Below are 230,686 nucleotides of genomic sequence, written 5' to 3'. Positions count from 1 at the left end.
GATGCGTTGGCCCAAACGTTACGGTATTCCATCAACGGCAAGGATATCGTAGCTGCCCGCGAGGAGCTCAAGCATATTGAACGATATATAGGTCTGCAAAAAGCAAGATTCGGGGCGAGACTGCGGGTCGAAGTGGTATGGGAGGAAATGCTGATGGAGCTGCCGATTCCAAGGTTATCTGTGCAGACGTTGGTGGAAAACGCTATCAAGCATGCGTTGGAAAAAGTATCAAGCGATATTCTGATCGTCATTTCAGCCGATTCGAGTTCTACAGATGCAAATGCCACAATTGCAGTCAGGGACAACGGGCCTGGATTTTCAGAGGACAAGCTGAGACTGGTGCTGGATTCATTCCATGAAAAATGGGAAGAACGGGAGAGTGAGCATATTGGTTTGAAAAATCTGAACACACGGTTGAAGCTTTTGTATGGAGATCAGGCAGGATTATTCATCCTTACGGATGAAACGGGAACGGAAATGAGAATGCAAATTCCCCGGGGAGGAAGTAGTCATGTATAACGTATTGATTATTGACGATGAAGAGCCGTTGCGCGAAGCCATTCGTATTATCGGGGACTGGGACCGTCTGGGGATCGAACATATTTATGAAGCGACGAATGGAAGATTGGGACTGGAGCTGCTGGGTCAGCACCCTATAGATGTGGTGATGGTCGATATGAAAATGCCTGAGCTGAACGGTATCGAATTTCTCCGTGCCATCGAGAAGGCATATCCCCATCTGTTGACGATTGTCATTAGCGGCTACAACGACTTTGAATTTACACGGCAGGCGATTCAATCCCGGGTGGTGGATTATCTGCTCAAGCCTATCAATCGTCAGGATCTGAACCAGGCACTGCGCAAAGCAGTGGACATTCTGGAAAGCCGAGAGCAAAGCAAAAACAAGTCCATTAGCCAGAACATTACGCTGAATATGTCACTGCCGAAGCTGAAAGAGAAGCTGTATTTGTCCATTTTGGACGGTAGCTTTAAAAAGCAGGCCAATACGGCGTTGCTCCCATTAATCGGAGCGGATCAGCCGGGGAATCGCTTTGGGGTGATCGTGCTGCGGCTGCTCAACAGGGATGTGATCCGCAGGACACGTTTTCATGGCGATGTCGATCTGATGGATTTTGCTGTAACGAATGTATTAGCGCAGACATCAGATGAACGGTTGAGTTGTTTTAGCTTCCCCCATCCGCGACGGGAGCGCGAGGTCATTTCGATCTGTACCCTGGCCCCAGGACATGAAGAACATATGTCCCTCCTACTGGCACAAGTGGCACAGAAGGCGGTTGTGAACCTGCATGGGCTGTTCAGTATGGTAGTAGCGGCCGGAGTGGGCAAGCTCTGTACAGACGTAGTGGAGCTGGCTTCTGCCTATAGGGATGCCAAAACGCTCATTCACAGCACGGATGTATTGAAGCTGGAAGGGGAATCTATTCTCCATACGGTGCCCCGGCAAATGGCTGCGTCAGAGGAAATGTCATGGACGGAGCAACTGTTGTCGATCCAAAAGGATGCTCAGACAGGTCAGGCAAACCGGGCAAAGGTACTGCTGGGTGATCTGCTGAAACAATTGGCAACAGGTCCTGTTTTCCGTTTACAAGATGCTGATCGATTGATGCGGGAGTTCCATTTTCTACTGAAAGAGGCAGCGATTGAGTTGGGTGCGTCTACATCAGCGTTGAATCAAGATGGAGCTTTGGAAGAACCGGAGCACATGGGGGAAAGCGATTTGTCTGCTGATTTTACGAGCTTTGTTCACTACGGTCAGAGATTGAATCGGATGCTGGAGCTTTACATTGCTGGGGTCCAACATGCTCAAGCGGGGAACCAGCCCTTTGACATAACAGACATCAAAAGGCACATCGACCGTTATTATTTTGAGGATATTAAAATTTCGTTCTTTGCTGAAACCTATTTTTTGAGTCGGGAATACTTGATGAAGCTGTTTAAGCAGCAGTTTGGTTACGGTATTCACGAATATGTACAGAAGGTTAGGATGGACAAGGCGAAGGAGCTGCTGGGCGATTCCAGCCTGAAAATACAGGAAATTTCGGATATGCTCGGCTACAAGGATAAAAATTATTTCAGTAAGGCTTTTCGTAATTATTATCAGGTGTCACCGTCTGAGTATCGTGTGAGCTTGCAATAAACCACTTTTTTACCCTTAATGCTTCACTAATCTGCCTTTTTAAATTGGAGTATATTTTTTAGAATGATCGCATGGACGTTGATCACAAACAAATGGGGGAGTATCCATGTTAAAGAAGATGATGGCGTTATCCGGCAGTTTGCTTTTGACGGTCGGTTTGTTGAGCGGATGTGGAAGCAGCGGCGGCACGGATGCGTCGAAAGAAAGTGCTGGCGGCAAAAAAGATTTGAAAACGGTTACAATAAATATGTTCACAGCCTCACCGGAGTATACCGATGCCTTTAACGCGTATATCGAGGAGTATAAGAAGGTCAAACCTAACGTGAAGATCAATTTGGAGATCATGCAGGCAGACTACAACACGATTCTGAAGTCGAAAATAGCTTCAGGTAGTACACCGGATGTATTCCAAACGACGGCAGGAGGCGACATCGACACGTATGCGGATTATAGCGCCGATCTGACCAATGAGCCGCTAGCAGCAGCCATGACGGATGCTGTTCGAGCGAATATGAGTTCCAGTGACGGCAAAGTGCTCGGACTCCCGGTGAAGGGGAACCTGTTTTCGTTGATTTACAACAAAGATTTGCTTACCAAAGCTGGGATAACCTCCCCGCCAAAGACGATTGCAGAAATGCAGGACGCGGTCACCAAGCTGGAGGCGAAGGGCATTACTCCATTTGCCAACGCATATAAAGAGTGGTGGGTATGGAAGCACATCTTCATGCACTATGTAGATGCTGCTGCACAGGATGCAGGCGTGGAGTCGAAGCAGCTCGTTAGTGATTTTATCGCAGGTAAAGCAAAAATCAAGGACTACCCAGTGCTGTACAACAACTTCTTTAGCTTCATTGATTTGACGGTGAAACATGGCACAGATAAGCCGCTGGAACGGGACAGCAATGCGGGAGTAAGTGATTTTGCATCTGGAAAAGCTGCATTTATGACGGGTAAAGGTGCGTGGGATGAGGAAGCGATCAAGAAAATTAACCCTGATCTCAAGATTGGCATCATGGGATATCCGGTGAGTGACAAAGCGGATCAATCGGTCATCATTACCGGTGCAGATCAGGCGCTGCGTATCAATAAGGATTCCGAAGTATCGAAGGAAACAATTGAATTCTTCAACTGGCTGTACACTTCGGAATACGGTAAGAACTGGTTCTCCCAGGTAGCGAAGGTGATTCCTCCAATTAAGGATGCACCGCTTCCTGATCTGGAAATGCCTAAGGAAATGGAAAGCATTTTGAAAACGTCGAAGTCCGGTGATCTGTCTGTTAACTACTCCTTGGATACATTCCATCAAAAATTTGGCGAGCTGATGCAGGCTTATATCAGTGGTAACATGAACAAGGATCAGGCGGTTGCAGAGATTGAGAAGGCATGGGTGCAATTAGGTTCAGCACAATAAAACTGGTTTCGCAGAGGCGTCCGTAAGGGCGTCTTTTTGTGTTAGAGTTAGGAGGTCGAGAGAGTGTGAACAAAAAAATATTTAATAATATTTAAATATTTACTTGCAAAAAGTTATTAGGTTGTGGATAATAGATTGTGTGCAATACATCTACAACCTTACGATATACATAATGACTGCACGGTGCAAATACGAGGGAGGCCCCGGTTGGGGAATCTCTTTATTTCGTTTGGACTGTGCCGATTGTGCTTATAATAGACCGTGTAATTTGGAACGCATTTTTAGTTATGTGGTAGAGATGAAAAAGGAGATGAGCGTTTTGAAGACTTCGTTGTTTACACCGTATACAATCAAAAATTTGGAGTTAAAGAATCGTGTGGTCATGGCACCGATGTGCCAATACTCGGTCACAGCCAAGGATGGGATTCCGAATGATTGGCATCATGTTCACTACCTAAGCCGAGCAATTGGAGGCACGGGGCTGATTATTATAGAAATGACGGACGTGGAACCGGATGGACGAATTACCGATTATGATCTGGGCCTTTGGTCAGATGAACATATTCCGGCTTATAAGAAGCTGGTTGACGGTATTCATGCGCACGGGTCCAAGGTAGGCATTCAGATTGCTCACGCGGGCCGTAAAGCTGAGGATGCAGCAGAGCCGGTCGCTCCCTCGGCCATCGCATACCCGGATGCGAGTTATAAGCAGCCGCGCGCACTGACCACAGAGGAAGTCCGTGGCATGGTACAAAAATTCGCAGACGCCGCCCGGCGTGCGGTTCAAGCGGGCGTGGATACGATTGAGCTTCACGGTGCACATGGTTACTTGATTCACCAATTCCATTCGCCGGTTACAAACAAGCGTGATGACGTGTATGGTCAGGAGCTATCCCTTTTCGGCGTTGAAGTCATTCAGGCTGTGCGCAAGGAAATGCCTGCGGGTATGCCGTTAATCTTCCGCATCAGCGCGGTGGAATATGTAGATGGTGGATACGATGTGGATCATGCTATTGAGCTGAGCCGAGCATATCAGGCTGCAGGCGTAGACGTGATCCATGTCAGCTCGGGCGGAGAAGGACCGGCAGGCGCCAGAAAGCCAGGCAACTATCCGGGCTATCAAGTGCCGTTTGCTCGCCAAATCCGCGAGGCGCTGAACATCCCAGTCATCGCCGTTGGCGCACTGGATGAACCGGCCTTGGCGCAGTCTGTTATCGGCAATGAGGATGCCGATCTGGTCGCTGTGGGACGCGGATTGCTGCGTGATCCATATTGGGCTACTCATGCAGCGGTGGCACTGCGCGGCGAGAAGCCTTCCATACCTGAACAATATCAACGTGGCTACTGAGGCCTAAGTAATCCCACGTTGTTTATATATAAACAAGGCACCTGCAACGAAGTGTACGCTTCGTCAGGTGCCTGTTTTGTTTTTATCGGGATAATGATTGGCAAATGAATAAATGTGATGGTTTTTACATTTTGTGGATTATTCAATCTGTATAATAATTATATTTGGTGTGTATAGGAGGATGAAAGAAATGCAGTATGTTATTGAAACGAAGGGCCTCCGCAAACAGTTCGGGATGTCGGTAGCTGTAGACGATATTTCCTTACACGTGGAGCGTGGCAGTATCTACGGTTTCCTCGGTGAGAATGGGGCTGGCAAAACAACGACCATCCGCATGCTGATGAGGCTGATTGAGCCTACAAGTGGGGAGGTTTTTTTATTTGGCGAGCGGTTGGAGACGAATTATCCATCTATCTTTTCCAAAATTGGAACGATTATTGAAACACCAGGTTTATACGAAAACCTGAGTGCGCGTGATAATCTGAGAATATGCTGTAAGTACATGGGAATGAAGGATGATGGAAGAATAGAACGTACCTTAACCACGGTAGGCTTAGAGCATACCGGTAAAAAGAAGTTCAAAGATTTTTCCCTAGGGATGAAGCAAAGATTGGGGATTGCGAGGGCGCTTGTTCATGACCCTGAGTTGCTCATATTGGATGAGCCAACAAACGGACTGGACCCATCTGGAATTAAGGAAATTCGTCAGCTATTGAAGCGGTTGTGCGAGGAAGACGGGAAAACAATTCTTATTTCCAGCCACATCTTGAGCGAAATTCAGCAGTTAGCTACACACATCGGGATTATACATAATGGAAAACTGTTAGCGGAAGATCGTTTGAGCCGGTTAGAGGAAGGCTTTGAGCAATATACAGATGTAAAGGTAGACGATGCAGAAGCAGTGCAAGCATTTCTGCAAGAGCACATGAAGCAGCTTCAATCTAATGTGATATCCCCACAACAACTAAGAATTCATAGTCCGATTGAAAATACATCTGCGTTAAATAAACAGTTAATAGATCATCAGTTTTCAGTTTATGAGATACACACCACAAAGCAGACGCTAGAGGAGTACTTTTTGACTCTTATTTCAGGAGAGGGTGGGCGACGTGATTAGAGCAGAGCTCATTAAGCTTAAAGGCTCTAAAGCCTTCTTGTTGAGTTTTATAATATTGCTGGCTGTTGTGTTGCTGGAATTCGTAACAAGCGCCGTTTTTTACCGATATTCAATTGATAAACGGGGTTGGACCTACTATTTTGAAGGCATAGTTCTTTTCGTTAATGTTGCAGCCGGATTTGTCAGTTATTACATTTTAACGGGTCATATTTTTGCGAGAGAGTACCAGGAAAACACGCACCTCTTTATGTTTACTACGCCTGTCACCAAGGCAAAATTTTATTTTAGTAAATTGATCATTATTTATGGATTTATTATTGTGTCGCTATTTATCGTTCTGTTTCTGTCTGCAGTATTAGGCATGCTTATTACAAATCGACCTTTAACGATGGCTATCTGGGTATACCAAATTCAAGTGTTTGCCAAAATGTGTGTGATGCATGCGATGTTAATCCCAATTGCCTCTTTTTTTGCTATACGCTGGAAGAGCATTATGGTGGTTGTACTCGTAGTTTGTACTGTTATATTTTTAAATTTTATGTATAAAAGTGAATGGTATCCGTGGATTGTACCCTATCTTTTGTCGCCCAATGAAGGAAGTGCGATTATATTCGTCAATATTCTCATAGCGTGGTTGAGTTTATCAGTAACTTTTCTTCTTGGATTGTTTTTATCCCTATGGGCATATCAAAGAAGGGGCTAGATGGAGAGAGCTTTTCAAAGGAGGTTTGTTATGTTTGCCCTGTTTAAAGCAGAGTGCTTGAAGCTGAAAAGAACTAAGATTCTTTTGTTGAGTGTAATGATTTTAGTATTAACCATTGTGGTGGAATTTTATAGTTACACGGGTAGTCCCAAGTATTCGATAGATCGTGATGGTTGGAATGACTATTTTATGAGTATTGTTACTCTTATTAATTTCCTAACTGGGTATATGAGCTATTATATTTTGACTTGCTATATCTATGCGAGAGAATATCAAGAGAGGACCCATATGGCCCTGTTTACAAGCCCGGTTCGCCGGAGTCGTCTTTACTTCAGCAAGCTGCTTGTTATTTATATGTACATCGCTGTTAGCCTTTTGTTGGCATTTGCGCTATCTGCGCTATTGGGTATGTTAATTACGGACAGACCGCTAACCTTTGAAATCGTTATATATCAGCTTGGAATCTTCACTAAAATGATTATTATGCACGCTATGCTCATCCCGATCATCACGTTCTTCGCCATTCGCTGGAGAAAATTTGTGCCCGCCATTATGGGGATGTGTACCGTTATGTGTTTAAATTTTGTTTTGGTTAATACACCTGGAAATACCTTTTATCCATGGACCGTGCCGTTATTGTTTTCTCCACACGGCACACTGGGCAGAACATTTACGAATGTTCCTGGAGGAATCATCAGTATTTGCTTCATTTTTGTGCTGGGGCTTTTATTGGCGTTAAGAAGCTATACCCATATAGAGACACAGTAGAATGTGTAAGCAGCAAAGGACGATGAGTGTCCATATAAGATTGGCTGGATGAATCTGTAAAATGTTGTCGCTTAAGGACGGATTTACGTGCTATAATTCCAGTAACAACAGAATGGCTTAGGTGGGCGGTCGGCTAATCTCCCGGAAGGGAGGTGATGCCTGTGGAGGTTAAGGATGCTCTGACATTAATGATGATGTTCGGCACGCTATTAATAGCGTTGATCGGACTAATCGTTACGATTGTTATTGCGTTGAACCAAAACAAAAAGAAATAGACCGCCCTGCTCAAGGGGAAAACGGTCTATTTCTGTAGATCGCCTTTGAACAGCCGACCGCTCTTCAAAGCGGCTGTTGCCAAGAGTAGGGATGTTACCAGCATCCTTGCTCTTTTTTTAGTATATCCTTCTATAACTCATTTTAGCACATCTGAATAACCAATGTAACCGAATGGGACCGTTACTTGGTGAAAATTTTAACTTCCTTTGGAGCAAGAGTCACGGTAACCGAACCGTTGTTAATCTGAACGGAATCGTTGCCTAATTGGTTGGTCAGGCGAGTTCCGTTGGACAGATTATCGAAGTTGCCAATCGTGCGGGTTTGACTATTCCAGGAGTTGTTGATAAATACAATGGCCTCGTCGCCATTTTTAGAGCGCTGAAAACTGTAAAAGGAGTCGTCCACCCATTTTTCCTTTTGGCTGCCGTTTTGCAGAGCAGGGTGGTTGTTGCGCACATTGTTCAGCTTAGCGATGTACTGATACAGGTCATGGTTGGAGTTGAAAGCCATATTCTCCCGATTGCCGGGATCATCTCCGCCATTAAAGCCTTGCTCAGTACCTTGGTAGATGATTGGAATTCCGCGTGATGTCAGAGTAAAGCCCAAAGCAGTTTTGAGCTGTGGCCATTTGTCATAGTTAGCACCCGGCTTGCCGGAGGCGTCATTCAGGAAACGTTTTACATCATGATTGTCAATAAATACACCGTTGGTCTGGGCATCGCGATAGTAACGATCATCGGAGTAGCGTTCCTTGATTTTTCTCATGGATTGATCGTGTCCGAACACATCCTTGATTGTATAATACATCGGAAAATCCAATGCGGCATCGAGATATCGGGTGTAATCCCCCACATAAGCAGGGTCGCCATGGAAAATTTCACCCATGGTGAAGGTATTGGCGGCTTGGTCAAAATCCTTTAGAAAACCCTTCGGTACATGCTTGGCAGTATCCAACCGCAGTCCGTCGATGCCTGTCTCATTCAGCAGCCATTTGACCCAGTTTTTAAGCTCATTTGCAGTAGCGGGGTTTTCATGATTTAGGTCATCCAGTCCAGCCACATCACCGTTTTCAATTTTCCATTGGTTGTTAGAGTTGTAGTCCCCCTCTGTAATTTCACCATTATGATGATACCAATCTGTTTTATCAAAAGGGGCCTTGGCGATGCCGTTCCCCGGTTGGAAATCACCTGTGTGATTCACGACGACGTCCAGCATCACAGCGATATTTTTGTCATGTGCCTTACCAACCAGCTCTTTGAACTTGTCCATTGTACCGAGATGCCCGTCTACCGCATAAAAATCATACGTATGATAGCCGTGGTAAGCGTATTCACTCTTTTGCATCGTTACCGGGGTAATCCAGATCGCGGTAAACCCCATATTTTTAATGTAGTCGAGTTTGTTAATAATACCTTGAAAATCGCCACCATGCCACTTGCGTTGATCGCTGTTGTTGGAATTGAAGCCACCGTAGTTATCGTTGGACGGATCTCCGTTGCTGAAACGGTCTGTCATGATAAAATAAATACTTTGTTTGCTCCAGTCTGTGCCAAGGGGAGTGGGCTTGGAGAGGGTACCCGGATCTATAGGAGTGAAGGCGCCTAAAGGCGCCTCCGTTTGAGCAGTTACTTCAACTCCGTTAGAGTTGGGTGCATAGGTAGAAGTACTTACGTTTAAGGATACACCCGAAAGTTTTTCTGTTGGGATAGCTCCTGCCACTTCGTTGAGGTCGGTTGCGTAGGTAGAAGCCCCTACGCTGAGGACGCCCCCCGAAGGTGCCCCCGTTCGGATAGATCCTGCAGCCCCGTTCAAGCCGGGTGTGTAGGTAGAAGTTCCAGTGCTGAAAAGGTAGTTCTTCGAGTTATTGCTGTCCCAACTGTTATTGCCGTCATTAAAAGCAGCTTCCAATTGGGAGGCAGAACCGATATCGACGGTAATTTTGGCATAGCCGCTAATCTCGGCATCCTGCATTTTCACACCGGGTACGGCAGTCCAGTTTCCGTTAGCTGGGCGGTAGTGAATATAAGGCGAGTTAAAGCCTTTTTTGTAGTATACCGTTACCTTGTTAGTTGTACCGCCGCCATCCCCGGGAATCGTACCCGCTGGAGCGCCAGATGTGATCGTTCCCGCATTGCCGCTGTTACCAGGCGTGTACGTAGAAGTGCCCGTGCTGAAGGAGTAGTTTTTGGTGTTGTTGCTGTCCCAGTTGTTATTGCCGTCATTAAAAGCGGCTTCCAATTGGGAGGCAGAACCGATATCGACGGTAATTTTAGCATAGCCGCTAATTTCGGCATCCTGCATTTTCACACCTGGCGCTGCAGTCCAGCTTCCGCCAGCCGGACGGTAGTGAATGTAAGGTGAGTTAAAGCCTTTTTTGTAGTATATCGTTACTTTATTGCCTGTACCGCCATTATTGTCAGGCTTGGCTTTGCTGATGATATATTGTTTGAATCCACTCAACTCACCGGTTGGTGAGCCATCATTGTTGACGAGATTGTTGATGCGCAATAACGTAAACCCGTGATAACCGAACTTCGTGATTTTCTCCTCGATTTTTTGGAAGCCGCTGCCGCCTGTCGGGAGTGCATTTTCACCATTCAGGCGAACACCCTTGGCATTCGCGATGGAGGAGACGGTATCAACCAGGGTGGACGGCAAGGAATAATTCGGTGCTGTGCCACTGTCACTCATCTCCAGGCAAGTAAATGTCAAGTCTAGATCGGCATCCTTGAATTTCTGAATGAGACGGTTGTAATCATAATATCCACCTGCTTGTTCTGTGCTGTGCGGCATAGCAGGATTGTTCATTTGCCAGTGCAGACCGGAAACTTTGGCCCCGATCCGGACACCAAACACAGAATCGAAGTTTTTGTGGGCCGCTGCTCCGATGACGCCCAGATGCTTCTCAAGTACACTTTGGTACCACGACAGAAAATCCTTTCCATATGTGGAATTATATCCGCCGTTCGTGTAAAATCCGTCCCCATCGGTCGGTGGATTGATTTGGCTAAGACTGCTCAGCTTGGTGCCCCAAGCAGCATTAATCTTGTCCAATGATCCGTACTTGTCATTCATAGCTGTGCGGAATGCATTTTTGGCTGTTTCAGTATAAGCTTGGAACTTGCCTCGTCCCGGGTAGCTCCACCCTGCTGCTGGATAGTAGGACGGATAGCGCAATTCCCCAGAAGGACCGCCGCTCAAATAAATTTTGGGAATGATACTTTTATATCCGGCAAAGTTTTCAGCGAATGAGGCATACAGCTCGTCATATTGTTTACCGGTTCCGCTCCACAATGGGGAGAGGGCTTCACTATTGGCATAGCCGCTTTCGTCCTTGAATTGCATTTCATCTGCACTGCCCTTGCTCGGCAGCCAGCTTGGCAGTGGGATGTTACAGTCATCTCCCACATTTCCTCCACACTTATGCGTAGAGATAATAGGAACCCACTTCAGTCCCGCTTCTTTCACGGCATTTGCATAGGTCTTGTAGTAGCTCCAATCGAACTGGTTATCTCCTGCGCTCTCCACATAGCCCCACCAGACGTCGGTAGTGATGGCATACACGCCATTGTTTTTCAACGTTTGTAGCTGCTTTTTAAAGGCACCCCAGTCATTGATTTTCGCCAGCGGTCCCATGACGGAAGCTTGAAAATCATCTGCAACCGCTGCGCTCGCCGTATTAGAGGGTGAGCCAATGAAGGCAGTCAGAGACAGCACAAGGCTTAGTAGAAGCATACACCCTTTTTTCCATAGACTTCGATACAAGGTCAAACCGATCATCCTCCCCAAAGCATAGTCTAATTCGACAACATTTTGTAAACGTCTACAAAAATAGTATAAAGCAAGCGGTTGCATAAAAAGAAGAATTTATTGCGCACTCAAGGTGGACAAATATGACATTTTACGTAAGCAACCGTGTGCCTAAAAGTCTACAGGCAAAAAAATAAGGCATAGGTCTGAGGAGACGCATGCCCTTTAGTGATGTGCGGATAGCCAAGCCAGTATAGGAGAAAATGAACCTAAGCGTATAAAAGTCTTGTTCCAGTCTGTATGGAAAGTATTGCCGAGACAGCCTGCTTAATAAATAGAGCGATCCTTCTGGTCGGCAATGCCGCTTTTACGGTAGAAATACGTATTGATCCGATCCCGCCATTCTTTGGCATGCTCTGCCTGATGCTCCAGCCGCTCCAGCACCTGTTCATACATGGTATCATTCAGTTGCTCATACAAACTGATCTAGATGTCTTTGAGACGAGTGAAGTTTCCACGTTTTACACAAACCTATCCGAAGGAGTGTGTTCACTAACGAGTAATATATATTATGTGAAATTGAATATAATTGACAGACATTTCTCTCAGAAATAGCTTACTTGGAAGGTGTCTGCATGATTTTCCATTAGGATGCTGATATCACATAAGTGAATTTTTTTTTGAATCAAATTCATTTTTAGAGTTTCTTAACAGGCTAATCTTTTTAATCGTAGTATTAAGCTGATTCATTGAGTTGTCTAACTTATCTAATTTTTCTCCTAGAGTCTTCAAAATGTACCAAAGAAGAATAAAACATAGCGAAACGGGAAATCCAACATTTGTAATTAATGAAATCATTGCCTCTACACTCATAGATATCTTCCCTTCAGAAGAGATTTTGAAATTATAGAAGCGTCTCCCTAAGCTTGTTTGGATTGAATCCGCAGATAACTGTTTCTTTGCCAGATCTCTTTATGATTGTGTAGGGTACGCCTTTAATTTCGCGAAGTAACTTGAGATCATTTATATTGGTAATATCAATGTCAGTGAAATTGATCTTGTTGTCCCCCATCCACTCCTTAATTTTTTGGCAAAATTTACAATTTGACTTTGTGTAGATAAGTACCTCATTTAACATTACCTTTCTCTCCCATCGAATTAAATTAGCAAGGGGGTACCCGGATTTGAACCGGGGATGAAGGTTTTGCAGACCTTTGCCTTAGCCTCTTGGCTATACCCCCAAACTTAATTGGTGTTTGAGAAGTAAAGTGATAGTAGTTTTAAAAAGTACAACCCAAAAATAGTTTCTATTTTTTAGGTTGTTCTATCAGTCCGCTGCCCCACTTTATTAAACATAAAATATTTTGGAGGCGATCCTGTTGGAAGAATTGCACGCTTGGAGATCAAGACATCATAATTTTAAAATTGAACTATTAAAGCTAAGTAAAAAAATAGAGGAAACTGAAAATCCTAGTGATATTTTGTTTTACCAGGAGATATGTGAGAAATATGCTTATCATCTTAAAAAAATTGAATCCGCGTGCTACGATAAAGTAGGTGTCACAATTTGTGGTTGTAACTTTAATCCTGAACATTGTACGGATTAGTGCTCCTTTCCTTTGATAAACCGTGAATTACAATTATATGAGTTGAACTCTTAAAATTTAGATTAAACGGATGGGGCATAATAGTGTTATGGAAGCGAGACGGCTGCTTTTAAAAATATTACCACCGAGCCTCCTGCCCTAATTATAGGGTTTAATTAAGCGGTATTAGGAAGGAGGAAAAGGGGCATGATCTAACTGAGTAGTAGTACTTGTAAGTTCAACTTAAATCATATAGCGAAAAGCCGCTTCCTCTTAGGAAGCGGCTTTTTTCATTTCTCAAAGAGCTAACGCTCATAAACATTTTATTCAAAACCTGAACCAAATGTTTTGTTTTTTAGTTAAGTGATAAATATTCAAAGCTTTTAAATTTCTATTTTTCTGTGTTCTTATCATGAATTTTTATATATACCCATTCAATCCTAAATTGCGATATTACCAGTTATGTAGAGAAAACTAAACTTTTTACGTCGTTTTATTAATTGGGGGTGTGCGAAAAAGGTTTTTTTCAGAACCATTTCCAGTCTGTCTTCTTCACCATAACATTAATTTCGAAAATCAGTCGTTGGTGTTTTGTAACGATTTTTTTGTTTTATTAAGGCGTATTTTCAACTCAAGTCAATCAAGTCATGTTTAGAGGCATGGTCGATCCTCAAAATCGGTTGTTTCGGTCTGAGATACACTGCCCACTCTATACTGGCTCATGCTGATAAATATAAACAATCATCGTAACAATAGGCATCACAACAAAGTATACGAAAAAATTCTCCTACTTTCCATTGAGCTTCCCCATAGTGAAATAGTTTATACAGAGCCGTAATACTCCGGTAATCACTTCGCGATGTAAATGTTTTGTTTTCGTAGCAATAACTCTTTAATTCAGGCAAGATTATTTTTTAGTGATTAGTTATAAGAGGTTTTAAATAAGAAAATCCAATATTATACAATGTCCAAGTTAATTAATATAGCACGATTAGAATTCAAATTCTCACAAATAATCTCGATACTAAAGCCTTTCACAAGGTTTTTTAACAATTTTTTTAAAAAAATATCTTTTTAGACATTTATGGTTGTGGTTTCGCCAAGTTGTATCACTTTGATTAAACATACTGTTTATTTAGGAGGGAAATTATGAACTCTTACATACTAAATTTTACTGAAATTGTTAGCATTCTTTCAAGAAAAAAAAATTATAAATGAGTTTTTGAATGACCCAGAGCACTATGCTTTATTCAAAGAAAGTATTATGTTTCCATCTGATGCTAATAATAAGGAACTAGATGAAAAATTCAAACAATTCTTTTTAGAACTTCGTTTTACAACCTATATATCATCTTTGATACATTATGCTTCGATAGATTTTGACAAGAAGCAAAGAAGAATCCGAAAAAGAAACGTGTTAATACCGGAAGAGGATTCACACAATCTTTTTAAGGATGTATGTACACAATATGAATTCTTGAAGGATAAGCGAACAGTTAAAATAGAAGACGTGGTAACGAGTTCAAAGCTACATAAAGCGATAAGTTTATTAACGGAAAAAGAAAAGAGTATTTTGAGTGCTTCATATGTCATGAATTGTTCGGATACTGAAATTGCTAAAAATAATAACGTATCACAGCAGGCCGTTTCAAAAACAAGAACTAGGGCATTAAAAAAACTTAGAGATTTTTTGGCGTAAAGTGGATTAATTATAGTACTGGATTATATAAAAGAACAGTACAGTCCAATCTGTTATGATCAATGGCATCAATCCTCAATACTCTCGGGAAAATAGAGCAAGTAATTCGTTATGTGAAGGGGAGAGAAGCAGTGAACTCTTTTATGAATCTAATTAAGAAAGCACAACAAAGAGACGCACGAGCAATAGCAACTATTATTGAAAAATTCAATCCCAAAATTCAAAAATCTCTTACACAGACAAAACCTCAAGATCGTAATGACTTAAGACAAGAAGTAAGCTTAAAATTAATTGAGGCAATCTATAGATATGACTTGAAATCAGTGCCTGGTTTTTGGGAATTTGTAAATAAAAAAAATGAAGAGACAGATAATTAAGTCTGGTGCTGTAAGCCGGGAATGTCTTGAGTGGGATATCAAAACATATTGCAATTTAAGCGACCAGTCGCCTGGAATCTATCGGCGACTGGTTATTTGGTTTTGTTTGAATGCGAATTAAGTTAGTAAATAGTGCGATGTATATATCAAATCTTTCGTATTATGGCTTAGGATTAATTGACCAAGAGAGTATTAATATCACGAAAGAGAAGAGGAGTACAAAAATATTCAGTCCAATCCCCCACCATGCATACATTTTAGATCGCCTTGTAAATAGTGCTACCATTCCCAAAAAAATTCCTAGTACTGGTATGCTATATAGTGCTTGAGGAAGAAAAAAAGAAGAGAGAAATAAATAGTTAATATTCAATTCAACTAATGAAAAAATACCGCACAAGAAAGATATCATTCCTATTATGGGGTGTAAAAGGGTTCTCTTTTTATTTTTTAAGAATGCCAATTCCATAACTCTACCTCCTCAACTTTTATTGTGCGCACCATTTTATTACTTTTAAGTTTTTTTAGTTCTTCAGATGGCCCAGTAACGACGACTCCATAGGTGAGGATTCCATTTTTCTTTATATAATCCAAACGTTTAGAGAAAGATGTATTCTGGTAGTATGGAAAAGTAGATATTAGCTTTTGTCGCTGAGCCAACTGTTCAACAATTTTAAGAAATATAGGTTCAATTCCTTGTTTAGCAACCTCAGCCTCGAAAAACGGAGAAAATAAATTGGCATCAGAATGCGTAGGGTACCCCAAAGGAATTATTTGTTCACTATTTTGTGAGTTCTCCACTCCTGAGTTTACTGCAAGCCACAGAGTATCAATACTTTTGGGGAGCTTATGTTCCACTTCTTGGGGAGAATACAAATCATCGAAAGAAATGTACAATTCGGCGACAGACCCAGAAGGCAAACCGTTTAAAACCTCCCACTCCTTATTTTTATCAAGATTCAGGTTGTTACTTGGGAAAATGAAATGATTCTTATTTGACTCAGATACAGGTATACTTGTGTTAGATTGCCGTTCCACGGCAGAAAATTGTTTCATTGTGTAATGCACTTTGATTGCCTCAGAATTAAGACTTTGCTTCCCAACACGTTTTAAAGTGTTAAAATTCGCGTCCATAGAAAAAAAACCGATTCTAGCATCAAACCCTTCTTCTAACATTGTATTAGGTTCAGTTACGTAGATTAAATTCCTAGTGGTGTCTAACAAGTCGTTAGCTCGGTTCTCTGTTCCGTAATATAAATAGGAACAAAGTGTTAGAACAGGTACAATTAAAAGTAAAATGGTTAGAACAATGAGGATTGTACTTATCTTTGCTTGGTATTTTGCTAATTTAATAATTCCTTTTGAAGCTTTTTCTTCAAAGTGTAAAGTGGTCCCGAAATCTAAATTAGCTTTTTTAAACAACTCATTGTATTCATTATTAGTCGCCTCTTGATCTTCTTTAGATGTTAAATTACTATTATTACTTTTTTTATCGAGAAATTGTTCGTTATCGTTATCCTTCTTCATGTAGTATGCCCCTCTTTTCAAGAATCGTTTTTAACTTTTTCCTCCCACGATAAATATGACTTTTTAAAGTGTTAAGATTTAACCCCAGCACTTCAGCTGCTTCGTGCATTTTGAATTGATGTAAATCACATAAAAGGATGGCTTGGGATTCTTTTTCGGGTAGAGTATGAATTGATTGTATTAACTGGCTTAATTGATCACGCTCTATGAACTGATTTTCCGGAGTATTGTTATCCAGTAATTCTAGTCCCTTAATTTCTTCAATAAGTGCATTTTTTTTGTTTTTTCGTCGTGTGAAATCAATAAATGCATGGTATCCAACTTTAAACAACCAAGCCTTAATATTTTCAATTTCATTATCCTCAAGATGTAAAAAGGCTTTAAAGAAAGTTTCTTGGACTAGTTCCTCTGCAACGAAATGATTACAGGAGAGGGAAAGCAGGTATCTATACAAGTCGTTAAAGTAGCTGGAGTAAAGAGTTTCTAGGTTCATTCTTTCCTCCTTTCACTACAACCACGAATGAAGACAGGAAAAAGTTGCAATAAATAATAATTTACTGATGAATTTTAAATTTATTTACATGCCGATTATTGTGGCGGTCCCAAAGAAGTAAATATTCAGCTTATGGTCTGATCATGTGAAATATAGTTACCAAAATACATTCGTGCAGATGAATCTCAATTTATTAACTCCTTCATCATAGCACAACCGAAATAGCTCAATTTGAATTCCTTAAACGGTAAGAGTGAAGAAAGATAACAATGATTAAATGACGGATTGTAGAGCCAGTGCAACAGCTCCTCTGTAAATCGTTCGTGAGTGATTTTCCAGTCCAGACATTTTCGGGGAGGTGGTTGATGAGGAAGAACATGCTCCAGCACTTTTATCGCGGTTTACAGACGCATCTTCAGTTTGATGAAGGTAGCTAAACAGTTTTTGCTTTCCCCACGACTGGGTTTACCGAATCCAGTTCCAGAACGAAAGGCTCCCAAGAGGATACTTCTTTGACGCGCTCTTGAATTGACTTCCTACCGCAAACTTCCCACGTTTCTCTGCCGGTGGTTTCCGTTTAGACACGGGGAATGGAGAACACAATCAAACTTAGTTGAGGTGTGTCCAATGAGTAAAAAAATTAGTTTTTAAGTCCTCCGACTGATAATTGTTCAAGGTAAAGAAAAACGGATTGTTCAAGTAGCGAGAGAACAGGGAGTCTCGCGACAAGCTGTAAGGAAATCTTTTTAAAAAATTGCAAAGATCAGCTGAGGCTCAAAATAAATAGTAAGGAAAGGTACCTGCTCTTATTCTGCTTAAGGCTACATGTTCCTAATCAGTACAAACATATTTATCATAAGGCGTCTTAATATTATCGTTTTCAAATAGTAGAGGTCTATAGAACAGTTTCTTGTTCTGCTTCTTCTGAAAAAGAAATTACCCTTTCTATATGGAAATATCCCCTTCAAGTTTACTCTTTCCTCATGTGACATAAGGTTTTTTTGAGTGTCTACTTGAAAGGGATAGTACTATATTAAGAAGTGGAGATATTTATACATTTTAAGTATTATCTATTAGCATCCTTCGAAATAAATGATAATGGCATTAGCTATAATATAATATTGAGTTCTATATCTGCGAGCGCAGTTCTCGAGAATCCCATCGCACTCGCAGTTACCTTCGCCGAAATTTGCCCAGCAACGATCGTGTGCTACGCAACATTCATCTAATTCGTTAATGGGGGCGCCCCCACCTCTAGCCATATTGTATCCACAGTTTTTACCACAATGCTGATAACCACCAGGAGCACAAAACTCCGTAGGATCCCAAGCAGTAGTAATTTTATTGTTAGTTTCTCCGGGGGTGTATGTCTCGTCATGAAAAGGTGGAGTTTCCACCTCTACGTCTAGATCAACTCCATCATAAGGTGAATTAGTGACGTGAGTTCTTCCTTTTTTCACATCTAATTGTTTCAATTCGTTCCCCTCTAAAATATCTACACCAAGGGAGTAAGTAACTTCTGTACTGTCAATTTCATTATAACCAAAGGCATGAAATACAAGTTTCTTATCTTCACTAATGAAATAAATCATTTTTCCTACATTTAATTTTTTGTTTGTTGTATATAAGTCACTCACAAAAGTAGCTTTGATTTTTAGGTTTTCAAGAGAAAATTTCGAATACTCTGTATCAATTAATTTTGAAATTTTCTTATAATCAGGGCTATTTGTAAGCTCAGTTAAAAAATCGGTTGTTTCGATTATTGTCATAGGTCGACCATTAATTATATTCATCATAACTATATACACTCCTCTAAAATTGAAATATAAAGGCGGATAACGCACAAATCTTATCAAAAGCTAATCATTAAGGTGAACAGCCACATGAATAAAAGACCGGATTGTTCTTAAATACACCGCGATATGTTGCTGGGCAGTCAGGTCCGAAGCCACAGCATTTAGGCAGTTGGTAACAGCCAATTTCCGCTTGAATCTGCACTTGCTCTTGCTGGGAAGCATTTGCCTGAGTAGTTTTCTTCTCATTCATAATTTAATTTCTCCTTTCGATTTAATTTGTTACAACTATAAAAGTGAGTTATGTACTAGATATAACAACCCAATATTTATAAGTTTATCGTTTTCCTCCCCCTTTTATTAAAGCTGCATACATGAAATGCCCATATTGATGTTAGACTAAAAAGTGGACACCGAGAGACGAGAAGCGAGAATAAAACCAAATTCATTCGAGGTGCCAAAAGAGCAGTGAGCGAAAGAAGCGAAGAAGTCAGGTCGAGCAGAAAATTAGGCAGCTGTTCCTTCAATCCAGGATCGTGAAGAATACCAAGCGACAACGAATTCCAAATATCAGATGCCCGTCCATGAAAAACACCCGAACCAGCAGTTTTCTGCTCAAACGCCAAGGGAAGTATGGATGAAGGATGGTTTTACCTGCCCAGCGTCATGGATCCTGTATACCCGACAGGTTGTGGGCTTCCAAATGGGATCTTGGATGACAAAGGAACCGGTCCTTTCAGCATTGGAGCGTGCTTACCAGGCTCACCGTCCTGCCAGTGAAGTTCTGCACCATTCGGATCGGACAGTCAGTATGCGGCTCAGGAACACCAGAAAAAGCTTGTGGAATACGGCATGAAAGGCAGCATGAGCCGAAAAAGGAATTGTTATGACAATGTCTGCGTTGAATCGTTTCACAGCATTTTGAAAGAGGAACTCGTGTATTTGGAGCATTTCAAAACTAGAGAGGAATATATAAGTTTTACTTGGAGTTCTACTGCTTGAGGGAGGGAGTTCCTAATAAGTAATGACGCTTTTTCTTGGAAGCCACTAGTGTTCTAACGTCTTACGTCCGAAGTGTTTAACTTGAACTTAAAACATGCCTAGAGACTTTCTAAAATCGTGCAATTATAGACATAGGGTGGTTGTGAGAAAAATACTTTCATAAGACCATTCTACAGAAGTTTTGCGGTGAGAGAGCAACTCATGAACTGATTCTCTTGTATGATTGTAATTATAGTTATATTTCACATTAATCAGGTCATGAGTCGTTTTTTCTTAGTAGGCGATAAGTTTTTAATTATAGATCAACTTATCCAAAGCTCTTTAACAAATTCAGCATTCCGTTTCCTTCTATAGCTGGATTTCCAAAGAGCAGCGAACTGCTTTTAACTAATTGAGCATAAATTTCTGGTTCAGTAAGATCCCTTTTGAATAGGATTCTGCCTTCTTCGATGATCAATGCTAATGCACCAGCAACGAAGGGGACTGCCATAGATGTACCACTAAAAGAAGCATATTTATTATTAAGGAATGTGGAATATATGTCTTCACCCGGAGCGACAATGTCAAGTTGTTCGTTTTTGTTGGAAAATTTTGAAATTAATTTTGTTGCTCCGATAGACCCAACTTCTATGACTTCATTGTAAGCACCGGGATATCTATATTCCCGATCACTCTCCCCATTCCCATCATTTCCGGAAGCAGCGACTATAGACAAACCGTGTCCCACTGCATAGCGAATAGCGTCATGCAGAAGAGGATTGTCTTTTTTGGTACCCAAAGACATTGTCATAATGTTAACTCTTTCTCCGTTGGGCCCTCTCCATAATATTGCGTAGTAGATAGCCTCAATTAAATTATTAATATCTCCATCTCCGTCATTGGTTAACGTTTTTAAAATGAGAATGCTGGCTTGAGGGGCAACTCCAATGTTAACTTTTTTATTGTTAGCTGCAATAATTCCTGCAACATGAGTCCCATGTCCATTGCCATCCTGATAGTTATGCGGATCATTGTCATAGTTTGAAGTGAAATTTCTCCCACCAATGATGTTGTTTTGTAGATCTTCGTGCTTCATATCTATTCCGGTATCCAACACAGCAATGACAACATTAGATCCAAAAATATTCCGCTTCCAAAACTGTTCAGCATGAATTATTTCTAAACCCTTGTTTTCTTTGTTTGTAGCAGTTTTAATATTATAGTTTGGTAATCCTATCGATTGTATTTTCACTCTATCTCACATCCATTCTCTTTTGTTAATTAAGAAAGTGTCAGTGATATTAAAAAATACAACTAAAGTTTTAAAATTAAAAGTCGGTCATTCAAGGAACGTGTAACAGAAGCTCTGACATTGAGGCATGCATTACATTCACCCCCAGAACACATGTGCTCATTGATAAAACTCAAAGTCAAATAGTCGATGTCCCGTAAGGGTAACTGCTATGATAATGCTCAATGGATACAAAAAAGATGACTCCTGATGAAAGCCATCTTTTTGAAATCTGAAGAGTCTTGGTAAAAAACCAGTCGCCCATATATGAGATTCAGTTCAGGTAAAACACGGCCTATTTCCAACAGCTAATCACTTTTTATCTGATACTTCTAAATCGGATGCTGCCAAGGAGTGGGGATGTTATCAGTATCTTTAAGTTATCATTGTTCTATAAAATTTTAATTTCCATGGAAGCCGAGACAGCCTGCTTAATAAATAGGGCGATCCTTCTGGTCGGCAATACCGCTTTTACGGTAGAAATACGTATTGATCCGATCCCGCCATTCTTTGGCATGCTCTGCCTGATGCTCCAGCCGCTCCAGCACCTGTTCATACATGGTATCATTCAGTTGCCCTCGTAGACTAACCCATGTGTCTCGAAGATGGGCCGCACGTTCTGCACCTTCAAAATGGGTATCATAAATGTGCTGTATGATAGTTTGGCCGGAATGGAGCAAGTGTGTATAAGGAACATGGTGAAAGAATAAGAGCAGCTCATCCGGACAGGTGTCCGTAGATTCATAGATATCGGCATGGGGAGCAAAATATTGTCCTGCATAGCCGGTCCCGGTTGTGGTCGTGCGATCTACTCCAATCCCTCGGCAATCAGCAAAATGGTAGGTTCCCCACTTGGAATATTCGTACCCGTCTACATCCGGCCCATAGTGGTGATCGGGACTGACCATCCAGCCGACCCCCAGAGGGGCGGTGTAGGATTCGTAGATATTCCATGAATTGAGCAGCATCTGCTTAATAGTAGAAATTAAATCTGGGTCGCCTTCGCTATTCCCTTGTCTGCCAAACGTCAGCCGAACCCACTCATCAGCGATTTCTTCCGCAGACAGCTCCGGGTCCCATGCCAGTCGACCATAGCCATAAAGATTGGACTGGGCGAGCAAATGTCCGGTCCAATTGGTGTCTGCACCAATATTGGATACAGCGGCTATTCCATAGTTGGTAGGTTTGGGAGAATGCAGGGCGCCACTCACAATACGCTTGATGGTGGAGCCTTTTCCTTGGGCGTAGGTATCAAAATCCAATACTTCCTTCCATTGCGGAACAAGGTAACATAGATGCTTCTGTTGGCCGGTGTACTCTTGCGCAATCTGAAATTCCAGTAGCACCTGAGTGGCTTCCAGCCCACCGAACAGGGGGGAGACAGGCTCCCGCACCTGAAAATCCATGGGACCATTTTTGATCTGTAAAATGACATTCTCCCGAAACAGCCCATCCAGTGGTTTAAAATGGTCAAAGGCTGCGCGGGCCCGATCCGTCTTGCGATCGCGCCAGTCCTGCTTGCAATTGTAGACAAAGCAGCGCCAAATCACACGTCCGCCATAGGGCTGCAACGCATCTGCCAGCATATTGGCTCCATCGGCGTGATGGCGCCCGTAGCTGAACGGTCCGGGCCGATTTTCGGAATCGGCTTTGACCACAAAACCACCCAGATCAGGAACGGCGGCGTAAACTTCCTGGGCTTTGGTCTGCCACCATTCAGCTACAGCTGGTTCCAAGGGATCGGCTGTAGTTAACCCGCCGAGCTGAATAGGACTGGCATAGTTAATGCTCAAGTAGATCTGTATGCCATAGGCGCGGAATACCGCAGCTACTTTGGCCACATCCGGTAGGAATTTATCTGTAATCAGCTCGGTTTCTACCTGATGGACATTCACATTGTTAATGGATAGCGCTTGAATGCCTACAGAAGCGAGTAGACGGGCATAGTCTCGCAGGCGCTCCATATTTGCAGTAAAGGCATTATTGTCGTAGAAAATGGACCCACCCGCATACCCGCGTTCAATACTACCATCCATGTTATCCCAGTGGTTGATCATACGGATGGGATTAGCTGGATTAGACAATAGGTCTAGAAGGGGAGCGTGCAATGATTCCTCGGCGGCGGGTTTCAGTTTGCCGTCTAATCCTCCTTGAAGGTAGCGCAGCAGATGAAAGACTCCATACAATACGCCTTTGGAGGTCTGCCCCGCGACTATAACGTACGGTCCTTTGAACTCATCGTTACTGTGCAAAGCTGAATATGCCGGATCTGGCATCTCTAGCCCGCGAATTCGGTAGCCTTCCGCGCCCACTTCTGCCTGTTCCGTCGCACTGAATCGTTCTGCGACCAAAGGATGCGTTGGGAACGTACCCAGCGCAATGAATGGCGCATTTACAGGAACGGTGCTGATTTTCGGCTGCTGTCCAAACATGGAGGTCAATCCGTGCTGAAGCTCACTCGCAGCCGATTGAAGCACTTCATCTGTCTCATGGACCACGATGACCCTGCACCAAGCGGGCAGCTTTTGTACCTTACTATTGCGGCTGTAATGCAGCCAAGCCGCATAGCCGCTTTCTTTTGGCATATCCATAAGCTTGCTCATATTGGAGCCTCCTTTTGGGCAGGTGAAGATGATCCTCAGACATGCTGTTTCTGATCCTGACTCATATGCTCTGGGAGAGTCAGACGGTTGCCGTTGCCTTCATACAGCCACAAAATAGCGGTAACTCCGCGCGGATAATATTTACTGCCATGGGCAATGCCCGAGAGTATCTGATCGCTCCAGCACCAATAGGATTCTTCAGGGTGAAGGAGCCATGAGACGTGGGCAGCGTCTGCGGCCTGCCCAGCTTCTTCCCAAGGCAGTTCCAGCAGCTCGCGGGCAATAAACTGTGACAGATAGATTTTGCTCAGCCAGGAGTTGTTACTGGTCGAGGACAGCTTCCAGCCTCCGTCTTCAAACAGACAAACTCCCGGTACCAGCACAGTTTCCAAATGACGCCGCAGTGCTTGGATATATCCACCGAACCGTCCATCAGACTTAAGCGCAGCCTCACATCCTGTAAAGTAAGGAAAGATCAGCCCCTCAATGGCAGGAATAATCTGCGAGTCATTACCTTCCTGAATAACTGCTGGAATATAGCCCTTGTCTGTCATATGTGCTGTGATCGCTGCTGCGCATTTGTCTGCCTGTAAGCCAGCCTCCTGTGAAAGGGAGTTAAGCCCTTTTGAGGCAAATATCTTTTCCAGAGCAACATATACCGCCCAGCATTTGCTGCCCAGATAGATGTTGTTGCGGGACTGACCCAGAGATACGTCCAGACTGTCGTAGGTCGTAATTTCCGCGCCTCCCCGGGTTCTAGAGCTGTCCAAGCCCATCAAGCCGTTTCGTTGTGCCGGGTCGGGGTGATCCCGTCGTAGCATGCTTTCGAAGCAGTCACACAAAACAGGTAGCATACGTGTCGTAAATGACTGATCCTGTGTCTGCTCGATATATACCGTGACGCAGCAAAGCCAGTTCACCAGTTCCTCGTGGCTCATGTAAGAGAAGCAGTCGTCAATCCCTGCCAGCTCATAACAGGAGTATCCCTGCCGGGAGAACACGTTGGCTACGCCCATATCATGGGTAAACGTGATACCACCGGGATAGGTCTGTTCCTCTCCCGGAAAGCGTACCTCATCCCGATAGCTGTACCTTTGGACAAACCACTCCAGCTCGTTGCGTACCGTCCATGGATTCAAAATCAATTCATAATAAAGCTGATCCGCCGTCAGATCGAGGGTATTCATCATCCGATACTCGCCTTCGTTCACAATCCAGATCGGTTCTCCGTCCGCTTGGTGACTCAGCAGTTGAGTACTGCCGTAGTAGCTGTGGATCGCCTGAGCGAGCATAAATTTCTGGTCCGGGCTCAGGTCTGCCGACTCCATCCAGCGATTAGCCTGAACACAGGCTGCAGTTAGGTCTGTAAAATGCTTCAACGCATAGTTTCCCACGTCCTCAATATCCTTGAACAGCTGGGTATAGTAATACGACGCTTCGATGCCTGTTGTCACAATGCCGCCGCGATAGAAGCATATGGCGAAGGCATATGTGCGCTTCTCACCTGCGGGAACGTCCATCAGGAGCGCACCCGTCGTGCCCAGGCCAAAGGATAAATTCTCGGCCATGGTCTCCCCAAGCAGCTTCTCCATTGCAAATCCGCTGGCAGGTACTGCTTCGCTGCTGTTGGTCACAATGGCTGTACTGCGCCCTTGGCCGATGCCTGTGAGTCTTTCCTCCAATGGGGTAGAATCCGTAGTGTCCCTGCGCGGATCTTCTCCTATAATGCGTATGCCGCTATACGGATCACTGCCCTGATAGCCGAAAAAAGCTCTTCGCGCTGCAGTCCCCTGCGTGTTATCGACGGTTAGCTCGGCGAATACCGCCGGAACCAACGCTGCTCGCAGTTCATCCATACCTGCAATTCCCGGCTCGGGTACCGGGCGAACAGGAGAGTACAGCCGGAACGTCAAATCGCCGGCCTGCCATGTATCCGTTCCTACTTTTAGCTCACGGGTAATGTCGGAATCAGCAAAGGCCATAAGCTGCGGTTCCGTTCGTTTACCCTTTTTCTCCACGTCGTAGCGGGCACTTTCATCCTGTGTGGATGCAAAGAAGGGAAGCGCCTCGTATGATTCGCCATCTCTGGATTGCAGCCCGATATATACATTTTCGTCGGCAGGCTTGCCCAGCTCCAAACCAAGTCCGCCGCGATTACCCTTAAACCCAAGTGTAAAGCTGGAAAAAGAACCGATAGGTGCATGCTGTGTGTTATAAAATATATTTTTCGACATATAATGAAACCCCTTTCATGATAAAGTTCAACTTTGATTAACTTCACTTAGAGCCTAGCATGTCATGTGGTGGGGAACCATTGTCAAATCGCTCAACTATTTATCCAAATCGCGCTGAAAGCGATATACTGGGGTATATCCATGTAAGTAAGCCAGGAGGGAAAACATGTCGTCACCACGTTTACCGAAGCGTCCCCATCATCCGGACCTTACAGCTGCCGGAGAGGAATTCTTTTTTCCCGATGTGCGGACCACAGTCAATCTGTTTGCCATTCATACACGAAGTGTGGGAAGAGAGTGGAGCTATCCGCCACACGAGCATCCTCAATATGAAATTAACATCGTGCTTGCGGGAGAACAGATCACGGTTGTGGATGGTCGCAGCTATACCCAGCGACAGGGTGATCTGGTGCTGCTGCGTCCGGGGATTGTTCACTCCAGTCATAGTAACGGAGAGGGATTTACGTATTTTTGTATGCATTTCGACATTGATGATAAGCTGTTTCTCTCGCTGCTGAGTCGTCTGGAGCAGGTGCTGTTTCCAGCTGAAGGCACAGTGGCAGGGCAGATGGGACCAGCGCTGGGCAAGTTGCTCGATCTTTCAACGCCGGAAGACATAGGAATTGGTAGTGATTCGGTGGCAAAGCGAATGCGGATTCAATCTGCTGTGTTTGAACTGTTCGCAACGTTGTGGGAGGCTGTATCCAGCGAAGCCGCTCATCTGCCGGGGCGTGGATATGTGCAGGCAGAGCTTGCCCATCAGATTGCCAGTCGTCTTCAGGGCAGAGTGAATCAGCCCTATGGGCAGGCTGGCTCGGTGGAAAAACAGGATGGGATCGAGGGGATTTCATCCGAGCTAGGTATTAGCGTATCCCATTGTAATCGTGTATTCCGTAGTGTTTTCGGCGTTTCTCCCCGTGTATATCTATCCGGGCTTGTGCTGCATGAGGCCAAGTTGCTGTTGGCTGATCCGCAATGGTCGGTGCAACAAATTGCCGATATGCTCGGCTATGGGGATATTGCGCATTTTAGCAGACAGTTCAAGCGCTGGTCGGGCCAATCGCCGACATCCTATCGCAAAAGCTCGGTGCAGGAAAGCCCATCTGAATAAAAATAAGTATTCCTTTAAAATAGTTATGATATGATCCCCATAGAGTAGCTGAGAATAATACGAATTTACATAATCAACATGCTTAATAATCAAATAGAGGAAGAGGTTCAGGCGTTTTTTGAAAAAGTCGGAGCATTCGACCATCTGTTTACCACCGGGGTGGGTATAATGAGGGAATCGCACATGCTGTGTTGTATCTGATGACGAACAAGTTTACCACCGGAAGCGTGCTGTTCCCAGATGGCGGTTATACGTTGATTCAATTCGCAACGAAGTGCAGATTTCATTCTGATCCAATCCGAAAGGCAGGAATAAATCATTAAACAAAAACCGGTTCAACCCCATACAAAGTGGTTGACCGGTTTTTTTTATGATAACAGGCTTGGCCCTCTTGCAACTTTTTAGTTTTGCACATCTAACCTTTTATATTTTCGAAAAATACGTGGATAAATTACTCTAGTCCCGATACATACCATCGCCAGCATGGCGAACAGCAAACCGCTCCACAGCGTCCCCTGGATGCCCGCTCTGGCAATAAACCATCCCCCTGCCAGCGAGCCCAGTGAAACCCCCAGGTTAATAAACGAGATGTAAAGACTGTTGGCAAACGCGGGAGCTTCTTTGGCCTCATCAATCACCCAAATCTGGGCGACAATCAGTCCGCTGGTATGAACGGCCCCCCACACAATAATGATGAAGAGCGTAGGAATAAATGAAGAACTGATCCCGTACAGCAGCAAATAGGTGCCCCCCAAGACTACTGGATGAAAAAGAGCGGTGCGAACCTTATGCAAGCCCATGAGCTTGCCAGCCAATAGATTGCCGAGCATTCCGCCGATGCCGAAAATAATAAGCAGAAAACTGATAACATTGCTGCTCATCCCTGTGTTTTGCCCCAAATATTCGGCAGAATAGCTATACACCGAGAACATGGCTGCAAATATAAAAGTAGCTGCCCCGATATTGAGCCACAGCGGTATTTTACGCAAAATGCCAAGCTGCTTCCGGTAGGAGAACATTTCGGCTTGTGGTGTATCCGGCAGCATGAATAAAATACCAATCCCTGCAATCCCATTCGCTACCGCAGTAAACCAGAAGGAGGCCTCGTATGAAATTTGATTGGCGATATAGGCCGTAATTGGAATACCGAGTACCATTCCCATGCTCGTGCCGAGAAAGGCCTTGGCGGAAGCTTGCGTTGCCTTTTCCGGGGGATACAACGCAGTAGCAGCGACAAAGGCAAGCGAGAAATACACCGGGTGAAACAGAGCCGGAATGATACGTAAAATCACTAGTATATAAAAGTTGGATGTATAGGCTGACAGCAAGCTTGTTATGGCAAAAACAAACAACGACATTGTCATGATTCGCTTGCGGTTAAACCTGGACATCAATAGCACCATGAAGGGACCGAACAGCGCGATGACCAATGCAAATGAACTGACAAGAAACCCGGCCTGAGCTGCCGTAATATGAAAACGTTCAATGATGACCGGCAAAATGCCAACCACACCGAACTCAATCGTGTATACACCAAATAGGCCAAGTGCGATGAAAAGCAGAGGCTTACTATATTTCATTAGTTTCATTCCCTCTCCATGTCCTCCTACTTTACGTCCTTGATTTTGCATGCTAATATTTCATTAAATCATAAAATAATAAGTCAATACTCGAAATAACACACAATAATAATTGTATTTTTGCAATATTGCCTTGAACTTAAGGAGATGGATTTGATGGACCAAGTGGATCATAAAATTTTGTTGTGTCTACAAAACCAGGCGCGTATCTCCATGACCGAGCTGGGTAAGGAGGTTGGACTTTCCCAGCCTGCCGTAACGGAAAGAGTACGGCGCATGGAGGATAAAGGTATTATCACCGGATATCGTGCCACAGTTTCACATGAGAAAGTTGGAAAACCGATCATGGCTCACGTGCTCGTGCACACGAATCAATGCAATTCATTTGTTGAGTTTTGCCAATCTGCACCTGAAGTCATTGAGTGCCATAGAATCAGCGGCGAGCAAAATTACTTACTGAAAGTCATGGTTGAGTCTATGCTCAAGCTGGAGCAGTTCGGGGATGAGTGTGGAAAGCATGGGCACTCTACCACGTTAATTGTCCTGTCCTCGCCTGTAGACCATAAACATGTAACCCCTACTTTATTAGACCCTATTTGAGCTACCGTAAATGGCTTGGCAAAGCTCGGTTGTAAACGGACCTGACATCCCTTCAAATGCTGTATTGGTAAAGGCGACCACACTGAGTCTTAGTGCGGGATCAACGAACCACGAATGACCATAAGCTCCTCCGAGACGCCACGTTCCGGGTGATTCTGCTGTTCCGCTTTCATCGGGATCTTGGAGTACGGTGAATCCTAATCCAAAACCCCGCCCCGGCCAGCCTGCCAAGGGAAGGCTCCCGGTCTGGATGGTGCCCATTTCGCGGACCCATTCCTCTGAAAGTAACGGATTGCCGCCGTTTCGCAGTGTTTCCAGCAGTCGCATGAAATCTTTTGCGCTGCCAATCATACCCGAGCCACCAGAGTGGAAAGCCGTGGGATCAAAGGCTCGTGCAGGCTGAAAACGAAGTCCTGCGGTGCCTTCAAAAACCTGCGCAACCTCAAGCTCACGCATTCGCCGGGGTTCTGATATATCGTTGACATAAGGAGCCGCAAGCCGTCCGGCATCCGCGACCGCGAAACTGGTGTCGTGCATACCGAGAGGTTCGGTAACGAGCTTTTTAACAGCTGCATCAAGGGTTATGCCACATACACGGCTAATGATAGCGCCGAGCACATCAGTAGCAATCGAATATCCCCATGCTTTACCCGGTGTATATAACAGAGGCACAGAAGCCAAACGTTGCAAGTTCTCCTCCAGTGTAAGATTTGAAAAATCCATGCCATCTGATACGCCTGCACGATGATAGGGACCCCCGCCTTCTTCCTCTAAAAAGCCATAGGTCAACCCGGCAGTATGTGTCAGCAATTGGCGTACTGTAATGGAGGGCTGCTCACGACTGATTAATCGGGGGCGAAAATCGGGCAACCAGCGTTCAATAGATTCATCGAGCTTAATCAATCCTTGGGCTGCCAAAACCAAAGCCGCAGTAGATACAATCGGTTTGGATACAGAAGAAAGCCGAAATAAAGCATCCTCATGCATAGGACGTTGTTCTTCTCGATCAGCCAGCCCCGCCGCTCGGACATACACGGGTGAACCATCCATATATATCATGACGACTGTGCCGATCAGACGCTTTTCGGCAAGGGTTTGATCTATAACTGCATTTACACGTCCGTCCAGACCAGCTTGTATCGCAAAAACTCTATTATCCAAACTCATAAATATCTCATCCTCTCTATGATCCAGCGGTTACCGCTTGATAGAACTTAGTTTACAGGATGGGAAGAAGACATTACATAAGGTAACAAAGGTGTTCAGTGAGTATTTACGTTAAAATAAAATTATATTAAAGGCATGACCTTGGATTTAAATGAATGGGACTTTACAAGAAGTTATGCCGCGTTTTATAGCATCTTTTTAAGTTGAGATATGTTGAAAATAGGCGGTAAAATTTACAACAAAGAGGGTTTTGTTTATTGAGGATTGTATCGCGTAATAAGTTGGCTTGCTTGGTTGTCTTAGGAGGGGGTTTGACCGTAATTGTTACGGGTTTTGGAGGGGATAAGGAGCCTTATAAACTTCCCGATAAGCCCAAAGAGACTGCTGTCTCGACATTTTCAGAATATATGAACGCTTCTATGAGTCGCGATTACAATAAGATGCTTTCACTGTCTGATGATTATCGCTTTGAAACAGAACGGTCGAGTTTGAGCCTGACAAAGTAGACGACAATTTAGAAGATAACTTCAAGTGATTTTAGTTTTTCAATTTTCTAATCAAACGATCCAAAACGTATCCAATAAGATACCAGAAAACTAGTGTAGTGAAGTAAACAATGGCTATGGGGATGTCTGCTTCTCGCACAAATCGAAATGATTCATACATCCAAACCAACGGGCTAACGATAGCCAATAGCATATTATAGTCGTCGTTCCCCATAATATTTACAGTAATAACTAGACACGAGATTAGGACTAGCCAAAAACGAAAAGATTTCATTGCCTATACCTCCAAACCAATATTGTATCAATTTATTACCACGTACCAGCTTAGATTCTGGTCTTTATTAATGTAAGAGGAAAAGAACGCATGCAAAGTCAATTCGATCATTTTTGTTCATCAGGGATATCAAAAAAGAAATTTGTTGGATCAACTGGTTTTTGCCCTGGGTTTATCTCTTTCCCAGTATTGTCAATGAGATTGTAACTGATTTCTCCAACAGCGGCCATGAAATTAAAATGGGTTATTCGCCCTTGAATTGTAGGTTTCTGGCCGTCTTGTTCCACTAATTTATAAGGCAAAAAGGATAGACCACTGCTCTCCCTTTTGGTTGAGTCAAAACGTGCTGTCCATATTAATACACTACAATCGTTGCTGATTTTATAGTATGAAATAACATCCATCTCCTGAATAAAAAACGAATTTGATTTGCCTTCAGGAAAATAATAGTCTGTGTTCAGATTTTCATACCCTTTGGGTGTATATTCTTTTAAATTGCTAACTTTGGGAAGTTTGATTGCTGCTCCTCTGGATACATTAAGCTTATCCGAAGTATATTTGTTTTTTATTTCATTGTTTGCTTTCGCTACATAGGCCGTCTGTGATTTTGGATTCCAGGAGACATACGCATTGGATGAATCAGCAATGAATCGGAGAGGGACCATAATCCGTCCGTTTTTCAATGTAGTGACAACAGGCAAGGTTATACTTTTTGAACCAAGCGTTGCACTTTTCTGCCCAACTTTTAATAGTGTTTTTTCACCGTTACGATCTATTGTGACTGTCTTGGTGCTATTATTCCATGTGATGGATACACCAGGTAAACTTTGAACAGCGTTTAATGGGACCATGGTAATCCCATGAGATTGGTAAGTTTCATCAGAGGATACAATTGAATTATTAACGATAATATGTGTCGAAGAAGCTTGTGCTGCTCCCGCACCTAAAGTAAGACCTAAAATAGATATGCAGGCTATTTTTGAGACAGATCTCATATTCTATACCTCCACAATTGTATTTGTTGTTATAGACGAATAAAAAAGCTGAAAGCAGCTTTTATTCCAAATTTATTTAATAAAATGTATTAAAAAGAACGATATTTAAATCACTGATAGTTACTTGCAAAATAAAAATGCTGATCAAGAATAAACCGACAACTGTATGATTCAGTGAATCGGTTTATTCTGTATTTACATCGGATTGTGTCCACAATGTCAATTCGATGTGTATTGCACCTCAAAACGGAACCCGTCAGTAATAAACTGTTATTATTTTTCAACAGACTTTAGCAAGACGATGAACAGCATCCTGATCGTAGCGGCTTCTTCGGATTCTTTTTCTCTACACTTTTTTCACTGGACGTAGCACTGCGTAGCCATATCCTTCCGGGAAATGCCGCTGATAATCTTGCTTCGTTTCCTCATCCCATTCATACCCCAGGCTGCTAGGGTCAAAGTCCCAAGCCTTCTCCTCCACCATTCTCATAACGTCTCCATTATTTTTTAAATAATTGAAGGGTGGGTGGAAAAACACCAGGTAATCTGATTCGGGGATGTCCCGGCACTTCATTCCTGCGGGAATCTCTCCGGCGTAGTCAGCGGCAACCGGTATTCCATAGAGATATCCCTTCTGACCATCCTGATAGAACCAGCCCGCAGTTTGGCCCAATTGTTCGGGAAGCTTGAGATGAGACATGCTTTCCAATGTTCCGCAAATTTCATCACAATTGTGACCGTTTCTCCAGAAATCACCGTAGTTTCGAGAAGAAGTATCCCAGATTCCAATAAATTTGTGTGCTGGTATATGCTCGATTTTGACTTCAGCTTCTTGCAAATGATCCTTAACCATCTTATCCCGCTCCTTCAAATGGTAATGATAAGGAGAGAACACCTCAACGCGAATGGCTAACGGAATAGGTCGGGGCTCCTTCTGGTATACAGCCGGAGTTACCTCGAATGCTTTTACAAATGCCCGTGTAAAAGCCTCCTGTGAAGAAAACCCATACTTTATTGCAACATCGAGGATGCGGACATTGCCATCTCGGAGTTCTAGCGCGGCACGGCTAATCCGGCGCATCCACACATAATCCCTTAACGTTATTCCTGTAAGGGAATGAAACTGTTTTGTACAGTAGTAAGGGGAGTAGCCTAACTGATTGGACATTCTCAACAACGAAGGTGCTGAAGTAAGATTATTATCAATCCAATCGATCATAAGCTGAACCATTTCGTTCCATTCATACACGAGCGTTCCCTCCTTTCGACTCCATCTTAACAGCCGGAATGCAGGAATATTTGACTTGAGTTGCATGTGTTTTTTTCTCTTGTTCTGCTTTACTCCTCTACATAGCGGATATATGGGTGTTGAAAGTACCTTTGATCAGACACGAAATAATATTGTTTGCCTATAACCAGAGGAGGGATCGCGGACTTTGAGGAAATATATAATTCTTTATATCCACCTCCGTTAAAAGTATCTCTCTGTATGACCAAGTAATCATCTGTAGTTTTAACTAGCTTAGCGATTTCTGTCGAGTGATGACCTGAATAATAATAAATCCAGCTGAAAATTAGTGAAAAAAATATAATTTTTAAAATAGTTGCAGCCGTTTTATTTTTTGTAATCAACATTCGCACCAACCTCCCATAATCCATTCTTTCAGTTGTAATAAAATATGTATGATTGGTTATTTAACCTGTTTATGTATATTGTATGGTGTATGATCCGATGTTGAAAGTAACTTTTACACAAAAAGCCTATCTGCCGTTCTTCCGGCAGATAGGCTTTTATAACATAAACGTCAACTTACTTTGTGTTTATACGCAGTCTGTGCCTCTTCATAGGAATGCACCGACGGCATAGCTTTATTGTCAATTATTTTTACGTTGGCGTGCGCGAGCCTCGCCGCCTTTGCGGCCTGCTTCTTCCCTGCTCATTTTCCCGTCGCTATCACTTTGGTCTGAATTGCCACGGGCTTCGCCGCCCTTGCGTCCGATTTCCTGATAGAATTCCTTGTCATGGTTTTTGGAAGTGGCTTCGCCGCCTTTTTCACCAATTTCCTGGTAGAAGTCCTTGCCATGATTTTTGGAAGTGGCCTCGCCACCTTTTTCGCCAATCTCTTGGTAAAATTCTTTGTCGTGATTTTTAGCAGTAGCTTCTCCACCTAGACGTCCTGCTTCTTCGCGACTCATTTTGCCATTTTGGTTGTTGTTAGCCATGTTCAATCACTCCTCATCGAATTTTAGTAAAGCGGGTACGTGTATCTATTAACCTTTGTGTCAGGAATTAAACATGTCCCTTTTATTTTGCCAAATAGCAGATAACTGGGGATATTCACCTGATTAGCGTTCCCATGCTTCGGTGTGCAGTTGTTGCTGGCGGTTAAATAATGCCGGATAAATGAACAGGCTGAGCAGCACGCTGGTCAAAATAGCAGAGGTCATGGTGGTAAATACGATGAGCAATTGCAAACGCACAGCGGCAATCGGATTGGCACCTGCGATGATTTGTCCGGTCATCATGCCGGGAAGCTGGACAAGCCCCAGCGTTTTCTGCCCCTCAATGGTTGGGATCATACTGGAACGTATGCAATCCTTGAGTATAGGGAAGATGGCTTGTCTAGGCGTGCCGCCTAGTGCCAGAATGAGCATGATTTCAGGCTTGCGCAGCAGGACTTCCGACTTGAGCCGGGATACCAGCAGACTGGACAAAATCATGGAGCTGCCAATGATCATACCGCTAATCGGAATCATATATCGGGCTGTCGCCGGAATAATATGCAGGCCAATGAGGAATGTCTGTGTAACGATTTCCACACACAGCAAAGTCAGGAATGACTTCCACATGAGACCGGGGATAAATCGTCCTTTGCGCGCAACATTTTGTGAGGCTACGGTAATCATGAGCAGAATGAATAATACGATAAATCCGTAGCTTTGCATCCCAAAAATCAAATGCAATACATATCCAATCGCCAGCAGTTGAACGGACGCTCTGATCGTGGCGATGATCATGTCTCGGTCCAGACCGAGTTTGAAGGATTTGGACATGACAATGGCGATAAATACAAAACCGAGAGAGAGAATCAAGGCAACAATCGTCATACCCATTCTCCTGCTACAAACTTGCGGGTCTCACTATGCTGTGGAGCATTAAAAAACGTTTCCGTATCCGCTTGTTCTATCAGTCTTCCGTCGATCATCAGCCATGTTTCGTGGCCTATCCGGCGGGCTTGTTCCATATGATGCGTAATCCAGATCATCGTTGTTCCCTCTTCTTTGTTCATTTGTAGCAGCAGTTCCTCAACCTCTTTGACCGAGGCAGGGTCCAGTGCAGAAGTAATCTCATCCAGCAGTAAAATATCCGGGCGGTTCGCAAGCGTCCGCGCCAAGGCCAAGCGTTGTCTTTGTCCGCCAGACAGTTCCTGCGCCTTCTGTTCCAACAGGTCGCGGGTGAGCCCTACGCGTTCCAACAGGCTGGCAGGATCATCCAGAACTGTACCGTGCAGCCGTTCTACGGTTTGGAGATTGTACAGGACAGTTCCCTGAAGCATGGGGGCATCCTGAAAAACCAATGCGACTTTCCGTCTCAGTTCAGGGATCTCCCACTCCGATATAGGTTTGCCGAGGACACGGATTTCCCCTTCATCCGGTGTCATTAGGAGGTTACACAGTGAAAGCAACGTGCTTTTACCAGACCCCGATGGACCGACCAACGTGGTGATTTTGCCGGGGGAAACTTTTGCGGTAATCCCGTTCAGAACCGCACGTTGTTGTCCAGACCCGGTGAAATATTTGATGATGTGGTTAAATTCAATAGCTGGAAGTGGTTTGGGTTCCATAGATATAGCTAGCTCCTTTGTAGGGGATCGAGAAAGGTATCAGATCCGTTCTATGATCTTATTTTTTATTATATCAGTAATGACTGCTATGCTCTTCTGTAAAGATTCGATGCAGGTTGGCTGCGGTAAACGGCATTTTCTTTGTATAAACTAACAGGATTAGTTAAAATAGAATCTGGATCGATTCTGTATATGTATAAGGAACCGAATTACATAGAAATTCGATGAAAGGAGGCTGGATGATGTCGCCTAGAAACGGAGTAAAGCTGCAAGATATTCTGCGGGCTGCCGAGGACATTGCCAATGAACAAGGGATGGGGGATGTCACGCTCACCACGCTGGCGCAAAAGTTGCACATTCGCCCTCCGTCCTTGTATAACCACGTGGACGGATTGAACGGACTGCGCCAAGTACTGGCATTGCACAGTCTCGAACAGTTGGAGGAAGCTTTGATGAGCGCAGCAGTTGGTAGAGCGGGCGCAGATGCGCTAACCGCTATGGGGAAGGCGTATATGCGGTATGCTCGCAAGCGACCCGGTTTGTATGAAGCGATGCAGTATGCAACTGATCGAAATGATACCGAAATGAGGCAGGCTGCGGATCGCGTGGCCGAGCTGGTCATTACCGTCCTGTCCAGTGGTTATGGCTTTAAGGAAGAAGATTGCATTCATGCAGCGAGGGGATTCCGTAGCCTGCTTCATGGATTTGCCTCGCTTGAACAAAAGGGCGGGTTTGGTTTGCCTGTGGAGGTGGATCGGAGCATAGAGGTGATGATGGCTACCTTTTTGGCAGGTCTACGTGTGCAGCAAGAACGAGATGGTGAGCTGACCAAAGAAGTCTGATTTCAACCTGATGCAGCTAACATGATTGCGTCGCAGACCCGAAGGGTAAAATACATCTGTATAATGTAGATGAGAGACTCTGAATACAGGGGGGATATGAGTGAACGTACTGGTGATTGGCGCAAATGGAAAAGTAGGCAGACATCTTGTTCGTCTACTGGGGCAAAATAAATCGCATCGTGTAAAGGCGTTGATCCGCCATTCGGATCAGGCTGAAGCGCTTGAACGTTTGGGAGCAGAAACGGTGGTAGCTGACCTCGAAGGGACGGTTGGTGAAATTGCCGAAGCTATAAAAGGTAGCGATGCTATCGTATTCACGGCAGGCTCCGGTGGAAAAACAGGAGCGGATAAAACGCTGCTCATCGACCTGGATGGAGCAGTCAAGGCGATGGAAGCCGCCGAACAAGCAGGTATCCAACGCTTCGTTATGGTCAGCGCCCTACATGCGGAGAAACGGGAGCAGTGGCCCGAATCCATTAAACCATATTATGTGGCGAAGCATTACGCTGACCGCCTGTTAGAAGCGAGCAACCTGGACTACACGATTCTTCGTCCGGGTGGCCTGACGGATGATGTGGGCACCGGCAAAGTTGCTACCGGTGAGGATTTCACCAGCCACACCATTTCCCGTGAAGATGTGGCGGCAGTGGTCATAGCAGTGCTGGAGGAACAGCAGACGTATCATCGTTCAATTAATCTGGTGTCTGGCAGTACGCCTATTGCTGAGGCAATCCGGCTGTAATTACGGATGAAGTTGTTGGATCCATTTCTTTTGGGAATGTTTCTTCAAAGCTGTCTTTTTTCTCGTATAAGTTGTACCAAGTTTCTGCAATGATATCTGGATCTCCTGACATCTCGATATCACCATTCCCAAGACTGGGCAAAGGGAGCGTGCAGGAAGATTCGTATCTAAGACTAATTTTTGCTTTGAGAGGCATCCACGGAGGCAGAGTTCCGGGGATGCTTTTTTGCTGTTTTTCTCAGTGTGATCGTCCCCGTAGTAGTCCCAAGCTCCAACTCCGGCTGAATAGCAGCAAAAACAGTTGCTTAAAACTAATTATATTAATTATAATACTAATATAATTAGTTTGTGATGAAGACAAGGAGATGAGCTGAAATGCGTATTGTTCAGGTACAGCATCTGTATCAATTGACGTTTATGCCCCGGCTGTTCCCGGTGAACTGTTATTTGGTGGAGGAGAAAGAGGGGCTCACCTTAGTAGATGCCGGATTGCCATACAGTACCCGTGGTATAGAGCAGGCTGCGGCGCGGATCGGGCAGCCGATTATTCGAATTGTACTTACCCATGCCCATGGGGATCATGTGGGTGCGTTGGATAAGCTGAAGGCAAGGTATCCTGACGCGCAAGTATTCATTTCAAGGCGGGACGCACCGCTGCTACAGGGCGATGTATCGTTGGAGGCAGGGGAACCGGATACTCTAATTCGGGGCGATGTACCGAAGCATATCCTTACCCAGCCTGACGTTTTACTGGAGGATGGGGATCATGTAGGTTCGCTGTTGGCGATCAGCGCACCAGGACATACGCTGGGTTCGATGGCATTTTTGGATACTCGTACCCGAGCGTTAATTGCAGGCGACGCCATTCAGACCCGAGGAGGTATAGCGGTATCGGGAAGGCTTAAACCGCTGTTTCCTTTTCCGGCACTGGCTACCTGGAACAAGGAAATTTCGCTGAAAAGCGCCAAAAAGCTGGCGAGTTTCGATCCATCTTTATTAGCTGTCGGTCACGGCAACATGCTGAAGCATCCACAATCTCAGCTGGAAAGGGCGATTATGGAGATGGAACGACAATCTTCAGTGTGATGATTCCGTATTCAGCCAACATTCAGCCAGAACTCACAAAGTCCTAAGCTAAGGCAGATACAATATGGGAAAATAGAAACAGAGAGAGGTGCATCGGATTTGAACGTTTGGAAAGCGAACGGTCTGAAATATATACTTCTATTTAGTCTCATATTGTGTGCTGTCGCTAGTGTCGTTTCGTTATGGGGTTATTCAGGTAGCTCCGCGTCCCAGTCTGCGGCCGTTAGGCAGGGCCCATCCGGCGGGTTCGGGGGAGGAGGCGGACCTGGCGGAGGTATGAGGGAGCCGGATTCAGCGAACAGATCTGACAGCAAGAACCAGGGAACGACAGGCCAAGCTACCGACTCCGACTCATCCACTGAGGGGACATCGACATCGGGTGACCAAGGTACAACGGCTGGAACGGATACGTCTGCATCGAACAGCAGTGGTGCCGCCAGAGACGGACAGCACAGAGGCCTCGGAGGCATGTCTGGTAACGGATCTGGAACGGGCATGGGCGGTCCTGGCGGTGGTATGGGCGGTGGAAGAAGTGGGAGTTCCTCATCTGCTTATGCGACTCCGCTGGCGATTTTCGCCGCTTTGTTCTTCGGTGCGTTCGTGTTTATCGCGTACCGGTTTCGGGCTCGTGTATGGAAGCTCGGGGAACGTAATCGAGGACTGATGCTGTGGACTGTGCTGGGTGTGGGTTTCTTTTTAAGAATGGCGATCGCCCCATGGATCTCGGGTCACATGGATTTAATGCTATTCCAGAACTGGGCTACGACAGCAGCGGATAGCTTATCGGGCTTTTACACGAACGGATCAAGTGATTATCCTCCGTTCTATATTTATATTTTATATGTGATCGGTCAAATCAGCTCTACGGATGCTTTCAGTCCCTATATGTCCGTACTGCTGCGGCTTCCCAATATATTAGCCGATATTGTGACAGCGTACATGCTGTATCGGTTGGCAAGCAAACGGGTCGGCTTTGGAATAAGCCTGGGATTAGCTATATTTTACGTGTTTAACCCAGCTGTATTTATCAATTCGACCTTCTGGGGGCAGGTAGATTCTTTCTTTACTATGCTGATTGTGGGCATGATTGTGCTGCTTGTGGAAAACCGGGTCGGCTGGTCAGCCGTATTGTTTACGTTAGCCGTATTGATGAAGCCGCAGGGAATTATTTATGGGCCTGTTCTATTCTTTGAGCTGCTGAGACAACGTAAAATACAGCCTTGGCTGTTGTCCATGGGCGGTGCTGTTGTGACGACCATTCTGGTCATATTGCCATTCTCGTGGGGGCAAGAGCCGTTATGGCTGCTTGACCTATACAAGGGAACGGTCGGCGAGTATCCGTATGCTTCGGTGAACGCGTATAATTTCTTTGCACTGATTGGTGGCAATTATACGCAGGACACTACAACGTTGTTCCTGTTCAGTTACCATACGTGGGGTATGATCTGCATTGTGTTGGTGACTCTATTTACGTGGTGGATGTATATCCGCAGTCGCAAACCACAATTTGCAGCGGCAGCTGCATTGGTACTCATTGCAGGTGTATTTACCTTCGCTTCCAGCATGCATGAACGGTACTTGTTCCCTGCGGCGGCGTTAGCTGTACTGGCGTATCTGTATTTGCGAGACCGCAGATTTTTATGGCTTGCAGGTGGATTCAGTCTTACGATTTTCCTGAATACCTTTGATATCTTCTATAGCTCCAATTCTCGGGATCAATACGGTATTATTTTGTGTGTGACATCATTGTTGAATGTGTTGTTGTTTGGGTATTTGGTCAAAGTAGTGTGGGATTGCTCCAAATCGACCACGATTGAGACTGCTCCTTCCACAGACAGAGTTTCGCCAGAAGTTCCCTCAGCGCGGCCTGCATGGGGAGCGTCTTCCCAAGGCGTGAACACGACAATTGATCGTTAGTGGAGTATAAAATACGGTAAAAAACCGCCTTTTAACGAAATGGAAGTGGTTGATAGATCAACTGCAATCCATAAGTTAAAGAAGCGGTTTTTTTGTTGTCCTCATGTTAGAGTAACATTGTATCTATGTGTCTCAATCCATATATTCGTTCAGTTTTTGTACATCGCAGATGGTAATCTCTCGTGTACCCTTGCTATGAATAATCCCCAGCTGTTCAAATTTTCCAAATTTACGGCTGATGGTTTCGCGGGTGACACCCACATAATTAGCCATTTCTTCGCGTGAAAGGGGGAGATTTATTTTAATATTGGAGCCATCCGGCTTGCCGTATTTATGTCCAAGCTCAAGAATCATATAGGCGATACGGATTTCCGGGTCTTTGGTAGCTAGGCTTTGAGCCAGATTCTCGGTATGTGCCAAGCGTTTAGTAATGGTTTTGAGCAGCTTCAAAGAGATATCGGGATTGTTGCGGATCAACTGCTCCATATCATCCTTGGTGAGCATACAAATATCAGTATCTTTTAAGGCATACGCACTAAAGTTACTCAGCTCATCGCTGTTAAATATGTTCAACTCGCCAAAAAAATCGCCAGTTGTTAGAATGTGCAGGATTTGCTCCTTACCCTGAGGCGTCATCTTCAGCAGCTTGACATGCCCGCTTTTAATAATGTACAGCGTATCGGATGCTTGTTCCTCGATAATTAGGGCCTCACCCTTCTGATATTTTCGGTGTCGGATCATGGAGCTGACCTTACACAAATCTTCGCAGGACAAAGAGGAAAAGATAGGTACTTTGCGGGCACAGGGCTCCTTTTCGCACTGGCAGGGGCAGGACATCTCATTCACATTCATTCACTCCATTCATAAACCGGAAACTACAGGTTATAGCGCATGGTTGTTATTCTGTATCATCTATTGGAGAAAAATGGCTTTGATCCTCACCGCAGACCGGACAAACCCAGTCCTCTGGGAGATCCTCAAACGCTGTACCTGGCATTACGTCTTCATCGGGGTCGCCGATTGCAGGATCATAAATATATCCACAGGGTTGACATACATATTTTTTCATCTTTAGTTCTCCTTGTCATTCAAAATTTTTGTAAGCTCTGGTGCGTCCGGTTTGAGTCCCTGCATGATAGCTGTTTTGTAGGGTAGTGAAGCAAGAGCATCCCCAAAGCCAATCACGCCGCAGATAGAGCCGTCTTGTATGAACATACGTGTATAAGAAGCTTGATTTTTAGTAATCAGGCTGGTGTCGCAGACTTGTTCATCTACTAGACCGATGGAAAAGAGAGGGGATTCGTAGCAGTTCGACAGGGTTACAGGGAGGGGACGCTGATAGCTGACGGATGCGCCAGCCATATTGGCGCCTGCTATTTTTCCCTGCTCCATTGCGCTTTCCCACAACCCATCTACTCTACCCTGAAATTCGGCTGCATCACCTGCTGCATAGATATTGGCGGAGCTGGTCTCCATCTGCGCATTCACCAGAATGCCTTGTCCAATATCAAGGCCGATTTGGCGAGCAAGCTCCGTATTAGGTACAATTCCGATAGAGTACACGACATGCTCGCAGGGGATAACAGAGCCGTCCTGTAGTTCCACACCTTCTACGTGATCTGTGCCTTTAATACGCTTTACGCCTTGCCCAAGGTGTACCTGAGTACCCCGTTCGGTTATTCGATCGGTCAAAATAGCGGAGGCCTTTTCATCTAGCTGGCGGGGCATAAGCCGATGCGAAGCTTCCAGTATGGTTACAGAATATCCTGCTTGCTGGAAGGACCAGGCGGTTTCCACGCCTTGAATACCGCCTCCGATGATGCATATCCGGTCTCCCTGTCGCAATTCCGCTTTAAGGCTATCTGCATCTTGTCGAAAACGGATATTGTGAACGTTCCTTAGAGAAGCCCCCTCTAGCACAAGCTTACGGTTGTGAGCTCCTGTACACAGCAGCAGCTTGTCATAAGCAACGGTTTGTCCATTTATGGTTTGGATAGTACGATCCTCAGGATGTATCTCGGTTACCTTGATGCCGGAATATACATGAATTCGTTGATTGGCAAACCATTTTTCCTTTTTGATCAGGATTTTGTCACTGTGCAAATCAGTGAACAGTCCCTTGGAAAGTTTGACTCTGTTGTACGGAAAGGATGCTTCCTCTCCGTAAATAGAAATTTCAGCCAGCTCATCATGATCTCTAATCGCTTTTGCTGCGTTGACGGCGGCGACACTGCCTCCGATAATAACGTAATGTTGGTTACCCATTCAGTATCTCTCCTATTCGCTATATGCTACTGTGTTTTAAATAACACTAAGCAGTAGATCTGAGACAAATTCAGCGGCATTTTTAATTTTTTTCACTTTTTCAACATCTGTAGGAGAGAAACGAATACGTACCGGGAATTCCACATGGGTCATACCTGTTGATTTGATTACATCTGAAGTGCTTTGGACCTTCATATTGGTACCGTTCAAGTAATCTTGTACGACTTCAATGGCTTCCCCGCTCCAGCCGTAGGAACCAAAAGCAGCAGCCAGCTTACCTTCCAGATTCATCTTTTGCATTTGTTGCAATAGGTCTTCCAATTTGCCCGTCATATCAGCATATTTGGTAGAGCTACCGACGAAAACAGCATCCGCTGAGGCAATACTATTCAATATTTCCGTTTCATCGGCTTTATCCACGTCCCATAGCTCCACCTTGATTTGGTTCTCTAAAAAGCAGTCTTTCAGAATGTTTGCCATTTTTTTAGTATTATTTTTTAGGGTGGCATAGACAATCGCTACTTTTTTATCCTCCTTGGTTTCTGTACTCATAGAGGCGTACAAATCGATAAACTTGGCAATATCATGCCGGATTGCGAAGCCGTGGGAAGGTGCAATCATCTCAATATCCAGATCGGCAACAGCTTCGATTAATGTGCGCACATATCTGCGATGTGGATGAATAATAGCCTGATAGTATCCGACAAAGTCCTCGGTGATATCAAAACCAGCCTCATCGGCAAATAGATGCTCTACAGCCACGTGTGTACTGAAAATATCGCAAGGGAACAAGATTTTATCTTCTATACAGTACGTAATCATGGTTTCTTCCGTATGCAGGTAAGGTGTTTCTTTGAACAGCAGCGTTTTGCCTCCAATGTCCAGTTGATCCCCATCCTTGATGACGAGGAAGTTGCGATGCTGAAGCTTGTACATTTGTTGAATTTCCGGAACGGCAATCTCCGTGCAGACGATCGTAGCGTTCGTTGCCTTGGAGGCAAGTGCCGCCAATCCGCCCGAGTGATCTGGTTCCGTGTGATTGACGATAATATATTGAATATCCAATGGATCGATTAATTCGGCTACAGCCTCTGCAAATTCTCTACCGAACGCCATATCTACGGTATCTACAATGGTTGGTTTTCCGGTTTTCAATAGATATGCATTATAGGTTGTGCCCTTAGATAGTAGAAGACGATGAAAGGGAACCTCACGATTATCAATTTTTCCTACCCAATAAATATCCTTTGCCAGTTGGAATCCTGGTTTCATAGGAACAACCTCCTGCTTGTTTTTGTTTGTCTAACACAATTCGATTCTAGTTGGATGTGTCGATGAAAAAGATGATTGAAATCAAATTTTTAAATATTTCAAAAGTATTTTTGACTTTAGGATTTTGCAAAATCCTCCTTAAATTTAGTTTTGTGATTGCAATCACAAGGCGAGCGAAATAATCCAATACAATAAAGGTATAAATCCATCTTAAGCAATTTAATTCCAAACAGGAGCGTGAACCAATATGAAAAAATCAAACCTCATTCAATTTCAGGAATATAAGGAAGCAGCCTTTACAAAACGAATTGTGCATAAGGAAGCCGACAATGTAATTTTTATTCTCAACTTTACTCCTAATGCCGAGCTGCCAACACATAATCACCCGGGAGCGAATGTATATTTGCTTGTTCTTGAAGGCAGCGGTACTGTAACTGTGAACGGCGAAGCAACGGAAGTTGTCCAAGGGGATATCATTCATGTTACAGGCGATGAACACTTTTCCTATCGTGGCGGTTCAGAGACGAATTCCAGTCTGCATGTAGTGTTGACCCAAACTCCAAGTGAAAGCTATGCACAAAACATATAAAAGAGAACATAGCAGCAAGATGCTCATATAAAAAAAAGAAAATGGTTATTTTTTTTACACTCGTATTGATAATGAATATCATTATCAAATTTTGAGAAGAGGTGTTAATGGCCAATGCAGACAGTAGATTACAATCAGGTGCCAGGGCACTGGGTATTAGCAAGTCTCGGTAAGCGCGTGCTTAGGCCCGGAGGGTTAAAAACGACACGTTGGATGATAGAGGGACTTGACGTAACCGGGCAGGATGAGGTCATTGAGTTTGCCCCCGGATTGGGTATAACTGCCCAAATCACACTACAGCTTAATCCCCGCCGTTATATTGCGATTGAACAGAATGAGAAGGCGGCCTCTATCGTAAAAACGTTTGCAAGCGGAGCAAACCGGGAAGTCATTATTGCCGATGCTGAACAAGTTCCGTTGCCGGATGCCTCTGCGACGGTGGTATATGGGGAAGCCATGCTGACGATGCACACAAGGGCCAAGAAAGCGCAGATTATTTCGGAAGCCAGGCGGCTTTTGAAAGTAGGCGGGAAGTTTGCTATCCATGAGATGTGCCTTGCTCCTAGCCATATTGAGCCTGCGCTCAGAAAGCAAATTTACAAGGACTTGGCTGTAGCCATGCGAGTTAACGCGACACCGTTGACGGTGTCAGAGTGGGAACAGTTGCTGAAAGAGGAAGGCTTTAAGGTCGTTAAAATCTATACGGTTCCCATGCACTTATTGCATCTGCCACGTATCATTCAGGACGAGGGCTGGTTGAGACTTGGAAAAATCACCTTTAACCTTATGCGTAACCATGCTGCCCGGACAAGGGTTATGGGTATGCGCAAGCAGTTTGTAAAGTACGCCGACCATCTGCAAGCGGTCAGTATCATCGCTGAGCGATAGCCTGAATTCACGAATAAGAGAATAATAAAGCTTTTTACGCAATAGCAAAAAAAGGAGACGACCCCCCATTCAGGGATTCGTCTCCTTTTTGTATATTTGCTGCTTGGCTTGGCTGCTGGTGTGCGCATGCTTTGCACCCCTCTATTTGTCATATCATAGGTGTGGTGAAAATTTCCAATCCCTGATGTTTTTACATTATCATAGTGACTAAGATCGTTGGAATAGTTAACTAAAATAATAAAATAGGCGTACATCAAAAGGAGGAAGCGTGTTATGAAGCTGCATCGAGCCATTGTGGTAGATGATGAAACCTTTACTCGTAAAGGGCTGCTTCAACTCATGGATTGGCAAGCCTGTGGTTTTGAAATCGTAGGAGAAGCTGATAACGGTGAGGATGCGCTGGAGCTAATCAGCCGTATTCACCCGGACCTGGTCATTACCGATATTCGTATGCCTGTGCTCGACGGATTAGAGCTGATTCGATCTGTGCTCGAACAGAGTACAGAACATCCCGCGTTTATTATCTTAAGCGGCTATAGTGATTTCGCTTATGCGCAGCAGGCAATCCGCTATGGGGTTCATGATTTTATGCTTAAGCCGATTGATGAGGGTGACTTTTCGGCTACATTGCGCAAGCTGAGTGAGAGACTGCATCGTGAACAACAGAATGCGCAACGATATCAGAATCACCATGCAGGTGGGTTGTTAGAGACTGTGATGATGAACCCAGTGGATGATGTAGTGGTGACACAGTGGGAGCAGCAACTACGGCTTGAGGAGGCCACTTCTATGTACTATGTACTCGTCGAGCTGAATGACCAACATCCCTGGCGCTCTGGTGACAATAATATTATGCTATCGCTTTTCCAATTCAGGGAGCTTATAGAGCAAGCACTTCATCGTTTAATGGATGGCAAGTACCCTCTCTATGTCCATGAGCATCGCAACCGGATTGGTCTTATCGTACCGGACTTCTTTTTGAACTATTTTCAAGGCAAGGTCGAAGTCTTTATGAAAGCGCTACAACAGGAGATAGAGGGGATGAAGTCACTAAAAGACCAGCTGGGAAGTCGGGTTTTCATTTATGCAGGAAAGCCTGTGAATCGGTTGCAGGATATCCAGCAGTCCTATGCCTGTGCGAAGGAGGCAGTGCTCCATAAATACATTTATGACCATAGCGGTATTGTTGTATATCTACAGGAGGGAATGCCACCACTCCACTATAAGACCATACATCAGGACGTACTGGATCGCATGACGGAACAAGTCGAGGAACTGCGGTTGGAGGAGCTGCGTGTGGCCGTGGATAATTTATTTAGCAGCTTTCGGGAGGAGTGTTATGCACCTGAGGCTGTGAAAATGAGTTTGCATCAATGCGTACTTAGTATCGTTCGGGTCATTCAAAACATGCAGGGAGATGAGCGCTCACTTCGGTCACTAGAACCGATGATGAACTGGCAGGACATGAACCTGTCCCTGGGTGAACTACAGCGATTGTTTACAGCTTTTGCAGAGGAAAGTGGAAGGTATATTGGGGTTCTGCGCAAGGATTGTCAGCAGGGAGGCATCCAGCACATCCGTGCTTACATTGAGCAGCATGCCGCCGAGAATATAAGCCTGAAAAGTATTGCGGCTCGCTTTTACATGAACCCGGTGTACCTCGGTCAATTGTTCAGAAAAACGTATGGTGTGTACTTTAACGAATTCTTGCTGAAATTGCGCGTTCAGGAGGCAAAACGTTTGTTGCGGCAGACGGATCTGCGGATTTATGAAATTGCGGAGCGCGTGGGCTTTGGCAGTTCAGACTATTTTGTTACCCAGTTTGAAAAGACGGCGCACGCCACGCCTAGTGAATACCGCAACAGCCTGAGTATTGGCGACGAGCCAGAGAGGGCCGGCGAATGAAGATGCTGAGGACGACTCTTGATCATGTGCGATTGCGGGATAAAATGCTGCTGCTTTATTTTCTGTGTGTTTTCGCGCCTGTAGTGTTGACCAATCTGGTTTTTTACCATGTTACCTCACAAAATGTGAAAGAACAGCGTATTCAGGATATTTCGCGTGCACTGGAACAGATTAAAATTGAATTTTACCGTGAATTTGAAGATGCGATGGAAATCTCGTCTATCTTTTATACCGATCATCAGCTCAATGAGGTGTTGGAACAAACATATCCCCACCCTGCTGATTATATTGCTGCCTATGACTCTTATTTACGTCGTATCTTGAACAATAATTACAGTCCTGTATACCATTCCGTAGGTGGAATTACGATCTACACCGATAATTCAACGCTGCTGGATTCCGGGGGAGTCAGTTTTATAGATGAGAGGGTCAGAAGCTTGCCCTGGTATACCAAAATCCCGCCTGGACGCCAGTCCAAGCCTATATTTGTACGTACCGATGACAGTACAGGCGAACAGCTGCACCCTTTCAGCCTGATTCGGCGGATGAACTACTTTTATTCCCAAAATGGTCGTGAAAAAATACTGAAAATAGAACTGCGAATGTCGTCCATTCGTGAGATTTTCAACAACCTGAATTTGCAGGGAAGTCTCTTTCTGCTGAACGAACGAGGGGAAATCGAATATACAACGGATCCCAAAGTTGCTATAAACCACAAAAGTGTGGCCTATAGCACCCTCAAGCTGCCCGAGGACACGATGGAGTTCAAGACGAATTATGTGCTTACGAGCAATCTGAACGGCTGGAGCATTGTGGCAGCGGTATCCAGAGATGAAATGCTGTATGAAATGCAGGAATCCCGCAACTTTGTGCTCTTGTTAACCTGTGTAAATATGCTGTTACCTACATTAATTATTATCTGGATTACACGTTCGCTGAACGTGAGGATTCATCGTATTTTAAAGCACATGAAAAAGGTGAAAAACCAGCATTTTGAGCTGATTCCCGGTACAGAGTCGCGAGATGAAATCGGGCAATTAACAGGTGAGTTTAACCGGATGACGCTGAAAATAAAGCGACTGATTAACGATGTGTATATGGCTGATATTCAACGAAAAAATCTGGGAATTCAGCGCAGACATGCCCAGTTGAATGCACTTCACAGCCAGATTAACCCCCATTTCCTGTTCAATGCGCTGGAGACGATTCGCATGAGGAGCTTGATGAAGCATGAGGATGAGACAGCGCACATTATTCATAACATGGCACGGATATTCCGCAATTCGCTGGTGTGGAACAAGGACCGGGTTACTTTGCGGGAGGAGCTGGAGCTGATCCGTTGTTTTCTGGAAATCCAGCAATATCGCTTTGGTGAGCGAATACAGTACGAAGTGCAGGCGCGCTCTGAAGACTTGGACAATCTGCTTCCCAAAATGGTCGCGCTGACACTGGTTGAAAATGCAAGTATCCACGGCATTGAGCCGCTAAAGCATGGGGGACGCATTGAGATTCATTTTGAGCATGAGGAAGGACAACTGATTCTAACGGTTCGAGATGATGGGGTGGGCATGTCTGAGGAACAGGTACAACGTTTATATGGTTACATGCAAAGGCAGGAAGAAATGGGTGAGCGTATAGGTCTGCAAAATGTCATCTATCGTCTTAAACTTTACTACGGGAGCCGCTTTGAGCTTGCCATACGCAGTGCCCCCGGCGTGGGTACGGAGATACGAATTAGGATTCCTGCGGATCGGGAGTGAGGTGGAGAGCGGTACCTATTTTGCTTTGAAGGACCTTTACCTATAGTTTCCTAAGTAACACCTTTAGATTGGCAGGTGAACGAAATGGACGGCATTTTATAAAATGAAAGTGCTTACAATTTAGGGTGTGCGGGATTCCCAGTGCTTGCGGTACGTCCGCACGATATTCACACACAATCGACAAAAGAGGGCGAAAGGGGAAGGTCTGGCATGACAAGCAAAAGGTTCGGAATCATCGGTCTGGTAATGGTTATGATGGCATCTATGATCACTGCTTGCTCAGGGAGCTCGGGCAAGGAGCCAGCGTCAGGAGATAGCAAGGAGAAAGTCACATTCACGTATTTTAATGCCACTGCGGGCAGGGACATTAATACCAATGAAACGCGGATCGGCAAGATCCTGGAGGATCAGACGGGGGTAAACTGGAAGCTGGAGCATTTGGTGGGTGATTCCAATACGAAGATCGGTACATTTATTGCCAGTAACGATTTCCCGGATGTGATAGTACCGGATGGCACGATCGATAAGCTGCTGGATGCCGGGGCTTTTATTCCCCTGAATGATTTGATCGACAAATACGGACCGAATATTAAGCGTGTATATGGACCGTACTACAACTTGATGAAGGCGGAGGATGGGAACATTTATTTTCTTCCGCTCAGTGCGGTGGTAGGCGATTATTTACCTGCGCCTAACTTGGAGCAAGGAGCCTTTTGGGTGCAACGCAGGGTATTAAAAGAAGCGGGATTTCCAAAAATCAAAACACTTGACGAGTATTTAGCCCTGATTCGTAACTATGCGAAAAAACATGCAGATGAGGGCTTGACTGGGTACCTGGCGTTAACCACGCAGGATAGGTTTTATGCTCTTACGAACGCGCCGATGCATCTGGCAGGCTATCCGAATGATGGCGGCACGATTATTGATATGAAGACACACCGGGCCACGGATTATGGAGATATGGAAATCACAAAGCGGTATCTGAAAGAGCTAAATCAGCTCAATGTAGAGGGCCTATTTGATAAATCGTCCTTTGTGGACAATTACGATCAATATTTGGCGAAGCTGACTTCGGGTAAGGTGCTGGGCTTTTTTGACTACCGCTGGCAGGCGGGGCAGGCCCTGAATAATCTGCAAGAGGCTGCCAAGCAATCGGGCAATGATGATATGGAGTATATAGGGCTGCCTATTGTATACGACCAGAATATAAAGGATCAGTACATTGATCCGTCGTCATTCGTTAATAACCGAGGCATAGGAATTACGGTCAGTGCCAAGGACCCGGTACGTATCATCAAATTTTTTGACAACTTGCTGACGGACGAAAACCAGATATTATCCAACTGGGGAATCAAGGGGGAAACCTATGATGTAGATAAAAAAGGACGCTTTTACCGGACTGAGGAGCAAATTAAGCAGACTGGTCAGGACGCGTTCCGCGAATCATTCGGGTTCAAATATTTTGAATATAGTTGGCCGCGATACGGTAGCGGTTCTACCCTGCCTGACGGTAACTCGGTTGGCCCCGGACGGCAGCCTGAGGTTGCGCGTATGTCCTACACCGAGGGAGATAAAAAGCTACTAAAAGTCTATGGTGTAGAGTCCTTCTCGCAAATGTTTTCCGCACCTGACGAGCGCCCATGGTATCCGGCCTGGAGTATTCCGATTGCTCAAGGCTCAACTGCGCAGCTCTTCCAGCAAAAGAAGGGGGACCTACAGCGCAAATATTTCCCGCGTTTGGTGCTGTCTGCACCGGAACAGTTTGATGCGATTTGGAATGAATACACTACTGAATTCAACAAGCTGGATGTAAAGGCGTATGAGGAGTTGATCACGAAGGAGGTTGCCAAAAAAATCGAAAATCCCGGTAAAAAATAAAGGAGGAAGCAGCTATGGGCCACTCGTCACCACCACCTGTCACGATCTCCCCGGATCATTTTCCGCCCTCGCGGCGAACCGGCTTTAGGGGATTTATGCACAAGCTGAATCAGCAACGGGCACTAGTATGGATGTCCGTCCCTTTTTTAATCTGGCTGTTCATCTTCAAGTATTTGCCCATCTGGGGCTGGACGATTGCCTTTCAGGATTTTAAGCCTGCCCGCAAATTGCTCGATCAGCAATGGGTTGGATTAAAGCATTTCCATTTTCTGTTTCAGGATGAACACTTTCTGCGGGTCATGCGCAATACGCTGGCGATGAGCTTTATTAATTTGGTGTTGGGCTTTGTCACCGCTATAACACTAGCAATTTTGCTGAATGAGCTTCGTCAGCTCGTATTTAAGCGGGTGGTACAGACGATCAGCTATCTACCGCATTTTATTTCGTGGGTGGTCGCGGCCAGCATCATTAGTACGGCGCTATCTGCGGATGGCGGCATCATCAATGAGGTGCTGATGTGGCTGGGATTGATTAAGGAGCCTATTCTGTGGCTGGGCGAAGGAAGCTATTTCTGGGGCATTCTCGGTGCATCGGAGGTATGGAAAAATGTCGGCTGGAATACCATCATTTATTTGGCCGCGATGACGATGATTGATCCCTCGCAGTATGAAGCGGCTGAGATGGATGGAGCAGGGCGTTTTCAGCGGATTTGGCATGTGACATTACCCGGATTGAAGCCTGTATTTATCATCCTGCTCATTATGAACATCGGCAATCTGCTGGAATCCGGCTTTGAGCCGCAATACTTACTGGGCAACGGTATGAACGTGGATTACTCGGAGAATCTGGATATTTTTGTGCTGAAATATGGTATCCAGATGGGTAATTTCTCGCTTTCCATTGCTGCCGGGATGTTCAAAACGGTGGTCAGCTTCATCTTACTGTTTAGCGCCAATCATATTGCGAAGCGGTTAGGGGAGGAGAGATTGTTCTAAAAAAAGAGTGAGTTTCTGGGGAGGGCTCGTTGTCGCTTCGCGTGCGGATTGTTCTTCCGATCGCTGTTATCCCCGTATTTTCTTATTGGAATAAAGATCATAGGTTAAAATCCGGGGATAAAGGCGAACGCTCCGCTTCTTCAGAACAATTCCGCCCGCTCCGCTGCTACCCGCCGTAAAGTCACTTTTTTGAGAACTGAGGGTAGTGGCAAGGGGGGAGCTTAGGGAAGGCGCGTGACTCGCGCTTCCATGGGTAAATGCGCCATGATGGTTGGCTCAGCTTCGCTTTCGCTTGTTTTTAGGACTGCTAGTGGTGGTGATAACAGAAGGTGCGAGCTCATCCATACTACGGGTGCAGGTCAGTGGATTTTTAACAGGCCGCTTCGCTGACCTCATTAACTGCTTGAAAAATAACTTTTCTAATAACAACTGACATTAACAAAATAATTGACACAAACTACAACTCATATCACAGCACCAACAACGGCTCCAATATCAATGATCCTACCCATCGTATGGATTACATGCCTGGGTGCTTAAGCTATTTTTTAGAAAGGAGCGGAAGTCATGGGTAAAGGAAAGGCCGTACACGGGCGATTTCGGGCCCCCTCGGATCGGATTTTTGATGCGTGCAATATTCTGTTTATGCTCTGCCTGATGGTGTTCACGCTGTATCCGTTCTTGAATACGCTGGCGGTTTCGTTGAATGAAGCGAATGATTCGATACGGGGCGGGATTTATTTGTGGCCACGTGAATTCACGTGGAGTAATTATGAATTTGTGTTCAAGGAAGCGACGATTTTTCATGCTACGCTGATTTCTGTATTACGTACGGTTGCGGGCACGGTGACTTCGGTGTTTTGCTGCGCGATGGTGGCGTACACGATCAGCCGGCCGGAATATGTGCTGCGTAAATTTGTTTCGATTGCTTTTATTTTAACGATGTATTTTAGCGGTGGACTGATTCCGAACTTTCTCCTGATTCGTGAGCTTGGGATGCTGGGGACTTTCTGGGTGTATGTTGTGCCGGGATTGATTGGGGTGTTTAATGTGATTGTTATTCGCTCCTTTATTGAGGGATTGCCGGAAGGGATTTTGGAGTCGGCGCGTATTGACGGGGCTGGGGAGTTTTCCACTTTTATGCGCATCGTTTTACCGCTGTGTGTTCCCGTGCTAGCGACGGTGTCGCTGTTTACAGCAGTCGCGCAATGGAATTCCTGGTTCGATGTGTTTTTGTACAATTCGTCATATGAACAATGGAGCACTCTTCAATATGAGTTGATGAAAATACTGCAAAATTCCAACACGTCTGTTAACACTCAGGACTATGCGAGCCAATTCGCTGGTTCGGAAAATCTAGCGAAGTCGGTCACGCCTACCTCAATTCGGGCCACGATGACGATTGTCGCTTCAGTGCCTATTATTTTAGTTTATCCCTTTTTGCAAAAATACTTTGTGAAGGGTATGACCTTGGGCGGTGTCAAAGGATAGTAAATGAAAACCAATGGTGCCAAATACCAATTCCAAAAAATCGGAGTACGGGAGGGATCGCTTTGCGGTCATGTTGGGTTAAGCCTTTTTGTCTGGTACTGGCTGGAGCGCTGTTGTTATCGCCTGTCGGTTGGTGGGGGGCGTCTGTACTAAAGGCAGCTCCGTCTATAGAACATTCCCCGCCCGTTTCGGATACGGTGCTGTCAGCGGGTAATATCCATAAGACCATTGGAACGTATGGATTTGAGCAAGGAAACAGCGACGGCTGGAAACCCCGGGGAACTTATACCCAAATTGCATCCGTCACGGAAGCAGCATATGGCGGCACGCACAGTCTGAAGGCAACCGCCCGCACAGCGGCTTGGAACGGGGCGGAGCTGGATGTGAAGTCGCTATTGCAGCCGGATGTAGAGTATGAAATTAGTGGCTATGTGAAGCTAGATGGTCATTCTGCGGTTCCGAGCATGGTTAAACTTACAGTGGAGCAGCAGCCGACAGACGGGACTACGACATGGAAGACGGTAGCGCAGACGGAGACGGCGGATACATCGTGGATTAAACTTCAGGGGAAATATACTTTTACCGGGGGGATGGATGCATTGAAGCTGTATGTGGAAAGCTCGAATCCCGCGCAGGCCTACTATGTGGATGAGGTAGAAATAACACAGGTATCGAAGACGCCAACGGAGCCGGCCCATGGTATCGTATCCGGGTTTGAAGAGGGTACGGCTCAAGGATGGGTGTCCCGTATGGGAGCCGAGACCGTGCAGGTTTCGGATGCCGATGCACGAAGCGGCTCATACAGTCTGCTGACAACAGGCAGACAAAAGACATATGCCGGACCGAAGCTGGATGTGACTGCTACGATGCAAAAGGGCAGCCGATATACGGTCAGTGCCTGGGTGAAGCTGGCGCCGGGTGAGCAGCCTGCCAAGGTGAGGCTCAGCGTGCAGCGTGATCACCAAGGGAATAGTTCGTATGAAACTGTTGTAGGCGACACGGCTACTACGACAGGGGGATGGATGCATTTATCTGGTACGTATACGCTCGCGCATGATGCAGACACTGTTTCTATGTATTTGGAAACGGCAGAAGGAACGTCTTCCTTTTATATGGATGATTTCGAACTGTCACTTGTACCACCACTGGCTATTGAAAAGGACATTCCTTCTTTGCATGGATTATATGGGGGACAGTTCAGCATCGGCACGGCGATTGAAGCTTTTCAGACCGAAGGGGCTTACGGAGAGTTGGTACAGAAGCATTTTAACAGCGTCGTTGCAGGGAATGCGATGAAGCCAATCTCCTTACAACCGTCCGAGGGACAGTTCCATTGGGAGGAAGCAGACCAAATTGTGCAGTTTGCTAGACAGCACGGACTAGAGATTCGCTTCCATACCTTGGTGTGGCATAACCAAACTGGGGATTGGATGTTCAAGGATAAGAATGGACAGCCGATGACACCGACTGCTGAAAATAAAAAGCTTTTGCTGGATCGGCTGGAGACGCATATTCGCGCTGTTGCAGCGCGGTATAAAAATGTCATCACCGATTGGGATGTGGTGAATGAGGTCATTGATCCTGATCAGCCGGATGGCATGCGCCGCAGCAAGTGGTATCAGATTACCGGTACGGATTATATTGAAAAAGCATTCCGTGTCACGAGGGAAGCGGCGGGCCCGAACGCACGACTATTCATTAACGATTACAACACGCATGAGCCGAAGAAACGGGATTTTCTGTACAATTTGGTACGTGATCTGCTCGCTAAAGGTGTACCGATTGACGGGGTAGGCCACCAATCGCATATCCGCCTAGAGTTTCCCGCTATTAGCGAGATTGAGCAGTCCATCGAAAAGTTTGCTTCGCTTGGTCTGGATAATCAGATTACCGAGCTGGATATGGGTCTTTATTCCAATGACACAGATCGCTATGAAACGATTCCAGAATCTATGCTGATCCGGCAGGCTCACCGCTATCGGGCGCTGTTCGATATGTTTTCAAGGCAGCAGGATCATATCAGCAATGTGACGATTTGGGGGACGGATGATGGAAATACGTGGCTCAGCACGTTTCCAATAGCCCGGCTGGATAAGCCGCTATTATTCGACGAACAGTTAAAGGCCAAATATGCCTATTGGGCACTTGCTGATTCGTCCAAAGTCCCGCCGTTGCCAGCAGGGAATAACGAATAAATGGTTTGAATACATGCCGGCCTTTGTTATCTCACCTGAACGCAATGGCGGTTTTACGGAAGTATGGATTGGCATGTATGCTGTATCGAACGTCCGCTTATACAAGCATAAAAGCAGGCTGTCCTTTACATTTCACATGTGAAGGACAGCCTGCTTTGTTATCGTAAAGGAATCGCGGTTTATTCCAAGTTAGCGTGTTGGCCAAACATAGATTCGGAGGTCAGCTTGCGCAGCTCCATCGTTCTGAGTACCAGTGCATCACCGTACAACAGCAGGGTTTGCTCAAACAATGAGCCCATAGGCTGAATCGTCTGGTAATCCTTGTTGGAAGGATCCTTGGGTGCACCGGGCAGCTTGACGATGATATTGGCCAGTTTGCCGATGGTAGACTCGGGGGACGTGGTTAGAAGCGCCAGAGAGGCCCCGAGTTTCTTTGCTTTTTCTGCCATGGAGATCAGGCTTTTGGTTTCGCCAGAGCCTGAACCAATAATGAGCAGGTCGCCCTCGCCCAAGCCGGGAGTTACGGTTTCACCCACCACGTAAGCTTGAATTTCCATGTGCATCAGTCGCATCGCCAGCGAGCGAATCATGAACCCTGAGCGGCCCGCACCTGCCACGAATACCTTATTCGCAGCGTTGATGGAGTGGATCAGCTGTTCCGATTCCGCATTGCTGATCAACTGTGGAACCCATTGTAGCTCGTTGAGTACCTCAGATAAATATTGAGAGGTTTCCATTGGGGTTAACCTTGTTTGATGAGCTGTTGCATTTGGGAAGCTACAGCCTTTTTGTCGTCCTCGCCAGTGATACCACCGCCGACGATAACCAGATCCGGTTGAGCCTTCACGACTTCAGCCAATGTGCTCAGCTTAATACCGCCAGCCACGGCAGTTTTGGAGTTTTTCACGACTTGTTTGACGGTTTGCAGTGCTTCGAACGGGCTTTGTCCTTCAGCTTGTAGATCGTAGCCTGTATGCACACAGATGTAGTCAACGCCCAGAGCGTCAATTTCTTTCGCGCGTTGCTCCAGGTTTTTAACACCGATCATATCCACCAGGATTTTTTTGCCGCCTTGTTTTTTCGCTTCTTCTACTGCACCTTTGATTGTTGCATCTTCAGCTACAGCCAAAATCGTAACGATATCTGCACCAGCCTCGGAAGCTTTTAGCACTTCATAGCCCCCTGCATCCATAACCTTCAGGTCAGCCAGCACTTTCAGATTCGGGAATGCTTCTTTCATTGCTTTTACTGCATGAAGTCCTTCATTGATGACAATCGGCGTACCGATTTCTACGATGTCAATATACGACTCTACTTCTTTTACCAATGCAATCCCTTGCGGGATATCTACTAAGTCTAAAGCCAATTGAAGTTCCATGTTATTAACTTCACTCCTTAAGTGAATTTGTATTTTGATGAACAGGTACATGCTCTGTTGAGTATTACTCTATACTTTAATTTCATGCACAGGTTTGATTGTAAGGCCCAGCTATCCGGTTGAAAAGTACGCACTAATTCGTAACGTAGTTACCCCCACGATACTATAGCATCATAAAAACCATCCATGAGAGAGCCTATACTTTGTCTTTTTTAGTATTATTTCTATAAGGAGAGTCAACTATTCGTAACCGAGGATTTTGCAAAAATCCCATAAGCGACTTCCAATGAACAAGATATAGATCGAAATGGTTTGGTTCGTCTATATCTTGCACTTCGAAGCGACTGGAATCGAATTTTGCAAAATCCATAACCGTACACAGCAATGTAAGGTTGCAAAAAAAGAAGATAGCGATGATTGAATTGACTTCAAGTTAGGTTTTGACTATATTTGCAATATACGGTATGCAAAAATGGAGGCTAGCAGCATAACTGCCCTGAAAAATAGCCATTGGGCTAGGGGTAACCGCAATTTTCAGGCTAGGGAGGCGGGGTCTAATGGAAGAGGTCTTGAACCAAAGGGAAGCCATTTATTTGTTGTCGGACAGTCACGAACTCGATAAAGCTTGTGAGTTGTTTAGACTCAGCTACACACATAATGATTGGGATGAAGCGAACAAAGTAGCAGACTTTCTGCATACGTTGGCTGAAAACCTGTATCACACCCAACTGAGAAATGCTGCAGACGGCAAGTATGAGACATTGGACACCAAACACCCGCTAGTGTTTTATTATGCTTACAGTTATCTGGCGAAGTCTATTTACTATCAGAATATGGGCAAGTATGAGGAAGCTAGAAACTATATTATGAAGTATAGCGAAATGGGCTGGTTTATGGGGCTGGATCAGAGCGGTCACGAAGAAGTAGAGAGATTCCGTTTCCTCGCCAAGGCCAATTTATTTACGATTGAGTTACTTTCGGGGAGAAGGGAACTTTTGCCTGAGTACGTTCAATTTCTTCATGACAATGAAGAGGAGTTACTTCCAGGATTGGTTGGTATTGCGGAAGCGGCTAACTTGAATAATTGGAATATAGACGACCTGCTGAACGATTTTGCTGATGATATTAAAATATTTGAAGGTTATGAAGATAGAGCAAACCGCGTATATTATCTAAAACTGGTCAACCAATTGGCCATTTACCATTTCAAGAAGAAGCAGTACTCCGTTGCCTTAAATTATGTTCTTGATTCTCTGCAATTCTCTGCCAATGTAGAAGTGGATGCCAATTTCAGGACATTGGTTGCTCTGTTTGAGACTTATCGAGATTGGGCAACACCATCACAGCAAGAGCAATACCAAACCATTTTATTAAGGGGGCTTCATGCTGAAAAAGGCATTAATCTCGGTAACTATGGCCTTGGCGTCTCTTAGTATTGCTCTTCCGGTGGGAAATATTTGGGAAGGGTTAGACCCTGTGATTCCTTCAAATCATGGTGTTTTTTCTTTTTCTTATCCTGCTTGAGTTTCAGATTTAGATCCTTAAGCCCGATAGGCCTTTTGTACATAAAGGGAGCACACTTTTACGCATTTTGCGATCCGTGTGCTCCCTTTTTTATGCCAAAATTTATTTTACGACATACGAAGTCAGGCTATTGGCCAGATGTTGCATCGTTTCACTCGCCTTTTGCATACGGTCCATCACTTCAGTGAAAGAGCCTACCAGAGTCGCCTGCTCTTGAGAAGAAGAAACAATTTGCTCAATTTCCTGCTCCATTTGATGAATGGAGTTCTGTACATCCTTAAGGGCCCCTTCAATATCGACCGTCGCCTTTTTGGATTCTACGGATAGCTTGCGCACCTCTTGAGCGACGACACCAAAGCCTGCTCCTGCTTCTCCGACACGCGCGGCCTCAATCGCTGCATTCAATCCAAGCAGGTTGGTTTGATCGGAAATTTCCTTGATGAACACAGCTACCTGATTGATTTTACCCGAGTTTTGCACAGCGATTTGGGTGTTTTTCAAAATTTGTTCACTGGTTGCCTGAAGTTCCTCGGAATGAGCTGCTACATGCTGTACCATATCAATGAGCTGCTCGGTGATGGAGCGGTTCTCGGATACGAATTGATCCAGTTGATTTTTGTTAGTCAAATTATAAGAGGCCGCAAATGCTGCAATGACTTCACCTTTCTCGTCCAATACAGGAATACTGATCATATCCAGAGGAAAACCTAGAATTTCAGCAGGAATGTGGGTCAGGCTGGTCTCACGTCCATTTTTAAGCATGGCAAAATTCTTATAGTCCTCGAGTAGCTCCGAGCCTGTTTCAAAGCCGAGGTCCATACCCTCCGATTGGGTATACATAAGGACATGAGTTCGGTCGAAGAGAGCAAGGGTCACTTTCTCACGCATGATCTGTTGTATGTAGGGAATGGCTGCAATTAATGCATCTATTGTATTCAAATAGATAACCTACCTTTCTTTACTAGGTATATTTTTTATAGTCTCGTATATAGTTGTCGGTCTAAAGATGGATAAAAGTTATAAAGATATTGAATCTTTAAGGAAGTGAAAGCATCAGAAAAAAAGGCATACCATTTCCATTACGAAACGATATGCCTTCTATTTAATCTGAACGTGTCAGTGCTGCGTATAGGTAGTTCACTTGCCGCGTTGCTCGAACAGTTGTGCGATTTCCACAATAACCTTGGTAGCGAGCACCATGTTGTCCACCGACACATATTCAAACTTACCGTGGTAGTTCTCCCCACCTGTAAAAATATTCGGTGTAGGCAGTCCCATGTAGGATAGCTGTGAACCGTCTGTACCGCCACGGATCGGCTTGATAATGGGTTCGATATTCAGCTTTGTCATTGCTTCATAAGCGACATCGACGATATGCTTGACTGGCTCTATTTTCTCTTTCATGTTGTAATATTGATCTCTCAGCTCCAGCGCAATACGGTTTTCTCCATATGCGGCCTGCAGCTCTTTGACTACATTTGTTAAATAAGCTTTCCGGTTTTCAAAGCTCTCGCGGTCAAAATCACGGATAATATAGTACAGTTTAGCTTGTTCTGCGGTGCCTGTAGAATCCAAGAGATGATAGAAGCCATCATATCCGTCTGTATATTCCGGGGCTTCGTTTGCAGGTAACCGACTGTGCAGCTCCATAGCGATTTTGGCAGCGTGAATCATTTTGTTTTTAGCCGTACCAGGATGCACATTCACACCGTGAATGGTAATATGGGCGGCTGCGGCGTTAAAGCTCTCATACTCCAGTTCTCCGAGCGGTCCGCCGTCTACCGTATAGGCATATTCAGCGCCAAAAGCGGCTACATCAAAGCGTTCCGGTCCTCTCCCAATCTCTTCGTCCGGTGTAAAAGCAACGCGAATTTTGCCATGTTGAATTTCTGGATGGTCAATCAGGTAGTGGATAGCTGTCATGATTTCTGCGATCCCGGCTTTGTTGTCTGCACCGAGCAGGGTGGTACCATCTGTTGTGATCAGGGTGTGGCCTTTATATTGAGTCAGTTCGGGAAACTCACGTGGAGAAAGAACCACACCAAGCGAAGCATTCAGCGTGATATCGCCCCCATCATAGTTTTCCGTCAATTGCGGCTTTACCCCTGCACCAGTCAGTTCGGTAGCCGTATCGAGGTGAGCGAGAAAACCGATGACGGGAACCACTTTATCCGTATTGGAAGGAAGGGTTGCCATCACATAACCATGATCATCAATGGTTACGTCTGTCATACCAATGGCTTTCAATTCGTCCACCAAAAGGTTGCCCAATGTAAGCTGTCCAGGTGTAGTGGGGCAAGTGTGGCTGCTTTCATCAGATTGGGTATCTACCTGAACATATGTAGTCAGGCGGTCAATCAGTTCCTGTTTCATGTGGATATCCTCCTTGGTGTCATTTCTATTATGGTAGGTATTTTATCATGATTAGGCTTATAATATGAAAAAAATGGTTGAACCTTTTGGGGATAATAGTAAAATAAAAGTAAAAATAGAGTAAAATCTTAAAGGAGTCTGCAATGCCTACGTTAAAAGATATCGCCCAGGAGGCAGAGGTTTCGATATCCACGGTCTCCCGAGTGCTAAATTATGATGAGACACTGTCTGTATCAGAGGAAACGCGGCGCAAAATTTTTGAGGTTGCCGAGCGTATGAAATATACGACTGTTAAACGTAAAAATGGCGGTATTGGTCGTCAGCCCCGCAAGAAGGCGGAGGGACCCATCCGGTTGGGTATGGTGCACTGGTTTAGCGTGTACGAGGAACTGGAAGACCCTTATTATCTGTCTATCCGGTTTGGCGTGGAAAAAGAGTGCCGCCAAAGCGGGGCACAGCTGGAGCGTATTTTCAGAAGAGAGGACCTGACTGCGCTGAAGGCGTCATCCGAAGGGCTGCATGGGCTGATCGTGCTGGGGCATTTTAGCAGCGAAGAGGTAGAACGTATGCTGGAACTGCCCATTCCTTGCGTTTTTCTGGATCATTCGGTAGAGCGCACAGGGGCAGACTATGTGGTCATTGACCTTGCTCGCGCTACAGCTGATGCACTGGATTATTTGATGGGCGCAGGCCATCGTCACATCGGATATGTTGGTATGGGCAAGGATGAGCAGTCCCATGATTCCGAACGAGTCGAGCTAGATGCCCGCTATGAGACATTTTTGCGGTATCAGGAACAGCACAGGCTGTGCACGTCGGATGATATTCATGTGTGCGGCGGAACGGCGGCAGACGGCTTCCGTGCGATGGAAGCGGCTATTTTGGCAGGACCAGAAAACCTGCCTACAGCTTTCTTTGTTGCGAGCGATTCGGTGGCTATTGGGGTGTTAAAGGCACTGGAGCGGCATCACCTTGCGGTGCCGGAACGGATCTCCATTGTTGGCTTCAATGATATTCCGACAGCGGAATATTTGACCCCATCTCTGTCAACGGTCAAAACGCATACCGAACTGATGGGAGAAACGGGTGTTCAGTTCTTGCTGCATACGGTACGCAACGGTCCCAACGAGGTAGGGCGCAAGGTCATCATTCCGACCGAGCTAATGATTCGCAACAGCAGTGCGCCGCTACATACCGATGCCCCATAAAATCAACGTTATGGATTTGGACAGCCCTGCCTTCCGGGGCTGTTTTTTTGATTGTAAAAAGATACAAAAATGGATTGACAATTGTCTTGTAAATGCTTACATTTAACATATATTTATTTTACCAAATTTTACTCGTTATTTTTACTCAAATATTTTACTATGGTATAAGAGTGAAAAATAAAAGGTTGAGGTGACTGCCCATGCGTACCATTTTGCCGTTGAATGACCAATGGTTTTACCTTCCTGAATATGTCGAGAGCGAAGTAAGCGCAGGCATTGATGCGAGTCGGTATGAGCCAGTTCAGCTGCCGCACACGAATGTAGAGCTGCCGTACAATTATTTTGACGACAAGGCATTTCAGTTTATTTCTACGTATAAAAGAGAGCTGGACATTCCGGCAGATGCCAAAGGTAAGCGAGTGTATGTTGATTTTGAAGGAGTCATGACCTATGCCCAGGTATATCTAAACGGGGTAAAAGCGGGGGAGCATAAAGGTGGATATACACCGTTTAGTGTTGAATTGACCGAACTTGCCGAGTATGGCGGCTCCAATGTGCTCACGGTCATTGTCGATTCCACGGAACGGGACGACATCCCTCCCTTTGGGGCAGTCATCGACTATCTGACCTACGGCGGTATTTACCGCGAAGTGCAGCTGCGAATAGTGAAGCCTGTACACCTCGGAACGGTATTCGTTCAGACACCGGAGCCGCTTGCGGCAAATAAGGCGGTGCGCGTCGTCGTGGAGCTGGAGGGCATCGGTGATCAGCAGGACGACTTGACAGTCGCACTGCAATTGCTGGACGGAGCGAGCGTGAAGGCGGAGACCGAGCTGACAGCGGTGACGACGGCGGAAGTAACGCTAGAGCTGAAAGAGCTGGGCGGCCTGCAGCTGTGGGATATAGATAGTCCCAAGCTATATGAAGCGAAGCTGACGCTGCTACGAGGCGGAGAAGAGTTGGATCAGGTGACCGTGCGCTTTGGCTTCCGCGAGGCCGAATTTCAGCCGGACGGTTTTTACTTGAACGGGCGGAAGATCAAGCTGCTCGGCCTGAACCGTCACCAATCCTATCCGTACGTTGGCTATGCTATGCCCAAAAGAGCGCAGCGTCGTGATGCAGATGTGCTCAAGGAGGAGCTGGGGCTGAATATGGTACGGACATCCCACTACCCTCAGTCCCGTCATTTTCTAGACCGCTGTGATGAGATCGGATTGCTCGTTTTCGAAGAGATTCCGGGTTGGCAGCATATTGGCGGTGAAGCGTGGAAGGACCAGGCGGTGAGGGACGTAGAGGACATGATTATCCGTGATCGTAATCATCCCTCCATCGTCATCTGGGGCGTACGAATTAATGAGTCGCAGGATGACCATGATCTGTACACGCGTACCAATGAGCTGGCACGAAAGCTAGATCCGACCCGTGCTACGGGTGGTGTGCGTTATATTGTAGGCAGTGAGCTGCTGGAAGACGTATATACGATAAATGATTTTGTTCATGATGGTGGGCACAAAAAATATTTGGCGAAGGAAATCCGCAATTTTGATACGTATGACGATACAGAAGGCGTAGATGGCGAAACGACAGGCTTGCGCCAGCCGTCTTTCGTTACAAAGCTGGATCATCCGGTCCCTTATCTGGTAACGGAATATAACGGGCATATGTACCCGACCAAGCGTTTTGACCAGGAGGAACGGGTAATGGAGCATGCACTGCGCCATACGCGGGTCCAAAATGCTTCCTATGCCGATGAGGGCATTGCCGGAGCGATTGGCTGGTGTGCTTTTGACTATAACACGCATGCTGATTTTGGTTCCGGTGATAAAATCTGCTACCACGGTGTCATGGATATGTTCCGCCTGCCTAAATTTGCAGCGAGCGTGTACCGGAGCCAGAAGAACGTCGAACAGGAAGTCGTTATGGAGCCGGTCACTTACTGGTCGCGTGGCGAGCGGAATATCGGAGGCATCGTGCCGCTGGTCGTGTTCACCAATTGCGATGAGGTGGAGTTCATCTACGGTCATGAGCGCAAAGGTGTTTATCGTCCGAACCGAGAGAAGTACCCAGCGCTTCCTCACCCCCCTGTCGTGATCGACGAGTTGACAGGCCACTGGGGCATGAAGTGGGAAGACGCTGTATTCATTGGGTACATAAATGGGCAAGAAGTAATACGTAGATACTATTCACGTAATCCGGTGCCGACAGAGCTGCGCGTAGCTGCAGATGATACAGTGCTGGAAGCCGGCGATTGGGATGTCACTCGAGTGGTAGTCGATGCTCTGGACGAATACGGCAATGTATTGCCGTTCTATGCAGATCCCGTTTCGGTGGAGGTCGAGGGAGTGGGTGAATTGATCGGTCCTTCGAGCTTATCTCTGATTGGAGGACGTATTGCATTCTGGATTCGGTCGAAGGGGGAGGCTGGACAAATTCGTGTGAAGGTTTCTGCGCCTTCCCGTTTCGGTCCGCAGGAATTGAGCATTCACGTGCAATAATGAAGCAAAGGCAACATACAATCCTACTAGCCACTTTTTATAACGTTTGAGCCTTCCATTATTTAAAAAAGGAGTTGTCCGCAGATTCTGTAAAGGATCTGAGAGGGCAACTCTTTTTTACATATATAGGGTACGTTAATCTATGAGTCTTTTAAATTGTGTCTTATTACTGAGTCACTTAACGTTACGTTCATAGATTGGAAGCATAGAATACACTATCAAAAGCAAGGGAGGTGAAAACTATGGCGATTCTTTTACCTTCGCAATTCTACAATCTTGCTGCTGGTGTGGGTAAGTCCTTTTTTGAAAACCTGAGAGGCGGTAATAATGCTACAATTACCGTGAATAATACGGGTGCCAATCCGGTTGATCTTGTGGTTACCCGTGTCAATGCTCCTGTGATCACTTATGTTATCCCGGCGGGCAACAGTCTAACGTTAGAAGTTGCTTTGCTGCTGGTAGCTGCTCTTCAGGCGACTCCAGTTGGAGCAGTAACAGGTACAATCCAAATTGCTACATCTGATTTCTAACTTGTAACGACCTGACTCTCTAACTCTAGCTTTGCCGAAAGGCAAGGTTAGAGCTTTTTTTGTTTGAAATTTTCTGAAACTTTTTTCATATTGTGCCGATATATACATATAGCATAGCAAACAACAACATCGAAAAGGAGTACCCTGTATGAGCTTTAGCAATCCGGTTTTACGTGATGACATCTTTTTGCGCGAAGATGAAAGAGAAGCTAGTGAACAACGCATGACCATTGGAGGAACGGTGAACAAAACGTTGCTTCTGCTGGTTCTGCTCATCGTCTCTGGCAGTATTACCTGGTACATGACCTATGAAGGAACTGTAGAGGTGCTATCTTTGCTGACGGCAGGATTTATTGGTATGGCAGGCGTAGCACTTGCGATATCCTTTTTCCCCAAGACGGCTCCGTTACTCTCTCCTGTATATGCGATTCTGAGTGGTTTTGCTTTGGGTGGCGTTTCAGCCTTTATGGAGTATGAGTACCCGGGAATTGTGGCTAATGCCATTTTGCTGACCGTGGGTATTTTGTTCTTGATGCTCTTTATGTATACACAGCGAATCATCAAGGTGACACGCGGCTTTATCTCATTCGTGGTCCTGTGTACGATGGCGATTTTTCTGGTGACACTGGTTGATTTTATTTTGAATTTTTTCGGTATGAATGTTCCGTATATCCATGAAACAGGTTGGCTGGGCATCGGCATCAGTTTATTTATCGTGATCATTGCGGCTTTAAATCTGCTGGTTGATTTTAATTTTATTGAAGAGCAAGCAGATCAAGGCGCACCCAAATACATGGAGTGGTATGGTGCTTTTGCATTGCTGGTGACTCTAGTATGGCTGTATGTACGGATTTTGGACCTGTTGGCCAAGTTCAGTAAGAGGGACTAAGTGCAGGGTGAGAAGAAAGGGATGGCTGAATGCCGTCCTTTTTTGTATTTTAAATAGACGGTTTAAAAATTGCATTTTACGTTAAATACATAGAAGTTGGGTAAAACATTAAGACAGACAGGAGAGGAGTGAGTACATGTATCAAGTAGTGCTGGTTAGGCATGGAGAAAGCGTGTATAACCGACAAAACCTGTTTACGGGCTGGACGGACGTGGACCTGACTGAACAAGGGACTCATGAGGCCATTGAGGCGGGACGTATTCTCAAGGAGGCTGGTTATACGTTTGATTTGGCATTTGCCTCTGTGCTAAAACGATCTATCCGCACGTTGTATCACATCTTGGATGAACTGGATCATCTGTGGATACCTGTGCAGAAGTCATGGAAGCTGAATGAACGCCATTACGGTGCTCTTCAGGGGCTTAGCAAGCTGGATTCTGCCGTTGAATACGGCGAGGAGCAGGTTCATATCTGGCGGCGTAGCCTGACAGTGCGGCCCCCCATGCTGGATGAGAAAGACGAGCGGAGTCCGCATCGGGAAGAGCGTTATCGCAATATTAATCCAGAAGAGCTGCCGCTTGGGGAAAGTCTGGAGGACACAGTGCATCGGGTCGGCGAGTTTTGGAAGCAGCGGATTGTACCTTTGATTCTCAAAAAGGATCGAGTTATCATTTCTGCACATGGTAACACTTTGCGGGCTTTAATCAAGTATATGGAGAATCTGGACGAAACCGCATTGCTGGATTTGAATATTCCGACAGGTATTCCGCTGGTGTATGAGCTGGATGAGCATATAGATCCCATCCGGCGCTTTTATCTCGGTGATCCGAGTCATGTAGAGGCTAAGAAGCAGGCTGTGGCCAACCAAAGCAAGGTAACGGAGTGAGTTTTCATACACAAAGAGGACAGGGCGCTTCCTCGCATCCTGTCCTCTTTGTGTTGGGTATAGATTAAGCGTTTGCTTCTTCTTCTGATTCCTGGCTGTCTTCCTCTGCGGGAAGTGCCCACACCGACACACTGCCGGCACGAACGGGAAATATGCCGTAGCCATCCTGCCCGATCTTTACGATATGATCGTGATGCCCGGTCAAATCTATCCATTCTTCCCCTGCACGTTGTTTACCTACGAACATGCGCTTTTCCCCGTCATTTGCGTTGGTGATCACCACAGCACATCCGGAGCCTTCCAGCTCAGGCACGCCTTGACGAACCCATCCAATCGTATGGGGATCATCGAAATAATCTTTTTGCTCACCATAAGCTTTATGGTACCGGGCATATAGTAGCGGGTCTAGCTCAGCTTGCTTGCCTTTCACGGGCGTTTGCCCCTGAATACCGTAGTAATCGCCGTAGAACACGCAGGGATAACCGTCCTTGCGCAGCAAGATAAGTGCATAGGCGCTGGGCTTAAACCAGTCCTCCACCCAGGATTCGAGCGCTTCGTGCGGCTGGGAATCATGATTATCGACAAAAGTAACCGAGTTCAGGGGATGGGTATGAACCAGCGTATCCTCGAAAATGGTGCTTAGATCGAAATCCTTGCCACCCAAGGAAGCGCTATGTAGTTTGTAGTGGAGGGATACGTCAAACAGGTCGATTTTATAATCAATGGTATCCAGGAACTTTTGACATGATTCCAGATCCGGTTTCCAAAACTCGCCTACCATATAAAAATCCTGCCCGCGTTTTTTAATCATTTCTGTAGCAAACTCTCGTACAAATTCATGATTAATATGCTTGATTGCATCCAGACGGAATCCGTTGCATTGCAGAGTGTCCACCAGCCATTTGCCCCAGCGGATCATCTCTTTGCGCACATCCTGATGATTATAGTCAATATTGGCGAACATTAAATAATCATAATTGCCGAATTCATCATCTACATTTTCGCTCCAGCTTTTATTTTTACCTAAAATACGATAGATTCCTGTCCGGTCCTGGCTCGCATCGTAATCGGTTCCGTTAAAATGTTCAAAGTTCCATTGAAATGTGGAATACTTCCCTTGTCGGCCGGGGAATGTAAATTTAGTCCAGCCTTCGATATCAAAGGGCTCGGAAATGACCTCATTGCGGTTATCCGGGTTAACCTCGACGACCTTGAATACTTCGGTTTCATCCGCGCCAGCTTTATGGTTCATGACCAGATCGACATAGACGGCCACACCGTGACGAACGCAGGCAGCAACAGCTTCCAGCAGGTCTTCCCTGGTTCCGTATTTGGTGCGTACCGCGCCTTTTTGGTCAAATTCGCCCAGATCGTAAAGGTCATAGACGCCGTATCCCGTATCCTCGGGCGACTGGCCTTTGGTGACAGGTGGAATCCATATCGCGTCAATTCCTTTGGCCTTCAGTTCCGGTGCCAGGCGGGCAAGCTTCTTCCAGTGAGAACCGTCAGCTTCGACATTCCACTCGAAAAATTGCATCATCGTATGGTTCCTTTTCATGTGCGTCCCTCCTTTATATATAACAAGTTACCCACCAAGTGAGGGGGGCTAAACGTCAGACGGTCAATATGATGCTGAATGAAGAACAAGGATCGCTGTATAACGTATGCTAAATCATTAAAATTTGTTATACCTGAGTGTTCATAATGGCTCAATAGCTAGAAAAGGGAACGTGAAAACGGTAAAATGAATCTAACTTAACAATAGTTCGGGTTTTGGGCAAACCGTGGAGCGCAGGCAATAGAAGAAAGGAGGGGTGGACGTGACAGAACCGCAGCAGAATAAGGATGAAACGAGCAAACCGGTGATAAAAAAATGTACGTACTGTCAGAAGATGAAGCCTCTAACGGACTTTCAGCGCAGAACGGGTCGCCGGGCGGGTCCTTATTCCCGGCGTGGTCCTTGCCGTTCCTGCCGGGGGTTGGCCCCGCAAGAACGTGCGGCTACGTCCGCTCCTTCCGGCGAGGAAGCGAACCTCTCGGCTGCTCCCGTGACGCAACATAGCCTTGAAGCAAATACGGCTGTGCACAGCCTGGAGGCGTCACTACCTATGGAGGCACAGCGCCCCCGCAGGAAGCCGGTCACGGATAAAGCACGCGAGCGCCATCGGCAACGGGTTCGGCATCTGCTTAGCAGGCTGAAGCCTGCGGATACTCGGGCGTTGCGGCTCAATCGTAATGGCATGATTCGGCTAAGAGGTAAAACCGATCAGGGGAGACGCTGGCATCAAGAGATTGAGCTTGATCTGGCCATGACCCTGGTCAGAGAGCGTATGGCGGTGATTGTTAATCCTTACACCGTGCGTAGACTGTATAGCAACAAGGAGTTTCGCCAATATGTGCTTAAGCGTGACCGCTATACTTGTTTCTTTTGCGGAGGCTACGGTGACACGATTGATCATTTACTGCCTCGGGCAAAAGGGGGTCATACGACGCCCGTCAATTGTGTATGTGCTTGCAATGAATGCAATCAAGTTAAGGCTGCCCGCGATGTAGAGGAGTTCATTGAGTCTGGTGTGCCACAGCCGTCTTCTGATGATTTCAAAGCACCTGATATTCCTGATGCTTCTGAAGACACCCTACGTAGGTAGGGCGATTCTGCCAATGCAGCTTGTCCGCCCGCCCCACTAGTGGTGATGATCGGGCATCCGTATGAATATATTTTGAGTTATTTTCATATTATCGAACTGAAACGTACGCTCTCTATTACCCTCCTCTAGCCTAAAACGACCCTTTTTCAAGGGAAACTTGGACAAAAATCGAGCTTATTCTAATTTTTATCTAAAATAACAATAAAAAATTTGCAGAAATTTGTGCAAATTTAAAATTTCTTCGACGATTGTGTTGTGAAAGGTGTAATATAGAGGTATAGGGTTCCGTTTCGGCCTGTTGTAGTCACGAAGGAACGCTTCGTGGGATATTCCGCAGCAGTAACAACAGAATAACGTCTGAGCAATATACAATTGGCATCTGCGATAAATCAGTCTTGCCCTTTAGGGTATAGGCCGGTTTAAGCTGTGCTTCTTGCATGTTTAAGGGCGTGAATTCAATGAACGTTTTATTGCTAGAGTTTATGGATACAGGTTACGAGAGAGGATGGACTTCTATTTTCACAGTAAAGGAGGACGTTCACGCATGTCTGAAAACCAACAAGAGGTGGCAGTAACACAAGAAGCTACCAAAGAGTCTCGGGATGTACTGGACCAATTGATGAAACCGGAGGTTCAGCAATCGCTGACCGTACTGGTAGAGAATCTGCCAAAGTTGACTGAGATGGTTACTTTGATGACCGACGCTTATGATGTAGCTCGCAGTCTGGCAACTGACCCTGTCTTTATCGGAGATATGAAAAACTCCATGGGAGAGTTTGTGAAGCCTGTAACAGAATCGGCTAAAGGATTGGCTTCTGCTGCGATTGAAGCAAATGACCGCGTACAAACTACGGACGGCAGTGTAGGTCTGTTCGGCCTGCTCAAAATGCTTAAAGATCCGAATGTACAAAAAACGCTGCGTTTCAGCCAGGCTTTCCTGGATATTCTGAATGAGCGCCAACGCGAAAGCAAATAATTACCTGATCGAGAACGGAGGATGGACATGTCGAAGCAAATTTTGATCTTGGGCGGCGGATACGGCGGATTGCTGGCCGCTCTTACAGCACGCCAGCATATGGACGCTAGTCAAGCAACCATTACAGTGGTTAACCGCTTTGCATCACACCAAATTATTACGGAACTGCACCGTTTAGCGGCAGGTACAATTGCCGAAAAAGCTGTGGCGCTTCCTTTGGAAAAACTGCTGCGTAACAAAGATATTATCCTAAAAGTGGATACGGTTTCGGAAATCAAACCGGACGATAAAAAAGTAACCCTGGCAAGTGGTGCTACATTGAGCTATGACGCTCTCGTTATTTCCCTCGGCAGTGAAACGGCTTACTTCGGTATTCCAGGACTGCAAGAGCATAGCTTCACGCTGAAATCCGTGGCAGAAGCCAATCGCATTCGCGCACATGTGGAAGCTCGTCTGGATGCTTACAAGCAATCCGGTAACCAAGCAGATGCTACAATCGTTATCGGTGGTGGCGGTCTGACAGGCGTTGAGCTGGTGGGCGAATATGCTGACAAATTGCCTGCAATTTGTCGCGAAAAAGGTATTAACTACGAAGATATCAACTTGTATTGCGTAGAAGCTGGACCATCTATTTTGGCAGGCTTCCCTCAACCACTGGTTGATCGTGCAGTAACAAGCCTTGAAAAACGTGGCGTTCAAATCGTAGCGGGTGTTCCGATTACAGAAATGAAAGCTGACGAAGTTCTCCTGAAAGACGGACGTTCGATCAAAACGAACACACTGATCTGGACAGGCGGCGTACAAGGTAATGCACTGGTTGGCGCATCTGGTATCGAAGTAAACCGTGGTCGCGCAACTGTGAATAGTGCACTGCAATCGACTTCTCACGAAGACATCTTCCTCGCTGGCGACAGCGCAGTGGTGTTCCCGGCTGAAGGCGAGCGTCCATACCCTCCAACGGCACAGTTGGCTTGGCAAATGGGCGAATTAGTTGGTTACAACATCTTCGCTTATTTCAACGGGGCGAAAATGGAAAGCTTTACACCAGTATTCTCCGGTACACTGGGCAGCTTGGGTAGAACAGACGCGATCGGTACTGTAGGCGCGAATGGCACCCAACTGAAAGGCGCTGTAGCCACCTTGATGAAGGAAGGCAGTAACATCCGTTACTTGTCCCATATCAAAGGACTTTTTGCATTGGCCTATTAATATTTCTTACTTTTATATGCTTTATCCAAAGAGAGTGCAATTCTGTGCTCTCTTTTTGTTTTGCAGTTTAACCCATTATAAACCAGTATATGTAAAATGTCATGTGTATTTTTGGATATATGTTGAAAATTATGGTTGATCTGATATTTCTGTGGCAGTACACTAGTAACGAACAATACGAGGAGGGCATTATGAAAATCAGGTTATTAATCAGCCTTATGATTGTATTAAGTTTTGGTGCTACAAACATGAATTTGGTATCTGCTCAAGCTCAAGGACAAACGCCCATACACCTGAAGGTCAATGATCATTACGTTTTATACACCTACCCTGCATCACCTTTTGTGGATAAGAAGGGGAGACTGCTTATACCGCTCCAAGCGGCTGAGGATATACTGGGCGGCAAAGTAAGTTATAATGCAGCGAACAAGACGGCTGCTGTTGATCTGTTGGGGCGTAATGTAACGGCTACGATCGGATCACCCGAAATATCGGTTAACGGCGAACCTATGACAATGGATACAGTCCCCATCATGAAAAGCAACGCGATGTTTTTGCCGGTATCCATTTTGTTGAAGGATACAGATGCGAAGATGGAGTGGGACCCTAAGCGTGAATTATTGTCACTAAAGCACGATAGCTTTACGGAGAGTCCCGTTCTTATGAGGTTTAAGGGACAAGACTTGGCCCAAGTCATTGATGCGAATGCGTTTGACCTTACTTCCTTTGATTGGGATCGAAAAAAAGGCGTATTGGATATTTATGCTACGTACGAGAGCAGCTTATCACCCGACTTCAAGCAAATCGACTTTAATCCCATGATTGTGTACAGCAAAGGGGGCCATAGCGTATATCCTTATTCTAAACCCAGTATGTTTTACAAAGTCCAAATAACCAGTCCTGGTCATTTGGTTTATACAATAAATATAGGCGCGAACAATGCGGATAAAGATTATATAAAATATATTACTTCCGTAGGCAGGTTGATTCAATAATTGCTCAGACTACCGAAGGTTGCAGTTATGAAAAAAGAAGACAGGGGGAAATAGCCTTCCTGTCTTCTTAAGCTGTCGATTTTATTTAAGAAGACACCGCGTTAATGTTGTATAATATAGGTAACTTCGTGTAGAACGGACGGTATTGGTATGCTCGATCTAATCGAGACAAACAACAATCCTTTGAATTGTTTTCTCTGGGAGAACTGGTACTGCAAGATTATTTGCTTCGCAAAGTGGATACATATATAGACTTCTCCTTTATTCATGAGAAGGTAAGCTCGCTATATTTTGCGGACAACAGGCGTCCTGCCATTGATCCTACCATGTTGTTTAAAATGGTCTTTCTCGGTTAATGTAAAGAAAAAGAAACCCATGTCTCAAAAAGGCAGGGTTTCACAACAATTTGAGAGCGCATAAGCGCTCTCTTTTTGCTATTTAATTGAATCTTCTATACACCATTATATGTAAAAACGGACGCCCTTTATTTAGGTATCAATTGTAAATTATGGTTGAAAATATACATTTGTGGAGGTATGCTAGTTTTGAAAAATAACTAGGAGGTTTGTGTATGTTTAGGAAAAAAAAGTTTTTAGGCATGGGGTTAGCAACCATTCTCATGTGCTCCTCACTTTCGGGAAGTCTTGCCTATGCGGAATCGAAATCTAGTACGTACGATGCTTCATTTTTTGAAAATCTCAAACAGCGGGCCATAGTCCATGAGCTTCAAGAACACAAGATCGCCGTTAACCCGAAAGCATCTATTGCTGAACTGCTGAATACAGCGGATAGTACATCACTAAAGAGTAAGAATAATAGTGATCTACAACATAATCTGGAGAAGCTTAACAAGTCGGAATACATATATCTTACACTCGATGGAGAAGTATACAGCTCAGAAAAGGGTTATGTAGGCATGGCGGATAAAGTTGAATCAAAAGAGGATAGTGTAACGGATGCTACTTATATGAAAACAAACTCTTTGAGTGAACCAAGCAACAATCATGATGTTTCCATATCAAGTAAAAATAATCCCACTCCATCGCAAGTGAGTGGAGGGACAACGGGAACTTTCTCAAGGGTTCAATTGGATTATGATGGTTTTGATGGGGTTAATGCAAATGTGATTACGCCAAGGGCTAAGTACCTAGGAGCAAACGAACAGCCATGGATGTATTACGGTTTTGATGCAAAGAATGGACGGGGAATTGAGGGGGGATTTTCCTATCAAACAGGCAGAGAAGTATGGCAGGGGTATATTAGGAACACTAATGGTTTCAAATACTCTTTAGAGACGTGGAAAAATCACGATATAAATGATTCAGTTAAATTTTATATTGATAATAGTACCTATGACGCTTATCTGTTAGCAAAATACAGAGACATCGTCGTTATGCAAACCTCTTTTGACTCTTCAGACCTATCATCCATGTCTGTTAAGAGAGTGACGGCAATAGCGAAAAAAAACTTTGATGGCAGCAATATCTATGGAAGTTCTATCAATGGAGAGTTTTCAGATTTGGTAGTCTCAAAATTTAATTCAGATTATTATTATCCATGGGATGACTATCGGGATTACTCTTATTGGGATGGAAGTCAGTGGTTCGGTACGATTGATTGGCCCGCCGATTATATTACTCATTATGGTCCAAGTGTGTGGATCAACAACCGATAAGAACAATTAGTTAAACAATGGCTCAAGCTAAAATATACTGAATAGCATCTGTCATTTCCTTTGTTGTTGGGTGAAGACTTACAACAATGTGGTTTGGCAGATGTTTTTCCATGTTAAGCATACTCAACTGGACTCCTCTACCATAATTTTTACTTTTAGCCTAAATAATAATAAGGAGGGCATTATGAAAATCAAGTTATTAATCTGCCTTATGATTGTACTAAGTTTTGCTACTACAAACTCGAATTTAGCATCGGCTCAAGACTGTACTCCCATACACCTGAAGGTTAATGATCATTACGTTTTATATACCTACCCTGCATCACCTTTTGTGGATAAGAAGGGGAGACTGCTTATACCGCTCCAAGCGGCTGAGGATATACTGGGCGGCAAAGTAAATTATAATGCAGCGAATAAAACCGCTTCGGTTGATCTGCTGGGCCGTAATGTAACGGCAACGATCGGATCATCCGAAATATCGGTTAACGGCGAACCCATGAAAATGGATACAGTCCCTATCATGCTAAGTAATGCGATGTTTTTACCGGTATCCATTTTGTTGAAAGATACAGATGCGAAGATGGAGTGGGATCCCCAACGTGGCTTATTGAAACTAAGACATGATAGCTTTACGGAAAGTCCAGTTCTTATGAGGTTTAAGGGACAAGACTTGGCCCAAGTCATTGATGCAAATACATTTGATCTTATTTCCTTTGACTGGGATAAAAAGAAGGATGTATTGAATATTCATGCTACTTATAAGAGCGACTTATCGCCCGCCTTCAAGCAAATTGACTTTAATCCTATGATTGTGTATAGCAAAGGGAGCTATAGTGTCAATCCTTATTCTAGACCCAGTATGTTTTACAAAGTGAAAATCACCACTCCTGGTAATTTGGTGTATACAAGAAATATAGATACGACCAATGCGGATAAAGATTATGTAAAATATATTACTTCCGTAGGAAGGTTGATTAACTGATTGTTCGGATTTCCAAAAATTGCAGTTATGAAAAAGAAGACAGGGAATTTTCCTTGTCTTCTTTTCTGTCAAGAAAGTCTATTTTTAGACTCCCTCTTATTTCTAGTATTTATTCAACTTAGTAGTTGAATGTCGCTAGTGTGCTATTGTTTTCGTTCGAATGAACAACACCTTTTACACGTGATACATTTTTATTTCTAATGTCTGAAATAATATCTTCTTGGATTCTATTCTTTTGGTAGTAAGTTAGACTATTCCAATCATCCGTTTTAACATAAGCATCCACAGTAACCTCACTGGAGTCGCCCTTTACGCTAAAGTCTATAGAAACATTATTGTATTTGCGGTCAAAGTCGTTGAGTAATACTCTTTTGAGTTCACTTAGATCAATTTTAGAGGATAGTTTTTCCAGATCCACATTTCCTTTGCTATCGGATTCAAAGGTTGCAAGTTTGTTTCCATTATTGGAGTTTTTGACGATTCCTTCAATATCAGCATCTTTAAAGGATTTCAAAATATCATTCGAAATATCTTCAAGATAAGACTCTTGTCTACTGCTTGAAATATCGTTCCATCTACTTTCTGTCAACTCAATAGTCACAGTAATATCGTTTTTATCACCTTTCAAGGTAATATCTGCATTGGCATTATTTTTATCGCGATAGTCTCTATTCAACTGGCGTTCAAGATCCTTCAAGGAGCTAGAGCTGTTTTTGCTCGCTTCATCTTTCAGCGTTTGATTGTCTTTTTGTAATTGAGCAATGGTAGCGTCCTTCGTCGTGTTTGCTGCTTTCGCTGTGTTGAGCTCTTGAGTCAGCGTCGTAATCTGGTTGTTCAACGCCGTAACTGTAGACTGATCAATCGGAACACCATTGTCAGCAATGACTACGCGTTTGTTTGTGCCATCCCATGTTACTTTTTTATCCAAAGCGGTACCTGCCAACTTCAGCGGGATATATGTCACGCCATCCAGCAGAAATGGTTCTGTTTTAGCATCCGAGGCAACCTCAGTTCCGTTATAGATAATTTTGATATTGTTATATACTGCTTGGATCGGCTTAGTCACTTGTGCGGCATATGTGGATTGGCTGAAAAGAGCCCCGGATATGGCCAAGGCGGATACGGCAGTGATGATGACAGGTTTTTTGATAGATTTCAGTGATTTCATTCGTTGGTCTACCCCTTTATTTAAGAATTATAGCCTGGTTCATAGACTAGAGTAACATTAATGCCTACAAAATCCAACAGCTTGGAGAGTCATTATGGGTTGTGCTTATATTGGTTAGACGCAACAGCAACCATAAAAGTTGCCCTGTTTGCGCAAAAGTTTTTCCAAAAGTATCCGAACAACACAAAACAAGCCCGCTGCACAAGACAGCGAGACTTGTTGGTAAAACAGTGCGCCGAAGTTATCCATTCAGGATTATTTGCCGTCCTTCAGTTTGCCTGCTGTTTCCTGAAGATGGCCTTTGGCCTTATCCAGTTTACCTTCGGCTTGAAGGGATTTATTATCGGTAGCGTTGCCGATTTGGTCCTTGATTTCACCTTTGGCTTTGTTCACATTACCTTTGATTTTATCGCTAATTCCGTTATCCTTCATGTTGAAGCCCTCCTTATGTGATCGAACTTTCATTCAGCATGCTGTAGTTAGTCATTACCCGAGCAAGGGTAATACGAAACCAGAGGCTGTATATCACAGACGGGGGTATAATGTTGGATACGGGTTAAATCAGAACGTGAAGTGGGGAGTGAACGCATGCTCAAAATTTTATTATTTATTCTCGTTATTCAAATTATTTACGTATCGGCGTATACACTGCGCATGATTCTGACGCTGAAAGGACAGAAGTACATTGCTGCGCTCATTAGCACCGTAGAAGTTACGGTCTATGTATTGGGCTTGAATGTTGTGCTTAAGTATCTGGATCAAGTGGCAAGTCTTGCGGTATACGCCATTGGCTATGCATTGGGTATTCTGATTGGAGCATGGATTGAGGAAAAAATAGCGCTTGGTTATGTCACTGTTAAGGTGATCAGCAATGAGATTAATGGAGGAATTGCCAATGCGCTGCGGGACAAAGGATACGGCGTTACAGCCTGGCTGGGTAGTGGGCGTGATGGAGAGCGCCTGGTGATGGAAATTTTGGCTAAACGGAAAAACCAGAATAGGCTGTATCAGTCCATTCTGGAGCTGGACCCTAAGGCTTTTGTCATTACGGTGGAGCCGAAGCAATTTCATGGCGGCTTCTGGACCAAGGCTATCCGTAAATAAACATTTTGGTAAATTGCGCATATTTTTTGGAGCTTGGAGCATATTAATACCCGCACAGGTGAATTTTTCAAAAATCCTGGCACAGGTGGGGATTAACAGTAAGCCGACAGGGGATATGACCCTATAAAAACCGAGGGGGGATATAGATGTACAGACGCCAAGCCCCGGAAATCATTCCAGAGGAAAATACGGCTATTTGGTCGTGTACAAATGAGGGTTGCAACGGCTGGATGCGAACGGATTTCACCTTTTTGAACGAGCCAGCTTGTCCATTTTGCCAAGCCTCGATGGGGCAGGAAATGCGGATGTTGCCGATTCTCAATCGGGCGGGCAATTCCTTTGTCGCCCAGCGCTCCTAATCCAGGATTCTGCAAGATCCACAATGGAAAGTGAGTACGATGATCACACTGCAATACTTATGAACGTCAAAAGCCGCTCCAGCGACATGCTGAGCGGCTTTTGGTTGTGGAATATTTGATGATCATGGCCTCTCGATGGGCTGCACGGAGTCACGATATACAATATGACCCTGCACCAGGACTCGACCAAAGCGACTGCCGGGATGGCTTATTTTTTTCATCATCGAATCAATTGCGGTACGTGCCATCTGCTCGATGTCTACTCCGACTGTGGTCAGTTGTGGAACAATAAGAGTGGCGTATACATCGTTGTCAAAGCCGACCACAGAGCAGTCTTCAGGTACGCGGTATCCCAGAGCAATGAGCTTGTGTACCAGATTGTGAGCGACCTGATCGCAGTTACATACGAAGGCAGTCGGTAGCGGCTGAGGCAGCTCCATTTCAACATAAGAGCCTTCGTCGTCCCGGTCACTGAGCACCCACTCGTTACGGAGAGGCAACCTGTGCTCCAGCAAGGATTTATAGTAGCCGAGGAAACGATCCTGAATACTACTGGTGGAATAGAGGTTGCCCACATATGCAATATCCCGGTGTCCCTGGGCGATCAAATAGTTGGTCAGCTCGTAGGCCCCGTAAAAATTATCCGTCACCACGGAGTCGATATCGGCATGCTCATCATAAAAATCGAGAAACATTTTGGGTAGTTCCATGGTTTGTACAAGCTCAATATATGGCTTGCTCACTTGGCCCAGGAGAATGAAGCCGTCCACCTTACGGTCGTAATAGATACGTGGCAGATTAAGCTGTTCTTCGTCTTCGCGATGGAGGATGTGAAGGATGCCGTAGTAGCCGTATGGCTCCAGTGCCCGTGAAATTTGCTGGTAGATGTGCAGATAAAACGATTGGCCAGGGCCGGTAAAACGTTCGGGAATGACAACACCAATGTTATAGGTGAGGCCCTCCTTCATGGACTTGGCAACGGTATTGAAACGATAACCCATTTCGCCCGCGAGCGTCTTAATACGCTCTTTTAGCTCCTCGCTAACCCCATCCTTGTCATTGAGCGCCTTCGACACGGTCACGCTGCTTACTCCCAGCTTATCTGCAATATCCCGCATCGTTACGTTGCTCTTCATTCCTGTTCCGCCTTCCAATTTTAAAAAGATAAGCATCTTGCCTAAATCCAAAGAATGGATGCAAAATGCTGGGGGAATATATTAGTAGCATAGCTGCCTGTAAAGATACAAAGACTGGCAGCGTAGCTGCCCATAGAACAACAATTAGCCTGCGGGTAACAGTTGTTCTATGGATAGTATACATGGTTCCGCAAGCAGGATAAAGCCTGCGGCTTATGTCTGCTGAGAAGGACGGGAGTGCGCTTTCAATAGCGCTTCATTGTGATGAATCAGATCACGGCGAACAGCGGCGCTGCTGAGAGAGCGCAGCGGGTCGGATGGTGTATTGAAGGTGTAGTCCTCCAGTCGAGCGATGGTGGTTGTCGCTACGTGGATACGGGTGTCACTGGAAGCGTAGTAGATAAAGACTTCATCTTGCTCGTTAACAACAGCCCCGTTGCAAAAAATAACATTCGAAACGTCGCCCACGCGTTCCTCATCATAAGGAGCTAGAAAGTGCCCGCCGGGCTTAGCAATGACGCGCGTAGGGTCTTCCAGACTGGTGGCAAAGGTATACAGCACATACCGCAGCCCGGCGGCCGTATTGCGTACCCCGTGAGCGATATGAATCCAGCCGAGCTTCGTCTTAATCGGGGCGGGACCCTGCCCGTTCTTGGCTTCGTACACCGTATGATAGCAGCGCTCATCAATGACGGTTTCGTGTTCAATCACGGGCTGTGTAATATCTTTGCACAGGCCGAAGGCAATGCCACCGCCCGAGCCGGTGGAAATAAACCCGTCCTGAGGACGAGTATAGAAGGCGTATTGACCGTCCACAAATTCAGGGTGCAGAACAACGTTGCGCTGCTGTGGGGACTGGGTAGTAATGTTGGGAAGCCGGGTCCATGTACGAAGATCACGAGTACGGACCAGTCCGGCCTGAGCGACAGCACTGGAGGTATCGTGAGGTGGCGCGTCAGGATCCTTTTTTTCAGAGCAATAAATACCGTAAATCCAGCCGTCCTCATGCTTCACCAGCCGCATATCGTACATATTTGTTTCTTCTGGGTCGATATCCTCCCATACTAGGGGGGCGTCAATGAATCGAAATTGATCAATGCCGTTATCGCTTTCTGCCAAAGCGAAAAATGATTTTCGATCCAGTCCTTCGGTACGCGAAACAAGAATGTATTTTCCTTCATGATAGATCGCCCCTGGATTCAATGCCGCATTTACACCCAGCCGCTCCATGAAAAAGGGATTAGTTTGCGCATCCAGATCGAACCGCCAGTGAATTGGAACATGATGGCGTGTGAGCACTGGATAGAGGTAGCGCTCGTAGATACCATTGTAAAAGGTAGTTTTAACCTCATTAGGGCGTGTAATCAGTTCCTCTTGCTGCAATAGCAGCTCATCGTATTTGCTATGAATCATTGATTTTCCATCCTTTCTAGCATTTCTATGCAAAATCGGCTGTTGTGATAAGGGCACTTCCAGGGTCCAGCAATCTCTCTCGCATCAGGCTTACCATCCGCTTGAACTGACCAGAACCATTCGCCTCCGGGCCGCGGATCTATGATATATTGCCGGGTATAGGCCCACAGATTACGCACAATTTGCAAAAATCGTTCGTCTTTTGTACGTTGAAACGCATTGTAAAAACCAACCATCCCCTCGGCCTGTACCCACCAAATACGTGAGGTGTCTACCCGCTCTCCTTCCCGCTCGTTGATGAGCGATCCGTCTGGCTGAACAGCGCGCTCTGCTACCGCATTGGCAATATCCATCACCATATCCACGTATTCTGACGGGTAATAACCCAGCACATTCATAGCGTCCTCAATCAACCAGCTGGCTTCGATGTCGTGACCATATGAGGTCAGGTCAAGCAGAGAGCGCCATTCACGATCGAAGAATACCCCCAATCGTCGGGCAGAAGCATCGTAAACACGACGATATAAAATATCCAGTACGTTCGTCAGTGCATCTCGAACCTCTTCATTTGGCCAGACGCGCAGCAATTGGGTATACGCTTCCAAAACATGAATATGCGTATTCATGGTGATATGCGCGGTAACTCCATTTTCGCTGAGCAGCTCATTAGGCTGCGTGTTCCACAAGCGGTCATATTGTTCGCCGTATGCCTGCCGGGCGGGATCATATCCTTTTTGCTCCAGCAGGTGGAACAGCTCCATAGCTAGTGGCAATGCATTCGGGTCGTCTGTGGCACGTGCATACTCTGCTAGCGCATAGATCGCGAATGCCTGCGCGTATACATGCTTGCACGTGTCCACGGGTTGCCCGGTGTAGTCCACCATCCAATACATTCCTCCATGTAATGGATCAAGCAGGTGATCTCGCAGGAATGTGAATGCATCTTGTGCGGCTTCTGCATAGGTATCTTCCCCTGTTACACGAGCAGCCGCCGAGAAGGACCAGAGTAGCCGTGCAGTGGCAATCCCGCCTTTGTCGGCTTGGTTATGAGTGTGCAGATCCACATCCACCTCGCCGTAAAACCCACCGTGTGTCTCATCCTTCAGTCCAAGCCAGAATGGGAGTATGTGTTCCTTCCATTCCTGTCTAATTTCGTCCAGTAGTGTTGCCAAGAGACAAAGCCTCCTTCGGAAAAAATATTAGGTTATCGTTAACTTTACAGAATTATCATATCTAGCTGTTTATAAACTGTCAACCATGCTAAATTGGCGTTTTTTCATAAGATGCGACCCATTCCATTTCTCAAAAAAAGAATATTGCAATTGACATAGTAAGCGCTAACATAATAAAATGATTTTGTTACTTTAACGATAACCTTATTAAAAACAACAGGAGGAGTCGTCTCATGAAGTTGTCCAAGGTTTTGATGTCATTACTATCTGTGGTCTTGTTAGCGGGGCTGTTTACTGGCTGTACCTCAAAGAAGGATGAGCCAGCTGCCAGCTCTGATCCAAAGGCCGTGGAAGGTGAAATTACGGTTATCACACAGCGGACAGATATTGTGGATACGGTATTTCAGGACTACGCCAAGGAATTTAACAAGCTTTATCCGAACGTGAAGGTCAATTTCCAGGCATTGGCCGATTATGATGGTCAAATTAAAATTCGGATGGGGACCAGGGATTACGGGGATGTTTTGCTGATCCCTGGCAGTATTCCAGTTGAAGAGCTGCCCAATTTTTTCGAACCACTGGGTACTTATGAGGAGATGAAAAACAAGTATACCGGCATTGAAGAACGTACGGTGGATCATAACAGCTACGGTATTCCGATTGCGATGGTTTACTCTGGTGTGATTTATAACAAAAAGGTGTTCAAGGACGCAGGAATCACGCAGCTTCCCAAAACACCGGACCAATTCCTGACAGCGTTACAGCAGATTAAGGACAAAACCAAGGCAGTGCCGCTGTTTACGAACTATGCCTCTGGTTGGGCACTGACCCAGTGGGAGTCTAGTCTGGCAACATTGGCGGGTACAAAGGAATACGTGAATGTCACACAACCGAATACAGATGACAATTTCACAAAGGGCCAGCCTCACTATGAACTGTATAAGGTCCTATACGATGCAGCTAAAAAAGGCCTGATTGAAAAAGATCCAACGACTACGGATTGGGAGACCTCCAAGGCAGATCTTGCTCAAGGCAAAATCGGTACGATGGTGCTTGGCTCTTGGGCAATTGACCAGATCAAAAGCACAGCTCCTAACAAGGATGATATCGGTTTTATGCCATTCCCGACGAATGCCTCCAAGGTACTTGTACCGCTAGCTGGTGATTTTAACCTCGGTATTAACGTAAACAGTGAAAATAAACCAGCGGCCCGTGCCTGGGTGGACTGGTTTACCGAAAAGTCCAACTATGCTGTAGAGCAGGCAGGCAGTATTAGTCCGCTGAAGGGTGCTCCAATGCCTAGCATTTTGAAGCAATACGAAGATCAGGGGGTCGTTTTTGAAACACTTACTCCATCTCCAAAAGGACAGGAAGGAATTGTTGATAAAATCGACAAAATGGGCGAAATTGGTTTGTGGCAGCCTGATTTCAAGAAACGCATTATTGAGGCAGCGGTGGGTAACCGCCCGGAATCGTATGACGCCATTATGAAAGATCTGAACGATGCATGGGTGAAGGCGCGTGCTGAAGTGGCTGCTAAGGAAGCAAAATAGCCATCTGAACTGACGAAAAGAAAGGATCGACGTAGCAGTCGATGGACGGATAGCCAGGAGGTGCAGCATGTTAAAATTTTCGAATCTCAGCTACTCCAAACAAAGATTGGCGATTATTGTTGCCTTTTCATTTATTCCGCTAGCGCTGCTGATCACTTTTGCGTACTTGCCAGTGATCAATATGTTTAAGTACAGCTTTTCGGACTGGAACGGCTATAGTAAGCGTCTGGAATATGTGGGTTTTGAAAACTATATCAAAATCTTTACCGATCCCGAGTATTTCTCGGTGTTTAAGGTCAGTCTGTATTACTTTGTAGCCACGTTTGTACAGATGGGTCTGGCCCTTTATTTTGCAAGCATTCTCAGCTTTCAGACCTGGTTTAAAAATTTCTTTAAAGGCGTTTTGTTTTTTCCTTCCCTGATGAACGGGGTGGCCATTGGTTTTATTTTTCTATTCTTTTTTAAGCCAGATGGCACGCTCGATACACTGCTTCAGGCAGTGGGGCTGGGTTCGTATGTCAAGCTGTGGCTGGGCAACCCGGAGATTATCAATATTTCGCTGGCGGGCACGTCGATCTGGAGATACATGGGCTTTAACTTTATTGTGTTTCTAGGTGCGATTTCTTCCATATCCAGTGATCTGTATGAAGCAGCCGATATCGATGGGGCCAACCGCTGGCATCAGTTCCGCTCAATTATTTTGCCGAGCATCAAGCGGATTTTGCAGTTGAACCTCATCTTGGCCATTAGCGGTGCGGTCAGTGCATTCGATATTCCGTATATTATGACCGGTGGCTCCAATGGTAGCGAAACATTCGTCATTCAGACGCTTGATGTGGCATTCAAATACAGCAAGGTCGGTTTGGCCTCGGCGATGGCGGTTGTTCTGCTGCTGATCGTAATCGCTGTTACGCTGCTTCAACGGTTGCTAATTCGGGGAGAGGAGGACTAATCATGTATAAGCTGAAAAGAATACTGGCTAGCAGCATCAAGTATGCGGCGCTACTACTAGGTGCGTTCATTGCACTGCTGCCGATTGTCGTAATTTTGTTTGCATCTTTGAAGACGAAGACTGAATATGCGGCAACCAGTCCTCTGACTCCCCCCGTGAACTGGCTGAATTGGGCTAACTATACCAAAGCCTTTATTAACGGAAATATGCTGACCGGATTTGTGAACACAGCTTTTATCCTGTTGATTTCGATCATCGGAGCCACGTTGACGGGTTCCATGATCGCGTACATTTTGAACCGCTTTAAATTTAAGGGCAAAAGTCTTATGCTGGGTGCGTTCCTGCTCGCAACCCTCATTCCGGGGGTAACGACACAGGTATCGACATTTCAAATTATCAACAAGTTGGAGCTGTTTAACACGCCTTGGGCGGCGATCTTGCTGTATTTGGGAACGGATATTATTGCGGTGTATATTTTTCTGCAATTTCTGGATTCCATTGCGGTGGCGCTGGATGAATCGGCCATGCTGGATGGGGCCTCCTATCTGACGATCTATTGGCGCATTATCTTGCCCCTGCTGAAGCCTGCCATTGTGACGGTGATCATTATCAAGGGCGTTAATATTTACAACGACTTTTACACCCCGTTCCTGTATATGCCCAAAACAAGCCTTCAGGTCATATCGACGGCGCTGTTCAAGTTTAAAGGACCCTATGGATCACAATGGGAAGTCATTAGCGCGGGCATTATCATTGCCATTATTCCGACGCTGATTGCGTTTTTATCCTTACAAAAATATATCTATAACGGATTCGCTCAGGGTTCGGTGAAATAGAATAACGTCGAAATAAAAAAAGATGAGATCAAGTATCTCGGTGAGAGGAGAATATACGTATGAATAAATTGAATGTGGATTTGGGAGTAAATAGCGTGCGAATTTTGGGAGACAGTCTGCCGAAAATGCCGTGGCAGGATAAGCCAGAGGGCGGTGAGGCTCCGGTATGGAGACATACTGAGAATCCGGTCATTGGGCGGAATCCGGTGCCGGGCATTGCCCGTATTTTCAACAGTGCAGTAGCTCCGTATGAAGGCCGGTTTGTAGGGGTATTCCGGGCTGAAACAATTAACGGACGTCCGCATTTGCATCTAGGCTGGAGTGACGACGGGTTGGCTTGGGACATTGAGACAGAACGTTTGCATTTGGTTGATGAGGAAGGGAACGATTACCAACCTAACTATGCCTACGATCCGCGTCTGATCCGCGTGGAGGATACGTATTATATCATCTGGTGTACAGATTTTTACGGTGCAGCGTTGGGGATCGCCCAAACAAAGGATTTTAAAAGTTTTGTACGATTGGAAAATCCGTTCTTGCCGTTTAATCGCAACGGAGTGCTGTTACCTCGCAAGCTAAACGGAAACTTTATGTTGTTATCCCGTCCGAGCGACAGCGGTCATACGCCATTTGGCGACATTTTTCTGAGTGAAAGTCCTGACTTGGTCTATTGGGGCAAGCACCGCCATGTCATGAGTAAAGGCGGACAGGGCTGGTGGCAATCGGTAAAAATTGGCGGCGGACCGGCACCGATTGAGACGACTGAGGGCTGGCTGATGTTCTATCACGGGGTGACAGGCACGTGCAATGGGCTGGTATACAGCATGGGGGTAGCTGTTCTTGATCTGGATGATCCATCTAAGGTTAAATATCGTTCTTCCAACTTCGTGCTGACCCCGGAGGAATGGTACGAGGAGCGGGGCTTTGTGCCGAATGTGGTGTTCCCGTGTGCTACGCTGCATGATGCGGACACCGGGCGGATTGCGATTTATTATGGAGCTGCTGACACGTATGTAGGTATCGCATATACGACAGTGTCCGACATTATGAAGTATGTCATCGCAACGGATGAAGTGGTCGCAGACGACCGTGAGTCGGGCCGGATGTAGCATGTAGGAGGGAACGTGAATGCCGGAGGATATGTCTTTACAGCAATTGCAGTCGTACATGGGGAGCAGCCCAAAGCCTCCTGATTTTGACGCATACTGGGAACGGGCATTACAGGAGTTGGAGCAGCAACCGCTTGATTATACACTGGAGCCTGCTGATTTTGTCTCTCCGCTGGTGGAGTGTTACCATCTATATTTTACCGGAGTGGGCGGAGCAAAGGTTCATGGGAAGCTGGCTCGTCCCAAGCACCTTACGGAACAAGGTCCAGCTTTGGCCATGTTTCATGGATATTCCTGCGACAGTGGTGATTGGTTCGACAAGGTAAGCTACGCGGCACACGGATTTACCGTGCTGGCTATGGATTGCCGGGGGCAAGGAGGGCTGTCCGAGGACAATTTGCAGGTTCAAGGAACGACGGTGCGCGGCCATATCATCCGAGGGATTGACGACCCGGACCCGGATCGGTTGTATTACCGCAATGTATTTTTGGATACCGTGCAGACGGTGCGCATTCTGATGTCTATGGAGCAGGTCGACCCTGAACGGATCGGCGCATTTGGCTGCTCTCAGGGAGGGGCCTTAACGGTTGCCTGCGCTGCATTGGAGCCACGTGTCCGTATGGCAGTTCCGGTATATCCGTTCCTGTCGGACTATAAAAGAGCTTGGGCGCTGGATGCCACTACATCTGCATATGAAGAACTGGTTTATTATTTTCGTTGGTTTGATCCGAACCATTTGCGCGAGGAGGAACTATTTCACCGACTAGGCTACATCGATATTCAACATTTGGCAGACCTTATTCGTGGTCGTGTGTTGTTTGTGACAGGGCTGTCGGACATTATCTGTCCACCCTCCACGCAGTTTGCGGCGTACAATAAAATCGTATCAGACAAGGAAATACTCCTGTATCACGAATATGGTCATGAATACTTACCTTATCTGTCGGATCGTGCCATGAGTGAATTTTTGCGGCTGTAGGGGGTTGAACTTAGCCACAGGCTCCTTTATAGTAATAGCTATAACCTTCGTGAATGCGTAATAAATGAATGCCCCATTTGTATAACCTCAATAATATGGTTTGAGGGTCTCTACCAGGAACCGATAAATCCTGATTACAAAAAGTGTACGTCTTGTACATTTCTTGTGGTCAGGATTTTTTTGCGTCATACGAGGGAATTTACATGACAGCAAAGGAGCTAATGTAATGAACTTCAAAGTAGTTATTTTAACAATTGCGACCTTTACGGTGGGGTTGGTGGAGCTGATTATCGGTGGCGTGCTACCCCAAATTGCACAGGATTTGAATGTCTCCGTAAGCACGGCAGGACAGCTTATCATGATCTATGCGCTCGTGTATGCTATTGCTGGGCCCACTTTGTTAGCGTTGACCGCCAAAATTGAGCGAAAACGACTGTACCTGTGGTCGATGTTTATCTTTATTCTGGGAAGTCTGCTGGCCTTCTGGAGTCCGAATTATGCTGTCTTATTTGTATCCCGTATCGTTACCGCTGCAAGCGGGTCGCTGATCGTGACATTGTCATTGACCATTGCAGTCAAAGTGGTGTCCAAGGCTTATCAGGCCCGTGTCCTCGGTGTCATCTCCATGGGGGTTAGCTCCTCCATCGTTCTAGGTATTCCAGCCGGGGTGCTGATTGGAAATGCGTTTGGCTGGCGGGTGCTTTTCCTGATCATTGCCTTGTTGACGGTCATTGCTATGATCGTTATCAACTTGTTTATGGAGCGGATTCCGACAGAACATGTTGTGCCTATGCGTGATCAATTGAAATCCTTGAAAAATGTTAAAGTGATCAGTGCTCATCTGGTGACCACACTGACACTGGCGGGCCATTACACGTTATATGCGTATTTCACTCCGTTTTTAGAAAATATGATGGGTTTAAATGCTTCGTGGGTTAGTGTGGCCTATTTTGTCTTTGGGCTGGCGGCAGTGAGCGGTGGTTTTATTGGCGGTTCTTTGGCAGATCGGTTCGGCACAGCGAAAAGTATTCTAGTCGTCGTAGGCGTGTTTATCGCCGTGATGTTCCTGCTGCCACTCTCAATCCACTCGGTTTATGTATTTGCGCCACTATTGATCATCTGGGGCATACTGAGTTGGGCCTTGTCGCCCCCGATGCAAAGCTATCTTATTGAAAATGCGCCCGAATCGGGTAGTATTCAGCAAAGCTTTAATTTCTCCGCACTCCAGGTCGGGATCGCTCTGGGTTCTGCCTTGGGAGGCGTAGTAATTGAGAATAGTGAATCTGTTGCCACAAACGCTTGGGTGGGTGGGGCATTTGTGATTGTTGCTTTTGTCTGCGGCGTATTTTCGATTACCAGAGTCGGGACATCGCAGGCTGTCAGAGGGCACCACTCTGTTTCATAGTTCGCTGAACCATCGCCCTCTTTTATAATACGAGCAAACATGATATACTACACACAATTATGAAGAAGGAGGTGAGGTAGGTGAATCACGAGATGCTGAACAACCGTATTAGCCAGCTGCCGATTGCTATGGCTGGCATTGTTCATGCTTTTCCATACAACGGGAGAAGTCTGTCCAATTTTAATCATATGGTTGTAAACATCGCGAGAAGACGCCTACCTTAACTCGAACGGATTGCTGTATCTTCCGAAGAGTCGCGGGGTTGCTCCTGCGGCTCTTTTTGTGTTACCCGGGTAAGGGTCTTCCTAAATAAAGGAGAGCCTGAACATGTATATAGTTAACGGTCAACAATTGAAAAAATACCACGCTGCCAATCTGATTTTGGATGGTGCATCGTTTGAAATCCATATGGGAGAAAAGGTGGGACTCATCGGCCGCAACGGAAGCGGTAAAACCACCCTATTACGCCTGATCGCACGTTTGTCCCGCCCGGATGAAGGGCAGCTCGTCATCGCCAAGGATGCGAAAATCGGCTATTTACCGCAAATTCCGGCGGAGTTTGAGAGCTTCACCGTGTACGAAACGCTGGCTTACGCCTATCGTGAGCTGAAGGATTGCCGCAATCAGATGAGCACACTGGAACGGGAAATGTCAGATCCGATTGTGGTAGCGGATACGGGTCTTCTGGAGAAGCTGCTGCAATCGTATGCTTCCCTACAGGAACGGTTTGAGCGCAACGGCGGCTATGAAATGGATGCAAATATTGATCAGGTAGCGGATGGTCTGCGTATTCCCAAAGGAATGTATACGCGCAGCTTCGGCTCGCTGTCTGGTGGAGAGAAAACAAAAATAGCGCTGGCATCACAGCTCATCGGACGACCGGATTTGCTGCTGCTGGATGAGCCGACCAACCATCTGGATTTGAAAGGGCTGGAATGGCTGGAGCAATTTTTGCAGGGCTACACAGGCGCGTGTGTGGTTGTATCTCATGATCGTTATTTTCTGGATCGGGTTGCCGTTAAAATGATTGAGCTTGAGGATGGCGAGGCGTTTACGTATTATACGAACTACAGCGGCTACGTTAAGGAAAAGGAAGAACGATTGCTACTGCAATTTGAAGATTATAAGGAACAGCAAAAGCGAATCAAAAAGATGAAAGAGGCCATTCGGCGTTTTGAAGAGTGGGGTCGCAACGGTGATAACGAAAAGTTTTTCAAAAAAGCAGCATCCATTCGTAAAGCACTGGAGCGTATGGAGCTGGTGAAGCGGCCTGTACTGGACCCGCAGGGGGCAGAATTTCACTTAAAACTGGAGGATCGTTCCGGTCGCCGAGTGCTACAGTTTGAAGATATTGTTAAAGCTTATGGAGAGCGTCAGATATTAAGCGGGGCAACGGGCAGCCTGGAATTCGGTGAAAAGGTAGCCTTGTTGGGCGATAACGGCGCAGGTAAAACGACGCTGCTCAAGCTGTTGCTTGGTCAGGAAAGCGTAGATGCAGGCACGGTCCAGTGGGGCACGCGCGTAGAGTACGGATATTTGGCGCAGCAAGAGAGAGAACGGAATAGCCGGGCGACTGTGCTTGCTTACTTCAAGGAAGAAGCAGGGGTGGAAGAAGGCGAGGCACGCGGATTGCTAGCGAAGTATTTATTTTACGGTGCCGATGTGTTTAAACCCGTGAGCATGCTGTCCGGTGGCGAATGGTCCCGCTTGCGGCTGGCGTTGCTGGTCATGAAAAAGCCAAATTTGTTGGTGCTGGATGAGCCGACGAACCACCTGGACATTGACTCACGCGAGGCGCTGGAAGAAGCGCTGGACACCTACACGGGAACGGTGCTGGCGATTTCGCATGACCGCTACTTTGTGAACAAGCTGGCAGGGCGCGTGTGGGAGCTGGAGGCTGGAAAGCTGACCTTTTATCTAGGTAGCTTTGATGAGTACCGAGCGAAGAAGCGTGAGCTGGAGAACGCTCGTTTACAGAGCGACGGGGATACCGGGACACGCCCGACATCTGCAAGCAGAGCCGCATCGGGTGGCAGCTCAGGCTCGGGCACAGCTGCACATTCTAGCGCAGCGAGCAATGGCGCGGGGACGGCTGCGCGGGCAGGAGCGACCAGCGGAGCCGATGCGAGCTGTGCTCGCTCCGGGTCGGCAGGTCGCTTGGGGGCACCCGGAGCGAAGGCCGCGAAGCCAACCCGCTCGCCCGCTGTGTCCAGCGAGCGCTTGGAGCGAGCGATTGCCGCCAAAGAAGCAGAATTGGCGGCGACAGATGCCGAGCTGGAGCTGCTCGGCACAAGCAGCGACACGATGCACATGGCGGAGCTGTGGGACGCGCGTGAGAGACTGCAAGCTGAGCTGGACACGTTGCTCGGCGAGTGGGTTGAACTGGAGTAGGTGACAGACCGGTTGCTGGAATGGCAACGGTATATTTACTATAGAGGGTAGTCCTGAGGTAGAACGTTTACTGAAGGGCTACCTTTTTTTACAGTGTAAAGAAAGACAAAGATATCCTTAAAAAATTAATGACCATTAATTAAGATAAATGGTATTGATGTATTATTGTTATTATATTTTACATATAAAGAGAGTTGTTTGCATTTCGCAACATGTGATACTTTTTAAATGAATAAATAATATGAGTCATTGTTAAAAGAAGTTTATGTTATCCATCATGATCTTACATATCAAATGCACGCGTTGGGACTATGTTGTGATTTGTTATGGATGGAGGGAATCGTATGTCGGACTTCTTACTGGAGGTCAGTCAGGTAACGAAAAAAATGGGGAAAAGGCATTTGTTAGACCGTGTTTCCTTTAAGCTTCAGAAAGGGAAGATATATGGATTCATCGGACCTAATGGAGCTGGCAAAACCACAATGATGCGAATCATGACCGGATTAATGCAGCCAACCAGCGGCTCTGTAAAGATAGCTTCATATGATGTACAGACGGATCGGAAAAAGGCGTTGTCCAAGGTGGGGGCTATTATTGAATCTCCAGTCTTTTTTGATTATATGACAGGCAGACAGGTTTTGCGCAATTTGTCGCGGTTACACTCTGAGATTGCGCCCTCAGATCGGGAGATACATATTGAAGAGTTGCTTACAAAGGTGAGGCTGGAAACACGGGGAGATGACAAGGTGAAAACCTACTCGCTGGGAATGAAGCAAAGGCTAGGTATTGCGCAGTCCATGCTGGGTGCTCCAGAGCTTTTGTTGCTGGATGAACCGTCCAATGGACTTGATCCTATGGGAATGCGGGAGCTGAGAGATATTGTGCTTCAACTACGTGATTCAGCGAATTATGCCTTTTTTATCTCCAGTCATCTGTTGGATGAACTGCAACAGATGTGTGACGAGCTCATTGTTATCAAAGAGGGCAGGCTAGTTTGGCAGGGGCCTGCTGATCAACTCGTGGAGGACGGTCAACGGCTAGAGGATGCTTTTATGGGATTGATGGGACTATGAAATCATTAATATACAGTGAGTTCGAGCGATTATGGAGACGAAAGTGGTTCTGGCTCATGGCGTTATGTACGCCGATCCTAGCCTGTTCAACAGGAGTATATTTCTTGCGCACGAGGAAGGTTCCTGTAGAGGTATTATCTTTAAACTTTGTCGTTACTGGTCTGCGTGAGAATTTGTTTTTAGTATGCAACATAGCTGTAGCTGCTTTAGCTGCTGCTGTATACACAGAGGAATTTCGAAGCGGGCAACTGCGTTTGTTATTTGTGCGCCGATTTACCCGCGGGCAGATTTTCTGGAGTAAGTTACTGGTTTTGAATGCGTCTATCTTGTTTCTTCTCATTGCATTTGCAGTATCCTCGCAGGTGATCGTCGAAGTATGGACTCTGTCATATGATATAAGTGATGCGGGGCTGTCTGGATATCAAGGACTGCAGATGCTTGAATACTATGGTTGGGCACTTGCCTCATTATTAGCAATAAGCTCCTTCTATTGTTTTATCGCGATGTACAGCAAAAGTGTAACGTATGCCATCGGTGTTTGTATGGTATACAATCTGGGCTCTCTGTTGTTTGATTCATTGTATTTAAAACTGGCCTCTTTTGTTTCTCATATCCCATACCTGCACAATGTGATCGCATTTATGATTGTTCCGTATATGCAGCATACAGGATTAGATAGGTCCTTAATGGGGAATTTGTCTGTGAATGGGGCGATTATTACCGTTGTTAGTCTATATCTTATCTTGTTTACTTGGGGCGCATACCGCCGTTTTGTGACCGATGATTATCTGTATTAGGGGGATTTCCTCATGCTAGCAATCTGGCAAAGTGAAATGGAACGGATTTGGAATCGCAAATCCACTCTTTTATTATATATAGCCTATATATTCCTCGTGGTTGCAATTATATGGAGCCATAAAGTAACGGGTACGAAGGTCTTACGTTTTGGTGAAGGAACTGTGGTCGTAAATAATCTGAACCTGCCGTGGCTGATGATGAGTGAGGTTGCTTTATTTCTAATTACAGCAATCCTGCCCATTCTGTACGTGGATCAGTTAAGCGGCGATCTCTATTCTGGAGCGTATAGGCTATATATGCTACGACCGTATCGACGTTTTCAGTTTTGGCTTGCCAAGTTGCTCGCACTATCGGCCTCAACGGTCATTTTTATGGGGACAAGTTTGCTTATAGGTGTATTCGCTGGATGGCTGTTTTTCCCGCACAGCTCTACTTTTTTTAAATATGGTTCATCTATTGCCTCTTCCCCCTCAGACGCCGTACTCTACATACTTTCGTTTTATTTGGTATTAATGCTGGTTTGCTTGGTAAAGCTCATGTTGAGTAGCGCTGTATGTTTATTTATGTCACGGCCGCTATTTGCTTATATAGTGATTCTTATCCTATCCGTATTTCTCTTCGACTTGTTTAGGCCACTCATTATGTTAATGGACCCATTTCAGCAAATAATGCTTGCTTTAAGAGTAGAGGGTTCCTTTAATTTTTGGATGTGTGCAGGAGGGTTGATTCTGATAAGTATCATGATTAGTTTTACACGATGGCAAAAAAAGATTATTTAGAAATAAGACTATGTAACCTGAACATCATAAAAGTAAAAGAAAGATCCAATCGACCGCTTGAGGTCAATTGGATCTTTTTTTAATATTCAGTCCCCCAGAGCCGATTTTATTATTGTAATGCTTGAAATCCGTTGTATCGTTTCTTTTCCATAAGGGACGGGTATTAATTGTTTAGTCCTGCATAGATTGACATAGGGGAAAAGGAGGTATGAGCATGTGGAGTTGGGCCAAAAAGCTGTCTACACTGGCGGCGATCCTTTTGTTGGCTGTTTTTGTGAGCGCATGCAACAAGGGCGATGATTCAGGTAAGGTGAAAATTGAATTCTTTCAAAACAAGCCGGAGGCCAAGGGTTCATTCGATAAGCTAATCTCTCAATTCAATCAGGAACATCCCGGTATTGAAGTGACACAGGTCAATCCGCCAGAGGCAGAGACCGTGTTATTGACACGGGTTGTCAAAAACGATGTACCTGACATTGTGGGGCTTGGGGCCACCGATACCTACTCCATTTTGGCACAAAGCGGTATTTTTACGGATCTGGCGAATACAGAATTGCCACGTACGATTGATCCGTTCTACCTCAAGATGCTTAAGGATGTGACCGGGGTCGATCCCGTGTATGGAATTCCTTATGCTGCGAATGCGAATGGTGTGATGTATAACAAAACGCTTTTTAAAGAAATGGGATTACAGGTGCCCAAAACATGGGATGAGCTGATTGCAACAGCGCAAAAGATCAAGGCTGCTGGCAAAATTCCTTTCTATTTTACATATAAAGATGATTGGCAAACGAACCTCCCCTTTAATGCGTTGGGTCCGAATCTGGTGGGCATTGATTTTTTCCTGCAACGGCGTGAGAATCAGGTCACCTTTCAGGACAAGTACCGCGAGATTGCGGAAAAGCAGCTGGAGCTACTGAAATACGGACATAGTGATAATTTTGGCAAAAACTATGCCGACGGCAATCGTGCCTTCGCTAACGGGCAGGGATTGATGTACATTCAGGGCTCGTGGGCCATTTCTGAAATTCGCAAAGCCAACCCGAAAGTGGAGCTTGGTTTTTTCCCATTACCGACAGGGAATGACGCAAAGGCGGTCAAGCTGGTGTCTGGTATAGATACGCTATTAGCCGTATCGGAGAGCACTCCGCATAAAAAGGAGGCCGAGGAGTTCATTGCCTTTTTGTTGAAGCCAGAGAATAGCAAGCAATACATTACAGAGCAAACGCTGTTTTCGGCGGTGAAGGGAGTCACGCAGGATGATCCAAGTGTGGCGGAGCTATTGCCGTATTTTAAATCAGGCCGTGTCATTGATTTTGCCGATCATTATATTCCCAAAGCGGTCCAATTGAATTCTATTGTGCAGGCTTTCCTGCAAAACGGAGACATCGATGCCTATCTAGCCAAGCTCGACCGGGAGTGGAATAAGGTAGCTAACCGCCGATAAGAGAGGAGGAGGAGACATGAATAAGCGACTAACGACTTTTTACTGGATGACGGTGCCGGCGGTGCTTTTGTTTTTTGTATTTTTGACCTTGCCTGCCTTGCAGGGATTTTATTATTCACTCACGAACTGGAACGGCTTTGGTCATCAGTATCACTTTGTCGGGTTTAAGAACTATATTAATTTGTTTCAGGACGACAATGTGGGGAACGCTTACTGGTTTACTTTCAAGTTTGCGATTGTGGTTACCATTGCCACTAATATCCTTAGTTTGCTGATTGCGATGGGGCTAAACGCTAAAATACGGTTTCGTAACTTTTTCCGGGGGATTTATTTTCTGCCTAATATTTTGAGCGTGCTGATCGTGGGTTACATATTCAATTACTTATTCTCAAACGTGTTTACGATTTGGGGGCAAAATTTAGGTATTACCTCATTGTCGACGAACATTTTGGGCAGCGAACAACTGGCTTGGGTGGGGGTTGTCGTCGTAGCTGTATGGCAGGGGATTGCCTTTAATACGATTCTCTATCTGGCTGGGCTGCAAACCATTCCGACAAGTCTGTATGAGGCGTCCAATTTGGACGGTGCGGGTAAATGGCGCGAATTCTGGAGCATTACCTTTCCATTAATTGCCCCGTTTTTTACGATCAATATGGTATTGGCGATGAAAAATTCCTTGATGGTGTTCGATCAGATCGTGGCTTTGACGAATGGCGGGCCGGGACGGGCCACTCAGTCGATATCCCACCTGATATACACCGGGGGCTTCAGAGGCGGAGAATTTGCTTATCAGTCGGCTAACTCTGTTATTTACTTTATTGTGATCGCGATCATTTCCATCTTACAGCTGCGATTCCTCCAGAGAAGGGAGATGGATAACTGATGAAAACAAGCAGACGTACGAACTGGCCTGTACTGCTTCTGGTAGCATTGGGGACAATATTTATTCTGTTTCCTCTCTATATGACGGTGACGATAGCCCTTAAAAATCCCGAGCAGATGGCACATTCTGCCTTTGCCTTTCCGACCGAACTGCATTGGGAAAATTTTAGTCGTGCAGTGGAAATGACCCATTTCTTCAGCGCTTTTCAGAACAGTGTGATGGTCACGACATCGACGGTCATACTCACTTTGCTAACCAATTCGATGGTCGCTTATGCGATTGCCCGTAATATGCAGCGACGCTTTTTTAAGGGATTATATTTTTATTTTGTGAGCGCCATGTTTATACCGTTCCCCATCATCATGTTGCCGATTGTAAAACTGGCCTCGGGCCTTCATATGACTAATCTGTTGGGTCTCATTATGCTGCATACGGTGTATGGTTTGGCGTTTAATGTCTTCGTGTATGTCGGTTATATTCGCTCCATTCCGGTAGCGTTGGAAGAGGCAGCCACGGTAGATGGTGCGACGACATGGGGCACTTTTTGGCGCATTATATTCCCGCTGATGGCGCCGATTAGTGCTACGGTGGGGATTCTCACTTGTCTGTCCACCTATAACGACTTCCTGCTGCCGCTCATTATTATCAGCGATGCGGAGCAATATACACTGCCGCTCGTACAGTATGTGTTCCAAGGACAGTTCAACACAGACTTCAATCTGGCTTTTGCCTCGTACCTGATGGCTTTGCTGCCGATGATTATCGTCTATCTGATTGCACAAAAATGGATTATCAATGGCGTTACGCAAGGTTCTGTGAAGTAGGGCAGGAGCCAATCGTTTTAGGCAGACCGTGCCTTACCAGGAAAATAAAAAGGGGCTCCCTATACCACGGTTCACACAGGTATAGAGGACCCTCTTTTTATAGCATTACTATTTAGATGCTTCGCTGTTGCTTGTCAGAGGCTGCAAGGATACGGTTGTCTCTGCTTCCGGGTCGTCCGTTGTATAGTAGAACATATAGATAGAAGCTTCCTTCCCTTTGAAGTTCTTGTAGACATCCACTGCCTTGTTATTGCCGTCTCCGGCAAAATTGGCTGTGATCGGCTTGCCAATGATCCGTTCTTTACCCAGGCTAATATGCGTCTGGTTAATCCCTCCAAAGTGAGCGTCCTCGCTTTCGGTTTCTACGAATAAGTCTGATTCCTGTTTGTAGTAAGTCCACTTCACAGGATAGCCACCTATTTGCGTCGTTAGTGTCTGCTTCTGGTCAGATATATCAGTTAAAAGCTGTGGTGTTTTGTCATCCGAATGGATCGTGACTTTATATTTGCCTGTAAAAGTAATAGGAGTGTCCTTGGTAATCACAAGATGGGACGGTCGTTCAAAACGGATCGTATTCAGATCGTGCTCCTGATCAGGTGAAGACCAACGGTTACCCTCTAACGTTGTGCCGTTCACAGAAAGAAAGTACTTTTGATAAGGTAACATGGCGAATTTCTCCTTGCTTCTGATCGTGACACGGATTTGTGTAGGTGTGACAATCATTTGTTCTAGCAAAACATTCCGATTGTCTTTTTCCAATGGGGTATTCAGCACGCTTTTAATCGTCCCGCTTTCCATCTTCTTCTTGCTTAGCTGCAGGTCGAATTTTATGGGTTCATGTATACTTTTCTCAGTTTGCGCATATTGCAGTTTGAAAGCAGTCTGTCCTTCCGGTATATCTGCTTTAGAAAAATACTGCTGGGCTGTATACTCCCCGTTATCTCCGGGTTTGCCAAAAGTCCCCCCAGGCTGCGACATCACGGGCTCACCGCCTTGGTAAGCAACGATTTGTGGATTGTCCCATTTCTTGGGTATGGAGGAATCGAAGGTGATTGCCGAGGACAGCATCAGCTTATCCTTCCCTTGTTGAAATACCTGTACCTTCATATCTTGTAAGCCGTTACGATCCAGCTTGAATGTCTGCATCTGAGGCGATGTGACATCGAGCGGCAATTCCAGTTCCTGAACGCTGGTGAGCTCTATATGATCTACGGTCAGCCGCATGTTCTCTGTTTCTTGCTGCGGTGTCCAGTCACTTTCAAAGTATCCGTTGTACCGTTGATTTTTCGGGTCCCATTGCTGAAAGTTATATTCCCCTGCACTGCTTTCCCCCGCAGCACCTTTTAGCGATACACCTTTGACATTCCAAAACTCGTTCTCTGCCCGTTTTCCGACCTCCAAGCTGTACAGAATCACGGTCCGGTTCTCATCGACAATAGCGGTATGCAGCGTCAGCTTCACTCCGTCTCTGGTTACGGATTGCTCCAAGGGCTGTCCAAGGTCTTGATTTAGTGCCGTCTGAATGCCGCTTCTTCCGTGCAGCAGATTGCCCCAATTATAATGGATGGCGGCATAGACGGGAACGGCAACGAGAAGCGCACTCAGAGAGGCAGCGACAGCTATTTTGCGCCAATTTCTGTGTCGGTGCGGGGTAAATGAATCGGAAGCATCAGTCAGAACGGGGGTGGTCTGTCCTGCTTGTTCCATCCGAGTCCACATCTCATCGAAGTCAGGATAGGCCATTTCCGAATCATTATTTAACTTGCGCTTCAATGCCTTTTCCACGTTGTTCATAGTTCTCTCCTTCCATCTCGGGAATTTCTACACCTGCATCCCGCAGTATTTGCTCCAATAACTTTAGTCCTTTGTGAGTCCTCGATTTGACGGTTCCCAGCGGAATTTCCAGCAGTTTTGATATTTCTGCCAGTGTGAAATCATGCATATAGCGGAGGGTCAGCACAGCGCGGATTTTGGCTGGAAGGCGATTCATATAAACGATCCATTCTTCTGTCGATTCGCGTTCTTCCACCAGCTTGTCTACAGGCTTACCTTCCGCCCCGCTAAATAAATAGGGATTAGCCGATACTTTCAAATGCAGGCTTTTCCGGCGTTTAAGGTAATTCAGACAATGATTGACCGTAATTTTCATAATCCAGGCTTTTAGTTGTTCGATCTGTTCACGATTGCTGCGAAACAGGGTGATAAACACTTCCTGCGTTAAATCCTCTGCATCCGATGCGTTATGTACCATGTAGTAGCAGGTTCGGTATACATCTCGTTGATACAAATCAAACAACTCTCGATTACTCTCCAATGATGTGCTCTCCTTTCTTGTGCAGTTTATCTATATAACAACTGAGGCCCTCATAAGGTTCATTTGGTTGCGAAAAGTAAACCGTCTGATTCGATATATTTTGTTTTTCTTCAAATGTATCACACGAAAAAAGAAGCCTGTAAATCTCAAAAGTTCAGATTTACAAGCTTCTTATGTTTTGCAAAGCTAGACCCTACGGAATGAATATTTCCTCACGCAAAACCAGGTTAACAGATAGATTGCCGATATCTTTCTGCTTAGTCAGCCAGTCGTACAAGCGTTCTTCCTTGCGAGCGGGCTGCAAGGATGTCTTCGAGCGCGCTGGGCAGGTCGGCCAATCCGACTTCGCGCTCAACGAGCTGCTCTAGCTGTTCCGGCTTCCATTCGCTGCCAAGTCGCTTCCAGATCGCTACACGGGTGTCGTATGGGCAGAAGACAGAGTCTATGCCCAGCAGACTTACGCCGCGCAAAATAAACGGCAGCACCGTCGTAGGCAGCTTGGTTCCTGCCGTCAGGCCGCTCACGGCAACGGAGCCGTTGTAGGCGATCTGGCTGAGCAGCGAAGCGAGCGGCTTTCCGCCTACAGGATCAACAGCCGCTTGCCAAAGCTGCTTGCTCAGCGGGCGGATGCTCTCCGCGCCGTCGTAGACCTCCTCGCGAGAAATAACCTCGGCTGCTCCGAGCGCCTTGAGGTAATCATGCGCATCGGCCTTGCCACTGCTGGCTACGACATGATAGCCTCTCTTGTTCAGCAAGGCAATAGCTGCCCCGCCTACGCCGCCCGTCGCTCCGGTGACAAGTACCTTCCCCTGCTCCGGAGTAACGCCGTTTTGCTCCAGCCGATATAACGACAGGGCCGCGGTGAATCCGGCTGTCCCGAAAATCATCGCCTCTCTCGGCGTGAGTCCGTCTGGAAGTGGAACCACCCAGTCCGCAGGCACGCGTGCATATTGGCTGAATCCTCCGAATTGAGACACACCCAGCCCGTATCCGGTAACGAGCACCGCTTGTCCTTCGCTAAAGCGGCTATCCTCCGAAGAGACGACGGTTCCTGAGCAATCTATGCCTGGTACGAACGGATAGGATTTGACGATATTGCCATCCTTGCGGGCAGCAAGCCCATCTTTATAGTTGATGCTGGAATAAGCGACACGAATCAATACTTCTCCAGCAGGTAAACTGCTAGCTTCCAGAGAACGCACCTCTGCTTGAACTTCACCGTCCTGCGTCTGATCAACGACAAGGGCTTGAAATGATTGAGTCATCTGTAAAAGCCTCCTTTATTACCTTTTAACCCTATGAATGTCCTATATATTCCCTCTTTAATTCGTGAATTATGCTTAGGAAGCGTACAACAATTTTCACAACCTGTCAGCGGCAATGCTCACAGGCTCGTATTCTATTATACTCTTTAGCTCATAATTGCGTCGATAAGCCCAGATTTGCCGGTATATTCTTGTAATATCCTGTTTCAATAAAGTTCGATAATCAATTATAAAGAGGGTGATAAATGAATTCTTACGCATTTTGCAAATCATTTTACGTAAACGGGATGTATTTTCAGAATGACTATGCTAACATACCTTTTGATCGTTAAATAAATCTATGAAGAAAGGTGAATGAATGACAACCAGAGCACTAAAAAATGGTTCGGTATTGTCCGAAGCCAAGGAACTGAATTTGTTCCGTTTGACATGGCCTATTTTCCTTGAATTATTCCTGTTTATGTTAATGGGAAGCGTCGATACATTCATGCTCAGCTCTGTATCTGATAATGCAGTGTCGGGTGTGGGCGCGTCCAATCAAATTATTTCAATCGCTATCCTTGTACTGGAGGTTATCGGCAACGGCGCTGCTATCGTCGTAGCTCAATATATCGGTTCTAAGAAACTAGTCGAAGCGGCCCAGGTTACAGGTACGGCCATTACGTTGAATTTGATGGTAGGTCTTTTGCTAAGCGTAATTTTTCTTGTGTTTGGTACGCATATGTTGCAATGGTTGAATGTCCAGGGGGACATTCTTACGTATGCGGAATCCTATATGAGCATCGTCGGGGGGGCTATTTTCCTTCAGGCATTGATTAACGCGCTGGCGGCGACCATTCGTACGCACGGTTTTACCAAAGAAACGATGTATGTATCGGTTTTTATGAACGTGATCCACGTGGTCGGCAACTATGTTTTGATTTTGGGGCATTGGGGAATGCCAGCACTCGGTGTAGAAGGTGCTGCTATTTCTACAGTAGGTAGCCGCTTTATTTGTCTCTTGATCTTCTTCTGGCTGATGTACCGGGTCACTGAGGTTCGTGTCGAGTGGAAATATTACGTTCACTTGTCCAAAAAGTTTATCTCTAAAATATTGCGTATTGGTGTACCATCCGCGCTGGAGTCTATCATGTATCAGTCGTGTCAGCTCATATTCACACTGTATGTGACCTATCTGGGCGCAGAAGCGATGGCGACACGTCAATATGCCAATAATATTTCGAGCTATATTTATTTGTTCAGTATGGCCGTTGGTATGGGAACGGCTATCGTAGTGGGAAGGCTCGTGGGAGCCAGAGAGAAGGATACGGCTTATAAACGTGTATTGAACAGTGTGAAATGGGCGCTACTCGTGACTGTGATTATTGATGCGGTGGTTATCTTTTTCCGTGTACCTTTGCTCGGTTTATTTACAGAGAACCCTGAAATTATCCGCTTAGGAGCGCAAGTCATTTTACTTAGCATTCTGCTAGAAACTGGCCGGACGACGAATATCGTCATTATTAACTCGTTGCGTGCTGCTGGAGATGCCAAGTTCCCGGTTTTTATGGGACTAATCTCTATGGTCTGCATGAGCTTGCCGCTGGGTTATCTGCTGGTGTTCAAGCTGGATATGGGGCTCGCCGGTGTGTGGCTGGCGATTGCTGCTGATGAATGGACTCGTGCTGTCATCATGTATGCCCGCTGGAAAAGCCGGTTATGGGAAAAGCATGCGCTGATCGAGCACGATACACCAGATCAGTCTGCAACGCCTGTTCCAGCACACTGATCCGAGTAGTATTTAGGGCCAACTGGAACCTAGCTTTTCGATAGAGTTGTATACGTGGAGGCAGTTCAAGAGAACATCTTGAACTGCCTCTTTTGCTGCCGGGAGAACCATCCTTTTATACAGTGGCACGATAGGCAATTTTGAAGTTCAACTTATATCATAATGGCTTTCATAAATAGAAGTCTGGTAAATTTACTAAAAAAAAGATATACTTTTGTTGCACTAACGCAGTACATGAAAGACAAGGAGTGTACCGATGAAGAAGCCGACGATTGAAGATGTTGCCCAGAAGGCAGGAGTGTCTAAAAGCACTGTCTCGCAATTTCTGAACAAACGATATAAATATATGAGCGACCAGACAAGGGACCGGATTGCCGAGGTTATTCAAGAGCTGAATTATCAGCCTAACGGGCTGGCCCGCAGCTTGAAGCAGAACCGGACGTTTATGGTGGGAGTCATTGTAGCCAACATTGATTATACGCTGTCGATCCAGTCTATCCGTGCGATTGAGGAGGAATTGCAGCTTTTTGGCATTCAGGTGATCATTTGCAACGCCGATGAAAACCCCGACAAGGAAGGCCAGTATATTGAGATGCTCAAGGCCCGTCAAGTGGACGGCTTAATCATCTTCCCGACAGGAAAGCATGCAGACATTTACAACCAGCTCATTCGTGAAAAGTATCCATTGGTGTTTTTGGACCGCTTGGTGGACGGTGTCAATACACGTAGCCTGCTGCTGGATAACGAAATGGCGATTAAGCTGGCGATTCAGGAACTTGTGGCTCACAAGCATGAGCGAATTGCGCTGATTACCTTGCCCCTTGGCTTGAATCGGATTACTCCACGAGTGGAGCGGCTCAGCGGATACAAGAAGGCGTTGGAAGAGCATGGTATGCCATTTCGAGAAGAATATATGCACAGCGTGCCGAGAGAAGAAATCCAGCAGACGCTGAAGGAGCTTTTCCAACTGCCTGAGCCGCCGACTGCGCTGTTGGCCGGGAATGATATCGTGTTGGCTGAGGTGTTGAAGTATGTGAATGCCCGCCGTATACGCATTCCGGCAGAGCTGTCCATTATCGGAATTGACGATGCGGAGTTTGCCCATATTTACAATCCGCCGATTACGACCATTACGCAACCGATTGCGGATATGGGGAAGCAGGCGGCAAAAACGCTGCTGTCCAGTATTGAGGAAGGCGGCGAATCGGTTCCGATTATTTACCGATTTGTGCCGGATATCAATCGGGGAGAATCCGTCAAAACGCTGTAGACGAGCATCATGTCTTATATTATAAAATAGCCCGTATTCCTTTGTACGACCTGAGTATGCGTATGCTGCTCAGGTCACACAAATGCGAATACGGGCTATTGGAAGTTAAGCCGACTTTGGATGCGGCCTTTGTTGAGCTTGCGCTCATAGCAGTGAAGGTTACGCGGGGGATGATCCCGGACTAATTTGTGCTGGCGCTGAGCAAAAAAGATTCCAGTTCGGCTCGCGTCGGATAGCCATCCATGTCTCCGGCTGACATGACAGCCAGCGCACCAAGTGCATTACCGCGTTTGACTGCCTCTGCCAGGGGCAAGCCTTCCAGTAGCGCGCTGATAACACCTGCGGCAAATCCGTCACCCGCACCGACGGTATCCACGACATGATCTACGCGGAAGCGTTTGACATATCCCTCAGCATCTGCAGATTTGTAATATGCGCCTTCGGTTCCCAGCTTGATGATGACCAGTGAGGTACCACGGTCAAGGTAGAACGAAGCAATATCCTCGGGCGAAGTATAGCCCGTCAATATTTTACCTTCATGAATCCCCGGTAGAAGCCAGTCGCATCCCTCAGATGCTTCGTTAATCGCCTCCACCATCGTTTGTGTGTCAGGCCATAATTTGGGTCTTAGGTTAGGGTCGAAGGATACAGTTTTGCCTGCCTTCTTCATGAATTGCCGCGCATGTCGTGCGAATTCGCGGCATTCAGCGGAGAGGGCAACGGAAATACCTGTAAAATGCAGATGGCGAGCCCCGGCAAAGTAAGCTTCGTTAAAATCAGCGATGCTCAGTGTGGAAGCGGCGGAATGCTTGCGGAAGTATTCCACCTCGGGGTCCCCACTTATAACTTTGGATTTAATCAGCATCCCGGTAGAGTGGTCTTTGGTAAACATGACATTCTGGGTGTCGATTCCTTCCTGACGTAGCGCATCGGCAATGAACTTGCCGAACGTATCCTCGCCGAGTTTGGTTACGAGTCCGGCACGTAGCCCCAAACGCGACAAACCTGCCGAAACATTCGTCTCTGCCCCGGCCAACGCTTTGGTGAATGAACGCACCTCATCCAGAGAGCCTGCTTCATTGGCGTAAAACATGGCCATCGGTTCTCCGAAGGTAACAGCATCCAATGTTGCGGTCATTTGAATTCCTCCTTGTGTTTAGTAAACTTAATCTGTAAGCGCATGCACCAACTGAATAAATTGAAATTATCACATAAATCGGTTTTTCACAATGATGAAGTTGATATATTTGCTAAAAACTTTTTGGGTAATATAGATAAAAAAATGTGGTTTTGTTTATCAAAAGGTAAAAAACGTGTGAAACTTCGTGTGTATTAAGGGTTTTTCTAGGAAAATCGAAGTTTTAGGTTGACACTCCCTTAGATAATTATTACAATTCTAGCTAAGAAGTAGAGTTAGAAACCGCTTTTACAACAATTCCGTTGATAAAAAAGTTTATCTAAACAGGAGGAATGTTTTTATGGAAATGCGTTATTCAACTCATCCCGAACATGCCAAACATTTTACGACTGAAGAGTTGCGTCAGCACTATCTAATCCAGGAACTGTTTGTACCTGAGGAGGTAAAGCTGGTCTATACGCATGAAGATCGTGTCATTATCGGGGGCATTTATCCCGTGAATAAATCTGTTGCACTGGAAGGTAACGATCAAATCAAAGCGGAAACTTTCCTGGAGCGCCGCGAACTGGGCATTTTTAATGTTGGGGGTAGCGGTACGGTCAAGGTGGACGGTGAAACTTACGAGCTGGCCACAAAAGACTGTCTCTACGTAGGTAAAGGTGGCAAGGAGTTGATCTTTGAAAGCGATTCCAGTGAAAAGCCTGCGAAATTTTATATTGTTTCAGCTTTGGCTCATACCACGTATCCGACGACGAAGCAGTCTTTTGCCGATGTACCTTCTGAAAGTCTGGGTTCGCAGGAATCAGCCAACAACCGTACGTTGCGTCGCTTTATCCATGATGAAGGCATTCAAAGTTGCCAATTGGTTATGGGGATGACGACGTTGGAAAACGGCAGTGTATGGAACTCTATGCCAACACATGTTCATGACCGTCGTATGGAAGTATATTTCTACTTTGAACTGGATGAGAACGCAAGAATGTTCCACCTGATGGGTGAACCGAACGAAACGCGCCATCTGGTAATGAAAAATGATGAAGCCGTTATTTCTCCACCTTGGTCTATCCACTGTGGTGCGGCTACGGGCAGCTATACCTTCATTTGGGGCATGGCCGGTGAAAATAAAACATACAAAGACATGGATCAGGTTGCCATGAGCGAGTTGCGTTAATCCGATTAGTGTATTGGAGCGTAAACCTGCAAGCGGCTGAGGTACATGGTCATCCCATTCGTGGAAAGGATCAGGAACATGACGAAAAAGAAAGTTTTGGAACATATCACTTCGGTAGGTGTCGTCGCAGTCATTCGGGGAAACACAGCGGAGGAAGCGTATCTCATGTCTAAAGCCTGCATTGAAGGCGGCTTGGATAATATTGAGCTTACATTTACGACGCCGGATGCGGATCAGGTCATTCGAAGATTGAAAGACGAATTTAAGGATCGGGCAGTGATTGGTGCAGGAACGGTACTGGAGTCACTGACGGCGAGAATTGCTATTCTGGCCGGAGCAGAGTTTGTCGTGAGTCCTTCTTTTGAAGAAGAAACAGCGAAGCTATGCAATTTGTACGCGATTCCTTATATGCCTGGCTGTATGACGCTGAATGAGATCAAGGAAGCCATGAAATTGGGCAGCGATGTCGTGAAGTTGTTCCCGGGAAGTGCGATGGGAGCGGACTTTGTTAAGGCCGTTAGAGGTCCGATGCCTCATGTACAGATTATGCCAACGGGTGGCGTTGATCTGGACAATATGGAAACCTGGTTGCGTAACGGATGTGTAGCCGTGGGAATTGGGGGTAATTTGACGGCTCCAGCCAAAGAGGGTCGCTACGACTTGATCACAGAAAATGCAGCACGTTATGTAGCTAAATATAAAGAAGTACGCGCAGCGCTGTAGGCTTCAGGAAATATAGGTTTTTATACTAATTTGTGATGGAGGCGTAGGCATGGGTCTGGACCATTTTTCATTAGATTTTTTCAGTCTAAAAGGTAAAACGGCGATTGTAACAGGAGGCAACACTGGTTTGGGTCAAGGGTATTCCGTAGCTTTGGCCAAAGCGGGTGCAGACCTGTTCATTGTAGCTAACAATGATGAATATGAAGAAACAAGACGTTTGCTGGAGCCAACGGGTGTGAAGGTTGCCTTTTATCAGGCTGATCTGACAGAGAAAGAATCCATTAAAAAAATTGTAGAAGAATGCGTCAATGAATTCGGTAAAATTGATATCCTTGTAAACAATGCAGGTACGATTCGTCGCGCCCCTCTGCTGGAGTATAAAGATGAGGATTGGGACGCTGTCATGGAGATTAACCTGAATGCCGTATATCATCTGAGCCAGGAAGTGGCAAAGGTGATGGTAGAGCAAAAAAGCGGGAAGATTATCAATGTCGCTTCTATGCTTGCTTTTCAGGGTGGCAAATTTGTTCCGCCGTATACAGCGAGTAAGCATGCGGTAGCTGGTTTGACCAAGGCATTTGCGAACGAGCTGGCAGTTCATAACGTTCAGATTAATGCGATTGCGCCGGGTTATATTGCTACGGCAAATACAGCTCCAATCCGTGCGGATGAAAATCGCAATCAAGAAATCCTGTCGCGTATTCCTGCGGGTCGTTGGGGCGATCCGTCTGATTTGATGGGAGTTGTGGTTTTCCTCGCCAGTCAGGGTTCCGACTATATGAACGGTCATATCTTGGCGGTGGACGGCGGCTGGCTGGTACGTTAAGCAGCGCTGGTCGCATCGAAGTTTATGAACTGGAAGCTGCCTCAAAAGGAAACTATCCTTTCAGGCAGCTTTTATTTTTTCAATGAAGCTATATGCTGAACTTGAAGACTTGGGGCGCTGTGTCGATCCGTCCTATGCATATGGCACGAATGCCTTTATAATTTAATGAGATAAAAATTGCTAGGCTCCAGCCGTACACTTGGTTGGAGCCTTTGAGCATAACACAGATAGATTGGAGAATGGAGAGATGAGTTCACAGCAACACCAACGAGCTTTGGTATACAAATCTTTGTGGCATGCCGGTCCTTGGGTGCTTGCCGTAGGGATCATTCTGGTAGGTGCCAATCTGCGCGCCTCGATTACCTCGGTAGGACCTCTTATCGGTTTGATTAAGGATTCTTTGTATATTTCAAATACACTGAGTGGCCTATTAACGACATTGCCGCTGCTGGCTTTTGCCCTGTTGTCGCCTTTTGTAGCCAAACTGTCGCGCCGCTTCGGATCGCCTCTTATTATTTTTGCAGCCTTGCTGCTGTTGACCGCAGGTATTGTAGTGCGCTCAACGTTAGGGGTTACTGCATTATTTGTCGGGACCGCCATGCTGGGACTGGCTATTGCCGTCTGTAATGTGTTGCTGCCCAGTCTGATCAAAGAGGAGTTTCCTCGCAACAGCGGACTGATGACCGGTGTATATTCAGTATCTATGAACGTGGTCGCTGCAACAGCATCCGGGCTGAGTATACCGCTGGCTCTGAACGGAGGTATGGGATGGCGAGGTGCTTTGGGAATATGGGGGATTGTAGGTGTCGTAGGGATTTTACTCTGGGTGCCACAACTCCTTAAGGCAGGAAAAACGGCTAATAAAGCGGCGGTGTCTGCCCGAACCGTGAATGTATATACATCGTCTTTGGCCTGGAAGGTGACGCTGTTTATGGGGCTGCAATCTGCCTTGTTCTATGTTCCTGCCGCCTGGTTTCCTGAAATGATGAGCGGACAGGGAATGGATTCAGAAACTGCGGGCTGGATGCTGTCTGTGATGCAGTTTGCGCAAATGCCATTTACTTTTATTGTGCCTATTTGGGCGGCGCGAGTGAAGGATCAGCGGGTATTGGTTCTGATTATGGCTGCGCTGTATTTTATCGGTCTGGGTGGATTTCTGCTTGGGGCTACACAGTGGAGCGTGATTTGGGTCATATGTATCGGTATAGCGGGTGGTTTTGCCTTCCCGTTAGTGATGATGTTCTTCAATTTGCGGACGCGGACACCGCAGCAGGCAGCAGAGTTGTCGGGTATGGCGCAATCCTTTGGGTATTTGCTGGCAGCGACCGGGCCGACACTGTTCGGTTATTTGCATGATGCGACACAAGGCTGGACCATTCCGCTGCTGCTGCTCTTGTGCCTGAGTGTTCTGCTTATGTTTATAGGGCTGGGTGCAGCCAAGAAACGATATGTCGGAGGCGAGGTGGATGATCAGGCTACAATTTAATGCAGATGGCTACAGTGTCGTTTGTAATGCAGATCGTGTTATGTTGTTGGCTAAAGAATTTGCGCTGTTGCGCTTTCTGTACGATAACCGGAACCAGGTGTTCACCCGTGAACAACTGCTGGATCGGGTGTGGCAGCTGGAGTATCCGGTGGAGCGTACGGTAGATGATCATATCTACAGATTGCGCAAAAAACTTAAGTCATGGGATGGTCTCCGTATTCATACGGTCAGAGGGTATGGCTACAGCTTGACCTTGACTGACGTGCAGCCACAGAATCATCCGTCCTTGCACGATCAGGAGGTGCAAGACGCCGTACATGGACTATTCCGCAAATACCAGCTGTTGGGGCAGGGAAATTCCATCGTAGCGCTGGCTGCCCAGCAGGAGCAGATGGGTTTTGAATTGTCTGTCTTTTATCAAATGTATACCCGTTTTGTACAGGCGGATGTGCCTTGGTTCTTGGAACGGGAGGACTTTGCTCCCGCAGATCGATTGTATTGGATGCTACTGCTATATATGTGCACAGCAGGGGTGACGGATGAGGGGCTTGTCCTATGTGAGCGTGCGCTTTCCAGTGGAGTGCTATCTGAAGCGCAGGAGCGGGAATTGCGTATTCTCAACATTCTGGAGGCTTATGTAGAGAACGGACAACCTGAACACGCCCAGGAAGGTCTGCCACTGACCATGATGGTCATGGAACGGGATAATCTCGATAATTTTGTGATGCCTGTTGCGCTGATGGAGATGTATATGCATCTGGTTGCCAATCATATGGAAAAGGCTGCCGAACTGTCTGATCGTCTGGAATGCATGCTGTCGGAGGCCCCGTTTTTGCGCGAGCTGGGCCGTTATCGCATGATGCGCGGGCTTATGCTGTTGCGTACTGGAGATGTGGATAACGCCGAGCGGCTCATGGATGAGGGATTGGATACCCTTGATATGGCTAAACAGGAATTACTAAAAATCAAAGCGGTATGTCAAATTCGCTCGTTCCTGAAGCTTTGCGGTTCCTATCCAGCGCTGGAAGAGAAGTATGCCGCTCAATATGATCAGCTTGACCGGGACAACAGTTTAACACTGCATCGTTCGGCGCTAAGGCGCTGGCTGGAGCAGACAATCTCAATGGCCTGATTTTTTAGCTGTCTGACTTTCCTCTGATATAGACCCGCTAGAATGTTCTTATTGCTAAAAAAAGCTGAAAATGAGAGCAGGGTGAGTAGATAATGAAGGAAAAGAAAGAACTGCAATCCGCGCCTAGCATTTGGCGCAATGGCCGTTTTCGGCGGATGTTTGCGGCACACACGGCTGCTTCCTTTGGCGATTGGTTTGATGCTATCGCCATTCAGGTGCTTGTTGCCTACCGCTGGGAAGCTGACCCTATGCTGATTGCGCTGATTCCGGTAGTGATGGCGCTACCGGGTCTGCTGCTCGGTTCTATCGCGGGCACGTTAGCTGACCGGGTACACAAGGCCCGGCTGATGATCGTCTGCGATGCAGCTATTGCCTTATTGACGCTGGCCATTCTCGCCGTCCCAGGTCCGGTGTGGCTGCTGCCTTTGCTCGGTCTACGCGCGGCGGCTGGCGTATTTCAAATGCCTTCACAGCAAGGCTTGACCCGCACGGTAGTCGCCAGCGACGACCTGTTTCGGGCGACCTCGCTGAATGGGTTGGTCAATCAGGCCTCCAAAGTGGCAGGGCCGCTACTGGGCGCTATGACCTTGACTGTGTTGTCTCCCCAGGCATGCATTATTCTCAATGCATTGCTGCGCCTCTGTTCCGGCCTGCTGCTGTGGCCGCTTCGCGGAATCGGTCCGGCGCTGGTCAGCCCAGACCAACAAGCTGTTGCAGCCGAGCAGCATGGAAAGTCTGCTACGCATACAGCGCCTGAGGCTGATGAAGTCCAAATGCGGGAGGAGCATGTCCGCGCATCTCGCTTTTTCAACCAATGGCGTGAGGGCTGGGCGTTCTTATGGCGCAGTCGAATGCTTTTGCATACGCTCATATTCGGACTTTTCGGCTTAATCGCCATTCTCATGATCGACTACCAGTTCCCTACGCTGCTGCGAGTGCTCGCTCCGGGTAATGAGTCACTGCTTGGCTGGCTGGTTTCAGCCATTGGTGCTGGCGCCGTCGGCTGCATGCTTGTGCTTAATCGCTTGAATCGCATAAGTGCAGGCTGGGGGCTTGGTGGTGGGTATGTACTGGTTGGCGGAGCTATTGCTGCTTTAGGCTGGGCGCAACCCGGAACAGGATGGCCCGTACTGCTTATGATCGGGGCTGTGCTGGGCGTGGGCAACGGCCTGTACATTATCACCCAGAACTATATATTACAAGCCAAAACCCCTGCTGATATGGTAGGACGCGTCTTCGGTATCCAAAGTACCGTGATTGGAGCAATCATGGTCGTTTCGCCGCTTGCCGGGGGAGTATTGATCCGAATAGCAGGGGCGGGAACGGCTTTTGTCTGGATCGGAATGACTGTTGGAATTCTGGGTTTGGCAGGACTACTGCTTCAATCCGTAATTTGGCGCGAGTCCCTCGCTGATTCTAGCCTGACTACGGAGCAAAATGCAGACCTTGCGTAGTCAAACTTGCGCAATAATTTACTTCGATTTTCGTCATTTATATTTTTAGCATGGGAGAGATCATGATGACTCAACAAACTTCAGCCTCAGAGCCTGTGGCACGGTTACTTGAAGGATCTCGGGTGTACTTGCGTCCCGTTAACGTGGAGGACACCGAGCTATACTATAATACATTGTTCCATCAGGATGTGCGGAGGCTGACAGGCACACAACGCAGCTTTACCAAGGATCAAATTGCCCGTTATATTGAAGCTAAAGGACAGGATTCCTCAAGCCTGCTGCTCTTGATTGCGCTTCGCGAAGATGATCGTGTCATCGGAGATATAGCTCTGCAGGATATGGACAGCCTGAATCGCAGTGCCAACATCCGTATTGCGATCAATGAGCAGGGAAATCAGGGGAAGGGCTACGGCACCGGAGCGCTTGTGCTCATGCTGGGTTACGGATTCGGTATCTGTAACCTGCATCGGATTGAGCTGAATGTATTTGATTTTAATGAACGTGCCATTCGTTGCTATGAAAAAGTAGGCTTTCAGCGCGAAGGTGTACAACGGGATGCTTTATTCTACAATTATGAATACCATGATTCGATTCTGATGAGTATGCTGGACCACGAATACCGCGACCGCTACGTGAAAAAAGTAGAAAATTGATTCAGCACGTTTACACGGGTTAACAGAAGAGATATAATTAAAAGATAAAGTTGCTTGTTTGCGCCAGTATGACCGACAACATCAAATGAAGATATGAATTACCGGAGGAGCCTGTCACCAAGGCTCCTTTATGTCTTTTTAGGGGAACCTGTGCTGTATTTCGGGTTCCCCTTTTTATTTGCGAGCTGTCCGTTAAGGTCAGACACATATTTTGCACGTTTGTTTTACATTTTATGATTAGGATTTGCAAAATTCGATTCCAGTCGCTCCGATCTATATCTTGTTCATTGGAAGTCGCTTATGGGATTTTTGCAAATAAGTTCAAGGATTAAACAAAAGGAGGTTATCAGCCTATGCAATTTATATTGTATCTTCTGCTGATTCTGTTGTTCACAAAAGTCGCGGGTCATGTGTCTGTCAGGCTCGGTCAACCAGCAGTGCTAGGAAAGCTGATCGCAGGAATTGTGCTGGGCCCAGCGGTATTAGGATGGGTTGAGAATGATTCGCTGATTCATGATATGTCTGAAATCGGCGTGCTGTTGCTGATGTTCATTGCTGGACTGGAGACGGATCTGGATCAACTTCGACGTAATTGGAAGCCTGCGGTAGCTGTGGCGGTTGGAGGTATTATTTTACCGCTAATTTGTGGTTTTGGTGTAGGGGAAGCCTTTGGATTCTCGGTGCATGAAGGCTGGTTTCTAGGGATCATTCTGAGTGCTACCTCGGTAAGTATTACCGTACAGGTGCTCAAGGATATGAACAAGCTGAATACCCGAGAGGGCTCGACCATTTTGGGTGCGGCGGTGCTGGACGATGTGCTTGTTGTGGTACTGCTAGCGGTAGTAATGAGTATATTCGGTATGGGTGGAGAGACTTCGCTGGGACTTCTTGTTGGCAAAAAGCTAGTTTTCTTCGTCGTAGCTATTCTGGGGGGCTGGTTCGTTGTTCCGTGGATTATGAAAATACTCGCTCCACTCAAGGTGACTGAAGCAGTCATCACGACTGCGTTGATTATTTGCTTTGGGTTTGCGTATTTTGCAGATATGTTGGGGATGGCGGGCATTATCGGGGCTTTTGCTGCCGGGATTGCCATTGCACAAACAAGCTTTAAGCACGTCGTAGAAGAAAAGGTGGAACCCATCGCTTATTCCATCTTTGTTCCTGTTTTTTTTGTCAGCATTGGATTAAATGTTTCCTTTGAGGGAGTAGGGCAGCAGCTCGGATTTGTTGTTGTTTTGACACTGATTGCGCTGGTGACGAAGTTAGTGGGAGGAGGCCTCGGCGCGCGGCTGACGGGCTTCAATAACCGTTCTTCTCTTGCGATTGGCTCCGGTATGATATCACGTGGCGAGGTCGCACTTATTATTGCAGCTACCGGTCTACAGTCGGGTCTGTTGGCACAGCAATATTTTACATCCGTGATCATTGCCGTCATTTTGACAACGTTGGCTGCACCTCCAATTCTCAAGCTGTGTTTTAGCGATAAGAGGGAGACTTCCGCTCACGATACAGAAAAGAAGGCCAGCATTGATAAGTTGTAATGAGAGTATCAACAGGTCATAACAAAAAGACCCTTCGGGTTCAGTTTCTCATAGTGTGCATGGAAAGTCCGATTTTAGAGTAGAGCGGACTTTCCATGCAGCATGAGAACATGGTCGAAGGGTCTTTTTTATGCTAAATGTGCTGCAAGAATAGAGAAATTAGGACTCGGACACCACTGTGAAGCGTTGGTTCAGATGTTGTGGTTTTTCGATTTCGTCCACTACGGCAACTGCATAATCTTCGTAACTGACATAGCTTGCACCTTTGGAATTAACCAACAGTGTGTCTTTTCCTACTTGGTAAGAGCCTGTACGTTTACCCAGTGCAAATTCCGCAGAAGGGCTAATAAAGGTCCAGTTCAGGTCGCTGGTACCACGCAAAATTTCCAGGTTTTTTCCTTGGTTGTTGGCTGTTGGATATACGAAATCAGGGAAGCCAGGAGCGTCTTTTACCAAAAGTGTTTGGGATTCATCAGTGAACAAGCTGCCTGCACCACCTACGACAATCAGGCGAGTACCGGATACATTACGCAGGGCTTCGATCAGTACGTTACCTGCATCGACATGCAGATGCTCTTGTCCGAGTGGAGCGGCAAATGCATTAACAACTACGTCAAAACCTTTCAGATCATCTGTTTTCAGATCAAAAACGTCTTTTTGTACCACAGTAGCACGACTTTCTGTTACTTTGGACGAGTCACGGACGATGGCGGTTACTTCATGCCCTCTGTCTAATGCTTCTTTTACGATATTATTTCCTGCTTTACCGGTTGCACCAATAACTGCAATTTTCATAATAGATAGCCTCCTATAAATATGATGTGGATGATTCATTCGTTTGATCGTAAGTGTACTCAGTGCATTTACGAACTTTAATATGTAACTATTATAGTTACAATATAAAATAAAAGTCAAGCTCTTCTGTTGGGCAAACTAAAGTCCTCCGATTGGAAAGAGAGGAACTCGTTTAAATATATAAGGTAAAACTGAATGAGCAAACTTAAGCCAAAATGGATATATGTAGACCACAGAAAAGAAAGGAAGAGTGAATCGATATGAGTAAAAAAGTACAGCTTGAACCCGCAGCACAGAAATTTGCAGACGATAATGCCAAGCCTCCGTTTCTATATGATTTGGGTCCTGAAAAAGGACGTGAAACGGTCAATGAGGTTCAATCCGGCCCAGCAGACAAACCTGCCGCAGATGTAGAAGATCTAACTATTCCAGGCGGGCCTGGCGGTGAGGTGAAGGTCAGAATTGTTCGCCCACAACAGGTGACAAGCGATCTCCCGGTCATTGTATATATTCACGGAGCAGGCTGGGTATTCGGTAATGCTCATACGCATGATCGCCTGATTCGTGAATTGGCAGTCGGCTCACAGGCAGCAGTTGTATTTCCAGAATACAGCTTGTCCCCTGAAGCTAAATATCCGACGGCGATTGAGGAAATTTACGCGGTCGTTCAATGGGTGGCACAGCACGGACGCGAGCATGGGCTGAAGCCCGATACGCTGACGGTAGCCGGAGACAGTGTGGGCGGTAATATGACGGCGGCCGTAACGCTGCTGGCCAAAGAACGTAGCGGCCCTACCATTCGCCAGCAGTTGCTGTTCTATCCAGTGACGGATGCTTCCTTTGACACAGAATCATATCATGAGTTCGCCACAGGATATTTCCTGAGCCGCGAAGGAATGCAATGGTTTTGGGATCAATATACGACGGATCCCAACGAACGAGCGCAGATCACGGCGTCCCCATTACGTGCCACCACAGAACAGCTCGAAGGGCTACCACGTGCGCTGGTCATTACAGGTGAGGCCGATGTGCTGCGCGATGAAGGCGAGGCCTATGCGGACAAGCTACGTGAAGCGGGGGTGGATGTGACCGCTGCACGCTTTCAGGGCATCATCCACGACTTTGTGATGCTGAACCCATTGTCTGAAACCGCGGCCAAGCGCGGTGCGATCATGCTCGCTACCTCATGGCTGCGCCAAGGGTTTGAGGGCTAGTACACTATAGAGCATTTTAAGGGTGTCGTCGTGTGATTTGATCCAGTTCTTTGAATGATTAGGCTGTCTTCTTCCTGCTGACATCTATTGCAGGGAAGGCAGCCTTTATACATATCTGCAATGAAACCGCTTCACGTTCGTCGAACAGAGTGATAATATAAAATTTGAACGAGTTTGACCGACATTCAGCCTAAGGGGGATATCCATGCCATTTCAGGGACAACGCATTTTACCTGCAGCTAAGCATATGAAGCAGCTGGAGGGTATTTTGGACAGTTCTTATGAGTATGCGGTTTTTCTGGATACGCATGTAGCGCAGCTGCGTAGCCTGTACCAGATGGCTAGAAGTCGCAGCAAGCAAATGCTCCTGCATGCCGATCTGGTGCAAGGCTTGAAGAATGACGAGTATGCGGCTGAATATTTGTGTCAGGAAATTAAGCCATTTGGGATTATTTCGACCCGGTCCGGGGTGATCGCAACTGCTAAAAAGAAAGGAATTCTTGCTGTACAGCGGGTGTTCCTGCTCGATACGATTGCACTGGAAAAAAGCTACGCGCTGGTAGAAAAAACGCGTCCGGATTATATTGAGGTGCTGCCCGGTGTTGTTCCACCGATGATTAAGGAGGTCAGCGAACGCACTGGCATTCCTATTTTGGCAGGCGGACTTATTCGCACCCCTGAGGATGTGGAAGCAGCGTTGGCCGCGGGAGCTACAGCAGTTACGACCTCCAATAAACAGCTGTTCGAACACTATAAGCAATAGCTTTTATTTGTATCAAGTGGGTAACCATACATAATAAGCAAGGAGGCTGGGAAACGATGGAGCAATACATTCTTGCCTTAGATCAGGGCACAACCAGTTCGCGGGCCATCTTGTTTGATCGGCAGGGAACAGTGGTATACAAGGCACAACGGGAGTTCCCACAGTATTTTCCCCAGCCCGGGTGGGTAGAGCAAAACGCCAATGAAATATGGAGCTCTATTTTGGCCGTCATCGCCTCCTGCTTGTCAGAATCAGGTGTGAAAGCCAGCCAAATTGCCGGGATTGGTATTACGAATCAACGGGAAACCGTAGTAGTGTGGGATAAACATACGGGTCTGCCTGTATATCATGCACTGGTATGGCAGTCACGGCAAACAGCCGGGATCTGCGAGGAATTGAAAAGCCGTGGATTTGATCATATTTTTCATAGCAAAACGGGACTACTCATTGATCCCTACTTTTCTGGCACCAAGGTCAAATGGATACTCGACAACGTCGAAGGGGCACGAGCTCAAGCGGAGCGTGGGGATTTGCTGTTTGGTACGATTGATACCTGGCTAATCTGGAGATTGTCTGGTGGTAAAGCACATGTAACAGACTACTCCAATGCGGCCCGCACACTCATGTACAACATTTATGAGCTAAAATGGGATGAGGAGCTGCTGGATATTCTCGGCGTTCCTGCGTCTATGCTACCAGAGGTGAAATCATCTTCTGAGATATATGCGCATACGGTGGATTATCACTTTTTCGGACAGGAAATCCCTATTGCCGGAGCGGCAGGCGATCAACAAGCAGCTCTGTTCGGTCAGGGATGCTTCGACAAAGGTATGATTAAAAATACATACGGTACGGGATGCTTTATGCTGATGAATACCGGAGATGAACCCTGTGACTCGGGACATGGACTGATTACGACCATTGCATGGGGGCTGAATGGTCAGGTGAAGTATGCGCTGGAGGGCAGCATTTTTGTAGCCGGATCTGCTATTCAGTGGCTGCGTGATGGGTTGCGTATGTTCCGCGAAGCCAAAGATAGTGAAGCGTATGCGGCGCGTGTGACCTCCACAGAAGGGGTATATTTTGTCCCGGCCTTTGTGGGTCTGGGCAGCCCGTATTGGGATAGTGACGTGCGCGGTGCGACATTTGGTTTGACGCGGGGAACGACCAAGGAGCACTTTATACGAGCGGTACTGGAATCGCTGGCCTACCAGACTAAAGATGTCCTAACTGCCATGGCGAGCGATTCGGGTGTACCTGTGCGTTCATTGCGTGTAGATGGAGGTGCAGTGATGAACGAGTTCCTGATGCAGTTCCAGAGCGATATTCTCGATCTGCCAGTAGAACGACCTGCTGTGAACGAGACAACTGCACTCGGTGCGGCGTATTTAGCAGGACTGGCAGTTGGGTTCTGGAGCAGTTTGGATGAGGTCCGGGGGTATGCGCAAAGTGATCATACCTTTACTCCGTCCATGAGTGAAGACGTGCGGGCTGATCTTTATGGTGGCTGGAAAAAGGCAGTTCATGCCGCAATGGCGTTCAAGTAGCAGGCAGATTTCCCTTTTCATAGCGTATCGTGTGTGCTACGATATAGATAAGTTAATACTCGTCAGGAGACTTGGAGAGACCATGAACCGCTCGGCATCCGCCGCAGCGATGTTCGTGGTCTTTTTTTGTACCTTATGATGAGTCGGTTGGCAGATTGCATCGTGAATATATACAAAGCTGGAGGGATACATGATGGGAGAACAGGGATTTGCTGCGCAGGAGAGAACTGCTGTCTTGGAACGTATGGGACATGAGCATTTTGATATATTAATCATTGGCGGCGGCATTACAGGGGCGGGTATTGCGCTGGATGCGGCGGATCGTGGTTTGAAGACAGCATTGGTGGAGATGCAGGATTTTGCAGCAGGTACGTCCAGCCGCTCGACCAAGCTAGTGCATGGGGGTCTTCGTTATTTGAGGCAGTTGGAAGTTAAGATGGTAGCTGAGGTGGGGAAGGAGCGGGCAATTGTATTCGAAAATGGTCCACATGTGACCATACCGGAGCGTATGTTGCTTCCTTTTCACAAGGGCGGCACGTTTAACGCATTTACCACCTCTGTCGGGCTGCTGGTATATGATTTCCTTGCTGGTGTTAAGCGTAGTGAGCGCCGTCGTATGCTGGACATCCAGGCTACACTAGAGCGCGAGCCTTTGCTGAAGCGTGATGGACTGAAGGGAAGCGGCAGCTATGTGGAGTATCGTACAGATGACGCTCGCCTGACGATTGAGGTCATGAAGGAAGCTGTTACACGAGGGGCGCTGGCGGTGAACTATGCCAAGGCTGACAAGCTGCTGTATGACAAAGGACGAATAAGCGGTGCAAGCGTAACGGACCGGGTAACGGGAAAACCATACGAAATTCGAGCTTCGCTGGTTATTAATGCAGCTGGACCATGGGTAGACACGCTGCGGGAAATGGATCGCTCCAAGGAGGGTAAGGTGCTACGCCTGACGAAAGGTATTCACCTAGTGTTCGATGCTGAGCGCTTTCCGCTCAAACAGGCAGTGTACTTCGATACACCGGATGGACGCATGGTATTTGCCATCCCGCGTGATGGAAAAACTTATGCAGGTACGACTGACACGGTGTATGAGGGGGATACGGCGCATCCCCGGATGACCGTCGAAGATCGGGCGTATGTGCTTCAAGCGATCAACGGAATGTTCCCGGATGTGAAGCTGACTGTTACGGATGTAGAATCCAGTTGGGCAGGGGTACGGCCGCTCATTTATGAAGACGATAAAAGCCCTTCAGAAATTTCACGTAAGGACGAAATTTGGGAATCCCGTTCAGGTCTGATCACGATTGCAGGCGGCAAGCTGACGGGCTACCGGAAAATGTCCGAACTCGTCGTGGATCGTGCGGTACGGGAGCTGGGGCGCTTGCATGGGCAGAGCTTCCGGGCATGCCGCACCAGACACATCCCGATTTCGGGTGGCAGCGTAGGCGGCTCGGCGGGCTGGGACGCGTACGTAGGTAAGCAAACCGCAGCAGGTGTTGCACTCGGCCTGTCGCCTGAAACGGCTAGAGCATGGGCAATCCGCTATGGCTCCAACACAGAGCGGCTGTTTGCGATAGCGGCACGCAGCATGAAGGAGACTACCGAGAAGGAAGCGGCACTGCCTGTGGAAGTGCGTGTCCCGCTCCTGTATGCGATGGAACAGGAAATGACGGTGACACCGTCTGATTTTTTCATACGGCGAACGGGAGCACTTTTCTTCCAGATTGACGAGGTGAAGCGCTGGAAACAGCCCGCCATCGCATGGATGTCCGAACATGCAGGCTGGAGCGCCGCGCAAGAACGACAATATACGGCTGAGCTGGATGCTTACCTGTATGAAGCTGTAACGCCTTTAGAGGTAGAGGTGAAACAAGGTGACGTTAAAGCCATCTAATAGGAACGAGGATGCGTATCCTTTACCGCTCCGCTTCTCTACCATCGTTTCGTTCTCACCGCTGCTTTATGCGGAAAAGGGGCCTACAAAACAAAAGCAGCGATTCTCTATTTTTAAGAGAATCGCTGCTTTTGTTGTATGCAGATTGTTTACAGCATCAAGTGGAACAGGAACGGGGCGGCTGCCAAGGTAAAGAGAGCGGCGAGCACCATCGAGATGCTGGATATCGTCCCCGTCAGCAAACTGAACTCGAATGCTTTGGAAGTGCCCGTACCATGAGCACCGGTACCGAGCAGTACCCCACGGGAGACTTCATTTTCGATACGGAACAGTTTTACAATCACTGGACCGATAATAAGACCGCTCAATCCGGTCAGAATAACGAATACAGCTGTGACCGTCGGATTGCCGCCAATCGTTTGCGATACATTCATCGCAATGGGTGTCGTAATGGAGCGAGGAATCAGGCTGCTCAGCAGGGAAGAATTCAGGTGCATCCACTTGGCAAGCGCCATGGAGGACAACACGGCTACAACAGATCCAGACAGCACGCTAAGCACGATTTGGGTAGCGTGTTTTTTTAACACTGGGAAATATCGGTACAAAGGGACAGCAAATGCAATCGTAGCTGGCTGTAGCAGCATGGACAGCAAGTGGGCGCCCGAATTATAAGAACGGTAATTCACACCCGTCAGCGTCAAAATCAAAATGATAACAACAGGTGTAATGAGCAATGGAGACAAATACACCTTGGGCAGTGTGCGGTACATGCGTTTGGCCATCCAGTAAATAGCGAGTGTCAATACAATACATAGAAGACCGATCATGATGATTTATGCTCCTTTCGTTTACCAAGCAGACTGGCGACCATACCTGTGCAGGCCATCACCAGAAAGGTGCCGAGCAACACGACCAGCATAATGCTCATACCATCGTGTTCCAGCATCGGCCAATAATTCATGACGCCGACAGCGGAGGGAATAAAGAATAATAGCAGCTCGGCCAGCAACCAGTTTGCGCCAACTTCAATCCAGCTTAGCCGGACCAAGCCGGTTTGCAGCAGAATAAAAAGGATTAGCATACCAATGATACTACCGGGTATAGGCAGGTGGAGCCAGGAGACTACCGCGTTCAGGATGAGCGAAAAGGCCATCAGGACGGCGATCTGGAGGACACCGCGTATGAAGCTTTTCATATATAATGACTCCTATCTTTGTGATCGGTTATTTTCAAACTGTAATGAAATTTTACATCACAAGCTTTCATGAGTAAAATGCATATAAAGAATATAATCTATTCCGTTTATCTATGGGAGAAGGTGTAGCTTTGGATATCCGACATTTACAATATTTTTTGGAAGTCGCGCGGTTGCGTAGCTTTACAAAGGCAGCCCAGAGCATGTTTATTACCCAGCCGACGATCAGTAAGACGATTAAAAGTCTAGAAGATGAACTGGGGGTCGCTTTGTTCGACCGAATTGGCAAAAGAATCGAATTGACGGACGCGGGAAAGGTCATTGAGCTTCAGGCACAAGCAATTGTAAAGTCCTTTCAGAGCCTGTCCTCGGAGCTGAGTGATTTGATGAACCTGAAAAAGGGACATATCCGTATTGGCCTGCCCCCTATGGTCGGATCGAGCTTTTTTCCGCGTGTCATTGGAGAATTCCATAAGGCATATCCTGATGTGACCATTCAATTATTTGAGGACGGGGCGAAGAAAGTGGAACGGGACGTAGAAGCCGGGGCATTGGATATCGGGGTGATCGTGCTGCCCGCAGTTGGAGATATGTTTGAGACATTTCTGTTTGTGGAGGAAAAGCTGAATTTGCTCGTTCATCCTACGCATGCATTGGCAGAGTGCAAGGAGGTACCGTTATCTGCGTTGGCGGAGGAGGCATTTGTACTGTTTCGTGAGGATTTTACGCTGCATGACCGTATCATTGCGGAATGTGTTCGTGCCGGCTTTCAGCCGCGTGTAGTGTACGAAAGCTCACAATGGGATCTGATTAGCGAAATGGTTGCTGCAAACCTGGGAGTAGCTCTGTTGCCGGAGGCCATTTGCCGAGATCTGGATTCTGAGCGCTTGCGTGTTCTTCCATTGGTAGACCCCGTCATTCCTTGGCATTTGGGGATGATTTGGCGGAACGATCGCTACCTGTCCTTTGCCGCCAGAGAATGGATATCGTTCACACAGCAATTGTTGCGGACGGAATAGGGCGGGAAGTAGTCAGTCCGCGAGAAGGTGAGTACGATGCAGAATAAAAAAGCTGCCCTGAGGGGCAGCGATGTAGCTTGCTTCTATGAGTGTGTTTGGTTTATTGCACGCTTGGTGTGAAGGTACTTGTCCATAATACGGTCAAGTCTGGAGGATTTGTCCAATACACGTTCATCTTTTAATCCGTGTAAGTCAGCCATGCGATTCAGTTCACGGCGTTCTTTTTCCATGAGTTTTTCCAATTGTTCGAGGTTCACAAAGCCCACCCCCCATGTCGATTGTAAGGCATGTCTCCACTAGCGGCAGAAGTTTTTTTGATAACGATGTTATTTCCATTTTACCACTTTTTATTAACAATAATCCAGCTTTCCTGACATTTAGCGACTAATATCTATGGTTTTGCCAGTTCTACCCGATTGCGTCCTGATCGTTTAGCTTCATACAATGCCTCGTCTGCTTTTTCCAATAAACGCCTCGATGCAATAACAGGAGAGCTGCCTGCCCCGATGGATACGGTTAAGGAGAGTATGGTTCCGTCATTCAAGAGAAAACATTCATTTTCCACAGCTTTCCGAATCTTCTCGGCAAAGTTTGCCGCCTTTTCAGTATCACAGTCTCCGAGTAGAATTGCGAATTCCTCTCCGCCCTTACGGGAGGGATATGCTCTTGTTGTAGATTCCCGATTTAACAAAATTCCCAGTTGGCTTAAGACTGCGTCTCCGTTCAAATGGCCGTACGTATCATTAATTTTTTTAAAGTGGTCAATATCTAGCATCACAAGTCCAAAGGGTTTTTTTGTAGTTTTGGAAGCATGAAGTACCTCTTCGAACAGCGCATCAAAAGCACGCGGACTGTATAGCCCGGTTAAATGATCGCGGTTCGCAGCCTCTTCCAGCAGGTGAATAGCCCGTTCTGTTTTTTTGATATGGGACATCATAAAATAAGTGAACAAGCCGCCAAGAATCTTCACGGTTGTGATCATTATTATAGATTCTAAGTTGGGTGGATCATCCACAAAAAAAGCAGATAACAGCGACACAACAACAGCCCCAAGCACGGCTGACATCCATTTGCCGAGGGCTAGCTTTTTTTCTCGAATAAAGATAAGTGAAAGGACTAGTGTCATGAAGCAATTAACCGTAACAGTCAGAGTAATATCCGTCCATCCCCCTGTGATGTAAATACGATACAGGATGACGATCAGGGTGGTCAGCAGACCGGATACCGATCCTCCTATATAAACAGATATGATAATCGCCAATTGGCGGAGATCAACCACAAAGTGCCCACGGATCCATAAACCGGTCATCATTAACAGAATGCTAAACACGCCCAGCATTAAACCGTTTAATATCTGATGAATGAGTGCATGATTTGTCAGGTAACGTTCATATTTCCGGGAAAATAAATTTCCGAAGAATAAGAAGCTCGTTAATAACGCAAAATTGTTAATTAATTCTTTTAACATATCCCTATCCTTTATGCTGTAATGAGAGTTGTAGTATCGTGGGGAATAAAGCAAAAGGCCTCGTTTCTATATTTCGGTAAAAAGTAGGCATGAGTGAATACCAATCGACCATTAAACGATTCTTCTGTCCCTTACGTTTCGTTTATCTACGTGGTACAGTGAAAGGACTATGACCGGAACGGGTGATCGTATGAAGGAACCAATTCACATATCGGTGCGTCCACTTGTGGAATATGTGCATCGGAGCGGCAGCATTCATAGCGGCTTTCGATCGAATAGCAGTATGCTCGAAGGAACTCGCGTGCATCAGGATATCCAGAAAGGTTACAAGGAGCATGACCGCAAAGAGGTACATTTACGTACAGAAATTCAGTATAAGGACGAATTGTTTATCATTGAAGGCCGCTGTGACGGACTGATTGAGCTGGATGGCGTATGGACGGTCGATGAAATTAAATCGATCTCTTTGCCTCTCGAAGATATTCAGGGTGACGGTCAACCCGTACACTGGGCGCAAGCATTTCTGTATGCCTATATGATTGCTCGTGAGGAACAACATCATTCCATGCAGGTCCAGCTTACTTATGTGCAGGCACACAGTGAAGACATTCGCCGATTTAGGCGCGAGCTATCCTTTACTGAGCTGGAAGCTTTCGCGCAGGAGATGATTGCTGGTTATGCACCGTATGCATTCCTGCTGAGAGCACATGCGGAAAAGCGGGATGCCAGCATTGCTATGTTGGACTTTCCCTTTGACACGTATCGTTCGGGTCAGCGAACGCTCGCGGGTTCGGTGTACAAGACGATTGCCGAAGGGGTTAACCTGTTTGCCAAAGCGCCTACGGGTATCGGTAAAACGGTATCCACTTTGTTTCCTGCGATCAAGGCGATCGGTGAGGGGCAGGTTAGGCGAGTATATTATGTAACGGCTCGTACCACCACTCGGGCAGCAGCTGAAGAAGCTTATGCCAGAATGCAGACCCAAGGGCTGCACATGCATGTGGTGACTTTGACTGCGAAGGATAAAATTTGCTTTAAGGATGAAAATGATTGTGACGCTGGATCATGCAGCATGTGCGAGGGCTACTACGACCGGATCAACGGTGCGGTATCCGATATTTTGGCGAATGAGACGTTAATGACCCGGGCGGTGATTGAGCGTTATGCGCGCAAGCATAAGGTTTGTCCCTTTGAATTTTCGCTGGATGTGGCGTATGCCTCGGATGGTATAATCAGTGATTATAATTATGTTTTCGATCCACGGATTTCTCTGAAAAGATTGCTGGAGGAGCACAAGCGAAAAGGTGTCGTACTGGTGGATGAGGCGCATAATCTGGTAGAACGCGGCCGGGACATGTTTTCGGCGGAAATTTTGAAATCTTCTTTTTTGGAACTGAAACGAGAATTTAAGCTGCTAAGCTCGGAGATTGCTGCGGCTGCGAGTGCAGTGAACGCACATATGATTACGCTGCGCAAGCAATATGCAGACACAGGAAAAGCAGTGGAGACAGTAGCGCCGCAAGAGGTGCTGGAGCTGCTGGTGCCTTTTGTGGAAGCTGCTGAACGTGAACTGGTAACGGGGAGTAGTACAAGTCGCGCAAGTAGTGAAAGTACGGCCTACGCATTGCTTCTGGATACGTATTTTACTGCTCAGAATATGCTGCGGATTGCTGCTTTATATGATGAACGGTACGTTACTTATGTGGAAGCAGGGCGCAGTGAAGTGAGGGTCAAGCTGTTCTGCCTCGATCCTTCTCACTTGCTGGGACAAGCTATTAAGGGCTACCGCTCAGCCATTTATTTTTCCGCGACGTTGACACCGCTTGCTTATTATCGGGACATGCTCGGAGCAAACGAGGAAGATTATACGTTACAGGTTCCTTCCCCTTTCCATCAGGAGCAATGGGATGTACGTCTGCTGCCGCTCTCCATCCGTTATCGGGATCGCGAGCGTTCCAAAGGGGCGATTGCGGATATGCTGGCTGCATTGGTTGTGGAACGGAAAGGAAATATGCTTGTGTTTTTCCCGTCCTATCCATACCTGCGTGAGGTATATGAGGAGTTCATGCTTCGGGACGTGTCCGCAAATACGTTGGTACAAAGTCCGGGGATGACCGAACCAGAGCGGGATCGATTCCTAGAGGCCTTCCAGCCTGGGCAAGAGCACACCTTGCTTGGCTTTGCCGTATTGGGTGGTGTGTTTGCTGAAGGTGTTGATTTACCCGGGGATCGCTTAAATGGGGTAGTCGTCGTCGGCGTTGGCTTGCCGCAAATTGGAGCAGAGCGAGATGTGCTGCGGGATTACTTTTCGGAACAGGGACGGAATGGTTTCAACTATGCGTATGTATATCCAGGGATGAACAAGGTTCTTCAGGCAGGTGGCAGGCTTATCCGCACAGAGCACGACGAAGGGTTGTTGGTCCTGGTAGATGATCGTTTTGCCAAGGAACCGTATGCTTCTTTGCTGCCAGATGAATGGAAAAGCTACCGTCTGACGGAACAAGCGGGATTAAGGAAGGAATGGATAGACTATGAACTTTAATTTTCATAATGACTCCATACGCGGGGTGCTGCGTAGCTTTGGACATGAGGATGCCGAAGTAGATAATATAGAGACTTTTGTGACATTTGCGCGCTTGGCTAACGGTATTTTCAGAGAAATGGATACAGATTTGACCAAGTTGGGGGCTTCTCAGGGTCGGATTATCGTGCTTAGCCTGTTGCATTGCCACTCGCCGCATCGCATGACACCATCGGAGTTAGCGGAAAAAGCGGATGTCACGCGTGGGACCATGACGGGACTGATCGACGGATTAGAGCGAGATGGCATGATTGAACGTGTGGCTCATGAGAGTGACGGACGGATGGTGACTGTCGGATTAAAAGAGGCAGGACGAGAGCTATTAAGTAAGATAGTGCCTTATTATACGAAGTTGATCCGGTCGTGTATGTCTGAGTTTACGCCGCAGGATCATCAGATGATGAAGGGTTTGCTGGGGAAAATGAAAGGCGGTTTTGAGCGGTCCTTGCCGAAATGCTGAATTCCTGATATAGGGAATAAGGAATAGGAGAGAGAACATGTTCTTTTATACAGATGAGGTCTATGAAGACCGTGATTTTGGATCAATGGATGCCAGAGAAGGTGAGTGGAAAAATTGTGAGTTTACCCGATGTCGCTTTCGGGGTGTGGAGATGAATGAGTCCCTCGTGGAAGGCTGTACTTTTGTGGACTGTGATTTTACCGGAGCCATTCTGAATGCATCTCACTACAAGGAGTCGGCTTTTACCAATTGTTTGTTCACCAGCGCCAATCTGTTCGTAGTCCGGTTTGATAACTGCAAGCTGGTAGGTTCAGATTTTGCGGGGGCCAATATGGATGGTATTACAATTACGGGCGGAGATTGGTCTTATACGAATTTGCGTCATGCAGATTTAAGAAAACAAGATTTGCGAAAAATACGATTCAAGGAAGCCGACTTATCCGAATGCAATTTGGAAAAAGCAGATTTACGAGAGGCGGATCTTAGCCGGGTAAGACTGCACAAAGCCCATCTTCAAGGAACAGACCTGCGCGGTGCGAAGATGGATGGTGTGAATTTTAAAGATCTGGACATCACCGGAGCCAAGTTGGATATCGAGCAGGCAGTAGCGGTGGCCCGCTCCTATGGAGCCAAGGTAGAAGGCTAAAAAGCACGGGATACCGAAGCTGGTTTTGATCTGGAGTACCCCGTGCGGATGAAATGGATGGCTGACTCGAATGTGAAGGACTTAATCTTTAGGGGGTGCCGGCAGTAGTGGAATCGCTGCTTCCGGGTCCCGGTTTGGCAAATGATCAATTCCCACAGGCTCTAGAGGCTGCTGTGGAACCGTCCAGTTGCGCGCGATATCTGCGGCAGTTCGCTGTTCCAGCAAGCGTTTGGCTACTTCATAACATTGATCGACATGCCGATTGCCAATGGTTCGCATAGCAGTAAAGCCAATTGCCGCGGCTAGCCCTTGCCCCAGAAAGGGGACAAACTTGCTAACCTGCTTGGTAGCGATCCGAATGCCCATTTTTTGCAAAATCTGCACGATAACTTCACGGGTGATGAGTCGCCCGATCAGCTTGCTGCCAATTGAGGTGATAAAACCATACACCATGGATTTGGTTTCTGCGTCCAGACCTTCCAGCTGCTTCTCAGATAATCCGAATTTTCCATTAATGGCTGGAAGTAGCTGCATCAAAATGCCAACATCAGCAAGAACGTCAGCCCCTGGAACTGGAACTAATACCGCTCCACCCGAAGCCGCAGCCCTTTTTGTCACCATGGACTTACACTCTCTACGGATCTGCTCCAACTCTTCTATTGTTCGGGCTGTCATATGCATCTCTCCTTCATACGCTTCCGATTAGGACCCATGATTCTACCCTGTTATTACACACATTTCTACCTTTCTTAAGCATGGCGCAAGCAAAAAATCCCTGATGCACGTACTATCGCACATTTACTCCTGTGAAGCGATCAGGCATAATGAAGGGTGGTTGCCGATAAGAACAAGCCTGTTTACGGGGATAAAGGAAGGAAGAGACAGATGAGTCAGACAAACGTTTATTTTAATCATGATGGTGGAGTGGATGATCTAGTATCCCTTTTTATGCTGCTTCAGATGGAGCAGGTTCATTTGACCGGAGTATCGGTGATTCCAGCAGATGGTTACCTGGAGCCTGCGACAGATGCCAGCCGTAAAATTATTGATCGTTTTGGACAAAATAAAGGGCCTGTGGAAGTCGCAAAGTCTAATTCACGCGGTAAAAATCCGTTTCCTGCCGCTTGGCGTTTACATTCCTTCTATGTGGATGCATTACCCGTACTGAATGAATCGGGGCGTATGGAAGCACCGCTTTCATCCCTGCCAGCTCATCAGCATCTGATCGAAAAGGTACGCGGAGCTGAAGGTAAGACGCTGTTGCTATTCACTGGACCGCTAACCGATCTGGCGCGAGCGCTGGATGAAGCACCGGATATTGAAGCAAAGATTGAAAAGCTGGTATGGATGGGCGGCACCTTTGAAAAAGGGAATGTGGAAGAGCCGGAGCATGACGGCACAGCAGAGTGGAATGTATTCTGGGACCCAGAAGCGGCATATCGGGTGTGGCAAAGCGGCATCACGATTGATCTGGTAGCGCTGGAAAGCACAAGCAAAGTACCATTAACTCCAGCAGTACGCAATCGTTGGGCTGCCGAGCGCCGATATGAGGGCGTGGATTTCCTAGGCAACTGCTACGCGGGATGTCCGCCGCTCGTCTATAGCGAAACGAACTCAACCTACTACTTGTGGGATGTACTGACCACTGCATCCGTAGGACGCCCGGACATTGTCAAGAAAAAGACGGTGCATTGCAGCGTGATCGCAGAAGGGCCAAGTCAGGGCAGAACGGTGGAACAGGCGGATGGACGTCCTGTGAATCTGGTGTATGATACAGACCCGGAAGCCTTCTTTACGTATATGGCGGATTTGGCCAAGCTGGCTGCTCCCAAACGTTACTAAGTCTGGCAATGTACAGACGTGCGGCATAGGGCGATAATACTGCCTAGTGAGACGTACCCATAACATAAAGCCCGTGAACGTTATGCGTCACGGGCTTCTATTACATGATATACCATATCATCACTAGCTAATTTCAGTTTTAGGCTGACTCCTGGTATGTTTTCAGGGTGAATTGGAGCGTTATCTCCGTCCCGCTACCAGGTTCACTCCTCCCTGTCATCTTACCCTTCATTCGTTTTAATAGATGTTTGGTAATCTGCCAACCCAAGCCTGGATTACCATATGAGGGGGAGTACCCACGGTCATGTTCAAGCCACAATTTCAATTTATTCGGAGATATACCGATTCCAGTATCCTTCACCTTTAATTCCAGTTCAACCTCAGGTGCATCGGTCACAGATCGGGTGTTTGCAGATAAAGTGACGGTTCCTGTGTTTGTAAACTTCACTGCATTATCTACCAAATTAATCAACATACGGCGAATTTTAGCCTCATCCCCGATAAAAATAGGCGAGCTGGTGAGATTCCAGTCAAGCTTCAACTCTAGATTCCGCTGTGCGGCTACCTCTGTATACAGACTCAATACATTTTCCATCATCGTTCTCAGATCAAACGGATCTTCAATATCATCGATCTGCCTGGACTCTATATTGCTGTAATCCAAAATATTACTCAACAACGTCATAAGCGAGCGACTGCTCGACTCCATGATGCTCATATATTGCTGTTGTTCCTCTGTTAACTCTGTCGTCAGCATGAGGTCGGTGGCTCCCCATATTTCGGTTAGCGAAAACCGAATTTTATTACTCAGGGAAGAGATCAAATCCAGCTTGCTCAGAGCAGAGATCTCAGCATCTATCTTTTCTTTCTCCAGTTCCACCACATAACCCAGAAATACAGCCATAGCCTGTAGGGCCTTCAGTTCGGATTCTGTCAAATGTACAGATGGTGCGTCCAAGATACAAATGGTTCCGTAAGCCTGACCATTTTTCATGCGAATAGGGATTCCTGTAAATGAGTGGTTTCCGATAGTTTTAGTCACATCTAAGTCGCATGTGTGCGGGTGAATAGTCGTTTCTGAAATCGTGAGGTGATCCGCAGGATGATCCAACACCAGACTGCAATAGCTAAGCTCAAAAGGGAGCACATCCCCTTTCTTAACGAGTATCTCTTCCCGGTTAAATGAATCAACGATTACATTCGTAATCCCATCATTAGCGGTAATAAAAATGGTGTTTACATGTAAAATATCACTCAACACATCAATGACGTGCGCGGTAGCCTCTTGAATACTATTATAAAAACCTGTAGGTGAAGTAGTCATGTATCTCCAATCCTGATGCAAAGTGGTGGTTATCCAAAAACTTTAGCAGTTTGTGTATCCCATTCTCGATCCTCTGAATGTGCTTTTGGAGCGTATTGTTAATTATACATGATTATTTCATTATAAACCGATCTTTCTACTTCCATTTACCTATTCGCTTGCGCAAACCTTCATTTTTTAGGTCTAATGCTAGCCTTTCTGGGAAGGTTTTTGTTTGTATTATTACACATTCACGAAAATATATGATTATTTTCATTCTATTTTCATAAATTCATATGTAATCTCATGATATGAAAATTGTGTAATAAAATAGGAGGATAGAACCAGTAATATCATGTAAATATTCTATATAATAGGTTCAGAGGTGGAATTATGAATAGACAAGAAGCCCTAGAACACTTCCTTAAGACCTATGCAGAAGATGTATTGAACCAGAAATTACATCAGGCAGCGTCTTTGTATGAACAAAGAAAAGATGAGCTCATCTCTTCTTTTATTCAATCCTTTCAATCGATCTGCCTGCAAGCCCATTCTTCAGAAGTGGCCAAGACAAGGATCGGATACATTACTTATTCTATGAGGCGCACGTATCTGGTGGATCGCAACTATAACTATGTCGTCGAAGCCTATGATAAAAATTGGTTCTTTGATCCTCAACCTTGTTATGGAATCTATGATGCAGGCTGGGCATTCAGCTTTTTAGCAGAATTGGAGGATGAATTGAATCAGCTTCGAAAACCTTATATGAACAAGATTTTTCAGCCTGATGTGGAGCGATTTGTACTCCAGGCTGCAGGGGAATTTCATCAATATATTCTGAAATTAGCGAAAGATGCTATTCAGCAGGTTGTACATTTACCTGAATTCAAGGCCTTGAAATGTGAGGACGATTTGGAAGTAAGAATAGGGGAGTATAAAGGAATCAGTGAGGTGGTGTATTCAAGAGCTTATGGAGTACTACATGATTCAACAGGATAATCGTATTACGGAGTATATGTATCCAGTAGGGACGAATCGCCGGCAGTTATTGGAATGGGCAGAAAGCTCATCATGTGCCGATGAAGAATCTATTTTACAATTTTATGTATCAGGTGATGCGGACTATATTGATTTTATAGAGCATCCGTTACCCATCGTTTCGGAACAACTAAAGGAAATCTTTGATATATATCAAGCCGGATTAAGCTGGAAGTTAGTTGTTTTTGCCGATATGCAGCGAATGCAGCAAACAAGGTATTGGCTGGCAAATCCGCCTAGCCTGATGTGTTTATCACCACGCAGTGAATATCATAGGGACGGTACACTGAAGAAAATCATTTTAGATGAATATGCAGTCGAGAATCATAAAATATTCAGGGTTCAGGGTGCCAATCATCATATCATTGTAGACCTCGATGTGGCTGAATGTATTTTGAAGTTCAATCTGGCAGGCTTGAAATTACAAAAGGTCGATACAGAGGGGCCATCTATACAAAGGAGAGTCTAAGAATGAGTGAGAGCTATGTAGTGGATGGGGCACAGATACATTGCAGCTATGGAAGTCATACAGGAAGATTTAGTGTTTCAGCTAACAGGGGAATTAGTATTGGTGACAAACTACAAGGGAATATTCAGGATTTTCACCCGCAGACGCATATCCCTTCTTTCGGAATGTGTCGTAGTATGCATAATCCTGCAGTCTCTTCTGCTAACAAAGGGAATTCCGGGAAAATCATTCCGCAGTCCTGCAAACCGAGCGTTTCTATGCCTTGGTTGAATGGAAAAAAGGATGTATACGTAGATCAATCTCCGGCTCTGATGAGCTGCTCCACGAACTTATGCATGTGGTGTGGAAAAATCTCGTTCACCACAGACGGGCAGGAATAGTTAACAGATTGTAGGATTTGCATCACATGAAAAGCAACCGGGGGGAGTAAGATGGGACTGGCAGGAACTGTGCTGACTTATGGAAATATTAAAGTAAATGCACCGTATGAGATTATCAGGCTGCTTGATTTTGAATTGACACAGAAGATAAATGAGCACGGCAAGGTGTACATTACTGCTCTCATACCGGATGAGGACCATGCGAAGTATGACGGTTTAGCACATGATGAGGATGTGCTAGAGGTATATGAGATGGATGAAGACCGAGGGACAGTTAGCATCTTTAAAGGAATCGTCACCAATATTAGAATTGCATTCAAAAATGGCGTATATCACATGTACATCGAGGCTGCCTCTTTTACATATCTGATGGATCAACAAAGGAAAAACCGTTCGTTTCAAAACGGCAAATTGACATATTATCAACTATTCCGCGAACTCATAGATGCCTATCCACATGGGGATTTTATTGACCTGACGGACAGCAATCAAAAGTTAGATGGCTTTACTATTCAGTATGGGGAGAGTGACTGGGAGTTTCTGAAAAGAATGGCTTCTCATCTACAAACTGGACTGATTGCCGAGATTACGTCCGTGTTCCCGAGACTATGGTTAGGTGCCTCAAAAGAACAGGTGAAAGGTGAACTGCGCAGCATTAACTTTTCCCTCCAAAAAACAAAGTCAGGCCCCCGGTATACATATGCTGAAGTGGAGGATACGAAGCGTTTTGAACTTGGAGATGTCGTCGTGTTTCGACGAAAGCATTGGGTTATTGATCAAATTCATGCAGAGATGAAGCAAGGTATTATGACATATGACTATGTTCTCGTTCCTGAAGAGGGTATTCCGAGGGAGGTCATACATAATCAGTTTATTAAAGGTACCTCTATTGAAGGGAAAGTTATTGATTTAAATAGTGAAAACGAATCCGTTAAACTTCATCTGTCCGTGGATTCCATGCAGTCCAAAGTTGAAGGGTGCTGGTTTTCTTACCCCACTATGTATACCGGAGATGGGATCGGTTGGCATTGCATGCCTGAGCTGGGGGATCATGTCCATTTGTATTTTCCATCTAACAAAGAAAAGGAGGCTCGTGTAGTTCAATCCCTGCGTAAGAGAGACTACAAAGGAGATGAAATCAGTCAACCGTCAAGAAAGCTATTTCATACCAAAACACAAAAAGTGGCGAGATTCGATGATAAGGAATTAGCCCTCTCCACCCAGAAAGACAAGATACTGGTACGCTTAAACCCTGCATCTGGTATTCATGTGTACAGCCATCACGATCTCACCTTTCACGCCGATACAGACCTAGTGCTGCATGGCAAAAAGGTACAGATGACCGCTACTCGCGAAATATCTCTGACGTGCAAAACTAGCTATATCCGAACCGATGGAGCACTTCATATCAAGGCTAGTAAGTTCATGAAAAATCAGGTACCTGATGCCGAACTGAAAGCTTATAAATCCCTGATTCAAGAATTGAAGGGAAAAGGGTATCCGCAATGGGTGCAGAATTTGCTGCTTCAATTTAAAACGGACTACTACAAAGCCGTGGCAGCCGGGGACAAAAAGGGGGCCAAGGAAGCAGCGGCCAAGGCCAAGCAATTGCGTCAGCAGGTGGCAGAAATAGATCGTATGCCTGCCTGGGCCAGAGCGCAAATGCATGAATACACGTCCCAGTGGTGGGAAGCGCATGGAGCCAACGACAAAGCCAAGCAAAAGCAGATACATCTTCTCGCGAACCAACTGCGTGACAACGTGCTAATCAACGAGCTGATTCGTGGTCATTCAGCCAAATCCTATCTGGATGCGAATCGGCTGGAGGAGCTGTCCGGACAATACGCAGATGCGGCCCATAAGCTGACCATCGCCGATCAAAGGGCTATTGCTAAGGAAGCGGCTGCCCTGCGTAGTAAGTATGGCGTGAACAGCCTGCTTGCCAGAGATAATTTGAACAAGCTTGCCAAGAAGTATCCAGACAGCTTCTCGTACAAGCTACCAACTACAGGCGATTGGGATAAGGAGCTCAACGCCGCTTTGCATGATTTTGCGAAAAAATACGGCCTGGAAAATAAGGGATATGGTCGTGATGTGCTCGCAGTGTACCTGCATCAAGTAGCCAATGGCATTCTTCCATGGCCTAAGGTTAATAAGGCTGCAACGCCAACAGTTCCAGCAACGACAACAACGAAAACGGAACCGGGCAAGAAGCCGCCGACTACTCCTGAAAAGCCAGCGAAGGAGGAACCGAAGCCTACACCATCCAACAGTTCTGCTGATGAGAAAAGGAAAGCAATTGTAGAATTCGCTAAGAAGTTTTTAGGCAAGATTCCTTACTGTATGGATACTAAAATTACAACGATGAAGCTGGACCCCAACAATCCACCTATTTATATGGACTGTTCTGATTTTAGTTCCTCGGTGTACTTTACCATATTAAATGTGCGTATAGGCGGTACTACAAGCGATCAAATCCATCGGGGAACAGAGGTTGACTACAAAGCTTTACGATCCAGTGGGGATTATAAAAATTTGAAGTTAGGTGATTTAATCTTATTTGATTGGGGGAGTGGGGGGAAAACCAAATTCAAAGTAGATCATGTAGGAATATATGTGGGAGATGGAAAGTTCATTCACGAGCATGGTAATGCACAAACTCTTGCTGAAATGAAAAAGGACCTCAAGCCATCTCATAATGTAACAATAGATAAATTAAACACAAATTGGGGAAAAGGTTATGGTCTTATATATTCAAACGTTATCGCAATTAGACGTATTATACAAGATGATGGCTCAATAATTAACAAATAAGAAAATAAGAAAATAAGTAGTAGCTTAAAACATCATAATAATATTTGATTCCAAGGTATTCTCAGGAGAAAATAGTGCTGCCCCGTTTAGCTAGGTAGGCTTTATTGAGAACGGAATAGGGAGTGGTAAGAAAGTGAATTTTATAAAAATCATATTGATTGTTACTTTTGTAGCCATTATATCGGCATGTAGTGGGTTTAAAGGAGAGGAAGCTTTCTCGTCTCCTCACCCCCAAGAAATATCATCACACAGGGTCACACAAGATAATAGAAATGTTACTGAAAAAGAAGCACGGTGGCTTTTAAATGGAGAAGAAGACCCATATCCGACTCAATTTTTGACCAATTTAGATGATCCTACAGGGAAGACCTATATACGAATCGATGACTTGGTAGATGCGATGCAAACTAAAGAAGAGCGAATAAAATATCGCGGCTCCCAAGTAACTGTCAGTAGAGTATCAAATGATGGAAGTCGAATGGCGATCGTAAGGACAATCTCTGATGTGGAAGAAGGGGGCGAAAAACACATTCTTGAGGTATATGATCTGAACTCAGGAAAAAAAGAGTCCGAGTTTGAACTGCCTTCAACGTCTTACCCTGTAGTCTCTCCTGATTTAAGTAAATATCTTTATGAGTTGAATGGGCAAGTGTATTTATATGATGCAGTAAAGAGGAAAACGACAAAAATAGACATTGGGAAACGTAAAATAGATTTAGGTATCATTAGTTCAGGATTATTTTCTCCAGATGGCACTAGATTCTGTTTTGAGGAAAATGACCAACCAGGCATCATTATGCTGAATCTGTCCGGTATTAGTGGAGTAAAACGTTTACTTACAGGGTCTATGGTTTCGCTTTTGCAATGGGATCAAGAAGATAAATTAATTTATACAATTTCTGAAGAGGACGACAATTACACAAAAGATGTCTATTCATTTGATATAGAGAGCGGAGAAAAAAGGTGGATAACTAAAAGTACGGCACCATTTATACTATCCCCTGATCAAAAATTGGCGCTGTCCGCAGAATACGAAGCATCAAAAATGTATCTGGTTCATCTGAGCGATGGAAGAAAGGAGGATATATCCTCTTTTACTAAAAACCAAGGAATACGCACGGCTCCAATACAGTGGATCGAAGCAAAAACCAATTATATGAAGTATAGCAACAAGGTTAAAGTGAAAAGAATTACTGCCTCTTCTACGCTACCTGATCAGGGTATTCGTTCTTTTAATGTGGACAATTTAACGGATGGAAATTATTCAACCTCTTGGTGTGAAGGAACCAAGGGGGGCGGAGTAGGGGAAACGGTAACTATAGATTTGGGTTCAACTCAAGAGATGAGAGGTATAGATATAACCGATAACTTCATGTGGGTTAATAATAAGTATTTAGACGTAAGTAAAATCAAAAAAATGAAACTTGATTTCTCGAATGGGCAATCTGAAGTGTTTGAGGGCAGTGGGGCACGTTTCAAATTTGATGAACCTATACGGACTTCTTTCGTTAAGATTACCATCCTGGAAGTGAAAAAAGGCGCGGACTTCCCAAATACATGTATAGGTGAGCTGAAGTTATTGTGATGAACAGTAGAAAACGGAAAAAAACTGCAGTATGGATAAGTAAAATTACGTTATTGGTCATGATCTTTTCCATGCTATGCGGGTGTATACAATCGAATGAGGGGCAAAAAGTAGGACAGGAGCGGAATGAAACTTATGCTTCTGTCTCTCAGTCCAAGAAACCTCCTCCAACAAAAAGGGCTGTAAATTGGTTGCTCTTTGAAGCGGAAAATGAAAACATGCCTGTGGACTATCTCGTTGATATGGATGATCCTACAGGCAATACGTTTATTGATACAACTGATATTATTGATCGGTTGTACGCAAGTGAGAAAGAGGATTTCCCTAGAAGTGAGCTGGAAATAATGCGATTTTCTAGTGACGGCAAGACTATAGCACTGAGCAGATATACACATATGATAGATTACAGTGCCATTTTTATTTATGACTTATCCACATTTAAAAAGTTGTATGAATTTAATATACCTGATAGGGAATACGTCGTAATATCACCGGATTTAAGTAAATGTGTGTACACCAATAATGGAGATTTTTTTCAATACAATATTCAGGGACGAGTCACTCAAAAACTATCTATTTCCAACTATACTGGTTCGGAAGAATCTATTGGATATAGTGTGTTTTCTCCTAATAGTTCAAAATTATGTATTGAAGATAATGGTACTCTATATATTTTTGATCTGATGGCGAATAAAGAGGTTCAACGAATCACAGTGACCAAGGCAATGCAGGTTTATCAGTGGCTTTATAATAATAAGATAGTTTACCGTTCCTATGATGACGAAAAGTGGTACATGTTGAATTTAGATGACGGAAAGAAGAGGATGTTGGCAGAATTCTCTGAGAACCCTGTTTTAACTTTAGATAACCACAGGGTTGCTTATGTGAATTCGAAGGGTGAAATGCAACAACGAAACATCCAAACAGGTTTGCCTATAAAATACTCCAATCTATTTCACAGGATAGGCTATAACGTGTCCCCTACACAATGGATACAAACAACAACGGATTTAATGAAATATCGAAAAAGTATCCCGGCACGGAAAATCATTGCCTCTTCTACACTTCCAGACCAAGCAGGAAATTCCTATGCTGCCCAAAACATCATGGACGGAGATGCGAGTACAGCCTGGTGTGAAGGAGTTAAAGGAGACGGGATCGGGGAGTGGATCAAAATTGATTTCGGCTCTATGCAAGAACTGAAGGGGTTTGAACTTTTTAATGGTTTAGCCAAGTCATCCAAAGCCTTCCAAGCAAATAATAGAGTTAAACGAATGAAACTGGAGTTTTCAAACGGGCAGACCAGGGTGATAGATAATGATTTTATAAGAAACGAATTTCTTGATAACCCCATTCATACCTCTTTCGTGAAAATAACGATTGAGGCCGTAGAGCGAGGAACTAAATATCACGATACCTGTATGTCGGAGATACGATTCTTCTAGCATTTCTAACAAAGGAGAAGACATATGAAATGGAAAGAGCCAACGTTTGGTGCAACCCCTATGTTGAGAGCTTTAACAACTGCTAATGCACACAGGAAAGCACAGGCATTTGATCTTGCAGCAGAACAGAAAAAACAAAAACTAAGCTACCCAGACTGGGCCCAGACCTGGATGCGTAAATACAAAGAAGATTGGTATATTGCTCAAGTCAATGGTGACGAGGTAGGTATGCGTAAAGCGCAAAAACTGGCAGAAGGACTTCGAAGCAAATTACGCGAAATGGCCACATTCCCCAAGTGGGCTCAAGAGCAAATGCAAAAAGAAACCGTTCGTTGGATGACTGCGGAGGCAAGTGGAGATATCAGGGAAAAGCTGGCTGCCGAGAAGGCGGGACGAGCTATACGCGAGAAGCTAGGTCTGATTGATATGAGTACTAAAGCACCACCAGAAGTACCCGTTACCACCGAATCGAAAGATGAACCTACAAAAACGAACGTAAAGACTCCGGCTGGAAAATGGATACCTGCTGAATTCCAGTATAACGGTAGTTCTGAAGCTGAAAAAACATTCAAAAGACGCTCATTAAATTTCACCAAAATGAAATGGAATCAGGAAAAGTTGCATGGTTTATGGGAAGCTACAAAGAAGATACAAGAAACATATGATATTCAGATTGATCCCCGTTTTTTGTTAGCAATTATTGTTCAAGAAGGAACTGGAAGTTTTAACACTAGTAGTACAAATAGGGCGGCTGATGGTGAGCATGGTGCTGAAACTAATTATGCCAAAGATTTGATGAAAGCCAATAGCCTGATATTCGGGAAAATATTAGGATATATATATTATGGTCAGGAATTTAGGCAAGCAGTAGTAAAAAACAATAAATTGAGTGGTATTACAGGCAAAGGAGATGTTTTCCAATACTGTAATTGGTTCACGCCGATTCTTAGAATGAAATCTAAGCGAGTTGAATGTGGCATATACGCTAGCGATAACCGTTGGGGTGAGAGTGTGCGGAAAATATACAATACCTTTAGTGGGAATGAAGCTTCTAACTATGAACAATATTTGTTGAGTCTTGATAAAAGTGTAACTCAGAAAATTGCTGCATCCGAAGGTATTAAGCTTCCTAATTTTAAATTTAAACCTACCCAAAATGGTAACGATAGCAGAAAAAATGATACGAATGAGTGGAGTATCGTCGGTGAAAGATAAATCACAATTCGAAATGAGGAAAAGAAGTGTACAAACCAAGTTACGGTTATTGCATTATAATGCTTATAATGATTTTTGGAGTAACTGCGTGCGGTTCTACAAGTATCAATAATTATAAAAGTGAGAAAACAGTTAGCGTCAAAGACGAGAGCACATGGAACTATCGAAGTGAAAAAGTCGAAAAAGCCCAGAATATTGCTTCTGCCGATCCGGAGTCCCTTCAGGACGACGACTTTGAGGTCTCATATCGATCACATAAGATTGATAAGAATACGGATATTAAAGAACTTATCCATAAGTGGGGTTACAGTGAAGGATTTGAAGCTAACAATAGAGGATATAATAGTGGGAATGGAACATATAGAAGATGGAGTCTGTCCTATCCTAACTATGAGGAGCCAGAAATAAGATTTGTAGTTTTATCTAAGATTGAACTTGAAGGGGAGGAACTGGTGGATGGTGAAAGCTATTTAGTAGCCGTGAGTTTGGAGAATCCCAAGTTTAATACAAAAAGAGGCTTGAAGATCGGTGATACCCTTGGCAAAGTACTACAGCTCTATGGCAAACCGAGTATTGTAACAAATGGGAGTCTGCTTTATTCCAAGAATGGCTTACATTTGAGGATTCAGTGGGATACTGAAACGGAAAAAGTAAATAATATCTTCATAGAATATAATATGGAGAAATCCATAGAACAGCAACGTAGTGCTGATTATGTAGAAGAGGATGCTCAGCCCGACCCTGATCTAGAACCATATACTATTCAAAGGGAACAATCATTTACCACCACTCTTAATGGATGGGGAGAAGTAAAGTTTATATCCACTTTAAAAGATGAGGATACGAATGATCTGATTCAAGCAAAGTTTTTTTTGGAAGTTAACAGTGACAAAAATGTGGAAAACAAGATCCTGTACGAATTCCCCGAATTTTATGGTAACAAAGGTAGAATGATCGACAGGATCAAAGCAGTAAGTTTTAAGGACTTGAATCAGGATGGACGTACAGATATTGTTATTATTGCTGATTATATCACCGGAGTTAATGCACACGGAATAGAGACTCTACCTGTCGCGGGAATTTACTTTCAGAAAAAGGACAAAACGTACACTACCCTGCCTGAGTTGGATAAGAGTATCAATCAAACTGGACATAACCGAACACTTCAAAATGTCATTCAATACGTAAGCAAACAACGTATAAACGTTCAATGAACAATGTGAAAAGGGAGTTTTTTGAAATCAACTTTATAAAACAAAATAAAATACTATTTTTAATATTGTTATTTAGTCTGCTATTGAATGGATGTTCTGAACAACCTACGAATGAGAAGCAGCAAGCAGTTGAACCCATCAAACCTAGCACTCAAATGATAGAGAAAAAAGCTGTGACTGAACCAGAGTCTGCTGCTCAAAAACGAGATCGGAATAGCAATATTGTGAATCCGATTAATAAACGAAATGAAAATTACGCCATAGATTCTAACACATTAGATCAGTTTATAAAGAAAATCCAGCCCCCAAATGAGCAGCTTCAGAAGATATTAAAAGAAGATTTAGACCATGATGGAAAGCCGGAATATGTACTTGCTTTTGGATTAGAAAAAGAGGAGATTTACAACATATTTGTAGTCCGGGAGGATGATGGTTATCACATCATTGAAAAACTAGAGGACCCGGTTATAGTTGTGCATCTAAATACAGATGTGAAAATCATGAAGCTGGATCAAACAGACCAAAAATTTATCGTTGTATACTCTATAGGCGACGGAGGGGCTTATTCAGAGGGATTCTCCATATACACCTTGAAAAATAATCATATCAAGAGTATAAATTCTGATTTTCCTAATGCTACTGGACAAGGAATTCGAACGTTAAAAGATACCGACCATGATGGTGTATTTGAAAGTGTCGATTATTACGAGTTTAGTGACACTCAGGAGCATACCATCGTGGTCTATCAAAAATATGATGGAACAGGACCTGGAAAAAAGGAGGTTTTGTATAAAAATAAAAGTACACAGTTTGTATATCCAAGCGATCCTAAGGCTGTGATATTGAACTACTTGGAAGTTGATTATCTTATGAAGTGGTTTGATTTACCTTTTCCTGAAATGGACCAGCTCACCGATCCGGCAGCAAGGCAAACGTATGATTTTGAGGATGCCATCGATTTATCCGGTTTAGCATATTTATCTTACCCGGTGTTAGAACTGAGTATTAATGAGGTTAGTAGCGATGATAACCGAAAAATATTTTTGGTAAAAGATGATTCATTAGAAGAAAGAGCGAAAAAGGAAATTACGTTTACGTTAGAAAAACAGTCAGATAAATGGAAGATTATGGGTATAGAGATGAACGATAAATCGTAGAAAGCGTGATATCCAGCATGAATTACTTGAAGTACGGGCGAGCTTCTTGCGTCCTATTACTACTCATTTCCTGTGTAGCGCTGAATGGATGCATGAAGGAACAAAATTCTCCTGCAACTAAAACAAATCATGCACTTTCTCTCCAAAATGAAGATAAAACGATTTCCTATTCGAAAAAGCTGGACACGTTAGTGAAAAAACTTCATATAGTCAACGATGAAAATAAGGATTCTGATACCAGACAAAACAAGCTTGAGGAGTTCACACAGGAACTTAATTCGTTGTTAAATGAGCCTGGAAGTGTAGAGATGAAGGATGAAGAATTAGTAGAAAAGTTCGATAATAATCTCACTATCTTAACAAAATCGTTTCCGTTAAAAAGCGGGCAGCTCAACGTTAGGGTTATGAATTATAGAGCACCTAAAACGGTGACAGGTACGATCGGAGATAAATACACATTTATTCAGTGGTGGAGTACGAAGCAACTTGTACATGCTCAGATGATTGAGGATGGCGGGCCAGAATTGACTACAGACTTCGTGGTTCGGGATTCAGACAAGGGAATACAGCTGTTGTTAGGGGGATATGTTTCAATATATCATCCAGATCCCGTATTTGTTGCGTTGTGGGAATTCTCCGGGGAAAAATGGACACAGAAAGAAATAGTAACAGATAAGATAAAGCTTCCGGATGCGTGGGAATTGAACGAGGATACAGATGAGTTTATTTTAGAGAATCGACAACATGATAGCATGAGTATCGGAGTTTTAGACCACGGCGATGGTTTCTTAATAGACAGTGATGATTCTGAACAAAACCTTATTATTGAGTTCTCCAAAAGTGGAGAAGTCCGTATTGATTCCGAATATAGCACCGCCTTGAACGCTTATAGTGAACGGCAAAGCTATGAACTCATTCAAGAGGAATATTCAAAAAATGGGATCGTGATTAAATACCCTCAAATTACAAAACTCAAGAATATTGCAAAGCAGAAATCTTTAAACCAAATTCTTAAGGCTGATGCTTTAGAAGGATTACAAAAATATGCAGATTCCAATGCCGGAGTCCATGTCGAAATTGATTATGAGATCAAACGACAAAGTGAACGATTCTTGAGTGTACAATATACGGGTATTCATTATATGAAGGACGCAGCCTATCCTACTCATATGTTTTATACCACGAACCTGGATATGAAGCAGGTTTCAAGAATAAGATTGAGAGATCTGATAAAAGTCGAGAAACCTTTTATTGAGCTTATAAAAAGCGGAAAGATTACAGCTGTTCAGCCGGAGCAACAAGGGTTAATTGGTGATTTCACAAAAGATGATTTGATTCAATTGTTAGCAAATGCGGATGTAACCAAAGGTTCGCTTGCGGAAGTAGAAATGGAATCGTTTAGTTATTTCACAAATGATTCATTGGGGATGAGTGTGCCTATGGCACATGTGGTAGGGGATCATGCGGAGTATGAAATTCGTTTGACACAAATTCCAGAGAATATCAGGCAGAATGAGGAACTATGGAGTGAGCTAAGTTCTGTTGAGGATCAGTCTATTTCCACAGTTGGCGGTGAAAAGTTGAATACCGACCAATATGAAATTGAAGAGTCGCAGTCTTTTCAAACTACTTTCGAAGGCTTTGGGAAAGTGCGGTTTGTATCCACATATGGGTATTCGGAAGGTTTTCGTAAATTCTTTTTCTTCCTATTGGATGGCCAAGGACATATGCTGTATCCATTCCCCGATTTCTACGGGAACCGTGAGTGGGTTGCACGTTACGGAGGAGTAGAAGCAGTGGCCTTCAAGGATGTGAATAAGGATGGATTGAAGGATGTTATCATTATTGCCAAAGTTGACAACGGGATTCATGGACCTGGTAGAGTTGACCAGTTCCCTATAGCGGACATTTATTTTCAGAAAAAAAATAAAACCTTTACCACTCTCTCTGCATTAGATGAGGCTCTTAACGATCAGGGACATAATCAAACCATTAAAGATGTCATTCAATACGTAAGCAAACAACGGATAAACGTAAACTAACCGACAAAAGGGAGCGGTAACATGGGATATCCAATCATCAAGTATAATGGAACGGTTTTATCTCTTAAAAATCCAAAAGTTAAAGTTGTACAGAAAATGAATGAGCATGTGAAGGTCGTTTTGACAGGTGTATTAACGGATGCTCAAATGGAAGAATATACAGATCATATGGAAGCAGGGGCGAAGTTAGTTGTTTCTTATATGAATGACGATCATAAACAGAGTGTGCTATTTCGAGGGCTAGTCACGCAGTTCAGAATCAAGATGGTATCCAATGTAGCTCATTTGGTTGTCGAAGCTCTATCTTATACATGCCAGATGGATGAAATACCTCATAGACAATCTTTTCAAAATGTAAAGATGAAGCTGCAAGCATTGCTTGAACACGTGCTCAAATCCTATCCCAAAGCCAATTGTACGAGCCGGTTGAAGGATCAACTTTTACAGGAATTTACGATGCAATTCGACGAAACAGACTGGTCGTTTCTGAAACGTATAGCGTCTCGGCTCGGTTGGGGACTGATACCTGATCCGATTGGTGAAAAACCTCAGTTTTATTTTGGATTGCCGGATGGCGTCAATCAGCCTGAGCTCAGGCAGTATAACTACTCCATGACGAGAAAAACCAAACCAGGAGCCAGCAAGGATGACAACCTTCTATATTATAAAGTACAAACGACAGGGGCTAGAGATGTCCTGCTGCAAATTGGGGCGGAGGTTAAATTTAAAGGGAAAGCTTTATACGTCCTGCAGTCTGTTGCGTTTATACGACATAGTGCTTTGTGGCATGAATATGTGCTGACTACAGCGGATGGAATGAAACAGGATTTGATTGTAAATGAGGACATTCGGGGCATGTCATTGAAATCCAAGGTCATTGGAATCGAGCAGGATCATGTGAAGGTTTTCTTTTATGAAATGGATAAGGTCAAGCCTAACGTCAAGGAAACCTTCGCTTTTCCAACGGCTACATTTTATACATCGGAAGGGAATACGGGATGGTACTGCATGCCGGAGCTGTTTGATTTTGTAGATATCTACTTTCCGACCTCTAAAGAAAAAGACGCTATTGTGACCCACTCGATCCGAAAGAGATCCAAAGGCGGTGACTTTATTAAGGACCCATCGACGAAAATCTTTATGACCAAGTACCGCAAAGCCATTATATTTGAGAAAAATGAAATTTTAATCACGGGGAACGACGATGAAGTGGTGATTCGACTGCTGGATGACCATGGCATCGAATTGCGGAGTAAAAAGGACATCCGTGTTAAGGCTGATGGAAATTTGGTATTCAATGCGGGGAACACAATTCAGGTCACCGCGAAGGATGCTATCGGTTTAAAATGTAAAACGAGTCTGGTAGAAATGGATGGTAACATTAAAATGACTGGAGAAAAGATAAAGACGCAGTAAATAAAACTACCAAGAGAAGGGGAAAGCATGGCTAAAGTAACTACAGGAGCAATTGTCAATGAGAAAGCGCCGACCCAGGAAGATATGGTCCAAGAATGGAAACGTAAAATAAGCAAAGGCGAATATCCTTTTATTCATGTAACTCAGCATAGTACCAAAGGTGAAGAGCGCTAAATATGACTAACGACGACTGGAAGAGGCCCCTAAGGGGCCTTTTCTGCAATCATGGTTCAATATTCTAATTCTTTTTAGGATTCCTACTATCGATGAACCAAGCAGGTCCTAATACATCTAGGACTTCTTTTTTTTCAAAATCGTAAGCAATGGATATCGAGTGACCTTCATGTCCTTTTATATAGCCGATTAGATAAATCGTGTTATTAACATAGCTACCTATATAGTCATAACTCTTAAATATGAAATCTGCCCTATAGTATTCCTTAATGTACTCTTTTCCAATAGGTATGCCTGTCCGAACGATTTCTCCTTTTTGGCATTCGATGCGTACTGCATGTAAAAGAAAACTCCTACCAGAATGACAAGTGATATAAAGACAAAAAGCCATAGTTGTTTCTTTTTCAAGTTGAAGTATTCTCCTTAAAATTGAGCTAAATATGCTATAAGCTTTCTTAGGAATAAGGTGCATTCTTATCTATAACCTTACTATTAATAAACCAATCCGGTCCCGTAACATTGACGATTTCTTTTGAGTCCAAGTCATAGGATATCCTAATTAAGTCTGTATCGTTTCCTTTTATATAGCCGTAAAGATGTACTCTTGCAAAGACACTGTTTTCTTCAATATTGTAATTTTTTAATACGAAATCCGTATTATAGTGAGTTTTAATATATTTGATACTGACAGTAGTAGCAGACTCCACTACCTCTTCCTCTTGAGCGGTAGAAAAACCACAACCGCCCAGAATGGTTAATATTATGATGAGAACTGTGCAACATTTAAGGATTGTGTTCATTTACGCAACATTCCCCTAACATGCTATTTATAATTTAATGTGAACTACAACCAGAATGCAGTGAACAATGACGTGGTTCTTATTTTTGTTGCAAATATCTCTCAGTAACAGGAAGTATTTTAATGATATTACTTCTTCATATTTAGGAAAAAGTCATCTGTTAGAGGGCATTTGAATACAGACTTGATTTTAGAATGGCGGAACAATCTTATTAGGATTCCTACTGTCGATGAACCAATCCGGTCCAGTTACGTAGAGTACTTTTTTTTTCTTATAGTCGTAATTTAGTGAGATTATCTGACCTTCATGTCCTTTTATATAGCCACGAAGATAAACGGTAGAGTTAACATAGCCGCCAATAAAGTCGTAATTTTTGTATATAAACTCGGCATTATAATGTTTTCTAATGTATTCTTTTCCAATAGGTATGCCAGATTGGACGTACTCTTCTTTTTGTACATCCTCCGTATATTGCATGTAACAAAAGATTCCAACGAGGATTGAAACTACTATAAAGATGCTTCCCCAATCCTTTTTCTTCTTCAAGTTGAATTCTTCTCCTTAGTATCTCCTGACTATAAACTCATAACATTACTGCTTTTTATAATAATAGTAGGATAGCTCATTTATTTAATAAAAGGATTAGCTCGGTACAACGTTTAAAAATTGTGTTCATATACGCAAATCTCTTCTAACATACAGTTACAAAGTCCTAATCGTTATTAGGTATGAACTGCGACCCAAAATGCAGTAACCAACGACTTTATACTTATTTTTACTTTCAACTATACCGCAAGTAAACAGGAAGTATTATAATGATTTCACTTCCTTAGATTGGAAAAATATATTCTTGAACTGGAATGAATCATATGTTTTTTTTTTTTTTTTGCATACAAATCTTGATATTTAAAATGGTGGAACATTCTTTTTAGGGTATCGACTGTCAATGAACCAATCCGGTCCGGTTACACTAAGCACTTCTTTTTTTTCAAAATCGTAAGCGATAGATATCGATTGATCTTCATGTCCTTTTATATAGCCGATTAGATGAACCGTATTATTAACATAGCTACCTACATAGTCATAACTCTTAAATATGAAATCAGCCCTATAGTATTTTTTGATGTACTCTTTTCCAATAGGTATACCTGTTCTAACGGCTTCTTCTTTTTTTATATTTGATGCGTAGTGCATGTAATAGAGAGCTCCTATTAGGATGAAGAATAAGATGAGAGCAGTAACCCAAATTTTTTTTCTTTTCAATTTTTAGATGCTCCTTTTTTGAAAGTATCAACTTTTTCTAACTTTATAATATATTAGGTGATTAGACAAGGTGGGGTAATAATTGCAGTATATTAGTGAAAAAACATACTGGAAGATAGCAGATGAGGCTTACCTATTGGATATTGATCCAAAGACTTATAAAAATGAAGATATTCCTGGTTGGAGGGTTGTTGATTTAGACGAAAAACTATTACATGACACGAACGGTTCTGGATTTGATGCGACCGTTTTTCACAATGAGAATAGCAATCAGGTGATCATAGGGTATAGGGGTACAGAACCAGGAGGAAGACCACTATGGAGTAGAGCGATGGACATAGGAACAGACATCAACGACGTCGTGGGTGGACGAGCAAAAAATTTAAATCAAGTTCACGATTATTATGTAAATAATCAAGAAGAGATAAAAAATTCCCCCCCACAGGTACAAAGTTCATTTCATCAGTATGAGGCCCAGTATCAGGATAATCAATTTACAAAAGCTCAAACACTGTACGATGAAGTGAAGAAGAAGTACCCCGCTGCCGAAATATCTACGACAGGTCATTCTTTAGGCGGTGCAGAAGCAGAATATGTTGCAGTGAAGAATGGTTTATCATCTGTGAGTTTTGCTGCTCCGAGCATTGTACATTTATTGCCTGAAGATCTTCAAGAGAGGGTAAAAGCAGGAGAATTCAAGAAGACTAATGTGGCTTTTGCCCATCCCGGAGATAGCGTTGGTGGGGGAGCCACTAAGGCTAACCAACATGTGGGGGAAACGTATCATATTGGGAGTGATTATAAGACTGCCAATGTAGCCAAGTTTACTATTCCTGTTTCAATTCCCTTGGAAAGAAAAACCGAATTGGAAAGACTTTTTCTTGGCCCCAAGTGGACTCCTATTGTTTATGTTCCGATTACATTGCCTATGATACAGCAAGATGCATTCACCAAATTCTATAATTCTGTATTAGGTGGAGAGAACACTCATAGCATGGGAAATTTTACGTTTGATGAAAATGGCAATATCAGCAATCCACTGTACACCATGGACGGACAACTGGTAGAAGGTAATCCGCGGGTGCAGGCGTACGAGCAAATGCTGGCCGCGCAGGCAGAGCTCAAGCAAGTCATGGGCGATCTGGTTGAACGTTACGGTGCACAAATGGGTGCTTTCGGGCAGTTTGCTGCTACTGCACTGGGTGTGAATTTGATGGGAGCAGGACAACAAGATGGTCGCACTAATGGTGGGGCATATTTTGTGGGCAACAAAAATGGAGGCACAATTCAATTAACACCTGAGGAGCTAAAGCATGCTGCTAATCAGATGCGTTCTAGCTTGCATGGATTTTCCAGTGATACCCGTGCGTCCATTCAGTTATTTCAGGCTCATATTGGGACAAGTGAAAGTCAGTCTTTGACCCCGCTTGCGCATAGTGCTACGGCGACACTGGATCGGATTAATCGCTGGTATCAGGAATCGATTACAGAGATAGCAGAATATATAGATCGTAAGGGCCAGGAATTTACGATGGTGGATCAATAAGAAAGAGCAGCTGGAAGAACACAACGGGAGGCGAAAGAGATGAGCAGAATATCTTTGAGCCTGGGGGATCTGCGTAAGGCTGTTCAGCAATGCGAGCAGCTAAAGCAAAGACTTCAGCATCAGGAGCAGCAGATGAAAAATATATATGGTAGGCTGCATGAATGGCGGGGAGAATCAGCTGCTGAATTAACACGTAAAATGGAGGTGTTTCTCCAAGGAACCACGGTACGAATACAAGAATTGGACGAGCATAAAGAGCAGTTGAAACGTTATATTCGGAAAATGGAAGAAGCTGATCGGCGTGAGGAGAGACGCAAGCGGGCTGCACAATGGTGATACAGACGGACTGCAATAGTTAGGAGAACATCATGAAAGATCAAAATGCATTTGTCATTTTACTTATATTGAATATCGTTTATGGCTTAACGTTATTTGCCTATCCGGCCATGCTGATGGTGGTCGCATTTTCTTTCGATGCACCAACAGCTGGAGATTATCTCAGCAATTATATTTTTGCCTATGTCATAATGAGCTACCCGATAGGAATATTCATATCTTGGATCTGTTGGTACTTTTATCATCGTTATGCTTTTAAGAAGGCATATATTATTGCTAACTTTATGCTGCTGTGGCCGGCTACTCTTGTAGTGTCCTCGTGGATTCAATCGGCTTTTTCTTGAAGGGGTTCCCATCTGGCCAGTCAGCTACATAACAAAAAAACCGTACAATCGCTAGGGGACTCCCGCGGGGTACGGTTAAATGCATTTAAGTAAAAACTACATATATAGTAGAAGGAAAAAAATTTCCTCTGGAATGACGACGATAAAACCCTTGGCCAGAGATTTACCGGAGTCTACTTTAAAATTACCCTGTGGGCGAATATAGCAGCGTTCGGAAGCTTGGGGATGAGTTAAAAAAGGTGTAAAAATGTTGAAAAGCTACAAAGTTCGACATATTGTTCGCTTTTTCGCATCATATGTGATTGGATTAGGGATTTTTGTTTGCTATTTATCGTATATTTATGTATAATCTATCGTGTTGAAAGATTGATTGTACGTAATATGCTGATGAGGGTGGGTTCATGACGCTGCTCGACAGTAACGAAAGCAAGAAGCGGATGTGCCAGATTTACAATGAAGTTTCAAAGGAACTGTTCGGCTTCGGGACCACGCTGCTGCGGGCCACCGTTGAGAACAACATTGTTACCTTTGTGGCGAAGCACCGGCGTTCTCCACGCTCGGCGGCATTGGAAGTGGAAGCCCCCGGCTTGAAGCTGGAAGTGGATTTCCGAATGTCCATGCTGTACAAGAAGAGACTTCGCGAGAAGCTGATTGAGGATATGGAGCTCGATATAGATGCTTTACTGCGTGATTATGATTCAGCAACGCAGTGGGCTATTACGAACATCATTCTGAAGGAGTCCTAATAAAATTGGATATTCGGCTTTTCGCTTCGGATCTATCTGAGGGGAGAACCTGTTATAACGCGCAGCGGGATCAACTTATTCTTTGTTTACGAAGAAAAGTATTCTTGTTTTACAAGAGTACTTTTCTTTTTTGTGTCATAAGGTGTGCATAATAAAAAATAGGGGGAGTTTCATATGAAGAAATGGTTTAAAGGGTTTATGGCTGTGACCTTGGCATCCGTGATACTGGCAGGTTGCGGCAGTAATGCTACTGGCGGTCAGACAGATGGAAAAGATGGTTCAGCTGATGGGAAAAAGAAACTAGTTATTTCCACATGGGGCTTTTCCGAGGACTTTTTTAACAAAGAAGTGTACGAGCCTTTTGAAAAAGAACATAACGTTGACATCGTGGTCGAAATTGGAAATAATGCGGAACGGTTGAACAAAATCAGTCAAGGCAGCACAGATGTCGATCTGATTTATCTGTCTGATTATTATGCTCAACAAGGAATCCAACAGGGATTGTTTGAGAAGCTGGATCGCAGCAAGGTGCCGAACCTGAACCAAATTTATGATATTGCCAAAGCACCGCTGGGTGAGGAGTATGGTCCTGCTTATACGGTCGGGCGTCTCGGTATTGCCTATAATCCGGAGCTGGTGAAAAAGAATGTGACCTCTTGGGCTGACCTGTGGGGAACTGAGTTCAAAGGAAACGTGACTTTGCCGAATATTACGGCGACTGCCGGACCGATGATGGTAGATGCAGCCTCCAAGGTAGCGGGTAGTAAGGAGTTTAATGAAGACCAAGCCTTCGGAAAACTGAAAGAGCTGAGTCCGAATATCGTTAAGTTTTATAGCAAAACATCTGAGTTTGTGAACATGTTTAGTCAGCAGGAAATTGCCGGCGGTCCGATCATGGAAATGTACTTCAAAGATTTGCAGGCGGCTGTGCCAGGAGCGAAATTTGTAGCTCCTAGTGAAGGTGCTTACGCAGTAATGAACACGATTAATGTAGTGAAAGGCTCCGACCAGAAGGAGCTGGCTGAGGAATTTATCAACTGGCAGCTGAGCAAGGAAGTTCAAGAAAAATCCGCCAAGGCAAAGGTTGATTCCCCGGTGAATACGCAGGTGGTACTGTCCGGTGCGGATACAGAGGGAATTACGTACGGTACAGAGGTAGTGAACAAGCTGACCAAGCTGGATATGAAGTTCGTTAACGATCATATCAAGGCATGGACAGATCGCTGGAACCGGGAAGTTGCACAATAATGAAAAAGGTTATATTAGATGTAGATACGGGCATTGATGATGCGTTGGGTATTTTACTAGCAGCCAAAAGTGGTCAGCTGGATATCCAAGCGATTACTACGGTATGCGGTAATGTTTCACTTAAACAAGCAACATTGAACACATGCAAAATCCTCGACCTTTTAGATAGACCGGATATTCCGGTTTATCGGGGGGCGGAGGCTCCCTTAATACGTAAAGGCCTGCACGAGCATCGTGTCCATGGAGAAGACGGTATTGGAGGCGCACTGAGTGGAGTAGTCCCAGCCATGTCAGCGTCCGAAGGTTTTGCACCGGATATCATTATTGATACCGTGATGGCTCACCCGGGGGAAGTGACGCTCATTTGCACCGGGCCACTCACTAATCTGGCATTGGCGCTGCTGAAGTGTCCCGAACTGACGGATCACGTCGATGAAGTCATTTTTATGGGCGGTGTTATTCACGGGTGCGGCAATATTACACCTGTAGCGGAGTACAACATGTATGCTGACCCTGAAGCCGCACGAATCGTATTTCATGCAGGATTTGGTCGGTTGATACAGGTGGGACTGGATGTAACACGGAAGGCTCTGCTGACTGCGGATCATATTGCTCGTCTGACCCGCCCAGCAATTCGTAATTATGTAGCTGAAAGCACGGCCGTTTATACCAAGCGTTATGAAGAACGCAACGGGGTAAAAGCCTGTGCGCTTCATGACCCGCTTGCCGTGGGTGTCGCATTGAATTCGAGGTTAGTCGATACCTCGCTGTTGTATGTCGACGTAGAAACCTCCAGTCGCATATGTGACGGACAAACAGTGGGCGATGTACAGAACCGCCTCAATCATAGCCACAATATGAATGTATGCGAACAGGTGGACAGCGAAGCTTTTCTGGAGCTGTTTATCCAGGTGCTAAACAAGGAATAACATTTTGATAACCGCAAGGAGCTACCCATGAAGAAAACATACTTGTATTGGCTGCTGCTGCCAGGTCTGCTCTTTCTGGCGGTGTTCATGGTCATTCCGATTGTGTTGACGATCGGTTCGACCTTCGTACAGAACAGCTCATTCACCCTAGAAGGCTATCTCCATTTCTTCAAGGACCCTTATTTTCTGAAAATATTGCTGACTACGCTGGAAGTCAGTGTCGTAACGACACTCGTGTGCGTATTACTCGGCTTCCCGACGGCTTATTATATTTCGCAAAAGGCCCCGCGTCGTAAAGGGATTTTGTTAGCGCTGGCTATTTTCCCCTTGTTGACGAGTCCGGTGGTGCGGTCATTCAGCTGGATGGTCATTCTGGGTCGCAAGGGACTGTTAAATAACGTGCTCATCGGTTTAGGACTTGTAGATGAGCCGCTGAATATTTTGTATACTCCGGCAGCGATGATTATTGGTCTGGTTCATTTGTTTTTACCGCTGATGATTATTTCACTGATTGGTGTACTCGAAAATATCGACGGTGATCTTGTTCATGCTGCTCAGAGCCTCGGGGCCTCCAGATTCAGCGCATTTCGTAAAATCGTATTTCCGCTGTCTGTGCCGGGCCTGATCATTGGAAGCATTCTCGTTTTCGTGGGCAGCCTGACTGCATATACGACACCAGCACTACTTGGAGGAAAACAGCGGGTTATCGCTACATTTTTGTATCAGAACGCGATGACGCTAAACGACTGGTTTTTAGCTTCTGTTATTGCAACAATTATGATTGTTATTACATTTATCGTGGTCGGTCTCTTAAATAAGGCGGCCCATAAACTCAATCCGAAGGGGTAGGTGGATATGCGGGAGAAACATTACGGACTAGGCTTCTTTAGCCTGCTGGTCTTCATCTTTCTGCTCGGTCCGCTGTTGATCATATCGGTCACTTCTTTCGAGCCGGGCACGGTATTAAAATTCCCTCCGCAGGGCTTTTCCCTGCGCTGGTATGAAAATATTTTTGAAGTGGATTTGTTTATGTCCACGTTCAAAACGTCCATTGTGGTCTCTCTGCTAGGCAACATTTTGGCACTACTGATCGGTATGCCTGCAGCCTATGCGCTTAGTCGTTTTTCGTTTCGCGGGAAGGATGCGCTGAATGCTTTGTTCCTCTCCCCTTTGCTCATACCGGGTATTGTGCTTGGTTTTACGCTGCTGCGTTATTTGATCATTGTGTACCATTTACCAGTATATGCTGGACTATTGATCGGACATACGGTGATTATGTTGCCGTTCATTATTAGAGTCATTGCATCCAGTTTGTCTAACTTTGATTTTGCGATTGAGGAAGCAGCGCTTAGTTTGGGGGCTGGACGGCTGGAAACCTTTTTCAAGGTGGTTCTGCCCAACATCCGCTCAGGCATTATTGCGGCTATCCTGATTGCCTTTCTGGAATCATTCAACAATGTCGACATTTCCGTCTTCATGACAGGACCGGGCTTCAGCACCCTGCCCATTCAAATGCTGACTTACGTCGAAAATTATTTTGACCCGACGATAGCGGCGATTTCGGTTATGCTGATGATTTTGACCGGTATCCTGATGTTCTTGATTGAACGACTGATGGGATTGTCTTACTTCACTAAAAGGTAATGGAGGCTTCAACCTTATGGCACTGCTTACTCTGGATCGCGTATCGGTCGCTTATGACAACCAACTGATCTTGCAGGATTTCGATTTGCAGCTCGAACGGGGGCAATTGCTCTCGTTGCTCGGACCGAGTGGTTGTGGCAAAACGACCACACTTCGTCTCATTGCAGGATTTCTCGAAGCTAAACAAGGAACATTTTTATTTGGCGATAAGGATTATACTCGGGTTCCGGTGAATAAACGGAACTTCGGCTTTGTATTTCAAAGTTATGCACTCTTCCCACATTTGTCTGTTTTTGATAATGTTGCCTTTGGTTTGCGGTTACGCAAAGTAAAGGAAGATGATGTGAAGCGCCGCGTTATGACGATGCTGGATACGGTTAGCCTGAGGGGATTTGAAAAACGTTTCCCTGGTGAATTGTCAGGCGGACAGCGTCAACGTGTTGCGATTGCGCGAGCGCTTGTGATTGAACCCGATCTGCTGTTGTTTGATGAACCTCTGAGTAACTTGGATGCTAACCTGCGTGTAAATATGCGTGTGGAAATCCGCCGTATTCAACAGGAACTGGGCATCACTACTGTATACGTATCGCATGATCAGGAGGAATGTTTTTCGATTTCTGACCAGGTTGCGATTATGAATAAGGGGAACATCGAACAATTAGATGCTCCATCGACCATTTTTAAATATCCGACGACCGAATTTGTTGCCCGTTTTATTGGGTTTAATAATTTTCTAAGCTTTGATGAGCGTACTGAAGAAGGAGATCGTATTCGACTGAATACAGGCGATCTTTCGTTCGGCGTAGCGCGTAATCAGGGTACGGCCCAGCCGGGTGCTCGTCAGGGCGCTATTCGCCCGGATGATTTGGTCATTCGAACAGAAGGCAACGAGACAGGAGAAAATGAGCTTCCCGGTATTATTAAGGTAAGTACTTACCTGGGGCGTAGCTATCAGTATGTGGTAGAAACGGCGAAAGGCAACTTTACGGCTAATCAGGAAATGGATACGCCTTACCTGAGTGGTCAGCGGGTTACCCTGCATTTTCCGGCAGATAAAATGGTGCTGGTCCAATAATCAGCGGGTTCGATGAAGGAGATACATCATGCGTGCAGACAAAATGATTTTACAAGTTAAGGTGTATAACAGTTACTACAAGACGTTCGAAGAAGGCAATGTAGCTATACTTGATGGCAAGTTTATGTATATCGGTCAGCGTGGTCTGGAGTCTTTCGAGGCTGCTGAAATTGTCGAAGGGCACGGGAAATATATGATTCCCGGCCTAATCGACATCCATTTGCATATCGAAAGCACAATGGTGACACCGGCAACCTTTTCCTATGGGCTGATTCGCAATGGGGTAACGACGATTGTACCTGAACCGCACGAAATGGCGAATGTCTTCGGATTGGAAGGCATTCAGGAAATGATGGAAGCCAGCAAGGATTGCGTGGCTGATATGTTCTACGGCATCCCAAGCTCTGTCCCGGCAACGCCGCTCGAAACCTCAGGAGGCGAGATCGGTATTCCCGAAATTGATGCGCTGCTGCAAACCGGTGAAATGATCTGCCTGGGTGAAATTATGAACTATGTGGATGTCATTCGTGATCCGGAGAGCAAGACGAATCGCATCTTACGCCATGTTCGTGAGCACTACCCGGAGCTGATCATTGAAGGTCATACGCCACAGTTGCTTGATCTGGACCTGCATCAGTTGATCTATGCGGGGATAGGCTCAGACCATACTCATCAAAGTATTGAAGGTATGAAGGCGCGGATGGCTGCAGGGATGTTTATTGAAATCCAGGAAAAATCCATGACCCCTGAAGTGATGGACTATCTTATTCAGGAAGATGTGGCACAGCATTTTTGCTTTGTAACGGATGATGTGATGCCAGACTCTTTCGTAGAGCGAGGGCATCTGAACCATATTGTAAGTAAAGCAATCGGAATGGGCATGAAGCCTGAGGATGCCATTTATGCAGCTACGTTTACTCCTGCTGCACGGATGCGTATGCATGACCGCGGAACCATTGCACCGGGAAAAATAGCTGACTTTGTACTGCTGTCGGATCTTGGTCAATTTGATGTGGAGCAAGTCTATAAGGACGGACTCAAGGTATTCGATAAGTTCGAGGAATACCATCAAGCACCAATAAAATCCCGCTTTCCCGCCCACTTTTATCAAAGTGTGAAGCTCAATCCGCTCACGGAGCAGGATTTTACTGTAAAGTTGGATGTAGCTGATGGCACACATCAATGCCGTGTCATGATGGTCAAAGATGGCTCTACTTTTACAAGTGAACGGATTGCACCTGCACAAGTAGAGCAGGGGGAACTGGTATGGGAACATGGTGAACATGGACTGATTGCTACGTTTGAGAGGTATGGAAAGAATGGCAACCGTGCTTACGGTTTGATCGGGGGAGATACGATTAAACGTGGGGCAGTGGCAACCACCTATTCGCACGATAACCATAACTTGCTGGTCGTAGGGCATAACAAGCAAGATATGATACTGGCCGCGAATACGGTTCTTGCCAGCCAAGGTGGTTTTTGCGTAGTTGAAAATGGCAAGGTGCTGTCCCATTTGCCTTTAACCGTAGGCGGGATCTTAACAGAAGGACCGCTGGAAATGGTTGCGGCGCATGTGAAGGAGCTGCGTTCAGCCTTGCTGTCGCTGGGCTACCGCCATTACAATCCAATCATGTCGCTGAGCACGCATTCTTTGCCGGTCAGCCCGGCCTTGAAAATTACCGATCACGGCCTGATTGATGTAAATGCTGGCAAGGTTGTACCTTTAATCGTGGAAACTTCAGAGATGCAAGAATAATAAAAGAGCCGACCCTCTTATGGGCCGGCTCTTTTTTGATGCTTTAGCAGACAAAGTTAACATCTTCTATCCTCCTATTGATGTAACCTATGTATAAAAGATAAACAAGTCTTGATTCTGGGTACCCGATTGCATGTAGAGTTTGCTTTACAATTAGTTCATGTAATCTTCATGATTAAAATCGAATAAGGACTTGAAAAACATCATCACAGTGTTATAATTAAAACAGGATTTAGATTAAGTCTAAATTAATCGATTAAGATTTATTAGATTGACGCATGGAATTTTGAAGAAAATCAGACACTACTGCTAACGAGCATCCAAGCTTTACACCAACTATATTTGAACGAGAGGGGATTTTAAACATGAGTACATTAAATCATACGAACGCACCTACACAAGAGGCTATTCAAGAATTGCACAAGGCATTGAATCGTCAGGTAGCTACCTGGTCTGTATTGTACACGAAACTGCATTATTTCCACTGGTATGTGAAAGGACCTAAATTCTTCACATTGCATGCTAAATTTGAAGAACTTTACAATGAAGCAACAGCTAATCTAGATACGATTGCTGAACGATTGTTGGCTATTGGTGGCCGTCCGGCTGCGACCTTGAAGGAGCATTTGCAACTTTCAGCTATTCAGGAGTCCGCAGGTGAGCAGACAGCTGAGGATATGGTGAAGTCCGTTGTTGCTGATTTTAAAACCATCACCGTTGAGCTGGCTAATGGGATGGAAGCAGCGGAAGCGGCACAGGATAAAGCGACAGAGGATCTTCTTAACGGCTTAAGAGAAGCAATGGATAAACACATCTGGATGCTGAGTGCGTATTTGGGATAACCCATTGGTATAGACTTCCATGTATATGGAGATCAGGTGAACAAGACACACATCCCGTTGGTTCCACTCTGCCACTGGAGTATAATAACGAGAAGGCGTGGAAGACCACAGGCTCTAGAGTCATAGAGCTTCCGGGATGGGGTGTGTGTTATGGAAGTGAAACAACAGCTTTTGCATGAAGCGGAGCAGTTTATATATACATGTTATGAGGAGCTGGGCCGAAGCCGCGATGAAGCGGAGGCCCGGCTTCTTAATATTCGTCACGACATAGAGACTACGGGAATGTATGATCATACGTACGAAGAGCTGGAGCACGGGGCACTCATGGCTTGGCGCAATAGCAATCGTTGCATCGGTCGCTTATTTTGGGACAAGCTTTTGGTCAGGGATGCGCGGGGCGCGTCAGATGCAACGGAAGTGGTTCGCGAGCTCTTGGAGCATATACGCATAGGAACGAATGGCGGTAAAATTAAGCCAACGCTTACTGTATTCCGCGCCTCCAAGCCAGGGCAGCCGAATATCCGCATCTGGAACCATCAACTCATTCGTTACGCTGGATATGAAACCGGTCAAGGGGTCATCGGGGACCCGATCTCGGTAGATTTTACCAATGCTTGTAAAGACATGGGCTGGCAAGGAGCGATGACCCCTTTTGATATATTGCCACTGGTTGTGGAAGCAGGCGGACGGCCTCCCGAGCTATATGATATTCCTGAACATTTGATAATGGAGGTGGCCATTGAGCATCCAGAAATCTCGGGTTTCGCTTCCTTGGGATTACGTTGGTATGCTGTGCCTATGATTTCGGACATGACGCTGGAGATTGGCGGTATTATCTATACAGCGGCTCCCTTTAACGGCTGGTATATGGGAACAGAAATCGGCGCCCGCAATTTTGCGGATACCTTCCGCTATAATATGTTGCCACAGGTGGCTAAGCTGATGGGGCTGGATACGACGAGTGAAACAACGCTTTGGCGTGATCGGGCGCTGGTGGAATTGAATATTGCTGTGCTGCATTCTTTCAAAAAGGCGGGAGTCAGCATTGTCGACCACCATACCGCAGCGGCACAATTTAAGCTGTTTGAGGAACGGGAAGCCAAGGCTGGACGCGCACTGACAGGCAATTGGACATGGCTGATTCCCCCGCTATCCCCGGCGACAACGCATATTTTTCATAATTTCTACGATAATCGGCTTGTGAAGCCGAATTTCGGAGTTCAAGAGAAGTCGTATATGTCGAGACAGGCTAATACAGTATCAGATACAGTGCTTCAGCAGAAACGCCAAGGCTGTCCTTTTCATTCCGGATAACGATGGGAATGACCTGATTGCTGCATTAGGACTCGAGCTTATCCCATGCAACGATAAATAGGGTAGCCAGTGGTCCTATTAATAGGGAGAGAAAAAACCAATTTAGCCCGCTCCGATTTTTGGATTGTGCCAAGCCGGCATTAATCAGGGCAAGTGTTCCCCACCCTACATAATAATCTTCTGACATGGTATTCTCCTTTGTAAAAAGGTATAATATCGTACTGTGTATGGTATGAACACATCCATGATTTCATGAATTTAGAGTAAATATACCTTTATATATTCTAGTTTGAGGAGCGAAGCTAAGTTGGAAAGATATCAGGCAGAGCGCATTGTCGCTGAGCTTTTGGAACGGGCTGCTATAGGTGTGATAGTCAAGCTGGAGAAACGTTTTCCTGGCGGAAGGCTGATTGGGGGTAAATATGCTATGAATGCTCACGCCATTACCATGTATACGGACGTTATCGAAACACAGTGTTTACAGATGTTCGGCAGCATTGATCGAGTTGAGGAGTATTTTACAGTTGTGCTTGCACATGAGATTGGACACGCCGCCGATACGGAATTAGTGGACCTCTCCGATGCGTTGGAGCAAGAGAGTGGGATAGGGACCCGGCAACGACTTGCGCTGCAAATTGAAGAAAACGCATGGAATTATGCGCTTGGGTTGGTGCCTGAAATAGATGCAACGTTTATTTCTGCCGTAATAGACGAGTCCTTGCTGGCCTATCGGGTCCCGATTATGGAGCAGTCTGACATTGCGTAACAAAGATGATCCGAGAGCCGTCAGGCTCTTTTTTTGTTGATTAAAACAGACGAGATTGGGTCGGATGATCTAAAGGAGTAGCTTTTTAAGCTGCGACACGCGTCCCTGGGATAGTTCGAGCATTTCGGCTAATTCTTTTTGAGATACATTTGGGTGCTCCTGCATGAGCTGTTTTAGTTTATTCAGGAGATCATTCTGATTTCTGTAACTCCTTCTTTTCTTGGGCTGGACAGGACGTGCTTCACTCAAATGACTAGAAGGATTATCGCTCTTCAGATTTTCAATACAACTTTTACATATCAGATGATCCCTGAAATAGCTCAAATGATCTACGGCACCACAAAAATAGCAAGAAACCCCCGTATACTTGCGAATCATCAGTCCCTCTGGGGTAATAAAAAAATCGAGGGCATCTCCAATATTAATATTCATAGAATTGCGCAGCTCCTTAGGCAGCACAATGCGGCCTAAATGGTCTAATGGCCGTGTCATTCCTGTGTTCTTCATCATTTTTCCCCTTTCCTGAAATGCGCTTATAGTTGTAGGAATTGTATGTATATATGCTGGAAGTACAAAGCGCTTATATTACAGTTTGTTTTGGTATAGCTATGCTGAAAAAAAAAAGCTCCGGCATGACGAACAATTACGTCTGCCGGAGCATTGTACAGCCAATGAATCTAAGATGTCATGTCGAACTACTGTGGGTTGGTTGTCCAAATACCGGCTACTTTTAATTGAACTCGTGGAGGCAGTTTCAATGTGGCTAATGTCAGATCGGCCAAATCCTGCGGTTGAAGCATGCGATCCTCATCACCAATAGGTAATCCTGCGTTTGCCGCCAGTTCTGTATTGACAGTGCTTGGAGTCAGCGCGGTGACGCGAATGTTAGATTTGCGAACTTCCTGCATCAGTGCTTCCGTGAAGCCCATCAAAGCAAATTTGGATGCGCAATATGCTGAGCCTGTTGCAAAACCCCGTTCTCCTGCCGTCGAGGAAATATTAATAATGTTTCCGCTCTTTTGCGCCAGCATGCTTGGAAGCACAGCATGTGTGACATAATAGGTTCCCATCAGGTTTACGCGAATAATACGTTCCCACTCTTCGGGGTCCATCTCCGCGACTGTGCCAAAGGTAGCAATGCCTGCATTGTTGATCAAAATGTCGACAGCGCCTAGCTCATGTTCCAGTGAGGCTACAGCGGCAGCGGCCTGTGAGCGATCCGATATATCTGCAACAGCACTCACCACTTTCACACCGTATGTACTCCCCAGTGAATCCTGCAGCTTTTGCAGGTCAGTCAATGTGCGTGAAATTAATCCCAGGTTAACGCCTTCCTTAGCTAAAGTTTCGGCAATTGCTTTACCGATTCCTTTACTGGCTCCTGTAATAATAGCTGTTTTATTCTTAAGTTCCATCCAGTCTCCTCCTTATTAATCTATAATGTGGTTGTGCATCTGGGCACATGGTTACATTATACAAGGTTAAACTCATTGAACCAAACTTCGCCTCTGATGAGGCATTCATTTAGAGGTCTCTATTTGGAAATATAAATATCCCCTGAAGTGGTTTCGACCTTAATCACGTTCACACTACCGGGAACAGATTCGGGAGTATTGATACTCCCAGAGTCAGAGCGGACATTATAAACACCTTTAAAATCGGGAGCTTGCTTAATCTTCACGTCACCAGAATCAGCATTCACTTCCAAGTTGGCTACGGCACGTTGCGTAATATTTGTCTCCCCTGAGGTTAGGGAAATGAGGCCATTACCGCTATAATCGCGAATGGTAACATCACCTGAAGTAAGCTTTAACTCCATATCTGCTGCAAGCTGACTGGCTGTAAAATTGCCGGATGTTAAATTTGCGATCAGGTGGGTACTTTGGAGGTTTGTAATCTCGGCAGTGCCTGAAGTAGCGGTGATGGAAGTATTCTGCACGGAGGCATCCTGAAGTTTTACATTCCCTGAATGTGCATCTACCTGTAGGTCAGTTAGTGTTTCGCCAGAGGGCATCTCTACGGTAATCGTTTGATCCAAATCAGGAGTGATCGAAAAGAATGACAAGGAAGGGGCCGGCTCCGATTGAATGGTAAGCTTACCGTTCTCAATTCGGGCATTATGAATTTGGTCGGCTACCTTTGTCTGAACTTCTCCACTAATGCGTATCGTACCTTGGTCGCCAGAGCCAGGAGTAAACAAAATAGAGACATCATCAGAGCTGTCCACTTTCAGCTTCTGTAGCTGACCACGTGTAAACGTCCATTTTTTGTTAATCGCAGTTGTTTCCTTCATGACTTGTTGACTCCATGGGGCACCGTAGGCCACCATTCCGGCTACACCGATGACAATGCACAGACCTGCTGCAATAAACCACTTTTTATTCATGTTGTTAGTAAGCTCCCCTCAGGGTAGTCTGATTCCATTTCCAGTATCGTACTGTGCCTTTGACCATAAGGAGTAAGAGATAACGTACACCAGGCAGCAGCAATAGACCTATACCCGTCAACGTGATAGAGAAAAAGAATTTGGCCGGGTAAAAGGTGCTGTTTAGCGCATAATCAGTAACGGCGAGAAGGGGGGCTGCAATGAAGCTAACCGCTACCACGGTCAATGAAACCCATACTACCCATAGGGTAGCCATAATCGGGATGGAGATCAGCAAGTTAAGAAACAGTAGCCCTAAGAAAGTAAAAAGATTGCGTGCGAAGCTTCCCTGGCGAAGCGGAGGAGAAGCGTTCCAGGCTGCATTGGGATCATCCAACGCTTCTCGGGCAATATCCTCTGGGTTACCCAGCTCATGGGCAATCTCACTTTCGCTTTTGCCATTAACCAACCCGTAGTCAAAATGCTGGCTCAAATCACTAAGCAGCTCATTGCGTACCTCTGCAGGGAGAGGAGAAAGACGCTGTTCCACCTCTGTAAGAAACTGTTTTCTATTCATCGGAATTTCCTTCCTCCAGTAGGCTTGCGACATTATGGACAAAATCATTCCATTCCCGCGTAAGTATTCTTGTATAATGACTGCCAGTATCGGTCAGCCGATAATATTTGCGAGGAGGCCCCTCGGTCGATTCCTGTAAATACGTTGTGCAGTATCCTTCTGATACCAGACGGCGAAGCAGTGGATATAGGGCTCCCTCGGCTACTTCAATATGACGGGAGACGGCTTGCGCCAACTCGTAGCCATAACGGTCTTTGCGTCCAATTAGAACTAGAACGCACAGTTCCAGTACCCCTTTTTTGAATTGGATGTTCACATTCACGAGCGGTGCTCCCTTCCTGGATGTTATCAATAATTCATAGGTGTCGTTCGGAATAAGGGAAAGAAACGTGTGTTTGTGCATAATTTGTCACGGGTACTAATTATAGAACAGTAGTCAGGTATAATTTAACATCATGTACTGATTAATGCAAGGTACTAAATTTTTAATAATAAAATATTTGTGTCAAAATGGACAGATTTCCTTCCTTGGAGGCTTTATTGAGTAGCGAATGTTGTAGAAAAAAGTATTTTTATTTGGGAATTCATCGAAATATGGCTGGAAGCACAGATAGGATGCCGCTTTAATTTCATTCATTAAAATGATAGATTGTAAAGTATTCAACAGGGTTAAAAATTACTTTTTATGAAGAGGTGGATAAAGAATGGACTGGAAACATTGGTATATGGAACTGGAACAGGATGATGAGTCTTGGGATGTATCTGAGGAGATTGTTCTGCGTGGTGTAGTGCAACTTGATTTTTGCGGGCAGCCCTCGGAAGTAGAAGTCGAATTTATCGTGGGAGCCGATTCCGAAGAACAGGCACAGACTATAGAAGAACCTACACTGTTGCAAAAAAAGACATGGGAGCAGTATATGGAATATTCATCAGCTATTCATCCTCAAGTGTTGGAATCCATACACCATCATTATGCTGGCATCGTGGAAAAGTATCGGAATGCTTACAGTACATGGGGAGAGGACCCGGATGAATATGCGCCTTATGTGGAGCGGCCGGAACAATTGTTGAATCGAATACAGCTTATGTCTATATTGATTTCCGACTCATCGGCAAAGGATGAACTGTATTTGAATTTTAGTTGTTCCTGGGATCGAGAACATGGCTTAGGCGTACATATGAAGCAGATGAAAATGGAGCATATTCAAGGCGCTTATACATTATATGACCTAGAATAAATCCCCTTCCCGGGCTTTTAGCAGAAAGGACCGGAAAGGGGAACAGAATATGTTGAAAATGAAGGCGTGATTCGAAACGATAAAAAATTAGTTGGATACAGCCAATGCAGCCCGGGCTGCTTGAGCCGCTTGTACCATTTGTCGCAAGGCGGCGACAGATTCCTCTTTGGTGCGGGTTTTCAGACCACAATCCGGATTAACCCAGAACAAATCTGATGGCAGTACGCGCAGGGCACGCTGGATCATGCTTAGCATTTCAGATACATCGGGGATGCGCGGACTGTGGATATCGTACACGCCCAGACCGATGCCTTTGTCGTATACCTGATCTTCAAAGCTGACAATCAGTTCTCCGTGGCTTCGCGAAGTTTCAATAGATATAACGTCGGCATCCATGTCAGAGATGGACTGAATCATATGCTGAAATTCAGAATAGCACATATGCGTATGGATTTGGGTCGCAGGCTCAACGGTGGCCGTGGTCACAAGGAAGGCTTGAACCGCCCAATCCAGATAGGCTTGCTGTTGTTCTTTTTTCAGCGGAAGCCCTTCACGAATTGCGGGTTCATCGACCTGAATCATGCCGATGCCCGCTTGTTCCAGTGCCTCTACCTCTGCCCGTAATGCCAGAGCCAATTGTAAAGCAACTTGGCTACGCGGAATATCATTGCGTTCAAAAGACCAGTTCAAAATGGTCACAGGGCCTGTAAGCATTCCCTTAACAGGCTTGGAAGTTAACGATTGAGCGAATGCCGTTTCTTCCACAGTCATGGGCTGATCGAAGGAGACGTCTCCGTATATAATCGGCGGTTTGACACAGCGGGAGCCGTAGGACTGCACCCATCCGTTTTGTGTAAAAGCAAAGCCATTCAGCTTTTCGCCAAAAAATTCAACCATATCGGTCCGCTCAAATTCCCCGTGTACAAGCACGTCAATGCCAATGTCCTCCTGAATATCAATCCATTCCTTGATTTGCTGTTGGATGAACGTCCGGTATTGCTCGGCAGACCATTGTCCTTTGCGATAGTGCAGGCGGGCCTTGCGGATCTCGGCGGTTTGCGGGAAGCTACCAATGGTCGTCGTAGGCAGTGGAGGCAACTTCAGCTTATTTTGCTGAATCTCACGACGCTCGGCGAAAGGAACGCTGCGTGTTAGAGGCTCCTTTGCCAGCAAGTCAGCCAGATCGGCAGCTGTCTGTACACGTGCCGCTGAGCTGTTGAAACGGGCTACCGCATCCGCACTTTGTCCAAGCTTGGTGAGTGCGGATGGATCGTGTTTGCCAAGTGCAGCCGTCAGGACGGCGATTTCCTCAAGCTTTTCATCGGCAAAGGCCAGCGCTTGCACCAGTTCTCGATCCAGCTTGTGCTCTGCTTCCAGACTGACTGGCACATGCAGCAGACTGCATGATGGCTGTACGATAAGCTGCTCGGCAGTGGTCTGTTCTGCTAACTGACCCAGCAGGGTAGCCACAGCGTTCAGGTCGCTGCGCCATATATTGCGCCCGTCAATGACCCCAGCGCCCAGCGTTTTTCCTTTAGGGAAACCATGCTGCAATATATGCTGGAGATTTTCGCCATCATCATACACAAAATCAAGACCCAGTCCCTGTACCGGAAGTGCGGACAGACGCTCATAATGGTCCAGGCTGCCAAAGTAAGTTTGCAGCATTATATTTAAAGAGGGCGCAGCTTGGGCCAAAGCTTCATAGACTTCCTGAATAATGTCCAGATCCTCTACTGGGAATGAGGTGGTCAGGACAGGTTCATCGATTTGGACCCACTGAACACCTTCTGCTGCTAGTTCAGACAGGACACGGGTGTATAAAGGCAGGAAGGTTCTTATAATAGAAGCAAGCTCCTTGCGATCATAGCCTTTGGAAAGGGTAACGAATGAATAGGGGCCGATGAGGACCGGTTTCCCATCAATGCCTAGCTCTTGTTTTGCTTCACGATAAGCCCGTAAAGGTTTATTTTCAGTGAACACCGGGACTGCGTTTGCCAATTCAGGAACGATGTAGTGATAATTGGTGTTCATCCATTTGGTCATTTCACTGGCGGTTGCTCCCTTCTGTCCACGAGCGATCCCGAAATACACGGACAGAGGAATCGGACCTGCGGGACGATGGTTGAACCGTTCGGGTATCAGGCCAAACATCACAGATGTATCCAGCATGTGATCATAATAGGAGAAGTCTCCGACAGGAATGCGATCAATCCCCTTGTCACGCTGCTTGCTCAGATGCTCCAACCGTAATCTTTTCATTTCCGTTTGCAGTTCGCTTTCGCTAATATTGCCGTTCCAGAAGCGTTCCAGTGCCTTCTTCCATTCCCGGTTTTCGCCGATACGCGGATATCCCAGATTACTGCTAATTAAGCCGGACAATTCAGGCCATTCAATGACGGACATGTACTTTTCCTCCTAGTGGGTGGCTGTTTTATTTTTACGTACCAAAAAAGGCATTCTTCCCCCCAGAGTTAAAAATAAGTAGGGGAAAGAATGCCTCCGTGATTAAAAAATCAAAAATACGGCGACTGCTCTTAACACCTCCCTATCTTCCGTAGGTACTTGCGATGTTGTTAAAATAGGCAGGTCTCCTGACTTACGGATCATGACTCTCAGCATCCCTTCCCGGTCTGTGGACCAGTGGTTGTATGAACAGCTGAAAGTTCCCCGTTTACAGTGGCGGGACCGTGCCGGATTTGCACCGGCTTCCCTTTTAAGCCTGATCTGAATAGAACAGACACCTATCTCCAAGCTATGCGGTTAAGGTATGACGAATAATTATGCACTCGTATACTTGTTCACCATCATAAGTGAAACTTGCAGGATGCGCAATAGAAACTACAATGGAATCTGTTAGGGATATGCAAAAAAAGACAAGCCTCATCCATGATGGAGACTTGTCCTAGATTAGATATAGCATTTGCCGAGTAACCTTCGCCTTAAGTCAATGAAACGGTGTAACCTGCCTGAATGCTGGCTTTTACATCTACCAGACGCTGGTTGCGACTGCCCCGGAAGGGAAGGGTCAGGTCCTTTTGCTGTTCTACAAAACGACCATCCACAATCACATCGCACAAAAGCGCTAGCTCCTGTCGCTCCTGATCTGTGAGTAGATCTTCATAGACAAAGCCAGTGTAAGCCCACACGGTTCGGTCGGGACAGGCCGCACGGAAGTCGCGCACAAATTGCGAGCATTCTGCTGCTGAGAAAAACGGGTCTCCCCCGCAGAGAGTCAGTCCATCCAACAACGGATTATCCATGATGTCACGAATGACTTCCTGTTGTCGTTGGGGTGTGAATGGCTCACCTGCACGGAAGCTCCACGACGCTGGATTAAAGCATCCGGGACAGGCATGACGGCAACCGCTAATGAACACGACGGTACGCAGGCCGTATCCTTCATTCAGAGATTCCGGAATGTAGCCACATAAATTCACTTATGTTTCACCCGGTCTCGAACTTCTGCCTGTTTTGCAGCATTAAAGCGAACGGTATAATCTCCTGTCAGATATCCGGTTACCCGACGTAAGCGCTGAAAGTGTGTGTGCTCCTCATCTGTGCCACATTGGGGGCAGCTTGTCCCGATAATCCCTTCATAACCGCATTCCGTACAACGATCCACCGGATGGTTGATGGAGAAGTAGCCGATATTCTGATGCAGCGCGTATTGAACAATTTTAAGAAACGCATCCGGGTTATTCCGCGCATTACCGTCCAGCTCAATGTATGATATCGCACCAGCGTTGCATAGGTTATGGAACGGAGCTTCCAAGCTGATTTTACGAGCAGCCGGGAGTGTGTAATACACGGGAATATGAAAAGAATTCGTGTAATATTCTCGATCATTTACCTCAGGAATAATCCCGAAATCACGTTGATCCAGCAAGGTGAACTTGCCCGACAGACCTTCGGCAGGCGTAGCGAACAATGTAATATTCAAATTGTGATATTCACTCATTCGATCGCAATACACGCGCATAGAAGTGATGATTCGCTGTGCCTCGCGGTATACGAAATCATCCTCCCCGTGGTGTTTCCCGTATAGTGCCTTCATGCACTCAGCCAGTCCGATGAATCCGATCGAAAGCGTACCGTGTTTTAGTATGCTTCCCACCTTATCATCTGGCTCTAGTTGTTCTCCACCTTCCCATACCCCTTCGCGCATCATAAAGTCCGAGGCTTTGGCCGGCTGGCTGGTCTGGATTTGATAGCGATGGATTAAGCCATCCACCGCAATGCGCATAACTTCTTCTAGTCTCGCATCAAAGCGATCACGGTCAGGTGTCAGGCGTTTGCCTGTGCAAATACCATACTCAATGCCAAGCCGCACCAGATTAATGGTATTGAAGGAGAGATTTCCCTTACCACTCTGCCGATTTCTACCGAAACGGTCAGAAATGGTGCGGGTACGGCAACCCATTGTCGCTATAATGGTATCCGGGTCATCAGCACGGTAAAAAGGCAGGTTAAAGGTGGCATCCACATTCACAAAATTGGGATACATCCGTCTGCTAGAGCATTCTACCGCCCGTAAGAACAAATCATAATTGACGTCGCCTTCTGCCTGATTGATTCCCTCTTTGCATTGGAAAATATGCTGTGGAAAAATAGGAGTTTCCCCGCTACCCAAGCCGCGAATCGTGGCCTCCAGCAGCGATTGAGTAACAAGCCGTCCCTCAGCAGACGTGCACATTCCGTAATTCAGTGAAGTGAATGGAATCTGTCCACCCGCGCGACTGCTCATGGTGTTCAGGTTATGAATGAGCGATTCAGCAGCCTGTCGGGTTTCCGTCTCCGTCTCTTCGCGAGCGAATGCGTATGAACGAGGGCAGGCTTCTTGCAAATGGGGATTGGCCATATGTAGTTCATCGTCAGTCAGACTGGATTCTATCTCTTCCTCGAACAGCCGAAGTCCCTTGCGCAGATGCTTGCGGAAGGACCGGGCAACGTATGGGGCAAGGTCCCAATCTATTTTATTGGCGGAGACACCTCCGAATTGGCTATTTTGCTGAGACTGGAATATGATGGCAACTAGTGCCATAGCGGACATAATCGTTTGCGGTGTGCGTACAGAGCCATTGCCTGTATTGAATCCGTCTTGTAGTAACCGGCCAAAAGGGATAAAGATACAATTCGTAGTTCCGAGTGCGTATTGGTCCAAATCGTGAACATATACATATCCGTGATCAATCGCGTTCGTCAGTTCAGGCGGAAGTACCCGCAGGCGCGCATACCATTTGGCATACTCGGACCCAAGCTTGCTCATTTTGCCGCTGAACGATTCTCCATTCAAATTTGCATTCTCCCGCAGCATGTCCAGATCTTGTGCCCCAATGACCCGCTCGCCGATGTCGTATAATTGATGTTCCTCCAGCACCTTCATCGTAAAACCCTCCATATAGTAAAATATATATATTTTTCACAAAAACAACATATTGATGATATCTAGTGATAACCAATTGTTTCGATCTATATATTGTATATACGTATACATCGGGAGTATGTGACTATTGTCACATTAGCAAGAGCGGCCGACACGAAAAAGCCAGGTATAGAGTAAGGGGCACATCCGTAGATATGCGCCTTACTCTATACCTGGCAATCGAAGTTGTGACAAAAAAATGAATAGGGTCGTCGGTACATTGTGTATGATTTTGGGATATAGATTTAGAAGGTTTAGAGTAGCTTTTTCAACTGGGACACCCGGCCTTGGGAGATATCGAGCATTTCTGCATACACTTTTTGTGGCAGGTTCGGGTGATCCTGAATTAGCTTGCGAAGCTTTTTTACCATTTCACCTTGCTGCACTCTGGAATGCTTGGGCTGCCACGTTGTGTTGTTTCGGATCGGCTGGGTATGTTCTTGAGCCTGGATAGCATCATTGCTTGTGGCATGCACATTTTCATCGGTCTTTAATAATTGAATGCAATCAGCGCAGATAAAGCTGTCCCGAAAATAAGTTAAGTGATCCACCGCGCCGCAAAATTTGCAGGAGACACCCGTGTATTTTCTTAATACAAATCCTTCTTCATCTACGAAGAATTCAAGCGAATCACCGATATTGATATCCATTGTGGTGCGCATTTCCTTAGGGAGTACAATTCGCCCCAATTGATCCAGGGGCCTTGTCATTCCGGTATTTTTCATCAGCGCTTCCTCCTTCAATGATATATCCTGATTATACCAAAAAATATTATTTTTAGCTTTGTATATTGAAGGTAAAATGCAACTTTTTTTGTCTTTATGCTGCGACTCTCTTTCATCCAGTATAGGATGTTTACGGTATTGTTGCCGGGATACTCCTTTTTAGCTATGATATATAAAACGCTTTCATGTATGCCTTTTCATTATATTCTTAAATGGAATAAGGAGATGACGGATATGAGTCATGAAACAACGGATATCGAATATTTATTTCAAGATCCGAAGATTCATCTGGATGAGCGTGTACGGGATCTCGTGTCACGACTAACCTTGGAGGAAAAGATCGAATCCATGTTGCAATATCAGCCGGCCATTGACCGATTGGGAGTCGCAGCTTACAAGCACGGTACGGAAGCGGCGCACGGGATAGCATGGTTGGGTGAGGCGACTTCATTTCCTCAGCCAGTAGGATTGGCATGTACTTGGGATACGGAATTAATGCGTCAAATCGGATCTGTTATCGCAGATGAGGCGCGTGTCTACTATCGTCGTGATCCCAAATTAAACGGTCTGACCTTGTGGGCACCTACGGTGGATATGGAGCGTGACCCAAGATGGGGACGCAATGAGGAAGCTTACGGCGAAGACCCATATTTGACGGGAGAACTGTCAAAGGAGTTAGTCAAGGGAATACAGGGAGATCATCCGGTATATTTGAAAGCGGTTGCCACTTTAAAACATTTTCTGGGTAACAATAATGAAGTGGATCGGGGAAGCGGCTCCTCCAGTATAGACCCACGGAACCTGCGAGAATATTACCTAAGAGCCTTTGAGAAGCCTTTTATGGAAGGCGGCGCCCAGTCGATGATGACTTCCTACAACCTAATTAATGGAACGCCTGCTACGTTATATCATGGGGTTAACGATATTGTCAGGGACGAATGGGGGATGGACGGCTTTGTCGTAAGTGATGCGGGTGATGTCATGGGGATTGTCAACGATCATCAGTATTACGATTCCCACACGCCAGGTGTGGCCGAATCTATTCGGGCGGGAATTGACAGCATTACAGATGATGCGGAGCTCTCCAAGCGGGCGATTCGAGAAGCTTTGGCACAAGGATCGCTGCAAGAAGAAGACTTGGATCGGGCATTGTTTCATACGTTCCGTGTCCGTTTTCGGTTGGGGGAATTTGATCCGGCTGCAGACAACCCCTATGCCTCGATCGGAGAGGAAGCTCTCGTGACAGAGCAAGCCCGTGAATTGTCGTTGCGTGCGGCGAGGGAGCAGATCGTATTGCTTAAAAATGAGCATGAACTCTTGCCATTGGACCCTGCCCAGTGTGGCAAAGTAGCGGTCATTGGTACGCATGGCAATGAGGTGTACCGCGACTGGTATTCCGGTACGCTGCCCTACCGGGTTACACCGCTGGAGGCGATTCGTACCAAGCTGGAAGGCGAGGACGAGAAGGAACGCGTCGTGTACCTTGATGCCAAGGATCGCGTGACCTTGACGGCGGCGAATGACGGATCGAAGCTCGCAGTTGATTCTTCTGGTGAGATGCGCCTATCCCAGGATGGAGACCCAACGGTATTGACCATGACGGATTGGGGCTATGGCAGTGTGACGTTACATGATGAGCATCTGGGTACTTACGTGACGAGTGATGAAATAACGCTTCGTGTGACAGCTGATGAAGCGTATGGCTGGTATGTCAAAGAGGTCTTTGGGCTGACTCCTGTTGGACAAGGAGAGCATCTGTGGACGACATGGAATGGAAAACCAGTCATTGCCGGAACAGAGGGCTCATTAAAGGTAGGGGAGGCTGAAAAATCCGCACTTAACGCTGTAGAGTGTAACGCCTCAACAGCCTCGACAGTTTCAGGACAGAGCCATACAACATTCCAGGTAGAGACGGTGTCAGATGGTTTAGCGGAAGCGATAGCCGCTGCGCAAGCGGCAGATACAGCAATTGTATTTGTTGGAAATCACCCGCTCATCAATGGAAAGGAAGAGAATGATCGCCCAGGTTTGGAACTGGCAGCTTCCCAGCAACGGCTTATCGAGGAAGTGTATCGCGTCAATCCGAATACGATTGTGGTTCTGACGGGTAGCTATCCATTTGCCATCCCTTGGGTTCAGGAGCATATTCCAGCGATCGTATACACGTCTCATGCGGGACAAGAGCATGGTACGGCAATAGCGGATGTGTTATTTGGAGATTACGCGCCAGCGGGGCGTTTGAACATGACCTGGGTTCAGAGCGAGGATCAATTGGGCGACATCAAAGATTACGATATTATTCGCGGTGGTCGTACCTATCAATATTTTGAAGGTGTATCCTTGTATCCATTTGGCCATGGATTGACGTATTCGCCTTTTGAATATAGTGACCTGCGTACAGATGCCCTGAAGGATAGCGTAACATCTATTGCTGCACTGGATGCCATGGATACGCTCCAGGTGTGGGTAGAGGTGACGAATCGGGGCGTAGCTGCTGGTGAAGAGGTTGTGCAACTCTATGTACGGCCTGGTGCCTCACGAGTAAAGCGACCATTGAAGACATTGTGCGGTTTTCAACGTATTCGCTTAGAGGCAGGTGAGACGCGAACGGTTTCCTTTACGATTCGGATGAAGGATTGGGCGATCTGGGATGTTACGCGGGATTGCTATTGCGTTGAATCGGGTGAATATACACTGCTGGCTGGTGCTTCCTCAGCGGATATCCGATTGGAGCACCCTGTGTACGTTCGAGGCGAAGTCATTCCACCACGCCAAGCCGGACGAAGTATCCGCGCTGAAAACTTCGATGATTGCTCCGACATCGTACTAGATGAAAGCAAGGAGCAAAAGGAGGCCTGTGTACGTCCGCGCATACCTCAACGTTCTGGTTGGATTGCCTTTCATGGCGTAGACATGGATACTGTGAGTGTGACCGAGCTTCAGTGCCGCGTGTCGGGCAACAGCAGTGATGCCACAATTGAGCTGTGTTTGGATGCACCCGATAGTGAAGCCGTGGCACGTGTGAACGTGGGCAATACAGGAGGGGCGCAAGCATGGGTTACACTCTCCGAAGCGGTACATTCAGTCTCTGGCATACGTGATGTATATCTGTTGTTGAGCGGGGAAGTGCGGTTAGCTCATTTTATTTTGGGCGATCATGCTACAGAGGATTCCGGCTTTCAGGCTTGAACTTACTTCTGACATCACGTACAATGCATTCAACGAAGTTTCTACAGCTTAGGGGTGTCATCTCATTTGAATAGTGAAAAAAGACTACGCACCGCAACGCCCAGATGGCTTGGGGTGGCGGTAAAGGCGCTTGTCTATTTGGAAAAGCACGGAGAACTCTGTGCCAGCGGTTCTATTGCCCGTTCCATTGACTGCGAAGTCACTTTGGTGCGCAGGGTGCTGACGCGACTTGTACAGGCAGATTTGATTGCAGCACGCGAAGGTCGTGAGGGAGGCTATGTGCTTACCCGTTCGGCCGACCATATTACACTTGCCGATATATACCACGCCATTGAAATATGTGATCCAATTTTCCCGGGTATGATGCATGAACCGGAAACCAATCCTTTTTGTGAGGAGTTGGCGATAGCCGTATCCGAAATTTTAGCCGAGAGCGAACGACGTATGCTGGAAGTATGGGGGGCCCATACGCTGGCTTCGCTTGCCAAGCGTACATCACTCGTGGTGGGGAAATGCAATCATAATGAAGATTCAAAATGATAATAGCCGAACAACTCTCAAAAGAGGGTTGTATCGGCTATTTCTATGAAATGGTCATGCCTCAAATTATATTTCATATGAGCAAACCCGGTTACGTCCTGCATTTTTAGCTTCGTATAGAGCTTTATCTGCCTGCTCCAATAGGGCTGCCCCGGACATATCTTCCCCGGTACCTGGAAAGGTTGTCACGCCGATGGACACGGTGACTTTAAGAATAAACCCGTCCGCTAAAACAAACTCATACTGATTTACTCCGCTAAGAATTTGATTAGCTATGCGAAGTGCTTGCCGAAAAGCGCAATTCGGCAAGAGTACGGTGAATTCTTCTCCCCCGCTGCGGGTGACTACATCATTAGGACGACATTTTTCCATTAAAATCTGTCCAAGCTGGCGCAGCACTGCATCTCCTGCGGCATGTCCGTAGGTATCGTTGACTTCCTTGAAGTGATCAATATCCAACACCAGTACGGATAAATGCTCATGACGTTGGCGAGCTTGAGGGAGCTTCTCTTCCAATGAGAACTCAAGCTGCCTTCTGTTGCTTAAATTAGTGAGATGGTCTGTGTAGGAGGTATGCTCCAGACGAAGTAACAGCTCATTGGATGTGTTGATAGATTCAGCAATGAGGTACAGAAGACATCCGCCGACCATGGAAATGAAGAATTGGAGCGGATACACGTGCAGAACATCATCAAGATTTTTCAAATTAATCATAAGGGGACAGAATATAATGCCCAAAGCAAAAACGTTCATAATCATCAGCTTGGGTAAACGTGACCAGGACAGATGTGACAATAAAGCGCACCCCAGGCCAACGAGTATCATAAAAATAGCGCCTACGATGGCTTGATCGTTAATACCAAACAGCAATAATCTACCTATACATATAAACAGAGTAGCCGTGAGCGCTGCTGGGCCGCCGATGTAAGTGGCGGTAGCTACGATGGCCAGATGACGAAGATCGGCAATCGTATTAAATCCTACTGGAATTGAATAGTACATCATGACAATGCCGTAGCACCCAAAAAGGGCGCCTCCAATCCAATGCATCTTACGCTTCAAGGTGTGCAGACGGATTTTATATCTTTGTGATATGAGGCCGGTTATGTACAAAAAGGTGACAAGGATACAGGTATTTACAAAAAACGTACTGAACAAGATGTTAACCCTCCCGAGAGGCATATTTCTTCATTTTATCAAAAAAACTGACATTAAGCTTGCAAATGAAGAATTTATTGAAATTTATTACGCGGGTACGCTTATAACGTTTCGTTCACGTATTTGGTGCATAACTGGGAATAGATTGAGCATACTCCAAAGATACAAGAATAAGGAAAAATGGGCGGTATCTATTGCTGCCTTACTGGAGATGAGGTTTGCTCATGATTCGCTATCCCTATCGCAAACATAATAAAAAGTCGGGTGCGGGTAAGAACAATGGAAATTCTCCGCGCTATCTAAAAATCGATACTTGTTTGGAAACCAACTTGCAGCAAATTAAGAAATTGACGTCAGATAGCCCAGACTTTCTGATGCGTCGCTTTAAATTGGGGCTGAGGGCGGAGGTTCCCGCCGCTATTGTGTTTCTGGATAGTATGGCTAAAACGGATACGGTGAATGAACTCATCATGAGATCCATGCTTAGCCGCCCATCTGCTGAAGTGGCTGCTGAGGCGGAGAATGCAGAAGCGCTGTACGTAAGAATACAGAGTCATGCGCTTGCACTGGGAGAAGTGAAGGACTGCGATGATTGGAGTTCCATGATGGAACAACTGTTAATGGGGGACACGATCATCTTATTGGAAGGCTGCGAAAAAGCGATTGCGTGCGGCACGCGTGGGGGAGAGACACGCGCAGTCAGCGAGCCAACAACACAGACAGTCGTCAGAGGACCGAAAGAGGGATTTGTAGAATCCCTATTCACGAATATTTCTCTGGTCCGGCGACGGATTAAAAGCTCCGATCTTACACTGGAGATGTTCCAAGTGGGAAGCACGTCTCTCACGAATGTGGCCATGCTGTACATGAAGAACATTGCAAATCCAGGCGTCGTAGATGAGGTTCGTAAACGGATAGAAAACATCAATATTGACGCTATATTTGAGTCCGGCATGGTTGAGGAGATGATACAAGAAAATCATTTCACACCATTCCCAACGATTTTTAACACGGAAAGACCCGACACCATCAGCAGCAATATTATGGAGGGCCGAGTGGCGCTCATCGTAGACGGGACTCCGTTTGTACTGGTGATGCCTACAGTATTTGCCCAATTTTTTCAGAGTTCTTCGGATTATGAAGAGCGTTACGATATGGCGACTGTTGTTCGGCTCATTAGATATATCAGCTTCATTATTCTTATTCTAGGGCCTTCTCTCTACATTGCCTTAACAACATACCATTATGAAATGATACCGACTCCACTACTGATCAGCATATTGGCTCAGCGGGAATCCGTTCCTTTTCCGGCATTTCTAGAGGCGTTTATTTTGGAGATTACCTTTGAGATTTTGCGTGAGGCGGGTATTCGAATGCCGCGTGCGGGTGGTCAAACGGTATCCGTTATAGGAGCGCTTGTGTTGGGTCAAGCGGCCGTGGAAGCCGGAGTCGTCACCCCGCTGCTCACAATTGTAGTAGCCCTGACGGGAATAGCCAGTTTCGCAATCCCAGCCTATAACATGGCAGTGGCCGGGAGATTGTGCCGGTTTATTTTCATGATACTGTCAGCGTTTATGGGGCTATACGGCATTACATTGGGGTTGATTGCGCTGATTGCTCATATGAACAGTCTGAGTTCTTTCGGGGTGCCCTACATGGCGCCTTTCAGCCCTTTTGTGCTGGAGAGTCAAAAGGATGCCGTATTGCGACTCCCGTTCTGGATGATGAGGAAGCGTCCTAAAAGCATTACATCTAAGAACCAGAAAAGAATGAAGGATGGAAGCGGGATTTCCTCTTCTGATAAAACCACACCGATGCAGGAGGGGGGCAATCAGGGTGTATCAGCGGAAGAGGAATGAACAAAGTGCAGTAACTTTTAAGAGGAGAATAGGGGGGCTGTGTTTGGTTTTACTACTGTTCGCTCCCTTGTTATCCGGTTGCTGGGATTCTGTGGAGTTAAACCAGAGAGCAGTAGTAGCTGGGATAGGAATTGATTTGGTTGGGGAGTCGGATTATGAGGTTTCCCTACAGGTGATCGTAGCAGATGAAATCGCCGGAGCCAAAGCGAGAGGAGATACTCCAGTCGTTTTGTATCGGGAAAAGGGAAAAAATCTGTTTCAAGCGCTCCGCAGAGCCTCACAAAGGGTTCCGCGGATCATTTCTTTGGCGCATACCAAACTGATCGTTATTGGTGAAAAGCTGGCACGGGCTGGAATCGGCGATATGATGGATTCTCTGGAAAGGTCTACAGAAATCCGGCTGCCGGTGAAAATGCTGGTGGCACGCGGTAATACTGGGAAGGATGTACTGGCAATCATGACCGCAATCGGTCGTATTCCCGCCAATGATATTTCAGGAAAGCTGGAAACATCGGAGCGTTTGTATGCCGGGGATTACGCGGTGACTATCGACGATGTGATTCGCAGCATGTCTCATAAGGGTGGCGGTCCTGTGCTGACGGGCATAGGGGTCAATGGGAATTTAGAGCAGGCCTCAAGCAAGAACAATGTGGACAATATTTTACCGAAAGCTATTGTTCATATTAAGGGAATGGGGGTGTTCAAAAAGGATCGGCTTGTCCGCTGGTTGGATGATGATCAGGCCATTGGACTGTCTATGATCAACAACAAGGTGAAAGGTGCCCAAACAACACTGAGCTGCGGTAAGGATAGGGAAACCATTGGCATCGAAACCTTGTTCTCTTCAACCAAGATACACACACGGATGGAGCAAGGGGAGCCTGTTTTTGTGATTAACCTAAAACAGACCGGGGCGGTACAGGAAGCCGAGTGCTCGATTAACTTACAAAGTCCGGAGGCGATGAAAAGACTGCAGGAGAAATGGACAGAGGAGACGAAAAAAGTGATCACTTCAACAGTCAGAGAGGTTCAGCGTACCCGTAGCGATGTAATAGGCTTTGGCCTTGCGCTGGAGAGGAGCTATCCCAAACAATGGAAAAGACTCTCTTCCGAATGGAGCCGTAATTTTGCGGAAAGCACCGTCCGTATTCAAGTGACTTCTGTACTGAAACACACTCAGTCGCGGACTAACCCATACTCCAAGGGGGAATCAGACTAGTGAAAATAGAGCAAGGAGGGAAGGCCATGAAAAAAAAGACACGGATAGGTGCAAAAGAGATGATCTCTCTTATGGTGTTGTTTGAGATGGGCACATCCATGATGTCTATTCCCGGAAGGAATGCGGGCAAGGATGCGTGGATCGCCATCCTCATTTCCACGGTTTTGGGGGCAATGCTTTTTGTATGCTATGGCAGCCTTCACCGACGTTTTCCCGACTTGCTAATGACACAGTACTGCAGAACCCTTTTGGGCAAGAAAGCAGGGAGTGCGCTTGCTTTTTTATATATCGTGTTTTTTCTTTACGGCGGAGCACGGGATCTTCGGGACACGGGGATCCTGATTGCCGACCGGACGCTTCAGCATACGCCGTTGACAGTCATTTGTGCCTTAATGATTGGACTTGTCATGTATGTGGTGTATTTGGGAATCGAGGTTGCAGGCCGGACGGCCATTATCATGTTAATTTTGCTGCTACTGCTGGGCCTGGCTACGAATATATTAATTTTGTTGGCAGGCATTGTAGATGTCGGCAATATATTGCCCATAGCCGAGCATGGCTGGCAGCCGATATGGCAAGTTGTTTATTCGCAAGCCGTGATGCTACCGTACGGCGAGATGGTTACGTTTGCGATGATTCTCCCCACATTAAAAAAAGGCTATCGTGCCAATGGGGTAGGGGTCTCTGCTATATTGCTGGGAGGGCTGCTCCTGTCTATTGTTACACTGTCCAATGTGCTTGCACTGGGGGAAGATGTGTTCAAACGGGCGACTTACCCGCTGCTCTCGATGATCAGCAAGGTCGAAATATCTGATTTTATCGACAGAGTCGATGTCATCGGCGTTATGAGCGTTATTATCTTTGATTTTTTTAAAATTTTCATCTTCTATTATGCCGCGGTTAAAGCCGCAGAGGATGTATTGAGAGTGTCTTACCATAAACTGATCCTGCCATTTGGGATTATCATGTTAGTCTCTTGTGTATTGATGGCACTGAGCTATCAAGATCACCTTCAAACAGGCGAGTTAGTGCTGAAATGGCTGTTTCCGATATTTGCCGTGTTTTTTCCTATCTTGCTGCTAATCGTGTCGTGGCTGAGAAAGACCCGGAATAAAAAAGGAGAGGAAAATGTCTCATGAGTCATCGTCTTGCCGACAAAAAATACATCGGTACCGGTCAAATGCTCATTTTGATGTTCCATTTTATTCTGGGAGATGTGGTCATTATTAATATGGATAGTGAATATGAACGGAATACATGGATTGCCACTTTGAATTTGGACGACTGTCCCTCATCTATATTCATCCATTATTTGTTTGCGTTTTCCCTTGTTTATTCTTTCTGATGGCTCTGTTGCGGAGAATCAGAGGAAGAAGTAGGAACTTTGAGGAAACGTGACCATTGTGAGAACAGGAAGCGAAATGCGTTTCCTCTTGGCTTTTTGCCCACATTTATAAAGAACACTATAAGCATTCCTGCCAGGACGACATATTCTGATGGTCGCATAGTGAAAAAAGCCAATGAAATAGGCTCCCAAGGATGATGAACACCAGAAAGCCATTTTATCGATATACTTGTTCCGAGCATTAGCAGCATAAAGAGCGTGAATATCCACACTATCTTCATAAAATATCCCTCCGATTATAAATAAGCTAAGCATGTACTCCTGTATACATTGTGTTGCAAAGCCGTTCAATTTATCCGATACCATTGACTTGAAATAAATTAAGATTTATACTTATTCTAAATTGATCTTTAATATGATTGTAAGTTTGTAATTAATATAATCTGCGTTGGTTAAGGGAGATGCGGTATGAGAACTTTAAATTTAACTTCGCAGCGCCAAGCGGTATATGATGTGGTTCGTGAAGCTCACGATCATCCTACTGCGGCCGATGTTATGAATCGGTTGATGGAGCGCGGATATAATCTGGCCTATGGAACGGTATATAATTCACTGCGTTATTTGACGGATAAGGAATTAATCCGTGAATTGAAGCTGGGGGAAGCTGCGAGTCGCTATGACGGGCGGATGGACGATCATCAGCATATTATTTGTCAGGTATGCGGCCGAGTAGATGAAGTGATGAGTGAAGTCCCACATGATTGGATTGACACGGTTGCGCATGAAACGGGGTATAATATTGCCCATGCCCATGTCGTATTCGGAGGAGTGTGTAAGGAATGTCAAAGCAAGCGAATCAGATAACAAATCGTTTCAAAGTGGCTGACATGCCTAGACGGGTGAAGGGCAGTTGGACATCGATGTTAGCTGCTCCCTCTACACCTACGGTGCAGACCGTTCCTTCCAATGAGCCCTTGTATTGTCCAACTACACGTCGTATCATTCTGATCAGTTCGGTACCGGGTGTAGTTCACGGGTTGGTGCGTACGCTGTCAGATGCGTGTTTTGATGTGATGGTTTTCCATCGCTGGGAACCTGAAGTGCAGCGTCATCTGGGAAGCGATCTCTTGATTTACGATTTGACCGCTACCGAACCACAGAGTGAATTACTGGATATTCGCAATCGTCTTGAGGTAGAACACATGAAAGACACACCAGTTATGTACGTGGTTCAGGATCGGGTGTCTGTACATGCTCATGAGCTGCTTCCTTCAGAAGAGGTGCTGGTGTGGCCGCTGGCTTCCAATCATATGGTGCATGACATTGAACGGATGATTGTACGCCATCCTGCAACTTCCCGTCAGGCAGCGCAAGCCAGCCGTCGTACGGTGTTCAAGGACATCTGGATTGACCGAGATAAAATGCTGGTATATAAAGAAGAGAGTCAATTGAATCTGACTAAAACAGAATACGATTTGCTGCTGAAGCTGATTGATGCTCAAGGCAAAGTGATCTCCCGCGAGCAAATGATGCACGATATCTGGGAGACGGATTTTGTAGGCGGCAGCAACGTTGTAGATGTGCATGTCAAAAGTTTGCGCAAGAAGCTGGATGATCGGCCTGCAGAACCTGAATATATTGCAACCGTAAGAGGTGTAGGATACAGATTGGCAGATTGAACTGAAAGTTATGAATACCGATGAATTTCCGCCGGATGGAGACATTCGGCGGTTTGTATATGATTCCATGAAGAAACTGACATTAGGTGTGACGGTTGACTTTGTCAGGAGATATACACTACAATCGGTAGTGTGAGGTGCTTCTTATGAAACGACTGAATTTTAAAGCTGGCGAAACCGGGCTTAACCGATTTTTCGGACCTCTGGAAGCCAAAATTATGGATATTTTATGGTCCACTTCGGATCGGAGTATCAAAGAAGTGCAGACCGCGTTGGAGGGGGATCGGGACTTTAACTTCAATACGGTAATGACCGTGATGAACCGTTTAGTGGAAAAGGGAATACTGAGTAAGAGTATACGTGGGAGAACGTCTTTATATCGTCCAGTTTTAAGCAGGGAAGAATTCATGGATGAGCAATCCAAGGGACTGAGTCACGAATTGGTGGACGAATTTGGTCCGCTTGCTGTCAATCATATGATTGATGCTCTGGAGGTGGCCGATCCGAAGTTGATCGAACGTCTGGAACAAAAAATTAAACAATGGAAAAAGGATATGTAGCGATGTGGAAAACACGTTCTAAATTACTGTTTACAGCAGGCGCCTTGATTTCGGGTTTCGCCCTTATACAGATGGGTATGTACGCCGGACAGCATGTTTTCGGCTGGAAATTGAATTATAACGTGTTTCAAATTTGCAGAAGTTTGTTACAGCATTACGGAATCGGCTACATGGTGGATGCGCTCAGCGGGCTGGTTTTCGTTACCTTCGCTATCGCCGGAGGAGAAGCAGTCAGACAGTGTATGGCTACCAGGGCAGCTTTTCGCAGACTGCACCGAATGCGTGACCTGCCGCTGACCGAAGCACTGGGTGAGCGATATGGTGAACTCGGGACCGATCGGATATGGGTCATTGATTATGCCAAGCCAGCCGCCTTCACCATGGGATTATGGAAGCCACGTATTGTATTGTCCTCTGCACTATTGTCTGTACTGGACAAACACGAAGAAGAAGCTGTCATATACCATGAAGCCTATCATATGAAACATTATGATCCGTTGAAGACCTGGTTGCTGCAAGTATGTGCTAAACAGCTGTTTTACTTGCCGGTGCTACGTCACATTACCCATCATTATAAGACGGCCCGTGAAATTTTGGCTGATAACGAAGCGATTCATCGAGCGGGTTCACCAGTTGGGATTGGGAGCGCATTGCTCAAGCTTCTGAGTATGACGCCTGCCAATACTCGCCTGGTAAACTCCGCCGCTTGTTCCTCGTTTGCAGAAACGTCCATTAACTATCGTATCTCACGTATTTTAGACCCTCAGCAAGAACCTGTCATTCAAATGCCTTGGCGTTCGATTATGTTTTCCAGCTATGTGCTAGTGATGTTGACACTTATGTTTGCACTGGCGCTAATCTAAGTTTGGCAAGATGTTTCCTACAGGTGGCGCTTTTTGCGCTACCGATTCTCAATGTGTAGTACACTACAGTGTGTAGTTTATTGCAGAATTTTTATACAATTTAAAAGGAGATGAGCAAATGAATCAAACGCTTATGAATATTGGATTATTGTTGGTACGGATTTTTACAGGGGTTATTTTTATCGTTCACGGTGCACAAAAGTTTCAGGGACTAGACGGAACCTCCGGCTTCTTCCAAAGTATCGGACTCCCTGGCTGGATGGCTCCTGTGGTCGCTGCGGTTGAACTGGTTGGGGGTATTGCACTGGTTCTGGGAATCGGAACACGACTGGCTGGAGCGGCATTGACCATCGTTATGATCGGTGTATTGCTAACGGCTAAAAAAGGACAGCCTTTTGGCTCGATTGAATTTGATCTGCTGATTCTGTTCACCAGCCTTCAGCAAGCGCTTGTCGGTGGACGCTTTCTGGCAGTGGATCAGTTATTTGGCCGTAAAAAGGCTGAAAACATTAACGTACAGGTCTAAATGTTCATATAACCGCGTCCTTAGTCTTATAGGGCGCGTTTTTGTTTTTCCCCTTTGTGAAATTTCATTGTAAATCATTTGCTACTTTCAACCGATATAACTAACACGGAATGTAATTCAAATATATCGTTTTATGAGCAAAGGGGAAAAAACATGGGAACAACGCGAAAGAGAAAAACGATATGGACACTCAGGAACAAGCTAAGTTTAGGCTTTTTACTTGTTTTGCTGATTCCGAGCTTAAGTATTTCCATTGCGACCTATAAATCATCATATAATGCTATGGAAAAACAGCTCCACGGCAGTGCGAATCAGGGGGTAGCGACAGCTAACTCAATTATTGAATACGCAATCGCCAGTAAAATTAAAGATGCGAGTTATTTAGCGGAGCGTCTGGACGGCTCGATGATAGATGGTCGAAACAGCCCTTTGATTCAGCCGAAGCTGATCCAATACAAGGGTTTGCACGAAGATGCCACGGATATTTTTGTTGGTACACCGGAGGGGCTGATGATTCGGGGGGTGCCCAAGGAGGATGAAGGGACTTTTGATCCTCGCACACGCCCATGGTACATCGAAGCGATGAAGCAGCCCGGTAAGGTTGCAATTACGCCTGTTATCATTAATTCATCGGGTATTCCTGTTGTCGTAGTATCTCAGACGCTTTCCGACAAGTCCGGGGTTATCGGGATTTCTCTAAATCTGGAAAGTGTACGTAAACTGGCCTCCATCAAAGTAGGCCAGGAGGGGTATATCATTATTTTGGATCATACGAAGAAATTTGTAGTCCATCCTACGGCTAAACCGGGCTCATCTCCACAGGAGAAAGTGCTTGATACGTTGTATACTGCGCCGAGCGGGAACTTTAAATATATGCATGAAGGTCACGAAAAATATTTGACCTATGTAACGAATACGGATACTGGTTGGAAAATTGCGGGTACCTTCTATCAATCCGAGATTAGCGATGCCACGGCTGCCATGCGTTATGTAACCATTTTTGTGCTGGCTGGCTCATTGGTGATTGCGCTACTCGCGATTTTCCTGATCACCCGTTCTGTTCTGGTACCAATTCGTAAGCTGCAAAAATCAGCAGAACGAATCAGTGAAGGAGATTTGACGGGCGATTTGGAAACCGGAAAAACGGATGAGGTGGGCGAATTGTCTTCTCACTTCCAAACCATGGTCGACAGTTTGCGTACGATGATTCGAAGCGTACACGAAACGACAGATCGGGTAAGTTCTTCAGCGGAGGAGCTGGCTGCGGGTGCAGATCAGACAACCCAAGCGATTGAGCATGTCACCATTGCTATCCAGGAAGTAGCTGTGGGCAGCGAACGTCAGGTGCAGAGCGTTAAGCACGGTTCTGTAAATATGGAGGAGCTTGCTCAGCAAGCAGCGAACGTATCCGAGCGTATGGTGGGCGTATCTGAACATGTGAAGATGAACGCCGAGTCGGCTCAGGAAGGCAGTAAGGCTGCTACGCAGGCTGTACAGAAGATGCATGACATCGACGAGACCGTTAACGATCTCGGACAGGCCATGGACTCTCTCAATGAGCGTTCCGGTGAAATCGTGAATATTATCAGCGTTATATCCGGTATTGCCAAACAGACCAATCTGTTAGCTCTGAATGCGTCCATTGAGGCTGCACGCGCTGGGGATCATGGTAAGGGATTTGCCGTGGTCGCTACGGAGGTGCGTAAGCTGGCTGAGGAATCAGCAAAGTCGGCTACTTTGATCTCGGAGCGCATTGAAGCGATGCAGGTGGATATGAATCATGCTCTGGGCGCTATGCATCAAGCGCGGACACGGGTGACGGAAGGCATTGATTCGGTAACCACGTCTGAGCAATCCTTTGCGGAAATCAGCCAAGCCGTGGAACGAGCTATGGGGCATATCAATGACATTACGGGAGTGACTCAGGAAATGGCACGAGGGACTGTAGGTGTCGTAGATATTATGAGCGATATTGCCCACATTTCGGACGAGGCAGCGAGCAACACCGAGTCGATCTCAGCAGCAGCTGAGCAACAGCTTGCTTCTATTGAGGAAATTGCTTCATCTACAGCGGACCTGAGCCAAATGGCAGAGGAATTGCGCGAACTAGTTGGACGTTTTCAGGTTGAAGGAAAATCCTAAAATGATAAAAAGCGCCCGGATACAGGAGATTGTACTCTGTATCCAGGCGCTTTTTTAATGTTTTTAGCATAATTTTTGGTTTGCAGAGTTAGAAGTTAACGTTGGAAGGACTTGCGGCGGTCCAGACGGAAACGGACATCCCGTGAGTCGGAAGGACGCAGCGAACTTCTCTGAAACATATTGTTCAGAATCAGTGCGAAAATGACTAACACTGTCCCATATAGTTCAAAACGGCTAATGGCATAACCTTGGAAGTACATGAGTACCAGCGTGGTAATCGGTACAAAGTTAATAAATAGAATTCCGTTCAGTGGAGATAGCTTTCGGATTCCGGCATTCCAGCTAAGCAGGGCCGCTAACCCTGGAAGCAGGATCATAAAGCTCATTTCGTATTTAACTGACCACACAGCCTGCCAGTCCGGCACCACAATCCAGTTGAAAGCAGAGGCAAATGTGACGACTACGAAGGAGACGAGAGTTCCGAGCAGGCAGGTTAGGGTTGAATACCGAAGAGTAGACCATCCTGCAAAATGGCTGCCTCCCATGGAATATACGACCCATCCGACGACGCCTACGAAAATAAGCAGCAGCGGTAGCAAATGTTGTCCGGCAAGTGTGAAAAAGGTCCATTTTCCGTTCGTGATCACCAGTAAAGCCCCGGCCAGCGCAATCACCATGCTGATTAGTGTATATCTCGGAGGCATTTTACGGGTCATGACCCACACCATCGCAATAGAAATCATCGGCATTAGCACTTCCATTATAGAGGCAACCAGAGTGCCTGCTGCCCCCATCGCGTGCTGTCCCTGGAAAACGGCCATATTATAAATGGTGAATCCCATGGTCCCGAAGAATAACAACGTCTTGCCCTTGCCCTCAAAGCGAAATGCAGTCCTTCCCTCTTTGAGCCACAATAGTACGACTAAAATGAGTGTAACCGATAAATAGCGCAAAAATGAAAAGTACAGTGGATTGATGTGTTGTAATGCAATGTGCGAAACCGGAAACATCGCCCCCCAGGACATACTGGCGATTAGGCATAATAAAGATCCGGTCATGATTTGTCTGTTCATGGTGTGCAAAAGCTCCTCCTTGCCGGTCTCAGCGGACATATCTTATGGACAACATCATAAAGGATGGGAAGCTGTTGGTAAAATGATTGAAAATAAACATTATGATCATTTAAAATGATAATAAGTGACAAGGCGCGTCAATTTTGATGGCCCCTTACCCTTCACAATAAGGAGGAGCAGTAGTGGATCTGAACGATTTAAACATTTTCCAGACGGTGGCTGCGCATGGCAGTGTCAGCAAGGCCGCAGCCGAGCTTAGTTATGTCCAGTCCAATGTAACGGCCAGAATCAAGCTGCTCGAAAAGGAACTGCAAACACCTTTATTTAATAGACATAAGCGGGGAATGATCCTCAATGCCGAGGGCAAGCGTCTGCTGCAATATACGAAAAGCATTTTATCGCAATTTGAGGAAATGAAACATGCGTTTCAGAATACCTCTGCACCTTCGGGGGTACTGGAGATTGGCATTGTGGAGACTGTCATTGCCCTCCCGGCCATTTTACATGCTTACTATAGCAAGTACCCGGATGTCGAGTTGTCCCTCAAGGCTGGGGTTACAGAGTCTCTGGTGCAGGAGGTTGCAGAAATGCGGCTGGATGGAGCCTTTGTGACCGGGCCGGTCAAGCATCCGCTCATTGAACAGTTTGATGTATTTCAGGAAAAGCTGGTCCTTGTATCCCAAGGAGATGATTTTTCCGTTGAGGATCTCACGACTCGTCCGCTTCTCTTATATAAAAAAGGCTGCGGCTACCGGGGACGGCTGGAAACCTGGCTCAAAATGGAAGGAATTATTCCCAAACAGATTATGGAGTTTGGGACATTTGAGACGATTATCGGCAGTGTGGCGGCTGGTATTGGAATGACCGTATTTCCCGAATCTTCGATCAGCGGGCTGGTGTCTCAAGGCCTTGTGTGCGGTCATGCAATGCCTGAGCCGTACAATGAAGTAACAACGGTGTTTATCCGACGTAAGGAAGCCTTTGTTACCAGTACCTTGCAGTCTTTTATAGATGAGATTATCACTCAGACAGAGGCGTAGCTTTATCGCTTGGGCTCGGGTACAATGAGAGGGATTTGATCTCATTTTTCTTCCTGAAGGAGGGCTATTATGTTTACAATATATCCGGCGGCTTCCCGATTCAGCTTCGATAAGGGCTGGCTGCGGGGGAGTCACAGCTTTTCATTCGCGGAGTATCAGGATGAGAACAATACAGCGTTTGGTCCTATGCGTGTCTGTAATGACGATGTCATCACACCGGGACGGGGCTTTGGGGCGCATCCGCACAGTGATATGGAGATTGTTTCGATTGTGCTGTATGGGGAACTGCGTCATGAAGACAACCGTGGACATGTAGCAGTGACCCGTTTTGGAGGCATTCAGCGAATGTCAGCGGGCCACGGCATCATTCATACGGAGCACAACGCATCACAAACGGAGGATGTCAGTCTGCTGCAATTGTGGTTTAGCCCGCATACGAGAGGACTGAAACCGTCATATGAGGCCACAGCGTTCAATCCTGAGCGTCTGCACGGTCAGCTTCTGCCTGTCGTTGCCGGAAAACGTGTACCGGGCACAGAGGGTGAAATTGCTGCAATCAACCAGGATTTAACGATTTATTTAAGCAAGCTTCAGCCTGGAGAGCAAGTAGAATTCACACAGGCCGAGGGGCGACGCGTGTTCCTGTTCGTCATTGAAGGCTCACTGCGTGTGAACGGTGAACATATTCTGCAAGGGCGCGATTCAGCTCGTATTGAGCAGGAGCCAAAGCTAGCACTGGAAGCAGAGGAGTCTGCTTTTTATATGTTGATTGATTTGCCCTAAAAGGAGGTGCGCACATGGCGCAGCAGGAAACATGGCTGATCAAGCATGCCGTCACGGGACGTAGCTTTGCTGACAGCCGCAAGCAGGTTTTCGATTGCCGTTTGGAATCGGTGGACGGCGTGTTTCGCTTCACGCTTCAAGGGCTGCCGCGTGGGACGGCGGAGGCGATTGTGCGTTATAGCGGGGAGTTGAACGTATTTCGTTTTGTAACGCCGGTAGATGATGGACCCGTGGTGAAGCATTGGTATTACGTCACTCCGGAAAGCGTGGAATATCATGAGCAGACAGATGAGCTTACGTTCAAAGCTGGTTCTGAGATTGAATACCATCCCGAGGAGTATTGGGGAGATTAATCATTCCTTTATCATAAATCTTCAGATATATAATGGATTTTTCGAAGGCCCTGCATCATTGCAGGGTCTTTTTGTTATCCGTTCAACATGTTGAGTTCATTGGATACATAATCCTTTGCAGGCTGGTACATCCTATAGGTCATATTATCTGTTCGGCTCATTCGTAAAGGGGGAATAACGATGAAGAAAGGGCGCTTTCCCAAGTTGCCGAAGCTACCGTGGAGCCGGAGAGCGATTCCAGCCGCAGACCGCAAGACACGAAATTCCAATGTGCCTAAAGGACTGCCTGAGTCTTCGTGGCTGGAACAGCCGCTGCGTAGCAATGTGGAAGACAATTTGATTGCTTTGCGTGACATTTTCAAGGATTGCTCTGATATCGTCTACCGAGAGCTCATGATTTCCCCTGAACGCAAAGGGTTGTTGGCTTATTTTGAAGGTACGGTAAAATCAGAGGATTTGCAGGATCATATCCTGCGGCCTGTCATTCTGGGCATGATGCTCAAGGACCCTGAAGTGAACGGCAAATTGGAGCCGCTGGATGAAACTCGTATCTCGATGTCCCAGACCAAAACGATGGACGAATGGAAGATGGTAGCGGCAGCGATACTGGACGGCAATGCCGCCTTGTTCGTAGATGGTACGCCTCGTGCTTATATTTTTAGCGCCAAGGGTGGTGTCCGCCGTGGCGTAGAGGAACCCCAGACGGAAGCGGTTATTCGTGGGCCGCGTGAGGGCTTCACTGAGACCCTTCGCGTCAATACGGCACTGTTGCGTTTCAAGTTGAAGACCTCCAAGCTCAAGATGTACAGCATGACCATCGGAACAGAAACTCAAACGAGCGTCGTCCTTACCTATATTGAAGGGATCATAGATCCCAAACTGGTGGAGGATGTAAAAAAAAAGGCTCAGCGATATTAATATTGATGGTGTTCTGGAGACTGGATATATTGAGGAACTGATTGAGGACCATCCCTTTTCTCCGTTTCCGCAAATGGAATATACTGAACGCCCGGATACCGTCACTGCCCAATTACTGGAAGGACGTTTTGCCATTTTTGTGGACGGAACGCCTTTTGCCCTGATTGGGCCGGTCACGATGTGGCAGATGATGCAAGCAAGCGAGGACTATTACGAACGTTTTTTCATCAGTAATATGGTGCGCTGGATTCGTTTTCTTTTTCTCATCATGGCTCTCTTTCTGCCAGCAATATATGTAGCGGTTACGACCTATCACCATGATATGCTGCCGACGACACTCATATTAAGTATTGCAGCGGCTCGTGAATCTATCCCTTTTCCAGCACTGGTGGAAGCGTTAATGATGGAAATTTCTTTTGAGGCATTACGTGAAGCAGGGATTCGTCTCCCCAAAACGGTCGGTCAGGCCGTTAGTATTCTTGGTGCGCTCGTAATTGGGCAGGCCGCAGTACAGGCAGGGATTGTATCGGCACCCATAGTCATTGTTGTGTCGCTCACAGGTATTGCTTCGTTTACCATTCCACGCTTTAACTTTGCCATCACAGTTCGCCTGCTACGATTTCCAATCATGCTGATGGCGGGTTTATTCGGATTGTTTGGGATCATTATTGCGACAACGCTGATTGCTACGCATCTAACCAAGCTAACATCGTTTGGTGTCCCTTACATGAGCGGATATAGCCCGTACAACCATACGGATCAAAAGGATATCGTCGTCCGTGCACCTTGGTGGAAAATGACTAAACGTCCTTCCTGGATTGGTAAAGACAACAACAAACGAGCGAAGGAAAAGATGAATGGAACGCCTACCACCGAGGAGGGATGGTGATGAAGCCCAAATCGAATACACAAAAAATACGTAAAGCGGCTGTGCTCTGTTGTCTGCTGCTTTGTTCTGTTCTTTTGGGAGGATGCTGGGATCGCCGTGAAGTGAACGATGTGGCCTTTGTGATGGGTACCGGGCTAGACAAGGAAGGCGATCAATACCGGGTAACGATGCAAATTGCTTTGCCTGGACAACTAGGATCTTCGGGCAGCACAGGAGGAGGGGGAGGTACAAGCGGTACGAAGTCCTACTATCTGGAGTCCAAAACAGGTCCAAGCTTTCGAGGAGCAAGTACCGAGGAACAGCGCGGGGTTTCGCGAACACTTAATTACTCCCATCGGCGGGTACTGCTGTTCGGCGAGACGCTGGCACGGGAAGGGATTAGCAAAATGATGGATGTCATTGCACGTATTCCGCAGAACCGTCTGTCTTCCCTGGTTGTTATCACGAAGGGGTCAGCGATGGAAGTGCTTCAGGCAGATGCTCCGATTGAGCAATATCCAGCGGAAATGGTGCGTGAGCTTAACTTTTCCTATATGAAAAAACCTCGTTCCGTTAAACTGCTGATGAATTCCGTCCTGCTGGAAGGGATTGACCCGGTGGTGCCAGTAATGTCTCTGGTGAAGAATGGGCCCGCTAGTCTTAAAGACAAGAAGACGAATATTCAGATCGATGGATTGGCAGTCTTTCGACAAGACAGGTTAACAGGGATTATTGATAACCATCTCAGTCGGTTTCTGCTGTTGGGTATGGAGCAAGCCAAGGAGACAGAGATATTTATCCCCCCTCCCAAGGGTAAAGGTTACATATCTGTGCATCTCATCGAAAATAGAGTCCATATCAAGCCCTTTATTCAGGGGAATGAGATTCGAATGACCGTTCATATGAACTGCAATGGGAATGTGAAGGAAAATGAGACGAATTTCGATATTTCCAACGAGGAAAATTTGAAGTGGCTGGAGCAGCAGACAGCCGAGGAAATCAAGAGGGAGCTGGGAGAGGCTGTCCACGTGATTCAGCAAAAGTATCGTTCAGACGTACTTGGTTTGGGCCGGGCTATTATTACGAGTCACCCGGATGAATGGAAACGGATTAAACCTCAATGGGAGCAACTATATCCCAAGGTGGAGATCACCATAAATCCGGTCGTGCATATTGAGAATATTGGTGCGGTCACCAAACCATTCGGGGTCAAAAAGGAGCAAATCCAGAATGAATAAAGTATTTCTGTTACCTTTGGTGCTGGCTATGCTCTTCATGTATCTGATTGACCGTAAAAATATTAACAATGCACCAGCCATCAATCGTTGGGTCTCTCGAGTATTGTATGTTATTAGCATTGGTATCTGGATTTACGGAACATCAACGAAGAGCACCGTTTATGTGGCTACATGGCTGACCCGTTTTATTGACATGTGGCTCCCCCCTACGTTGTAAATCGTGTATTGGATGCCTGCGGATAAAAGGAGGATGACCTGTATGAAACAGTTCACAACCAGACAAATCGTACTGCTGGGTGTATTGATGGAGGTCGGTATTACCCTTATACATGCTCCGGCGCAGGCAGCGGATCACGCGAATCAGCATGCCTACTGGACCTGTATAATTGCGGCTATCGTGCTATGCTTGCCGATCTGGGCGATGTTGAAACTCAAGCGTCGTTTTCCTGACCAGGATCTAATGCAGGCGATGGTGAGCTCTCATCCTGTGCTGGGACGTATGCTGCTTGCAGTCTACCTTATTTTATTCCTGATCATTTTTGCACGGGATTTGAGAATTATCACAGATTTAGTGGAGGTTGTGCTTTTGCCGCTGACTCCGATTGTGGTCACTTCTCTTATTGTGCTGTTAACTCTGGTATTTATGGCCAAAGGCGGAATAAGCACCATCGTCAATATGGCCGAGATTTTTTTGCCGATGTTGATTTTGACGCTGTTGACCATGCCACTTTTTTTTGGGCGTAATATGGATTTTTCGATGCTGAGACCCTACTTACATCCAGAAGTAGAGGGAGTGATCAAGGGCAGCTGGCGCATGCTGGGATATATGGCCGATATCCTGATGGTTCCCTTTGTGATTTCTGGAAAGAGTTATAATGGACGTAGTGCGTGGTATGGGCATTTGCTCGGAACCGCTTTTCTGATCATGCTGGTGTTGCAGTCGGAGTTGGTTATTGGTGTTCCTATCTTGTCACGGCTGTTCTATCCATCGTATGAACTGGTGCGTCAATTGCAGCTAACGGACTTTCTGGATCGGTTCGACTTGTTCGTGGCAGCACTGACCGTACCAACCTTTCTTACGAAGATCGGAATTGATCTGTACGTTACCAGTTTGGCGGTAAAGCGTATGTTCTCCCATGCCTGGGGGAGTCTGATGGTTTGGCCCGTAGGTTTGTTAGGTTATGTCTGTTCGTTTATGCTGTTCTCCAACATCGTGCAAGTTTTTGATTTCAGCCGGGAGTGGACCGCGGTGATGATCATTTTTTTTGTACTTATGCCCTTGGTACTATGGATGTTGCTCCGACCCAAATCTAAAGGGAAAGGCGGAGATGATAAGGCATCTAACGGAGAGCGGGATAGCAGTAGTCAGCTAGAAAGCCGGCAGGGAGATAGAACAGGACACACCCACTTATAAGATTACTGTATTCATCGAAAAAGTAATTCTTATTTGTCTTTTACCCCTCTGATTGTATACTTGGTAGAAAGAAATACGACTTCTACTAGGGAGGAAACAGAATGGCACAACGCATGGCAGGTAAGAGAGTCGCTCTTGCTGGTCCCCGTAAAGCAGACGAAATGGCGCTGCTAGTTGTGAAGATGGGAGGGGAGCCAGTACATCGTCCGGCCCAGGGCACTGTTTTTCTAGATGATATCGAGCTGCGCAACGCTGTTGTATCGTGGGTAAAGAACCCTCCGGACTGGTACATCTTCACGACAGGCATGGGGCTGGATGCCCTGTTCGATATGGCAGAGGATATGGGCGTGGCTGAGCAGATTATAGAGTTGCTGCAATCCTCCAACATTGCAGCGCGGGGCTACAAGACGGTCAATGGACTCAAAAAGCGTGGCTTTACGCCAGCAGTACGAGACGAGGACGGAAGTTTGATCGGATTGACAGGAGCTTTCGCCCCATACGATCTGAAGGGGAAGGAAGTGCTGTTGCAACTGCATGGCGATCCAGCCCCACGGTTGGTAAAATGGCTGGACGAGCAGGGGGCAGTGACCCGCCAGGTACTTCCTTATAAGCATATCCCACCTGAGGAAGCAAAATTGCAGGCGTTACTGGAGGATGTTATCCATCGTAATGTTGATGCCGTTACATTCACGAGTGGTCCGCAAATTCGATTTTTGGCCCAATATGCCAGAGAGCAAAATCGAATCGAGGATTTACTGGAAGCTTTTCGTGAGGATGTGATTGCTGTATCCGTAGGGAAGGTGACTGCACAGTCCATTGTGGAAGAAGGGATTGATCGAGTCGTGTTTCCAACCGAAGAGCGCATGGGCGCGATGATGGTGGAGCTGGGCAAATATTTTGAACATAACGATTCGGTGCATGGCTGTGGTCTGAAGATCGTGAATGGTCATTGAAATGAGATCAAAATTATAAATGCAGATGCTAAAAAATGAACTTATATTTCGGGATACAGAGTAAAATAAAGATAAGGGCCTACGAGGTCTTTATCTTTTTTTGTTGGACATGCATCGACAAAGATTTTTGTTATAGCGAAAATGTTTATCTAATATAATGAATAAGTTTCGATGCTACTTAGGACAGGAGCTGAGACGTTAATGAATTCTATTTGCGTATTTGCCGGGTCCAGACCTGGACATTTATCGGTATATGTTGAGGCAGCAGGCAAACTGGGAGAAGCCATGGCTCGCCATCATATCCGTCTGATCTATGGCGGCTCTAGCAGGGGGCTAATGGGAGAGGTGGCAGATGGAATGCTGGCGGGTGACGGTCAGGTCACTGGCATTATGCCCACCCTGTTATTTGATGCAGAGATCATTCATCGGGGAGTTACCGAATTTATTGAGGTAGCAAGCATGCATGAGCGTAAAGCGGCAATGAGCGAGATGGCCGATGCTTTTATTGCCCTTCCGGGTGGTTTGGGAACCTTTGAAGAGCTGTTCGAGGTACTATGCTGGGCGCAAATCGGCATTCATCGCAAGCCCATTGGGCTGCTGAATGTGAATGGATATTTTGACCCGTTAGTAGAAATGGTGCGTCATAGTGTGCAAGAGGGGTTTACCGGGAGTGAGCATCCAGCGCTACTGAGCATCTCCGCAGACCCGGACGAATTGCTACATATGTTAAAAAATAAAGCACAGAACTTGAAATAAAGCTTTTTTCGTGCTTGCACAACTGATTGAGGCAAGGTTATGATAAGACCCATAATCAAATAGCGGACAGACAAGGTGCCTTTGCGGTTGAGCAAAGGGTAACAGGGAATCGGGTGCAAATCCCGAGCGGTCCCGCCACTGTAAGGAAGAGGATTTTTTTAATTGGTCACTCGTGAAAAACGGGGAAGACGAAAGAATCCGTTGATGCCAAGCCAGGAGACCTACCTTGATCTGTATGCACCGTTAACCTTCGCGGAGAGGATGGGTGTACGAAATCAGGAAATCAGGCACACGTTGCTTTTTCCATGTTGGCTAGAGGTTTGCGTGGATATGAACGTGCAGCAGCGTTTGAAGCGTAAACAGACAGATGGAAAACAACGGCAGGCTGGAGGAAGACAAATCGTGTCTTCTTACGCTGTTTGTTCGTCTGATGAGAGATACGTACATAGAAACCCCATCCGGGCAGGATGGGGTTTTTTTAAGTTACACGATGTGCATAAATCATTGAAATAGATAGGATAGCTGCCCTGAAAAGGATGAATAGGAGGAGTACGATGAGCCCATTAGGAAAATTGTTGGTGATTGGATTTGGACCAGGAGATATGGAACATATCACAAAACGGGCGCTGGATGCGCTGGACGAAAGTGAGGTCATTATCGGCTACAATACCTACGTTGATTTGATCCGTCCGCTGTTGAACGGACAGGAGATTGTACGCACAGGGATGACAGAGGAAGTGAGCCGTGCGCAGGAGGCGGTTCGCCAAGCAGAGATGGGCAAGAAGGTAGCTGTCATTTCCAGTGGAGATGCGGGAGTCTATGGTATGGCAGGGCTGGTGTACGAAGTGCTGATGCAAAAAGGCTGGCGACGCGAGGGCGGGGTTGAGGTAGAAGTCGTACCGGGGATCTCGGCTATACAGTCCTGTGCTTCACTGTTGGGGGCGCCAGTGATGCATGATGCGTGCACGATTAGTCTGAGTGATCATCTGACCCCGTGGGAAACGATCGTAAAGCGTGTAGAAGCTGCGGCTTCGGCTGATTTTGTGATTGCATTATACAACCCGCGCAGTGGTCGGCGTACCCGCCAGATTGTGGAGACGCAGTCCATTTTGCTGCGTTACCGTGATCCGCAGACTCCGGTTGGGCTAGTGAAGAGCGCTTATCGTGAACGTCAGCAAGTTATTGTAACGACGCTGGAAGATATGCTGAACCATGACATCGGGATGCTGACGACTGTAATCATCGGCAATTCCTCGACGATGGTGTATGACGGTTTGATCGTGACTCCGCGCGGATATCAGCGCAAATACACGTTGGATGCGACCGAGCAGGCGCTCAAGCCGCATCAGCGTCTCCGCACGGAAGCGGAGCCGTGGTCGCTGGGAGCGCAAGAGGGTACACCGCAGGCAGGAGCAGCCCCGACTACGCCCGCTGGACCCTCCGCGAGCGGCGCTGCGGTTGCGACGCAGGCACGCCCGCAAGCGATGGCTGCTGTGCAGGCAACAACTGCTGTGCAAACCGGCACGGCCCCGGCATCGCTGGCGGCAGAGGCGCTAAGCCGCCTCGCTGTCGGCGGCAAGCTGCCTGGCGAAGCCAACGCTCGCTGGAGCGGGCAAGCGCCTACCGCCAAGAGCACCGCCGGAACGTCGGCGGTGGCCGGAGCAGGGGCCGCGGCCGGGATGGCGACAGGCGGCTTTGGCAAGCCTGCGCTGTTTGAGGTGGGTGTTTCCCCGGGTGTGGGAAACAAGAAGTTCACCGCTCGCCAGATGGCGCTGCTCGCCGAGGTAGCGGGTGATGACGGCGAGCTGGAATACACGCCGGATCATCAGATCGTGCTGCGCGTGCCGTGTGCAGACCCCGAGGAGCTGGTCGGGCGGCTGCGGGATGAACGATTCATTGTCATGCCGATTGGCGATGTGTTTAAGGTGAAGGCGTGCGACTTCTGCAATATGGAGAAGGATGACTCGGTGCCTGTGGCTGAGCATTTACAGGTTGTACTTGGCGGATTACAGGCACCCAAGGAAACGAGCATTGCTTTGAACGGATGCGGTATGGCCTGCTATGGAGCCGTACTAGAGGATATCGGAATCGTCTATCGCAAGGGTGGGTACGATCTCTTCCTCGGTGGCAAAAAATTCGGCCGCAATGCTCATGCCGCTCAGCCTGTAGCGGAAGGAATTCCGGGTGATCAGATTACGGACATCGTGGAGCATGTCATCGCTGAATATAAGGAAAAAGGACATCCGAATGAGCGCTTTCATAAATTTTTTAAGCGTGTAGGTGTCGTTGCGGGGTTCCGGCATGAAGATGCACCAGTAACGGTAGAAGTGAATGCGGTTTGTGGTGATTAATGGACTGAAGGCCTGATGAACGGGATACAAGCATATATATAAAATAGGGCGTCATGCAGGCTATCCCTATTCAAGAGGAGGAAACAACAGCAGTGGATGCAATATTGTTGGTTGGACATGGAAGTCGGGACCCGGAGGGGAACCAGGAACTGCTGGAATTTGCACAGGCAGTGGCAGATCGGGTACCGGATATGTGCGTGGAAACCTGTTTCTTGGAGCTGGCACGTCCCAGCATTGCTGATGGGATGCAAACTTGTGTGGAGAAAGGGGCGACGCGTGTCGTTCTTATTCCGATTATTTTGTTCGCAGCGGTACATGCCAAAATTGATATTCCGATGGCTATTGACCGGGCAAAGGCGAAATATCCGCAGGTGGAATTTGTATACGGACGTCCGATTGGTGTTCACGAGAAAATCGTCAGCATTCTGCTAAGCCGCTTGAAAGAGGCCCAGCCGGTTGCAGTTCCAGCGGGGATGATTAGCGCTGTCGAGGCATCTGTCGAGGTACCTGACGAGGAAACGGCGGTACTTGTATTAGGACGCGGAAGTAGCGATCCAGATGCGAACAGTGACTTTTTCAAAATCACCCGTATGCTGTGGGAGAAGCTTTCTTATACATGGGTAGAGAGCAGCTTTATCGGTGTGACGCAGCCTTCCTTTCCCGATGGATTGGAGCGTTGTGTACGATTGGGGGCCAAAAAGATTATCGTGCTTCCCTATTTTCTGTTCACGGGTGTGCTGATTAAACGCATCGGAGAAATGACCCAGGAATTTGCCGAGGCTCACCCTGCATTACAAGTGGAGATGGGCGGATATTTTGGTTTCCATCCCCAATTGGTTGAACTGGTGCTGGAGCGAGCTAAGGAAGGTTTGTTCGGCAAGGTTACGGCCAATTGTGATAACTGCCAGTTCCGTCTGGAGGCGCAGGAGCACCACCATCATCACCACGATCATGACCACGATCATCATCATGAACATGAACATCACCACCATCATGCACATGAGCACGACCATCATGATCACCATACACACAGCCACGATCACACTCATGAGCATGTCCATGCTCACAGCCATGATGACCATAATCACCATCACGAGCATTCACATACGCCATCTGTAGTGAATGGAAGCGGGCAGGTGAAGGGCTCATGATATTCATGCTATGCGGAACGAGCGATGCTCGGGAATTGGCGCTGCAAATCCGTGACAATGGCTTCAACGTATTGACCTCAGTCGTAACCGAAAGCGCGGCAGCCAGCTTGTCTGAAGCGGGACTAGACGTACGCACAGGCCGAATGACAGCCGATGAAATGGCTGCAATGATTCGGGAGCTTGGAATACAGGCGGTTGTTGATGCCAGTCATCCTTTTGCAGAAGAAGCACATGCGAATGCGATGACAGCCGCTCGCGAGTCCGGGGTTCCTTATATTCGCTATGAGCGGACAGGACTTGTATATGACAATCATCCGTTGCTCCACATCGTGTCTTCCTATGAAGAAGCCGCATTACAAGCGAAGCAACTCAAAGGTTCTGTAATGCTTACGACGGGCAGTAAGACGCTCGGCACGTTCACCAAGCATTTACTCGGCGACCCGGAGATTCGTCTGGTTATACGCATGCTGCCGCGCCTGGACAATATGGAGAAATGCGGCGAACTGGGCATGGAGCAAAAAAATATTATTGCCATGCAGGGACCCTTTTCCCGCGAGATGAACGAAGCATTGTACAAGCACTATGGCACGACCGTGATGGTCACCAAGGAAAGCGGAAGCACGGGAGCAGTGGATGAAAAGGTTCAATCTGCATTGGAGCTGGGGATTCACGTACTTTTGATTTCCAGGCCGGAAGTGGAATTTGGCACAGTATTTGATCATTTCGACGGAGTCATCAACGCACTGCGTACAGCAAAAGAGAAAACTTCAATTTGAGTTGAGCCTTACCCCTGCGAGTCCAGTTCATCAGGAACGACTTCTGGCATGTATTTAAAATATAGTCATCTTAAAACAGGTGTTTTTACAGGTATCCATGATTTAGTAGCAATGAATTGTCATTTTCCTAAACTATTTTCTAATTTTCCATAAGGGAGTGGTCTACCATGGATTTCAAAACAGAATTTAAACCGCTAACGGTACAGCCGCAGGAGATTGAAGGCAAAAGCTTCGAGATGATCACAGAAGAATTGGGAGAGCATCCTTTTACAGCAGAGCAATATCCCGTTGTACAGCGTGTCATTCATGCATCTGCTGATTTTGAGCTGGGCCGCAGCATGGTGTTTCATCCAAAAGCGATTGAAGCCGGGATTGCAGCTATTCGCGCAGGCCAGCAGGTAGTGGCAGATGTGCAGATGATTCAAGCGGGGCTGAGTAAGGATCGTATCCGTCAATTTGGCGGGGATGTGCATGTGTACATATCTGACCCTGACGTCATGGAAGAAGCGAAAAGGCTGAATACGACACGCGCCATTATTTCGATGCGCAAAGCGATTCAGGCGAGCGAAGGTGGTATCTATGCGATTGGTAATGCGCCGACAGCGTTGCTGGAGCTGATTCGTCTGGTGAAAGAAGGAGCGGCCAAGCCCGGACTGGTGATTGGCATGCCCGTAGGCTTCGTATCGGCGGCAGAATCCAAGGACGAGCTGCGCAAGCTGGATATTCCGTTCATTACGAATATTGGACGCAAGGGCGGCAGTACAATTGTCGTAGCAGCATTGAATGCGATCTCCTTAATGGCTGTCCGCTAGATGCGGTTGTCCGTTTGCTGTATCATGAAATGAATTGGAACATGATCAGCAGAAGAGGTTAAGGAGGAATTGGCATGGAAAAGGAAGCGGCGTCCGCCGACAAGCCCAAACGGATGAAAAGCGGTGAAGCTCCCGCACCGGACAAGCCAATGCGGTCAGGCTTTACGACAGGAGCTTGTGCGGCTGCAGTAGCCAAAGGAGCGGTACAACTGCTCATCACAGGCATTCCGCCGAAGGAAGCAGTGATATCGCTGCCCGCGGGCTTCGATCATGCGTTTGAGCTGATTGAGCCTGTGTTGGACGCGGACGAAGCTTCCTGCACGACGATCAAGGACGGTGGCGATGACCCAGATGCCACGCATCAGGCGAGAATTATCGCGTCCGTTAGCTGGCGCGAGGAGCCGGGCATTGAACTGGACGGTGGCATCGGCGTGGGGCGGGTAACGAAGCCCGGTCTGCCTGTGCCTGTCGGAGAAGCAGCGATTAATCCGGTGCCGCGCCGGATGATTACGGAGGCTGTGACAGGTGTGCTTGAGGAGCACGGATCGGCCAAAGGTGTCCGTGTCGTCATCAGCGTACCGGACGGTGAAGAAATTGCCAAGAAAACGCTGAACGGGCGGCTTGGCATTCTTGGCGGTATTTCCATACTAGGCACGCGTGGTGTGGTCGTTCCGTTTTCCACGTCTGCTTATAAAGCCAGTGTCGTGCAGGCCATATCAGTTGCGCAAGCGATGAACTGCGAGGAAATCGTCCTGACCACAGGCGGCAGCAGTGAAAAATACGCCATGCAAATGTATGATCAGCTGACGGAAGAGGCCTTTATTCAGATGGGGGACTTTGTTGGCTTTGCTATAAAGCATGGGAAACGGCTGGGAATGAAAAAGATTATTCTCGTCGGTATGCCCGGTAAGCTGTCCAAGGTCGCTCAAGGTATCATGATGGTTCACTCCAAGAGCGCTCCGGTGGATTTTGGCTTTTTGGCTGAGGTCGCGCGTGAAGCGGGTGTGGATGAGTCGCTTGCAGCGGCAGTGGCAGAGGCGAATACAGCTACGCAGGTGGCGGATATGATGACCGAAGCGAATGCGCTGAGCTTTTTTGAAAAGCTGTGTACCTATGGATGTCAGCATTGTCTGGAGCATGCAGGTGGTGGAATCGTTGTGGAAATGGTACTGATAACGCTGAAAGGGAACGTGCTGGGGAGGGCGAGAGTCGGTGAGTAAAGTGATCCGTGTCATTGGTATCGGTGAAAATGGAGCGGCAGGTCTGTCGCAGGAAACATTGGAGCAAATTGAGCGTGCGGACCTGCTGGTTGGTGGAGAACGCCAGCTAGGATTTTTCAAGGCAGCCGCAGGGGAAAAACGAACATTAAAGAGCGGCTTATCCGCCGTGGTGGAAGAATTGGGACGGTTGCGTGAGGACAAGGATATTGTCGTGCTTGCGTCCGGCGATCCGCTTTTTTTTGGAATTGCAGGTTATTTGTCTGCCAAGCTGGGGGCGGAACATCTGGATATTATGCCGCATCTTAGCTCGGTTCAGCTGGCGTTTGCGCGTCTCGGTGAAAGCTGGCAGGATGCGGTGCTGGAAAGCGTACACGGTCGCCCGATGACCGGACTGGCGCAGCGGATTGACGGACAGAACAAGGTCGCGCTGTTGACGGACGACCGGAATCATCCCGGTGCAGTCGCTGCCTATCTGCTGCATTATGGCATGACGGAATATGATGCTTTTGTCGGCGAGCATTTGGGCGGACCGGATGAGGTGTATCAGCATTATACGCTGGAAGAGATGGCGCAGAGAACGTTCCAACCATTGAATGTGGTTATTTTGCGCCGCCGTAAGGGGGAAAACGTGCCTGCAATTCGGCGGGGATTTGGCTTCGAGGATGCGGAATTTCACCAGCGCAAGCCGGAAAAAGGGCTGATTACGAAGCGTGAAGTGCGCGTATTCAGCTTGTCCGAGCTGCGTTTGACCGAGCGAAGCATCGTATGGGACATCGGCGCAGGCTCTGGTTCTGTAGCGGTAGAATGTGCGCGACTGGCCAAGTATGGGCAAGTATTTGCCATTGAGAAGAACGAAGGCGACCTGGCTAATGTCGAAGCGAACAAGATCAAATTCCGCACCGATTTCCCGGTTATTCATGCCAAAGCGCCAGCCGGATTGGACGAGCTGCCAGACCCGGATGCGGTGTTTATCGGTGGGAGCGGGGGAGAATTGTCCGAGCTGATTCGTCTGTGCGCTTCCCGTCTGCGTAAGGATGGACGAATTGTAGTGAATGCTGCAACGATTGAGACGCTACATGACGGTATGAAGGCGATGCAAACAGCAGGACTCGATACCTCGGTGACGTTACTGCAAACAGCGCGCAGCAAGCCGATTTTGAATATGACGCGTTTTGACGGACTCAATCCGATATATGTCATTACAGGACAGCCGTCGGTGGACGTGGCTGATGAAGTAGCAGGGGAGTAAGCTGGTTATTCAAGAGGGGGAGAGAGACAGCATGAATACGGCGGCAACAGGAACACTTTACGGCGTAGGCGTGGGGCCGGGTGATCCCGAGCTGATTACAGTCAAGGCGTACCGGATGATTCAGGAATGTGCAGTTGTGGCTTATCCGAAGAAACGCCGGGGAGGCAAATCGTATGCTCACGAGATCGTGGAGTTGTATGTCAACCCGGAGGAAAAGGAGATGCTGGGACTCATTTTTCCAATGACCAAGGACCCGGTTGTACTGGAGCGTGAGTGGAACAAAACGGTGGTTGCATGCTGGGAGGCACTGAGTCAAGGCAAGGATGTAGCCTTTGTCACAGAGGGAGACCCTAATCTGTACAGTACCTTTATTCACTTGGCGCGTCTGATGAAGGATCTTCATCCCGAGGTGCCGATTGTATCTATTCCGGGCATTTCGTCTGTGTTGGGCGCAGCGGCAGCGCTGGAATTGCCTTTGGCAGACGGAGATCAGCAGGTCGGTATTATACCGGCTACGGATGATCGGGAAGCGATGAAGCGGGCAATTGAGAATCACGATACGGTTGTATTTATCAAGGTTGCCAAGGTGTTGGATTTGATTTTGGATGTGCTGGATGAGCTCAATCTTGGGGACTGTGCATCGGTCATTACCAAGGTCACTTCTCCTTATGAAATGGTATGGCGCAACGCACGTGAGCTGCGCGGACAGGAGCTTGAATATTTGAGTTTAATGGTGGTGAGCAAATGACGTTGGAGCCCAAAGTATATATCGTAGGAGCAGGTCCAGGAGACCCGGAGCTGATTACGGTCAAAGGCTCCCGGATTCTACGCACGGCCGATGTGGTATTGTACACGGATTCACTCGTGAACGACGAGTTGATTGCCACGGCCAAACCAGAGGCGCAGGTATTGCAAAGCTCAGGCATGGATCTGGAGCGGCAGGTTGAGATTATGAGCGAGGCTGTGCAGGCTGGACGCAGTGTAGCTCGCGTACATACAGGCGATCCGGCAGTGTATGGAGCCATTTTGGAACAGATGGTGTTGCTGAAGCAGCGCGGAGTAGCCTACGAAATCGTACCGGGCGTCAGCTCGGTCTTTGCTTCTGCAGCCGTGCTGGGTGCAGAGCTAACGGTGCCTGACCTGACACAGACCGTCATTCTGACGCGTGCTGAAGGCCGTACACCTGTACCTGATCGGGAAAAGCTGCGTGATCTAGCTTCTCATCACTGTACCGTGGCTTTATTCCTCAGCGCGACACTGGCGAAGAAGGTGGTCGTTGAGTTTCTGGCGGCAGGCTGGAGCGAGGACACGCCTGTAGCGGTTGTGCAGCGCGCGACCTGGCCGGATCAAAAGATCGTGCGCACGACGCTTGCTCAATTACCCGCCGATTTGCGTGCAGCAGGCATAACGATGCATGCCATGATTTTGGCGGGCTGGGCGCTCGACCCAGAGCTGGTGGACAAGGATGCGCATCGTTCCAAGCTGTATGATAAGTCGTTCACCCATGGCTACCGGAAGGGAGTGAAGTCCGGTGAGTAATCCATTTGCCGCTGTGGCGATCACGAAGCATGGAGTGGAAATGGTCCGCAATTTGGGAGCCAACTTTCCGGGCACGGATGTGTATTATATGTCCAAGTTTGAGCGCGGCGACGAGCAGGAGCGTGGTATTCAATTGTTCGAGGGTTCGGTCAAGCTGATCTTGCCGGATTTATTCAAACAATATAACGGTATCATTTTAATTATTTCCCTCGGTGCAGTGGTTCGTATGATTGCGCCGATTTTGGTGGATAAAAAGGTAGACCCCGCGGTGGTTGTCATTGATGATCGCGGCGAGCATGTCATTAGCGTATTGTCTGGCCATTTGGGTGGCGCCAATGAATTGACCCGCCATGTGGCGGCTGTATTAGGCGCACGTGCGGTAATCACAACTGCATCTGACGTGCAGGGCACGATTCCGGTGGACATGTTGGGTCGGGAATTGGGCTGGGTGGTTGATAGCTTCGACAAGGCCACGCCTGTGAGCGCTGCTGTTGTGAACGAGGAGCCTGTTGCGCTCATACAAGAGACAGGCGAACGGAACTGGTGGCGTTATGACAAGCCTGTACCTGGGCATATCAAGGTATATGCCTCGACGGCAGAAGCATTACAAGAACCGTTTAACGCCGCGTTGGTCGTGAGTGACCGTTTATTGGAGCCGGAGGAAGAAGAGCAGCTTCTTTCTAATGGCGTGCTGTACCGTCCGAAAAGCTTGGTGCTCGGTATCGGCTGCAACCGTGGGACTGCATTAGAGGAGCTGGAGGCGGGTGTGCTGGACACCTTGCAAGAGTTGCGTTTGTCTGTGAAAAGCGTACGGAATATTGCCACCATTGATCTGAAAAAGGACGAAGAGGGCTTACTTGCCCTTTGCGCCAAATACGGCTGGGAGCTGGTGACGTATACTCCGTCAGAGCTGAATACGGTGCAGCTTCCCAATCCATCGGAAACCGTCTTTAAATACACTGGCGCATATGGGGTCAGTGAACCATCAGCCTTGTTGTCTTCTGGTGCAGACCATTGGCTACTGGAGAAGAAAAAAAGCGGCAATATGACGTTGTCTGTAGCGCGGGTTTCCTATGACTGACATCATGAAGCAGGCTGTACAGTCTGATCCGTCTGCCGCTACGCGCAGAAGCCGTATTGTTGTTGCCGGAACAGGCAGCGGCGCAGGCAAAACGACTGTTACCCTCGGGCTGATGAAGGCGTTCGCCGACAGCGGCCTGCGAGTGCAGGGGTTTAAATGCGGGCCGGATTATATCGATCCCACCTATCATACGGCCGCGACAGGGACATCTTCCCGTAATCTGGATTCATGGATGACCTCACCGGATACGGTGCGTGAAACCTTTATCCGTGCTTCCGAAGGCGCGGATATTTCCGTGATTGAAGGCGTCATGGGGCTGTATGACGGCAAGGACCCGCTCAGCAATACCGGCTCGACCGCTGAGATCGCCATGCTGACGGACAGCCCTGTATTGCTGGTGGTCGACGTGCGCAGTATGGCACGAAGCGCCGCCGCTATTGTGCTCGGCTTTCAGCGCTTGGAGCCCAAGCTACGCATTGTGGGCGTAATTGTGAATCGCTGCGGTAGCCAAGGGCACTATGGCATCGTCAAAAAGGCGATCGAGCAGGAGTGCGGCATCCCTGTGCTCGGCTGGTTAAAGCGTGATGACGGGCTGGATATTCCCGAGCGTCATCTGGGTTTAGTACCCGCTGTGGAACGCGGCGAGCTGGAGCCGCTTTTCCAACGGGCGGCAGAGCTGATCCGCGCGGGTACGGATCTGGATGCACTGCGGGCATTGGCAGATTCGGCTCCGCCGCCCAGCCCGCCCGAGCACCCATTATTTTCCCTGAATCGGCTTCCATCAGCAGGGCATGAAGCTGATACCGGGGAACGTCCCGTCATCGCCGTCGCCAGAGATGCTGCGTTCAATTTTTACTACCCGGAAAATATGGATTTGCTGCGTCAGGCGGGAGCAGAGATTGTCTATTTCAGTCCGCTGGCGGGAGAACGCGTACCTGAGCAGGCAAGCGGCCTATACCTGGGCGGCGGTTTCCCTGAAGAGTTTGCCGCAGATATCGCTGCAAATACGGGTTTTTTGGAAGATATCCGCAACGCGGTGAGCCGGGATATGCCAGTATTCGCCGAATGCGGCGGTTATATGGTACTGGCACGGACACTTACGGATCGTATGGGGAATGCCCATCACATGGCCGGAGTTATTCCGTCGGACGTCCGCATGCAGGAGAAACGGGCCGCACTGGGATACCGTGAAGCAACCGCTTTGCAGGATTGCTTACTGCTGGAGGCTGGACAGACCATTCGGGGACATGAATTTCATTATTCTGTCATGCACTATGACGAATCATCCGCCCCCTACTCCTACGCCTATCAAACCAAGGGGATGCGTGGTCTTCAGAGCGAAGGCTATGCGAAAGGGAATCTTTTGGCAGCCTACACGCATGTTCATCTCGCTTCTCTTCCCAAAGCGGCAGCACGTTGGGTGGAACAATGCCGGGCTTACAGTCCATAGTTTTGCAAACGAGTCCACCATTTCATATAAACAAAAAGAAGCCGATTCCCTGAAAGGGGCCGGCTTTTCTAAATTTCAATAGATTTAAACCTTACATGGTATGGAAGCGTATACATTACTTTTTTGGTGGTACGCTTACATGAGCTTTTTCAGCTGGGAAATCCTTCCCTGACTCACGCCAAGCATGGAGGCGAGTTGTTTTTGTGAAGATGCTGGATGTTCTTCCATAAGCTCTCTCATTTTCTCCAAAATAACGTCTGTGCGCTGATAAATTTTTTTCATATGCATGTTTTGCTTAAGTGGGGGTGAATGGGTTTCAGTCGCTGTGACCGGAACTAAATCTTCCGTTTTCATCGAGGCCGCACATTCATCGCAGATAAACTGATCTTTAAAATAGGTGTTAGTATCAACCGCACCGCAAAATATACAGTTGGTTGATTTGTACTTACGGAGCATGAGTGTCTGGTCTTCAATAAAAAACTCTAATGGATCGCCGATGTCAATCTCCATCGTCATGCGCAACTCTTTAGGAAGCACAATTCGCCCCAAGCTGTCCAAGGGCCGGGTCATTCCAGTCCTTTTCATTCATGCAACCTCCCCGGTTTTTTAAGATGTATAGAATGTATAAGGTTTGAGGCAATTCTTATCAATTCTATAACCGCAAGCATAAATTTCTTACAAAAAGCGGCCCTTTATTGTTAATCAAGCATGGACGCACTTTTTTTCTTACGAGTATACCATAAAGAGGCCGAATCGCCATCGTTCAGATTTATAAATTTTGAATAAGTTTTAATAAGTTTATTCCGAGCGAACATATATGCTATAATCTTCTGCTAAAGGATTTAATAGGCCGTCTGTAGAATTATTTATATATGCCGTAGCTCGGACAATGATGGCGGTGTTATGGGAAATGAATGAGGGCCAAACAGAATTTTCTGAGCGTTTTGACCCCACAAACAAGAATGAATGACACGGACCCCGCCTTTAAAGTCCTTATATACAAGTCAGGCAAGGAGGATTTATCATGGAAAAAAGAAAAGCATTGTTGTTAGGAGATTATTCGTATCCGGAGTTTCACCCGCTGCAAGGGGTGGACGAAGAGATTAGCCATATTTTACAAGATTGGATGACGGTACAATGCAGTGAAAATCGTAAAATGCTGCTCAAGGAAAATCTAGCCTCATTCGATCTATGCATCTCGTATTGTGATAGCCGTAAGGAGGTTCTGTCTCCTCAACAAACAGCAGGACTGCTGTCCTATGTTAGCGGCGGAGGTGGACTGCTTGTGCTGCATAACGGAATCACATTGCAAGGACGTTATGAAATAGCACAGCTCATGGGAGCACGCTTCCTGCGGCATCCGGCAGCGGAGCAGCTTTCCTTCAAGGTAACAGAGCCGGATCATCCGATTATGGAAGGAATCGAACCGTTCGAAATGCAAGAGGAGCCATATCGTTTTGATTTTGATCCATTCACTGAAAAAACACTACTGATGGAATACGAGTATGAAGGTCAGTGGTGGCCGGCTGCATGGTCACTGTCCTATGGCTTGGGTCGGGTCGTCTACCTGATGCCTGGACATAATCAGCCAAGTTTCCAGCACGAGGGATACCGTAAGCTGCTGCTTCAGGCTGCTAAGTGGGCTGGACGCTTTCCGGGTTAAACATAGATCATTCCATTCATTGAGGAAGGGGAGCTGCGAGCTTTATGCGGCTCCCCTTTTCAGGTTATACTAGTAGGTAATCACAGGTAGGGGAGGATATATTATGAGCGATTTGTTCAAAAAAGCCATCTCATTGGGGTGGGGCCTCACCGTTGTCAGCAAAGAAAAGGTGGAGAAAGCCGTCGAGGATCTTGTAAACCGCGGAGAACTTGCGCCTTCGGAATCCAAAGCACTGGTCGATCGTCTGATCGAACGAGGGGTAGAGGAACAGGGACAATTCAAAACAGTGATCCGCGAACAGGTTAGCCGCATTTTGCAGGAGCTGGAAGTACCTACCGAAAATGATGTCACAAGTTTGGAGCAGCGTGTGGCATTGTTGGAAAAACAGGTAGCGGAGCTGGAAAAAGAAAAGGCGGCGCTTACGGGTTCGAGCGACGCTGAAGAAGCGAACCGGCTGGATTAAAATGGCGGTTCGTATGAAGCACGCCGGTCGTTACCGGGAAATTGCCATGGCGCTGGCGCGTCATGGCTTTGGCTATATGGTGGAAGAAATGGGACTGTTCCAGCTACTGTCACTGCCTCGCAAGTGGCTGACGAGAGAAACTCCCGAGTCCAAAACGTTAGGTGAACGGATTCGACTTGTGCTGGAGGATCTGGGGCCTGCATTCATCAAGCTTGGACAGTTGGCAAGCACACGTGCTGACCTGCTGCCGGAGCCTATTATCCGTGAGCTGGTTAAGCTTCAGGATCAGGTACCGCCGTTTTCATCTGAAACGGCGCGTGGCATTCTGGAGCAGGAGCTGGACACGTCATTAGAGGACATACTGGTTCGTTTTGACGATGTTCCGCTGGCCGCTGCTTCGATCGGGCAAGTGCATTTGGGCAAGCTGCACAGCGGCGAAATGGTCGCCATTAAAATCCAGCGTCCTGGCGTTAATCGCATCATTCGGCGAGATTTGGACATTTTGCGGGAACTGACCGCAATGGCAGCCAAGCGCTGGGAATGGGTAGAGCGGTATCAGCTTCGCCAGATGGTAGAGGAGCTGGGGAGATCGCTCATTCAGGAGTTGGATTACAACCACGAAGCCCGTAATACAGAGAAGATTGCGCTCCAATTTGAGCAGGACCCACATATCTATATTCCGAAAATATACTGGGATCATACCTCTTCCCGTATACTGACCATGGAGTTTCTAGACGGAACTCACTTGGGTAGTCGTGAAGAGCTATTACGCCGTGGATATAACTTGAAAGAACTGGCGCAGCGGCTGGTGAACAGCATGTTGCATCAAATTTTTATAGAGGGATTTTTTCATGCCGATCCCCATCCGGGGAATTTACTCGTTCTGAAAAATGGTAGTCTCGCTTATTTGGACTTTGGCATGACGGGAAGGCTGAGCGAAGAGATGAAGAATCATCTCGCTTCCCTCATTATTGCCCTGATGCGCAAAAATACCGATGCCATGGTTCGGTCTATCGCACGTTTGGGGCTGGTCGAACCGGATACCAACCTGAATGCGCTACGTGCCGATCTGGACAAGATACGCGAAGATTACTCAGACGTTCCTTTTTCACAGGTCAGTATTGGTGATGCTTTGAACGACCTGTTTGGCGCAGCGCAGCGCCATCGGATTGGTTTGCCGTCGGACGTCCTGTTGCTAGGCAAGGCGTTGCTGACACTGGAGGGGGTCGTGGAGCATCTGGACCCTGATCTCAGTATTATCGCTTTGGCTGAGCCCTTTGGTAACAGGCTGCTGAAGGAACGCTTCAGCGGTCGTCGTATCCGAGGCAAGCTGCTCGGCGGTGCGACTGAGCTGGTGGAAGCGCTGATGGAACTGCCAGGACAGGCGAGGCATTTAGCCTCGATTATCGGCAAGGGCAAGCTTAAGCTGGAGGTTACTGTGCCGGAGCTGGAAATGCTTCTGCGCAGGCTGGATCAGATCAGCAACCGCCTGTCATTCAGTATCGTGCTGTTAGCGTTCAGCATTATTATGGTCGGACTGATTATCGGTTCATCGCTGAATCATCAGGCGACCATGCTGTGGAATGTACCTGCTATTGAAATCGGCTTTGTTGTCGCTCTCTTAATGGTTGCCTTTTTACTGTATTCCATTTTTAAATCGGGAAGGTTTTAGATACCGACCAGAAAGGAGAGTTATGGATACTCATAAGATGAACACTGCCCTAATGGATGGTCTCCAAATTGCAGAGGTGCCTTGGCACCGCCTGACTACTCCTTATGGTAGAGGCACGGAGTTGCCACAATTGATATCCAATGGGGAGTACGCAGCCATTGCTGATCTGATAGAGCATCAAGGCACACTGTGGCAGGTTACGCCGTGGGTGTTACTCTTCTTATTGCGTAATTTGCATACGAGAAATTCGGATGATATCACGCCGAGTGAGTTGGAACTGTACCATGCGGTTGTTGGAGCATTGGACATGGAAAATGCACAAGAGGATTCACAGAAGTCTGTTGAATCCCTAACCATGCTGCTGGACGAAAAATATCTATGGTCAGCAGACAGCGATCCAGAAGAAGATGAACTGGAATGGGAAGAGGAAGAAGCACGTGGTTATGATCCGGTAGCTTTTTGGAGTTATTATGACTATAGCTATCGATTATTGAAGCAAGCACTGCCTGACTTTGAGAGTTTACTCCAGCACCATGCAGACTCTGAGATTGCTGAAGCCCTATCGGAGCTTGTGCAGGAATTGCGAAAATTTTAAATATAAGAAAACGAATTAAACAAGCTATGAACGGAAACTAATCTTTTGCTAAGGAGTGATTTTAGTGGCAAAAAAATTAACGGATATACATCGAATACGTCTCCTAAGTCTCCTTCGTGATATTGGGTTTGAACCATCAAAAGTTACTATAGAAAATAAACAGGGGGAAACTGAGGTTATTGATTTAGAGTCCCCGTTACCAAAAGGGTTGCAAGCTGTTTTAAATTCTCGAGGCAGTCTAAGCAAGGAGCAATTACTTGAGATCGAAGAGAGTGTTAAACAATCCAGAGAGGATTGGGATTAGATGGGGTATCTATTTGATACGAATGCAGCTATTGCCCTTCATAGACTTGACTCATCTTTGGATAGAGTAATACGACAAGCTGAGAAAGATAAAGAGAATATCTTCTTTTCTGTTATAACTCAGTCCGAGTTTATAGCCGGGTTGCCTACTAATACTGACTTAGATTCGATACCTTTTCTTGGCGGGGAATTTATTGCAGTTAATTCAGAGATCGCAGTTAAAGCGGGGCGTATCAGAAGAGAACAAAAAGATAAGTTTGCAAGAAAGCTCAAGACCCCAGATGCGTTGATTCTTGCGACAGCTATTATAAACCAATTGGTACTGGTTACGGCGGATCAAGATTTACAGTTCGCGGAGTCTGAGTATGAAGTTAAGGTGATCAACTTTAGCAGGTTAGAATCTTAGGAATTGCAAAAAATTTAAATATAAGAAAACGAATAAGATGAAGTAAATGAACGATATTCCAAGGGAATAGATGATTTCTTTCTATAAACAGCCTTTTAACTCATTCGTCTCTGCGAACCCCTTACGTTATAATGATGGACTGAATGTAACGGACCGGGTCGTTTGAGAGAGACGAACTGAATGATAGGAGAGCCTTGGCGATTGGCAGCTGGACGGATGCCCGAAACCACACGGGTTGCGAGTCAACACGCTACTCTCTGTAAATATAGGAGGCTGGAACGAGACAGTATGAATCTTAGACAACAATGGTTCGGTAATATCCGGGCCGATATACTTGCGGGCATGACCGTGGCGCTAGCACTAATTCCCGAGGCGATTGCCTTCTCGATCATTGCGGGGGTCAATCCCATGGTCGGACTGTACGCCTCCATCTCGATGGCCATTGTCATCTCTTTTGCAGGTGGACGTCCGGCGATGATCTCGGCAGCAACCGGGGCCGTAGCTGTACTGGTCGTTGGTCTGGTGAAGGATCATGGCGTGGAATATCTGTTTGCAGCTACCATTTTGGCAGGAATCATTCAAGTGGTGCTGGGTGTTCTGAAAATAGGTCGCTTTATAAGCTTTATTTCACAGCCAGTCATGACCGGGTTTGTGAATGCGTTGGCGATCCTCGTCTTTATGGCTCAGCTTACTCATTTTCATGGAGCCAATTGGATCATGTACGCGATGGTAGCAGGTACGCTGCTCATTGTGTATATATTACCGAGATTTGTGAAAAGCATCCCCGCTCCATTGACGGCAATCATCATCATGACGATCATTACGTATATATTTGGATTGAATGTCAAAACGGTAGGAGATATCGGGACGCTGACCAGTTCGCTGCCTTCATTCCACTTGCCGCAAATTGAGTGGTCGTGGCATACTTTGCGGATCTTGCTGCCGTATTCCTTTACGATGGCACTGGTTGGACTGCTGGAATCGCTGCTGACAGCCAGCATTTTGGATGAAATGACCGAAACGAAAAGCAATAAAAACCGGGAAGCCCGTGGGCAAGGGATTGCCAACTTTGTAAATGGCTTTTTTGGGGGTATGGGTGGCTGTGCCATGATCGGACAATCCGTCATTAATGTCAGCTCAGGTGGAAGAGGGCGTTTGTCCACTTTTACGGCAGGGGTATTCTTGGCCTTTCTGCTGCTCGTACTTGGTGGAGTTGTGAAGGAAGTACCCATGGGCGCATTAGTGGGAGTTATGTTCATGGTGTGTATTGGAACTGTGGATTGGAAATCGCTGCGAAACATTGCCAAGGTTCCCAAAGCAGATACGTTGATTATGGTGGTCACGGTGATCATCGTGGTGGCTACGCATGATTTGTCCAAGGGCGTAATCGTGGGCGTACTGCTAAGTGCACTGCATTTTGGCTGGAAAATGGCTAAAATCCGTATCAGTACGACTGAGGATCATGAAGAAAAGGTGTACCATGTCAGGGGGCCGATGTTTTTCGCCTCAACGTCTCATTTTGTTGATCATTTTGAACCTTCGGATGACCCGGACCGCGTTGTAGTGGACTTTAGCCATTCGCATGTTTGGGATCACTCGGCGGTTACTGCTATTGGCAAGGTGCTTCAAAAATACAGAAACTCAGGTAAAACTATTACCCTACAAGGGTTAAATGAGGAAAGCCGTTTAATTGTAGAGAAGCTCGGCGGTCCTGTAGTTACAGAGCCACTCGTGTGATGAATCGTATAGCATAAATCAAAGCTTGAAATGAAATTTATTCATTTCAAGCTTTTTTATTTATTTCTGAAATAAAACAACACTTTTCTTTCCTAAACCATAGATAAATATGACAAATTTTCATCAAAGTATTGACGTAATAATTGGGCAGGAATACAATCATTGTTATTAAGCAAAGCAAATACATAGGAATAATTGAAAATTGAAAGGTATGCACATATGAACTTAGACTGGGACTTTATTGTAGAGAGCTTGCCGCTATATGGAGAAGCCATGTGGCTGACGTTGAAGATCGCCTTTTTTGCTATTCTGTTTTCACTAGTCGTCGGTTTGCTATGCAGTATAGTACTGTATTACAAGGTGAAGGGAATTAGCGGCATCATTGTTGCCTATATTGAGCTTTCCCGAAATACGCCGCTGCTTGTTCAGTTATATTTTCTGTATTACGGGTTTACGAAAATAGGTCTGCATATGAGCGAAATGACGTGTGCCATTGTGGGCATGACCTTTTTGGGCGGGGGTTATATGGCTGAGGCGTTCCGTGGTGGAATCGAAGCCGTAAGTAAAACGCAAACGGAATCCGGGCTGAGTCTCGGACTGTCCAAGATACAACTGGCGAGATATGTTATTTTGCCACAGGCTTTTACCATCAGTGTTCCGTCTCTGGGAGCGAATGCGATTTTTCTACTCAAGGAGACCTCCATTGTTGGCGCCATTGCTTTATTAGATTTGATGAATGTGGCAAAAGACCTAATCGGTATGTACTACAAAACGACAGAATCGCTAATTCTGCTGGTATTGGCATATCTCGTCCTGCTTTTACCTTTGTCGATACTGCTGACTTGGGTGGAAAGGAAGGTGCGATATGCTGAATTCGGGGATTAATGTGCTCTTTGAAGGTTCCAATTTCGAGCGTCTATTAGGGGGATTACTCGTTACGCTGGAGATTGCGTTACTTTCCATTATTATCGGTACTCTATTAGGCATTCTGATGGGATTGCTGCGCACCTTACAATCAAGACCGATTCGGTTTGTGCTGAGATTATATTTGGAGACATTCCGCATTATTCCGATTTTGGTGTGGTTGTATGTTGTATATTTTGGATTTACGCCTTTGTTAAATGTGAATATCAGCGGAGAATTGACAGCAATTATCGTATTCAGCCTGTGGGGAGCAGCCGAGATTGGTGACCTTGTTCGGGGTGCATTGGAATCACTGCCCAAGCATCAGGTGGAATCCGGGCAGGCACTGGGACTGACATATGGGCAGTTATACCGCCATGTACTCATTCCCCAGGCGGTGCGCCGAATGCTTCCCGGTTCTATTAATTTGGCGACACGGATGATCAAAACCACTTCATTAGTAGTGCTGATCGGTGTAGTAGAAGTGGTCAAGGTCGGACAGCAGATTATTGAGCTTGGTGTAATCAAAGCGCCCTCGGCATCCTTTTGGGTGTATGGCTTTATTTTCATATTATATTTTCTCGTATGCTATCCGTTATCCAGACTTTCCAAAAGATTTGAACGCAGATGGCAAAATTAGCAGGATGGGGTGGGTGTCATGGGAGAGGCTGTGGAGGTTTTACTCGAAATTCGAGGGCTGCACAAAAGCTTCGAAGACCGAAAAGTACTACAACAGATTAATCTGGACGTAACGAAAGGGGAAGTCGTGGTCGTTCTCGGTCCTTCGGGATGTGGAAAAAGCACACTCCTCCGATGTCTCAATGGTCTGGAACCAGTTCAGAGCGGAGATATCCGTTATAGAGGGCAAGACCTGACGGACAAGAAAGTGAATTGGCGTGAGGTGCGTCAGCATATCGGAATGGTGTTCCAGAACTACGAGCTGTTTCCGCATATGACGGTCTTAGAAAATATATTGCTCGGCCCGCTTAAAGTTCAGCGGAGAAATAAGCAGGAGGCACTTGAGCAAGCGGAGCAGCTATTGGAGCGAGTGGGTCTGCTGGATCGCAAAGATGCGTATCCGAGACAATTATCAGGTGGGCAAAAGCAACGGATTGCGATTGTGCGCGCCCTGTGTATGAATCCGGAAATTATGCTCTTTGATGAAGTCACCGCATCCTTGGACCCGGAAATGGTCAGAGAGGTGCTGGATGTCATGCGAGAGCTGGCCCAACAGGGCATGACCATGATTATCGTGACGCATGAAATGGGATTTGCCAAGTCGGTAGGAGATCGTATCGTTTTTATGGATCAAGGACAGATATGCGAAATGACTACGCCGCAGCAATTTTTTACCCAACCGGAAACAGAGCGTGCCCAGCACTTTCTGGATATATTTCAGTACGAAACGATATGAGCATTTTGCATCAATTCCATGAGCGACTTCCAATCACAATATAGAGATCGACATGTTTCTATTGGTCTCTATATTGCACCCAGAAGCGAAAGAAACCGAATGATGCAAAATGCTGACAAACAGGGGGAGGAATACAGATGAGAAAAGGAATGAAGTTCACGACGTTATTACTGGCTTTGAGCTTGCTGCTTGTTGGTTTGGTGGGATGTGCAGGGGCTGGTAATACCAACGGTAGTTCAGGCTCGGCTAAATTTGCTTCGATTGAGGATATTAAAAAGAATGGCAAGATTCGAATCGGTGTATTTGCAGATAAGCCGCCTTTTGGCTACGTGGATTCGGAAGGGAAAAATCAAGGCTTTGACGTCTATATTGCGAAGCGGTTTGCCAAAGATCTCTTGGGTGACGAGTCCAAGGTGGAATTTGTTCTGGTGGATGCTGCCAGCCGGGTTGCCTATTTGGAATCCAACAAGGTAGATATCATCATGGCTAACTTTACGGTGACCGATGAGCGTAAAGAAAAAGTTGATTTTGCCAATCCGTATATGAAATTATCCTTTGGCATTGTGTCACCTGATAGTGCTCCAATCACCACGATTGACCAATTGAAGGGTTCGGATCAAAAGCTGATTGTCGCAAAAGGAACGACGGCTGAAACCTATTTTACGAAAAATTATCCTGACATCAAGCTGCTCAAATTCGATCAATACACAGAGATTTTCTCAGCCCTCAAAGACAAACGCGGCGTTGCCATTGCCAACGATAATACAGAGCTGATCGCCTGGGCAAAGGCCAACCCCGGCTTTACCGTAACCATCCCGGCCTTTGGTGGTCAAGATACGATTGCACCCGCAGTAGCAAAGGGAAATAAGGAGTTGTTAGACTGGATCAACAATGAGTTGGCAACGTTGGGTAAGGAAAATTTTGTCCATCAAGCCTACAAGGACACACTGACCTCCGTTTATGGAGAAGGCTTTACAGATCAACTGGTCGTAGAAGGCGGAAAAGTGGATTAATCATAGTATAAGTTGTTGTTTTAGCATAAAGAAGCGTTGGGACAACAAGCCCAACGCTTCTTTAATATGGGGAAAAAGGGGCTTTAGCAACCTCTTAAATTGTCATGGAAATGCCCACTCGGCTAGTAGTAATCCTCATTCTCATGTTACAGTCCCACTGTCTCTCAATTCCATCTTCAGGAATGTATTCTATAATATCAGCAAGAGTAATAGTCCTTGAAAATCTTCGTTGATGGGCAATTCTGTTCAAAGCATCAAGTATATGGACAAGTGTTTCTAATTCAAGTCTTTTGGTTTTGCCATTTACCATATCTATTACAGTAGCCGGACGTATTTTTGCTTCTACGGCTAGTTTATTTCGGGAAATATCAAGTTCTTCTAAAATATCGCCAAGTTTAAAATGATATCTCTCATGAACATTCATGATGGAAAATACTCCTTTATCAGTATAGATTCTAGTCACACGTACTCTGAAATAATGATAACAATTATGCTAAATAACAAGGAAAAAAATATCCCTGCCAGGGGCAGAGATATAAGATGCAGCGGACTATTCTGTGAATGTATCAGTGTTTCTCTGATTCATCCTCAGGTATATATTCGAGAACATCATGTAGGGTTAATGGACGACCAGAGAGCCGAATCAGTGTTGCCATCACGGTATTAAATGTTTTAAATTCGATTCGCTTGGATGTATTGTTACACATCTCATAGATGGTATTAGGTCTGATTTTTGCCTCACGAGCGAGAGCGTTTTTAGTAATCCCGATTTCTCGAAGTAATTCTTCAAGTTTAAAAATAATTCCCATACATACACCTCATTATAGAAATTTAAATAGAAATAGCATTAACTATTGAAGTTTATCTTTAAAGGATATAAAATAACCGCAAAGGTTAATCTTGAAAAGTTATAAAATTTACAAATATAATCTTTAGTAAAGACCGATTTAATAGATGTGAAGGGAGCTAATCTAAATGAACAAAGGTAATTTTGAAAAAGTAAGTGTCATTCTTGGTCCCTGTGATCTTCCACATATGTATGAGCTTTTTGAGGGCTATCTAATCAAGGACCGTTACGTCATGATGATCGACAATAGCGTGCTTACTCTTCGACATGTAAAAAAGGAAAGACATCATTCGCATCTATATTTTGATGGCGATACAGGCGGCATCACTCTTGCCAGATATGTACAACGTGAGGACATAGATGTGATTACCGAGTTAGTCGAACGGTTGCGCAACATGGATGCATTAAGTTTTCTTACAGACGAGTTGTTATGTAACACATGTCGAGAAGATATAGACTTTGATTTAGTTCGGAATAAAGGACTATGAAAAAATGGCGAACATAAATTCAGCTTCGAATTTTTATTCTCGTCTTATTTATATAATGTAACACAGAAGCGTAAAAGGGTGAAATGAACACTGCCGTAATAAAGGTACATATTTCCCCAAATGCTTTTGCATCCTAGTAGATTTAATTATATGCAATAAATATAGCGCCAGGCGGATTTCGAACCGTTCTGGCGCTTTTATTTTTAGAACTGTATGAGCCAAACTCATATATTCTTTTTATATCATGTGCAATTTGCTATTGAAGCAGTTGGACGAGATTTTCCCTGCGCTTGGCAAGCCTGCTCCCGAGGCTTACTCCTGCTAAGCTACATTGATTTTCATTATAGTCGTTCAGCATTAACAGCGACATTTAGTTCCATAATAGACTCCAACGCTCAGGAAGACTGTTCCTGAACGTTGTTTTGTACTTAGGACTATGTCTCTAGCAAGATCTTTCCTGTCTCAGAAAGGTCATATCCCTGAATGGCTCCCAGTTCCCGCCGGAAGCTGTCCGAATGAAGAATCTGCAATATAAGATCAATCCATTCCTGTCGCTCTGGTGTGCGCAGCATGACGATATCGTACTGCTCCTGAATGAGTGGAATAAACTGCACGGACCCCACAATACTGGCGGCCTTCTCGATTCCGATACCAACATCGGCTTCGCCGGAGGCGACCTTGCCTGCTACAGCCATATGATGCGTCGATTCGTCTTCATATCCGAGCAAGGCAGTGCGGTCTATGTGATGAAGACGAAGCTGCTCGTCGAGCAGGATGCGCGCGCCGGAGCCCTTCTCGCGATTCGCCAAACGCAGCCCCGGAAGCGCCAAGTCCTTCCAGCCCTGCAAACCATAAGGATTCCCTGTCTGGACATACAGCCCTGCTTGCCGGGATAACAGACGGATGACGAGGTACGAGAAGCCGTTCAGAATTTTGCGAATATAAGGCAAATTATACTCACCGCTGTCGCCGTCCCACAGATGCGTACTGACGATGTCTGCTTTGCCCTGGTACATAGAGATGAGACTGTCCAGACTACCCCCATATGAGCGGAGCGGGCGAATGGACGTCTGTTGGCTCTCAAGATGCTTGACGAGAATGTCGAGGCTGATATCCTGGCCAGTAATGACTGCTGTACTGGAGTTCTGCGTCGAACCGCCGGATAGCGAATGCGGCGGGATCATCATGGATATGGGTGTGGGTGATGGGTCGTGCTTCAGCAGTTGGCTTTTGGAGCGCTGCTTGTAAGCTTCGAGATCACTGGCATCCACCCGCATTTGCTTACCTACCCGGTACGAGGGGATCTCTCCTTTTTTGATCAGATCATAGACGGTCAGCTTGGATATCTTCAGTAGCTTGGCTATTTCCTCAGTCGTATAGGATACAGGAGAATTCATAGTAGACCTCCATTAATAACAGTATGATTGAAATGTATCAATTTCTGTGATGTATCATGCACAGTGTCTCATATATTGTACACCAAATCATCTGGCATAACAGAGGCTGGCGAAAAAGTCAGGAACATCAAGCTTCTAAACAGGCATAAGTGATACTTGCCAACTGCTCTTTGGTGGTTTACAAGGATTACCTTCATAGCTATAATGAGATATGAATTTATACTAGTTATATCTAATTATAACTAAACATGATTGAACGGGGGATGGAATTTGAGAAGAATCAAGTCTACGATTGGAAGTCTAGTAGCTATATGGGCACTAGTGGTGTTAGTTGCTTGCGGTTCCCAGAGTGCTGCGCCCGCAGCTCCTGTAGAGCCGGCGGCAACAGCAGCACAAACAACAACGGAGAATACAGCAGGCACGAAGGCACCGGACCAGCAACAGGTGGAGTTGACGATCTCTGCAGCGGCAAGCCTGACGGACGCCCTGAATGAGATTAAGACCGGATATGAGCGGGAGCACCCGAATGTGAAGCTGAACTTTAACTTCGGCGCCTCCGGTGCACTTCAGCGTCAGATTGAGCAAGGAGCGCCCGCAGACGTCTTTATCTCTGCCTCTACCTCCAGCATGAAGGCGCTTGAGGGAAAAGCCCTTGTCAAGAAGAGCAGCACGTTGCTCGCGAATGATCTGGTATTAGTCGTTCCTGCTAAGGATGGAGTGGCGCTCAAGAAACTGGATGACCTGAAGGGACAAGACATCAAGACAGTCGCGATTGGCATTCCTGACAGTGTGCCTGCGGGGAAATATGCACAGGAAGCGTTAACGAATCAAAAGCTGTGGAGTGAATTGGAGCCGAAGCTGGTACAAGCCAAGGATGTGCGACAGGTGCTGCAGTACGTAGCAACAGGTAACGCGGATGCGGGCTTCGTATACAAGACGGATGCACTTTCCACGAAGGATACAAGCATTGCGTTAACAGTGGACTCCAAGCTTCATTCTCCGATTACCTATCCGCTCGGTTTGGTAGCTGCCACAAGTCATGAGGAGGATGCACGTCAATTCTACGATTATTTGCAAACCGAGTCTGCGCTCCAGGTGATGGAAAAGTACGGCTTCCGTAAGGCGGAATAGTTGTTGACTGCTGTGAATTGGGCGGAATTTTGGCCTCCGGTACAGCTATCCCTGCAGGTCGCTTCTCTGTCCTGTGTGATCGTGCTGGTCCTAGGAGTACTGGCGGCCCGCTGGATAAGGCGAAGCCGCATACGTGGTAAGCTGGTGCTGGAGACCATTTTCATGCTTCCATTGGTGCTGCCTCCGACGGTAGTCGGGTTCCTGCTCCTGGTCATTCTGGGACGTCGAAGCTGGTTAGGACAATGGATCGAATGGCTGTTCCACGCGTCAGTCATCTTCTCCTGGTGGGCGGCGGTGCTGGCGTCTATCGTGGTGGCATTCCCGCTCGTCTATCAGACAATGAAGACGGCATTCGATGCGGTGGACCGTTCACTGGAGGACTCGGCCAGATCGGCAGGGGCTGGCGAATGGCAGATGTTTCGCTACATTACGCTGCCGCTGTCCTATCCTTCACTGCTGACTGCCGCGATACTGGGCTTCGCACGGTCGCTTGGCGAGTTTGGAGCGACGCTGATGATTGCCGGGAACATTCCGAATAAGACGCAGACGGTACCTACGGCGATCTATGTAGCTGTCGATGCAGGGAATCAGACGATGGCCTGGGCGTGGACGATTGCCATTGTCTTAATTTCATTTATTATGCTGCTTGTTGCGAGAAGGAAGACTTGAGCAAATGAAGCGTAATGATGTGTGTAATGCAGGCAATGAAAGCAGTAAAGTTAATATAGCCTAGAGGAAGTAAAAGAAGCAGAGGTAGTGCCTTAGACTATAAAGCTGTTTGCGCAGGACTGAATACGTATGAACCACCCCACAGGCTAGCGGAATGGATTGAAGAATCGTTGGGATCGTAATAGACTTTTTCATGGAGTCGCCCACCTTTCAGTTGGTTTGTAAGGGTACAAACCAACTGAAAGGTGGGCGACTTTACTTTTACCATTTAGTGGTTAATCAACAGGCCTGTACATTTATTTCTTTTGTGCAAACAGCCATTCAATCATATCCTGATTTTGCAGAGCCGGTACCCAGGAGAAGTGTCCTGTAGGTTTGATAATCCCTGCTTCGTATTCAGTAAAATGAATGAGGTTACCGTTTTGTGCTTTTATGGCAGCTACCATTTCTTGCGAGTTTTTAGGACTAACTGTGGTGTCGTCTGCAGCATGGAAGGCCCAAATCGGAACGTTTTTCAGTACTTCAACGTGTTTAGGATCGACAGGTGCATACATGTTAACGGCTTTTTCATAGTTGGTCAAACCGGCAATGGGTACACCTGCGGCGAACAAGTCAAGATTCTTTTCCAGCAGTCTCCACGTACCCATAGCTCCTTGAGAAATACCAACAATATAGATTCGGTCGGTGTCGATTGGGTATTTTAACGCTGTTTCACGTACCAAATCGGCTACAGCGCTGTTGCGTGGTTCATCCGCCCAAATGAATTTATGTTCCAAGTCAATCGGGCTTTGTGGTGCGATTACGAAGGATGGGTGTTTGGCTTGCTGCTCAGGAGAAGCCCAAGTAACAGCTCCGGCGTTTGCCAGCAAATTTACTCCGTTTCCGTCACCACGTTCGCCGTTTCCGTGCAGGAATACAACCAGAGGGTAGGTTTTGCCGGGCTCAACTTTAGGCTCAAACGTAAAGTAGTTCAGCTTGAAGCCTTCTTTATTTTCAAAGATGCTTTTTTGGAAATCGTCTACGATCGGTGTAATTTTATCTGTTGCTTTTACAGTCTGTGCAGAGGCTGGGATGACTGTTTTCTTTGAAGTTGCAATATCTTTCTTTTGACTAATAATATAATTCAACGTGTTGATGCGGTTAACTGCGCTTGTTGCATCGTAAGTAAGGGTACTTGCATTTTTATCTTGTGTATCCAGCTCAATCACGACATATTTACCATGAGTGCTGCGGTTGGTGATGGCTCCAGTATCATTGGTATATACACCGGTCACGGTTCTATCTGTATATACATCATTGAGTACAGATTGAACCTGAAAGCTAGACGTGGATAAAGATGCCCCGTCAATATTGGTGCTGTATTTCAGTACAACAGCAGAAACGACTTCACCCAAAGGCTGTACCTGTGTAAGCAGGGTAGCCTGTGGCGCTGGGACATCTGTTGCTGCTGCGGCAGAGCTGGAGGATGGGAAAAAGATCGTTAGCAGGAACACGAAAGATAATAAAACAGGGGCAAAACGTCTTCTTTGCATGAGATTAATCTCCTTTGGTGTCATTTTTTTAAAGCGCTTACTACATGTTCGGGATGGTTAACTGTATGCTGTGGAATCCATACAAATTAAAAAAAAAGGCAAACTCCGGGTACACAAGTGTACTCGGGTTTTGCCTTTTCAGTAACAATCCCACTTGAAGGATAGCACCTTCATTGGAATCTGACAAGTGAAAGCGCTACATTTTTTTGATGTTTTATTAAAAAAGTTTTACTTTCGCAACGGTAATATTATGGTATATAATCTCCTTAACTTAACACTGTTAACTTATATAACGATGTTAAAAAAAGGGGGATGAAATCATGAACCAATATGATGTTATTGTCATCGGTGCAGGATTGGGTGGCTTATCCTGTGCAGCAAGACTCTCTTCGCTCGGTTACCGAACAGCTGTTTTTGAGAGCCATACTCTGCCTGGCGGTTTCGCAACTGAATTTACAAGAAAGGGATACACTTTTGATGTCTCCTTGCATGGTGTCGGCGGACTCGAGGAAGGAAGCTTTGGTCAGATGCTGAAGGCCTGTAATGCGGACCAGCGAATTGTTCCTCTCCGCAAAAAGCACCCTTACTCCATTCGTTGGGAAGGCCAGAACATTGATATTCCGTCCGATGTTCAGGAGTATGTGCAGCTCCTCAAGAACATGTTTCCTACTGAGGTGAAAGCCATTGACAGTCTATTCGCGGGCATTCGCCGTTTTGAAACAGGCTTTTCTGCTTTTTCTACTCTCACTTCCTGGCGCAAGGCGGTTGGCCTGCTCAAAGCTGGGACCTTTCTCCGCTGGACGCAAATGACCACCTGGGAATCTGTAAGCCAGTTCGGGTTATCTGACCGCTTCACGGAATTTTTCACCGCGCTGTGGGCCTATTACGGATTGCCTCCAAAGCGACTTGCGGCCCTGTATTTTTTTATTCCCTGGATCGGCTACCACATGGAGGGGACGTATTACATTGAGGGAGGCGCACAGGCTTTATCTAATGCACTGGTTGACGCTATTAAGTCAGCGGGAGGAGAAGTTCACCTGCGCAGTCAGGTATCTGAGATTATACTCGAACATGGTAAAGCTGCTGGTGTCCGTCTGAAAAAAGGGGATGTATATAAAGCCAACTGGATTGTGTCTGGTATCAGTCCCCATCATACCTATGGCCGTCTACTGGAAAACCATGATGCTGCCCGTCGTGAGCTGGAAGCTGTCAGCAGTTTGGAGACTGGCACGTCTCTCACCCAGCTATATCTGGGATTATCATGTGAACCTCATGAGCTTGGCATCACCGAAGAAGACTTAATCCTGCGTAATGAGCCGGATTCGGAGACAGATTATGAAGTAATGATGAGCGGCCAGTACACGAAAGGCAACTGGATGCTCACGAATTATAACGCCATGGACCCTAAGCTCAATGAACCGGGAAAGGGTGTCATCGCAATTACATTTTTGGACAGATTGGAGAACTGGCCTGCCGCACGTCCCGAATACAAAGCCAAAAAAGAAGCCGTGACACAGCAGATATTGGGATGCCTTGAACAGCTGTATCCGGGTTTTAGCAGCAAAGTGATGGTAGCCGAATTGGGCACACCACGCACGATGCAGCGTTATACCGCTAATCCCGACGGGGCTGTTTATGGCTACGCACAAACGGTTCGGCAGTCCGGTATAAAAAGGCTCAAGCACAAATCAGCAGTAAAGCGTCTATCATTGGTAGGGGCCTGGACACAGCCTGGGGGCGGGTTTCAAGGGGTTATGGAATCGGGTATAATGGAAGCTGATCGTATCGCCGCCAAATTGGGGTAGGCAGAAAGGGCAAGTACATCTACTCATGAAACATATCAAACGCCGAGAACGTGAAAGCAATGAGATCCGCCGGAAAATCATTGAGGCCGCCCGATCGCTTTTTCTGAATCAAGGGTATGCTGAAGTCTCCATGCGCAAAATTGCGGATCAGATTGAATATTCACCAACAACTATTTATCATTATTTCGAAAATAAGGAAGCCATTGTAATCGAACTCCTGCTAGAAGGAAATGCCCTGTTTCTGCAGGCTCTTCAGCAACGTGCGGATGAAGCACAGGCAGCGGGATTGAACGCTCTGGACACACTGAAGGCGGTGTCTGATGCGTATGTTCGTTTTGGAACGGCTAACCCGGAATATTACAACATTCTGTTTATCAGCAACCTGGAATCTGTAAGCTTGGTTAGTCTTATAGACAGTGGGAGCCTTAAAGGCTTTGAGCTTCTTGAAGCTGGGCTCAAAGCCGTTATGGAGGAGGGTTCCATCATTCAAGGAGATGAGCGCTTGTTCGCCAGCTCTGTATGGAGTATGCTGCACGGCTTGACTTCTTTGCTCCTGAATTTTGATTTTCCTATGGCACAATCAAATGATGAATTGATTTCATTTACTATAGATACTTTCCTCAAGGGGTTAAGCCGCTGATGCAGCGGCTAACTTTCTTTACCTCACATCACTGTACATGTGAATCCGCATACGACCCTTCCGAAAGATTAACGAAGTTCCAAATCTGAAAGCTGCTTAAGCACGGCTTCAATACGACGTTTATCTTTTTTGAGCATCACGAGCTGCAAAGAAGCAAGAAGCAGATCTGAGATATTGGCCCAAGCGTCTGCTTCCAGAGCGGGCAGAAGATCCCGATGAATCATAATATCTAGCCCCTCCGTTGCAATCTTCTGATGAAGCTCACTACTGGATAGCCATTCAATCACCTGCTCAGCTGTAGGACAAGAGTAGGCGAAAAGTACTGCCCAGCCATCGACCGGATGATTGACCTTATCCCGTATCCAGTTAATGACCTGCGGTGAATGAAAATGCTGTAGCTGCCCATTAGCGGTGTATCCTTCTAATTTGCCATCTGCAACCGAATGCTGTAGCAGGTGATTGCAAACACATACCAAGCCTTCCTGCTCGGGTAGGCAGCGGGCGCTCAGATAGGCGCGTGTGGACGCAAATGTACCCTTAGCATGTAGGGGATTGTTCTGAGCTAAAGATGTCCATACTTGCGCGGTTTCCGGTTCCCACAAGGAGCGAACCCAATCAGCAGCCCCACCCCCTGCGGTCTCCCCTATCCAAACGGCCCATGTAGAGAATGGAACCTGGCTATGTTGAATGTTCTGCCAGTGCTGCTCCCAGGCAAGAAAAATATCCTTTGGATCATAGGCTTGAAAAGCCTGCAACACAGCAGGATGATCTACGCCATGCATGGTGGTGTAATGGATCAGCGTCTCCAACGACTGCGCATCCTCCAGCTTCATCGTACAAAACATGTCCAACCAGCGTTGCCACAGTTGTAGTGGTGGACTGTTTAGCTGAATGCCATGCTCGTCTGACACGTTAGACCAATCCCACAGCCATAGTCCGTGCAAGGTGAGCATGGTTTCTATATAGGCGGGTAGATTTTCTGCGAGCAGCGTAAACTGATCCAACTCATGATCATAACAGAACACCGCTGGCTCTGTTGCGGATGTCGCCATATCAAGCAGTATCGGATCACCCGCACCATTATAATTAAGGATCAGATATCGTTGCTCGTCCGCTGCTGAGTCGGTATCTTCCCCATAAGATGTAAAATAGCCAATATACTCATGATTCCAGCCAAATTCTCCTGCGATATCGTCGAGGATATTCGGTTCTTGTTCAAGGCCATTACTGCTTTCATATGAACAAGCCGGTTCATCGGCTACAATACAGTGTTGAGGGAGGCACCATAGCAAATGTAAGCTGCCACACCGCTTTATCAACTCAGACAGGGAGGCAGGCAAAGGCATCTGCAGCCGTTCCTCCAGCTCAGTTAGTTCACTTGTAGAAATCCCCTTCGACCATTGGTATACCACGTCAGACATCCCACCTTGTCTCAGACGATCGGCGATCTGTCCCAGCTTTTCTAAGGTTCGTTCAAAATGTACTGTCATTCGTATTTGTCCTCCTCTTACTCTACAACCTGGCAATGCTCTTTTTGCAAGAATGCTAGAATTTCATCACGAAGTGCTATCGCTGTGGGTTTATAAATGATCGCCACTTCGCGTCCATATGCATAGTTAAAACGCACATATCCGCCTAGAGTCTGAAGAAAAGCCATGCAGATATGCTCGTTTTCAATCCATAGATTTGAGTCAAAATGCTGTTTAAAACGCTGAGCCAATACCTGTATAGATGCTGGAGCTATTTGCAAGGCTTGATCGTTCGGATGGGCTGAACCGCAAGCTTGCGCCGTCTCCGGTGGATTAAATAGTAGAAATGTTGCTGCTCTATCCAGATTGACAGGTTCGAAATAACGGGGGAATGGCTCTATTCTTCCGAATTCATCCTGTAGTATATGCTCCAGTGTATCTGTAAATGGGACCTGAACATCTAATGGCTTCTTAGTAATGACCTCCGAATGTCGCGGTAGCCACAGCAAACCTTCGACCTGAGGGTGCACCGCTAGGAAATCCCCATCTATGGAGCTACCGATGACCACGCACTCGCCTAGCTGTTGCACGGTGATTGGACAGTTATCATCATGCGCCCACAGTTCGTAATCCGCATAGGATTGTAATAGTTGAGCATCAGGCGGTTCAATCACCAGCAGTCCGCAAAAGGTACCAGGCCCATAGCGGGTGAGGAATGCTACATAGGGAGGTGGTAAAGTTAATCCATAGGTATGTTCGAAAGTTGTCAGTTCTTCGGTAGCCACCGTCGTATGTTGTGTGGAAACCCAATACATATGAATACACCTGCTTTCCGGCACTCTATCTATAGGGGTAGAGTCCAAAAGTAAATGAGAGATATGCTATAATCAGGAAATAAAATAGTTATAGATTAGTCTATCTTAATTCCGTAGGAACTACAATTTGTGAGGGGACGAAGGAGGAACACATCTTATGACATCAGGGGTACAAGCCTACATCGGTCCAATTTTTGAGGAGATTGACCAGACATACGCTTCTGAGCAAAAGCGCATCGCCGAATTCCAAATCAAAAGCGTCCTTCACGAAGGGATTCATGAATACTTAAAAGTTACTTGTAAGAAGGATGGGCTGTGGGTGGATACCCACGAACCGTTTGATTGGGATCGTCGTAGACCGGATGCGGAAATTTCTGGGTTTACAGATGGGGTAACATTGCAGCCGGTGCAGGACGAATGGATGCCTATGTTCAAGGAAAAGATAGAGGCGCTATTTAATTCGGAAGAATTCAGCTCCATGTTCTTTCGTTATCGACTGGATTTTCATCTGGAAGTGGTCTTGGAGAATAAGGCCAATCATTTTACATTCTCACTCCTAAATGAAGATAAACGGCAGCAACTGTTAGCCACTATCCAACAGTTTGTAGAGCAGAAGCTCAACCCCTCCAGTAAAGCTATCCCGAAGGAAGAGGACGATTTCTTCTTAGTGAGACACTTGCTTGATCCTCATTTGTACCCTGTAAACGCCCAGCGGATGAATGAGTTGCTGAATCGAATGGATGCCAAAGTGAAGGTCAGCCGCAAGCGTGAGGAAGCATGGAGGTATCAGCTCAGCAGTGGCTTAAAGCATTGGGCTGAGGATGAATTTCTGCTGAAGTATGCGGATCGGGAAAAAAGCTATGGACTGGATTATAAAGTGAAGCCCGATATTCTCCCTTCGGAAATTCCCGCGCCAGCCATGGAGATGTTCCTGCTTACCGCGATGCGGGTGGGCTCGACCGATGCCGATGCACGGCAGAAGTATTTGGAGATTGCTGCACAGTTGGGTTCGGATCAGGCAGCCCAGTGGCTTAAGAACGGATCAGGAAGCATCCCAGCGTTATATACAAGTGAGCGAGTCATCTGCCAAGCCAATGATATTTTGCAAACGCTGGAGGTTCAGATTCGTTCAGAGGAAGAAGAGAGCTATAGAGAAGCACTCGTATATTTATGCGATATTTTAAGAAAGGGCTTTACCAAGGAATATCGGATGAAGTTCAAAAGCAAGGTGAAAAACTACCTGCCTGTACCCAAGTTGGCTAAATCTACGTTGCATCGTTTCTTCGCCAATGCACTTGAATATCCTGCGCTGCATCCGTTGCTGGCTGAATATGCTGAGGTCGTGATGGAAGAGTTCAAGTGGTATAACGATGTAGAGCCCGGTGAAAAGTCGGCAATGCCGGGAACCTATGCGGTGATGGGACTGGGCCTAAAAGGAAAGAACTATTTCCCATTAGTGAATCGTTATATGAAGCTGGTGGACAGTGAACATCAGTCCGTACAGGACGGTTACGCCGCTGTATTTGCTGACGCACACGGACTGACACCGGACACGATACCCGTTTGGACGAGGGTTCTACTGGCAGGCAACGAGTCTGCCAAACCACTGAAGTCATCCGGAATTGAAACCGTAGAGCAGGCACAGGTACTGGTGGAGGAGCTTAAGAAGCTGGAGAACTACGAACAAGAGGTGCTTGTTTATCGTATATGGGGTGGCGCGAAGAAACTAAAAAACAGCCTGAAGCAGGCTGTCCCTGAGGTAAAAGAGCTGCTGGAAACGCTTATTCCATAAAAGCATCATATTCATGATAATATCGCAGTCCTTGCGCAATGCGTTCAATATCCGGCTCGCTTCCGCTGTGGCGTAACACTTCAATGACATCCTGTACAGTCGCCACCTCCAGCCAAGATTGCACCTGATGGTCTGGCAGAGATGCAGGTATACTTTCATCACGATGATTGGTGACGGTGAGACCGGCATCCTCCAGTTCCCACAATTCTTCCTCGGGAATGATGTAATAGGTAGAATTGAGCGGATTACTTTGAACATGTTTCAGATTGGCAAATACCCATTCATTGATTTCTGTTTGGTCAACGGCATGGACCAGTGCTTCAAGGCTGTCAAAAGTTTGTATGCTCATGTATGGAGACTCCTCTCTTAGCCGCTGGCTTATGCTGTAGCTTTTGTAATATCTTTAAGATGGACTGGCGATTCTTCGCATCCTTAATGTACCTGGGAATGGAGTGGGAAGCCGTACGCATCATACCGGATGCAGGCTTTTCTCGCAACTCGGCAGAGATATAGGAGAGCAGGTAATTCAGGTGTATCCGGTTAAGAGCCCAGACAGGTTTCCCCCGATAGTAATCTAGGAAGTACAGCTGGAGCTGGAAAATAGGGTCTTTTCCGTTTTGGATCACGTTCGTATGCCATTCGCGTGATTGCACACGATGCACCGGAACCTGATTGCGTGTCTCACAGTGCGGACAGTTTATATTTGTATTTTTATGGAGTTTCGTTCGGTCATCATGGATTTCGATATTAAAATACCGTTCGCAATGGTTGCATACGCCGCGTGCATAGAATGTATAAGATTCGGGCTGCTGATATGTGTAGTAACAATGAGAACATCGAACGACGTAATAACAGTCTTTTTTGGATATGGAAATAAAAGCTTGGCCCTGACAACGGGGGCAGTGAACAGTTACCTGTTCTCCTCTTCTAATCACGGCGCTAAAGTCATATTTGTATCCATATTCATCTTTGAAGCGTTTTTGCTCCATGTTCGTTCCTCCTTTTCGGAAAGATCGTAAAAACGCACTCTTTATATTTCATATGTTATAATATTCCTTAACAACAGAATGGCTTAGATGGGCGGTCGGCTAGTCTCCTGTGAGGGAGGTGAGGCCTGTGGAGGTTAAAGACACCTTAATGTTGATGATTCAATTCGCAACGTTGGTGATTCTGATTCTTTCCTTCCATAAAAAGAAATAGACCGCCCGTGGTAGGAACCGGTCTATTTCGAATACCGTGAACTTGCAGCCACCGCCCTTAAAAGCGGCTGTTGCCAAAGAGTGAGGATGTTGACGCATCTTCAC

The 230,686-nt window shown here is 46.2% G+C and carries 219 protein-coding genes, 1 tRNA gene, 5 pseudogenes and 3 riboswitches (1 of these 228 cut by a window edge); of the genes and pseudogenes, 152 read left to right on the top strand and 73 right to left on the bottom strand.

The features are described 5' to 3' along the window. The 8 genes from ACWA2B_RS06165 to ACWA2B_RS06130 all read left to right on the top strand — a co-directional run. Positions 1-519, top strand: partial view of a cache domain-containing sensor histidine kinase gene (locus ACWA2B_RS06165; protein WP_449291856.1) — the 3' portion only. 1,347 nt of this gene lie to the left of the window's left edge; only the last 519 of its 1,866 coding nucleotides appear in the window; the start codon falls outside the window, past its left edge; the stop codon is at positions 517-519. Next, the gene (locus ACWA2B_RS06160; protein ID WP_209947613.1) at positions 512-2,158 is read left to right on the top strand and encodes a response regulator; all 1,647 of its coding nucleotides are present in this window, start codon (positions 512-514) and stop codon (positions 2,156-2,158) included. Before ACWA2B_RS06165 ends, ACWA2B_RS06160 begins: the two co-directional genes overlap by 8 nt. Before the next feature lie 106 nt (positions 2,159-2,264). After that, a complete protein-coding gene (locus ACWA2B_RS06155; protein ID WP_029518753.1) occupies positions 2,265-3,569 on the top strand; it encodes an ABC transporter substrate-binding protein in 1,305 nt (434 codons plus the stop codon). Positions 3,570-3,888: 319 nt separating this feature from the next. Beyond that, positions 3,889-4,917, top strand: coding sequence for an NADH:flavin oxidoreductase/NADH oxidase (locus ACWA2B_RS06150; RefSeq protein WP_029518752.1), 1,029 nt, complete (start codon positions 3,889-3,891; stop codon positions 4,915-4,917). Positions 4,918-5,107: 190 nt separating this feature from the next. Further along, positions 5,108-6,034: an ABC transporter ATP-binding protein gene (locus ACWA2B_RS06145; RefSeq protein ID WP_069012244.1), complete on the top strand. Its 927-nt coding sequence runs from the start codon at positions 5,108-5,110 to the stop codon at positions 6,032-6,034. Then, the gene (locus ACWA2B_RS06140; RefSeq protein WP_209947615.1) at positions 6,027-6,737 is read left to right on the top strand and encodes an ABC transporter permease; all 711 of its coding nucleotides are present in this window, start codon (positions 6,027-6,029) and stop codon (positions 6,735-6,737) included. The genes ACWA2B_RS06145 and ACWA2B_RS06140 overlap by 8 nt, the downstream gene beginning before the upstream one ends. Beyond that, positions 6,738-7,505: an ABC transporter permease gene (locus ACWA2B_RS06135; RefSeq protein ID WP_342434637.1), complete on the top strand. Its 768-nt coding sequence runs from the start codon at positions 6,738-6,740 to the stop codon at positions 7,503-7,505. A gap of 161 nt (positions 7,506-7,666) precedes the next feature. After that, the gene (locus ACWA2B_RS06130) at positions 7,667-7,780 is read left to right on the top strand and encodes a putative holin-like toxin (RefSeq protein WP_016822651.1); all 114 of its coding nucleotides are present in this window, start codon (positions 7,667-7,669) and stop codon (positions 7,778-7,780) included. A gap of 181 nt (positions 7,781-7,961) precedes the next feature. Here ACWA2B_RS06130 and ACWA2B_RS06125 read toward each other — a convergent pair whose 3' ends face one another. The 5 genes and pseudogenes from ACWA2B_RS06125 to ACWA2B_RS06105 all read right to left on the bottom strand — a co-directional run bounded on the left by ACWA2B_RS06125 (position 7,962) and on the right by ACWA2B_RS06105 (position 12,772). Next, on the bottom strand, positions 7,962-11,552 hold the full coding sequence (locus ACWA2B_RS06125; protein ID WP_209947619.1) for a family 14 glycosylhydrolase: 3,591 nt from the start codon (positions 11,550-11,552) through the stop codon (positions 7,962-7,964). 306 nt (positions 11,553-11,858) lie between these two features. After that, a pseudogene (locus ACWA2B_RS06120) lies at positions 11,859-12,017 on the bottom strand (hypothetical protein); the annotation flags it as partial. A 174-nt stretch (positions 12,018-12,191) separates the two neighbouring features. Next, positions 12,192-12,404 carry a hypothetical protein gene (locus tag ACWA2B_RS06115; protein ID WP_025719390.1) on the bottom strand — a complete coding sequence of 71 codons (213 nt, stop codon included), beginning with the start codon at positions 12,402-12,404 and terminating at the stop codon, positions 12,192-12,194. Positions 12,405-12,435: 31 nt separating this feature from the next. Beyond that, positions 12,436-12,669: a glutaredoxin family protein gene (locus ACWA2B_RS06110; RefSeq protein ID WP_029518747.1), complete on the bottom strand. Its 234-nt coding sequence runs from the start codon at positions 12,667-12,669 to the stop codon at positions 12,436-12,438. Between the two features lie 31 nt (positions 12,670-12,700). Then, a tRNA-Cys gene (locus ACWA2B_RS06105) sits at positions 12,701-12,772 on the bottom strand. 138 nt (positions 12,773-12,910) lie between these two features. Here ACWA2B_RS06105 and ACWA2B_RS06100 point away from each other — a divergent pair. From ACWA2B_RS06100 to ACWA2B_RS06090, 3 genes are all read left to right on the top strand, one after another. After that, entirely contained in the window at positions 12,911-13,138 is a 228-nt protein-coding gene (locus tag ACWA2B_RS06100; protein WP_025683859.1) for a hypothetical protein, read from the top strand. A 1,159-nt stretch (positions 13,139-14,297) separates the two neighbouring features. Beyond that, a complete protein-coding gene (locus ACWA2B_RS06095; RefSeq protein ID WP_449291806.1) occupies positions 14,298-14,816 on the top strand; it encodes a sigma-70 family RNA polymerase sigma factor in 519 nt (172 codons plus the stop codon). Between the two features lie 143 nt (positions 14,817-14,959). Beyond that, positions 14,960-15,193, top strand: coding sequence for a helix-turn-helix domain-containing protein (locus ACWA2B_RS06090; RefSeq protein ID WP_049817044.1), 234 nt, complete (start codon positions 14,960-14,962; stop codon positions 15,191-15,193). Positions 15,194-15,353: 160 nt separating this feature from the next. Here ACWA2B_RS06090 and ACWA2B_RS06085 read toward each other — a convergent pair whose 3' ends face one another. The 5 genes from ACWA2B_RS06085 to ACWA2B_RS06065 all read right to left on the bottom strand — a co-directional run bounded on the left by ACWA2B_RS06085 (position 15,354) and on the right by ACWA2B_RS06065 (position 19,256). Next, positions 15,354-15,659: a hypothetical protein gene (locus ACWA2B_RS06085; protein ID WP_029518744.1), complete on the bottom strand. Its 306-nt coding sequence runs from the start codon at positions 15,657-15,659 to the stop codon at positions 15,354-15,356. Further along, complete coding sequence (locus tag ACWA2B_RS06080; RefSeq protein WP_029518743.1) at positions 15,641-16,717, bottom strand: anti-sigma factor; 1,077 nt, start codon at positions 16,715-16,717, stop codon at positions 15,641-15,643. Before ACWA2B_RS06080 ends, ACWA2B_RS06085 begins: the two co-directional genes overlap by 19 nt. Further along, positions 16,704-17,210 (bottom strand): sigma-70 family RNA polymerase sigma factor, encoded by a 507-nt coding sequence (locus ACWA2B_RS06075; RefSeq protein ID WP_342434635.1) that lies wholly within the window; start codon positions 17,208-17,210, stop codon positions 16,704-16,706. The genes ACWA2B_RS06080 and ACWA2B_RS06075 overlap by 14 nt, the downstream gene beginning before the upstream one ends. Before the next feature lie 1,073 nt (positions 17,211-18,283). Then, on the bottom strand, positions 18,284-19,006 hold the full coding sequence (locus ACWA2B_RS06070; RefSeq protein ID WP_029518741.1) for a hypothetical protein: 723 nt from the start codon (positions 19,004-19,006) through the stop codon (positions 18,284-18,286). A 70-nt stretch (positions 19,007-19,076) separates the two neighbouring features. Further along, a complete protein-coding gene (locus ACWA2B_RS06065) occupies positions 19,077-19,256 on the bottom strand; it encodes a hypothetical protein (protein ID WP_342434634.1) in 180 nt (59 codons plus the stop codon). Positions 19,257-19,577: 321 nt separating this feature from the next. Between ACWA2B_RS06065 and ACWA2B_RS06060 the strand changes: the two genes are divergently transcribed. After that, entirely contained in the window at positions 19,578-19,859 is a 282-nt protein-coding gene (locus tag ACWA2B_RS06060) for a hypothetical protein (protein WP_449291805.1), read from the top strand. Positions 19,860-20,312: 453 nt separating this feature from the next. On the opposite strand, the gene ACWA2B_RS06055 is transcribed toward ACWA2B_RS06060, so the two are convergent. The 3 genes from ACWA2B_RS06055 to ACWA2B_RS06045 form a co-directional block, all read right to left on the bottom strand. Further along, positions 20,313-21,236, bottom strand: coding sequence for a S8 family peptidase (locus ACWA2B_RS06055; protein WP_342434633.1), 924 nt, complete (start codon positions 21,234-21,236; stop codon positions 20,313-20,315). A 470-nt stretch (positions 21,237-21,706) separates the two neighbouring features. Further along, a complete protein-coding gene (locus tag ACWA2B_RS06050; RefSeq protein ID WP_449291804.1) occupies positions 21,707-23,878 on the bottom strand; it encodes an alpha-glucuronidase family glycosyl hydrolase in 2,172 nt (723 codons plus the stop codon). A 35-nt stretch (positions 23,879-23,913) separates the two neighbouring features. Beyond that, positions 23,914-26,112, bottom strand: coding sequence for a glycoside hydrolase family 52 protein (locus tag ACWA2B_RS06045; RefSeq protein ID WP_209947623.1), 2,199 nt, complete (start codon positions 26,110-26,112; stop codon positions 23,914-23,916). Positions 26,113-26,278: 166 nt separating this feature from the next. Here ACWA2B_RS06045 and ACWA2B_RS06040 point away from each other — a divergent pair, with 166 nt between their 5' ends. Further along, positions 26,279-27,223 (top strand): AraC family transcriptional regulator, encoded by a 945-nt coding sequence (locus ACWA2B_RS06040; protein ID WP_341071381.1) that lies wholly within the window; start codon positions 26,279-26,281, stop codon positions 27,221-27,223. Positions 27,224-27,366: 143 nt separating this feature from the next. Continuing rightward, positions 27,367-27,477, top strand: a pseudogene (locus tag ACWA2B_RS06035) (SDR family oxidoreductase); the annotation flags it as partial. 147 nt (positions 27,478-27,624) lie between these two features. On the opposite strand, the gene ACWA2B_RS06030 reads toward ACWA2B_RS06035, so the two are convergent. Beyond that, positions 27,625-28,803, bottom strand: a complete 1,179-nt coding sequence (locus tag ACWA2B_RS06030; protein WP_341071907.1) for an MFS transporter — start codon at positions 28,801-28,803, stop codon at positions 27,625-27,627. Positions 28,804-28,959: 156 nt separating this feature from the next. Between ACWA2B_RS06030 and ACWA2B_RS06025 the strand changes: the two genes are divergently transcribed. After that, the gene (locus tag ACWA2B_RS06025; RefSeq protein WP_029518733.1) at positions 28,960-29,403 is read left to right on the top strand and encodes an Lrp/AsnC family transcriptional regulator; all 444 of its coding nucleotides are present in this window, start codon (positions 28,960-28,962) and stop codon (positions 29,401-29,403) included. On the opposite strand, the gene ACWA2B_RS06020 is transcribed toward ACWA2B_RS06025, so the two are convergent. After that, a complete protein-coding gene (locus ACWA2B_RS06020) occupies positions 29,389-30,570 on the bottom strand; it encodes a serine hydrolase domain-containing protein (RefSeq protein WP_449291803.1) in 1,182 nt (393 codons plus the stop codon). The two genes, ACWA2B_RS06025 and ACWA2B_RS06020, sit on opposite strands and share 15 nt — an antisense overlap. 311 nt (positions 30,571-30,881) lie before the next feature. Between ACWA2B_RS06020 and ACWA2B_RS06015 the strand changes: the two genes are divergently transcribed. After that, on the top strand, positions 30,882-31,076 hold the full coding sequence (locus tag ACWA2B_RS06015) for a hypothetical protein (RefSeq protein ID WP_340957347.1): 195 nt from the start codon (positions 30,882-30,884) through the stop codon (positions 31,074-31,076). 381 nt (positions 31,077-31,457) lie between these two features. Here the strand turns inward: ACWA2B_RS06015 and ACWA2B_RS06010 are convergent, their stop codons facing one another. From ACWA2B_RS06010 to ACWA2B_RS05985, 6 genes are all read right to left on the bottom strand, one after another. Then, a complete protein-coding gene (locus ACWA2B_RS06010; RefSeq protein WP_341040278.1) occupies positions 31,458-32,345 on the bottom strand; it encodes a copper amine oxidase N-terminal domain-containing protein in 888 nt (295 codons plus the stop codon). Between the two features lie 346 nt (positions 32,346-32,691). Beyond that, entirely contained in the window at positions 32,692-33,594 is a 903-nt protein-coding gene (locus ACWA2B_RS06005; RefSeq protein WP_449291802.1) for a helix-turn-helix domain-containing protein, read from the bottom strand. Between the two features lie 89 nt (positions 33,595-33,683). Further along, a complete protein-coding gene (locus tag ACWA2B_RS06000; protein WP_029518727.1) occupies positions 33,684-33,980 on the bottom strand; it encodes a hypothetical protein in 297 nt (98 codons plus the stop codon). A gap of 240 nt (positions 33,981-34,220) precedes the next feature. Next, the gene (locus ACWA2B_RS05995) at positions 34,221-34,568 is read right to left on the bottom strand and encodes a KGG domain-containing protein (protein ID WP_029518726.1); all 348 of its coding nucleotides are present in this window, start codon (positions 34,566-34,568) and stop codon (positions 34,221-34,223) included. Positions 34,569-34,691: 123 nt separating this feature from the next. Further along, positions 34,692-35,453: an ABC transporter permease gene (locus tag ACWA2B_RS05990; protein ID WP_029518725.1), complete on the bottom strand. Its 762-nt coding sequence runs from the start codon at positions 35,451-35,453 to the stop codon at positions 34,692-34,694. Continuing rightward, a complete protein-coding gene (locus ACWA2B_RS05985; protein ID WP_165145761.1) occupies positions 35,450-36,190 on the bottom strand; it encodes an ABC transporter ATP-binding protein in 741 nt (246 codons plus the stop codon). Before ACWA2B_RS05985 ends, ACWA2B_RS05990 begins: the two co-directional genes overlap by 4 nt. A 242-nt stretch (positions 36,191-36,432) precedes the next feature. Here ACWA2B_RS05985 and ACWA2B_RS05980 point away from each other — a divergent pair, with 242 nt between their 5' ends. Then, positions 36,433-37,032 (top strand): TetR/AcrR family transcriptional regulator, encoded by a 600-nt coding sequence (locus ACWA2B_RS05980; RefSeq protein ID WP_449291801.1) that lies wholly within the window; start codon positions 36,433-36,435, stop codon positions 37,030-37,032. Positions 37,033-37,132: 100 nt separating this feature from the next. Beyond that, on the top strand, positions 37,133-37,774 hold the full coding sequence (locus tag ACWA2B_RS05975) for an SDR family oxidoreductase (RefSeq protein WP_165145767.1): 642 nt from the start codon (positions 37,133-37,135) through the stop codon (positions 37,772-37,774). Here ACWA2B_RS05975 and ACWA2B_RS05970 read toward each other — a convergent pair. Next, complete coding sequence (locus ACWA2B_RS05970; protein ID WP_449291800.1) at positions 37,749-37,970, bottom strand: hypothetical protein; 222 nt, start codon at positions 37,968-37,970, stop codon at positions 37,749-37,751. The two genes, ACWA2B_RS05975 and ACWA2B_RS05970, sit on opposite strands and share 26 nt — an antisense overlap. A 179-nt stretch (positions 37,971-38,149) precedes the next feature. On the opposite strand from ACWA2B_RS05970, the gene ACWA2B_RS05965 reads away from it, so the two are divergent. Continuing rightward, complete coding sequence (locus tag ACWA2B_RS05965; protein WP_449291799.1) at positions 38,150-38,860, top strand: MBL fold metallo-hydrolase; 711 nt, start codon at positions 38,150-38,152, stop codon at positions 38,858-38,860. A 99-nt stretch (positions 38,861-38,959) separates the two neighbouring features. Continuing rightward, on the top strand, positions 38,960-40,777 hold the full coding sequence (locus tag ACWA2B_RS05960) for a glycosyltransferase 87 family protein (RefSeq protein ID WP_449291798.1): 1,818 nt from the start codon (positions 38,960-38,962) through the stop codon (positions 40,775-40,777). A 132-nt stretch (positions 40,778-40,909) separates the two neighbouring features. Here ACWA2B_RS05960 and ACWA2B_RS05955 read toward each other — a convergent pair whose 3' ends face one another. The 4 genes from ACWA2B_RS05955 to ACWA2B_RS05940 all read right to left on the bottom strand — a co-directional run bounded on the left by ACWA2B_RS05955 (position 40,910) and on the right by ACWA2B_RS05940 (position 44,314). After that, complete coding sequence (locus ACWA2B_RS05955) at positions 40,910-41,614, bottom strand: Crp/Fnr family transcriptional regulator (protein ID WP_029518719.1); 705 nt, start codon at positions 41,612-41,614, stop codon at positions 40,910-40,912. A 61-nt stretch (positions 41,615-41,675) separates the two neighbouring features. Further along, on the bottom strand, positions 41,676-41,846 hold the full coding sequence (rd, locus tag ACWA2B_RS05950) for a rubredoxin (protein ID WP_069012221.1): 171 nt from the start codon (positions 41,844-41,846) through the stop codon (positions 41,676-41,678). 2 nt (positions 41,847-41,848) lie between these two features. Beyond that, on the bottom strand, positions 41,849-43,042 hold the full coding sequence (locus ACWA2B_RS05945; RefSeq protein ID WP_165145776.1) for an NAD(P)/FAD-dependent oxidoreductase: 1,194 nt from the start codon (positions 43,040-43,042) through the stop codon (positions 41,849-41,851). 36 nt (positions 43,043-43,078) lie between these two features. Next, positions 43,079-44,314: an FprA family A-type flavoprotein gene (locus tag ACWA2B_RS05940; protein ID WP_039271834.1), complete on the bottom strand. Its 1,236-nt coding sequence runs from the start codon at positions 44,312-44,314 to the stop codon at positions 43,079-43,081. A 247-nt stretch (positions 44,315-44,561) separates the two neighbouring features. Here ACWA2B_RS05940 and ACWA2B_RS05935 point away from each other — a divergent pair, with 247 nt between their 5' ends. The 8 genes from ACWA2B_RS05935 to ACWA2B_RS05900 all read left to right on the top strand — a co-directional run bounded on the left by ACWA2B_RS05935 (position 44,562) and on the right by ACWA2B_RS05900 (position 56,015). Continuing rightward, entirely contained in the window at positions 44,562-44,903 is a 342-nt protein-coding gene (locus tag ACWA2B_RS05935; protein ID WP_069012219.1) for a cupin domain-containing protein, read from the top strand. Between the two features lie 114 nt (positions 44,904-45,017). Continuing rightward, positions 45,018-45,791: a class I SAM-dependent methyltransferase gene (locus ACWA2B_RS05930; protein WP_318627724.1), complete on the top strand. Its 774-nt coding sequence runs from the start codon at positions 45,018-45,020 to the stop codon at positions 45,789-45,791. 273 nt (positions 45,792-46,064) lie between these two features. Then, on the top strand, positions 46,065-47,696 hold the full coding sequence (locus ACWA2B_RS05925) for a response regulator (protein WP_029518714.1): 1,632 nt from the start codon (positions 46,065-46,067) through the stop codon (positions 47,694-47,696). Further along, positions 47,693-49,456: a sensor histidine kinase gene (locus tag ACWA2B_RS05920; RefSeq protein WP_449291797.1), complete on the top strand. Its 1,764-nt coding sequence runs from the start codon at positions 47,693-47,695 to the stop codon at positions 49,454-49,456. The genes ACWA2B_RS05925 and ACWA2B_RS05920 overlap by 4 nt, the downstream gene beginning before the upstream one ends. A 210-nt stretch (positions 49,457-49,666) precedes the next feature. After that, a complete protein-coding gene (locus ACWA2B_RS05915) occupies positions 49,667-51,334 on the top strand; it encodes an ABC transporter substrate-binding protein (RefSeq protein ID WP_029518712.1) in 1,668 nt (555 codons plus the stop codon). Between the two features lie 14 nt (positions 51,335-51,348). Continuing rightward, positions 51,349-52,329 carry an ABC transporter permease gene (locus ACWA2B_RS05910; protein ID WP_029518711.1) on the top strand — a complete coding sequence of 327 codons (981 nt, stop codon included), beginning with the start codon at positions 51,349-51,351 and terminating at the stop codon, positions 52,327-52,329. A 567-nt stretch (positions 52,330-52,896) separates the two neighbouring features. Beyond that, positions 52,897-53,820, top strand: a complete 924-nt coding sequence (locus ACWA2B_RS05905) for a carbohydrate ABC transporter permease (RefSeq protein ID WP_029518710.1) — start codon at positions 52,897-52,899, stop codon at positions 53,818-53,820. A gap of 62 nt (positions 53,821-53,882) precedes the next feature. Next, entirely contained in the window at positions 53,883-56,015 is a 2,133-nt protein-coding gene (locus tag ACWA2B_RS05900; RefSeq protein WP_029518709.1) for an endo-1,4-beta-xylanase, read from the top strand. A gap of 179 nt (positions 56,016-56,194) precedes the next feature. On the opposite strand, the gene hxlB is transcribed toward ACWA2B_RS05900, so the two are convergent. Next, positions 56,195-56,752, bottom strand: a complete 558-nt coding sequence (gene hxlB / locus ACWA2B_RS05895; protein ID WP_069012217.1) for a 6-phospho-3-hexuloisomerase — start codon at positions 56,750-56,752, stop codon at positions 56,195-56,197. A gap of 5 nt (positions 56,753-56,757) precedes the next feature. Next, a complete protein-coding gene (gene hxlA, locus ACWA2B_RS05890; protein WP_029518706.1) occupies positions 56,758-57,393 on the bottom strand; it encodes a 3-hexulose-6-phosphate synthase in 636 nt (211 codons plus the stop codon). A 557-nt stretch (positions 57,394-57,950) separates the two neighbouring features. Between hxlA and ACWA2B_RS05885 the strand changes: the two genes are divergently transcribed. Further along, complete coding sequence (locus tag ACWA2B_RS05885; RefSeq protein WP_069011008.1) at positions 57,951-58,826, top strand: DNA-binding protein; 876 nt, start codon at positions 57,951-57,953, stop codon at positions 58,824-58,826. A 193-nt stretch (positions 58,827-59,019) separates the two neighbouring features. Here ACWA2B_RS05885 and ACWA2B_RS05880 read toward each other — a convergent pair whose 3' ends face one another. Next, positions 59,020-59,856, bottom strand: a complete 837-nt coding sequence (locus tag ACWA2B_RS05880) for a methyl-accepting chemotaxis protein (protein WP_069011007.1) — start codon at positions 59,854-59,856, stop codon at positions 59,020-59,022. Between the two features lie 198 nt (positions 59,857-60,054). Further along, positions 60,055-61,290 carry a peptidase T gene (gene pepT / locus ACWA2B_RS05875; RefSeq protein WP_029518703.1) on the bottom strand — a complete coding sequence of 412 codons (1,236 nt, stop codon included), beginning with the start codon at positions 61,288-61,290 and terminating at the stop codon, positions 60,055-60,057. 143 nt (positions 61,291-61,433) lie between these two features. Between pepT and ACWA2B_RS05870 the strand changes: the two genes are divergently transcribed. From ACWA2B_RS05870 to gpmA, 5 genes are all read left to right on the top strand, one after another. Continuing rightward, on the top strand, positions 61,434-62,498 hold the full coding sequence (locus ACWA2B_RS05870; protein ID WP_069011006.1) for a LacI family DNA-binding transcriptional regulator: 1,065 nt from the start codon (positions 61,434-61,436) through the stop codon (positions 62,496-62,498). 200 nt (positions 62,499-62,698) lie between these two features. Continuing rightward, positions 62,699-64,993 (top strand): glycoside hydrolase family 2 protein, encoded by a 2,295-nt coding sequence (locus ACWA2B_RS05865; RefSeq protein ID WP_069011005.1) that lies wholly within the window; start codon positions 62,699-62,701, stop codon positions 64,991-64,993. A gap of 242 nt (positions 64,994-65,235) precedes the next feature. Continuing rightward, positions 65,236-65,523, top strand: a complete 288-nt coding sequence (locus tag ACWA2B_RS05860) for a hypothetical protein (RefSeq protein WP_029518700.1) — start codon at positions 65,236-65,238, stop codon at positions 65,521-65,523. A 148-nt stretch (positions 65,524-65,671) separates the two neighbouring features. Beyond that, positions 65,672-66,412 carry a Bax inhibitor-1/YccA family protein gene (locus tag ACWA2B_RS05855; protein WP_023990900.1) on the top strand — a complete coding sequence of 247 codons (741 nt, stop codon included), beginning with the start codon at positions 65,672-65,674 and terminating at the stop codon, positions 66,410-66,412. A gap of 136 nt (positions 66,413-66,548) precedes the next feature. Continuing rightward, a complete protein-coding gene (gene gpmA, locus ACWA2B_RS05850) occupies positions 66,549-67,298 on the top strand; it encodes a 2,3-diphosphoglycerate-dependent phosphoglycerate mutase (protein ID WP_318627721.1) in 750 nt (249 codons plus the stop codon). A 64-nt stretch (positions 67,299-67,362) separates the two neighbouring features. Here gpmA and ACWA2B_RS05845 read toward each other — a convergent pair whose 3' ends face one another. Beyond that, positions 67,363-68,856 (bottom strand): alpha-amylase, encoded by a 1,494-nt coding sequence (locus tag ACWA2B_RS05845; protein ID WP_039271815.1) that lies wholly within the window; start codon positions 68,854-68,856, stop codon positions 67,363-67,365. A 262-nt stretch (positions 68,857-69,118) separates the two neighbouring features. Here ACWA2B_RS05845 and ACWA2B_RS05840 point away from each other — a divergent pair, with 262 nt between their 5' ends. The 7 genes and pseudogenes from ACWA2B_RS05840 to ACWA2B_RS05810 all read left to right on the top strand — a co-directional run bounded on the left by ACWA2B_RS05840 (position 69,119) and on the right by ACWA2B_RS05810 (position 75,783). Further along, entirely contained in the window at positions 69,119-69,946 is an 828-nt protein-coding gene (locus tag ACWA2B_RS05840; protein WP_449291796.1) for an HNH endonuclease, read from the top strand. Between the two features lie 544 nt (positions 69,947-70,490). Further along, positions 70,491-70,922 (top strand): DUF1641 domain-containing protein, encoded by a 432-nt coding sequence (locus ACWA2B_RS05835; protein ID WP_029518696.1) that lies wholly within the window; start codon positions 70,491-70,493, stop codon positions 70,920-70,922. A 27-nt stretch (positions 70,923-70,949) separates the two neighbouring features. Further along, positions 70,950-72,131, top strand: coding sequence for an NAD(P)/FAD-dependent oxidoreductase (locus tag ACWA2B_RS05830; protein ID WP_013312527.1), 1,182 nt, complete (start codon positions 70,950-70,952; stop codon positions 72,129-72,131). 191 nt (positions 72,132-72,322) lie between these two features. Further along, positions 72,323-73,126, top strand: a complete 804-nt coding sequence (locus tag ACWA2B_RS05825) for a copper amine oxidase N-terminal domain-containing protein (RefSeq protein ID WP_449291795.1) — start codon at positions 72,323-72,325, stop codon at positions 73,124-73,126. A gap of 188 nt (positions 73,127-73,314) precedes the next feature. Then, positions 73,315-73,479, top strand: a pseudogene (locus ACWA2B_RS05820) (IS5/IS1182 family transposase); the annotation flags it as partial. Positions 73,480-73,697: 218 nt separating this feature from the next. Beyond that, complete coding sequence (locus ACWA2B_RS05815; RefSeq protein WP_449291794.1) at positions 73,698-74,801, top strand: hypothetical protein; 1,104 nt, start codon at positions 73,698-73,700, stop codon at positions 74,799-74,801. 184 nt (positions 74,802-74,985) lie between these two features. Then, positions 74,986-75,783 carry a copper amine oxidase N-terminal domain-containing protein gene (locus ACWA2B_RS05810; RefSeq protein WP_449291793.1) on the top strand — a complete coding sequence of 266 codons (798 nt, stop codon included), beginning with the start codon at positions 74,986-74,988 and terminating at the stop codon, positions 75,781-75,783. Between the two features lie 118 nt (positions 75,784-75,901). Here ACWA2B_RS05810 and ACWA2B_RS05805 read toward each other — a convergent pair whose 3' ends face one another. Further along, positions 75,902-76,951: a stalk domain-containing protein gene (locus ACWA2B_RS05805; protein WP_449291792.1), complete on the bottom strand. Its 1,050-nt coding sequence runs from the start codon at positions 76,949-76,951 to the stop codon at positions 75,902-75,904. Positions 76,952-77,206: 255 nt separating this feature from the next. Beyond that, on the bottom strand, positions 77,207-77,383 hold the full coding sequence (locus tag ACWA2B_RS05800; protein ID WP_068939077.1) for a CsbD family protein: 177 nt from the start codon (positions 77,381-77,383) through the stop codon (positions 77,207-77,209). Between the two features lie 156 nt (positions 77,384-77,539). Between ACWA2B_RS05800 and ACWA2B_RS05795 the strand changes: the two genes are divergently transcribed. Together ACWA2B_RS05795 and ACWA2B_RS05790 are read left to right on the top strand one after the other, a co-directional pair. Next, positions 77,540-78,055, top strand: a complete 516-nt coding sequence (locus tag ACWA2B_RS05795; RefSeq protein ID WP_013312523.1) for a DUF2179 domain-containing protein — start codon at positions 77,540-77,542, stop codon at positions 78,053-78,055. Positions 78,056-78,201: 146 nt separating this feature from the next. After that, positions 78,202-78,414, top strand: coding sequence for a cold-shock protein (locus ACWA2B_RS05790; RefSeq protein ID WP_025721956.1), 213 nt, complete (start codon positions 78,202-78,204; stop codon positions 78,412-78,414). Between the two features lie 122 nt (positions 78,415-78,536). Here the strand turns inward: ACWA2B_RS05790 and ACWA2B_RS05785 are convergent, their stop codons facing one another. The 3 genes from ACWA2B_RS05785 to ACWA2B_RS05775 all read right to left on the bottom strand — a co-directional run bounded on the left by ACWA2B_RS05785 (position 78,537) and on the right by ACWA2B_RS05775 (position 82,135). Further along, positions 78,537-79,550, bottom strand: a complete 1,014-nt coding sequence (locus tag ACWA2B_RS05785) for a substrate-binding domain-containing protein (protein ID WP_029518692.1) — start codon at positions 79,548-79,550, stop codon at positions 78,537-78,539. A gap of 213 nt (positions 79,551-79,763) precedes the next feature. Then, a complete protein-coding gene (locus tag ACWA2B_RS05780; protein WP_449291791.1) occupies positions 79,764-80,963 on the bottom strand; it encodes a glycoside hydrolase family 130 protein in 1,200 nt (399 codons plus the stop codon). Beyond that, positions 80,960-82,135 (bottom strand): AGE family epimerase/isomerase, encoded by a 1,176-nt coding sequence (locus ACWA2B_RS05775; RefSeq protein WP_449291790.1) that lies wholly within the window; start codon positions 82,133-82,135, stop codon positions 80,960-80,962. Before ACWA2B_RS05775 ends, ACWA2B_RS05780 begins: the two co-directional genes overlap by 4 nt. A gap of 233 nt (positions 82,136-82,368) precedes the next feature. Here ACWA2B_RS05775 and ACWA2B_RS05770 point away from each other — a divergent pair, with 233 nt between their 5' ends. The 14 genes from ACWA2B_RS05770 to ACWA2B_RS05705 all read left to right on the top strand — a co-directional run bounded on the left by ACWA2B_RS05770 (position 82,369) and on the right by ACWA2B_RS05705 (position 97,164). Continuing rightward, positions 82,369-83,688 carry an ABC transporter substrate-binding protein gene (locus tag ACWA2B_RS05770; protein WP_029518689.1) on the top strand — a complete coding sequence of 440 codons (1,320 nt, stop codon included), beginning with the start codon at positions 82,369-82,371 and terminating at the stop codon, positions 83,686-83,688. Positions 83,689-83,755: 67 nt separating this feature from the next. Beyond that, positions 83,756-84,640, top strand: coding sequence for a carbohydrate ABC transporter permease (locus ACWA2B_RS05765; protein WP_039271802.1), 885 nt, complete (start codon positions 83,756-83,758; stop codon positions 84,638-84,640). A 2-nt stretch (positions 84,641-84,642) separates the two neighbouring features. Further along, positions 84,643-85,476: a carbohydrate ABC transporter permease gene (locus ACWA2B_RS05760; RefSeq protein ID WP_023990883.1), complete on the top strand. Its 834-nt coding sequence runs from the start codon at positions 84,643-84,645 to the stop codon at positions 85,474-85,476. A gap of 59 nt (positions 85,477-85,535) precedes the next feature. Continuing rightward, the gene (locus tag ACWA2B_RS05755; RefSeq protein ID WP_342427445.1) at positions 85,536-86,585 is read left to right on the top strand and encodes a glycoside hydrolase family 130 protein; all 1,050 of its coding nucleotides are present in this window, start codon (positions 85,536-85,538) and stop codon (positions 86,583-86,585) included. A gap of 19 nt (positions 86,586-86,604) precedes the next feature. Beyond that, complete coding sequence (locus tag ACWA2B_RS05750; RefSeq protein ID WP_449291789.1) at positions 86,605-87,564, top strand: acetylxylan esterase; 960 nt, start codon at positions 86,605-86,607, stop codon at positions 87,562-87,564. 57 nt (positions 87,565-87,621) lie between these two features. Beyond that, positions 87,622-87,721, top strand: a riboswitch (purine riboswitch). A 69-nt stretch (positions 87,722-87,790) separates the two neighbouring features. Next, the gene (locus tag ACWA2B_RS05745) at positions 87,791-88,969 is read left to right on the top strand and encodes an MFS transporter (protein ID WP_449291788.1); all 1,179 of its coding nucleotides are present in this window, start codon (positions 87,791-87,793) and stop codon (positions 88,967-88,969) included. Positions 88,970-89,049: 80 nt separating this feature from the next. Continuing rightward, on the top strand, positions 89,050-89,193 hold the full coding sequence (locus ACWA2B_RS05740; protein ID WP_165145821.1) for an RAxF-45 family protein: 144 nt from the start codon (positions 89,050-89,052) through the stop codon (positions 89,191-89,193). 103 nt (positions 89,194-89,296) lie between these two features. Further along, entirely contained in the window at positions 89,297-91,360 is a 2,064-nt protein-coding gene (gene abc-f, locus ACWA2B_RS05735; RefSeq protein ID WP_449291787.1) for a ribosomal protection-like ABC-F family protein, read from the top strand. 344 nt (positions 91,361-91,704) lie between these two features. Continuing rightward, entirely contained in the window at positions 91,705-92,433 is a 729-nt protein-coding gene (locus tag ACWA2B_RS05730) for an ABC transporter ATP-binding protein (protein ID WP_318627712.1), read from the top strand. Then, entirely contained in the window at positions 92,430-93,230 is an 801-nt protein-coding gene (locus tag ACWA2B_RS05725) for an ABC transporter permease (RefSeq protein ID WP_318627711.1), read from the top strand. Before ACWA2B_RS05730 ends, ACWA2B_RS05725 begins: the two co-directional genes overlap by 4 nt. 12 nt (positions 93,231-93,242) lie before the next feature. After that, a complete protein-coding gene (locus ACWA2B_RS05720) occupies positions 93,243-94,010 on the top strand; it encodes an ABC transporter permease (RefSeq protein WP_318627710.1) in 768 nt (255 codons plus the stop codon). Between the two features lie 214 nt (positions 94,011-94,224). After that, a complete protein-coding gene (locus ACWA2B_RS05715; protein WP_449291786.1) occupies positions 94,225-95,457 on the top strand; it encodes an ABC transporter substrate-binding protein in 1,233 nt (410 codons plus the stop codon). A 16-nt stretch (positions 95,458-95,473) separates the two neighbouring features. After that, positions 95,474-96,340, top strand: coding sequence for a carbohydrate ABC transporter permease (locus ACWA2B_RS05710; protein WP_449291785.1), 867 nt, complete (start codon positions 95,474-95,476; stop codon positions 96,338-96,340). Next, positions 96,340-97,164, top strand: a complete 825-nt coding sequence (locus ACWA2B_RS05705) for a carbohydrate ABC transporter permease (protein WP_071643764.1) — start codon at positions 96,340-96,342, stop codon at positions 97,162-97,164. The genes ACWA2B_RS05710 and ACWA2B_RS05705 overlap by 1 nt, the downstream gene beginning before the upstream one ends. Before the next feature lie 108 nt (positions 97,165-97,272). On the opposite strand, the gene ACWA2B_RS05700 is transcribed toward ACWA2B_RS05705, so the two are convergent. The 3 genes from ACWA2B_RS05700 to ACWA2B_RS05690 all read right to left on the bottom strand — a co-directional run bounded on the left by ACWA2B_RS05700 (position 97,273) and on the right by ACWA2B_RS05690 (position 100,743). Then, complete coding sequence (locus tag ACWA2B_RS05700; protein WP_449291784.1) at positions 97,273-98,958, bottom strand: DUF4179 domain-containing protein; 1,686 nt, start codon at positions 98,956-98,958, stop codon at positions 97,273-97,275. Next, on the bottom strand, positions 98,918-99,478 hold the full coding sequence (locus ACWA2B_RS05695; protein ID WP_449291783.1) for an RNA polymerase sigma factor: 561 nt from the start codon (positions 99,476-99,478) through the stop codon (positions 98,918-98,920). The genes ACWA2B_RS05700 and ACWA2B_RS05695 overlap by 41 nt, the downstream gene beginning before the upstream one ends. Before the next feature lie 257 nt (positions 99,479-99,735). Next, positions 99,736-100,743: an acrylyl-CoA reductase family protein gene (locus ACWA2B_RS05690; RefSeq protein ID WP_165145886.1), complete on the bottom strand. Its 1,008-nt coding sequence runs from the start codon at positions 100,741-100,743 to the stop codon at positions 99,736-99,738. A 358-nt stretch (positions 100,744-101,101) separates the two neighbouring features. On the opposite strand from ACWA2B_RS05690, the gene ACWA2B_RS05685 reads away from it, so the two are divergent. Further along, on the top strand, positions 101,102-102,511 hold the full coding sequence (locus ACWA2B_RS05685) for an MATE family efflux transporter (protein WP_029518669.1): 1,410 nt from the start codon (positions 101,102-101,104) through the stop codon (positions 102,509-102,511). A gap of 256 nt (positions 102,512-102,767) precedes the next feature. Continuing rightward, positions 102,768-103,781, top strand: a complete 1,014-nt coding sequence (locus ACWA2B_RS05680; protein ID WP_029518668.1) for a LacI family DNA-binding transcriptional regulator — start codon at positions 102,768-102,770, stop codon at positions 103,779-103,781. 181 nt (positions 103,782-103,962) lie between these two features. On the opposite strand, the gene ACWA2B_RS05675 is transcribed toward ACWA2B_RS05680, so the two are convergent. Further along, entirely contained in the window at positions 103,963-104,919 is a 957-nt protein-coding gene (locus ACWA2B_RS05675) for a sugar kinase (RefSeq protein ID WP_039271772.1), read from the bottom strand. Between the two features lie 340 nt (positions 104,920-105,259). Between ACWA2B_RS05675 and kduI the strand changes: the two genes are divergently transcribed. From kduI to ACWA2B_RS05635, 8 genes are all read left to right on the top strand, one after another. Next, positions 105,260-106,090, top strand: coding sequence for a 5-dehydro-4-deoxy-D-glucuronate isomerase (gene kduI / locus ACWA2B_RS05670; protein ID WP_209947685.1), 831 nt, complete (start codon positions 105,260-105,262; stop codon positions 106,088-106,090). Positions 106,091-106,168: 78 nt separating this feature from the next. Continuing rightward, complete coding sequence (locus ACWA2B_RS05665) at positions 106,169-106,813, top strand: bifunctional 2-keto-4-hydroxyglutarate aldolase/2-keto-3-deoxy-6-phosphogluconate aldolase (protein ID WP_029518665.1); 645 nt, start codon at positions 106,169-106,171, stop codon at positions 106,811-106,813. Positions 106,814-106,862: 49 nt separating this feature from the next. After that, on the top strand, positions 106,863-107,639 hold the full coding sequence (gene kduD / locus ACWA2B_RS05660) for a 2-dehydro-3-deoxy-D-gluconate 5-dehydrogenase KduD (RefSeq protein ID WP_069010990.1): 777 nt from the start codon (positions 106,863-106,865) through the stop codon (positions 107,637-107,639). A gap of 247 nt (positions 107,640-107,886) precedes the next feature. Then, on the top strand, positions 107,887-109,125 hold the full coding sequence (locus ACWA2B_RS05655; protein ID WP_449291782.1) for a CynX/NimT family MFS transporter: 1,239 nt from the start codon (positions 107,887-107,889) through the stop codon (positions 109,123-109,125). After that, positions 109,106-110,257, top strand: a complete 1,152-nt coding sequence (locus ACWA2B_RS05650) for a winged helix-turn-helix domain-containing protein (protein ID WP_449291781.1) — start codon at positions 109,106-109,108, stop codon at positions 110,255-110,257. The genes ACWA2B_RS05655 and ACWA2B_RS05650 overlap by 20 nt, the downstream gene beginning before the upstream one ends. A 92-nt stretch (positions 110,258-110,349) precedes the next feature. Next, positions 110,350-111,711 carry an MFS transporter gene (locus ACWA2B_RS05645; RefSeq protein WP_340933584.1) on the top strand — a complete coding sequence of 454 codons (1,362 nt, stop codon included), beginning with the start codon at positions 110,350-110,352 and terminating at the stop codon, positions 111,709-111,711. A gap of 62 nt (positions 111,712-111,773) precedes the next feature. Next, positions 111,774-112,364, top strand: a complete 591-nt coding sequence (locus ACWA2B_RS05640) for a GNAT family N-acetyltransferase (RefSeq protein ID WP_049817039.1) — start codon at positions 111,774-111,776, stop codon at positions 112,362-112,364. 353 nt (positions 112,365-112,717) lie between these two features. Next, entirely contained in the window at positions 112,718-113,905 is a 1,188-nt protein-coding gene (locus tag ACWA2B_RS05635) for a cation:proton antiporter (RefSeq protein ID WP_029518659.1), read from the top strand. A 159-nt stretch (positions 113,906-114,064) separates the two neighbouring features. On the opposite strand, the gene ACWA2B_RS05630 is transcribed toward ACWA2B_RS05635, so the two are convergent. Further along, complete coding sequence (locus tag ACWA2B_RS05630) at positions 114,065-114,700, bottom strand: NAD(P)-dependent oxidoreductase (protein ID WP_029518658.1); 636 nt, start codon at positions 114,698-114,700, stop codon at positions 114,065-114,067. A 260-nt stretch (positions 114,701-114,960) separates the two neighbouring features. Between ACWA2B_RS05630 and ACWA2B_RS05625 the strand changes: the two genes are divergently transcribed. The 4 genes from ACWA2B_RS05625 (at position 114,961) to ACWA2B_RS05610 (ending at position 120,121) form a co-directional block, all read left to right on the top strand. Continuing rightward, the gene (locus ACWA2B_RS05625) at positions 114,961-115,914 is read left to right on the top strand and encodes an alpha/beta hydrolase (RefSeq protein ID WP_029518657.1); all 954 of its coding nucleotides are present in this window, start codon (positions 114,961-114,963) and stop codon (positions 115,912-115,914) included. 205 nt (positions 115,915-116,119) lie between these two features. Then, positions 116,120-116,677 carry a glycerol-3-phosphate responsive antiterminator gene (locus tag ACWA2B_RS05620; RefSeq protein WP_029518656.1) on the top strand — a complete coding sequence of 186 codons (558 nt, stop codon included), beginning with the start codon at positions 116,120-116,122 and terminating at the stop codon, positions 116,675-116,677. 56 nt (positions 116,678-116,733) lie between these two features. Next, complete coding sequence (gene glpK / locus ACWA2B_RS05615; protein ID WP_165145910.1) at positions 116,734-118,224, top strand: glycerol kinase GlpK; 1,491 nt, start codon at positions 116,734-116,736, stop codon at positions 118,222-118,224. A gap of 193 nt (positions 118,225-118,417) precedes the next feature. Then, positions 118,418-120,121 (top strand): glycerol-3-phosphate dehydrogenase/oxidase, encoded by a 1,704-nt coding sequence (locus ACWA2B_RS05610; protein WP_449291855.1) that lies wholly within the window; start codon positions 118,418-118,420, stop codon positions 120,119-120,121. A gap of 149 nt (positions 120,122-120,270) precedes the next feature. On the opposite strand, the gene ACWA2B_RS05605 is transcribed toward ACWA2B_RS05610, so the two are convergent. Further along, entirely contained in the window at positions 120,271-120,948 is a 678-nt protein-coding gene (locus ACWA2B_RS05605; RefSeq protein ID WP_029518653.1) for a CidB/LrgB family autolysis modulator, read from the bottom strand. Beyond that, positions 120,945-121,316, bottom strand: coding sequence for a CidA/LrgA family protein (locus ACWA2B_RS05600; protein ID WP_029518652.1), 372 nt, complete (start codon positions 121,314-121,316; stop codon positions 120,945-120,947). Before ACWA2B_RS05600 ends, ACWA2B_RS05605 begins: the two co-directional genes overlap by 4 nt. 131 nt (positions 121,317-121,447) lie before the next feature. On the opposite strand from ACWA2B_RS05600, the gene cidR reads away from it, so the two are divergent. After that, positions 121,448-122,335, top strand: a complete 888-nt coding sequence (gene cidR / locus ACWA2B_RS05595) for a cidABC operon transcriptional activator CidR (RefSeq protein WP_328801165.1) — start codon at positions 121,448-121,450, stop codon at positions 122,333-122,335. Positions 122,336-122,418: 83 nt separating this feature from the next. Here the strand turns inward: cidR and ACWA2B_RS05590 are convergent, their stop codons facing one another. After that, positions 122,419-122,592, bottom strand: coding sequence for an aspartyl-phosphate phosphatase Spo0E family protein (locus ACWA2B_RS05590; RefSeq protein ID WP_013312483.1), 174 nt, complete (start codon positions 122,590-122,592; stop codon positions 122,419-122,421). A 134-nt stretch (positions 122,593-122,726) separates the two neighbouring features. Beyond that, complete coding sequence (locus tag ACWA2B_RS05585; RefSeq protein ID WP_029518651.1) at positions 122,727-123,803, bottom strand: GGDEF domain-containing protein; 1,077 nt, start codon at positions 123,801-123,803, stop codon at positions 122,727-122,729. A 169-nt stretch (positions 123,804-123,972) separates the two neighbouring features. On the opposite strand from ACWA2B_RS05585, the gene ACWA2B_RS05580 reads away from it, so the two are divergent. From ACWA2B_RS05580 to ACWA2B_RS05570, 3 genes are read left to right on the top strand one after another with little or no spacing between them, the layout of a single operon-like run. After that, positions 123,973-126,345 (top strand): ATP-dependent DNA helicase, encoded by a 2,373-nt coding sequence (locus ACWA2B_RS05580; protein WP_449291780.1) that lies wholly within the window; start codon positions 123,973-123,975, stop codon positions 126,343-126,345. Further along, positions 126,335-126,844 carry a MarR family winged helix-turn-helix transcriptional regulator gene (locus ACWA2B_RS05575; protein WP_029518649.1) on the top strand — a complete coding sequence of 170 codons (510 nt, stop codon included), beginning with the start codon at positions 126,335-126,337 and terminating at the stop codon, positions 126,842-126,844. The genes ACWA2B_RS05580 and ACWA2B_RS05575 overlap by 11 nt, the downstream gene beginning before the upstream one ends. A gap of 37 nt (positions 126,845-126,881) precedes the next feature. Next, complete coding sequence (locus ACWA2B_RS05570) at positions 126,882-127,490, top strand: pentapeptide repeat-containing protein (RefSeq protein ID WP_029518648.1); 609 nt, start codon at positions 126,882-126,884, stop codon at positions 127,488-127,490. 81 nt (positions 127,491-127,571) lie between these two features. Here the strand turns inward: ACWA2B_RS05570 and ACWA2B_RS05565 are convergent, their stop codons facing one another. Then, positions 127,572-128,165: a hypothetical protein gene (locus ACWA2B_RS05565; protein ID WP_449291779.1), complete on the bottom strand. Its 594-nt coding sequence runs from the start codon at positions 128,163-128,165 to the stop codon at positions 127,572-127,574. Between the two features lie 210 nt (positions 128,166-128,375). Between ACWA2B_RS05565 and ACWA2B_RS05560 the strand changes: the two genes are divergently transcribed. After that, positions 128,376-129,332, top strand: coding sequence for a nucleoside hydrolase (locus ACWA2B_RS05560; protein WP_013312477.1), 957 nt, complete (start codon positions 128,376-128,378; stop codon positions 129,330-129,332). A 139-nt stretch (positions 129,333-129,471) separates the two neighbouring features. Here ACWA2B_RS05560 and ACWA2B_RS05555 read toward each other — a convergent pair whose 3' ends face one another. Beyond that, positions 129,472-130,656: a GAF domain-containing sensor histidine kinase gene (locus ACWA2B_RS05555; RefSeq protein ID WP_029518646.1), complete on the bottom strand. Its 1,185-nt coding sequence runs from the start codon at positions 130,654-130,656 to the stop codon at positions 129,472-129,474. Positions 130,657-131,028: 372 nt separating this feature from the next. Between ACWA2B_RS05555 and ACWA2B_RS05550 the strand changes: the two genes are divergently transcribed. The 12 genes from ACWA2B_RS05550 (at position 131,029) to ACWA2B_RS05495 (ending at position 145,584) form a co-directional block, all read left to right on the top strand. Next, on the top strand, positions 131,029-131,634 hold the full coding sequence (locus ACWA2B_RS05550) for a hypothetical protein (protein ID WP_029518645.1): 606 nt from the start codon (positions 131,029-131,031) through the stop codon (positions 131,632-131,634). After that, positions 131,618-132,142, top strand: a complete 525-nt coding sequence (locus ACWA2B_RS05545) for a hypothetical protein (RefSeq protein WP_165145931.1) — start codon at positions 131,618-131,620, stop codon at positions 132,140-132,142. Before ACWA2B_RS05550 ends, ACWA2B_RS05545 begins: the two co-directional genes overlap by 17 nt. Positions 132,143-132,144: 2 nt before the next feature. Then, positions 132,145-132,522, top strand: a complete 378-nt coding sequence (locus ACWA2B_RS05540; RefSeq protein ID WP_029518643.1) for a DUF4280 domain-containing protein — start codon at positions 132,145-132,147, stop codon at positions 132,520-132,522. A 51-nt stretch (positions 132,523-132,573) separates the two neighbouring features. Beyond that, entirely contained in the window at positions 132,574-135,336 is a 2,763-nt protein-coding gene (locus tag ACWA2B_RS05535; protein ID WP_449291778.1) for an NlpC/P60 family protein, read from the top strand. Positions 135,337-135,469: 133 nt separating this feature from the next. Then, positions 135,470-136,921 carry an NADase-type glycan-binding domain-containing protein gene (locus ACWA2B_RS05530; RefSeq protein WP_069010974.1) on the top strand — a complete coding sequence of 484 codons (1,452 nt, stop codon included), beginning with the start codon at positions 135,470-135,472 and terminating at the stop codon, positions 136,919-136,921. 59 nt (positions 136,922-136,980) lie between these two features. Next, positions 136,981-138,366, top strand: a complete 1,386-nt coding sequence (locus ACWA2B_RS05525) for an NADase-type glycan-binding domain-containing protein (protein WP_449291777.1) — start codon at positions 136,981-136,983, stop codon at positions 138,364-138,366. 24 nt (positions 138,367-138,390) lie between these two features. Beyond that, a complete protein-coding gene (locus tag ACWA2B_RS05520; RefSeq protein ID WP_449291776.1) occupies positions 138,391-139,581 on the top strand; it encodes a hypothetical protein in 1,191 nt (396 codons plus the stop codon). Between the two features lie 59 nt (positions 139,582-139,640). Further along, positions 139,641-140,795, top strand: coding sequence for a hypothetical protein (locus tag ACWA2B_RS05515; RefSeq protein WP_238437831.1), 1,155 nt, complete (start codon positions 139,641-139,643; stop codon positions 140,793-140,795). A gap of 155 nt (positions 140,796-140,950) precedes the next feature. Further along, a complete protein-coding gene (locus tag ACWA2B_RS05510; RefSeq protein WP_449291775.1) occupies positions 140,951-141,952 on the top strand; it encodes a hypothetical protein in 1,002 nt (333 codons plus the stop codon). Between the two features lie 17 nt (positions 141,953-141,969). After that, complete coding sequence (locus ACWA2B_RS05505; RefSeq protein ID WP_449291774.1) at positions 141,970-143,994, top strand: DUF4163 domain-containing protein; 2,025 nt, start codon at positions 141,970-141,972, stop codon at positions 143,992-143,994. A gap of 21 nt (positions 143,995-144,015) precedes the next feature. After that, positions 144,016-145,410, top strand: coding sequence for a hypothetical protein (locus ACWA2B_RS05500; protein ID WP_069010968.1), 1,395 nt, complete (start codon positions 144,016-144,018; stop codon positions 145,408-145,410). 27 nt (positions 145,411-145,437) lie between these two features. Further along, entirely contained in the window at positions 145,438-145,584 is a 147-nt protein-coding gene (locus ACWA2B_RS05495; RefSeq protein ID WP_449291773.1) for a hypothetical protein, read from the top strand. 64 nt (positions 145,585-145,648) lie between these two features. On the opposite strand, the gene ACWA2B_RS05490 is transcribed toward ACWA2B_RS05495, so the two are convergent. The 4 genes from ACWA2B_RS05490 to ACWA2B_RS05475 all read right to left on the bottom strand — a co-directional run bounded on the left by ACWA2B_RS05490 (position 145,649) and on the right by ACWA2B_RS05475 (position 147,647). Further along, positions 145,649-146,056: a hypothetical protein gene (locus ACWA2B_RS05490; protein WP_449291772.1), complete on the bottom strand. Its 408-nt coding sequence runs from the start codon at positions 146,054-146,056 to the stop codon at positions 145,649-145,651. Next, positions 146,040-146,384: a hypothetical protein gene (locus ACWA2B_RS05485; protein ID WP_029518635.1), complete on the bottom strand. Its 345-nt coding sequence runs from the start codon at positions 146,382-146,384 to the stop codon at positions 146,040-146,042. The genes ACWA2B_RS05490 and ACWA2B_RS05485 overlap by 17 nt, the downstream gene beginning before the upstream one ends. 189 nt (positions 146,385-146,573) lie before the next feature. Next, positions 146,574-146,930 (bottom strand): hypothetical protein, encoded by a 357-nt coding sequence (locus tag ACWA2B_RS05480; RefSeq protein WP_165145949.1) that lies wholly within the window; start codon positions 146,928-146,930, stop codon positions 146,574-146,576. A 360-nt stretch (positions 146,931-147,290) separates the two neighbouring features. Then, a complete protein-coding gene (locus ACWA2B_RS05475) occupies positions 147,291-147,647 on the bottom strand; it encodes a hypothetical protein (RefSeq protein ID WP_029518634.1) in 357 nt (118 codons plus the stop codon). Positions 147,648-147,729: 82 nt separating this feature from the next. Here ACWA2B_RS05475 and ACWA2B_RS05470 point away from each other — a divergent pair, with 82 nt between their 5' ends. The 12 genes from ACWA2B_RS05470 to ACWA2B_RS05415 all read left to right on the top strand — a co-directional run bounded on the left by ACWA2B_RS05470 (position 147,730) and on the right by ACWA2B_RS05415 (position 159,427). Further along, on the top strand, positions 147,730-149,193 hold the full coding sequence (locus ACWA2B_RS05470; protein ID WP_449291771.1) for a lipase family protein: 1,464 nt from the start codon (positions 147,730-147,732) through the stop codon (positions 149,191-149,193). 39 nt (positions 149,194-149,232) lie between these two features. Next, entirely contained in the window at positions 149,233-149,529 is a 297-nt protein-coding gene (locus tag ACWA2B_RS05465; RefSeq protein WP_069012572.1) for a WXG100 family type VII secretion target, read from the top strand. A 32-nt stretch (positions 149,530-149,561) separates the two neighbouring features. Continuing rightward, on the top strand, positions 149,562-149,873 hold the full coding sequence (locus ACWA2B_RS05460) for a hypothetical protein (protein ID WP_029518632.1): 312 nt from the start codon (positions 149,562-149,564) through the stop codon (positions 149,871-149,873). 401 nt (positions 149,874-150,274) lie between these two features. Next, a complete protein-coding gene (locus ACWA2B_RS05455) occupies positions 150,275-150,619 on the top strand; it encodes a hypothetical protein (protein ID WP_029518631.1) in 345 nt (114 codons plus the stop codon). A gap of 174 nt (positions 150,620-150,793) precedes the next feature. Then, positions 150,794-151,867: an extracellular solute-binding protein gene (locus ACWA2B_RS05450; RefSeq protein WP_449291770.1), complete on the top strand. Its 1,074-nt coding sequence runs from the start codon at positions 150,794-150,796 to the stop codon at positions 151,865-151,867. After that, entirely contained in the window at positions 151,867-152,796 is a 930-nt protein-coding gene (locus ACWA2B_RS05445) for a nucleoside hydrolase (protein ID WP_307351176.1), read from the top strand. Before ACWA2B_RS05450 ends, ACWA2B_RS05445 begins: the two co-directional genes overlap by 1 nt. Positions 152,797-152,823: 27 nt before the next feature. Continuing rightward, the gene (locus tag ACWA2B_RS05440) at positions 152,824-153,645 is read left to right on the top strand and encodes an ABC transporter permease (RefSeq protein ID WP_013312457.1); all 822 of its coding nucleotides are present in this window, start codon (positions 152,824-152,826) and stop codon (positions 153,643-153,645) included. A 6-nt stretch (positions 153,646-153,651) separates the two neighbouring features. Then, complete coding sequence (locus ACWA2B_RS05435; RefSeq protein WP_013312456.1) at positions 153,652-154,440, top strand: ABC transporter permease; 789 nt, start codon at positions 153,652-153,654, stop codon at positions 154,438-154,440. 16 nt (positions 154,441-154,456) lie between these two features. Further along, positions 154,457-155,515 (top strand): ABC transporter ATP-binding protein, encoded by a 1,059-nt coding sequence (locus ACWA2B_RS05430; RefSeq protein ID WP_250240713.1) that lies wholly within the window; start codon positions 154,457-154,459, stop codon positions 155,513-155,515. 28 nt (positions 155,516-155,543) lie between these two features. Then, entirely contained in the window at positions 155,544-157,271 is a 1,728-nt protein-coding gene (locus ACWA2B_RS05425; RefSeq protein WP_342434606.1) for an adenine deaminase C-terminal domain-containing protein, read from the top strand. 365 nt (positions 157,272-157,636) lie between these two features. Continuing rightward, on the top strand, positions 157,637-158,113 hold the full coding sequence (locus tag ACWA2B_RS05420; protein ID WP_039271713.1) for a Dps family protein: 477 nt from the start codon (positions 157,637-157,639) through the stop codon (positions 158,111-158,113). 150 nt (positions 158,114-158,263) lie between these two features. After that, the gene (locus ACWA2B_RS05415) at positions 158,264-159,427 is read left to right on the top strand and encodes a nitric oxide synthase oxygenase (RefSeq protein WP_449291769.1); all 1,164 of its coding nucleotides are present in this window, start codon (positions 158,264-158,266) and stop codon (positions 159,425-159,427) included. 25 nt (positions 159,428-159,452) lie between these two features. On the opposite strand, the gene ACWA2B_RS05410 is transcribed toward ACWA2B_RS05415, so the two are convergent. Continuing rightward, complete coding sequence (locus ACWA2B_RS05410) at positions 159,453-159,614, bottom strand: hypothetical protein (RefSeq protein ID WP_176715742.1); 162 nt, start codon at positions 159,612-159,614, stop codon at positions 159,453-159,455. Between the two features lie 120 nt (positions 159,615-159,734). Here ACWA2B_RS05410 and ACWA2B_RS05405 point away from each other — a divergent pair, with 120 nt between their 5' ends. Continuing rightward, on the top strand, positions 159,735-160,193 hold the full coding sequence (locus ACWA2B_RS05405) for a hypothetical protein (protein ID WP_069012080.1): 459 nt from the start codon (positions 159,735-159,737) through the stop codon (positions 160,191-160,193). A 69-nt stretch (positions 160,194-160,262) separates the two neighbouring features. Here the strand turns inward: ACWA2B_RS05405 and ACWA2B_RS05400 are convergent, their stop codons facing one another. The 5 genes from ACWA2B_RS05400 to ACWA2B_RS05380 all read right to left on the bottom strand — a co-directional run bounded on the left by ACWA2B_RS05400 (position 160,263) and on the right by ACWA2B_RS05380 (position 163,457). Next, positions 160,263-160,700, bottom strand: a complete 438-nt coding sequence (locus tag ACWA2B_RS05400; RefSeq protein ID WP_029518622.1) for an AbrB/MazE/SpoVT family DNA-binding domain-containing protein — start codon at positions 160,698-160,700, stop codon at positions 160,263-160,265. A 188-nt stretch (positions 160,701-160,888) separates the two neighbouring features. Then, a complete protein-coding gene (locus tag ACWA2B_RS05395; RefSeq protein WP_039271709.1) occupies positions 160,889-161,608 on the bottom strand; it encodes a 3-ketoacyl-ACP reductase in 720 nt (239 codons plus the stop codon). Positions 161,609-161,727: 119 nt separating this feature from the next. Next, positions 161,728-162,579, bottom strand: coding sequence for a DUF4097 family beta strand repeat-containing protein (locus tag ACWA2B_RS05390; protein WP_449291768.1), 852 nt, complete (start codon positions 162,577-162,579; stop codon positions 161,728-161,730). A gap of 4 nt (positions 162,580-162,583) precedes the next feature. Further along, positions 162,584-163,135 (bottom strand): DUF1700 domain-containing protein, encoded by a 552-nt coding sequence (locus tag ACWA2B_RS05385; protein WP_190298183.1) that lies wholly within the window; start codon positions 163,133-163,135, stop codon positions 162,584-162,586. After that, the gene (locus ACWA2B_RS05380) at positions 163,128-163,457 is read right to left on the bottom strand and encodes a PadR family transcriptional regulator (protein ID WP_029518618.1); all 330 of its coding nucleotides are present in this window, start codon (positions 163,455-163,457) and stop codon (positions 163,128-163,130) included. Before ACWA2B_RS05380 ends, ACWA2B_RS05385 begins: the two co-directional genes overlap by 8 nt. A gap of 382 nt (positions 163,458-163,839) precedes the next feature. On the opposite strand from ACWA2B_RS05380, the gene ACWA2B_RS05375 reads away from it, so the two are divergent. Continuing rightward, positions 163,840-164,373, top strand: coding sequence for a DUF6985 domain-containing protein (locus tag ACWA2B_RS05375; protein ID WP_039271702.1), 534 nt, complete (start codon positions 163,840-163,842; stop codon positions 164,371-164,373). Positions 164,374-164,460: 87 nt separating this feature from the next. Here ACWA2B_RS05375 and metE read toward each other — a convergent pair whose 3' ends face one another. The 4 genes from metE to ACWA2B_RS05355 all read right to left on the bottom strand — a co-directional run bounded on the left by metE (position 164,461) and on the right by ACWA2B_RS05355 (position 170,523). Then, positions 164,461-166,779: a 5-methyltetrahydropteroyltriglutamate--homocysteine S-methyltransferase gene (metE, locus tag ACWA2B_RS05370; protein ID WP_449291767.1), complete on the bottom strand. Its 2,319-nt coding sequence runs from the start codon at positions 166,777-166,779 to the stop codon at positions 164,461-164,463. Positions 166,780-166,940: 161 nt separating this feature from the next. Further along, positions 166,941-167,136: riboswitch (cobalamin riboswitch) on the bottom strand. A gap of 179 nt (positions 167,137-167,315) precedes the next feature. Beyond that, a complete protein-coding gene (gene nrdG, locus ACWA2B_RS05365) occupies positions 167,316-167,813 on the bottom strand; it encodes an anaerobic ribonucleoside-triphosphate reductase activating protein (RefSeq protein WP_039271699.1) in 498 nt (165 codons plus the stop codon). Then, entirely contained in the window at positions 167,810-169,759 is a 1,950-nt protein-coding gene (locus ACWA2B_RS05360) for an anaerobic ribonucleoside triphosphate reductase (protein ID WP_029518614.1), read from the bottom strand. The genes nrdG and ACWA2B_RS05360 overlap by 4 nt, the downstream gene beginning before the upstream one ends. A gap of 293 nt (positions 169,760-170,052) precedes the next feature. Further along, positions 170,053-170,523, bottom strand: coding sequence for an AbrB/MazE/SpoVT family DNA-binding domain-containing protein (locus ACWA2B_RS05355; protein ID WP_165145989.1), 471 nt, complete (start codon positions 170,521-170,523; stop codon positions 170,053-170,055). Between the two features lie 234 nt (positions 170,524-170,757). Between ACWA2B_RS05355 and ACWA2B_RS05350 the strand changes: the two genes are divergently transcribed. Next, positions 170,758-173,712, top strand: coding sequence for a glycoside hydrolase family 3 C-terminal domain-containing protein (locus tag ACWA2B_RS05350; RefSeq protein ID WP_449291766.1), 2,955 nt, complete (start codon positions 170,758-170,760; stop codon positions 173,710-173,712). A gap of 66 nt (positions 173,713-173,778) precedes the next feature. Beyond that, on the top strand, positions 173,779-174,252 hold the full coding sequence (locus ACWA2B_RS05345; protein ID WP_029518611.1) for an Rrf2 family transcriptional regulator: 474 nt from the start codon (positions 173,779-173,781) through the stop codon (positions 174,250-174,252). Between the two features lie 66 nt (positions 174,253-174,318). Here ACWA2B_RS05345 and ACWA2B_RS05340 read toward each other — a convergent pair whose 3' ends face one another. Next, on the bottom strand, positions 174,319-175,410 hold the full coding sequence (locus ACWA2B_RS05340; protein WP_209947722.1) for a GGDEF domain-containing protein: 1,092 nt from the start codon (positions 175,408-175,410) through the stop codon (positions 174,319-174,321). Positions 175,411-175,634: 224 nt separating this feature from the next. Here ACWA2B_RS05340 and ACWA2B_RS05335 point away from each other — a divergent pair, with 224 nt between their 5' ends. Genes ACWA2B_RS05335 through ACWA2B_RS05320 form a run of 4 tightly spaced genes read left to right on the top strand, consistent with a single transcriptional unit; the run spans position 175,635 to position 179,833 of the window. After that, complete coding sequence (locus ACWA2B_RS05335; RefSeq protein ID WP_029518609.1) at positions 175,635-177,269, top strand: spore germination protein; 1,635 nt, start codon at positions 175,635-175,637, stop codon at positions 177,267-177,269. Between the two features lie 43 nt (positions 177,270-177,312). Next, positions 177,313-178,488 carry a Ger(x)C family spore germination protein gene (locus ACWA2B_RS05330; protein WP_029518608.1) on the top strand — a complete coding sequence of 392 codons (1,176 nt, stop codon included), beginning with the start codon at positions 177,313-177,315 and terminating at the stop codon, positions 178,486-178,488. Positions 178,489-178,514: 26 nt separating this feature from the next. Then, positions 178,515-179,627 carry a GerAB/ArcD/ProY family transporter gene (locus ACWA2B_RS05325; RefSeq protein WP_029518607.1) on the top strand — a complete coding sequence of 371 codons (1,113 nt, stop codon included), beginning with the start codon at positions 178,515-178,517 and terminating at the stop codon, positions 179,625-179,627. Continuing rightward, complete coding sequence (locus ACWA2B_RS05320; protein ID WP_029518606.1) at positions 179,624-179,833, top strand: hypothetical protein; 210 nt, start codon at positions 179,624-179,626, stop codon at positions 179,831-179,833. Before ACWA2B_RS05325 ends, ACWA2B_RS05320 begins: the two co-directional genes overlap by 4 nt. Here ACWA2B_RS05320 and ACWA2B_RS05315 read toward each other — a convergent pair. Further along, entirely contained in the window at positions 179,821-180,114 is a 294-nt protein-coding gene (locus ACWA2B_RS05315) for a hypothetical protein (RefSeq protein ID WP_049817035.1), read from the bottom strand. The two genes, ACWA2B_RS05320 and ACWA2B_RS05315, sit on opposite strands and share 13 nt — an antisense overlap. Positions 180,115-180,301: 187 nt before the next feature. On the opposite strand from ACWA2B_RS05315, the gene ACWA2B_RS05310 reads away from it, so the two are divergent. The 7 genes from ACWA2B_RS05310 to ACWA2B_RS05280 all read left to right on the top strand — a co-directional run bounded on the left by ACWA2B_RS05310 (position 180,302) and on the right by ACWA2B_RS05280 (position 185,603). Further along, a complete protein-coding gene (locus ACWA2B_RS05310; RefSeq protein WP_023990809.1) occupies positions 180,302-180,697 on the top strand; it encodes a Fur family transcriptional regulator in 396 nt (131 codons plus the stop codon). After that, positions 180,673-181,512: a response regulator transcription factor gene (locus tag ACWA2B_RS05305; RefSeq protein ID WP_025720336.1), complete on the top strand. Its 840-nt coding sequence runs from the start codon at positions 180,673-180,675 to the stop codon at positions 181,510-181,512. Before ACWA2B_RS05310 ends, ACWA2B_RS05305 begins: the two co-directional genes overlap by 25 nt. Before the next feature lie 10 nt (positions 181,513-181,522). Continuing rightward, positions 181,523-181,648, top strand: a complete 126-nt coding sequence (locus ACWA2B_RS05300) for a hypothetical protein (protein ID WP_275041150.1) — start codon at positions 181,523-181,525, stop codon at positions 181,646-181,648. Between the two features lie 10 nt (positions 181,649-181,658). Next, positions 181,659-182,072 carry a BlaI/MecI/CopY family transcriptional regulator gene (locus ACWA2B_RS05295; RefSeq protein WP_013312429.1) on the top strand — a complete coding sequence of 138 codons (414 nt, stop codon included), beginning with the start codon at positions 181,659-181,661 and terminating at the stop codon, positions 182,070-182,072. A 2-nt stretch (positions 182,073-182,074) separates the two neighbouring features. After that, a complete protein-coding gene (locus ACWA2B_RS05290) occupies positions 182,075-182,935 on the top strand; it encodes a M56 family metallopeptidase (protein WP_029518605.1) in 861 nt (286 codons plus the stop codon). Positions 182,936-183,053: 118 nt separating this feature from the next. Further along, positions 183,054-183,461 (top strand): DoxX family protein, encoded by a 408-nt coding sequence (locus ACWA2B_RS05285; RefSeq protein WP_029518604.1) that lies wholly within the window; start codon positions 183,054-183,056, stop codon positions 183,459-183,461. Between the two features lie 153 nt (positions 183,462-183,614). Continuing rightward, positions 183,615-185,603, top strand: a complete 1,989-nt coding sequence (locus ACWA2B_RS05280; protein WP_318627968.1) for a methyl-accepting chemotaxis protein — start codon at positions 183,615-183,617, stop codon at positions 185,601-185,603. A gap of 95 nt (positions 185,604-185,698) precedes the next feature. Here ACWA2B_RS05280 and ACWA2B_RS05275 read toward each other — a convergent pair whose 3' ends face one another. Then, positions 185,699-186,676 carry a DMT family transporter gene (locus tag ACWA2B_RS05275; protein WP_318627967.1) on the bottom strand — a complete coding sequence of 326 codons (978 nt, stop codon included), beginning with the start codon at positions 186,674-186,676 and terminating at the stop codon, positions 185,699-185,701. Between the two features lie 182 nt (positions 186,677-186,858). On the opposite strand from ACWA2B_RS05275, the gene ACWA2B_RS05270 reads away from it, so the two are divergent. From ACWA2B_RS05270 to ACWA2B_RS05180, 19 genes and pseudogenes are all read left to right on the top strand, one after another. Further along, positions 186,859-187,716 (top strand): LysR family transcriptional regulator, encoded by an 858-nt coding sequence (locus ACWA2B_RS05270; protein WP_039271679.1) that lies wholly within the window; start codon positions 186,859-186,861, stop codon positions 187,714-187,716. A gap of 69 nt (positions 187,717-187,785) precedes the next feature. Continuing rightward, positions 187,786-188,499 (top strand): pirin family protein, encoded by a 714-nt coding sequence (locus ACWA2B_RS05265; protein WP_069012100.1) that lies wholly within the window; start codon positions 187,786-187,788, stop codon positions 188,497-188,499. 14 nt (positions 188,500-188,513) lie between these two features. Continuing rightward, on the top strand, positions 188,514-188,852 hold the full coding sequence (locus ACWA2B_RS05260) for a hypothetical protein (RefSeq protein ID WP_449291765.1): 339 nt from the start codon (positions 188,514-188,516) through the stop codon (positions 188,850-188,852). Between the two features lie 180 nt (positions 188,853-189,032). After that, positions 189,033-190,659: pseudogene (locus ACWA2B_RS05255) on the top strand (spore germination protein). After that, positions 190,659-191,876 carry a Ger(x)C family spore germination protein gene (locus tag ACWA2B_RS05250; RefSeq protein WP_069012107.1) on the top strand — a complete coding sequence of 406 codons (1,218 nt, stop codon included), beginning with the start codon at positions 190,659-190,661 and terminating at the stop codon, positions 191,874-191,876. Before ACWA2B_RS05255 ends, ACWA2B_RS05250 begins: the two are co-directional and overlap by 1 nt. Then, a complete protein-coding gene (locus tag ACWA2B_RS05245) occupies positions 191,869-192,093 on the top strand; it encodes a hypothetical protein (protein WP_029518596.1) in 225 nt (74 codons plus the stop codon). The genes ACWA2B_RS05250 and ACWA2B_RS05245 overlap by 8 nt, the downstream gene beginning before the upstream one ends. A gap of 42 nt (positions 192,094-192,135) precedes the next feature. After that, complete coding sequence (locus ACWA2B_RS05240) at positions 192,136-193,290, top strand: GerAB/ArcD/ProY family transporter (protein WP_069012109.1); 1,155 nt, start codon at positions 192,136-192,138, stop codon at positions 193,288-193,290. Between the two features lie 101 nt (positions 193,291-193,391). Next, the gene (locus ACWA2B_RS05235; protein ID WP_029518594.1) at positions 193,392-194,243 is read left to right on the top strand and encodes a uroporphyrinogen-III synthase; all 852 of its coding nucleotides are present in this window, start codon (positions 193,392-193,394) and stop codon (positions 194,241-194,243) included. A 201-nt stretch (positions 194,244-194,444) separates the two neighbouring features. Next, a complete protein-coding gene (locus ACWA2B_RS05230) occupies positions 194,445-194,999 on the top strand; it encodes an LOG family protein (protein ID WP_029518593.1) in 555 nt (184 codons plus the stop codon). Positions 195,000-195,056: 57 nt separating this feature from the next. Beyond that, positions 195,057-195,242, top strand: a riboswitch (cobalamin riboswitch). 311 nt (positions 195,243-195,553) lie between these two features. After that, complete coding sequence (gene cobJ, locus ACWA2B_RS05225) at positions 195,554-197,350, top strand: precorrin-3B C(17)-methyltransferase (protein WP_449291764.1); 1,797 nt, start codon at positions 195,554-195,556, stop codon at positions 197,348-197,350. A 92-nt stretch (positions 197,351-197,442) separates the two neighbouring features. Beyond that, positions 197,443-198,501 (top strand): sirohydrochlorin chelatase, encoded by a 1,059-nt coding sequence (locus ACWA2B_RS05220; protein ID WP_449291763.1) that lies wholly within the window; start codon positions 197,443-197,445, stop codon positions 198,499-198,501. Beyond that, positions 198,498-199,277, top strand: coding sequence for a precorrin-6A reductase (gene cobK / locus ACWA2B_RS05215; RefSeq protein WP_209947751.1), 780 nt, complete (start codon positions 198,498-198,500; stop codon positions 199,275-199,277). The genes ACWA2B_RS05220 and cobK overlap by 4 nt, the downstream gene beginning before the upstream one ends. Before the next feature lie 167 nt (positions 199,278-199,444). After that, the gene (locus ACWA2B_RS05210; protein WP_069012857.1) at positions 199,445-200,089 is read left to right on the top strand and encodes a precorrin-8X methylmutase; all 645 of its coding nucleotides are present in this window, start codon (positions 199,445-199,447) and stop codon (positions 200,087-200,089) included. 74 nt (positions 200,090-200,163) lie between these two features. Beyond that, the gene (locus ACWA2B_RS05205) at positions 200,164-201,309 is read left to right on the top strand and encodes a cobalt-precorrin-5B (C(1))-methyltransferase (RefSeq protein ID WP_449291762.1); all 1,146 of its coding nucleotides are present in this window, start codon (positions 200,164-200,166) and stop codon (positions 201,307-201,309) included. After that, positions 201,302-202,558 (top strand): bifunctional cobalt-precorrin-7 (C(5))-methyltransferase/cobalt-precorrin-6B (C(15))-methyltransferase, encoded by a 1,257-nt coding sequence (locus ACWA2B_RS05200; protein WP_069010069.1) that lies wholly within the window; start codon positions 201,302-201,304, stop codon positions 202,556-202,558. The genes ACWA2B_RS05205 and ACWA2B_RS05200 overlap by 8 nt, the downstream gene beginning before the upstream one ends. A gap of 31 nt (positions 202,559-202,589) precedes the next feature. Continuing rightward, positions 202,590-203,306 carry a precorrin-2 C(20)-methyltransferase gene (gene cobI, locus ACWA2B_RS05195; RefSeq protein ID WP_340933514.1) on the top strand — a complete coding sequence of 239 codons (717 nt, stop codon included), beginning with the start codon at positions 202,590-202,592 and terminating at the stop codon, positions 203,304-203,306. Further along, complete coding sequence (gene cobM / locus ACWA2B_RS05190) at positions 203,303-204,097, top strand: precorrin-4 C(11)-methyltransferase (protein WP_029518584.1); 795 nt, start codon at positions 203,303-203,305, stop codon at positions 204,095-204,097. Before cobI ends, cobM begins: the two co-directional genes overlap by 4 nt. Beyond that, on the top strand, positions 204,090-205,178 hold the full coding sequence (locus tag ACWA2B_RS05185) for a cobalt-precorrin 5A hydrolase (RefSeq protein WP_029518583.1): 1,089 nt from the start codon (positions 204,090-204,092) through the stop codon (positions 205,176-205,178). Before cobM ends, ACWA2B_RS05185 begins: the two co-directional genes overlap by 8 nt. Further along, positions 205,171-206,628, top strand: coding sequence for a cobyrinate a,c-diamide synthase (locus ACWA2B_RS05180; protein ID WP_069010061.1), 1,458 nt, complete (start codon positions 205,171-205,173; stop codon positions 206,626-206,628). Before ACWA2B_RS05185 ends, ACWA2B_RS05180 begins: the two co-directional genes overlap by 8 nt. 135 nt (positions 206,629-206,763) lie before the next feature. Here the strand turns inward: ACWA2B_RS05180 and ACWA2B_RS05175 are convergent, their stop codons facing one another. Beyond that, the gene (locus tag ACWA2B_RS05175) at positions 206,764-207,213 is read right to left on the bottom strand and encodes an AbrB/MazE/SpoVT family DNA-binding domain-containing protein (RefSeq protein ID WP_025721620.1); all 450 of its coding nucleotides are present in this window, start codon (positions 207,211-207,213) and stop codon (positions 206,764-206,766) included. Positions 207,214-207,652: 439 nt separating this feature from the next. Here ACWA2B_RS05175 and ACWA2B_RS05170 point away from each other — a divergent pair, with 439 nt between their 5' ends. The 11 genes from ACWA2B_RS05170 (at position 207,653) to ACWA2B_RS05120 (ending at position 216,797) form a co-directional block, all read left to right on the top strand. Then, complete coding sequence (locus ACWA2B_RS05170) at positions 207,653-208,291, top strand: ThuA domain-containing protein (RefSeq protein ID WP_165146049.1); 639 nt, start codon at positions 207,653-207,655, stop codon at positions 208,289-208,291. A gap of 103 nt (positions 208,292-208,394) precedes the next feature. Then, entirely contained in the window at positions 208,395-208,754 is a 360-nt protein-coding gene (locus ACWA2B_RS05165) for a phasin family protein (RefSeq protein WP_348623785.1), read from the top strand. Position 208,755: 1 nt separating this feature from the next. Next, the gene (locus ACWA2B_RS05160) at positions 208,756-210,426 is read left to right on the top strand and encodes an ABC1 kinase family protein (protein WP_069010059.1); all 1,671 of its coding nucleotides are present in this window, start codon (positions 208,756-208,758) and stop codon (positions 210,424-210,426) included. Between the two features lie 22 nt (positions 210,427-210,448). Next, positions 210,449-211,021 carry a hypothetical protein gene (locus tag ACWA2B_RS05155; RefSeq protein WP_029518579.1) on the top strand — a complete coding sequence of 191 codons (573 nt, stop codon included), beginning with the start codon at positions 210,449-210,451 and terminating at the stop codon, positions 211,019-211,021. A 64-nt stretch (positions 211,022-211,085) separates the two neighbouring features. Next, positions 211,086-211,325, top strand: a complete 240-nt coding sequence (locus tag ACWA2B_RS05150; RefSeq protein ID WP_016822811.1) for a hypothetical protein — start codon at positions 211,086-211,088, stop codon at positions 211,323-211,325. Next, positions 211,326-211,730, top strand: a complete 405-nt coding sequence (locus ACWA2B_RS05145) for a PIN domain-containing protein (RefSeq protein WP_029518578.1) — start codon at positions 211,326-211,328, stop codon at positions 211,728-211,730. A gap of 288 nt (positions 211,731-212,018) precedes the next feature. Continuing rightward, positions 212,019-213,467, top strand: a complete 1,449-nt coding sequence (locus tag ACWA2B_RS05140; protein WP_029518577.1) for a SulP family inorganic anion transporter — start codon at positions 212,019-212,021, stop codon at positions 213,465-213,467. A 219-nt stretch (positions 213,468-213,686) separates the two neighbouring features. After that, the gene (locus ACWA2B_RS05135) at positions 213,687-214,352 is read left to right on the top strand and encodes an amino acid ABC transporter permease (RefSeq protein WP_029518576.1); all 666 of its coding nucleotides are present in this window, start codon (positions 213,687-213,689) and stop codon (positions 214,350-214,352) included. Beyond that, positions 214,333-215,010, top strand: coding sequence for an amino acid ABC transporter permease (locus ACWA2B_RS05130; protein WP_029518575.1), 678 nt, complete (start codon positions 214,333-214,335; stop codon positions 215,008-215,010). The genes ACWA2B_RS05135 and ACWA2B_RS05130 overlap by 20 nt, the downstream gene beginning before the upstream one ends. 18 nt (positions 215,011-215,028) lie before the next feature. Continuing rightward, entirely contained in the window at positions 215,029-215,784 is a 756-nt protein-coding gene (locus tag ACWA2B_RS05125; RefSeq protein WP_029518574.1) for an amino acid ABC transporter ATP-binding protein, read from the top strand. A 137-nt stretch (positions 215,785-215,921) separates the two neighbouring features. Beyond that, a complete protein-coding gene (locus ACWA2B_RS05120) occupies positions 215,922-216,797 on the top strand; it encodes a cysteine ABC transporter substrate-binding protein (protein ID WP_029518573.1) in 876 nt (291 codons plus the stop codon). Positions 216,798-216,960: 163 nt separating this feature from the next. Here ACWA2B_RS05120 and ACWA2B_RS05115 read toward each other — a convergent pair. Further along, positions 216,961-217,221 (bottom strand): annotated as a pseudogene (locus tag ACWA2B_RS05115) (helix-turn-helix domain-containing protein); the annotation flags it as partial. Positions 217,222-217,363: 142 nt separating this feature from the next. Continuing rightward, positions 217,364-217,606, bottom strand: a complete 243-nt coding sequence (locus ACWA2B_RS05110; RefSeq protein ID WP_449291761.1) for a helix-turn-helix domain-containing protein — start codon at positions 217,604-217,606, stop codon at positions 217,364-217,366. A 166-nt stretch (positions 217,607-217,772) separates the two neighbouring features. On the opposite strand from ACWA2B_RS05110, the gene ACWA2B_RS05105 reads away from it, so the two are divergent. Further along, positions 217,773-218,132: a hypothetical protein gene (locus ACWA2B_RS05105; RefSeq protein ID WP_318627954.1), complete on the top strand. Its 360-nt coding sequence runs from the start codon at positions 217,773-217,775 to the stop codon at positions 218,130-218,132. A 434-nt stretch (positions 218,133-218,566) separates the two neighbouring features. On the opposite strand, the gene ACWA2B_RS05100 is transcribed toward ACWA2B_RS05105, so the two are convergent. After that, positions 218,567-219,529 (bottom strand): substrate-binding domain-containing protein, encoded by a 963-nt coding sequence (locus tag ACWA2B_RS05100; protein WP_069010054.1) that lies wholly within the window; start codon positions 219,527-219,529, stop codon positions 218,567-218,569. A 270-nt stretch (positions 219,530-219,799) separates the two neighbouring features. On the opposite strand from ACWA2B_RS05100, the gene modA reads away from it, so the two are divergent. Next, the gene (modA, locus tag ACWA2B_RS05095) at positions 219,800-220,660 is read left to right on the top strand and encodes a molybdate ABC transporter substrate-binding protein (protein WP_029518568.1); all 861 of its coding nucleotides are present in this window, start codon (positions 219,800-219,802) and stop codon (positions 220,658-220,660) included. A 3-nt stretch (positions 220,661-220,663) separates the two neighbouring features. Beyond that, on the top strand, positions 220,664-221,329 hold the full coding sequence (gene modB / locus ACWA2B_RS05090) for a molybdate ABC transporter permease subunit (RefSeq protein ID WP_029518567.1): 666 nt from the start codon (positions 220,664-220,666) through the stop codon (positions 221,327-221,329). A gap of 296 nt (positions 221,330-221,625) precedes the next feature. Here modB and ACWA2B_RS05085 read toward each other — a convergent pair whose 3' ends face one another. After that, positions 221,626-222,861: a PHB depolymerase family esterase gene (locus tag ACWA2B_RS05085; protein ID WP_029518566.1), complete on the bottom strand. Its 1,236-nt coding sequence runs from the start codon at positions 222,859-222,861 to the stop codon at positions 221,626-221,628. A 320-nt stretch (positions 222,862-223,181) separates the two neighbouring features. Between ACWA2B_RS05085 and ACWA2B_RS05080 the strand changes: the two genes are divergently transcribed. Further along, complete coding sequence (locus tag ACWA2B_RS05080) at positions 223,182-224,666, top strand: phytoene desaturase family protein (RefSeq protein ID WP_049817033.1); 1,485 nt, start codon at positions 223,182-223,184, stop codon at positions 224,664-224,666. Between the two features lie 25 nt (positions 224,667-224,691). After that, positions 224,692-225,306, top strand: a complete 615-nt coding sequence (locus tag ACWA2B_RS05075) for a TetR/AcrR family transcriptional regulator (protein ID WP_029518565.1) — start codon at positions 224,692-224,694, stop codon at positions 225,304-225,306. A 68-nt stretch (positions 225,307-225,374) separates the two neighbouring features. On the opposite strand, the gene ACWA2B_RS05070 is transcribed toward ACWA2B_RS05075, so the two are convergent. Together ACWA2B_RS05070 and ACWA2B_RS05065 are read right to left on the bottom strand one after the other, a co-directional pair. Next, positions 225,375-226,796 (bottom strand): SMI1/KNR4 family protein, encoded by a 1,422-nt coding sequence (locus tag ACWA2B_RS05070; RefSeq protein WP_318627953.1) that lies wholly within the window; start codon positions 226,794-226,796, stop codon positions 225,375-225,377. A 17-nt stretch (positions 226,797-226,813) separates the two neighbouring features. After that, the gene (locus ACWA2B_RS05065) at positions 226,814-227,590 is read right to left on the bottom strand and encodes an SMI1/KNR4 family protein (RefSeq protein ID WP_318627952.1); all 777 of its coding nucleotides are present in this window, start codon (positions 227,588-227,590) and stop codon (positions 226,814-226,816) included. Between the two features lie 157 nt (positions 227,591-227,747). Here ACWA2B_RS05065 and ACWA2B_RS05060 point away from each other — a divergent pair, with 157 nt between their 5' ends. Next, a complete protein-coding gene (locus ACWA2B_RS05060; RefSeq protein WP_449291760.1) occupies positions 227,748-229,382 on the top strand; it encodes a DUF6138 family protein in 1,635 nt (544 codons plus the stop codon). On the opposite strand, the gene ACWA2B_RS05055 is transcribed toward ACWA2B_RS05060, so the two are convergent. Then, entirely contained in the window at positions 229,372-229,731 is a 360-nt protein-coding gene (locus ACWA2B_RS05055; protein ID WP_176715670.1) for a DUF7716 domain-containing protein, read from the bottom strand. The two genes, ACWA2B_RS05060 and ACWA2B_RS05055, sit on opposite strands and share 11 nt — an antisense overlap. After that, positions 229,712-230,371 (bottom strand): DNA gyrase inhibitor YacG, encoded by a 660-nt coding sequence (locus tag ACWA2B_RS05050; protein ID WP_069010047.1) that lies wholly within the window; start codon positions 230,369-230,371, stop codon positions 229,712-229,714. Before ACWA2B_RS05050 ends, ACWA2B_RS05055 begins: the two co-directional genes overlap by 20 nt. 109 nt (positions 230,372-230,480) lie before the next feature. Between ACWA2B_RS05050 and ACWA2B_RS05045 the strand changes: the two genes are divergently transcribed. Further along, positions 230,481-230,582: a putative holin-like toxin gene (locus ACWA2B_RS05045; RefSeq protein WP_219728090.1), complete on the top strand. Its 102-nt coding sequence runs from the start codon at positions 230,481-230,483 to the stop codon at positions 230,580-230,582. The last annotated feature ends 104 nt before the right edge of the window (positions 230,583-230,686 follow it).

Source organism: Paenibacillus sp. CMM36, assembly GCF_053570945.1.
This window is presented reverse-complemented; position numbering and strand designations above follow the sequence as displayed.

What these genes read in the sequence shown, in the direction of transcription:
- ACWA2B_RS05865 (WP_069011005.1), top strand. Translation starts at nt 62,699, where the DNA reads ATGCGTACCATTTTGCCGTTGAATGACCAATGGTTTTACCTTCCTGAA.
- ACWA2B_RS05165 (WP_348623785.1), top strand. Translation starts at nt 208,395, where the DNA reads ATGAGCGATTTGTTCAAAAAAGCCATCTCATTGGGGTGGGGCCTCACC.
- ACWA2B_RS05650 (WP_449291781.1), top strand. Translation starts at nt 109,106, where the DNA reads ATGATCAGGCTACAATTTAATGCAGATGGCTACAGTGTCGTTTGTAAT.
- ACWA2B_RS05130 (WP_029518575.1), top strand. Translation starts at nt 214,333, where the DNA reads ATGCTGAATTCGGGGATTAATGTGCTCTTTGAAGGTTCCAATTTCGAG.
- ACWA2B_RS05275 (WP_318627967.1), bottom strand. Translation starts at nt 186,676, where the DNA reads ATGAACAGACAAATCATGACCGGATCTTTATTATGCCTAATCGCCAGT.
- ACWA2B_RS05400 (WP_029518622.1), bottom strand. Translation starts at nt 160,700, where the DNA reads ATGAAGAACACAGGAATGACACGGCCATTAGACCATTTAGGCCGCATT.
- ACWA2B_RS05315 (WP_049817035.1), bottom strand. Translation starts at nt 180,114, where the DNA reads ATGAAGATAGTGTGGATATTCACGCTCTTTATGCTGCTAATGCTCGGA.
- ACWA2B_RS05490 (WP_449291772.1), bottom strand. Translation starts at nt 146,056, where the DNA reads ATGCACCTTATTCCTAAGAAAGCTTATAGCATATTTAGCTCAATTTTA.
- ACWA2B_RS05600 (WP_029518652.1), bottom strand. Translation starts at nt 121,316, where the DNA reads ATGAAAAGCTTCATACGCGGTGTCCTCCAGATCGCCGTCCTGATGGCC.
- ACWA2B_RS05070 (WP_318627953.1), bottom strand. Translation starts at nt 226,796, where the DNA reads ATGACAGTACATTTTGAACGAACCTTAGAAAAGCTGGGACAGATCGCC.
- ACWA2B_RS05425 (WP_342434606.1), top strand. Translation starts at nt 155,544, where the DNA reads ATGCGTGCAGACAAAATGATTTTACAAGTTAAGGTGTATAACAGTTAC.
- ACWA2B_RS05120 (WP_029518573.1), top strand. Translation starts at nt 215,922, where the DNA reads ATGAGAAAAGGAATGAAGTTCACGACGTTATTACTGGCTTTGAGCTTG.
- ACWA2B_RS05235 (WP_029518594.1), top strand. Translation starts at nt 193,392, where the DNA reads ATGGCACAACGCATGGCAGGTAAGAGAGTCGCTCTTGCTGGTCCCCGT.
- ACWA2B_RS05385 (WP_190298183.1), bottom strand. Translation starts at nt 163,135, where the DNA reads ATGAATAGAAAACAGTTTCTTACAGAGGTGGAACAGCGTCTTTCTCCT.
- ACWA2B_RS05765 (WP_039271802.1), top strand. Translation starts at nt 83,756, where the DNA reads ATGTTAAAATTTTCGAATCTCAGCTACTCCAAACAAAGATTGGCGATT.
- ACWA2B_RS05760 (WP_023990883.1), top strand. Translation starts at nt 84,643, where the DNA reads ATGTATAAGCTGAAAAGAATACTGGCTAGCAGCATCAAGTATGCGGCG.
- kduI (WP_209947685.1), top strand. Translation starts at nt 105,260, where the DNA reads ATGGAAATGCGTTATTCAACTCATCCCGAACATGCCAAACATTTTACG.
- ACWA2B_RS06045 (WP_209947623.1), bottom strand. Translation starts at nt 26,112, where the DNA reads ATGTCGAAAAATATATTTTATAACACACAGCATGCACCTATCGGTTCT.
- ACWA2B_RS05065 (WP_318627952.1), bottom strand. Translation starts at nt 227,590, where the DNA reads ATGTATTGGGTTTCCACACAACATACGACGGTGGCTACCGAAGAACTG.
- cobI (WP_340933514.1), top strand. Translation starts at nt 202,590, where the DNA reads ATGAATACGGCGGCAACAGGAACACTTTACGGCGTAGGCGTGGGGCCG.
- ACWA2B_RS06145 (WP_069012244.1), top strand. Translation starts at nt 5,108, where the DNA reads ATGCAGTATGTTATTGAAACGAAGGGCCTCCGCAAACAGTTCGGGATG.
- ACWA2B_RS05555 (WP_029518646.1), bottom strand. Translation starts at nt 130,656, where the DNA reads ATGACTACTTCACCTACAGGTTTTTATAATAGTATTCAAGAGGCTACC.
- ACWA2B_RS05305 (WP_025720336.1), top strand. Translation starts at nt 180,673, where the DNA reads ATGTCAAAGCAAGCGAATCAGATAACAAATCGTTTCAAAGTGGCTGAC.
- cobK (WP_209947751.1), top strand. Translation starts at nt 198,498, where the DNA reads ATGATATTCATGCTATGCGGAACGAGCGATGCTCGGGAATTGGCGCTG.
- ACWA2B_RS05885 (WP_069011008.1), top strand. Translation starts at nt 57,951, where the DNA reads ATGGAAGAGGTCTTGAACCAAAGGGAAGCCATTTATTTGTTGTCGGAC.
- ACWA2B_RS05310 (WP_023990809.1), top strand. Translation starts at nt 180,302, where the DNA reads ATGAGAACTTTAAATTTAACTTCGCAGCGCCAAGCGGTATATGATGTG.
- ACWA2B_RS05795 (WP_013312523.1), top strand. Translation starts at nt 77,540, where the DNA reads ATGCTCAAAATTTTATTATTTATTCTCGTTATTCAAATTATTTACGTA.
- ACWA2B_RS05970 (WP_449291800.1), bottom strand. Translation starts at nt 37,970, where the DNA reads ATGCCTCTCAAAGCAAAAATTAGTCTTAGATACGAATCTTCCTGCACG.
- ACWA2B_RS06025 (WP_029518733.1), top strand. Translation starts at nt 28,960, where the DNA reads ATGGACCAAGTGGATCATAAAATTTTGTTGTGTCTACAAAACCAGGCG.
- ACWA2B_RS05780 (WP_449291791.1), bottom strand. Translation starts at nt 80,963, where the DNA reads ATGATTCATAGCAAATACGATGAGCTGCTATTGCAGCAAGAGGAACTG.
- ACWA2B_RS05815 (WP_449291794.1), top strand. Translation starts at nt 73,698, where the DNA reads ATGTTTAGGAAAAAAAAGTTTTTAGGCATGGGGTTAGCAACCATTCTC.
- ACWA2B_RS05680 (WP_029518668.1), top strand. Translation starts at nt 102,768, where the DNA reads ATGAAGAAGCCGACGATTGAAGATGTTGCCCAGAAGGCAGGAGTGTCT.
- ACWA2B_RS05510 (WP_449291775.1), top strand. Translation starts at nt 140,951, where the DNA reads ATGATAGAGAAAAAAGCTGTGACTGAACCAGAGTCTGCTGCTCAAAAA.
- ACWA2B_RS06090 (WP_049817044.1), top strand. Translation starts at nt 14,960, where the DNA reads ATGAATCTAATTAAGAAAGCACAACAAAGAGACGCACGAGCAATAGCA.
- ACWA2B_RS05905 (WP_029518710.1), top strand. Translation starts at nt 52,897, where the DNA reads ATGGGTAAAGGAAAGGCCGTACACGGGCGATTTCGGGCCCCCTCGGAT.
- ACWA2B_RS05440 (WP_013312457.1), top strand. Translation starts at nt 152,824, where the DNA reads ATGAAGAAAACATACTTGTATTGGCTGCTGCTGCCAGGTCTGCTCTTT.
- ACWA2B_RS05935 (WP_069012219.1), top strand. Translation starts at nt 44,562, where the DNA reads ATGAAAAAATCAAACCTCATTCAATTTCAGGAATATAAGGAAGCAGCC.
- ACWA2B_RS05335 (WP_029518609.1), top strand. Translation starts at nt 175,635, where the DNA reads ATGATTCGCTATCCCTATCGCAAACATAATAAAAAGTCGGGTGCGGGT.
- ACWA2B_RS05845 (WP_039271815.1), bottom strand. Translation starts at nt 68,856, where the DNA reads ATGAAAAGGAACCATACGATGATGCAATTTTTCGAGTGGAATGTCGAA.
- hxlB (WP_069012217.1), bottom strand. Translation starts at nt 56,752, where the DNA reads ATGGAAACCTCTCAATATTTATCTGAGGTACTCAACGAGCTACAATGG.
- ACWA2B_RS05635 (WP_029518659.1), top strand. Translation starts at nt 112,718, where the DNA reads ATGCAATTTATATTGTATCTTCTGCTGATTCTGTTGTTCACAAAAGTC.
- ACWA2B_RS05245 (WP_029518596.1), top strand. Translation starts at nt 191,869, where the DNA reads ATGAATAAAGTATTTCTGTTACCTTTGGTGCTGGCTATGCTCTTCATG.
- ACWA2B_RS06065 (WP_342434634.1), bottom strand. Translation starts at nt 19,256, where the DNA reads ATGAATGAGAAGAAAACTACTCAGGCAAATGCTTCCCAGCAAGAGCAA.
- ACWA2B_RS05730 (WP_318627712.1), top strand. Translation starts at nt 91,705, where the DNA reads ATGTCGGACTTCTTACTGGAGGTCAGTCAGGTAACGAAAAAAATGGGG.
- ACWA2B_RS05430 (WP_250240713.1), top strand. Translation starts at nt 154,457, where the DNA reads ATGGCACTGCTTACTCTGGATCGCGTATCGGTCGCTTATGACAACCAA.
- ACWA2B_RS06115 (WP_025719390.1), bottom strand. Translation starts at nt 12,404, where the DNA reads ATGAGTGTAGAGGCAATGATTTCATTAATTACAAATGTTGGATTTCCC.
- ACWA2B_RS05250 (WP_069012107.1), top strand. Translation starts at nt 190,659, where the DNA reads ATGAAGCCCAAATCGAATACACAAAAAATACGTAAAGCGGCTGTGCTC.
- ACWA2B_RS06020 (WP_449291803.1), bottom strand. Translation starts at nt 30,570, where the DNA reads ATGAGTTTGGATAATAGAGTTTTTGCGATACAAGCTGGTCTGGACGGA.
- cobM (WP_029518584.1), top strand. Translation starts at nt 203,303, where the DNA reads ATGACGTTGGAGCCCAAAGTATATATCGTAGGAGCAGGTCCAGGAGAC.
- ACWA2B_RS06080 (WP_029518743.1), bottom strand. Translation starts at nt 16,717, where the DNA reads ATGAAGAAGGATAACGATAACGAACAATTTCTCGATAAAAAAAGTAAT.
- ACWA2B_RS05630 (WP_029518658.1), bottom strand. Translation starts at nt 114,700, where the DNA reads ATGAAAATTGCAGTTATTGGTGCAACCGGTAAAGCAGGAAATAATATC.
- ACWA2B_RS05320 (WP_029518606.1), top strand. Translation starts at nt 179,624, where the DNA reads ATGAGTCATCGTCTTGCCGACAAAAAATACATCGGTACCGGTCAAATG.
- ACWA2B_RS05800 (WP_068939077.1), bottom strand. Translation starts at nt 77,383, where the DNA reads ATGAAGGATAACGGAATTAGCGATAAAATCAAAGGTAATGTGAACAAA.
- ACWA2B_RS06075 (WP_342434635.1), bottom strand. Translation starts at nt 17,210, where the DNA reads ATGAACCTAGAAACTCTTTACTCCAGCTACTTTAACGACTTGTATAGA.
- ACWA2B_RS05285 (WP_029518604.1), top strand. Translation starts at nt 183,054, where the DNA reads ATGAATCAAACGCTTATGAATATTGGATTATTGTTGGTACGGATTTTT.
- ACWA2B_RS05685 (WP_029518669.1), top strand. Translation starts at nt 101,102, where the DNA reads ATGACAACCAGAGCACTAAAAAATGGTTCGGTATTGTCCGAAGCCAAG.
- ACWA2B_RS05100 (WP_069010054.1), bottom strand. Translation starts at nt 219,529, where the DNA reads ATGAATTCTCCTGTATCCTATACGACTGAGGAAATAGCCAAGCTACTG.
- ACWA2B_RS05240 (WP_069012109.1), top strand. Translation starts at nt 192,136, where the DNA reads ATGAAACAGTTCACAACCAGACAAATCGTACTGCTGGGTGTATTGATG.
- ACWA2B_RS05210 (WP_069012857.1), top strand. Translation starts at nt 199,445, where the DNA reads ATGGATTTCAAAACAGAATTTAAACCGCTAACGGTACAGCCGCAGGAG.
- ACWA2B_RS05610 (WP_449291855.1), top strand. Translation starts at nt 118,418, where the DNA reads ATGGGAGAACAGGGATTTGCTGCGCAGGAGAGAACTGCTGTCTTGGAA.
- ACWA2B_RS06070 (WP_029518741.1), bottom strand. Translation starts at nt 19,006, where the DNA reads ATGATGAATATAATTAATGGTCGACCTATGACAATAATCGAAACAACC.
- ACWA2B_RS05705 (WP_071643764.1), top strand. Translation starts at nt 96,340, where the DNA reads ATGAAAACAAGCAGACGTACGAACTGGCCTGTACTGCTTCTGGTAGCA.
- ACWA2B_RS05495 (WP_449291773.1), top strand. Translation starts at nt 145,438, where the DNA reads ATGGCTAAAGTAACTACAGGAGCAATTGTCAATGAGAAAGCGCCGACC.
- ACWA2B_RS05445 (WP_307351176.1), top strand. Translation starts at nt 151,867, where the DNA reads ATGAAAAAGGTTATATTAGATGTAGATACGGGCATTGATGATGCGTTG.
- ACWA2B_RS05105 (WP_318627954.1), top strand. Translation starts at nt 217,773, where the DNA reads ATGAACAAAGGTAATTTTGAAAAAGTAAGTGTCATTCTTGGTCCCTGT.
- ACWA2B_RS05420 (WP_039271713.1), top strand. Translation starts at nt 157,637, where the DNA reads ATGAGTACATTAAATCATACGAACGCACCTACACAAGAGGCTATTCAA.
- ACWA2B_RS05175 (WP_025721620.1), bottom strand. Translation starts at nt 207,213, where the DNA reads ATGAAAAGGACTGGAATGACCCGGCCCTTGGACAGCTTGGGGCGAATT.
- ACWA2B_RS05125 (WP_029518574.1), top strand. Translation starts at nt 215,029, where the DNA reads ATGGGAGAGGCTGTGGAGGTTTTACTCGAAATTCGAGGGCTGCACAAA.
- metE (WP_449291767.1), bottom strand. Translation starts at nt 166,779, where the DNA reads ATGTCCGTCATTGAATGGCCTGAATTGTCCGGCTTAATTAGCAGTAAT.
- ACWA2B_RS05930 (WP_318627724.1), top strand. Translation starts at nt 45,018, where the DNA reads ATGCAGACAGTAGATTACAATCAGGTGCCAGGGCACTGGGTATTAGCA.
- ACWA2B_RS05205 (WP_449291762.1), top strand. Translation starts at nt 200,164, where the DNA reads ATGGAAAAGGAAGCGGCGTCCGCCGACAAGCCCAAACGGATGAAAAGC.
- ACWA2B_RS05995 (WP_029518726.1), bottom strand. Translation starts at nt 34,568, where the DNA reads ATGGCTAACAACAACCAAAATGGCAAAATGAGTCGCGAAGAAGCAGGA.
- ACWA2B_RS05665 (WP_029518665.1), top strand. Translation starts at nt 106,169, where the DNA reads ATGACGAAAAAGAAAGTTTTGGAACATATCACTTCGGTAGGTGTCGTC.
- ACWA2B_RS05625 (WP_029518657.1), top strand. Translation starts at nt 114,961, where the DNA reads ATGAGTAAAAAAGTACAGCTTGAACCCGCAGCACAGAAATTTGCAGAC.
- ACWA2B_RS05060 (WP_449291760.1), top strand. Translation starts at nt 227,748, where the DNA reads ATGACATCAGGGGTACAAGCCTACATCGGTCCAATTTTTGAGGAGATT.
- ACWA2B_RS05450 (WP_449291770.1), top strand. Translation starts at nt 150,794, where the DNA reads ATGAAGAAATGGTTTAAAGGGTTTATGGCTGTGACCTTGGCATCCGTG.
- ACWA2B_RS05080 (WP_049817033.1), top strand. Translation starts at nt 223,182, where the DNA reads ATGAACCAATATGATGTTATTGTCATCGGTGCAGGATTGGGTGGCTTA.
- ACWA2B_RS05835 (WP_029518696.1), top strand. Translation starts at nt 70,491, where the DNA reads ATGTCTGAAAACCAACAAGAGGTGGCAGTAACACAAGAAGCTACCAAA.
- ACWA2B_RS05545 (WP_165145931.1), top strand. Translation starts at nt 131,618, where the DNA reads ATGATTCAACAGGATAATCGTATTACGGAGTATATGTATCCAGTAGGG.
- ACWA2B_RS05710 (WP_449291785.1), top strand. Translation starts at nt 95,474, where the DNA reads ATGAATAAGCGACTAACGACTTTTTACTGGATGACGGTGCCGGCGGTG.
- ACWA2B_RS05500 (WP_069010968.1), top strand. Translation starts at nt 144,016, where the DNA reads ATGGGATATCCAATCATCAAGTATAATGGAACGGTTTTATCTCTTAAA.
- ACWA2B_RS05575 (WP_029518649.1), top strand. Translation starts at nt 126,335, where the DNA reads ATGAACTTTAATTTTCATAATGACTCCATACGCGGGGTGCTGCGTAGC.
- ACWA2B_RS06155 (WP_029518753.1), top strand. Translation starts at nt 2,265, where the DNA reads ATGTTAAAGAAGATGATGGCGTTATCCGGCAGTTTGCTTTTGACGGTC.
- ACWA2B_RS05375 (WP_039271702.1), top strand. Translation starts at nt 163,840, where the DNA reads ATGGACTGGAAACATTGGTATATGGAACTGGAACAGGATGATGAGTCT.
- ACWA2B_RS05560 (WP_013312477.1), top strand. Translation starts at nt 128,376, where the DNA reads ATGAGTCAGACAAACGTTTATTTTAATCATGATGGTGGAGTGGATGAT.
- ACWA2B_RS05955 (WP_029518719.1), bottom strand. Translation starts at nt 41,614, where the DNA reads ATGTCCTGCCCCTGCCAGTGCGAAAAGGAGCCCTGTGCCCGCAAAGTA.
- ACWA2B_RS05565 (WP_449291779.1), bottom strand. Translation starts at nt 128,165, where the DNA reads ATGACAGCCCGAACAATAGAAGAGTTGGAGCAGATCCGTAGAGAGTGT.
- ACWA2B_RS05870 (WP_069011006.1), top strand. Translation starts at nt 61,434, where the DNA reads ATGCCTACGTTAAAAGATATCGCCCAGGAGGCAGAGGTTTCGATATCC.
- ACWA2B_RS05180 (WP_069010061.1), top strand. Translation starts at nt 205,171, where the DNA reads ATGACTGACATCATGAAGCAGGCTGTACAGTCTGATCCGTCTGCCGCT.
- ACWA2B_RS05085 (WP_029518566.1), bottom strand. Translation starts at nt 222,861, where the DNA reads ATGCAAAGAAGACGTTTTGCCCCTGTTTTATTATCTTTCGTGTTCCTG.
- ACWA2B_RS05135 (WP_029518576.1), top strand. Translation starts at nt 213,687, where the DNA reads ATGAACTTAGACTGGGACTTTATTGTAGAGAGCTTGCCGCTATATGGA.
- ACWA2B_RS05390 (WP_449291768.1), bottom strand. Translation starts at nt 162,579, where the DNA reads ATGAATAAAAAGTGGTTTATTGCAGCAGGTCTGTGCATTGTCATCGGT.
- ACWA2B_RS05965 (WP_449291799.1), top strand. Translation starts at nt 38,150, where the DNA reads ATGCGTATTGTTCAGGTACAGCATCTGTATCAATTGACGTTTATGCCC.
- ACWA2B_RS05700 (WP_449291784.1), bottom strand. Translation starts at nt 98,958, where the DNA reads ATGAACAACGTGGAAAAGGCATTGAAGCGCAAGTTAAATAATGATTCG.
- ACWA2B_RS05810 (WP_449291793.1), top strand. Translation starts at nt 74,986, where the DNA reads ATGAAAATCAAGTTATTAATCTGCCTTATGATTGTACTAAGTTTTGCT.
- ACWA2B_RS05910 (WP_029518711.1), top strand. Translation starts at nt 51,349, where the DNA reads ATGGGCCACTCGTCACCACCACCTGTCACGATCTCCCCGGATCATTTT.
- pepT (WP_029518703.1), bottom strand. Translation starts at nt 61,290, where the DNA reads ATGAAACAGGAACTGATTGACCGCCTGACTACATATGTTCAGGTAGAT.
- ACWA2B_RS05945 (WP_165145776.1), bottom strand. Translation starts at nt 43,042, where the DNA reads ATGGGTAACCAACATTACGTTATTATCGGAGGCAGTGTCGCCGCCGTC.
- ACWA2B_RS05745 (WP_449291788.1), top strand. Translation starts at nt 87,791, where the DNA reads ATGAACTTCAAAGTAGTTATTTTAACAATTGCGACCTTTACGGTGGGG.
- rd (WP_069012221.1), bottom strand. Translation starts at nt 41,846, where the DNA reads ATGAAAAAATATGTATGTCAACCCTGTGGATATATTTATGATCCTGCA.
- ACWA2B_RS05640 (WP_049817039.1), top strand. Translation starts at nt 111,774, where the DNA reads ATGATGACTCAACAAACTTCAGCCTCAGAGCCTGTGGCACGGTTACTT.
- ACWA2B_RS05435 (WP_013312456.1), top strand. Translation starts at nt 153,652, where the DNA reads ATGCGGGAGAAACATTACGGACTAGGCTTCTTTAGCCTGCTGGTCTTC.
- ACWA2B_RS05160 (WP_069010059.1), top strand. Translation starts at nt 208,756, where the DNA reads ATGGCGGTTCGTATGAAGCACGCCGGTCGTTACCGGGAAATTGCCATG.
- ACWA2B_RS05520 (WP_449291776.1), top strand. Translation starts at nt 138,391, where the DNA reads ATGAAATGGAAAGAGCCAACGTTTGGTGCAACCCCTATGTTGAGAGCT.
- ACWA2B_RS05725 (WP_318627711.1), top strand. Translation starts at nt 92,430, where the DNA reads ATGAAATCATTAATATACAGTGAGTTCGAGCGATTATGGAGACGAAAG.
- ACWA2B_RS05260 (WP_449291765.1), top strand. Translation starts at nt 188,514, where the DNA reads ATGGCGCAGCAGGAAACATGGCTGATCAAGCATGCCGTCACGGGACGT.
- ACWA2B_RS05980 (WP_449291801.1), top strand. Translation starts at nt 36,433, where the DNA reads ATGTCGCCTAGAAACGGAGTAAAGCTGCAAGATATTCTGCGGGCTGCC.
- ACWA2B_RS05585 (WP_029518651.1), bottom strand. Translation starts at nt 123,803, where the DNA reads ATGTTAAAAGAATTAATTAACAATTTTGCGTTATTAACGAGCTTCTTA.
- ACWA2B_RS05140 (WP_029518577.1), top strand. Translation starts at nt 212,019, where the DNA reads ATGAATCTTAGACAACAATGGTTCGGTAATATCCGGGCCGATATACTT.
- ACWA2B_RS05325 (WP_029518607.1), top strand. Translation starts at nt 178,515, where the DNA reads ATGAAAAAAAAGACACGGATAGGTGCAAAAGAGATGATCTCTCTTATG.
- ACWA2B_RS05720 (WP_318627710.1), top strand. Translation starts at nt 93,243, where the DNA reads ATGCTAGCAATCTGGCAAAGTGAAATGGAACGGATTTGGAATCGCAAA.
- ACWA2B_RS06010 (WP_341040278.1), bottom strand. Translation starts at nt 32,345, where the DNA reads ATGAGATCTGTCTCAAAAATAGCCTGCATATCTATTTTAGGTCTTACT.
- gpmA (WP_318627721.1), top strand. Translation starts at nt 66,549, where the DNA reads ATGTATCAAGTAGTGCTGGTTAGGCATGGAGAAAGCGTGTATAACCGA.
- ACWA2B_RS05655 (WP_449291782.1), top strand. Translation starts at nt 107,887, where the DNA reads ATGAGTTCACAGCAACACCAACGAGCTTTGGTATACAAATCTTTGTGG.
- ACWA2B_RS05855 (WP_023990900.1), top strand. Translation starts at nt 65,672, where the DNA reads ATGAGCTTTAGCAATCCGGTTTTACGTGATGACATCTTTTTGCGCGAA.
- ACWA2B_RS05620 (WP_029518656.1), top strand. Translation starts at nt 116,120, where the DNA reads ATGCCATTTCAGGGACAACGCATTTTACCTGCAGCTAAGCATATGAAG.
- kduD (WP_069010990.1), top strand. Translation starts at nt 106,863, where the DNA reads ATGGGTCTGGACCATTTTTCATTAGATTTTTTCAGTCTAAAAGGTAAA.
- ACWA2B_RS06000 (WP_029518727.1), bottom strand. Translation starts at nt 33,980, where the DNA reads ATGTTGATTACAAAAAATAAAACGGCTGCAACTATTTTAAAAATTATA.
- ACWA2B_RS05355 (WP_165145989.1), bottom strand. Translation starts at nt 170,523, where the DNA reads ATGAAAAATACCGGAATGACAAGGCCCCTGGATCAATTGGGGCGAATT.
- ACWA2B_RS05110 (WP_449291761.1), bottom strand. Translation starts at nt 217,606, where the DNA reads ATGGGAATTATTTTTAAACTTGAAGAATTACTTCGAGAAATCGGGATT.
- ACWA2B_RS05145 (WP_029518578.1), top strand. Translation starts at nt 211,326, where the DNA reads ATGGGGTATCTATTTGATACGAATGCAGCTATTGCCCTTCATAGACTT.
- ACWA2B_RS06040 (WP_341071381.1), top strand. Translation starts at nt 26,279, where the DNA reads ATGTCGTCACCACGTTTACCGAAGCGTCCCCATCATCCGGACCTTACA.
- ACWA2B_RS05505 (WP_449291774.1), top strand. Translation starts at nt 141,970, where the DNA reads ATGAATTACTTGAAGTACGGGCGAGCTTCTTGCGTCCTATTACTACTC.
- ACWA2B_RS05915 (WP_029518712.1), top strand. Translation starts at nt 49,667, where the DNA reads ATGACAAGCAAAAGGTTCGGAATCATCGGTCTGGTAATGGTTATGATG.
- ACWA2B_RS05485 (WP_029518635.1), bottom strand. Translation starts at nt 146,384, where the DNA reads ATGAACACAATCCTTAAATGTTGCACAGTTCTCATCATAATATTAACC.
- ACWA2B_RS05550 (WP_029518645.1), top strand. Translation starts at nt 131,029, where the DNA reads ATGAATAGACAAGAAGCCCTAGAACACTTCCTTAAGACCTATGCAGAA.
- ACWA2B_RS05465 (WP_069012572.1), top strand. Translation starts at nt 149,233, where the DNA reads ATGAGCAGAATATCTTTGAGCCTGGGGGATCTGCGTAAGGCTGTTCAG.
- ACWA2B_RS05265 (WP_069012100.1), top strand. Translation starts at nt 187,786, where the DNA reads ATGTTTACAATATATCCGGCGGCTTCCCGATTCAGCTTCGATAAGGGC.
- ACWA2B_RS05395 (WP_039271709.1), bottom strand. Translation starts at nt 161,608, where the DNA reads ATGGAACTTAAGAATAAAACAGCTATTATTACAGGAGCCAGTAAAGGA.
- ACWA2B_RS05050 (WP_069010047.1), bottom strand. Translation starts at nt 230,371, where the DNA reads ATGGAGCAAAAACGCTTCAAAGATGAATATGGATACAAATATGACTTT.
- ACWA2B_RS06110 (WP_029518747.1), bottom strand. Translation starts at nt 12,669, where the DNA reads ATGTTAAATGAGGTACTTATCTACACAAAGTCAAATTGTAAATTTTGC.
- ACWA2B_RS06160 (WP_209947613.1), top strand. Translation starts at nt 512, where the DNA reads ATGTATAACGTATTGATTATTGACGATGAAGAGCCGTTGCGCGAAGCC.
- ACWA2B_RS05295 (WP_013312429.1), top strand. Translation starts at nt 181,659, where the DNA reads ATGAAACGACTGAATTTTAAAGCTGGCGAAACCGGGCTTAACCGATTT.
- ACWA2B_RS05410 (WP_176715742.1), bottom strand. Translation starts at nt 159,614, where the DNA reads ATGTCAGAAGATTATTATGTAGGGTGGGGAACACTTGCCCTGATTAAT.
- ACWA2B_RS06135 (WP_342434637.1), top strand. Translation starts at nt 6,738, where the DNA reads ATGGAGAGAGCTTTTCAAAGGAGGTTTGTTATGTTTGCCCTGTTTAAA.
- ACWA2B_RS06030 (WP_341071907.1), bottom strand. Translation starts at nt 28,803, where the DNA reads ATGAAATATAGTAAGCCTCTGCTTTTCATCGCACTTGGCCTATTTGGT.
- ACWA2B_RS05715 (WP_449291786.1), top strand. Translation starts at nt 94,225, where the DNA reads ATGTGGAGTTGGGCCAAAAAGCTGTCTACACTGGCGGCGATCCTTTTG.
- ACWA2B_RS05155 (WP_029518579.1), top strand. Translation starts at nt 210,449, where the DNA reads ATGGATACTCATAAGATGAACACTGCCCTAATGGATGGTCTCCAAATT.
- ACWA2B_RS05985 (WP_165145761.1), bottom strand. Translation starts at nt 36,190, where the DNA reads ATGGAACCCAAACCACTTCCAGCTATTGAATTTAACCACATCATCAAA.
- ACWA2B_RS05645 (WP_340933584.1), top strand. Translation starts at nt 110,350, where the DNA reads ATGAAGGAAAAGAAAGAACTGCAATCCGCGCCTAGCATTTGGCGCAAT.
- ACWA2B_RS05990 (WP_029518725.1), bottom strand. Translation starts at nt 35,453, where the DNA reads ATGACGATTGTTGCCTTGATTCTCTCTCTCGGTTTTGTATTTATCGCC.
- ACWA2B_RS05535 (WP_449291778.1), top strand. Translation starts at nt 132,574, where the DNA reads ATGGGACTGGCAGGAACTGTGCTGACTTATGGAAATATTAAAGTAAAT.
- ACWA2B_RS05790 (WP_025721956.1), top strand. Translation starts at nt 78,202, where the DNA reads ATGTACAGACGCCAAGCCCCGGAAATCATTCCAGAGGAAAATACGGCT.
- hxlA (WP_029518706.1), bottom strand. Translation starts at nt 57,393, where the DNA reads ATGGAACTTCAATTGGCTTTAGACTTAGTAGATATCCCGCAAGGGATT.
- ACWA2B_RS05750 (WP_449291789.1), top strand. Translation starts at nt 86,605, where the DNA reads ATGCCGGAGGATATGTCTTTACAGCAATTGCAGTCGTACATGGGGAGC.
- ACWA2B_RS05170 (WP_165146049.1), top strand. Translation starts at nt 207,653, where the DNA reads ATGGAAAAAAGAAAAGCATTGTTGTTAGGAGATTATTCGTATCCGGAG.
- glpK (WP_165145910.1), top strand. Translation starts at nt 116,734, where the DNA reads ATGGAGCAATACATTCTTGCCTTAGATCAGGGCACAACCAGTTCGCGG.
- ACWA2B_RS05690 (WP_165145886.1), bottom strand. Translation starts at nt 100,743, where the DNA reads ATGACTCAATCATTTCAAGCCCTTGTCGTTGATCAGACGCAGGACGGT.
- ACWA2B_RS05605 (WP_029518653.1), bottom strand. Translation starts at nt 120,948, where the DNA reads ATGATCGGTCTTCTATGTATTGTATTGACACTCGCTATTTACTGGATG.
- ACWA2B_RS05360 (WP_029518614.1), bottom strand. Translation starts at nt 169,759, where the DNA reads ATGAAGGTGCTGGAGGAACATCAATTATACGACATCGGCGAGCGGGTC.
- ACWA2B_RS05515 (WP_238437831.1), top strand. Translation starts at nt 139,641, where the DNA reads ATGCTTATAATGATTTTTGGAGTAACTGCGTGCGGTTCTACAAGTATC.
- ACWA2B_RS05830 (WP_013312527.1), top strand. Translation starts at nt 70,950, where the DNA reads ATGTCGAAGCAAATTTTGATCTTGGGCGGCGGATACGGCGGATTGCTG.
- ACWA2B_RS05460 (WP_029518632.1), top strand. Translation starts at nt 149,562, where the DNA reads ATGAAAGATCAAAATGCATTTGTCATTTTACTTATATTGAATATCGTT.
- ACWA2B_RS05230 (WP_029518593.1), top strand. Translation starts at nt 194,445, where the DNA reads ATGAATTCTATTTGCGTATTTGCCGGGTCCAGACCTGGACATTTATCG.
- ACWA2B_RS05540 (WP_029518643.1), top strand. Translation starts at nt 132,145, where the DNA reads ATGAGTGAGAGCTATGTAGTGGATGGGGCACAGATACATTGCAGCTAT.
- ACWA2B_RS05925 (WP_029518714.1), top strand. Translation starts at nt 46,065, where the DNA reads ATGAAGCTGCATCGAGCCATTGTGGTAGATGATGAAACCTTTACTCGT.
- ACWA2B_RS05770 (WP_029518689.1), top strand. Translation starts at nt 82,369, where the DNA reads ATGAAGTTGTCCAAGGTTTTGATGTCATTACTATCTGTGGTCTTGTTA.
- ACWA2B_RS05805 (WP_449291792.1), bottom strand. Translation starts at nt 76,951, where the DNA reads ATGAAATCACTGAAATCTATCAAAAAACCTGTCATCATCACTGCCGTA.
- ACWA2B_RS05290 (WP_029518605.1), top strand. Translation starts at nt 182,075, where the DNA reads ATGTGGAAAACACGTTCTAAATTACTGTTTACAGCAGGCGCCTTGATT.
- ACWA2B_RS05055 (WP_176715670.1), bottom strand. Translation starts at nt 229,731, where the DNA reads ATGAGCATACAAACTTTTGACAGCCTTGAAGCACTGGTCCATGCCGTT.
- cobJ (WP_449291764.1), top strand. Translation starts at nt 195,554, where the DNA reads ATGAGCCCATTAGGAAAATTGTTGGTGATTGGATTTGGACCAGGAGAT.
- ACWA2B_RS05350 (WP_449291766.1), top strand. Translation starts at nt 170,758, where the DNA reads ATGAGTCATGAAACAACGGATATCGAATATTTATTTCAAGATCCGAAG.
- ACWA2B_RS06060 (WP_449291805.1), top strand. Translation starts at nt 19,578, where the DNA reads ATGCCCGTCCATGAAAAACACCCGAACCAGCAGTTTTCTGCTCAAACG.
- ACWA2B_RS06050 (WP_449291804.1), bottom strand. Translation starts at nt 23,878, where the DNA reads ATGAGCAAGCTTATGGATATGCCAAAAGAAAGCGGCTATGCGGCTTGG.
- ACWA2B_RS05755 (WP_342427445.1), top strand. Translation starts at nt 85,536, where the DNA reads ATGAATAAATTGAATGTGGATTTGGGAGTAAATAGCGTGCGAATTTTG.
- ACWA2B_RS05675 (WP_039271772.1), bottom strand. Translation starts at nt 104,919, where the DNA reads ATGACCGCAACATTGGATGCTGTTACCTTCGGAGAACCGATGGCCATG.
- abc-f (WP_449291787.1), top strand. Translation starts at nt 89,297, where the DNA reads ATGTATATAGTTAACGGTCAACAATTGAAAAAATACCACGCTGCCAAT.
- ACWA2B_RS05280 (WP_318627968.1), top strand. Translation starts at nt 183,615, where the DNA reads ATGGGAACAACGCGAAAGAGAAAAACGATATGGACACTCAGGAACAAG.
- ACWA2B_RS05940 (WP_039271834.1), bottom strand. Translation starts at nt 44,314, where the DNA reads ATGAAACCAGGATTCCAACTGGCAAAGGATATTTATTGGGTAGGAAAA.
- ACWA2B_RS05525 (WP_449291777.1), top strand. Translation starts at nt 136,981, where the DNA reads ATGATCTTTTCCATGCTATGCGGGTGTATACAATCGAATGAGGGGCAA.
- ACWA2B_RS05785 (WP_029518692.1), bottom strand. Translation starts at nt 79,550, where the DNA reads ATGAAGAGCAACGTAACGATGCGGGATATTGCAGATAAGCTGGGAGTA.
- ACWA2B_RS05825 (WP_449291795.1), top strand. Translation starts at nt 72,323, where the DNA reads ATGAAAATCAGGTTATTAATCAGCCTTATGATTGTATTAAGTTTTGGT.
- ACWA2B_RS05580 (WP_449291780.1), top strand. Translation starts at nt 123,973, where the DNA reads ATGACCGGAACGGGTGATCGTATGAAGGAACCAATTCACATATCGGTG.
- ACWA2B_RS05300 (WP_275041150.1), top strand. Translation starts at nt 181,523, where the DNA reads ATGAATACCGATGAATTTCCGCCGGATGGAGACATTCGGCGGTTTGTA.
- ACWA2B_RS05860 (WP_029518700.1), top strand. Translation starts at nt 65,236, where the DNA reads ATGGCGATTCTTTTACCTTCGCAATTCTACAATCTTGCTGCTGGTGTG.
- ACWA2B_RS05075 (WP_029518565.1), top strand. Translation starts at nt 224,692, where the DNA reads ATGAAACATATCAAACGCCGAGAACGTGAAAGCAATGAGATCCGCCGG.
- ACWA2B_RS05415 (WP_449291769.1), top strand. Translation starts at nt 158,264, where the DNA reads ATGGAAGTGAAACAACAGCTTTTGCATGAAGCGGAGCAGTTTATATAT.
- ACWA2B_RS05920 (WP_449291797.1), top strand. Translation starts at nt 47,693, where the DNA reads ATGAAGATGCTGAGGACGACTCTTGATCATGTGCGATTGCGGGATAAA.
- ACWA2B_RS06085 (WP_029518744.1), bottom strand. Translation starts at nt 15,659, where the DNA reads ATGGAATTGGCATTCTTAAAAAATAAAAAGAGAACCCTTTTACACCCC.
- ACWA2B_RS05455 (WP_029518631.1), top strand. Translation starts at nt 150,275, where the DNA reads ATGACGCTGCTCGACAGTAACGAAAGCAAGAAGCGGATGTGCCAGATT.
- ACWA2B_RS05570 (WP_029518648.1), top strand. Translation starts at nt 126,882, where the DNA reads ATGTTCTTTTATACAGATGAGGTCTATGAAGACCGTGATTTTGGATCA.